General features: G+C 59.7%; 183 protein-coding genes, 8 pseudogenes and 1 riboswitch. Of the genes and pseudogenes, 84 read left to right on the forward strand and 107 right to left on the reverse strand.

The window, feature by feature from the left end:
* The 6 genes and pseudogenes from KGB14_RS19530 to motA form a co-directional block, all read right to left on the reverse strand.
* Window positions 1–204, reverse strand: a pseudogene (locus tag KGB14_RS19530) (hypothetical protein); the annotation flags it as partial.
* Entirely contained in the window at window positions 195–2,888 is a 2,694-nt protein-coding gene (locus tag KGB14_RS19535) for a toxin VasX (RefSeq protein WP_317851039.1), read from the reverse strand. The pseudogene KGB14_RS19530 and the gene KGB14_RS19535, both read right to left, overlap by 10 nt.
* A complete protein-coding gene (locus tag KGB14_RS19540) occupies window positions 2,885–3,451 on the reverse strand; it encodes a DUF4123 domain-containing protein (RefSeq protein ID WP_223488356.1) in 567 nt (188 codons plus the stop codon). The genes KGB14_RS19535 and KGB14_RS19540 overlap by 4 nt, the downstream gene beginning before the upstream one ends.
* Window positions 3,448–5,541, reverse strand: a complete 2,094-nt coding sequence (gene tssI / locus KGB14_RS19545; protein ID WP_223488357.1) for a type VI secretion system tip protein TssI/VgrG — start codon at window positions 5,539–5,541, stop codon at window positions 3,448–3,450. The genes KGB14_RS19540 and tssI overlap by 4 nt, the downstream gene beginning before the upstream one ends.
* 247 nt (window positions 5,542–5,788) lie before the next feature.
* Window positions 5,789–6,817: a flagellar motor protein MotB gene (gene motB, locus KGB14_RS19550; RefSeq protein WP_223488358.1), complete on the reverse strand. Its 1,029-nt coding sequence runs from the start codon at window positions 6,815–6,817 to the stop codon at window positions 5,789–5,791.
* A 3-nt stretch (window positions 6,818–6,820) separates the two neighbouring features.
* Window positions 6,821–7,672 carry a flagellar motor stator protein MotA gene (gene motA, locus KGB14_RS19555; RefSeq protein ID WP_223488359.1) on the reverse strand — a complete coding sequence of 284 codons (852 nt, stop codon included), beginning with the start codon at window positions 7,670–7,672 and terminating at the stop codon, window positions 6,821–6,823.
* A gap of 166 nt (window positions 7,673–7,838) precedes the next feature.
* On the opposite strand from motA, the gene KGB14_RS19560 reads away from it, so the two are divergent.
* The 4 genes from KGB14_RS19560 to KGB14_RS19575 all read left to right on the forward strand — a co-directional run bounded on the left by KGB14_RS19560 (window position 7,839) and on the right by KGB14_RS19575 (window position 13,208).
* Window positions 7,839–9,371 (forward strand): HDOD domain-containing protein, encoded by a 1,533-nt coding sequence (locus KGB14_RS19560; RefSeq protein ID WP_223488360.1) that lies wholly within the window; start codon window positions 7,839–7,841, stop codon window positions 9,369–9,371.
* Window positions 9,372–9,467: 96 nt separating this feature from the next.
* A complete protein-coding gene (locus KGB14_RS19565; protein ID WP_223488361.1) occupies window positions 9,468–10,283 on the forward strand; it encodes a rhodanese-like domain-containing protein in 816 nt (271 codons plus the stop codon).
* A 19-nt stretch (window positions 10,284–10,302) separates the two neighbouring features.
* Complete coding sequence (gene asd, locus KGB14_RS19570) at window positions 10,303–11,163, forward strand: archaetidylserine decarboxylase (RefSeq protein WP_223488362.1); 861 nt, start codon at window positions 10,303–10,305, stop codon at window positions 11,161–11,163.
* A gap of 251 nt (window positions 11,164–11,414) precedes the next feature.
* Window positions 11,415–13,208 (forward strand): molecular chaperone, encoded by a 1,794-nt coding sequence (locus KGB14_RS19575; protein WP_223488363.1) that lies wholly within the window; start codon window positions 11,415–11,417, stop codon window positions 13,206–13,208.
* Between the two features lie 119 nt (window positions 13,209–13,327).
* Here the strand turns inward: KGB14_RS19575 and serB are convergent, their stop codons facing one another.
* Complete coding sequence (gene serB / locus KGB14_RS19580) at window positions 13,328–14,542, reverse strand: phosphoserine phosphatase SerB (RefSeq protein ID WP_052965968.1); 1,215 nt, start codon at window positions 14,540–14,542, stop codon at window positions 13,328–13,330.
* 134 nt (window positions 14,543–14,676) lie between these two features.
* Here serB and KGB14_RS19585 point away from each other — a divergent pair, with 134 nt between their 5' ends.
* Entirely contained in the window at window positions 14,677–16,209 is a 1,533-nt protein-coding gene (locus tag KGB14_RS19585; RefSeq protein WP_223488364.1) for an AhpA/YtjB family protein, read from the forward strand.
* A 253-nt stretch (window positions 16,210–16,462) separates the two neighbouring features.
* Here the strand turns inward: KGB14_RS19585 and KGB14_RS19590 are convergent, their stop codons facing one another.
* The 9 genes from KGB14_RS19590 to KGB14_RS19630 form a co-directional block, all read right to left on the reverse strand.
* Window positions 16,463–17,176, reverse strand: a complete 714-nt coding sequence (locus KGB14_RS19590; protein ID WP_223488365.1) for a membrane integrity-associated transporter subunit PqiC — start codon at window positions 17,174–17,176, stop codon at window positions 16,463–16,465.
* Between the two features lie 176 nt (window positions 17,177–17,352).
* The gene (gene parC, locus KGB14_RS19595; protein ID WP_223488366.1) at window positions 17,353–19,620 is read right to left on the reverse strand and encodes a DNA topoisomerase IV subunit A; all 2,268 of its coding nucleotides are present in this window, start codon (window positions 19,618–19,620) and stop codon (window positions 17,353–17,355) included.
* 7 nt (window positions 19,621–19,627) lie between these two features.
* Window positions 19,628–20,152 carry a TIGR02281 family clan AA aspartic protease gene (locus tag KGB14_RS19600; protein ID WP_223488367.1) on the reverse strand — a complete coding sequence of 175 codons (525 nt, stop codon included), beginning with the start codon at window positions 20,150–20,152 and terminating at the stop codon, window positions 19,628–19,630.
* Complete coding sequence (locus KGB14_RS19605; RefSeq protein ID WP_223488368.1) at window positions 20,149–21,138, reverse strand: esterase-like activity of phytase family protein; 990 nt, start codon at window positions 21,136–21,138, stop codon at window positions 20,149–20,151. Before KGB14_RS19605 ends, KGB14_RS19600 begins: the two co-directional genes overlap by 4 nt.
* A complete protein-coding gene (parE, locus tag KGB14_RS19610) occupies window positions 21,138–23,042 on the reverse strand; it encodes a DNA topoisomerase IV subunit B (protein WP_223488369.1) in 1,905 nt (634 codons plus the stop codon). The genes KGB14_RS19605 and parE overlap by 1 nt, the downstream gene beginning before the upstream one ends.
* Window positions 23,043–23,111: 69 nt before the next feature.
* Window positions 23,112–23,720 (reverse strand): YqiA/YcfP family alpha/beta fold hydrolase, encoded by a 609-nt coding sequence (locus tag KGB14_RS19615; RefSeq protein WP_223488370.1) that lies wholly within the window; start codon window positions 23,718–23,720, stop codon window positions 23,112–23,114.
* Between the two features lie 194 nt (window positions 23,721–23,914).
* Window positions 23,915–24,730 (reverse strand): 3',5'-cyclic-AMP phosphodiesterase, encoded by an 816-nt coding sequence (cpdA, locus tag KGB14_RS19620; RefSeq protein ID WP_223488371.1) that lies wholly within the window; start codon window positions 24,728–24,730, stop codon window positions 23,915–23,917.
* A 111-nt stretch (window positions 24,731–24,841) separates the two neighbouring features.
* Entirely contained in the window at window positions 24,842–25,294 is a 453-nt protein-coding gene (locus tag KGB14_RS19625; protein ID WP_223488372.1) for a DUF1249 domain-containing protein, read from the reverse strand.
* Complete coding sequence (locus tag KGB14_RS19630; protein WP_223488373.1) at window positions 25,285–25,902, reverse strand: NUDIX domain-containing protein; 618 nt, start codon at window positions 25,900–25,902, stop codon at window positions 25,285–25,287. Before KGB14_RS19630 ends, KGB14_RS19625 begins: the two co-directional genes overlap by 10 nt.
* A 242-nt stretch (window positions 25,903–26,144) precedes the next feature.
* On the opposite strand from KGB14_RS19630, the gene KGB14_RS19635 reads away from it, so the two are divergent.
* A complete protein-coding gene (locus KGB14_RS19635; RefSeq protein ID WP_223488374.1) occupies window positions 26,145–26,891 on the forward strand; it encodes an RsiV family protein in 747 nt (248 codons plus the stop codon).
* Here KGB14_RS19635 and cytX read toward each other — a convergent pair.
* Both cytX and thiC read right to left on the reverse strand, forming a co-directional pair.
* A complete protein-coding gene (cytX, locus tag KGB14_RS19640) occupies window positions 26,860–28,152 on the reverse strand; it encodes a putative hydroxymethylpyrimidine transporter CytX (protein ID WP_223488375.1) in 1,293 nt (430 codons plus the stop codon). The genes KGB14_RS19635 and cytX overlap by 32 nt on opposite strands.
* Window positions 28,153–28,303: 151 nt before the next feature.
* On the reverse strand, window positions 28,304–30,193 hold the full coding sequence (gene thiC / locus KGB14_RS19645) for a phosphomethylpyrimidine synthase ThiC (protein WP_223488376.1): 1,890 nt from the start codon (window positions 30,191–30,193) through the stop codon (window positions 28,304–28,306).
* A 164-nt stretch (window positions 30,194–30,357) separates the two neighbouring features.
* A riboswitch (TPP riboswitch) is annotated at window positions 30,358–30,463 on the reverse strand.
* Between the two features lie 191 nt (window positions 30,464–30,654).
* Between thiC and KGB14_RS19650 the strand changes: the two genes are divergently transcribed.
* Entirely contained in the window at window positions 30,655–32,088 is a 1,434-nt protein-coding gene (locus KGB14_RS19650; protein ID WP_223488377.1) for a TolC family outer membrane protein, read from the forward strand.
* 103 nt (window positions 32,089–32,191) lie between these two features.
* On the opposite strand, the gene waaA is transcribed toward KGB14_RS19650, so the two are convergent.
* Both waaA and KGB14_RS19660 read right to left on the reverse strand, forming a co-directional pair.
* Window positions 32,192–33,469, reverse strand: a complete 1,278-nt coding sequence (gene waaA, locus KGB14_RS19655; protein WP_223488378.1) for a lipid IV(A) 3-deoxy-D-manno-octulosonic acid transferase — start codon at window positions 33,467–33,469, stop codon at window positions 32,192–32,194.
* Between the two features lie 22 nt (window positions 33,470–33,491).
* A complete protein-coding gene (locus KGB14_RS19660) occupies window positions 33,492–34,382 on the reverse strand; it encodes a LysR family transcriptional regulator (protein ID WP_223488379.1) in 891 nt (296 codons plus the stop codon).
* 103 nt (window positions 34,383–34,485) lie between these two features.
* Here KGB14_RS19660 and KGB14_RS19665 point away from each other — a divergent pair, with 103 nt between their 5' ends.
* The 4 genes from KGB14_RS19665 (at window position 34,486) to KGB14_RS19680 (ending at window position 37,991) form a co-directional block, all read left to right on the forward strand.
* The gene (locus KGB14_RS19665; RefSeq protein ID WP_008004867.1) at window positions 34,486–34,818 is read left to right on the forward strand and encodes a DMT family transporter; all 333 of its coding nucleotides are present in this window, start codon (window positions 34,486–34,488) and stop codon (window positions 34,816–34,818) included.
* Between the two features lie 199 nt (window positions 34,819–35,017).
* Entirely contained in the window at window positions 35,018–36,193 is a 1,176-nt protein-coding gene (locus KGB14_RS19670) for an NAD(P)/FAD-dependent oxidoreductase (RefSeq protein ID WP_223488380.1), read from the forward strand.
* Window positions 36,190–37,002 carry an aldo/keto reductase gene (locus KGB14_RS19675; protein WP_223488381.1) on the forward strand — a complete coding sequence of 271 codons (813 nt, stop codon included), beginning with the start codon at window positions 36,190–36,192 and terminating at the stop codon, window positions 37,000–37,002. The genes KGB14_RS19670 and KGB14_RS19675 overlap by 4 nt, the downstream gene beginning before the upstream one ends.
* 32 nt (window positions 37,003–37,034) lie before the next feature.
* Window positions 37,035–37,991 (forward strand): metal ABC transporter ATPase, encoded by a 957-nt coding sequence (locus KGB14_RS19680; RefSeq protein ID WP_223488382.1) that lies wholly within the window; start codon window positions 37,035–37,037, stop codon window positions 37,989–37,991.
* A gap of 44 nt (window positions 37,992–38,035) precedes the next feature.
* Here the strand turns inward: KGB14_RS19680 and KGB14_RS19685 are convergent, their stop codons facing one another.
* From KGB14_RS19685 to msbA, 7 genes and pseudogenes are all read right to left on the reverse strand, one after another.
* The gene (locus KGB14_RS19685; RefSeq protein WP_223488383.1) at window positions 38,036–38,842 is read right to left on the reverse strand and encodes a hypothetical protein; all 807 of its coding nucleotides are present in this window, start codon (window positions 38,840–38,842) and stop codon (window positions 38,036–38,038) included.
* Window positions 38,843–38,913: 71 nt separating this feature from the next.
* Window positions 38,914–39,621, reverse strand: a complete 708-nt coding sequence (locus KGB14_RS19690) for a hypothetical protein (RefSeq protein WP_223488384.1) — start codon at window positions 39,619–39,621, stop codon at window positions 38,914–38,916.
* Window positions 39,622–40,596: a glycosyltransferase gene (locus KGB14_RS19695; RefSeq protein WP_223488385.1), complete on the reverse strand. Its 975-nt coding sequence runs from the start codon at window positions 40,594–40,596 to the stop codon at window positions 39,622–39,624.
* A 121-nt stretch (window positions 40,597–40,717) separates the two neighbouring features.
* Window positions 40,718–42,139: a bifunctional D-glycero-beta-D-manno-heptose-7-phosphate kinase/D-glycero-beta-D-manno-heptose 1-phosphate adenylyltransferase HldE gene (gene hldE, locus KGB14_RS19700; protein WP_223488386.1), complete on the reverse strand. Its 1,422-nt coding sequence runs from the start codon at window positions 42,137–42,139 to the stop codon at window positions 40,718–40,720.
* 102 nt (window positions 42,140–42,241) lie between these two features.
* A pseudogene (locus KGB14_RS19705) lies at window positions 42,242–42,427 on the reverse strand (adenylyl-sulfate kinase); the annotation flags it as partial.
* Window positions 42,427–42,498: pseudogene (locus KGB14_RS19710) on the reverse strand (sulfotransferase); the annotation flags it as partial. The pseudogenes KGB14_RS19705 and KGB14_RS19710, both read right to left, overlap by 1 nt.
* A 184-nt stretch (window positions 42,499–42,682) precedes the next feature.
* Window positions 42,683–44,485 carry a lipid A export permease/ATP-binding protein MsbA gene (gene msbA, locus KGB14_RS19715; RefSeq protein WP_223488387.1) on the reverse strand — a complete coding sequence of 601 codons (1,803 nt, stop codon included), beginning with the start codon at window positions 44,483–44,485 and terminating at the stop codon, window positions 42,683–42,685.
* Window positions 44,486–44,641: 156 nt separating this feature from the next.
* On the opposite strand from msbA, the gene KGB14_RS19720 reads away from it, so the two are divergent.
* Entirely contained in the window at window positions 44,642–46,507 is a 1,866-nt protein-coding gene (locus KGB14_RS19720; protein WP_223488388.1) for a bifunctional O-antigen ligase/aminoglycoside phosphotransferase family protein, read from the forward strand.
* Window positions 46,508–46,650: 143 nt separating this feature from the next.
* Here KGB14_RS19720 and KGB14_RS19725 read toward each other — a convergent pair whose 3' ends face one another.
* The 15 genes from KGB14_RS19725 to glnE all read right to left on the reverse strand — a co-directional run bounded on the left by KGB14_RS19725 (window position 46,651) and on the right by glnE (window position 65,383).
* Entirely contained in the window at window positions 46,651–47,535 is an 885-nt protein-coding gene (locus KGB14_RS19725; RefSeq protein ID WP_223488389.1) for a glycosyltransferase, read from the reverse strand.
* Entirely contained in the window at window positions 47,532–48,686 is a 1,155-nt protein-coding gene (locus KGB14_RS19730; RefSeq protein WP_223488390.1) for a glycosyltransferase family 4 protein, read from the reverse strand. Before KGB14_RS19730 ends, KGB14_RS19725 begins: the two co-directional genes overlap by 4 nt.
* Entirely contained in the window at window positions 48,683–49,567 is an 885-nt protein-coding gene (locus KGB14_RS19735; RefSeq protein WP_223488391.1) for a DUF6625 family protein, read from the reverse strand. The genes KGB14_RS19730 and KGB14_RS19735 overlap by 4 nt, the downstream gene beginning before the upstream one ends.
* 52 nt (window positions 49,568–49,619) lie before the next feature.
* Window positions 49,620–51,053, reverse strand: a complete 1,434-nt coding sequence (locus tag KGB14_RS19740) for a PIG-L deacetylase family protein (protein WP_223488392.1) — start codon at window positions 51,051–51,053, stop codon at window positions 49,620–49,622.
* An 8-nt stretch (window positions 51,054–51,061) separates the two neighbouring features.
* Entirely contained in the window at window positions 51,062–51,958 is an 897-nt protein-coding gene (locus KGB14_RS19745) for an antimicrobial resistance protein Mig-14 (protein ID WP_223488393.1), read from the reverse strand.
* The gene (locus KGB14_RS19750; protein ID WP_223488394.1) at window positions 51,958–53,088 is read right to left on the reverse strand and encodes a glycosyltransferase; all 1,131 of its coding nucleotides are present in this window, start codon (window positions 53,086–53,088) and stop codon (window positions 51,958–51,960) included. The genes KGB14_RS19745 and KGB14_RS19750 overlap by 1 nt, the downstream gene beginning before the upstream one ends.
* The gene (locus tag KGB14_RS19755) at window positions 53,072–54,829 is read right to left on the reverse strand and encodes a carbamoyltransferase (RefSeq protein ID WP_223488395.1); all 1,758 of its coding nucleotides are present in this window, start codon (window positions 54,827–54,829) and stop codon (window positions 53,072–53,074) included. The genes KGB14_RS19750 and KGB14_RS19755 overlap by 17 nt, the downstream gene beginning before the upstream one ends.
* A gap of 312 nt (window positions 54,830–55,141) precedes the next feature.
* Window positions 55,142–56,593 (reverse strand): lipopolysaccharide kinase InaA family protein, encoded by a 1,452-nt coding sequence (locus KGB14_RS19760; RefSeq protein WP_223488396.1) that lies wholly within the window; start codon window positions 56,591–56,593, stop codon window positions 55,142–55,144.
* Window positions 56,593–57,345, reverse strand: a complete 753-nt coding sequence (locus tag KGB14_RS19765) for a lipopolysaccharide kinase InaA family protein (protein ID WP_223488397.1) — start codon at window positions 57,343–57,345, stop codon at window positions 56,593–56,595. Before KGB14_RS19765 ends, KGB14_RS19760 begins: the two co-directional genes overlap by 1 nt.
* The gene (locus KGB14_RS19770) at window positions 57,342–58,076 is read right to left on the reverse strand and encodes a lipopolysaccharide kinase InaA family protein (RefSeq protein ID WP_223488398.1); all 735 of its coding nucleotides are present in this window, start codon (window positions 58,074–58,076) and stop codon (window positions 57,342–57,344) included. The genes KGB14_RS19765 and KGB14_RS19770 overlap by 4 nt, the downstream gene beginning before the upstream one ends.
* The gene (rfaP, locus tag KGB14_RS19775; protein ID WP_223488399.1) at window positions 58,076–58,882 is read right to left on the reverse strand and encodes a lipopolysaccharide core heptose(I) kinase RfaP; all 807 of its coding nucleotides are present in this window, start codon (window positions 58,880–58,882) and stop codon (window positions 58,076–58,078) included. The genes KGB14_RS19770 and rfaP overlap by 1 nt, the downstream gene beginning before the upstream one ends.
* Window positions 58,882–60,003, reverse strand: coding sequence for a glycosyltransferase family 4 protein (locus KGB14_RS19780; RefSeq protein ID WP_223488400.1), 1,122 nt, complete (start codon window positions 60,001–60,003; stop codon window positions 58,882–58,884). Before KGB14_RS19780 ends, rfaP begins: the two co-directional genes overlap by 1 nt.
* On the reverse strand, window positions 60,003–61,064 hold the full coding sequence (gene rfaC, locus KGB14_RS19785; RefSeq protein WP_223488401.1) for a lipopolysaccharide heptosyltransferase RfaC: 1,062 nt from the start codon (window positions 61,062–61,064) through the stop codon (window positions 60,003–60,005). The genes KGB14_RS19780 and rfaC overlap by 1 nt, the downstream gene beginning before the upstream one ends.
* Before the next feature lies 1 nt (window position 61,065).
* Window positions 61,066–62,100 (reverse strand): lipopolysaccharide heptosyltransferase II, encoded by a 1,035-nt coding sequence (waaF, locus tag KGB14_RS19790; RefSeq protein ID WP_223488402.1) that lies wholly within the window; start codon window positions 62,098–62,100, stop codon window positions 61,066–61,068.
* A gap of 343 nt (window positions 62,101–62,443) precedes the next feature.
* Window positions 62,444–65,383: a bifunctional [glutamate--ammonia ligase]-adenylyl-L-tyrosine phosphorylase/[glutamate--ammonia-ligase] adenylyltransferase gene (glnE, locus tag KGB14_RS19795; protein ID WP_223488403.1), complete on the reverse strand. Its 2,940-nt coding sequence runs from the start codon at window positions 65,381–65,383 to the stop codon at window positions 62,444–62,446.
* A gap of 383 nt (window positions 65,384–65,766) precedes the next feature.
* Between glnE and aceE the strand changes: the two genes are divergently transcribed.
* The 5 genes from aceE to msrA all read left to right on the forward strand — a co-directional run bounded on the left by aceE (window position 65,767) and on the right by msrA (window position 75,830).
* Window positions 65,767–68,412, forward strand: a complete 2,646-nt coding sequence (gene aceE, locus KGB14_RS19800; protein ID WP_223488404.1) for a pyruvate dehydrogenase (acetyl-transferring), homodimeric type — start codon at window positions 65,767–65,769, stop codon at window positions 68,410–68,412.
* Window positions 68,413–68,423: 11 nt separating this feature from the next.
* Entirely contained in the window at window positions 68,424–70,388 is a 1,965-nt protein-coding gene (gene aceF, locus KGB14_RS19805) for a dihydrolipoyllysine-residue acetyltransferase (RefSeq protein ID WP_223488405.1), read from the forward strand.
* A 284-nt stretch (window positions 70,389–70,672) separates the two neighbouring features.
* On the forward strand, window positions 70,673–72,067 hold the full coding sequence (locus KGB14_RS19810; protein ID WP_223488406.1) for an alkaline phosphatase D family protein: 1,395 nt from the start codon (window positions 70,673–70,675) through the stop codon (window positions 72,065–72,067).
* A 237-nt stretch (window positions 72,068–72,304) separates the two neighbouring features.
* Complete coding sequence (locus tag KGB14_RS19815) at window positions 72,305–74,998, forward strand: putative bifunctional diguanylate cyclase/phosphodiesterase (protein WP_223488407.1); 2,694 nt, start codon at window positions 72,305–72,307, stop codon at window positions 74,996–74,998.
* Between the two features lie 184 nt (window positions 74,999–75,182).
* A complete protein-coding gene (gene msrA / locus KGB14_RS19820; RefSeq protein WP_052965113.1) occupies window positions 75,183–75,830 on the forward strand; it encodes a peptide-methionine (S)-S-oxide reductase MsrA in 648 nt (215 codons plus the stop codon).
* A 109-nt stretch (window positions 75,831–75,939) separates the two neighbouring features.
* Here the strand turns inward: msrA and KGB14_RS19825 are convergent, their stop codons facing one another.
* From KGB14_RS19825 to putP, 10 genes are all read right to left on the reverse strand, one after another.
* A complete protein-coding gene (locus tag KGB14_RS19825) occupies window positions 75,940–76,776 on the reverse strand; it encodes a 23S rRNA (adenine(2030)-N(6))-methyltransferase RlmJ (protein ID WP_008149676.1) in 837 nt (278 codons plus the stop codon).
* Between the two features lie 210 nt (window positions 76,777–76,986).
* Window positions 76,987–77,310 carry a hypothetical protein gene (locus KGB14_RS19830; RefSeq protein ID WP_223488408.1) on the reverse strand — a complete coding sequence of 108 codons (324 nt, stop codon included), beginning with the start codon at window positions 77,308–77,310 and terminating at the stop codon, window positions 76,987–76,989.
* A gap of 273 nt (window positions 77,311–77,583) precedes the next feature.
* Window positions 77,584–77,970 (reverse strand): contact-dependent growth inhibition system immunity protein, encoded by a 387-nt coding sequence (locus KGB14_RS19835; protein WP_223488409.1) that lies wholly within the window; start codon window positions 77,968–77,970, stop codon window positions 77,584–77,586.
* A 183-nt stretch (window positions 77,971–78,153) separates the two neighbouring features.
* Window positions 78,154–78,570 (reverse strand): hypothetical protein, encoded by a 417-nt coding sequence (locus KGB14_RS19840; protein ID WP_223488410.1) that lies wholly within the window; start codon window positions 78,568–78,570, stop codon window positions 78,154–78,156.
* A complete protein-coding gene (locus tag KGB14_RS19845) occupies window positions 78,570–79,025 on the reverse strand; it encodes a hypothetical protein (protein WP_223488411.1) in 456 nt (151 codons plus the stop codon). The genes KGB14_RS19840 and KGB14_RS19845 overlap by 1 nt, the downstream gene beginning before the upstream one ends.
* A 67-nt stretch (window positions 79,026–79,092) precedes the next feature.
* Window positions 79,093–79,410 (reverse strand): hypothetical protein, encoded by a 318-nt coding sequence (locus KGB14_RS19850; RefSeq protein WP_223488412.1) that lies wholly within the window; start codon window positions 79,408–79,410, stop codon window positions 79,093–79,095.
* Window positions 79,407–84,059 (reverse strand): RHS repeat-associated core domain-containing protein, encoded by a 4,653-nt coding sequence (locus KGB14_RS19855; RefSeq protein ID WP_223488413.1) that lies wholly within the window; start codon window positions 84,057–84,059, stop codon window positions 79,407–79,409. Before KGB14_RS19855 ends, KGB14_RS19850 begins: the two co-directional genes overlap by 4 nt.
* The gene (locus KGB14_RS19860) at window positions 84,059–84,796 is read right to left on the reverse strand and encodes a DUF4123 domain-containing protein (RefSeq protein WP_223488414.1); all 738 of its coding nucleotides are present in this window, start codon (window positions 84,794–84,796) and stop codon (window positions 84,059–84,061) included. Before KGB14_RS19860 ends, KGB14_RS19855 begins: the two co-directional genes overlap by 1 nt.
* Window positions 84,786–86,804: a type VI secretion system tip protein VgrG gene (locus KGB14_RS19865; protein WP_223488415.1), complete on the reverse strand. Its 2,019-nt coding sequence runs from the start codon at window positions 86,802–86,804 to the stop codon at window positions 84,786–84,788. The genes KGB14_RS19860 and KGB14_RS19865 overlap by 11 nt, the downstream gene beginning before the upstream one ends.
* A gap of 370 nt (window positions 86,805–87,174) precedes the next feature.
* A complete protein-coding gene (gene putP / locus KGB14_RS19870) occupies window positions 87,175–88,659 on the reverse strand; it encodes a sodium/proline symporter PutP (RefSeq protein WP_223488416.1) in 1,485 nt (494 codons plus the stop codon).
* Window positions 88,660–89,120: 461 nt separating this feature from the next.
* Here putP and putA point away from each other — a divergent pair, with 461 nt between their 5' ends.
* Together putA and KGB14_RS19880 are read left to right on the forward strand one after the other, a co-directional pair.
* Window positions 89,121–93,074, forward strand: coding sequence for a trifunctional transcriptional regulator/proline dehydrogenase/L-glutamate gamma-semialdehyde dehydrogenase (gene putA / locus KGB14_RS19875; RefSeq protein ID WP_223488417.1), 3,954 nt, complete (start codon window positions 89,121–89,123; stop codon window positions 93,072–93,074).
* A gap of 258 nt (window positions 93,075–93,332) precedes the next feature.
* Window positions 93,333–95,135 carry an acyl-CoA dehydrogenase gene (locus tag KGB14_RS19880; RefSeq protein WP_223488418.1) on the forward strand — a complete coding sequence of 601 codons (1,803 nt, stop codon included), beginning with the start codon at window positions 93,333–93,335 and terminating at the stop codon, window positions 95,133–95,135.
* 114 nt (window positions 95,136–95,249) lie between these two features.
* On the opposite strand, the gene KGB14_RS28720 is transcribed toward KGB14_RS19880, so the two are convergent.
* From KGB14_RS28720 to KGB14_RS19895, 4 genes and pseudogenes are all read right to left on the reverse strand, one after another.
* Window positions 95,250–96,095: a methyl-accepting chemotaxis protein gene (locus tag KGB14_RS28720; RefSeq protein WP_411740795.1), complete on the reverse strand. Its 846-nt coding sequence runs from the start codon at window positions 96,093–96,095 to the stop codon at window positions 95,250–95,252.
* A 21-nt stretch (window positions 96,096–96,116) separates the two neighbouring features.
* Window positions 96,117–97,244, reverse strand: a pseudogene (locus KGB14_RS28725) (cache domain-containing protein); the annotation flags it as partial.
* A gap of 55 nt (window positions 97,245–97,299) precedes the next feature.
* A complete protein-coding gene (locus KGB14_RS19890) occupies window positions 97,300–97,602 on the reverse strand; it encodes a cell division protein ZapA (RefSeq protein ID WP_223488420.1) in 303 nt (100 codons plus the stop codon).
* Window positions 97,599–97,829 carry a hypothetical protein gene (locus tag KGB14_RS19895; RefSeq protein WP_223488421.1) on the reverse strand — a complete coding sequence of 77 codons (231 nt, stop codon included), beginning with the start codon at window positions 97,827–97,829 and terminating at the stop codon, window positions 97,599–97,601. Before KGB14_RS19895 ends, KGB14_RS19890 begins: the two co-directional genes overlap by 4 nt.
* Window positions 97,830–98,170: 341 nt before the next feature.
* On the opposite strand from KGB14_RS19895, the pseudogene KGB14_RS28730 reads away from it, so the two are divergent.
* From KGB14_RS28730 to trxC, 6 genes and pseudogenes are all read left to right on the forward strand, one after another.
* Window positions 98,171–98,827: pseudogene (locus tag KGB14_RS28730) on the forward strand (MCP four helix bundle domain-containing protein); the annotation flags it as partial.
* 303 nt (window positions 98,828–99,130) lie between these two features.
* Window positions 99,131–99,730: pseudogene (locus KGB14_RS28735) on the forward strand (methyl-accepting chemotaxis protein); the annotation flags it as partial.
* Between the two features lie 170 nt (window positions 99,731–99,900).
* Window positions 99,901–101,643, forward strand: a complete 1,743-nt coding sequence (locus tag KGB14_RS19905; RefSeq protein ID WP_223488423.1) for a potassium/proton antiporter — start codon at window positions 99,901–99,903, stop codon at window positions 101,641–101,643.
* Window positions 101,644–101,677: 34 nt separating this feature from the next.
* On the forward strand, window positions 101,678–105,028 hold the full coding sequence (gene mscK / locus KGB14_RS19910; RefSeq protein WP_223488424.1) for a mechanosensitive channel MscK: 3,351 nt from the start codon (window positions 101,678–101,680) through the stop codon (window positions 105,026–105,028).
* Between the two features lie 48 nt (window positions 105,029–105,076).
* Window positions 105,077–106,540, forward strand: coding sequence for a protein adenylyltransferase SelO (gene selO / locus KGB14_RS19915; RefSeq protein WP_223488425.1), 1,464 nt, complete (start codon window positions 105,077–105,079; stop codon window positions 106,538–106,540).
* A gap of 116 nt (window positions 106,541–106,656) precedes the next feature.
* Window positions 106,657–107,091 carry a thioredoxin TrxC gene (gene trxC / locus KGB14_RS19920; RefSeq protein ID WP_123358753.1) on the forward strand — a complete coding sequence of 145 codons (435 nt, stop codon included), beginning with the start codon at window positions 106,657–106,659 and terminating at the stop codon, window positions 107,089–107,091.
* Window positions 107,092–107,215: 124 nt separating this feature from the next.
* Here trxC and KGB14_RS19925 read toward each other — a convergent pair whose 3' ends face one another.
* The gene (locus KGB14_RS19925) at window positions 107,216–107,986 is read right to left on the reverse strand and encodes a ParA family protein (protein WP_223488426.1); all 771 of its coding nucleotides are present in this window, start codon (window positions 107,984–107,986) and stop codon (window positions 107,216–107,218) included.
* A gap of 357 nt (window positions 107,987–108,343) precedes the next feature.
* Between KGB14_RS19925 and KGB14_RS19930 the strand changes: the two genes are divergently transcribed.
* The 23 genes from KGB14_RS19930 to KGB14_RS20040 all read left to right on the forward strand — a co-directional run bounded on the left by KGB14_RS19930 (window position 108,344) and on the right by KGB14_RS20040 (window position 129,043).
* Window positions 108,344–109,069, forward strand: a complete 726-nt coding sequence (locus KGB14_RS19930; RefSeq protein WP_223488427.1) for a beta-ketoacyl synthase chain length factor — start codon at window positions 108,344–108,346, stop codon at window positions 109,067–109,069.
* Window positions 109,045–109,854: a lysophospholipid acyltransferase family protein gene (locus KGB14_RS19935; protein WP_223488428.1), complete on the forward strand. Its 810-nt coding sequence runs from the start codon at window positions 109,045–109,047 to the stop codon at window positions 109,852–109,854. Before KGB14_RS19930 ends, KGB14_RS19935 begins: the two co-directional genes overlap by 25 nt.
* Window positions 109,835–110,095, forward strand: coding sequence for a phosphopantetheine-binding protein (locus KGB14_RS19940; protein WP_217855446.1), 261 nt, complete (start codon window positions 109,835–109,837; stop codon window positions 110,093–110,095). Before KGB14_RS19935 ends, KGB14_RS19940 begins: the two co-directional genes overlap by 20 nt.
* A gap of 9 nt (window positions 110,096–110,104) precedes the next feature.
* Window positions 110,105–110,359 (forward strand): acyl carrier protein, encoded by a 255-nt coding sequence (locus KGB14_RS19945; protein WP_223488429.1) that lies wholly within the window; start codon window positions 110,105–110,107, stop codon window positions 110,357–110,359.
* The gene (locus KGB14_RS19950; protein WP_223488430.1) at window positions 110,356–110,901 is read left to right on the forward strand and encodes a hypothetical protein; all 546 of its coding nucleotides are present in this window, start codon (window positions 110,356–110,358) and stop codon (window positions 110,899–110,901) included. Before KGB14_RS19945 ends, KGB14_RS19950 begins: the two co-directional genes overlap by 4 nt.
* Window positions 110,898–112,580: an acyl-CoA synthetase family protein gene (locus KGB14_RS19955; RefSeq protein WP_223488431.1), complete on the forward strand. Its 1,683-nt coding sequence runs from the start codon at window positions 110,898–110,900 to the stop codon at window positions 112,578–112,580. The genes KGB14_RS19950 and KGB14_RS19955 overlap by 4 nt, the downstream gene beginning before the upstream one ends.
* Window positions 112,581–112,729: 149 nt before the next feature.
* Entirely contained in the window at window positions 112,730–113,464 is a 735-nt protein-coding gene (locus KGB14_RS19960; protein WP_223488432.1) for a glycosyltransferase family 2 protein, read from the forward strand.
* The gene (locus KGB14_RS19965) at window positions 113,461–114,408 is read left to right on the forward strand and encodes a glycosyl transferase (RefSeq protein WP_223488433.1); all 948 of its coding nucleotides are present in this window, start codon (window positions 113,461–113,463) and stop codon (window positions 114,406–114,408) included. Before KGB14_RS19960 ends, KGB14_RS19965 begins: the two co-directional genes overlap by 4 nt.
* Entirely contained in the window at window positions 114,389–115,933 is a 1,545-nt protein-coding gene (gene hutH / locus KGB14_RS19970; RefSeq protein WP_223488434.1) for a histidine ammonia-lyase, read from the forward strand. The genes KGB14_RS19965 and hutH (KGB14_RS19970) overlap by 20 nt, the downstream gene beginning before the upstream one ends.
* Complete coding sequence (locus KGB14_RS19975) at window positions 115,926–116,351, forward strand: acyl-CoA thioesterase (RefSeq protein ID WP_223488435.1); 426 nt, start codon at window positions 115,926–115,928, stop codon at window positions 116,349–116,351. Before hutH (KGB14_RS19970) ends, KGB14_RS19975 begins: the two co-directional genes overlap by 8 nt.
* Window positions 116,348–116,950: an outer membrane lipoprotein carrier protein LolA gene (locus tag KGB14_RS19980; protein WP_223488436.1), complete on the forward strand. Its 603-nt coding sequence runs from the start codon at window positions 116,348–116,350 to the stop codon at window positions 116,948–116,950. The genes KGB14_RS19975 and KGB14_RS19980 overlap by 4 nt, the downstream gene beginning before the upstream one ends.
* On the forward strand, window positions 116,934–119,273 hold the full coding sequence (locus tag KGB14_RS19985) for an MMPL family transporter (protein WP_223488437.1): 2,340 nt from the start codon (window positions 116,934–116,936) through the stop codon (window positions 119,271–119,273). The genes KGB14_RS19980 and KGB14_RS19985 overlap by 17 nt, the downstream gene beginning before the upstream one ends.
* On the forward strand, window positions 119,273–120,430 hold the full coding sequence (locus tag KGB14_RS19990) for a sodium:proton antiporter (RefSeq protein WP_223488546.1): 1,158 nt from the start codon (window positions 119,273–119,275) through the stop codon (window positions 120,428–120,430). The genes KGB14_RS19985 and KGB14_RS19990 overlap by 1 nt, the downstream gene beginning before the upstream one ends.
* Window positions 120,417–121,664, forward strand: a complete 1,248-nt coding sequence (locus KGB14_RS19995) for an NAD(P)/FAD-dependent oxidoreductase (protein WP_223488438.1) — start codon at window positions 120,417–120,419, stop codon at window positions 121,662–121,664. The genes KGB14_RS19990 and KGB14_RS19995 overlap by 14 nt, the downstream gene beginning before the upstream one ends.
* Entirely contained in the window at window positions 121,661–122,386 is a 726-nt protein-coding gene (locus tag KGB14_RS20000) for a class I SAM-dependent methyltransferase (RefSeq protein WP_223488439.1), read from the forward strand. Before KGB14_RS19995 ends, KGB14_RS20000 begins: the two co-directional genes overlap by 4 nt.
* Before the next feature lie 122 nt (window positions 122,387–122,508).
* Window positions 122,509–122,991, forward strand: coding sequence for a hypothetical protein (locus KGB14_RS20005; protein ID WP_317851042.1), 483 nt, complete (start codon window positions 122,509–122,511; stop codon window positions 122,989–122,991).
* A complete protein-coding gene (locus KGB14_RS20010; RefSeq protein ID WP_223488441.1) occupies window positions 122,988–124,184 on the forward strand; it encodes a beta-ketoacyl-[acyl-carrier-protein] synthase family protein in 1,197 nt (398 codons plus the stop codon). Before KGB14_RS20005 ends, KGB14_RS20010 begins: the two co-directional genes overlap by 4 nt.
* On the forward strand, window positions 124,181–124,639 hold the full coding sequence (locus KGB14_RS20015; protein ID WP_223488442.1) for a hotdog family protein: 459 nt from the start codon (window positions 124,181–124,183) through the stop codon (window positions 124,637–124,639). Before KGB14_RS20010 ends, KGB14_RS20015 begins: the two co-directional genes overlap by 4 nt.
* A complete protein-coding gene (fabG, locus tag KGB14_RS20020) occupies window positions 124,639–125,367 on the forward strand; it encodes a 3-oxoacyl-ACP reductase FabG (RefSeq protein WP_223488443.1) in 729 nt (242 codons plus the stop codon). Before KGB14_RS20015 ends, fabG begins: the two co-directional genes overlap by 1 nt.
* Window positions 125,367–126,593: a beta-ketoacyl-ACP synthase gene (locus KGB14_RS20025; RefSeq protein WP_223488444.1), complete on the forward strand. Its 1,227-nt coding sequence runs from the start codon at window positions 125,367–125,369 to the stop codon at window positions 126,591–126,593. Before fabG ends, KGB14_RS20025 begins: the two co-directional genes overlap by 1 nt.
* Window positions 126,594–126,768: 175 nt before the next feature.
* Window positions 126,769–127,626 (forward strand): hypothetical protein, encoded by an 858-nt coding sequence (locus KGB14_RS20030; RefSeq protein WP_223488445.1) that lies wholly within the window; start codon window positions 126,769–126,771, stop codon window positions 127,624–127,626.
* A gap of 354 nt (window positions 127,627–127,980) precedes the next feature.
* On the forward strand, window positions 127,981–128,505 hold the full coding sequence (locus tag KGB14_RS20035; protein WP_223488446.1) for a DUF4822 domain-containing protein: 525 nt from the start codon (window positions 127,981–127,983) through the stop codon (window positions 128,503–128,505).
* Between the two features lie 100 nt (window positions 128,506–128,605).
* On the forward strand, window positions 128,606–129,043 hold the full coding sequence (locus KGB14_RS20040; RefSeq protein ID WP_223488447.1) for a hypothetical protein: 438 nt from the start codon (window positions 128,606–128,608) through the stop codon (window positions 129,041–129,043).
* 68 nt (window positions 129,044–129,111) lie between these two features.
* On the opposite strand, the pseudogene KGB14_RS20045 reads toward KGB14_RS20040, so the two are convergent.
* Window positions 129,112–129,249 (reverse strand): annotated as a pseudogene (locus tag KGB14_RS20045) (LysR family transcriptional regulator); the annotation flags it as partial.
* Window positions 129,250–129,372: 123 nt separating this feature from the next.
* Here KGB14_RS20045 and queC point away from each other — a divergent pair.
* Window positions 129,373–130,068, forward strand: a complete 696-nt coding sequence (gene queC, locus KGB14_RS20050; RefSeq protein ID WP_223488448.1) for a 7-cyano-7-deazaguanine synthase QueC — start codon at window positions 129,373–129,375, stop codon at window positions 130,066–130,068.
* A 51-nt stretch (window positions 130,069–130,119) separates the two neighbouring features.
* Here the strand turns inward: queC and KGB14_RS20055 are convergent, their stop codons facing one another.
* On the reverse strand, window positions 130,120–130,992 hold the full coding sequence (locus KGB14_RS20055; RefSeq protein ID WP_223488449.1) for a queuosine precursor transporter: 873 nt from the start codon (window positions 130,990–130,992) through the stop codon (window positions 130,120–130,122).
* The gene (locus KGB14_RS20060) at window positions 130,985–131,581 is read right to left on the reverse strand and encodes a helix-turn-helix transcriptional regulator (RefSeq protein ID WP_223488450.1); all 597 of its coding nucleotides are present in this window, start codon (window positions 131,579–131,581) and stop codon (window positions 130,985–130,987) included. Before KGB14_RS20060 ends, KGB14_RS20055 begins: the two co-directional genes overlap by 8 nt.
* A 402-nt stretch (window positions 131,582–131,983) precedes the next feature.
* Between KGB14_RS20060 and KGB14_RS20065 the strand changes: the two genes are divergently transcribed.
* Both KGB14_RS20065 and KGB14_RS20070 read left to right on the forward strand, forming a co-directional pair.
* Entirely contained in the window at window positions 131,984–132,367 is a 384-nt protein-coding gene (locus tag KGB14_RS20065; protein ID WP_223488451.1) for a DUF6124 family protein, read from the forward strand.
* A gap of 37 nt (window positions 132,368–132,404) precedes the next feature.
* Window positions 132,405–132,659, forward strand: coding sequence for a hypothetical protein (locus KGB14_RS20070; protein ID WP_223488452.1), 255 nt, complete (start codon window positions 132,405–132,407; stop codon window positions 132,657–132,659).
* A gap of 45 nt (window positions 132,660–132,704) precedes the next feature.
* On the opposite strand, the gene KGB14_RS20075 is transcribed toward KGB14_RS20070, so the two are convergent.
* Window positions 132,705–133,607, reverse strand: a complete 903-nt coding sequence (locus KGB14_RS20075) for a LysR family transcriptional regulator (protein WP_223488453.1) — start codon at window positions 133,605–133,607, stop codon at window positions 132,705–132,707.
* Window positions 133,608–133,759: 152 nt separating this feature from the next.
* Between KGB14_RS20075 and KGB14_RS20080 the strand changes: the two genes are divergently transcribed.
* Entirely contained in the window at window positions 133,760–135,001 is a 1,242-nt protein-coding gene (locus tag KGB14_RS20080; RefSeq protein WP_411740796.1) for an MFS transporter, read from the forward strand.
* A gap of 147 nt (window positions 135,002–135,148) precedes the next feature.
* Here the strand turns inward: KGB14_RS20080 and hemE are convergent, their stop codons facing one another.
* The 11 genes from hemE to KGB14_RS20135 form a co-directional block, all read right to left on the reverse strand.
* A complete protein-coding gene (gene hemE / locus KGB14_RS20085) occupies window positions 135,149–136,216 on the reverse strand; it encodes a uroporphyrinogen decarboxylase (protein ID WP_223488455.1) in 1,068 nt (355 codons plus the stop codon).
* A 228-nt stretch (window positions 136,217–136,444) separates the two neighbouring features.
* Window positions 136,445–137,863, reverse strand: a complete 1,419-nt coding sequence (locus tag KGB14_RS20090) for an FAD-dependent oxidoreductase (protein ID WP_223488456.1) — start codon at window positions 137,861–137,863, stop codon at window positions 136,445–136,447.
* Between the two features lie 33 nt (window positions 137,864–137,896).
* Window positions 137,897–142,342, reverse strand: coding sequence for a glutamate synthase large subunit (gene gltB, locus KGB14_RS20095; protein ID WP_223488457.1), 4,446 nt, complete (start codon window positions 142,340–142,342; stop codon window positions 137,897–137,899).
* A gap of 349 nt (window positions 142,343–142,691) precedes the next feature.
* Window positions 142,692–144,290 carry an AAA family ATPase gene (locus tag KGB14_RS20100; RefSeq protein ID WP_223488458.1) on the reverse strand — a complete coding sequence of 533 codons (1,599 nt, stop codon included), beginning with the start codon at window positions 144,288–144,290 and terminating at the stop codon, window positions 142,692–142,694.
* Between the two features lie 10 nt (window positions 144,291–144,300).
* A complete protein-coding gene (gene aroB, locus KGB14_RS20105; protein WP_038978611.1) occupies window positions 144,301–145,401 on the reverse strand; it encodes a 3-dehydroquinate synthase in 1,101 nt (366 codons plus the stop codon).
* A 150-nt stretch (window positions 145,402–145,551) separates the two neighbouring features.
* A complete protein-coding gene (aroK, locus tag KGB14_RS20110) occupies window positions 145,552–146,070 on the reverse strand; it encodes a shikimate kinase AroK (RefSeq protein ID WP_201121330.1) in 519 nt (172 codons plus the stop codon).
* A gap of 4 nt (window positions 146,071–146,074) precedes the next feature.
* A complete protein-coding gene (gene pilQ / locus KGB14_RS20115) occupies window positions 146,075–148,156 on the reverse strand; it encodes a type IV pilus secretin PilQ (protein WP_223488459.1) in 2,082 nt (693 codons plus the stop codon).
* Window positions 148,157–148,169: 13 nt separating this feature from the next.
* Window positions 148,170–148,697 (reverse strand): pilus assembly protein PilP, encoded by a 528-nt coding sequence (locus KGB14_RS20120; protein WP_223488460.1) that lies wholly within the window; start codon window positions 148,695–148,697, stop codon window positions 148,170–148,172.
* Window positions 148,694–149,317: a type 4a pilus biogenesis protein PilO gene (pilO, locus tag KGB14_RS20125; protein WP_223488461.1), complete on the reverse strand. Its 624-nt coding sequence runs from the start codon at window positions 149,315–149,317 to the stop codon at window positions 148,694–148,696. Before pilO ends, KGB14_RS20120 begins: the two co-directional genes overlap by 4 nt.
* Window positions 149,314–149,880: a PilN domain-containing protein gene (locus KGB14_RS20130; protein ID WP_223488462.1), complete on the reverse strand. Its 567-nt coding sequence runs from the start codon at window positions 149,878–149,880 to the stop codon at window positions 149,314–149,316. The genes pilO and KGB14_RS20130 overlap by 4 nt, the downstream gene beginning before the upstream one ends.
* On the reverse strand, window positions 149,880–150,944 hold the full coding sequence (locus KGB14_RS20135; protein ID WP_223488463.1) for a pilus assembly protein PilM: 1,065 nt from the start codon (window positions 150,942–150,944) through the stop codon (window positions 149,880–149,882). The genes KGB14_RS20130 and KGB14_RS20135 overlap by 1 nt, the downstream gene beginning before the upstream one ends.
* 218 nt (window positions 150,945–151,162) lie before the next feature.
* On the opposite strand from KGB14_RS20135, the gene KGB14_RS20140 reads away from it, so the two are divergent.
* Complete coding sequence (locus tag KGB14_RS20140) at window positions 151,163–153,601, forward strand: penicillin-binding protein 1A (protein ID WP_411740797.1); 2,439 nt, start codon at window positions 151,163–151,165, stop codon at window positions 153,599–153,601.
* 259 nt (window positions 153,602–153,860) lie between these two features.
* On the opposite strand, the gene KGB14_RS20145 is transcribed toward KGB14_RS20140, so the two are convergent.
* The 3 genes from KGB14_RS20145 to rpmE all read right to left on the reverse strand — a co-directional run bounded on the left by KGB14_RS20145 (window position 153,861) and on the right by rpmE (window position 156,352).
* A complete protein-coding gene (locus tag KGB14_RS20145) occupies window positions 153,861–155,129 on the reverse strand; it encodes a malic enzyme-like NAD(P)-binding protein (RefSeq protein ID WP_223488465.1) in 1,269 nt (422 codons plus the stop codon).
* Window positions 155,130–155,312: 183 nt separating this feature from the next.
* Window positions 155,313–156,125 (reverse strand): thermonuclease family protein, encoded by an 813-nt coding sequence (locus KGB14_RS20150; RefSeq protein ID WP_223488466.1) that lies wholly within the window; start codon window positions 156,123–156,125, stop codon window positions 155,313–155,315.
* An 11-nt stretch (window positions 156,126–156,136) separates the two neighbouring features.
* On the reverse strand, window positions 156,137–156,352 hold the full coding sequence (gene rpmE / locus KGB14_RS20155) for a 50S ribosomal protein L31 (RefSeq protein ID WP_145016632.1): 216 nt from the start codon (window positions 156,350–156,352) through the stop codon (window positions 156,137–156,139).
* Window positions 156,353–156,638: 286 nt separating this feature from the next.
* On the opposite strand from rpmE, the gene KGB14_RS20160 reads away from it, so the two are divergent.
* From KGB14_RS20160 to KGB14_RS20205, 10 genes are all read left to right on the forward strand, one after another.
* A complete protein-coding gene (locus KGB14_RS20160) occupies window positions 156,639–158,858 on the forward strand; it encodes a primosomal protein N' (protein ID WP_223488467.1) in 2,220 nt (739 codons plus the stop codon).
* Between the two features lie 225 nt (window positions 158,859–159,083).
* Window positions 159,084–160,820 carry an arginine--tRNA ligase gene (gene argS / locus KGB14_RS20165; RefSeq protein WP_223488468.1) on the forward strand — a complete coding sequence of 579 codons (1,737 nt, stop codon included), beginning with the start codon at window positions 159,084–159,086 and terminating at the stop codon, window positions 160,818–160,820.
* A gap of 1 nt (window position 160,821) precedes the next feature.
* Complete coding sequence (locus KGB14_RS20170) at window positions 160,822–161,529, forward strand: SPOR domain-containing protein (protein ID WP_123358790.1); 708 nt, start codon at window positions 160,822–160,824, stop codon at window positions 161,527–161,529.
* 232 nt (window positions 161,530–161,761) lie between these two features.
* On the forward strand, window positions 161,762–162,292 hold the full coding sequence (gene hslV / locus KGB14_RS20175; RefSeq protein WP_007899242.1) for an ATP-dependent protease subunit HslV: 531 nt from the start codon (window positions 161,762–161,764) through the stop codon (window positions 162,290–162,292).
* Between the two features lie 54 nt (window positions 162,293–162,346).
* The gene (gene hslU, locus KGB14_RS20180) at window positions 162,347–163,687 is read left to right on the forward strand and encodes an ATP-dependent protease ATPase subunit HslU (protein ID WP_223488469.1); all 1,341 of its coding nucleotides are present in this window, start codon (window positions 162,347–162,349) and stop codon (window positions 163,685–163,687) included.
* A 180-nt stretch (window positions 163,688–163,867) separates the two neighbouring features.
* Window positions 163,868–164,245: a gamma-butyrobetaine hydroxylase-like domain-containing protein gene (locus KGB14_RS20185; protein WP_223488470.1), complete on the forward strand. Its 378-nt coding sequence runs from the start codon at window positions 163,868–163,870 to the stop codon at window positions 164,243–164,245.
* A gap of 255 nt (window positions 164,246–164,500) precedes the next feature.
* Window positions 164,501–166,180 (forward strand): class II poly(R)-hydroxyalkanoic acid synthase, encoded by a 1,680-nt coding sequence (gene phaC / locus KGB14_RS20190; RefSeq protein WP_223488471.1) that lies wholly within the window; start codon window positions 164,501–164,503, stop codon window positions 166,178–166,180.
* Between the two features lie 90 nt (window positions 166,181–166,270).
* Window positions 166,271–167,125: a poly(3-hydroxyalkanoate) depolymerase gene (gene phaZ / locus KGB14_RS20195; RefSeq protein ID WP_223488472.1), complete on the forward strand. Its 855-nt coding sequence runs from the start codon at window positions 166,271–166,273 to the stop codon at window positions 167,123–167,125.
* 129 nt (window positions 167,126–167,254) lie between these two features.
* The gene (gene phaC / locus KGB14_RS20200; protein ID WP_223488473.1) at window positions 167,255–168,937 is read left to right on the forward strand and encodes a class II poly(R)-hydroxyalkanoic acid synthase; all 1,683 of its coding nucleotides are present in this window, start codon (window positions 167,255–167,257) and stop codon (window positions 168,935–168,937) included.
* Window positions 168,938–168,996: 59 nt separating this feature from the next.
* Window positions 168,997–169,617, forward strand: coding sequence for a TetR/AcrR family transcriptional regulator (locus tag KGB14_RS20205; protein ID WP_223488474.1), 621 nt, complete (start codon window positions 168,997–168,999; stop codon window positions 169,615–169,617).
* 196 nt (window positions 169,618–169,813) lie between these two features.
* Here KGB14_RS20205 and KGB14_RS20210 read toward each other — a convergent pair whose 3' ends face one another.
* The 3 genes from KGB14_RS20210 to KGB14_RS20220 all read right to left on the reverse strand — a co-directional run bounded on the left by KGB14_RS20210 (window position 169,814) and on the right by KGB14_RS20220 (window position 171,555).
* The gene (locus tag KGB14_RS20210) at window positions 169,814–170,599 is read right to left on the reverse strand and encodes a phasin family protein (protein ID WP_223488547.1); all 786 of its coding nucleotides are present in this window, start codon (window positions 170,597–170,599) and stop codon (window positions 169,814–169,816) included.
* Between the two features lie 10 nt (window positions 170,600–170,609).
* Complete coding sequence (locus KGB14_RS20215) at window positions 170,610–171,032, reverse strand: phasin family protein (protein WP_223488475.1); 423 nt, start codon at window positions 171,030–171,032, stop codon at window positions 170,610–170,612.
* Between the two features lie 247 nt (window positions 171,033–171,279).
* Window positions 171,280–171,555: a polyhydroxyalkanoic acid system family protein gene (locus KGB14_RS20220; RefSeq protein WP_223488476.1), complete on the reverse strand. Its 276-nt coding sequence runs from the start codon at window positions 171,553–171,555 to the stop codon at window positions 171,280–171,282.
* 155 nt (window positions 171,556–171,710) lie between these two features.
* Between KGB14_RS20220 and ubiE the strand changes: the two genes are divergently transcribed.
* The 10 genes from ubiE to KGB14_RS20270 all read left to right on the forward strand — a co-directional run bounded on the left by ubiE (window position 171,711) and on the right by KGB14_RS20270 (window position 179,842).
* Window positions 171,711–172,481, forward strand: coding sequence for a bifunctional demethylmenaquinone methyltransferase/2-methoxy-6-polyprenyl-1,4-benzoquinol methylase UbiE (gene ubiE, locus KGB14_RS20225; protein WP_008005057.1), 771 nt, complete (start codon window positions 171,711–171,713; stop codon window positions 172,479–172,481).
* Window positions 172,481–173,104 carry an SCP2 domain-containing protein gene (locus KGB14_RS20230; RefSeq protein ID WP_223488477.1) on the forward strand — a complete coding sequence of 208 codons (624 nt, stop codon included), beginning with the start codon at window positions 172,481–172,483 and terminating at the stop codon, window positions 173,102–173,104. The genes ubiE and KGB14_RS20230 overlap by 1 nt, the downstream gene beginning before the upstream one ends.
* Window positions 173,101–174,705, forward strand: a complete 1,605-nt coding sequence (gene ubiB, locus KGB14_RS20235) for a ubiquinone biosynthesis regulatory protein kinase UbiB (RefSeq protein ID WP_223488478.1) — start codon at window positions 173,101–173,103, stop codon at window positions 174,703–174,705. Before KGB14_RS20230 ends, ubiB begins: the two co-directional genes overlap by 4 nt.
* 79 nt (window positions 174,706–174,784) lie before the next feature.
* A complete protein-coding gene (gene hisI / locus KGB14_RS20240; RefSeq protein WP_217831924.1) occupies window positions 174,785–175,186 on the forward strand; it encodes a phosphoribosyl-AMP cyclohydrolase in 402 nt (133 codons plus the stop codon).
* Entirely contained in the window at window positions 175,179–175,511 is a 333-nt protein-coding gene (locus KGB14_RS20245) for a phosphoribosyl-ATP diphosphatase (protein WP_007899279.1), read from the forward strand. The genes hisI and KGB14_RS20245 overlap by 8 nt, the downstream gene beginning before the upstream one ends.
* A 25-nt stretch (window positions 175,512–175,536) precedes the next feature.
* A complete protein-coding gene (locus KGB14_RS20250) occupies window positions 175,537–175,809 on the forward strand; it encodes a twin-arginine translocase TatA/TatE family subunit (protein WP_223488479.1) in 273 nt (90 codons plus the stop codon).
* A 10-nt stretch (window positions 175,810–175,819) separates the two neighbouring features.
* Window positions 175,820–176,242: a Sec-independent protein translocase protein TatB gene (tatB, locus tag KGB14_RS20255; RefSeq protein WP_223488480.1), complete on the forward strand. Its 423-nt coding sequence runs from the start codon at window positions 175,820–175,822 to the stop codon at window positions 176,240–176,242.
* Complete coding sequence (tatC, locus tag KGB14_RS20260; protein WP_223488481.1) at window positions 176,239–177,033, forward strand: twin-arginine translocase subunit TatC; 795 nt, start codon at window positions 176,239–176,241, stop codon at window positions 177,031–177,033. The genes tatB and tatC overlap by 4 nt, the downstream gene beginning before the upstream one ends.
* Window positions 177,030–177,737 carry a 16S rRNA (uracil(1498)-N(3))-methyltransferase gene (locus tag KGB14_RS20265; RefSeq protein ID WP_223488482.1) on the forward strand — a complete coding sequence of 236 codons (708 nt, stop codon included), beginning with the start codon at window positions 177,030–177,032 and terminating at the stop codon, window positions 177,735–177,737. Before tatC ends, KGB14_RS20265 begins: the two co-directional genes overlap by 4 nt.
* Window positions 177,738–177,925: 188 nt before the next feature.
* Window positions 177,926–179,842, forward strand: a complete 1,917-nt coding sequence (locus KGB14_RS20270; RefSeq protein ID WP_223488483.1) for a methyl-accepting chemotaxis protein — start codon at window positions 177,926–177,928, stop codon at window positions 179,840–179,842.
* 144 nt (window positions 179,843–179,986) lie between these two features.
* On the opposite strand, the gene mdoH is transcribed toward KGB14_RS20270, so the two are convergent.
* From mdoH to hutC, 18 genes are all read right to left on the reverse strand, one after another.
* On the reverse strand, window positions 179,987–182,557 hold the full coding sequence (gene mdoH, locus KGB14_RS20275) for a glucans biosynthesis glucosyltransferase MdoH (RefSeq protein WP_223488484.1): 2,571 nt from the start codon (window positions 182,555–182,557) through the stop codon (window positions 179,987–179,989).
* On the reverse strand, window positions 182,550–184,355 hold the full coding sequence (locus tag KGB14_RS20280) for a glucan biosynthesis protein G (RefSeq protein WP_223488485.1): 1,806 nt from the start codon (window positions 184,353–184,355) through the stop codon (window positions 182,550–182,552). The genes mdoH and KGB14_RS20280 overlap by 8 nt, the downstream gene beginning before the upstream one ends.
* A gap of 321 nt (window positions 184,356–184,676) precedes the next feature.
* Window positions 184,677–185,114: a D-aminoacyl-tRNA deacylase gene (dtd, locus tag KGB14_RS20285; protein ID WP_223488486.1), complete on the reverse strand. Its 438-nt coding sequence runs from the start codon at window positions 185,112–185,114 to the stop codon at window positions 184,677–184,679.
* Window positions 185,111–186,082, reverse strand: coding sequence for a prolyl aminopeptidase (gene pip / locus KGB14_RS20290; protein ID WP_223488487.1), 972 nt, complete (start codon window positions 186,080–186,082; stop codon window positions 185,111–185,113). The genes dtd and pip overlap by 4 nt, the downstream gene beginning before the upstream one ends.
* Window positions 186,083–186,198: 116 nt before the next feature.
* Window positions 186,199–187,119 (reverse strand): alpha/beta hydrolase, encoded by a 921-nt coding sequence (locus KGB14_RS20295; protein WP_223488488.1) that lies wholly within the window; start codon window positions 187,117–187,119, stop codon window positions 186,199–186,201.
* A gap of 185 nt (window positions 187,120–187,304) precedes the next feature.
* Complete coding sequence (locus KGB14_RS20300) at window positions 187,305–188,252, reverse strand: choline ABC transporter substrate-binding protein (protein ID WP_223488489.1); 948 nt, start codon at window positions 188,250–188,252, stop codon at window positions 187,305–187,307.
* A 249-nt stretch (window positions 188,253–188,501) separates the two neighbouring features.
* Complete coding sequence (hutG, locus tag KGB14_RS20305; RefSeq protein ID WP_223488490.1) at window positions 188,502–189,305, reverse strand: N-formylglutamate deformylase; 804 nt, start codon at window positions 189,303–189,305, stop codon at window positions 188,502–188,504.
* Between the two features lie 10 nt (window positions 189,306–189,315).
* Entirely contained in the window at window positions 189,316–190,521 is a 1,206-nt protein-coding gene (gene hutI / locus KGB14_RS20310; protein ID WP_223488491.1) for an imidazolonepropionase, read from the reverse strand.
* A gap of 17 nt (window positions 190,522–190,538) precedes the next feature.
* A complete protein-coding gene (locus tag KGB14_RS20315) occupies window positions 190,539–191,948 on the reverse strand; it encodes an amino acid permease (protein ID WP_223488492.1) in 1,410 nt (469 codons plus the stop codon).
* Window positions 191,949–192,068: 120 nt separating this feature from the next.
* Window positions 192,069–193,601 (reverse strand): histidine ammonia-lyase, encoded by a 1,533-nt coding sequence (gene hutH / locus KGB14_RS20320; protein ID WP_223488493.1) that lies wholly within the window; start codon window positions 193,599–193,601, stop codon window positions 192,069–192,071.
* 117 nt (window positions 193,602–193,718) lie between these two features.
* Complete coding sequence (hutH, locus tag KGB14_RS20325; RefSeq protein ID WP_223488494.1) at window positions 193,719–195,242, reverse strand: histidine ammonia-lyase; 1,524 nt, start codon at window positions 195,240–195,242, stop codon at window positions 193,719–193,721.
* 140 nt (window positions 195,243–195,382) lie between these two features.
* Window positions 195,383–196,213, reverse strand: a complete 831-nt coding sequence (locus KGB14_RS20330; RefSeq protein ID WP_223488495.1) for a glycine betaine/L-proline ABC transporter ATP-binding protein — start codon at window positions 196,211–196,213, stop codon at window positions 195,383–195,385.
* Window positions 196,210–197,061, reverse strand: coding sequence for an ABC transporter permease (locus tag KGB14_RS20335; RefSeq protein ID WP_223488496.1), 852 nt, complete (start codon window positions 197,059–197,061; stop codon window positions 196,210–196,212). Before KGB14_RS20335 ends, KGB14_RS20330 begins: the two co-directional genes overlap by 4 nt.
* Window positions 197,062–197,132: 71 nt before the next feature.
* Window positions 197,133–198,101 (reverse strand): ABC transporter substrate-binding protein, encoded by a 969-nt coding sequence (locus KGB14_RS20340; protein WP_223488497.1) that lies wholly within the window; start codon window positions 198,099–198,101, stop codon window positions 197,133–197,135.
* 68 nt (window positions 198,102–198,169) lie between these two features.
* Complete coding sequence (locus KGB14_RS20345; protein ID WP_223488498.1) at window positions 198,170–199,642, reverse strand: purine-cytosine permease family protein; 1,473 nt, start codon at window positions 199,640–199,642, stop codon at window positions 198,170–198,172.
* A 141-nt stretch (window positions 199,643–199,783) separates the two neighbouring features.
* A complete protein-coding gene (gene hutU / locus KGB14_RS20350; protein WP_223488499.1) occupies window positions 199,784–201,472 on the reverse strand; it encodes a urocanate hydratase in 1,689 nt (562 codons plus the stop codon).
* A gap of 471 nt (window positions 201,473–201,943) precedes the next feature.
* Window positions 201,944–202,513 (reverse strand): HutD family protein, encoded by a 570-nt coding sequence (locus KGB14_RS20355; protein ID WP_223488500.1) that lies wholly within the window; start codon window positions 202,511–202,513, stop codon window positions 201,944–201,946.
* A 27-nt stretch (window positions 202,514–202,540) separates the two neighbouring features.
* Window positions 202,541–203,209 (reverse strand): histidine utilization repressor, encoded by a 669-nt coding sequence (gene hutC, locus KGB14_RS20360; protein ID WP_263294698.1) that lies wholly within the window; start codon window positions 203,207–203,209, stop codon window positions 202,541–202,543.
* A gap of 200 nt (window positions 203,210–203,409) precedes the next feature.
* On the opposite strand from hutC, the gene KGB14_RS20365 reads away from it, so the two are divergent.
* Entirely contained in the window at window positions 203,410–204,774 is a 1,365-nt protein-coding gene (locus KGB14_RS20365; protein ID WP_223488502.1) for a formimidoylglutamate deiminase, read from the forward strand.
* 122 nt (window positions 204,775–204,896) lie between these two features.
* On the opposite strand, the gene KGB14_RS20370 is transcribed toward KGB14_RS20365, so the two are convergent.
* Together KGB14_RS20370 and KGB14_RS20375 are read right to left on the reverse strand one after the other, a co-directional pair.
* Window positions 204,897–205,466, reverse strand: coding sequence for a lipocalin family protein (locus tag KGB14_RS20370; RefSeq protein WP_223488503.1), 570 nt, complete (start codon window positions 205,464–205,466; stop codon window positions 204,897–204,899).
* Between the two features lie 33 nt (window positions 205,467–205,499).
* Complete coding sequence (locus tag KGB14_RS20375; protein ID WP_007907841.1) at window positions 205,500–205,754, reverse strand: hypothetical protein; 255 nt, start codon at window positions 205,752–205,754, stop codon at window positions 205,500–205,502.
* Window positions 205,755–206,046: 292 nt separating this feature from the next.
* Here KGB14_RS20375 and KGB14_RS28740 point away from each other — a divergent pair.
* A pseudogene (locus KGB14_RS28740) lies at window positions 206,047–207,069 on the forward strand (cache and HAMP domain-containing protein); the annotation flags it as partial.
* Window positions 207,070–207,162: 93 nt separating this feature from the next.
* Entirely contained in the window at window positions 207,163–207,927 is a 765-nt protein-coding gene (locus KGB14_RS28745; RefSeq protein ID WP_370694726.1) for a methyl-accepting chemotaxis protein, read from the forward strand.
* 117 nt (window positions 207,928–208,044) lie between these two features.
* On the opposite strand, the gene KGB14_RS20385 is transcribed toward KGB14_RS28745, so the two are convergent.
* From KGB14_RS20385 to KGB14_RS20405, 5 genes are all read right to left on the reverse strand, one after another.
* Entirely contained in the window at window positions 208,045–208,647 is a 603-nt protein-coding gene (locus KGB14_RS20385) for a DUF924 family protein (protein WP_223488505.1), read from the reverse strand.
* A gap of 3 nt (window positions 208,648–208,650) precedes the next feature.
* Window positions 208,651–209,661, reverse strand: a complete 1,011-nt coding sequence (locus KGB14_RS20390) for a class 1 fructose-bisphosphatase (RefSeq protein ID WP_223488506.1) — start codon at window positions 209,659–209,661, stop codon at window positions 208,651–208,653.
* Between the two features lie 303 nt (window positions 209,662–209,964).
* Window positions 209,965–211,332, reverse strand: coding sequence for a DUF3999 domain-containing protein (locus tag KGB14_RS20395; RefSeq protein WP_223488507.1), 1,368 nt, complete (start codon window positions 211,330–211,332; stop codon window positions 209,965–209,967).
* On the reverse strand, window positions 211,329–214,916 hold the full coding sequence (locus KGB14_RS20400) for a DUF2339 domain-containing protein (protein ID WP_223488508.1): 3,588 nt from the start codon (window positions 214,914–214,916) through the stop codon (window positions 211,329–211,331). The genes KGB14_RS20395 and KGB14_RS20400 overlap by 4 nt, the downstream gene beginning before the upstream one ends.
* A 234-nt stretch (window positions 214,917–215,150) precedes the next feature.
* On the reverse strand, window positions 215,151–217,601 hold the full coding sequence (locus KGB14_RS20405; protein WP_223488509.1) for a glycogen/starch/alpha-glucan phosphorylase: 2,451 nt from the start codon (window positions 217,599–217,601) through the stop codon (window positions 215,151–215,153).
* A gap of 256 nt (window positions 217,602–217,857) precedes the next feature.
* On the opposite strand from KGB14_RS20405, the gene KGB14_RS20410 reads away from it, so the two are divergent.
* On the forward strand, window positions 217,858–218,295 hold the full coding sequence (locus tag KGB14_RS20410) for a YkgJ family cysteine cluster protein (RefSeq protein WP_008005123.1): 438 nt from the start codon (window positions 217,858–217,860) through the stop codon (window positions 218,293–218,295).
* 201 nt (window positions 218,296–218,496) lie between these two features.
* Here KGB14_RS20410 and typA read toward each other — a convergent pair whose 3' ends face one another.
* The gene (gene typA, locus KGB14_RS20415; protein WP_223488510.1) at window positions 218,497–220,317 is read right to left on the reverse strand and encodes a translational GTPase TypA; all 1,821 of its coding nucleotides are present in this window, start codon (window positions 220,315–220,317) and stop codon (window positions 218,497–218,499) included.
* A gap of 139 nt (window positions 220,318–220,456) precedes the next feature.
* Window positions 220,457–221,911 (reverse strand): tRNA uracil 4-sulfurtransferase ThiI, encoded by a 1,455-nt coding sequence (gene thiI / locus KGB14_RS20420; protein ID WP_223488511.1) that lies wholly within the window; start codon window positions 221,909–221,911, stop codon window positions 220,457–220,459.
* Window positions 221,912–222,241: 330 nt separating this feature from the next.
* Between thiI and glnA the strand changes: the two genes are divergently transcribed.
* From glnA to ntrC, 6 genes are all read left to right on the forward strand, one after another.
* Window positions 222,242–223,648 carry a glutamate--ammonia ligase gene (gene glnA / locus KGB14_RS20425; RefSeq protein ID WP_007907861.1) on the forward strand — a complete coding sequence of 469 codons (1,407 nt, stop codon included), beginning with the start codon at window positions 222,242–222,244 and terminating at the stop codon, window positions 223,646–223,648.
* A gap of 134 nt (window positions 223,649–223,782) precedes the next feature.
* Window positions 223,783–224,331: a chorismate mutase gene (locus KGB14_RS20430; RefSeq protein WP_223488512.1), complete on the forward strand. Its 549-nt coding sequence runs from the start codon at window positions 223,783–223,785 to the stop codon at window positions 224,329–224,331.
* A gap of 101 nt (window positions 224,332–224,432) precedes the next feature.
* Complete coding sequence (locus KGB14_RS20435) at window positions 224,433–224,948, forward strand: DUF4124 domain-containing protein (RefSeq protein ID WP_223488513.1); 516 nt, start codon at window positions 224,433–224,435, stop codon at window positions 224,946–224,948.
* Window positions 224,945–225,559 carry a DUF4124 domain-containing protein gene (locus KGB14_RS20440; protein WP_223488514.1) on the forward strand — a complete coding sequence of 205 codons (615 nt, stop codon included), beginning with the start codon at window positions 224,945–224,947 and terminating at the stop codon, window positions 225,557–225,559. The genes KGB14_RS20435 and KGB14_RS20440 overlap by 4 nt, the downstream gene beginning before the upstream one ends.
* A 406-nt stretch (window positions 225,560–225,965) precedes the next feature.
* Window positions 225,966–227,051 (forward strand): nitrogen regulation protein NR(II), encoded by a 1,086-nt coding sequence (glnL, locus tag KGB14_RS20445; protein ID WP_223488515.1) that lies wholly within the window; start codon window positions 225,966–225,968, stop codon window positions 227,049–227,051.
* Complete coding sequence (gene ntrC / locus KGB14_RS20450) at window positions 227,048–228,484, forward strand: nitrogen regulation protein NR(I) (RefSeq protein WP_223488516.1); 1,437 nt, start codon at window positions 227,048–227,050, stop codon at window positions 228,482–228,484. The genes glnL and ntrC overlap by 4 nt, the downstream gene beginning before the upstream one ends.
* Before the next feature lie 628 nt (window positions 228,485–229,112).
* On the opposite strand, the gene KGB14_RS20455 is transcribed toward ntrC, so the two are convergent.
* Window positions 229,113–229,553, reverse strand: coding sequence for a hypothetical protein (locus KGB14_RS20455; protein ID WP_223488517.1), 441 nt, complete (start codon window positions 229,551–229,553; stop codon window positions 229,113–229,115).
* Between KGB14_RS20455 and KGB14_RS20460 the strand changes: the two genes are divergently transcribed.
* A complete protein-coding gene (locus KGB14_RS20460; protein ID WP_007949025.1) occupies window positions 229,552–230,007 on the forward strand; it encodes a tRNA (cytidine(34)-2'-O)-methyltransferase in 456 nt (151 codons plus the stop codon). The genes KGB14_RS20455 and KGB14_RS20460 overlap by 2 nt on opposite strands.
* A 183-nt stretch (window positions 230,008–230,190) precedes the next feature.
* Here the strand turns inward: KGB14_RS20460 and secB are convergent, their stop codons facing one another.
* A complete protein-coding gene (gene secB, locus KGB14_RS20465) occupies window positions 230,191–230,676 on the reverse strand; it encodes a protein-export chaperone SecB (RefSeq protein WP_007897410.1) in 486 nt (161 codons plus the stop codon).
* Between the last annotated feature and the right edge of the window lie 10 nt (window positions 230,677–230,686).

The following is a 230,686-nucleotide window of genomic DNA, read 5'->3' on the forward strand; positions in this document are numbered from 1 at the left end:
CCCCCCAACCCCGCCCATACCGCCCAACACTCCCGTTAGCATTCCTCGATCAGAGTCGCCACTTGCTAGCAACGATAAGTAATGCTCAGTGTGCTCATCGGTAATAAGCAGCTCCATAGGCTGTTCGCCCGTGGGCTTATTCGCTTCAAGAGTTACGGTGGGTGCAGTGCTGTAGCGTGGTGTTACTGGCGTATTCATATCCATGCTCGTTCCATGATTTTTACCGCTGGCAGCGTCAGTCCTTCTTGTGGGGAGTAGATCAACTCACCCTCGATACGCCGCAAGTCCCGTACTCCATCCTCATGGTACACACGACGGTAAGGGGTGACGCCAGCAGGTATAGGAATACGGGTGCCGCTGTGTCGGGCAAAGTCTCTGCCCGTCCATTCGACCTTTTTGATTTGGTCGACGTGATAGCCGAGTGTATCGCCCCAAACTTCGATGCCCTTGAAGTGAATCATGGCATCGGTCAGCGGCACATCTTCTCCCGGAAGTTTCAGCATCAGATACGTGGAGGTGACTTGTCCTTGATAGGGGTGAATTTCTGCCAGCCGGCTGGCATCAAAACTGATGGGAAACAGAACGGGGTACAGCTTATCCATCGACAGGGTATAGCTGTGGGACCAGATTTCGTCCGGACGGATACCAAAGCGGCTGCTTTTCACCCATTTTTCCAACGGCGAGTCGGCCGTATAAAGACAGGCAATGACCCCGCCCACAATCACAACCGCGAGACCCAATAGCTTGGCCCCCATGTGTGGCACTACATTGAGTCCTCTGGCAATAGTTACTGCATCCCCGGCTATCACAGCAGCCCGTGCGACTCGTAGTGCTCGGAAGGCCTGGACCTGGATTTTGATACTGGCCAGCGAAGCACCAGCCACGGTCAAGTTCGCGGCCATGGTGTCGAAATCCCCCGTTTTGTAGGACTCAAAGGCATCTATCCCATAGAGTACGACGTCGAACGCCAGAAAGACGCCTTGCGCCAAAGCAGTAGTGGCGGCGCGCCCCAACGCCTTGACCAAAAGTAGCCGTGATGAGATAGAGGAGCTACCGCTTTGGCGGACGGCTGACGCCCAATCGACCTCGGCCACGCGCTGAACGACCGCAGCAGCTGCGGCGCCAATGCCAACCGCAGCGCCCACCCCGATAAAACCGTTTTTGACCGTTTTGTTATCAACAAACGCATTACCGGAAGAAACAAAATTCACCCCCGCCACCAACGTCACAATCGACTTGATCGGCGCCTTGCTCTGCGCACTTTTCAAATCAAATACACTGCTCAATTCAACACTCGCAGCCAGATTCACTGGCAACGGTGGCAGCTTGGTGCTGGCCGGGACCAAATGCATGAACGGGATACCGTCAGCCACCCCGCTGGCCAGTGGTGCAACGTTCAAATGGGCGGGCAATGTCTGGCGTGCCCCCATTAAATCGCTGTACCACTCGCCCAATTGTCGCGGTGTGACGCCCGAGGTCTGGATGCGCTGATCGCTGCGGGCCAGCGCTGCCGCCATGTACAAACGCCCCGCCGCACCGGCGGCCTTTTCACCCTGATGCAATTGCAACCCAGCCACCGGGGCAATGGACAGAAATAGGGCCTCAATGCTTGAGGCTGGCTTGTGTTGCTTCAGTTTGTCGGCGGTATTGTTCAACGCATCGGCATAACCAAAGGCTCTGGCAAGTTTGCTGGCACCCTCTTGAACAGCAGCCTGGTTATCGCGGGCCACATCACTGAAGTCCACAAGGTATTTGATTTCGCCAACACCCAGCCGTGACGGCAACCCGAGCAATGCCCAAAGCAGCCACGGCTTGCCGGCCTTGTCACCTTCCAGGCTGAGGGTAATGGCCTCGGCCCCGACGCTGGTGCTGGCAGGTCCTAGGCAAGCCGCCGCGAAATGCAATTCCAGCGCCTCGCGCGCCATCGACTGAGTGATGTCGAAATGGCCGCAAGCGGTGTCCATGCTCGACGGGCCAGTCACTTGCAGGGTGTTGAACCACGCCACCCAAAGTTGGGCCAGACGCCGCGTATCGGCGGTATATCGGTCGTTCTGGGTCTCTTGATCTTTCCAAGCTCTCTGGAGTTCGTCATAGCGAGTGATAGACGGCAGTTGTGCACTCAGTTGACGGTCGCCTTCGCTGAGTGACTTGATGACGCCGGCCATCGCCCACTCTTCAGCGTGATGTTCCTGGTAACTGTCGAACGCTTCTTTACGCCCACGCATCAGCGCAGCAAGGTCGAGCAGCACACCCCATGCATCATCAATGACGGCATAACTCTGTTGTTCGCAAGCCTTCATCTGCTTGAGCACTTTCAACCAGTCGGGTGCGTGCTCCGTCTCGGGTTCCGCGCTCCAGCCATAGCTCGTTGCATCGTTAAATTCGCCAATCTGCTTGGCGACGGTGTCGACCTTGCCGCTGAACGGCGCAACACCCGGAACAAAACTGCGCATGATGCGCTGACGCACGGCGGGGTCTTTTCTGGCGGCCTGGTATTGCGCTTCACTCCAGCGAACGGGCGACCAGACCAATCCAGCAGGGTCACCAGCTCTTAACACCAGATGGGGTTTGACCCGGGTGTCGATTACCCTGCCCGCACGCGGGGTTTGGGTGAGTTGAGCTTTTTCGACCTGATACTCCACCAGCTTGGGTGGGCCGCTCTCCCAGACGTAGAGCCAACCGTCGCGCAATAAACGCGAGGTGTAATTGAGCGCATGCCCGGTCAAGTCAGGATGCCGAGGCCCCAACTCGGGAAACGAGCCGCTCAGCGCTGGCAAGTCGTAGGCATCGGTATCGACAGCGACGGTTGGACCGAGGGCGTATCGCAGAGGCAAAACGGCAGCGAACAGCGGGCAGGTGCCAACGCGGATTTTATTCCGGGCACTCATGGGTTTTTCCCCGGGTTGGCGGGAAGGCTCAGTGCATGCAGAAGCGGCTCAGGCAAGGTGATTTGCGCGGCCAGACCTTTATTGGCCGGTGCTGAGTCGAATTCAGGCGCTTTGTTTTCCCAAGCGCACACTGGCGCGTTGCCATGGCGTAGCCAGACACTTTCCACACCAAACCAAAAGCCTACTGGCCATTGCGCTCCCGCCAAACAGGCGCGTCGCAGAACCGAGCCATCCGCCAGGCGCAGCCACAGCTCTCGCTCGTATTCATCAAATATGCGCAACCGACGCTGCAGGATCGGTAGCCATTGTTGGGCACTCTGTGGAGTAGCCAGCCAAACACTATGTTGCAAATCAGAGCCACCCCACCAAGCGGCGTAGGCTGCGCTACCCAGTGAGGCATTGAGCAGAAATGGCCCCGCTGCGCCAATCCGCTCGTAGGCGGTTCCCTTGAAAAGCGATTGAGGAGCGTCTGCGCCGTAGTGCTCGTGAAGCCAATCGAAAGCGTCCTCATACTGGGAACCGTCAAGCAGGAGCAGGCCATTGTTCGGGGTGATCGGGGTCATGCTTCAGCCCTCTCTGTTAACTGATGTTCCGGGGCGGCATCGCATATCGGGCAAATGCCGGTATCGGCCTCACGAAAGACGATGTTCTGTTTGAGCAGGACTTCCATGGGGAGGGTGTCGATAACCACTGCCTCGGCAGCTTGGGGAACTACTGACAGTGCCACCTGCCCGGGCAGGCCCGCGACCGGCGAACCACCCTCGACAATGGCGACGCTGCTGAAAATCCCGCTCGAATTGATAACGATGTGCTGACCACCGGCCTGCAACGTCAAGCTCGTTCCGGCATTAATGACCACATTGGCGGCGCTGACATGGGCATGAGGTCCCGCCTGAATCACCAGCGTGCCGCCTGCCGTCGTGCTGCTGTTGCCGCTGATGGTGATCAGCTCATCACCGCCGATCACCGAGTTGCGCACACCTTCGGTGGTATGCAACTCGTCTCCCTTGATCAGGCTGGCGCTGTGGTTGTCGACCTGTTCGAAGCGGTCGTTGCTGATCAGGCTGTGGCTGTCGCGGGTGATCTGTTCGCGGCGGTCGTTGCCAATTTTGGTGTCGCTGTCGTTGAGGATCAGTTGTTCGAGGTCGCGTTGGGCGCGCAGGTAGATTTGTTCCTGCCCGGCGCGGTCTTCAAGCGACAACTCGTTGTAACCCCCAGTGTGCGGGGAGCTGTGGCTGCGCAAGACGGTTTTGGTTTTGTGCTCGGGCAAGGGGTATGGCACAGGCGTGAGCTTGTTGGCCACGCACCCGGTGATCAATGGTTGGTCGGGGTCGCCGTCCAGATAGGTGACGACGACTTCCATGCCGATACGCGGAACGGTCACCGCCCCAAAGCCATCCCCCGCCCAACCGGACGACACCCGCACCCAGCAACTGCTTTTTTCACTGTTGAGTTCGGCCCGGTCCCACGGCAGTTCGATCTTCACGCGACCATACTCATCGCAGTAGATCTCTTCGCCGACAGGGCCGGTGACTCGGGCGGTCTGGCTGACCAGCGCCGGTCGTCGCGGGGGCAGCTCCGGTCGGTAGTGCACATCCCATGGAATGGCGCTGAAGTGGTTGCGATAGCCTTGGGTAAAGCCGTCTTCAGGTTTGACGTCGCTGGTGATGGCCTCTTCCAGTGACTGAGGCTGTTTTCCGGCGTGCGACACACTGAGCAACAGCCACAAATCGTTGCACGTTTTACGCGGGTGTTCGGTCAGGTCAAAAAAGTGACCACTGCGCAGGCACGGCTGATCGCTCTGGCCCTCGACCAACTGGTAATCGGCACGGTGCCGCTCCAAGGCCTGGCGAGCGAGTTGTTTGCCGCGTTTTTCGTTCTCGATGAATACGGGGTAGCGATAGTCTTCTAGCTCAGGGCTGAACTCGGCCGTGAAGCGGCTTTCCAGCAACAGACTCGGGCGTTGGAAGTCGTAGTGCCGCCGGGTGGTGGTGCTGGTGCGGCTGCGAAAGCCCATGGAAAACTGCTTGACCACCGGGTGGTCCGCCACCATGCCGGAGTCTTGTTGATAAGGGGTTTCGCCCAGTTTGGGGAACCATGTCTGGTCGTCGGTGAACACCAGCAAATGACCGTCTGCCGAATGTTGGTGATGCCACGCGATGCCGTCCTCGGCGCACAGGCGCTGGACGAACGCCAAATCGCTTTCCCCCAATTGAGTGCAGTATTCGCGCTCGGGACTGGTGCTGACATGGAAGGTAAACGCATCGGCCTGAATGCCGTGGCCTTTGAGCACCTGAGCAATGATTTGCGGCACCGTCAGGTGCTGGAAAATCCGTTGGTCGTAGCTGAACTGCAAGTAGTGCAGCGTCGGTACAAGGGTCAAGTGATAACGGGTCAGGCGTTTGCCGGCTTCACCGACGAACACCTCTTCAATCTGGCCATGAAGGCCTTCGCCGTGATGACCGAGCTGGAGAAAGGCGGGCTGACTGAGCAGGCTCTCGATATCGAAATCCGGGTTTTCGCTGACCAGTTCAACCTGGATCGCGTACAAGGCACTGATGGCCTCGATACCGTCAAAGGCGAGGACTTTGAAATCGTGACGAACAGCGGGGATGTGCAGCGCGAAATGCGCCGTATTGGCCGATCCGAACATACGCTTATCCTTAAGCAAAGAGGACATGAAGCGCGATGTCCAAACCGTCCGTGGTCTGTGCACGCGAAATTGGCGGGCACGCTAACAAGGCAGGCAAAGGATAGATGTAGGACTGTTCTTTAAACGCAGAAGGAATCTTCGCTATCGAAGATCAGCCTCTCAACGAACGACAAAATACAGATTGGCAGGATCCCATCCCCGAAAGCAGGCACAAAAAAGCCGACATCACTGTCGGCTTTTTTGTGGATCACTGCTTGGGCGGCTCACCCGGTTTCGGCGCAGGATTATCAAACAGATTCAAACGCTCACGAAGTTCGTGCGCCGGCAGCGGCTCCTTATCCGCCGGCAATGCGTTCGGATCGGCTGGCGGTGCGGGCACTTCGCCCGGGCCACCCTGCCCTTGCGTCGGCGCTGGCGCCGGTTCGGCCCCTTGCGAACCTTCGATAGCACGCTGGGCTTTTTTGGTCAGCACCACGATGTCGATGCGGCGGTTGACCGGGTTGAACGGGTTCTCCCGATCGAACAATGCCGACGAAGCGTAACCGACGACCCGCGCGACCTGAGCGTCCGGATAGCTGCCGGCGACCAGTGCACGGCGAGCCGCGTTGGCACGGTTGGCCGACAGTTCCCAGTTGCCGAAATCCCCGGTGCCCGAGTACGGCTTGGCATCGGTGTGACCGCTGATGCTGATCTTGTTCGGCACCGCTTTGATGGTGTCGGCCATGGCTAGCAGGATGTCTTCGAAATACGGCTTCAGACGCGCACTACCGGAGTCGAACATCGGGCGATTCTCCGCGTCCACAATCTGGATGCGCAAACCGTCCGGCGTGATCTCGAAGAGAATCTGATCCTTGAACTTCTTCAGTTGCGGGTTCTCTTCGACCTTGTTCTGCAACTCTTGCAGCAGCAATTCCAGGCGTTCCTTCTCGACCTGCTCGGCCATGCCTTCGACCTGTTCGGAGTCGACAGTCACCTTGTCCGGCTGAGGCTGGGATTTCACCTCGGGGTTGAGGGTTTTTTCCGGTGCCAGGGTCGGCGAGCCACCGAGATCGATGATGTACGGCGTGCCGCTTTCGGAAAAACCGACCGGGTCCTTGAAGTAACCGGCGATGGCGATCTTCTGTTCCGGCGTTGCCGTGGACAACAGCCACAGCACCAGGAAGAACGCCATCATCGCCGTCGCGAAGTCCGCGAAGGCGATTTTCCAGGCGCCCCCGTGATGCCCTCCGGCGATGCGCTTGACGCGCTTGATGATTATCGGCTGGTTATTTTCCATGACTTAACGACCGCGAACCGCTTGTTCCAGCTCAGCGAAGCTAGGACGGTGCGCCGGGTACAGAACCTTGCGGCCAAATTCCACCGCCAGCGATGGCGGCATGCCGGAAGCCGAAGCCACCAGCGAGGCCTTGATGGCTTCGTAGACGTTCAGTTCTTCCTTGGCGTCGTGAGCCAGGGAGTGGGCCAGCGGGCCGAAGAAACCGTAAGCCGCGAGAATACCGAAGAAGGTACCCACCAGTGCCGCACCCACGTGCAGGCCGATGGATTTCTGGTCGCCTTCACCGAGGGAGGCCATGGTCACCACGATCCCCAATACCGCCGCAACGATACCGAAACCGGGCATGGCGTCGGCGATGCCGTTCACCGCATGGGACGGGTGCTCGAGGTCTTCCTTAAGGCTATAGAGTTCCATGTCGAACAGGCCTTCCAGCTCATGGGGAGCCATGTTGCCGGAGGACATGATGCGCAGGTAATCGCAGATGTACGCGGTCATGCGTTCATCTTTCAGAACCGCCGGGTACTTGGCGAAGATCGGGCTCGCGGCGGCATCTTCGATGTCGCCTTCGATCGCCATCATGCCTTCGCGACGGCTCTTGTTGAGGATCTCGTAAATCAGCCCCAGCACTTCCAGGTAGAAGGTGTGGTTGAAACGCGAACTGAACATGCCCAAGGACTTCTTGAGCACATGCATCGTCATGTAACCGGGGTTGGCCTGCAGGAATGCACCAAGGGCCGCGCCACCAATAATCATCACCTCGAAAGGCTGGATAAGGGCGGCAATTTTGCCGTGGGAAAGCACGTATCCGCCGAGCACGCTCGCGAATACGACGATGATGCCGATAATTTTAGCCATAGGTAGGAGAGCACTTACTGAGTCGGGTTCAAGGTCATATTCGGAAGTTAAAAAATCTCTTCTTCTACTTATCGGCAAAACTGCGCCAGACTATAGCCAGTTCAGGCGAAAAGCCAATTTGGCCCGCTCCGGGCACAGGTAAAGCAGACGATGATCGCGTCCAGACATGGCTAACGAAACGAACGTCCCACCACCAAAACCAAACACGCTCGAAGGCTGGGTCAAGCTGCTCGATGGCGTGCGTCTGCCGGTTCCCCAAGCCAGTCACGACCGCGTCTGCAAAGCCATTCGCGATAATCGCAGCTCGCTGCGCGACATCGCTGAACTGATGCAGGAGAGCCCGGCCCTGGCCTTGAGCGTGATTCGCGAAGCCAACCGTCATACGCATGGCAGCATGACCGAGCCCGCCGAGAACCTTGAGGTGGCGATCAATCGCCTCGGCTTGAAGCGCACCGAAGAATTGCTCGAGCGCCTGCCCGCCGAACCCCAATCACAGATTCCCGTCGCACTGCGCCAGCTTCAGCTGATCAGTCAGCACGCCACCCAACAGGCCAATGGTTTTTTTGCCAGTCGCCTGGCGCGTTTGTGGCAGGACATCCACTGGGGCAGCCTGCTGTTTCTTTCGCCACTGTGGCCCATGGCGTTGACCCATCCGCAGTTGCTCGAAGAGTGGGAGCTGCGGGTCATCCATAAAGGCGAGTCGGCAGGCAAAGTCGAAAAGCAATTATTCGGCGTGCGCCTGCTGCAAATCTGCCAGGTACTGGTGGACGTCTGGCATCTGCCGGTGTGGGTCCAGCAGGGGTATCGGCTGCTGCTTGACGAGCAGCGTGAACTGGTGAAGGTCCTGCGCATCGCTCGCGACAGCGATCATCCATTGCGCCAGCAAAACCGCCTCGATGACGACCCGACGTTGCGACGCTGGCTCAATCAGCCAGCCAATACCGTGCTGTTGGCCAATGGTCTGGCACTGTCGGCACAACACGCCTGGGACAGTCCCCATTGCGAACGCTGGCAATACCTGACCAGCCTTTATTTGCAAATGCCGATGGATGAGGTGCAACAACAATTGCACCAGCAAGCCGCCAACAGCGCACGTCAACACGCCATGCCAGACCTGTGGCACCCGGCCGAAGCGCTGATCTGGCCGTCGGGCCTGAACCGTGTTCACGCGGGTTTGCTCCCGGCCCCGGCGCCCACCGCCGAAGACCTGGCGAAGTGGCGCAAACAATGCGCCGAGTTGCTGGTCGAGCCGAGCCGCTTTACCAACGCCATGCACCTGACCACATCGGCCCGAGACGCCCTGGTGGCGTGCGGCATGCGGCGGGTGATGATTCTGATGGCCGACCGCACGCACGCCAATCTGCGTGTGCATCAGACCGCCGGGCTGCCTCAGGAAGTGGCCGGCCTGAATCTGGTGGTCAGCCAGAGCACCGTGCTGCAACGCCTGCTCGCGCAACAGGCCCAAGTGCGCCTGACGCCGGCCAACAACGCACAATTCTCGGCTCTGTTGCCGGCGAGCCTGCGCTCGCAATTTGGTGGCGAACACCTGCTGCTGCGCTCCCTGGTCAGCAACGGCCGGGTGATCATGATCGTGGTAGCGGATCAGGGCGGCGGGCCATTCTCGGAAATCACCGTGCAAGCGTTCGGCAAAACCGCGCAATGCATCGAGAAAGCCCTGCACAACTTCAGCCACCGTTAGGGCCTGTCATCCGTTATTTCCTGTGCCGAAATAATTGATGACTGGCCCTCATGACGCTGCGCTACAATCCTCCCCTTTGTGCTCTGGAGACCTCACATGTCTGACTTCTCTGGCTTGGCGCTGGTGATCGAACCGAGCGACCTGCTCCCGCGTCTCGACTCCCGCGAACTGATTCTGGTGGACCTGACCAGCAGCGCCCGCTATGCCGCAGGGCATATCCCCGGGGCACGCTTTGTCGATCCAAAACGTACTCAACTGGGTCAGGCGCCTGCGCCAGGCCTGCTGCCGACCCAGGCCTCGCTTGAAACATTGTTCGGCGAACTGGGCCACAACCCCGATGCGGTCTACGTGGTCTATGACGACGAAGGCGGCGGTTGGGCCGGGCGCTTTATCTGGCTGCTGGATGTCATCGGCCACAGCAACTACCACTATATCGACGGCGGGCTGAAGGCCTGGCTGGAAGAAGGCTTGCCCATGTCGATCCAGATCCCGCCTGCGGTCGGCGGCCCGGTCGCCCTGACGCTTCACGACGAACCCATCGCCACCCGCGAATACCTGCAAAGCCGTCTCGGTGCCGCCGATCTGGCGATCTGGGACGCACGCGGGCCGCTGGAATATTCCGGCGAGAAAGTGCTGGCGGCCAAGGGCGGGCACATTCCCGGCGCGGTCAATTTCGAATGGACCGCCGGCATGGATCAAGCGCGCAACCTGCGCATCCGCACCGACATGCCGAAAATCCTGGAACAACTCGGCATCACCAAAGACAAAGAAGTCATTACCCACTGCCAGACTCACCATCGTTCTGGCTTCACGTATCTAGTGGCCAAGTCGCTCGGTTATCCGCGAGTCAAAGGCTACGCCGGCTCCTGGGGCGAATGGGGCAACCATCCCGACACGCCCGTAGAGATTTAAGGTTTTTTAAGGACAGTTAATGAATAAGCGTTTGTTTATCCTCAGCCAATACCTGCTGCCCCACCACTTGCTCTCGCGACTGGCCGGCTGCATTGCCGAATGCCGCGTGCGCTGGTTCAAAAACGCGTTTACCGCGTGGTTCGCCAAGCGTTATCAAGTGGACATGTCCCAGGCGCTGGTCGAGGACCTGACGGCTTACGAGCACTTCAATGCGTTCTTCACCCGCGCCTTGAAAGACGGCGCTCGTCCGTTGGACCCAACTCCAGGCGCGATCCTCAGCCCGGCTGATGGTGCTGTCAGCCAGCTTGGCCCGATTGAACACGGTCGCGTTTTCCAGGCCAAGGGCCACAGCTTCAGCGTTCTGGAATTGCTGGGCGGTGACGCGGCCAACGCCGCGCCATTCATGGGCGGTGACTTCGCCACCATTTATCTGTCGCCCAAGGATTACCACCGCGTGCATATGCCGCTGGCCGGTACGCTGCGCGAGATGGTCTACATCCCTGGCCGCATCTTCTCGGTCAACCAGACCACGGCTGAAAACGTTCCGGAACTGTTCGCCCGCAATGAGCGCGTGGCGTGCATTTTCGACACCGAGCGCGGGCCGATGGCCGTGGTGCTGGTGGGCGCGATGATTGTGGCGTCGATCGAAACTGTCTGGGCCGGGTTGGTGACTCCGCCCAAGCGCGAGCTGAAAACCTTCCGTTACGACGAAGCGGCCCGTGCGCCGATTCATCTGGAGAAAGGTGCGGAACTGGGCCGTTTCAAACTCGGCTCCACGGCTGTCGTGCTGTTCGGGCCGGATCAAGTGAAATGGGCTGAAGGGTTGGGCGCTCTTTCGCCCGTGCAAATGGGCCAGGGTATCGGCTTGCCAGCAGCCTGATCCCTGATCCTCCGCCCGGAATTTTTTCCGGGCGGTGCATCCTCCTGTAGGAGCTGCCGAAGGCTGCGATCTTTTGATCTTGATCTTCGGCGGCTCCAAATCTGTCAAAAAGCAAAATCAAAAGATCGCAGCCTTCGGCAGCTCCTACACAGGCAAGTGCGGCGCAAACATCGCGACACCCCCTCCCGGTTCATAGCTGCTACAGTCAAAGTCATTCACTGCCCATTTCCCGGTCGGAGTTTGTCTACGGCATGAATGAGACCAATCCTGTCCTGCTGCTACGCGCACCGATCCCGACGCAGTCGCGTCTGACTTTCTGCGAAGCCACGCCTCGCGACCTCAAGCGCTGGATCGCCAATCTGCCCAAAGCCAACATCGGCGAAACCGCTCGCCAGTTGTACCAGGGCTTGAGCGAACTCAACCAACTGCTCACGCCCAGCGACAATCGCCTGCAATTGCTCGAACTGCTGCGGCCCGAGGTGTATTACGTCTGCAAGCACCTGGAGCGGCATTTCCTGCACCAGGCCATCGTGCTTGACGAGCGCTCGCGCAAGATCGCCAACCTTTGCCAGGCGCTGCAGAGCCAATTGGCGATCGGCTACAAGCAGATCGTCATCCGCATCGCACCACGCTTCAGCAAGGACCGGGCATCGCTGCTGACCCAGGTTTTGCAACGGGCGATCCATTGCCTGAACGGCGCATTGATCCGCGCCACCCAGCTCTATTGTCCGGTGCCTGAAGGCCTGTGGCTGGAACTGCATCAGCTGTATCGAATCGGCTGTCAGTTTCAGTTGCAACGCTTGAATGTGCGCGATGAACTGGCCAGCCAGACACAAAGCCTGAGCATCGAACAAACCTACATTACCGCCCTCCTGCTGGGTGCTTCACGCTGCAATCAACTGCGCCAAAACCAGATCGCCCGGCTCGCCGAGGTGCTCGAACCCTGGAGCCAGTGGATCAAGCTGCAACCGGCCAAACCGGACGACAACGGGCTGTTCGCCGTCGCCCCGGATCTCGACAGCGGGCCGCGTTACCGCTCCAAGTTCCACCGCGAACAACAGGAGAGCCTGCTGGGGATTGACCCGCAACCGCTGGTCGCTGCCATTGAAACCCATCTGCAACAGCCGGCCGACAAGGCATCGCCGCTGCCCGTTCCGGCGGGACTGAGTCTGGATACGCTGCAACATCTGTATGCCGCCTGGGGCCAGGCTGCCGAACGCAGTTTCCAGCGCACCGTCGGCCACGGCACGTTGACGCTGTGCGTAGGCATGAGCGCATTGCATTTTTATCTCGGCGGGCAACGCTCGTTCAACGACATCCTGAAGAAACCCGGCGCCCGCCCCGCGCAGTTCTCGGCAAGCGAACCGGCCAGTCGCGCCAAGGATCAATGGAAGCAGGCCTTCGACGCCGCACCCCATGGCACCGCAGATACGCTGCTGCCCTACGAAGAGATCGAATACCCGCATCTTCAGAACGATGACAGCCACGAAGCATCTGACCGCCAGCAGCACTTCCCGACCTATGTGCTGCCCGTAATCAATCACAGCCCCGGTGGTTATTGCCTGGCTTGGCCCGGCGCAGTGCCCACCGAGCTGCAGGCTGGCGAAATGGTCGGTATCGAGGATGCTGCCGGCCAAGGCTGGAGCGTCGCCGTGGTGCGCTGGATCCGTCAGGTGCGGGGCGGCGGCACGCAGATGGGGATCGAGCAGGTCGCGCCTTACGCCGAACCCTGCGGCCTGCAACTGATGCGCTCCGGCGCCGAGCACAGTCAGTACTTGCGCGGGCTGTTGCTGCCTGCCATTAGCGCCGTCGACCTGCCAGCCACCCTGCTCTCCCCGCGCCTGCCATTCCAGGAAGGCAATAAGGTGTTGATCAATACCAACGGCCAGGAACGTCGGGCCGGGCTGGAGCGACGGGTGGCGAGCACCAACAGCTTCAATCAGTTTGCCTATCGTTCGCTTGAGACAGCCGGAATCGAAAACGCCGCGAGGAGCGGCGGGGTCGGGGCAGCGGAAGAATTTGATTCGTTGTGGAAGTCGCTTTGAGCGTCAGGCATTTGATCGGTGGTGATGCTTTCGCGGGCAAGCCTCGCTCCTACGGGTCCGCGCACGCCCTGTAGGAGCGAGGCTTGCCCGCGAAGAGGCCCGCCCAGACAATCTGAAACTCAGAGCTGCCCGTCGCGATCCCGGAAGCCCAGCAAATACAGCACGCCATCCAGCCCAAGGGTGGAAATCGCCTGCTTCGCCGATTGTTTGACCAGCGGCTTGGCGCGGAACGCCACACCCAGCCCGGCAATTGCCAGCATCGGCAAATCGTTGGCACCGTCACCGACGGCTATCGTCTGCTCCAGACGCAAGCCTTCCTTATGCGCCAGCTCACGCAGCAGATCTGCCTTGCGCTGTGCATCGACAATCGGCTCGACCGCCACACCGGTAACTTTGCCGTCGACCACAGCCAGTTCGTTGGCGAACACATAGTCGATGCCCAGCTTGGCCTGCAATTGCTTGGCGAAGTAGGTGAAGCCGCCCGACAGAATCGCCGTCTTGTAGCCCAGACGCTTGAGTTCGGCGAACAGGGTTTCGGCGCCTTCGGTCAGGCGCAGGGAAGCACCAATCGAGTCCAGCACGCTGACATCCAGCCCTTGCAACAGAGCCAGGCGCTCCTTGAAGCTGGCGCGGAAATCCAGCTCACCGGCCATTGCCCGCTCGGTAATCGCAGAAACCTGGTCGCCGACGCCGGCAGCCTTGGCCAGTTCGTCGATGACTTCGGCTTCGATCAGCGTCGAGTCCATGTCGAACACCGCCAGACGGCGGTTACGGCGGAACAGCGAATCTTCCTGGAAGGCGATGTCGACGTTCAGCTCTTGAGCGACGCTGAGGAATTCCGCTCGCAACGCTTGCGGGTCGGCCGCCTCGCCGCGCACGGAAAACTCGATGCAGCCCTTGCCCTTGTCAGCCGGGGTGTCCAGCGGCATGCGCCCGGACAGGCGATCGATATGGTCGATATTCAAACCATATTTGGCGGTGATCGAGCTCACACGCTGCAATTGCTCGGCGGTCACTTTACGGGTCAACAGGGTGACGATGTGGCGTTTCTTGCCCTGATTGCCGACCCACAGCTGGTAATCCTCTTCGGACACCGGCGTGAAACGCACCTGTTGCTCAAGCTCATAGCCTTTGAACAGGATGTCTTTGAGCACCGAGTTACCTTGTTCGGTATCGGGAATTTCAACCAGGATGCCGAACGACAAGGTGTCGTGGATCACCGCCTGACCGATGTCGAGAATGTTCACACCACCCTGGGCCAGAACGCCGGTAATGGCCGCAGTCAGACCCGGACGGTCGACTCCCGTGATGTTTATCAGGACGATTTCGCGCAAGGCGCACCCCCGCAGGTGGAAAAAAACCGCATTCTACCCACTTTCAGTGACCATCGGGCACCGCGAGCGCTTTGACGGTCTAGGGCCTGTCGCTATACTGCGCGTCAACTTCACGGACAAAGAGCCGAGCTCAAGTGAACCGGCCCACGCCAGTAAAAACCGATAACTTCTTTCTGCTGATCTTCCGGGCACTGCGTCATCGCCGTGTACCGATTGCATTGCGCATTGCCAGCCATAACGTGATCCTGGTCGCTCTGGCCCTGGTGATCTATGCCTGTGTGATGGGTTTGCAGTTCAAGCAGGCCATGCACGAGCAGGCGGATGCCCTGGGCGAAAGCCTGACCACTCAGACCGCCACCTCAGCCACGGAACTGTTGGTGTCCAATGACATCCTCAGCCTGAACGTGCTGCTCAACAACCTGACCAAGAACAAACTGGTGGCCCACGCCGCCATCTACAGCGTGGATAACCGCATCCTCGCTGAAGCCGGTCAGCGCCCCAAGCATAGCCTGTTGGGCGAAGCCGAAGGCATGTACCAGAGCAAGATCACCTTCCAGGACGTGACCGCCGGGCAACTGCGCATCAGCCTGGATATGGATCAGTTCCAGCAGCCGATGACCATCAGCCTGCAAAGCATGGGCATCCTGAGTGCGATTCTGCTGGCGCTCTCCCTGGCCTTGAGTCTGCGTCTGGGCCGGCATATTTCTACGCCACTGCTGCAATTGCGAGTGTGGCTGCGCAATATCGACGAATACACCCCGGCCACCGAGCGCCAGGATGAGATCGGCGACCTCGCTCGTCAGCTGCACGCCAATTTCGCGCCGGAGCCGGCCGAGCCTGAGCCCGCGCCGGAACCGGAATACGACGACAGCGATTACGAAGACGCCGACGATAGCGAGCCAACCTTCGAAGTGCGTAACCTGCGCGATCCAAGTTTCGATGAAACCAAGCCTGTGGCTGGCCTCAAGCCTGCACCGCGGCACATTGTCAGCACGGTCGAAGACGATGACGACGATGATCCGTTTGCCGATCTGCGTGATGATTCGGCAGACAGCGCACCGAAACCCGTCGCAAAACCGCAAGTATCGAACGCGCCTCAGCACAGCGCGGTACTGGCTGTGCAGCTGGGCGCGCAAGATCAACTGCGTCGACTGCCCCGCGCACGCCTGGAAGAGCTGCTGAAACGCTACCGCGACTGCCTCGATCAGGCGGCGTCGCTCTACCAGAGCGAACTGCACACCCTGAACGATGGCAGCACGCTGATGCTGTTCCACACCGAAGACAGCGGCGATGACTACCTGACCAACGCGATCTGCTGCGGTGAGTTGCTGCGCGCCCTGGGCCATCAGTTGCAGATCGAAGTCGCCGACAGCGGCATCACCCTGCAATTGCAACTGGGCCTGACCCTGGGTGACGAGTTGTTCGGTATGAGCCAGATCGATCTGCTGCTGACTGAAACCGCTCAGGATGCACTGGCCCTGTCGCAACACAGCCGCAACCTGCTGCTGGTGGAGCGCAAGATCAGCGACGATGCGCTGATTCGTCAACGCGCGCGGATCCGGCCAATCGCAAGCCCAGAGGGTGCGTGCTGCGTAGAGCGCTTGATGGAACCTTATCCGTCGATGCTGGAGCGGCAACTGGCGCGGATGCACGAACGCCGAGCATAAACGCCAATCCCCGTTGTAAAGAAGCCCGCAGACAAGTGATTGTCTGCGGGCTTTTTGTTGCCTGTCCCGGCCTCTTCTCGAGCAAGCCCGCTCCCACATTTATCTCGGCTGCCCACAAACGGTGTGCTCACTGAAGATCCACTGTGGGAGCGGGCTTGCTCGCGAAGAGGCCATCAGAAGTACTGAAGATTTCATTCCGCAGAAACAACAAAGCCCGCATCAATGGCGGGCTTTGCTTTGGATCAATCCAGGCTTAGAACCTGAACACTTCCATATCCGTACGAATCGGCGAAGCCATCGGGATTTTCGGTTGTTTTTCCGGCTCGGCGGCCGGCGCCACAGGCTTGGCAGCCTGCTTGCGGGGTGCTTCGGCGATCGGCGGCTGGTTAGCCAGCGGCTTGAGCGCCGTCGACAGTTGATCGGCCAGACGCTGCAGCAACACTCCCTGAGCCTGAACCTGAGCCGCAGTGCCCCCGGCGTGTTGTTCCAGCAGATGAATGATGCGGTTATCGCGCACCTGACCACGACGGTCGATCAGACGCCATTGTGCATCAAGGACTGCCGGTTGCGACTCACCCGAATCCAGGCGAGTAATCGTCAACAGGACCTGAACATCCGGCGTAAAGCCCACCGTTGCCGGTGCCAGGACAACGCGCTGGCTATCCAGATGACCGGCGACCTGACGCAGCAACAGCTGATCGATATCGGACGAAAGGCTGCCCGCCCACCGGCCATCGGCCGAAGCTTGCAGGCTGCCATCCGGTTGACGCTGCAACAAGGTTTCGCGTTGCAGATAATCAGCAACCGTTACCGGGCCCAACAATACCGCCATGCCGGCGCTTTGCGCAGGCTGAGCCGGACTTCCGCTGTCCAGCTGATACAGCGACACCGGCTGGTGCACGCTGCAACCCGCCAGGCCAAGAACGCCGGCGAGCATCAAAATAAAAGGAAGGCGCAGAGCAGTCATCGTCCCATCCAGGTGGTTGCCACAAGGCTAACCACAGTGAAAATACTCAAAAAATATGAAGAACGCTCGACCACGCCGGCGCTTGAAAGGCCATATCATCCGTGAATATGCGTTCCGACTCCAGCGCCAAAGCGTCGATCTACGCGTTAAATCGTAGATCGAGCGCTCTAGGACGCTTAATTGAGGTTTTCGACGAACAGCGCATCTACCCTCTGAAAGCCACGTGGCAGTTTGTTACCGCGACGCCCACGCTCACCTTTGTAGTGTTCGAGGTCGTCCGCCTTCAGCGACAAGGTACGTTTTCCGGCCTGCAGCACCAAAGTGGCACCCTCCGGCAAAACGGCAATGTCCGTGACATATTCTTCGCGACTGGCAACACGTTCACCGGAAATCCCGATGATCTTATTCCCTTTACCTTTACCTAATTGTGGCAGATCGCTGATTTTGAAAATAAGCAGGCGACCTTCGGTAGTCACCGAGGCCAGCCAGTTGTGCTCACGATCGGCCACCGGACGCGGCAGAATCACTTTGGCGTTGTTCGGCAGACTCAACAGGGCCTTGCCCGCCTTGTTCTTGGCTTGCAGGTCTTCGCCCTTGACCACGAAACCGTAACCGGCGTCGGAAGCGATCACATAGAGCGAATCGTCTTCAGGCATCAGCACGCATTCGAAACTCGCCCCTGGCGGCGGCGTCAGGCGGCCGGTCAGCGGTTCGCCCTGGCCTCGGGCCGAGGGCAGCGTGTGTGCAGCCACCGAATAGCTGCGACCCGTGGAGTCGATAAACACTGCAAACTGGTTGGAGCGACCGGGCGCCAAGGCCTTGAAACCATCCCCGGCCTTGTAGGAAAGCCCGGTGGCGTCGATTTCGTGCCCTTTGGCAGAGCGAACCCAGCCTTTTTCCGACAGAACTACGGTCACTTTCTCGTTCGGCAGCAGATCGTGTTCGGTCAAGGCCTTGGCTTCTGCACGCTCGACGATTGGCGAGCGACGGTCGTCGCCGTAAGTTTCGGCGTCCTTGATCAGCTCGGTGCGTACCAGCTTTTTCAGCTTGGCTTCGCTGCCCAGCAGGGCTTGCAGCTTGGCTTGTTCCTTGAGCAGTTCATCCTGCTCGGCACGCAGCTTCATTTCTTCCAGTCGCGCCAACTGACGCAAACGGGTGTCAAGGATGTAATCAGCCTGGATTTCGCTCAGGGCGAAGCGCTCGATCAGTGCGGCTTTCGGGTGTTCCTCGGTGCGGATGATGTGAATCACTTCATCCAGATTGAGGTAAGCGATCAACAAACCATCCAACAGGTGCAGTCGACGCTCAACCTTGTCCAGGCGGAATTGCAGACGACGACGTACGGTCTGCACCCGGAATTCCAGCCACTCGACCAGCAGCGCCCGCAGGTTTTTCAGCTGCGGTTTGCCGTCCAGGCCGATGATGTTGATGTTGACCCGATAGCTCGACTCCAGCTCGGTGCTGGCGAACAGGTGCTGCATCAGCGCGTCGTGATCGAAGTTCTTGCGCGCACCGGGAATAATCACGATGCGGCATGGGTTTTCGTGGTCGGACTCGTCGCGCAGGTCAGCGATCTGCGGAGCCTTGGAGGGCTTGGCCTGCATCATGGCCGCGATCTGTTCCAGCACCTTGGCACCGGACACCTGGTGCGGCAGCGCGGTGACGATGATGTCGCCGTCTTCAATGTGGTACACGGCGCGCATGCGCACCGAGCCCTTGCCGGTTTCGTAGATTTTCAGCAGGTCGGCGCGCGGCGTGATGATTTCCGCTTCGGTCGGGTAATCCGGGCCCTGGATGTGTTCACAGAGCTGCTCGACCGTGGCTTTCGGCTCATCCAGCAAGCGCACGCAAGCGGTCGCGACTTCGCGCAGGTTATGCGGCGGTACGTCGGTGGCCATGCCCACGGCGATACCGGTGGTACCGTTGAGCAGGATGTTCGGCAAACGGGCCGGCAACACCAAAGGCTCTTCCAGCGTGCCGTCGAAGTTCGGGCCCCAGTTCGCGGTGCCCTGGCCCAGTTCGCTGAGCAGCACTTCGGAATAACGCGACAGCCGCGCTTCGGTGTAACGCATGGCCGCGAAGGACTTCGGATCGTCCGGCGCACCCCAGTTACCCTGGCCGTCGACCAGCGTGTAGCGGTAGCTGAACGGCTGGGCCATCAGGACCATGGCTTCGTAGCACGCCGAGTCGCCGTGCGGGTGGAACTTACCGAGCACATCACCGACGGTACGCGCCGATTTCTTGTGTTTGGAATCGGCGTCCAGCCCCAACTCGCTCATCGCATAGATAATGCGCCGCTGTACCGGTTTCAGGCCGTCGCCGATATGCGGCAAGGCACGGTCCATGATCACGTACATGGAGTAGTTGAGGTAGGCATTTTCGGTGAAGTCAGCCAGCGACCGGCGTTCTACACCGTCCAGGCTGAGATCAAGGGAGTCGCTCATGCGGGCCTCATGGTTTCGTTGTCTGGCGCAGCAGCATGGTGCCACCGCGCTGGGTAAATTCAAGTTTGTTGAGTGCGCTCATGCCGAGCAGCACCTGATTGCCGTGCAAACCGGGCGCCACCAGCGCGCGAACGTCACGCAGCACGATGTCCCCCAATTGCAGCCGGTCGAGGCGGGTTCGATAGCCCTCGCTCAAGCCATTGGCCGTGCTCAGGGTCACCCCAAAGCCTTTTTCCAGTTTCAGCCTCTCGGCCATTTCGGCCGGGATCGCCACATCGGTCGCGCCGGTATCGAGCATGAAATCCACCGGCTGACCGTTGATCTGGCCAGTGACGACAAAATGCCCCTGGCTGTTGCTGATCAGCTTCACTTCGATAAAACCTTCGCCCTGCTCAGAGCTGACGACGGCGTTGGGATTGTGCTGACGCGCCTCCCACTGCCCGAAAAACCGCGTCGCCAGAAACAGCGCGGCGCACCAGGCCAACACCATCAACACCCGACCGGCGCGTTTGCCAGGCGGTTGCTGACTCATGGCTTGGCACTCCAGCCACCTTCAGGCGCGGCAAAGCGCCAGACAATCGGGCGTACCTCACCGTCGGCGCGCGCACCGTTGTTGTTGTCGATGCCGATCCAGGCGCCGTCGGCGTCCACGATCAACGCTTCCGCCAGCCCAAAGGGCTGTGAATAACGACGGTTTTCCTGCAAGGCCTCGGCAGCAAACGACCAGCAGCGCTCGACCTTGGTCGTCACCGCATCACGGCGACAGATCTGAAAGGCGTTGCGCTCAAGGGTGAACAGCTTGCCGTCGAACAATGACAGATCGGCAAAATCCCGGGGGCGCGCTCTGGCCTTGGGAAATTGCGCTGGCTGCATTTCCATCCCGCCTTCACTCAGCAGCACACAGCTACCGTCGCAGTCCCAGACCGTTTGCTGACGCTTGATCAGCAGCAAACCGCGGCGCTCACGTTCGGCGGCCAGCCACAGCGTGTTACCGGCCGGATTGACCGCCAGGCCTTCGAATAACGCATTGAAGTGCAACAACATGCCGCTGGCCCGCGCTTGGCGAACCAGCATCGGCGAGATTTTCAGCCAGGACGCGGGCCCGATTGGCGGTACTTGCAACACCGCGGCGTGGCCTTCGCTGACGATGTAACGATTGCCCGCGTTGTCACAGGTGATGCCTTCGAAATCCAGATCCCCGCCCCGCACGAACGACGCAGCCCAAGTCCGCGAACGCAAGCCCCAGGGCAAACCGGTGTCGGGTACCAAGGGTACGTCGATGTGCACGGTTTCGGCTTGCCAGGTGGTGGTGCGCGTGTCGAGGCGATAAATCTGATCGTCGTCACGATCCGAAACGGTCCACAACTCCTTGCCACACTGGGCCAGCCCCGACAAATTGCCGCCGCGCATACCGTCGACGGCGTGCTCGGACAACAGGCGCAGCTCGGGCGCAGGCTCGGCGCAAACCGTCACCGTCGTCAGCAGCAACGTACACGCCAGGGCCCAGCCAAATCGCATCAGCCCAGGACCTCGGCCAAGTTGCCTTTGGATTCCAGCCAGGACTTGCGATCGCCCGCGCGTTTTTTCGCCAGCAGCATGTCCATCATTTCCGAGGTGGCGTCGAAATCCTCCAGCGTCAGTTGCACCAGACGCCGGGTGTTCGGGTCCATGGTGGTTTCGCGCAGCTGCGGCGGGTTCATTTCACCCAGACCTTTGAATCGGGTGACCTGTGGTTTGCCGCGCTTCTTCTCGGCCACCAGACGATCGAGAATGCCATCGCGCTCGGCCTCGTCCAGGGCATAGTAAATCTCTTTGCCCAGGTCGATACGGTACAGCGGCGGCATGGCGACGTAGACATGACCGGCATCCACCAGCGGGCGGAAATGCTGGACGAACAAGGCACAGAGCAATGTGGCGATGTGCAGACCGTCGGAGTCGGCGTCGGCGAGGATGCAGATCTTGCCGTAACGCAGCTGGGCGATGTCCGCCGAGCCCGGATCGACACCGATGGCCACGGCGATGTTGTGCACTTCCTGGCTGGCCAGCACTTCACTGCCGTCGACTTCCCAGGTGTTCAGAATCTTGCCGCGCAACGGCAGGATCGCCTGAAACTCCTTGTCCCGCGCCTGCTTGGCCGAACCGCCGGCGGAATCACCTTCCACCAGGAACAGCTCGGAGCGCATCGGGTCCTGCCCGGCGCAGTCAGCGAGTTTGCCCGGCAGGGCCGGCCCTTGGGTAATGCGTTTACGCTCGACCTTCTTGCTGGCCTTCAGACGACGGCCGGCGTTGTTGATCGCCAGTTCCGCCAGCAGCATGCCGGTTTCCGGGTTGGCATTGAGCCACAGGCTGAAGGCATCCTTGACCACACCGGAAACAAAGGCCGCCGCTTCACGGGATGACAGGCGCTCCTTGGTCTGACCGGAGAATTGCGGCTCCTGCATCTTCATCGACAGGACGAACGCAATGCGTTCCCAGACGTCTTCCGGTGCCAGCTTCACGCCGCGCGGCAACAGGCTGCGGAACTCGCAGAACTCGCGCATCGCATCGAGCAGGCCCTGACGCAGACCATTGACGTGAGTACCGCCCTGGGCCGTCGGGATCAGGTTGACGTAGCTCTCCTGAACGCTGTCGCCGCCCTCTGGCAACCACAGCAACGCCCAATCGACCGCTTCTTTATTACCGGCCAGGCTGCCGCAGAACGGTTCGTCCGGCAGGCGTTCGAATTCGCTGACCGCGTCCACCAGGTAGGAGCGCAGGCCGTCTTCGTAATGCCATTCGACTTTCTCGCCGGTGGCCTTGTCTTCAAAACTGACCAGCAGCCCCGGGCACAGAACGGCCTTGGCCTTGAGCACGTGCTTGAGGCGGCTGATGGAGAATTTCGGTGAATCGAAGTACTTCGGGTCCGGGGCGAAGAACACACTGGTGCCGGTGTTGCGCTTGCCGACGGTGCCGATCACTTCCAGTTCGGTCTTCTTGTAACCGTCAGCGAAAGTCATCTGATATTCGTTGCCGTCACGCTTTACGCGCACCCGGACTTCGGTCGACAAGGCGTTGACCACGGAAATACCCACCCCGTGCAGACCGCCGGAGAACTGGTAATTCTTGTTGGAAAACTTGCCGCCCGCATGAAGCTTGGTGAGGATCAACTCGACACCCGACACACCTTCTTCCGGGTGAATGTCCACCGGCATGCCACGGCCGTCATCGCTGACTTCCAGAGAGTGATCGGCGTGCAGGATGACCTGCACCGATGTCGCATGCCCGGCCAAGGCTTCGTCGACGCTGTTGTCGATGACTTCCTGGGCGAGGTGGTTCGGCCGACTGGTGTCGGTGTACATGCCGGGGCGTTTGCGCACCGGGTCGAGGCCCGAGAGGACTTCGATGGCGTCGGCGTTATAAGAGCTAGCGCTGGGAGTGGCCATGGGGTCTCGTCGTCCTTCAGTGAAAAGAGTGCTCTGTAAAAAGAGTGTTCTGTGAAAAGGGGCGAGCAATCACAGTGCTGTGAAATCAATCGCCTGATACAAATCTGCGCCGATGCCGGCGAAACTCAGCATTGCCGGCAGTTGCTCGGCAAAACCCTGGAAACCATGGTCGCCGCCGGCCTGAATGCGCAAGGCACAGGCCCGGTAATACTGCTGGGCGAGGCGATAGTCCAGCGTTTCGTCGCCGGTCTGCAACCACACCTGATATCGCTGCGGATCCTGGGGCGGCGGCACTTCCAGCTCGGCCAGGGCCGTCACGTGGTCGTGGGTCAATTCCCAGGTCTCATCGGTGTACAGGTTTTTCTGCGTCCCCAAGAACCCGTCGAACATCCGGTGCGGGCTGACGGCAGGGTTGATCAGCAGGGCTTTCAAGCCATGGCGTTCGGCCAAGTGAGTCGCATAGTAGCCGCCGAGTGAGCTGCCGACCAGCAGTGGCCGCCCCAGCTCGGCAATCGCCTGCTCCAGCTGACCGATGGCCTCGCGGGGATGGTGATGCAAGGCCGGCACGCGCAAGTGATCGCTCAAGCCCAGCCGTTCCATCACATTGATCAACTGGCAGGCCTTTTTCGACGCCGGCGCGCTGTTGAAACCGTGGATATAAAGGATCGAACCAGACATTTGAGCGCCCTGTGCGTCGGGTAAAGAGGCGCAGTTTACTGTAGGAGCTGTCGAGTGCAACGAGGCTGCGATCTTTTGATCTTGCTTTTAAAAAACAAAGTCAAAAGATCGCAGCCTCGTTGCACTCGACAGCTCCTACAGGGGCTTTGTCAACGGCGCCTACAGGGGGAATCGGTACACCCGCAGGAAAAGTGTCAGTAGCCATTGGAGCCGTAATCAATCTGGAAATCGAAACCGGTGACGCGCTCAACGCCTGTTTCGAGCTGGCCATCCGGCAACAGCCGCAACCACCGATACCCCGGTGCCTGCTCATTTACCTTGAAATCATCGCTACCCGGCTCGAACTGAATGCAGGTCGAGGGCGAAGCCATCAGGCGAACGCCATTGCGCAGCTGATCAATTTCCTGATGCACATGCCCCCAAAGCACTGCGCGAACCTGTGGAAAGCGCTCCAGCACCGCGAACAACGCTTCTGGATTGCGTAGCCCGATGGGCTCCATCCACGCACAGCCGATCGACACCGGATGATGATGGAAGCACACCAAATGATGCCGTTCAGGCGCCTCACTCAAGGAACGAACCAGCAACTGCAACTGCTCATCCTGCAAAAAACCCGGCACCGAACCTGGCACCGCCGAGTCGAGTAACGTCACCCGCCAGTTGCCGATATCCACCACCGGCTCCAGCAATGCACTCTGCACGGCTGCCTCGGCCATGATCCGCGGCTCGTCATGATTGCCGGGAATCCAGCGTCCCGGCGCATCGATCTGCCGCGTCAGGTCACGAAACAATTGGTACGACTCCAGCGTGCCGTCCTGGGACAGATCACCACTGGCGATCATCAGGTCGATTCGCGGCTGCTGCTTCAATACCAGCTCTATGACCTGCTGCAGGCTGTCGCGGGTTTTCATGCCCAGTAACGTTCCGTCCGCCTCGGCAAACAGATGACTGTCGGAAAGTTGCACCAGCAACGCCGGATCGGCGGTGGTCAATATGGATACGCTCGGCAAGGCGTTCTCCCAGGGCGTGATCACGGGATGGGTAAGTGCCGCAATTATGCTGGGGGACGATCAAAAGAGGAAACCTGTGAACCGGACGCAGTTCACAACTACACAGGGCTCTTAGCGCACAACGGCGTACTCGTGCCCGCAAGCCAGGCAATGACTCAGCCATTCCCCCAGGAACAGATTGAGCTGAGCCTTTTCGTCCGGCTGATGCATCGCGGCGTTCGGGTAAGGATAGATGCCCCGGAAGCGTCGTGCATGCTCAGCGCTGACGACCTCGGCCATGCACGCGTCGTGATAGACCTGAACTTCCAGTTGCGGCACCGGTAGCCACGGCAGGCTGTGTTCCTGGCGCACTTGCAGGGTCGTGGTATACGGGCAGACCTGCAGCACTTCCAGTGCCAGGACACCCAACATCTGTTCGCCCTGGGTCACGGCGATGCGCCGCGCTTCGGGCTCGTTACGCATGTCCGGCAGCAGTCGCATGAGGCGCGCGTAGTTGGCCTCGCAGGAGGCTTGCAGCCCCACGAGGTCGACCCGATAGCGATCGCGCAGCTTGTTTACGACCATAACCCCCTCACTTCAACGCGGTTCAAAGCCAGCCATTGCAAGGCAATGATGCTTGGCGCGTTGGCAATACGTCCGTCGCGCACGGCTTGCAGGGCATCTTCGAAAGCCCAGACCGTGACGCGAATATCTTCTGCTTCTTCCTCCAGCCCATGCAGGCCGCCAACCCCGGTTGTCTCGCAACGCCCCAGGTACAAATGCACGAATTCATTGCTGCCGCCCGGCGATGGAAAATATTTGGTCATCGGCCAGAGCGCCCCGAATACAAGCCCAGCTTCCTCCTGCGCTTCGCGGTGAGCAACTTCTTCCGGTACTTCATCCTTATCGATCAGACCGGCGACCAGTTCGATCAGCCACGGGTTGTCGGTCTTGCCCATGGCGCCGACGCGAAATTGCTCGATCAGCACCACTTCGTCGCGCTGTGGATCATAAGGCAGCACACACACCGCATCGTGGCGAACAAACAGTTCACGATTGATCTCGCGACTCATGCCACCGGCGAACAATTCATGGCGCAAGTGCACGCGGTCGAGCGTGTAGAAACCCTCGTAGCACTTTTCGCGCCGGACGATATCAACGGTGGTCGGAATGGCGTTGGCAAAATCAGTCATGACAATCCTCGTTTACTGCAAATCCGTTATGAGGTTCCTTTTTTTACTTGCAACTCGTTACTTGCAACCTCGACTTCGCGCCATCCTAACGCGCCCGCGATGTTTGATGCAGCCCCTTTCCAGTCAGCGGGATAGACGGTGAGGGCGAAACCAACTCTAATTAGCTTAGTGGCGAACTGACTGCTTCGTTGAGAGTCGAAGCGGGTAACTTTTCGCCTTCCCCTGTTTCATTAAGGACGCCCATGTCGCTTTTCAAAATCGCCTCCGTGGCCGCCATCGCCCTGACGCTGGGTGCATGCCAGAGTCTGTTCCAGCCCAATTACCGGGCGCCGCTGGAAACCACCCGCGACGCATCGGAACAGTTGAAACCTGGTTGCGCCAATCCTGATTGCCCGCTGGTGAACATCGATACACTGCGTTTCCCGGATGAGCCCGCGCTTGACGGCATCATCGAAAAACGCCTGCTGCAAATGACCCGCACCACGCCCGACGCCCCTGTCGCGCCGACGCTGGCCGCGTATCGCGAACAGTTTTTGAACAACGCCGGCCCGCACTACAGCAGCTATCTGCAAGCCAAGGTACGTGAACAGCATGACGGCTTGGTGATCGTTGAATTCTCTAGCTACCTGGACACCGGTGGTGACCATGGCACGCCAGGGCGCAGCTTCATCAACTATTCGCGCCAGCAGCATAAAGTGCTGACGCTCTCGGACATGGTGATTCCGGGGCAGGAAGAAGCGTTCTGGAAAGCGGCGCAGGTGGCGCACAACAGCTGGCTGATCAGCACCAAGCTCGATCAGGAGCCTGAGTTCGTCAAGCGCTGGCCCTTCGTGAAAACCCAGAACGTGGCGCTGACCTACGGCGGGGTGATCCTCAAGTACGAAGTGAGCACCATCGCGCCTTACGCATTGGGCCACGTCGAACTGAAGATCCCCTACCCGCGCCTGAATGGCATTCTCAAGCCTGAGCTGTTTCCCGGCCGTAGCTGAAGGCTCGACCGAGCACCAGTTGCAGCAGCCCTGCCAGTACCAGCGACGGCAGGGTTGCGCCGATGTCCGGATAGAGATTGGCCAGCAAATGATAGGTGCTCACCCCGCCTGACCAGGCGAGCAACGCCGGCCAGCGCAATGCGGCCGACGCGACCTGGCCACGGCGTTTGCGCAGGATGAAATGATCCACCAGCACCACGCCGAACAGCGGCGCAAACACCGAACCGATCAACAGCAGGAAGTTCTGGTACTGGGCCAATGGCGCCAGGCACGCGATCAGTGTGCAGATCACACCGATGGCCAAGGCCAGATGCTCGACTTTCAAGCGCAACAGAATCCCGCTGGACACCGCCGCCGAGTGAATATCGGCAAAGGCATTTTCCGACTCATCCAACAGAATCAGCAGCAACGGAATCCCTAAACCTGCGCCGGCCAGCGCCAGCAGCAAGGCATTCACTTCACCGCTCGGCGCGAACGCCAGGGTGTAGGCCACGCCCAGGCTCATCAGCCAGAAGTTACCGATAAAGAAACCCAGCGCTGTACCGCCGAAGACATTCTTCGCACGCTTGCCGAATCGCGAGTAGTCGGCAATCAGCGGCAGCCAGGACAGCGGCATGGCGATCGCAATATCGAAGCCCACGGCAAACGGCATGGAACCATCACCGGCCTGCGCCCACAACGCGGCCAGATCGGCTTTGGCGAACAGGTTCCAGGTCAGCCAGAGGCACGCGGCCAGCAGCAGCCAGATGCCCCACTTGCGCAGGATCTTGCGCACGAAAGTCAACGGGCCGCTGACCGCCAGCAACGTAGCCAGTACCCCGAAGAACAGCGTCCACAGCAGCGGGTTCGACCACAGACTGCCTTCGCTGAATGCTCGGGCGCCGAGCAGGCTGGCAGCGTCGCGCATCACGATGATTTCGAACGAGCCCCAACCGATCAGTTGCAACAGATTCAACACCGCCGGAAGGCTGGCGCCATGACGACCCAGGCTGAGCTTGAGTGCGGTCATCGACGACAGACCGGTATCGCTGCCGATCACCCCGACGGCAGCCAGAAGTAGAACGCCGACCAGCGTGCCGAGAAAAATCGCCAGCAACGAACCGGACAAGCCCAGACCCGGTGCGAGCAGCGCGCCGGTCTGCAACACCATCAGGCCGATGCCGAGGGAGAACCACAGGGAAAACAGATCACGGCCGCCGAAGACACGTTTGTCGGTCGGCACGGCGATGTCCGGGGAGTAAGTACTGGGTTGGATGCTCAAGGGTGTTATCTCAGAGGGACATTTGTTGTTTTTTTGATCGCCATCGCGAGCAGGCTCGCTCCCACAGGGGATTTGTGAACGACACAGATCCAATGTGGGAGCGAGCCTGCTCGCGATGGCGGCGGTGAAATCACCGCCGCCAAATGCCAGATCAAACCTTCTTGTACAACTGACTGCCTTCCTGCTTGAACCGCTCAGCCTGCTCTGCCAGACCTTGCGCAACTTCCGCATCGACAGTTTCGATCCGCTGGTTAGCCGCGTATTCACGGACTTCCTGAGTGATCTTCATCGAGCAGAATTTCGGCCCGCACATGGAGCAGAAATGCGCGACCTTGGCCGAATCCTTCGGCAGGGTTTCGTCGTGGTACGAACGCGCGGTGTCCGGGTCGAGGCCGAGATTGAACTGATCTTCCCAACGGAATTCGAAACGCGCCTTGCTCAAGGCGTTATCGCGAATCTGCGCGCCCGGATGCCCCTTGGCAAGGTCGGCAGCGTGAGCGGCGATCTTGTAGGTGATGATCCCGGTCTTCACGTCATCCTTGTTCGGCAGGCCCAAGTGTTCCTTCGGCGTCACGTAGCAGAGCATGGCGCAACCGAACCAGCCAATCATCGCCGCACCGATACCGGAGGTGATGTGGTCGTAGCCTGGGGCGATGTCGGTGGTCAGCGGGCCGAGGGTGTAGAACGGCGCCTCGTCGCAGCACTCGAGCTGCTTGTCCATGTTCTCTTTGATCAACTGCATCGGCACATGGCCCGGGCCTTCGATCATGCACTGCACGTCGTGCTTCCAGGCGATTTTGGTCAGCTCGCCGAGGGTTTCCAGCTCACCGAATTGTGCGGCGTCGTTGGCGTCGGCAATCGAGCCCGGACGCAGGCCATCGCCCAGCGAGAAGCTGACGTCGTAGGCCTTCATGATTTCGCAGATGTCTTCGAAATGGGTGTAGAGGAAGTTTTCCTTGTGGTGCGCCAGGCACCACTTGGCCATGATCGAACCGCCACGGGAAACGATACCGGTCACGCGCTTGGCGGTCAGCGGCACATAGCGCAACAACACGCCGGCGTGGATAGTGAAGTAGTCGACGCCCTGTTCGGCCTGCTCGATCAGCGTGTCGCGGAACAGTTCCCAGGTCAGGTCTTCAGCGGCGCCGCCAACTTTTTCCAGGGCCTGGTAGATCGGTACGGTACCGATCGGCACCGGCGAGTTGCGGATGATCCATTCGCGGGTTTCGTGGATGTGCTTGCCGGTGGACAAGTCCATGACCGTGTCCGAACCCCAGCGAATGCCCCAAGTCAGTTTCGCCACTTCTTCTTCGATGGACGAACCCAAGGCACTGTTGCCGATGTTGCCGTTGATCTTCACCAGGAAGTTACGGCCGATGATCATCGGTTCCAGTTCGGTGTGGTTGATGTTGGCCGGAATGATCGCGCGGCCACGGGCGATCTCTTCACGGACAAATTCCGGCGTGATGATTTTCGGCACGCTGGCGCCGAAGCTGTAGCCGGCGTGTTGCTGATCCAGCAGGCCAGCGGCACGGGCCACTTCGAGCTTCATGTTTTCGCGGATGGCGACGTATTCCATCTCGGCGGTGATGATGCCTTTTCGGGCGTAGTGCATCTGGCTGACGTTGGCACCCGGCTTGGCGCGGCGCGGGTTGTTGACGTGGGCGAAACGCAGCTTGGTCAGCTCTGGATCGGCAAGGCGTTCCTGGCCGAAGTTGGAGCTCAGGCCGGACAGACGCTCGGTGTCGCCACGGGATTCGATCCACGGCGAACGCACATCGGCCAGGCCTTTGCGCACGTCGATGATGACGTTGGGGTCGGTATACGGGCCCGAGGTGTCATACACCACTACCGGCGCGTTGATTTCGCCGCCGAAGTCGGTCGGCGTCACATCAAGACTGATTTCGCGCATCGGCACGAGGATGTCCGGGCGCGTGCCCTGAACATAAATTTTTTGCGAGCGGGTAAACGGCTGAACCGATTGCTGATCGACCTTGGCCGAGTCACTCAGGTTGGTTGCGTTTTTTGATTTTGTAGTCATCACGGGCTCTCCAGACACACATCCAGGCAGTGGATTTTTTGTCGGAGCGAACCTGTAAACGAATGGACGCACGGGTGCTGGAAATCAGCTGTGCTGTGCTCGATGCTCGAGGGGTGTTCGATTGTCGAACAACATCCCGGACGAAGCACAAGAGGACTCGCCGGGTGACGAGAAATCTTGTTCCCTACGCAGGCGCTAACCTGATCAGGTTCAACGGGATCCGAAATTATTCGATCTCAGCCTCATAGCAAGGCACCCCGACAAGAACCCGGCCAGTCTAGACACAACCGGCAAAGAACGCCAATCCCGCTGCAAACACCATGATGAATGGCGCAATTGCAGGATTGTTGCCGTGCCTGCGTGCAACTACACTCGCTACGCCGTGCCGCCTTGACGCTGCGGGGCGCCGCGCCGTAGCCTTGGCGCTCAAATTATCAGCGTAATTTTTTAGGGATAGCCTCATGCTGCGCAAACTCTCACTGGCCCTTGCCGTGTCTTATGCGTCCAATGGAATGGCTTGGGCAGCAGATGCGCCCTTATCGACCAAGACCGATCTGGTCAGCGTCTATCAGGAAGCAGTGGACAACAACGCCGACCTCGCTGCCGCCCGCGCCCAATATGGCGCCCAGAAGGAAGTCGTGCCCCAGGCTCGTGCCGGCCTGCTGCCGAACATTTCCGGCGGTGCCGAAGTGGCCAACGTGCGTACCTCGATCGACCAGCCTTCAGTCGTCGCTAACCGCAGCGCTCATTCGTATCAGGCGACCCTGGCGCAGCCGCTGTTCCGCGCCGATCGCTGGTTCCAGTTCCAGGCGGCCAAGGACGTCAACGAGCAAGCTGCATTGCAACTCTCGGCCACCGAGCAGAACCTGATCCTGCAAAGCGCCGAAAGCTACTTCAACGTGCTGCGCAGCCAGGACAACCTGGCATCGACCAAGGCCGAAGAAGCGGCATTCAAGCGCCAACTCGACCAGTCCAATGAGCGCTTCGATGTCGGCCTGTCGGACAAGACCGACGTGCTGCAATCCCAGGCCAGCTACGACACCGCGCGGGCCAATCGGATTCTGGCCCAGCGCCAGGTGGATGATGCGTTTGAAGCCTTGATCACCCTGACCAACCGGCAGTACAACTCGATCCAGGGCATCGTCCACACCTTGCCGATCCTGCCGCCAGCGCCGAACGACGCCAAGGCCTGGGTCGACACCGCCGCCAGACAGAACCTGAATTTGCTGGCCAGCAACTACGCGGTCAGCGCCGCCGAAGAAACCCTCAAGCAACGCAAGGCCGGTCACGCACCGACGCTGGATGCGGTGGCCAAGTATGAAAAAGGCGACAACGATGCCTTGGGCTTCAGCAACCCGAATGCGTTTGGAACGCCGTATGGCGGCAACGTCGATCAACGTACGCTGGCCTTGCAGCTGAATATTCCGATCTACAGCGGCGGGCTGACCAGCTCCCAGGTGCGCGAGTCTTACTCACGCCTGGATCAGACTGAACAACAACGCGAAGCGCTGCGCCGTCAGGTCGTGGAAAACACCCGCAATCTGCACCGCGCCGTCAACACCGACGTCGAGCAGGTGCAGGCACGCCGGCAGTCGATCATCTCCAACCAGAGCGCGGTGGAAGCGACCGAAATCGGTTATCAGGTGGGGACGCGCAACATCGTCGACGTGCTCGATGCCCAGCGTCAGCTGTACACCTCGGTGCGTAACTACAACAACACCCGCTACGACTACATCCTCGACAACCTGCGCCTGAAGCAGGCCGCCGGCACTTTGAACCCGGGGGATTTGCAGGACCTGACGCGTTATCTGAAGGCTGATTACAACCCGGATAAAGACTTCCTGCCGCCGGATCTGGCCAAGGCTGCGGCGGAGCAGCTCAAAGCCAGGCCTTAAAAAGCAAAGGATCGCAAAAGCAAAAGATCGCAGCCTTCGGCAGCTCCTACACCGGGATTGATGTACACCCTGTAGGAGCTGCCGAAGGCTGCGATCTTTTGATCTAACGCTCGATCAACCTGCCCAACCCATCCAACAAACGCTGCAACGCGCCCTGGTTAGCGCGCATCACTTTCAGCCCCGCCTCTGCCATCCGCTGCGCATCGCTCGGTAATTCGAACAATCGCTGCACCGCCAGCGCCAGACTTTCGGCATCATCGACCTCGGCCAACGCCCCGGCACTGCGCAACTGCGCGGCGATCTCGAGGAAGTTGAATAAGTGCGGACCACTCAATACCGGTTTGGCCAGGGCCGCCGGTTCCAGCAGGTTATGACCGCCGTTCGGCACCAGACTGCCGCCGACGAACGCGCTGTCAGCCAACGCGTAAAGAAACAGCAACTCACCCATGGTGTCGCCCAGCAGCACCGAAGTGCCTGGGGTAACCGGTTCGCCCGCCGAACGCCGCACCGTGGCGAACCCCTGCTGCCGGCACAATTCGAACACCGGGTTGAAGCGCTCCGGATGACGCGGCACCAGAATCAGCAAGGCATCGGGATGATTGGCCAGCAGCCGACGATGGGCAGCCAGCACCACTTCGTCTTCGCCTTCATGGGTACTCGCGGCGATCCACACCGGGCGATCCTGCGCCTGCCACTGCGCACGCAACTCGTCAGCACGCTGCAGCAGTTGCGGGTCGATGGTCAGGTCGAACTTGATCGAACCGGTCACTTCGACGGTTTCCGGGCGCGCGCCCAAATCGCGGAAGCGCTGCGCCTCGGCTTCGGTCTGCACCGCGAACAGGCTCATCTCGGCGAGCATCGGACGGGTCAGTTCAGGGAAGCGGCCATAGCCCTTGGCTGAGCGTTCGGACAGTCGCGCATTGGCCAGCGCCACGGGAATTGCGCGCTTGGCGCATTGATGGATATGGTTGGGCCAGAGTTCGGTTTCCATGATCACCGCCAGTTTCGGCCGGGCCCGATCAAGGAATCGCTTTGCTGCGCAAGGCAAGTCGTACGGCAAATAGCAGTGCTGGATGCGCGGTTCGTTGGCAAACAACGCCTGGATGCGCTCGGAACCGGTCGGGGTCATGCAGGTAACGGTGATCGGCAGCGTCGGATACCGTTGCAGCAAGGCACGAATCATCGGCGCAGCGGCGATGCTTTCGCCCACCGACACGGCGTGCACCCAGAGGCCGTCCGGCTTCATCGCCGGCAGCGCGAGGGAGAAACGTTCGCCAATGCGCTTGGCGTACGCCGGCGCCTTGCGCGCCCGCAGCCAAAGCCGAATCGCTACCAATGGCAGCCCCATGTAAAACAGCGCGGTGTAGAGAGTTCTATTCATGGCGGCGGAGTTTATCGGTTTTTTAGCCGATCGCCTGCAAGTGCACGGCAAAACGTTCCGCCAGCCAACGGGCCGCCGGGCCGAGGGGCTCATCGCGACGCCAGACCAGCTCCACAATCAATGCCGGTGGCGTCCATTCGCTGGCCAGTTCGACCATCAGATCCTGATACGCCGGGTACTGCACCACATGTCGCGGCAACCAGGCCCAGCCGAGACCACGCATCACCCATTCGGCCATCACGTAGAAACTGTCGGCGCGCCAGACCTGCGGGCTGGCCGGTTCACTGCCGGGGTAGACGCTGGACTGCGTGGACATCAGCAACTGCCGATGCTGCGCCAGTTGTTGGCAATCGACCTGGGCCTGCTTCGCCAAGGGATGCCCCGCGCCGCACACCGTGACCATTTCGACGCTGCCCAGCACTCGCCGTTCGAGGGCTTCGGGAATCTGATCGTGATAAAACAGCAAGCCCAGGTCAGCCCGGCGCTCTACCAGTTTGCGCGCCACATCACCTTGGGCTGCGCTGGTCAGCTGCACCTCAAGGCTGGGAAACTGTTCCGCCAGGGCCTCAAAGCTTTCAACCACCGCTTGATAGGGCATCGCCTCATCCTGAGCCACCCGCAGACTCGCTTCCTGGCCACGCATCATCGCCAGTGCCCGGCCATTGAGGCGCTCGCACTGGCGCAGCACTTCCCGCGCTTCCTCAAGCAGGGCGGTGCCGGCTTCGGTGAGTTTCGGCTGACGGCCGCTGCTGCGGTCGAACAGACTGACGCCCAGGTCCTCTTCCAGCAGCGCAATCGAACTGCTGACCGCCGACTGCGCCTTGCGCTGATCCCGCGCCACCGCGGAAAACGAACGCTGTTCCGCTACGCTGACAAACAAGCGCAGCTGTTCCAGATTCCATTGCATGTTCATGGCTCAACCCATCTTCAGAACAGATAGGTAATGACTTTACCGCATCTGGCGAGTCTCTAGAATGCCGACCTCAGAAAGCAACACTTCACACGAGGATTGACCCATGACCGCTTACTACTACCTGGCCATTGCTATCTGCGCCGAAGTAATCGCTACCGTTTCGATGAAAGCGGTCAAAGGTTTCAGCACGCCACTGCCGCTGCTGCTGGTCATCGTCGGTTACGGCATTGCTTTCTGGATGCTGACCCTGGTGGTGCGCAGCGTTCCGGTGGGCGTGGCCTACGCGGTGTGGGCCGGCATGGGCATCGTGATGGTCAGCGTCGCGGCACTGTTTATCTACGGGCAGAAGCTGGATGTGCCGGCGATGCTGGGAATGGCGCTGATTGTGCTGGGTGTTGTGGTTATTCAGTTGTTCTCCAAGACTGCCGGACACTAAAACCCGAAGCACTTTCCATTGTGGGAGCGAGCCTGCTCGCGATAGCGGTCTTGCATTCAACCCTTATGTTGCATGTGCCGGCCCCATCGCGAGCAAGCCCGCTCCCACAGGTTTTGCATCCTCCCTATTGATCACCAACAAATCCCCTCCGCATCGAGTCTGTATACTGCACCCTCGTCTTGAACACTGAGGTCGCTGCATGCCATCTGTTATTTCCACCGACGTTCTGATTGTCGGCGCTGGTGTCGCCGGCCTCTGGCTGAATGCGCGCCTGCGCCGCCAGGGTTTTTCAACCGTGCTGGTGGAAAGCGCCAGCCTCGGTGGCGGGCAGAGCCTGAAGTCTCAGGGCATCATCCACGGCGGCGCCAAGTACGCGTTGCACGGTGCCCTGACCGGCGCCTCGGAAGCCATCGCCGACATGCCGCGTCGCTGGCGTGAAGCGCTGGCCGGCGACGGCGAACTGGACCTGTCCGGCGTGCGCGTGTTGTCCGACGCCCATTACCTCTGGTCCCCCGGCACCCTCGCCGGCAACCTCACCAGTTTTTTCGCCAGCAAAGCCGTGCGCGGGCGGGTCGATCAGGTTAAAGGCGATCAATTGCCGCCAGCGCTGCAAGACAAGCGCTTCAAGGGCAAGGTCTATCGCCTGACGGAACTGGTGGTCGACGTGCCGAGCCTGATCCAGCGCCTGGCCGATCTGGCTGGCGACGGTCTGCTGGCCTCTCAGCACATCGAACCACTGCTGGAAAACGGCGAACTGGTCGGCCTGAAAGTCGATGAACGCGAGATCCGCGCCCAGCGCATCGTTCTCAGCGCCGGTGCCGGCACCGCTGACCTGCTCACGGCGCTGGGCCTGAGCCAACCGGCCATGCAGCGTCGTCCCCTGCACATGATCATCGTCAAAGGCCCGGGCCTCAAACCGCTGTACGCTCATTGCCTGGGCGGCGGGCCGAAGCCGCGCGTCACCGTGACCACTCACCCGGCCGCCGATGGCCAGTGGGTCTGGTACGTGGGAGGCGACATCGCCGAAGCCGAAGGCGTGACCCGCGAGCCTGCGGCGCAGATCGCCAGCGCGCAAAAAGAACTCGGCAACCTGCTGCCATGGATCGACTTGAGCACTGCACAATGGGCGACCTTGCGGGTCGAACGCGCGGAGCCGCTGCAATCGGGCCTGACTCGCCCGGACAATGCCTTCCTCGCCGAGCAGGATCGTCTGCTGGTGGGTTGGCCGACCAAACTGGCCCTGGCGCCGGACTTCGCCGACCGCGTCATCGCCTCGCTGCAGCGCGACGGTATCCAGCCGAGCCACCCGGCGCCGCTGCCGGAACTGCCGAAACCACCGATAGGCGTCCCTGCCTGGGAGCAACTGCTGCCATGAGCCAACCGACCCTGCACGACCTGCATCGCCCTTTGGGCAGCACCGGCCTGCTGGTTTCGCCCCTGGGTCTGGGCACGGTGAAACTCGGCCGCGATCAAGGGGTGAAATACCCCAACGGCTTCCAGATCCCCGGCGATGACGAAGCGCGCATGTTGCTCAAACTCGCGCGCGACCTGGGCATCAACCTGATCGACACCGCACCGGCCTATGGCCGCAGCGAAGAGCGTCTCGGCCCGTTGCTGCGAGGTCAACGTCAGGACTGGGTGATCGTCAGCAAGGTCGGCGAAGAGTTTGCCGACGGCCAGTCGCGTCACGACTTCAGCGCCGCCCATACTCGCTTTTCGGTGGAACGCAGTCTGCAACGTCTGGAAACGGATGTTATCGATCTGGTCTTGGTGCACTCCGACGGCAACGACCTGGCGATCCTGAATGAAAGCGAGGTCTATGCGACTCTTGCCGAGCTCAAGCGCGAAGGCAAGATTCGCGGTTTCGGTTTTTCCGGAAAAACCGTCGAAGGCGGCTTGAAGGCTCTGGAACAAGGTGATTGCGCGATGGTCACCTACAATCTGAACGAACAGAACGAGAAGGCAGTCATTGACTATGCTGCTGCCCACGGCAAAGCGATCCTGGTCAAAAAGGCCCTGGCCAGCGGCCACGTCTGCCTGAGCCCGGGCGTGGACCCGGTGCGTGCCAGCTTCGAGTTGTTGTTTGAACACCCGGGTGTGGCCAGTGCTATTGTCGGGACCATCAATCCGCTGCACCTCGTCCATAACGTCGCGACCGTTGCCAAAATCCTTCGTAGCCATTGATGCCGCCCACGCGGCCTTAAGCAGGAGCCGACATGCCGCGTACGCTGATAAGAAAGAACCCGAGCAACTTCAAGACCCTGCCATTATTCGTCGAAGCGACGCCCGAAGGCCTGAGCTACCAGAGCGTCGGGATGCCGCTGAATTTCTCCCAGACCCTGCAACGCCGTCGCCCGGTGACGGTGCCCGATACCGAGCGGTTCGCCCTGGAACTGGCGAACCTCGGGGTCTCGGTACGCCTGACCCTGCATTGGCAGAACCGCGATTACTGGGTGTTGGTGCGTCAGCGTCGGCAGGACCGCGGCGATGTGGTGCTCAAACTGATCTCCGGTTACGTGCCGGCTCATGAGCTGACCTTGCCACTGCACACGGCGACCCAGGAGATTGCCGAAGAGTGCCTGCTGGAAACCCCGGAAGGCTGGCTCAGCGGGCGCTTCAATGACACCTGGCTGCCGGCGCCCTACTCGTCCGCCCTGCATTATCGCGAAGCCCTGCCGTTTCGCCTGACACCGTTGTCCGGTTCAGCGCGGCCGGTGCGTTGCGCCAACATGCCGCTGATCGAGCGTCCGCGGGCGTATGTGCATTTGCCGACGGCATCGCTGCAATTGATTTATGACTTGCGCCTGGACGTGCCCAAGGAAGCCAAATCCCTGAGCCTGTTTCATGTCGACGAACGACTGGAGGGCGATCAACTGGTGGCCCGGCTCGATCGTAAACGTCCCGATTTGTATCTGATGCCACTTGAAGATGGGGTGCCCCTTCCCGAGTTGTATACGCTCAAGCGCGATAAGCTTTTACCGGCCAGTACCCGTGGACTGTATCTGGCGGAGAGCTTTGCTATCCAGCAAGGCTGGGTCGTTCGGGAAGAACGTATTCGCTGGAAGGACTGGATCGCGCAACAAGGGCTGGGAGTACCGAAAGCTCAAAAACAAGGGTTGATCACACTCGGAGCCAAGGCACTGCAACTGGTGCGGCTGGTACGAAGACATTAGAAAAAGCGTGTGGCGGTTGTAGCGATGGGCGGACGGTCCACGGCCTAATCCGACCGCCGACTGTCCATGACGGTACGTAACCGCGCAAACAGATGAAAGTAGCGATTCTCTCGCTTGCCCATGCCTCGCTTGGGAGAGAACGACTCATCAGCGAATGCACCAGTGATACGAACGCGCGAAGCCGTGGTGTCCATGGTGCAGACTTTGGTTCCGGCCTGTTGCAGCACGTATTTGAGCAGCCGCTCGGAATGCAGCTTTCTTCCTGTCGCTTCACAGAAATCGAAGATGTGTTCAATCCTTTTTCCATAGGCTTTGTACGCATCACGCCCACAGATGGCAAAACGATCGTTCAGTCCTCCCCACCACTGCCAATCAGGGATATAGGCATTCAACCGCCTGGCATTGGGGTGCTTGAACACATAAGCGGGAAGCGGCGAGTGATAGAAATTATCCGGCCGCACGAATACGACGAAATCAGGATTGAAGGACTCCATCATGGCCGTGACCGTGTGCAGCGAGTTGAGCTGATAGATCAGATTCCTGAGGGACGCATGCTCATCAGCCCAGGTATCGCCGAGTGTTTTCACTCGCTCGAAGTCCCAACGCTCCAGAACGCCTTCCGTCGAGGCGAGCATTCCGGTCATGGACTGGAAGGCCTCATAGTTGTCGGCGCTCAGTTCCCCCGCTTCACCTGAACGCGAGTTCTGGATTTCATCGATTTTATAGAGATGATAAAAGCACTTCACATTGCTGTTCGAAGGCAACTGCGCAAGCACGTTCTCTTGAATGGAGGGAAAGCAGATTTCCGAATTTCTTGGAATGCCAAAAAAAGCCACCGCAATATTTAACACTCGACAGCACCCCTGGAAAAATTCGAGTCCACTTTTCGGCGCCCTGCTGGCGACCGATCACAAACAATCATTCATTTGCGACGAAGCAATACTTGCCACCAACTACGATGCTGCAGCGGCACGACGATGACGTCCGACTTTTGCAACCAGTCCCGTTCATAGCCCCAGGCATGCCCGCTCCAGAGCTTTCCCGCTTCGTTGGAAAAACCTAATGTCATCAGTTGGTAGGTATAACCGGCGTGACTGCGCAGCCAATCGAACAGCACCAGCGCATTGAAGCCAGTGGACGGTCCGACATAACGTTTACCTTCCGGTCGATCGACCGGGTAGTTCCACAACGCCGGTAACGGAATACGCTCCCAATAAAGAGCCACTCGCGGCAAAGGACACATCGCTCCCGTGCTTCCCACCAGCATCGTGAAACAACGCTCGCCAGCGTGCTGGAAAAGTCGCTGCACTTCAGGCCCATAGGGAAGGCCGAAAAAGTACGCGTCCGGCGCATTGAAACCATGCACGAATACATTGACGCTCTGTGGGCAAAGCAGCGCAGATTTCACACAGGTATTGAAGCTGACGACCACGTCATCGGCGCCAATATTCAGCGCCTGGAAATCGGCTGCCGTGATCGCCGGGTTATTGGCCACAAGCACCACGCGGGCCGCATTGTGCAAACACGCCTTGAGCTCCATCGGCAGTCCATCGATGACCGATTGATGGCCGCCGGGCAGCGCATCCAGCGCCATCTCCTCACTGGCTTGCAGCTGTTGAGAATCCGTCATTTACCCTGGAACCTCCATCCCGTGGCGCAACTTGACCCACAGGCGAGTGAATGCCGATGGCGGTCGCCAAGGACGCATTTCACGCTGAATTTCAGCAGCCAGGGCACGCCCCACGCGAGCGAAGGAATACTGGCTCTCAGCGAACGCCTGCCCGTTACTGGCGATACGAGACGCTAACGCAGGGTCACTCTCCAACAGCTTGAGTTTTTCCATGGCCTCATCTTCGGAGCGATAGAACACGGTGTTGTGCATATCCTGAAAACCCAACAGTCCGTCTTCTTCACCCTGACTCCAGGCCAACAGTACACAGCCACATGCCATGGCTTCAAAGTTCTTGATCATGAATTCGCCCATGCCGATATCGGCACTGACAAAAATCTTGATGCGATTGAGTGTTTCCAGATATTCGGCACCTGACTGGGTCCGGGTTACCAACATGCCGGTACGCCGAGCCAGCGATTCAAGGACTGCCTTGCGCTGCGCATATTCGGTACTTTTCAGGCTGCCCAGAAACCCGATCGGAATATCTCGGACACCGTCCATGTTATGCAGCATCTGTTCGTCATATCCCTTTGAAACGAACACTGCATCAATATTTTCAGCTTGCATCCGACGCGCAACAACCGCTCCAGAAACCAGCACGCGAGCACTTGGAAGTCGGTTATACAGGCGCGAATAAACCCGCCGGTACTTACTGTTGGGCATGTAGTTCTGATAGGCGTCATGCTCGAGAAAGATCAACCCGGGAATACATTTCAGCACACTCAGTTGTGGAGCGAGGCGCTTGACTCTAGAGAAAATCACGACGCGGTCAAAGTTCTGATAATTGACCGAAGCCAGAAACGGACCCAGATTCATCTGTTGCAGTTTGCTTAGGCGATAGACCACGCAATCGGTGCAATTCTGCTGCACGATTTCATACAGGCGATCCAATATGACTCGCTGCTCGTCCATCACCAGGAGCATGACTTTCATAAATTTATAACCACAAGATAAAAGCAGGTAAGCGCGGGTTCATACCGGCCAACATCAATGGGAACGGTTATACCTCACGGTAAAACCGTTCAAATACAGTACAAAACGAGAGACGTCCACCTCAACGGTTGCGGATCTTCTCGACAATCGCCGTGGTCGAGCTGTTTTCCACCAACCCCAGCACTTTCACTGTCCCGCCATAAGCGGTAACGATGTCCGCTCCGACTACCTGCTCAATGCCATAGTCCCCACCCTTGACCAGTACGTCCGGCTTGACCTCGCGCAACAGGTTTTCCGGTGTGCCCTCAGAGAAGCTGATCACCCAATCCACCGCGCCCAGACCGGCCAGTACGGCCATGCGACGGTCGACGCTGTTGATCGGCCGACCCGGCCCTTTCAAGCGGCTCACCGACGCATCGTCGTTGACTGCCACGATCAATCGATCGCCCTGGGCGCGCGCCTGCTCGAGGTAGGTCACGTGGCCGGCATGCAGGATATCGAAGCAGCCGTTGGTGAAGACAATTTTCTCTTTATGCGCACGCGCATCGTCGACTGCCAGCAGCAACTGCTCAAGGCCCAGCACGCCGCGCTCGGACCCTTCCTCACGCTGGATGGCGCGACGCAGTTCCGGTGCGCTGATGGCCGCCGTACCGAGCTTGCCGACGACGATGCCTGCCGCCAGGTTGGCCAGGGCCACCGCGTGGGGCAGTTCTTCGCCTGCGGCAATCGCCGCCGCCAGAGTAGAAATCACTGTGTCACCGGCACCGGTCACGTCGAACACTTCACGGGCACGGGCCGGCAGGTGCAGCGCCGGATGATCCGGGCGCAGCAAGGTCATGCCGTGCTCGCCACGGGTCACCAGCAACGCGCCCAGATCCAGGTCGTGCATCAGCTGCGCGCCCTTGCTCACCAGTTCGTGCTCATCGGCGCAACCGCCGACGATGGTTTCAAACTCGCTGAGGTTCGGGGTGATCAGGCTCGCGCCACGGTAGATCGAGAAATCCTTGCCCTTGGGATCGGCCAGCACCGGAATGCCACGAGCACGGGCAGCCTGGATCAGCACCTGGTGGTTTTTCAGCGCGCCTTTTCCGTAGTCGGACAGCACCAACACCTTGATGCCTTCGAGCAGTTCGTCGACCTGCTCGCCCAGCGCCAGGGCGTCGGTGGAGAAAGGTTCTTCGAAATCGATACGCAGCAATTGCTGGTGACGGCTCATCACCCGCAGCTTGACGATGGTCGGTTGATGCGCGATGCGCTGGAACAACGCCCGCACACCGGCGCCCTTGAGGCTATTGACCAGGCTGTCGGCAGCCTCGTCGTCGCCGGTCACGCCGACCAGCGAGGCCGGCGCACCGAGTGCGGCAATGTTCAAGGCAACGTTGGCGGCACCGCCCGGGCGGTCCTCGATTTGCTCGACCTTGACTACCGGTACCGGCGCCTCAGGGGAAATCCGTGAGGTACCACCATGCCAGTAACGGTCGAGCATGACATCGCCGACCACCAAGACAGGGGCTTGATCGAATCGCGGCATGGACAACTTCATGGAGCAACCCACATACAAAATGAACAGGGGCGGGATATTAGCACAGGGTTGGCGCCGGCTTGCGTCACGGCTGCAACCGGATGAAAAGGTGGGTATTTCTGCTCATTTATTGAGCAGAAATACCCAGAGCCGCCGGCAAGCGTCCGCGAGTTGCAGATCCTGGGTGTCGATCTCGCACTCCGCTGCCAGCGGCGCCTCATGAGGGCTGTCGATGCCGGCGAAGTCCTTGATTCGCCCTTGCCGGGCGGCCTGACACAGACTTTTTGGGTCGCGTTGCGCGCATGCCGCAACGACAGGCGCCCCGGCAGAAAAGCCCGTCGGGACTTGGGCAAGAGCTTCCAGAGATAACGTTGCAACATGGCAGTACCCGCGCGAAAGGGATGGCCCTCTCGCTTGAAGTCAAAGTTCGTTCAGGAACCTTAACAAGCGCATTGCCGAGATTTATTCAGGCTTGGTCAGGAAAGGTAAAGGTCTGGATACAAACACCGGACGCATTGCACGTCGGTGAACGCGAGGGTGAGCCGGGCTCACCCTCGCACCGGGTCAGGCGATGTCTTCAGCCGGGGCATCAAGCCCCATGGCGTTCAGGCGGGCGTAATAACCGTTCTGCGCCAGAAGTTCGGCATGGGTGCCGCGCTCCACAATACGGCCCTGGTCCATGACCAGAATCAGGTCAGCCTTCTCGATCGTCGACAACCGGTGAGCGATCACCAGGGTAGTTCGGCCTTTCATGACGTGATCCAGTGCGGCCTGAATGTGCCGCTCGGATTCGGTATCGAGGGCCGAAGTGGCTTCGTCGAGAATCAGCAACGGCGCGTTCTTCAGCAGGGCGCGGGCAATCGCCAGACGCTGGCGTTGACCGCCGGACAGCAATACGCCGTTCTCGCCGACCTGAGTGTCCAGGCCTTCGGGCAACTGCGCGATGAAGTCCATCGCATAGGCATCTCTTGCCGCTTTCTCGATGTCTTCGCGGGGTGCCCCAGCCAGATCGCCATACGCGATGTTGTTGGCCACGGTGTCGCTGAACAGCGTCACATGCTGGGTCACCTGAGCAATGTGCTTGCGCAGGTTCAGCAGTTTGTACTGTTCCACTTCAACGCCATCGATCAGGATCTCGCCCTTGTCGTGGTGATAGAAGCGCGGAATCAGGTTGGCCAGGGTCGACTTGCCACTGCCCGAACGCCCCACCAACGCCACCATTTGCCCCGGCTCTACCGAGAAACTGATGTCATCGAGTACCTGGCGCTCGGTGCCCGGGTAAGTGAAGCTCAGGTGGCAAACATCCAGCCGACCGCTGACGGCCTCGCGCTCGACGGTGCCTTTATCCAGTTCGGGTTCGACGTCCAGTTGCTCGAAGATACTCTCGGCACCGGCCACACCTTTCTGGATGGTCGAGCTGACTTCGGACAATTGGCGGATAGGCTTGGGCAACAGGCCCGCCAGGGTGATGTAGGCCACCATGTCACCGGCGGACGCATCGCCACGCAGGAACAACACCAGGAACATCAACGCCGCCATGGCGCTGTAAATCACCAGTTGCAACAGCGGCGTATAGATGGCGCCCGTACGGGTCATGCGCAGTTGCTTGTCGGTATTGCCCTGGCTGGCGTTGAAGAAGCGCTGCTGTTCGTAGACCTCGCCGCCGAAGCTGCGCACCACGCGATAGCCCTGGATGGTTTCCGAAGCCACGTGGGTCACGTCGCCCATGGCAGCCTGGATCTTCTTGCTCTGTTTGCGAAATTTCTTGCTGGCGGTGCTTACCATCAACGCGATCAACGGCAGGATCGCAACCATGACCAGCGTCAGTTGCCAGTTCATGAACAGCAGCGAGGCGAACAGGAAGATCACCGTCATGCCTTCACGAATAACGACCTTGATCGCATCTGTGGCCGCCCCCGTGACCATGGTCACGTTGAAGGTGATGCGTGAAATCAGATGACCCGAGTTATGCTTGTCGAAGTAGCGGTTGGGCAAGACCAGCAGATTGTTGAACAACTGCACACGAAGGTCATGGACCAGCCCGAGGGAAACCTTGGCCAGGAAATAGTTGCCCAGATAAGATCCCAGCCCTTGCCATGCGGCAATCAGGATGATCAACAAGGGCACCGCCTGCAGCAGTTGCAGGTCACGCAGGAACGGTACACTTGGAAACAGCACTGCTTCGGGGTTGGACAGGCCGTCGACGAAGTACTTGAGGATGTAGCCGAGCATTGGCTGAGTCGAAGCGAAAATCAGAAAACCGACAATGCTGATCAGAAACAGACTGATGTACGGCCGGACATAGCCGAGCAGGCGGAAGTAGATTTTCAAGCTCGATGGGCTTGCGGAGAGACTGGAGTCGGTCATATCACGCGAATGTCGATAAAAAGGACGCTGACTTTAGCACAGCTTCTTCAGGGTTCTGGCAATCGCATAAAGGCTGTTATTGTTAAGCGTCAAATCAAGCATCAAATAGCCATCACGCCGAAATGGCCGATCAACTTCAGGATTGAATCTCTCAACATGCAAGTCAGCGGTTTCAACAGCACGTCCAATCGAGTCTTCGATTTCATTTGCCTCTGGATTCTTCCTCTCGGCTATTTTCTGCTCCTGTGTGCGCTGTTCTTTCTGCCGGGCCGCAGTCTGTATCACAAACTCTTTTATGGCCTGTTCAGCATTCCATCGCTGATCGCCCTGTGCCTGCGCCCCCGTGAACTCAAGGAACTGCTGCGCGAACCGATCTTCGTCGCGATGCTGCTGTTCGCCGCCTGGGCCTTGCTCAGCCTGAGCTGGGGGCCGCCGATGGAGGAGAGCGTCATGGGTCAGTTCAAGCCCGCCTTGCATACGCTGATGCTGGTCGCCGGCTGCTACCTGCTGGTGCGCTACCGCAGTGAGATCGTCCAGCCGCTGCTATTCAGTGCCGCAATGGTCGCGCTGATCGCTTCGGTCTACAACTTGTTCATGTTTGCCCGCATCTACGAGCCGGGCATGCGCCTGATCGGGGGCGGTGCATTCGACAATCCGCTGCTCAGTTCCCATGTGTTCGGTTTCTTTTGTACCTATTGGCTGAGCCTGAGCATGACCTGCAAGCGTCACCAGATGCTCTGGCTGAGCATTCCGGCGATGGTGATCATGTTCGCCACAGTGATCGCTACCGGGTCCAGAACGCCATTGGTTGCGTTGACACTGGCTGCCCTTTGGCTGAGCTTCATTTGCTGGAACCGTCGTTCTTTCGTATTGATGGGGGCCTTGCTTATCAGCAGCGCGGCGGTTGCTGTGCTGTTTTCAAAGCTGATTGCCGAACGCGGCGACTCTTATCGCTTCGAAATCTGGCAGTTGGCCCTGCAAAAAATTGCCGAGCACCCGTGGATAGGTCATGGCTACAACGCCAGCCTGACCCTCGACCCGGGTATTGGTTACACCTTGCAGGAGCCTCATAGCTTCGCCTTGGGCGTGCTTTACTACGTCGGCATCTTTGGCCTGCTGCCATGGTTGTTTTTCCAGATCCGGGGTTTGCTGAGCAGCTGGCGCAATCGCCTGCAACCGCTGTTCATCATCGCCTCGACCTGGCTGGTATTCGGCATCGGGGCAGGCCTGACCGAAGGCGGCGGGATCATCTCTCGGCCCAAGGAACACTGGTTACTGCTGTGGATTCCACTGGCACTGATCGCCGCGCTGAGCATCAACCAGCGAGCCAGGCGCCTGTTGGCGATGCCAGTCAAGACGTTGACCTCGACGGCCCTGCAACAGCTGACCGCCAGCGCTCAGGTGATCGAAGAAGATGGCCTGGGCCCCAAAGTCCTGCGCCTGACCGATGGCAGCTTCCTCAAGCTGTTCCGCCGCCGCCGCTGGTACACCTCGGGCAGCTTCAACCCCTATTCCGAACGTTTTGCCGCCAACAGCGAGCAATTGCGCAACATGGGGATCCCGACCCCACCCATTCTGGATCTGTACCGACTCAATGACGGCAGCAGCGCCGTGCACTATTCGCCACTGCCGGGCAGCACCTTGCGGCAGGTGCTTCAAGGGATTACCGCGCCTGCGGTGCGTCAGGCGCTGGTTGAGCGTTTCGGCAAATTCATGGCGCAGCTGCATGAGCAAGGCGTCTACTTTCGTTCCCTGCACCTGGGGAATGTTCTGGTACTGAACGACGGAGAATTCGGCCTGATCGATCTGGCGGACATGCGCATCTATCCGTCATCGCTGAGCCTGTCCCTGCGCCAGCGCAATCTGCGTCATATGCAGCGTTACACCGAGGATCGGCGCTGGCTGTTCGAGGACCATTTTGACGCGCTACTTCAGGGATACGCCGTGACGGCGTCGAAAGCCGCCGTTGACAATCTGCACCGGCAAGTGCTGGCCGAGGGGCACCCGGCACGGACTCATTGATGTCCGAGACCGCTCATTGCACGGGCGGTCTGGGCCGAAAGGCCGACAAGCGTCTGGCCGAGAGGATCGCTCGCTAAAGCGTGATAATGCACTTGATGTAGCAGCGGGTATCGCCAGCTGCTACATCGAACAGGCAAAGCTGATCAGTCTTTTTCCAGCGGCGAGAAAAACAACCGCCCCAGACCGCGCCAGGTCTTCTTGTTCCAGGCCTTGAACGGTATCTGCGCCAGCAGTTCCCGCGCCAGTTTGTGATCACGATTGGAGGCTTTCAGGAACATCGAGCTGAGGAACCTGTAGCGCACCTCGTCGTACAGCGGATGATCGCTGAACAGCGCGTAGGAGCGCAGGATGTTATCAATCATGAAGCGATGATTCTTGTAAGAGTTGGTAGCGTGCTTGCGATAGCGCGCCATCAGCACATTCAGGCCATCGATGTAGTAACCGGCGCGGGTCACCTTCAACTCGATCAACAAGTCCTCCAGCCGAATGTTCGGATCGAAGCCACCCACCTTGTCCAGCGCTTCGCGTCGGATCATCAGGGTCGGTGCCGGTGGATAAGGCTTGCGCTCCAGAAACATGTCATCGAAATCCAGGCGACGGAATGGCACATCGCGGCGCTGGCGTTTCTCCGGGTACAGATTGCCGTCGGCGTCGATCAGCTCGATGTTGCCGGCGCAGATCCCGACCTCGGGCTTGCCATCCATGTACGCCACCTGAGTGGCGATACGCTCCGCCAGCATGACGTCGTCGGAACCGAACGGCACGATCAGGCTGCCCTTTGAGCGAGCGATGGCGCCGTTCAGTGTGTTCGTCAGCCCTTGGTTCTGCTGAACCCGGAAATCGAAGCCATACTGAGCCTGCAAGGCATTGATCCGCTCGACGCTGTCATCGCTGGAGCCGTCATCGACGACCAGCAATTCGATATTTTTATAGGTCTGGTTGAGGACGCTGAGAATGCTTTCCTCAATATAGCGACCATGGTTGTACGACGCGATGATGACCGTGACGAGGGGTTGCGCGTCGCTCATGGTTGTTCCTTGCGGGCTTGGTTCAAGCCGGAGTCAATCAGGTTCAGGTATTCCTGACGGAACACCTCGATGTCGTGTTGTTCCTGGAGATAACGGTAGGCCTGCTCGCCCTTGGCCTTGAGCTCATCGTCCGACAGCGCAAGGTAGTTATCCAGTGCCGCGACCAGCGTCGGCACATCCGACGGGGTAATCTCCAGGCCGCCTGCGCCCTGAATCAGCGGCACCATGGCCGGCACGTTCGAGGCGATCACCGGCAAGTGTCCGCTCATGCCTTCGAGCAACGCCAGCCCCAGGCCTTCGGCCAGGGAGGGCATGGTCCAGATGTCAAACGCGCGCACATACTGCAAGGCGTTTTCCTTGAAGCCCAACAAGTGCGCGCGGCCGGTCAGCCCCAGGCGTTCGATCTCCGCGGCCAGGCGCGATTCTTCACGCCCCGCACCGATGATTGCCAGTTGGGTATTCGGGTATTTGTCCTTGAGGACGGCAAAGGCCTGCAACAGATAGGTGTGGCCCTTGACCGGCACCAACCGACCCAACGCACCGACCAGGCGCACCGATGGGTCGATGCCCAGCAGCTCACGGGCGCGCTCGCGATTGTGCTGCAAACCTTCAGCCTGTTCGATGTCGATGGCGTTGGTGATCGCGTAGGTGTTCTGGTCGGTAAAGCCGCAGTCACATTCGAGCAGGTACTGTTTGACCGCTGGCGACACACCGACGAAGCGCCAATGGCGATCGATCAGGCGTTGGGTCTGGCGGCGCCGGTAAAACCGGTCGTACTCGCCAAAACCGTGGGAGATGCCAATGCACAGCGGTACTTTCAGCCAGCGATTGAGCGCCAGCATCATGTTCACCGGTTTGAAACGGTTGCAAATCACCACATCGAATTTTTCTTTACGGCAGAACTTGTACAACGCCCACATGGCGCGCAGGCGCATACCCTTGAGGGATTTGTCGGAAAACTCGAAATACACCGAACGGTCGGCGCGGCTCACCGCCTCGCCAGGCCCTGGCTTGCCGCGCAGGAACGCCGCGGTCACCTCATAGCGATCGCTCGGCAGGGCCTTGACGATCTGCTCCGCGAGGTCGGCAAAATCATGGGCTTTGACGTTGTAGTCAGGCTGCAATTGCAGAACCTTTGACCGTTGACTCATAACTCTCCCCGGTGAAAACCAGTCGCATCGATAACCCAGGCCGGTTCGGCGGTGATACGCCTGACCTCGGCCGGATCGGGTGGAGGCAACCGTGACCATTCGTTGCGTTTCCAGCAGACGAAATGAAAATACGGAAACCGGCGATCGCCATCGCGATCGTTGCTCAAACATCCATTGCGCCAATACCAGTGACGCGGAAAGTCATCCGTACCGTCGTGCCACTTGATGCAGCCACCCGGGGTGCTGAACGCCTCGGTGAACTCGCTGCGGCGACGCCACGGATTGAGCTTGCCCACCAGCGAGAACAGAGGCTCGGGGAAGTTCTTGCGCCAGAGGAAGATTCGGCTGAATGCCCCCTCGTCCAGCGCGTGATGCGCCTGGTCGGTAAAGCGTGTCTGCCAGTCCTTGATCTGCATGAACAACTCACGCTTGCGCGCGGTGTTGCGCATCAGGCAGAGATGCCCCGCCACCCGCCGCTCATGGGTGGAGAACAGGTCATAACTGGCCAGCCGAGTCGAGGTGAAATAACTTCGCAGGTCACCATACACCAGATCAATATCGCCGAACGCCCAGAAATCATAGCCCTGCAGGCGGTCGACATGGATATGCCCCAGCGCCGGTTTGATGTCGCAGAGTTTGTAAGGCGCATCAGGCGCGAAGTCGATATTCAGCCGCTGCGACACCAGCGCGCAGTACTCAGTGAAGCTCATGGCCTCGACAGTCACGTTGGGCGGCAGATTCTCGGGCGTACCGCAGTCACTGAACAGCAACCAGTCGATATCAGGGTTGCGCCGGCAACTCTCGAGGAAAAACGGCATCCAGAACGGCCAATGACCGAAATACGGAATCAGGAAAAGAATACGCGGGCATGGATTGATCACAGAAATACTCACTACTGCTTAAATGCGCAGCCATGCTAGGCCGCGTGATACTTCATTTCTGCCTTGCAGATGTTTCGTCATGCTTCAGAACCCAAAACAACTCATGGCGTCTGACCGCCTTGCGAAAGAATTCGTTCTCTCCATAGATGGACGGCACTCTACTAGCCAAGAGCCACTGCAACAACCGCCGCAGGCGCCGTTTGAACGGGAGTGGCGGTTGCAGGTCGTGCATCATGCCCAACGCCATCGCTTTATCACGCTGACGCGGCAAAGAGATTGGCAGGCAGCAGGGCTGCATCGGCGCTACCGAATCGAACGCTGGCGGCAGGGCGATGCCATGACCCGCGTCACCCATCGGCCAACGATCATTGTCGTGCAGGTGATTGGCATAGCCAAGTACGGTGGTCGGCTGCCATTCCAACCCTTTCAATGCTTCAAGAACCGCTTCCTGGGCGCAGATGTGATCGGGGTGCGGATCGAGGGTCGGGTGCGGCAATACGATCACCTCCGGACGCGCCCGCAGCAGCAATTCACGCAGATCGGCCAGTAGATTATTCCAGCTCGGCACGCCGTCGATGTCACCCGGCAGGCCAAATGGATTCAACTGACGGAACAGTCGCGTGTCGCTCAAATCCGCTTCCCGCGAACCCACCGGCGTGGCCGGCGCGGCCTGCATGGCTGTCAGTTGCAGACAAAAATACCCCAACTGCACGCAATGGGCCTCGGGCACCCCGGCCCAGCGCGGCACAGCGATGCTGTCCCAGGCGCGCAAACGGCCCTTGAGGCGAGCCGCCTCGACCTTGTTCAGGCCCAACTGTTGATAATGTTCAGCTTCGATCTCGCCCGCCGTCAGGGTGACGATCCAGGCTTCATCGGCTTGGCTGTACAAACCGTAGGCAGCCAATTCTGCATCGTCGGCGTGGGGCGCAATCACCATCACCCGCTGACGGCGGTAGTCCGGTTGCTCGAACGCCCAGAGCACTGGCTCACCAAACAATCGACAGAAACGCCCGCGCAGACGCAGCTCACCGCGCGACAGAACCTGTGCCTGACCACTGAGATTGAGATAACGCAGGCCGTTGACACCGCGCTCGAAAGTTTGTCGGTCGGGATTGTCGCCACCCGCCAACTCGACCACCGGATCGATAAAGCGCCCCAGCCACGTGCTTTTCACCCGCAGCGCCAACACCAGCGTAGCGTCATCGACCAGCATGACGCCTTCGTCCAGCCGCAGCCGCTCACCGTCCAGATGAATTTTGGGCTGCGGTGTATATGGCGGGAAACTGTATTGATAATCGTCTTTGGGCGAATAGAAAAGATGGTCGGCGAACCATGCCTCATGGGCAATCCAGCCCAGCACTGCAAGCACCAGCGGCAACCACCAGGCCACCAGCACGCCGATGGCGATCAACAGCATCAGAGCAATCAACAGGCCGATACGTTTGTTGCGCCGATGGCGCTTGAGCAGTTGCTGCTTGCGACTCATGGGTTGGCTCATACGGTGAAGACCGGCACAGAGTTGCACCAGCGGTCCTTGTACTCACGGTCGGTCCGACCAAAGGAGAACCGCAGGGGCTTATCCAATGCCCGTGCATGCTCCCAGGCGCTTTGGGTATTAAGGAAACTCAGCACGCTACCGGGGCTGAATTCGCGAGTCTGGGGATCGACACCCCCGTTGACGTACTCGACGCTGATCCACCCCGGCGCCTCAACCCGGTACACCAGTTGAATCGCAATCGGGGCGTCGTTGAGGAAAATCACCGAGCCGATCAGCAACTCGCGCAGCAGTTCGATCACTTCGCCCATGCGCTCGGCGCCGGTCGCCGGGAAACCCCAGCGGCGCTGGAACAGGTCGCAATAGATAGCCGCCAGCTCGCTGCTGGAAAACTCGGTGACCGGCCGTGCCACCCCGCCCGCCTCTTCCAGCAGTCGCAATTCGCGGCGCTGGTTGTAGCGAAACTTCTTCGATAACTCTTCAGGCGTCCGCGCCAGGGCCAGTTGTTCGGCCTGCAACTTCATCCCGGTGAAACGGCCTTCATTCAACGCCGACAAGTAACGCCCGCGATGACGCAGCGGTGCCTGGGCATCAGCGGCGGCCGGCAAGATCAGCTCGGCATTGCCGAGGTCAAACAAGCCCTTTTTACCACTGCGTTTGAGTACGTCCTTGGACAGTGCCAGGTCGCGCCCCCAGGTTGGAATGGCCGCTTTCACTTCGCCGTTCTGTTCCCAGGCCAGATAGCGCACCGGGATGTCGGCCAACTGCGCCAGACGCTCGACCACCAGAGGATGAGTCGCGACGCTGCCGCCAAAACGTTGCCAGGCCTGGGCATAAGTCGAGGCGTCGACCTGCGCCCAGCCTCGTTCACGCCAGCCTTGAAATCGGTTGAGCATCAGCCCCTCGGTGCCAGTTCGGTGACGTGCGGCAAATGCCAGAAAGCATCGCGCACCGCGCGATCGGAGAAGCGCTCACGCAAGCGATCGAACATCAGCTCGGCGCACTGGCGACGTTGCTGATCGTCCATCGCGGCCAAATGTTGCAGCCCTTGAGCCAGACGCTCGGCATCGCCCAGCGGAAACAGAATGCCCACGCCTTCGACCACTTCCCTGGCCCCACCGCACGCGGTAGCGAGCAACGGCACACCGGCGGCCATGGCCTCCAGCAACACCATGCCAAATGGCTCGTGATCGGAACTCAGGGCAAACACATCGAAAGCGCGGAAGTAGCGACGGGCATCGGGTACCTGACCAAGGAACAGCACGCGATCGCCGATACCCAGTTCACGTGCCAGAGCCTTGAGGTCCTGTTCGAGCCGACCGCTGCCAAGGATCACCAACTGACTGTTGGCCGGTAACCCCGGCAATGCCGCTGCAAAACCGTGTAGCAGCGTGGCCTGGTCCTTGTCCGGATGCAGGCGCCCGACGTTGCCGACAATCCAGGCATCCATCGACAGACCGAGGGTTTCCCGGGCCTCGCGGACCGACACCTGACTGGTCTGCAGCGCAGGTATATCAATATGGTTATAGAGCGTCTGAATCCGCTCGACTGGCCACTTCGGCAAGCAACGACGCATGTCGTCACGCACCGCATCGGAGACCCCGAGCAGGCTCAGGCGCTTGCGGAAAATATGCGCGAACAGTTTGCGGGTGCTGCGCTGGTAATCGCCAAATGCGTGATGCACGCCAATGACCGGCAATGAAGTGCCGAGCAAGGCGATGTAGATCGGCTTGAAACGGTGAGCAATACAGAAACTGAAATTGCGCGACGCGGCGATCTTGCGCAGATCGCCGATGGCGCCCAGCTTCAGGCCACGAATGGCCTTGGAGCTGTACTCCATGAACAGCACTTCGTCGGACGCGCAACTCGCGGCGACTTCGGCATCGGCAGCCCCGGTCAGAAACACCGTGGTCACGCGATAACCGGTCCCCGCGAACAGGTTGGCGTACTGCCGGGCGCAGTCCAGAAACGGCCCGTCATAGCCGTGGCAGAACTGCAACACATGGCGTTCAGCCGAGCGTGTCATAAGCGTCCGCGCCTTCTTTGACCACCAGAATATCTTCCATGATCAGGTATTGCAGGTCGGAACCGAAGAACATGTTCAAGGCGTCGGTCGGCGAGCAGATCATCGGCTCGCCACGACGGTTGAGCGAAGTGTTCAGTGACACGCCGTTGCCGGTCAGTACTTCCAGCGCCTTCATCATGTCGTAGTAGCGCGGGTTGTATTCGCGCTTGAGCACCTGGGCGCGGGAGGTGCCGTCTTCGTGGACAACTTCCGGCACACGGGTTTTCCACTCTTCCGCCACTTCGAAGGTGAAGGTCATGAACGGCGCCGGGTGATCGATCTTGATCATTTGTGGCGCAACGGTGTCGAGCATCGACGGGCAGAAAGGCCTCCAGCGCTCGCGGAACTTGATCTGGTGGTTGATCCGGTCAGCCACACCGACGGCGCTCGGGCAACCGATGATCGAACGACCGCCCAAGGCGCGCGGACCGAACTCCATGCGGCCCTGGAACCAGGCCACCGGGTTGCCGTCGACCATGATTTTGGCGATGTTTTCCGGCATGTTCTCAAGCTTGCGCCACGCAGGCTTGCTCGGGTGACGGGCACAGGCCGCGAGCACGTCTTCGTTGCTGTAGGACGGGCCGAGGTAGACGTGTTCCATCTTCTCGACCGGTACACCACGGGCGTGAGACACGTAAGCTGCCGCGCCAACCGCGGTGCCGGCATCGCCGGACGCCGGCTGAACGAACAGCTCTTTGACGTCGTCGCGGGCGATGATTTTCTGGTTGAGCTTGACGTTCAACGCACAGCCACCGGCGTAGGCCAGTTTGCCGGTTTCCTTGAGCACGTCGCCCAGGTAGTAGTCGATCATCTGCAGCGAAATTTTTTCGAACAGCGCTTGAATGCTGGCGGCATAGTGGATGTAAGGCTCGTCGGCGATGTCGCCTTCGCGCTTGGGACCCAGCCACTCGATCAGCTTCGGCGAGAAGTAGTAACCCTTGCCCTTCTCTTTGTAGCGACGCAGGCCGATGACGTTGGCGTAGTCGGTGTTGATCACCAGCTCGCCGTTTTCGAACGAAGCCAGGCGCGAGAAATCGTATTTGCTGGCGTCGCCGTACGGCGCCATGCCCATGACCTTGAACTCACCGTCGAGCATATCGAAACCGAGGAACTCGGTGATCGCGCCGTAAAGGCCGCCGAGGGAGTCCGGATCGAAGAATTCCTTGATCTTGTGGATCTTGCCGTTTTCGCCATAACCAAAGAAGGTCGTGGCGTACTCGCCCTTGCCGTCGATGCCCAGGATCGCGGTTTTCTCTTTGAAACCGGAACAGTGATAAGCGCTGGAGGCGTGGGCCAGGTGGTGCTCGACCGGCTCGATCTTGATCTTCTTCGGATCAAAACCCAGTTGCTCCAGGCACCAGACGATCTTGTTGCGATAGCGCTTGTAGCGACGGTTGCCCATCAGGATCGCGTCGAGTGCACGGTCCGGGGCGTACCAGTAACGCTTGGCGTACTGCCAGCGTGCCTTGCCGAACAGGCTGATCGGCGCGAATGGAATCGCCACCACGTCAACATCGGACGGCTTGATGCCAGCCTGCTCGAGGCAGAACTTCGCCGATTCGTAAGGCATGCGGTTCTTTGCATGTTTATCGCGCACGAAGCGCTCTTCTTCAGCCGCCGCGACCAGCTTGCCGTCGATATACAAGGCTGCGGAAGGATCATGGCTAAGGGCGCCGGACAGGCCAAGAATCGTCAATGCCACAGGGGTCTAGCCTCTTTAGTCTGCATGCAGGCGCAACGCGCCTCAAAAATTAATGTGCCCTCGCAAGCGGCGAGAGACAGCTAAAGGGCGAGATTATAGCGTAAACATGACGGGAATGAGCCTGCCCTTATCAGCGCCGTGAGGATGACGTCGAGCTCACGCGTTCACCGTCGCTCATCCGGGACCTGTGCGCCAGTGAATCCTGATATTGCCGCATCGCGAGCAGGCTCGCTCCCACACTGGATCTGTGTCGCACACATATTTGTGTACGACCGAGAACTACGGTGGGAGCGAGCCTGCTCGCGATGGGATTCAGGCAGCGCTGGAAATGTCTTTAGGCAACCGCTGATCAATGACTTGATACAGCGCACTACTCTCAGGCCAATTGCGCATGAATCGCGCCCGATCCCGAGCATACGCCGGAGCAAAGCTGCTCACCGAGCCATGCTGACACATCGAATCCAGATCGATCAGCGCCCAGCGATCCTGCTGCCAGAACAGGTTATGACCCTTGAAATCGCCATGGCTGATCCGCTCGCGAATCAGCTCGGCGAACAGGTGATCCAGTGCCTGCAACTCAGCCTCTGGCGCGTTGCCGATTTCAACGTATGGCGCGAAGCGCTCGATGATGTCCGGCCCCGGCAAGTACTCGGTCACCAGATACGCCCGGCTGCGCAGCCAGAGAAAACGCTTCTCCAGTAACGCCAATGGCTTGGGTGTGGCGATGCCCAGGAACGCCAGGCGATTACCTTCGCGCCATGAGTGCCAGGCACGGCTCGGGCGCCAGAAACGCTTGAGCCAGTGGGCAAAGCCCTTGATGTTGTAGCGCTTGATCACCAGGGTGCGACCGGCCACATCAACCTTGCCGACGCTCGCCGCACCGCCGGTCTTGTACAGATGCCCCTGATCGAGCAAGGCATCGGCCTGTTCCAGCACCGGCAGCATTGCAGCCTCTTCTTCACGGCGAATCGCCCGCAAGCCGAACGCGCCGCGCTGCACGCTGAACAGCGTGCATTCGCGGCCGACCTTGATCAGAAAGTCCTTCAAGCGCCAGCGACGGACCTTGTCGATCTGCTTCTGCAACGCCTCCATGGGCAAGGCGTGCTCGCCGTTGCTCAACAGGTAATACACCAGCAACTCTTCGATGAAAGGTTCCAGCGATGCGGGCAACTGGGCGAAAAACACCCCAAGGTTTTCCAAGACTTTCTGCTGTGACAGTGGCTTGCCAGCCGTCTCGGCACAGATCCCGGCGCCATCGATCAAATACAATTGACCACCATGGCGCAGCAGGTTGTCCAGATGCAGATCTTCCTGCCACAGGCCTTTGCTGTGCAGCTGCCCAATGGCACCTAACGCCTCGGCCAGCACCGCGGATTGCTCATCCGCCAACACAGGCAAGTGTTCGACCTGTTTCCAGGCGTCCCCCAGGCTCTCGGCGCCCTCAAGGAAATCGAACAACAGCCAGCCACCTTCGCCGTCCTTCAGGCCATCAGCCAATAGCAACGGCGTGGTCAGCCCCTGAGCGGCGAGCAAACGCACACCATCCAGTTCACGCTGAAAGTGCCGCGCCGCTTTGCCGCCGACCAGCAGCTTGGCCAGCACCGGCCGTCCGCGCCAGACGCCGGCGCCTACATAACGCTGCCCCGGCAATACCCGCAGCAGGCTTAGCAGTTGCAACTCGGCAGGCCCCGCGGCATCGGCCAGTGAAATGTTCAGCGGCAGGCCAGGGCTGCGGCCGGCGTTTTTCAGTTCGGACAAACGCATCAGCGCGTCTCCTTAAGACTGCGCCGCGCAGTCAGGCGCGATACCCAACGGCCCACCCGCGAACTGTTCGATGGCTGCTCCAGATAAACCGCCAGCAGCTCGTGCAACTGACTTTCTCGCCATTCCGGCGCCCGACGCAGCAGCGGCTCCAGGTCCCTGACCCGATCACGCCGGCCGAACAGCATCGGACGGGTTTTTTCCAGGTCGATCAACCGAGCCCGATAACCGTCACCCGTGGCCTGGAGAAAAATATGTTTGGGGTAAAAGCAACCGTGGACCTGACGCACACCGTGCAGGCGCAGCGCCAGTTGTCCGCAGGCCTTGAGAATCGCCGATTGCTGCGCCGCGCTCAGGTCCGACCAGCGCTGCAACAGCGAATCCAGGTCATCCCAACCATCCAGTGCACGGGTCAGCAGAATCGCCCGGACTTCGCCTTCGACCTTGCGTTCACCGAAGAACGCAGCCTGCAGCGCCGGAATACCCAGTTTCCGATAACGACGGATGTTGCGAAACTCCCGGGCAAAACTCGGCTCGCCCAAGGGCGAATGCAAGGTACGCGTCAGGTAGTTGCTTTGACGTTTGAGGTAATAACCACGACCTTCCAGATCCAGTCGAAACACACTGCTCCAACCACCCCGACCGGTGTTGGGTTCGTCCACCGCTTTGAGCTGTTTTGCCCAGAGTGTGTCGAAGGTGCCGAGGCCATGACGCTCAAGCAGCGCACGGTCTTCAGCAGCCAAAAAATCAATCATTCGCGACCCTCGAAAAATCTCACTACGTGCCGGATCCGTTTCTTGTCGGCGGCATTGAGCCGAGTGCATTGACGGTATTGCAGATAGAAACGCAAACGCTGGGTGGCCGACAGGTGATACTTGGCGACCTTGTCGAGACAGGCCAGGTCTTTGGTGATCCGGTATTTGAGCCAGAAGCCGCGCCAAAAATCACCGTTGGGGCAGTCGATCAGAAACAACCGGGCCTCATCGTCGATCAGCAGATTGCGCCACTTCAAATCGTTATGGGTGAAGCGATGGTCGTGCATGGTCCGGGTATAACCCGCCAGTTGTCGACTGACGCTGTCGACCCAGGCACGGTCCGCCAGTTTCGGGTCATGCCGATTAGCCAGGACCGACAAGTCTTCAGTGTGCGGCAGTTCGCGCGTGATCATCGCCCCACGGTTGTACGCGGCGCCGCGCCGCTCCAATCCCCAGGCCACCACTTCGGCGGTGGGAATGCCCCACTTGGCGAAACGCTTGAGATTCTGCCACTCGGCTTTTACCCGAGGCTTGCCCAAATAGCGGCGCAGGCCTTTACCGGCGCCAACGTAGCGTTTGACGTAATAGTTGACGCCATTGCGCTGGACGCGAATGACCTCGGACAGTGGATCCTGGGTCAGTTGCTCGCCCTTGAGGGCAAATACCGCCTCAAGACTGCCGAAGTCTTCTGCCAGATCGCTGTAAGCCGGCTCCAGTCTCCAACCCGACATCAGAGCGCATCCCCGTATCGCTGCTTACGCTCGTAGAGCTTGTTGGCCTTGCCTTCGAGCCACGCCAGCAACCCTGCTTCTTCAGCCAGAATCTGGCGCAGGGGCTGCTGGAAGTAACCCTTGAGGAAACGCAGCTTGTCGCGACGCGTCAGGCCAATGTCGAGCGCAGAAAAATACAGCGCCGCCAGGTCCTTGTTGCGCCAGCGTTGGGTGATCGTCGGGCGGGTCTGGGCGCGGTGCAGGTCGATCACCGAGAGCTTGAAGTCATCGGCTGTCACCGGCTTGTCGGTGTGCAGCAGAAAGTGGCAGATGTAGCAGTCGCGGTGGTTGACCCCGGCGCGGTGCATCATGCCGGTCATGCGCGCGACTTCGGCGATCAAGGCGCGCTTGAGTGTTGGCTCGGGCGGCTGCTTGATCCAATTGATACTGAAATCTTCGAGGCTGACGGTGGGCGCCAGCTCTTCAGTGACGATGAATGAATGCTGGTCTGCCGGGTTGCTGCCCTTTTCACCGTAAGCGACGGCGGTCATGGTCGGCACGCCGACTTCTTGCAGGCGTTGAATGGCCTTCCACTCCTGACCCGCGCCAAGCACCGGCAGCTTGGCGGTCAGCAGGTTCTTGAAGATCTCGCCCCAACCGATGCCACGGTGGATCTTCACGAAGAAACCGTGGCCGTCCACCTCAGTACGCAGTGTCCGGCGCGCTTCAAGCTCGCGGTACACCTCGCCCTTGAGGCCCTCGACTTCGGCGAACGGGTCGCGTCCGGCCCAGAGGCTCTTGAACGGTTCAGCCAGCATCAACTTCATTAAGCGTGCTCCGCCAGAATCACATCGGCCGCGTGCTGCGGCATGCTGTAGAGGTCGGCCGTCTCGGCGAAAGCCAGACCGTTGCGGCTCCAGGCCGCCCGTGCATTTGCGTCGTTCAACATGCCGGTCAGGTACTGCGTCAGTTGCGCCTGATCGAAGGGTTCATCCAGCACCAGACCGGCGTCGGCCTCGGCGATGTAATGGGCGTACCCGCACACCGCGCTCACCAACACCGGCAAACCGGCCACCAGGGCTTCAAGCAATACCGTCCCGGTGTTTTCGTTGTACGCCGGGTGGATCAACAGATCGGCACCGAGCAGGAAACGCGGGATATCGCTGCGCCCCTTGAGGAACTGCACGTTGTCGCCGAGCCCCAATGTGGCGCTCTGCAACTGGAATACTTTGGGGTCGTCCTGGCCAATTACAAATAAGCGGGTGCGTTTTTTCAGCTCGGCGGGCAGCGCAGCCAGCGCCTTGAGGCTGCGGTCCACGCCTTTGGTCTTGAACCCGGAACCGATCTGCACCAGTAGCAGCTCATCGTCCTTCAGGTTGAATTCGGCGCGGAACCCGGCGCGAATTTCATCCGCGCTCGCTGGCCGACGACGGTCCTGGGCGATGCCCGGTGGCAGCAGATGAAAGCGTGCAAGCGGTGTGTCGTAGTGCTTGATGAACAGCGGCTGCTGGACTTCGGAAATCATCAGCACTTCGGTTTTGGCGTCCTTGGCGAACACCGCGCGCTCGTACTCGGCGAAGTGCCGGTAGCGGCCCCAACGACGGTACAGCGAGTTGCGCAGGTTCTGCGCCTTGTCTTCGAAGCAGCCATCGGCGGCGTAGTAAACGTCCAGGCCCGGCATTTTGTTGAAGCCGATCAGGCGATCCACCGGGCGCCGGGCCAGATCGGCCTCCATCCACTCGGTGAGTTTTTCGTTGCGCCGATGATTGAAGAACGCCTTGACCGGTGCCACCAGCACTTCGAAACCCGGTGGAACATCGCCTTCCCAGATCAGCGTGTAGACGCGAATCTGATGGCCGCGCTGCTGACATTCCAGGGCGATGCGCATGAAATCGCGCTGCAAACCGCCAAAGGGAAAGTACTTGTACAGGACAAATGCCAATTGCATCAGCGCAGCTCCTCAGCCAGTAACAACGTGCTCAGTCGGCTCGCGACACGCTCGGGATTCAGACGCGTGAAGCACAGGGGCCACTCGCGTTTCAGGTCGAACCGACGAGCATCGTCGGCCGTCGGTTGATAGGTACATTTCTTTTGCAGGCACGGCGCGCAGGGAAAGTCGCTGGCCATGTGAATCTGCGACTTGCCATACGCGCCGGTCAGGCCCGGGTTGGTCGGGCCGAACAGCGACAGGGTCGGCACGTCCAGCGCTGCGGCCAGATGACCGAGACCGGTGTCCACCGCCACGCAGGCTTGCGCCCCGGCCAGGACTTTGCCGACACCCGCCAGGTTCAGCTTGGGCAGCACTTCGACGTGTTTCATGTCTTTGGCGATGCGCTCGGCGCGGGCCTTTTCGGTTGGGTTGCCCCACGGCAGTTTTACCGCCACACCGAGGTACCCCACCCGTTCGGCCAGCTCGCGCCAATAGGCTTCGGGCCAGTGCTTGGTGTCCCAGGTGGTGCCATGGAGAAACACCACGTACGGATTCTTGCGCGGCAACTCCACCAACCGCTCGACATTCAGGCCATAGTCGCCCAACCCTTTAGGCAAGTCGTAACCCAGTGCGACCGCGAACAACTGACGCACTCGCTCTACCGCGTGTTGCCCACGGGCCACGGCCAGACGCCGGGAATAGAAGCGCGCGGCGATCGGTTCGCGGGCCGAGTTCTTGTCCAGCCCGGCCACCGGGGCTTTGGCATAGCGAGTCAACAACGCGCTTTTCAGCAGGCCTTGAGCATCGATCACCAAGTCATACTTTGTCGCGCGCACGCTTTGCTTGAAGCGTTTCCACTCGCCACTCTTGATGGTCTGCCAGATGTTCTTGCGCCAGCGACGGATCGCCACCGGAATCACCTTGCCCACGGCCGGGTGCCAGGTCGGGATTTCGGCGAAGCCTTCTTCCACTACCCAGTCGAATTTGATGCCGGGGATCGCCCGCGCCGCATCGGTCAATGCGGGCAACGCGTGAATCACGTCGCCCAGCGAAGAAGTCTTGATCAACAGTACCCGCAAACTATTTGACCTCGACCACAGTGCCCAGCAACCGCTGCAAGGCTTCGTTCACCGCTTTCGGCATAAGCTGGCGCAAGCAATTGTAATGACCGAAACGGCAGGTGCGATCGAAGCAAGGGCTGCATTCGATGCCCAGACGCACGATCTCGACGTGCTCGGCCAGCGGTGGCGTGAAGCCCGGCGACGTCGAGCCGTACACCGCCACCAATGGGCGGTTCAGCGCGGCGGCCACGTGCATCAGGCCGGAGTCGTTGGAGACCACCGCATCGGCGCAGGACAGCAGATCGATGGCCTCGGCCAGGGAAGTGCCGCCGCTGAGGTTCACCGACTCTTCACGCAGCCCCGGAATCAGCCGCGCACGGATGTCTTCACCCACCGCGTGATCATTTTTTGAGCCGAACAGCCAGACCTGCCAGCCTTCACGGATCCTTGCTTCAGCAACTTTGGCGTAATGCTCGGATGGCCAGCGCTTGGACTCGCCGAACTCAGCGCCGGGGCACAGCGCCAACACCGGACGATCGAGGGCCAGACCGAATTTGGCCAGGGCGGCATCGCGGGTCACCGGGTCGATCTGCAGGCTCGGCCGTGGATACGGCTTCGGCAGCTCGGCGCCGGGCTCAAAGGCCAGGGCCATGAAGCGCTCGATCATCAGCGGGTAACGCTCTTTGTCGAGCGTACGCACGTCATTGAGCAAACCGTAGCGGAACTCGCCGCGCCAGCCGGTGCGTTTCGGGATACCGGCAAAAAACGGTACCAGTGCCGACTTCAGCGAATTGGGCAGCAGGATGGCCTGGTCGTACTGACCGGTCAGGGATTTACCGATGCGCCGACGCGTCGCCAGCCCCAGCACGCCATGGCCGAGCGGGAAGCTCAAGGCCTGGCGCACTTCGGGCATGCGCTCGAGAATCGGCCGGCTCCACTCGGGGGCCAGCACGTCGATTTCGCACTGCGGGTGGCGCTGTTTGAGACACTGAAAAAGTGTCTGAGCCATCACCATGTCACCGACCCAACTGGGCCCAACGATCAGAATTTTCATGTGGTTTCCAAAAACGAGCCGGGGAGGCATACGCCTCCCCGCCTCGAGAATCACTGTGGAAGTCTGTTTGCCCGCGATGGGATCATCACCTTCAACATGACTGTCGATTGTCACTCCGCTATCGCGAGCAAGCTCGCTCCCACATTGGGTATTGGTGCACATCCAGTGCGGTGCAGCTTAGCTCTTTGCCGGCTGCCTTCACTCCAAAAACACTGCAACTTTACTGTGGGAGCGAGCCTGCTCGCGATGGCGGCCTGACAGTCATCATAAATGTTGAATGTGACGGCCTCATCGCGAGCAGGCTCGCTCCCACAGGAGTATCAGGTGTTGCAAATATCTCGTTTCAGCTTAACCCCAGCTCGCGCCAGATCCGCATGACTTGCCGTCGTTCATCCACGAACTGGTCGCCCGGTATCACCCCGGCGTCCTTCTGCAAGGCCTCCCGGTGAGCGGCGGAACGATAGGCCTTATAGGCCTCACGCAACAGGCTGGCGTCTTCGGCAGGCATCAGCCCTTCCTCCTCCAGCCCTTCCAGAATGCGGATATTGTCGGTATAGCGCAGCAATGACGGATGCGCCTCGGACCACGCCAGAGCCGCGTATTGCACCATAAATTCAATATCGACGATACCTCCGGCGTCCTGCTTGAGATCGAACGGCGCCGTGGCCTCGAAGGCATTTGCCGCCGTACCCGCCGCAGTGCTCTTGGTGCCGAGGTTATCGCGCATCTTGGCGCGCATCTCACTGACCTCCTGACGCAAGGTCGGCAGGTCTCGCGGTTTAGCCAATACCGTCGCGCGAACTTTCTCGAACGCCTGACCGACATCCGCACTGCCCACCAGCACCCGCGCCCGCACCAGTGCCTGATGTTCCCAGGTCCAGGCTTCGTTTTCCTGATACCGGGCAAACGCCCCCAGGGAACTCACCAACAGACCGGACGCACCGGACGGCCGCAGGCGCATGTCCACTTCATACAGCTGACCGGAGTTGGTCTGGGCCGTCAGCAAGTGAATGATTCGCTGGCCAAGCCGGGTAAAGAACTGCGCGCCGTCGATGGGTTTCGGGCCGTCGGTTTCCGCCTGCGGATCCGCGTCATGGATGAACACCAGATCCAGGTCCGAACTATGTCCCAGCTCCAGACCGCCGACTTTCCCATAACCGACAATGATGAAACCAGGGTCGCACAAGGAGCCATCGATGCGCAGCGGCGCTCCGTATTTCGCCACCGTCTGGCGCCAGGCCAGGGCCAGCACTTGCTCGAGGATCGCCTCGGCAAGCCAGGTCAGGTAATCACTGACCTTCATCAACGGCAGGCTGCCGGCGATTTCCGACGCGGCGACGCGCAAGCGGTGCGCCAGTTTGAAATGTCGCAGGGCTTCCATTTGTTGCTCGAGGTCGTCTTCGGGAATCCGCGTCAGACGCTCGCGCAACTCGGCCGCCAGTTCCGGCGCCAGCGGCGGCTTGAACAACCGGCCTTCGTTGAGCAATTCGTCGAGCAGCAACGGGAAGCGCGTGATTTGTTCGGCAATCCACGGGCTCGCGGCGCACAGGGTCAGCAAGCGGCGCAGGGCGCCGGGGTTCTCGGTCAACAACACCAGGTAAGCAGAACGACGCGCCACGGCTTCCACCAGCGGTAGTACCCGTTCCAGCACCAGGTCTGGGCTGGCGTGTTCCACGGCCTGAGCCAGCAAGCGTGGAATAAAGGCATCGAGGCGCTCACGCCCCAGTCGCTGCATGGCGCGCAATTGCGGGCTGCCGCGCAGGCTGGCCAAGGCTTTCAGAGCTTTGGCAGCATCAGCGAACCCACCCTCTTCCAATTGACGACAGGCGGCGTCCTCGTCCTGCGCCTCTTCCCACAACGGCAGCCATTCCCCGCCGACCACCACTTCGCTCTCGGCGCCGTCCTCTTCGTCGGGATCGGCGATCACCTGAGCAAAGTGCCACGCCACCCGGCCACGCCAGTACATCAGCTGCTCGTGGAACGCCGTCCAGTTGGCAAAACCGAGCATAAAAGCAATGCGCGCCTGATCCTGCGGGCCATCCGGCAGCATCTGGGTCTGGCGGTCGGCAATCGCCTGGATCGCGTGCTCGGTGTAACGCAAGAATTCGTAGGCTTCACGCAACTCGCTGACCACTGCCGCCGGCAGGTAACCCTGGCCTTCGAGGGTGCTCAGTACTTTTAATAGAGGACGTTGCTGCAGGCTCAGGTCGCGACCACCGTGAATCAGCTGGAAAGCCTGGGCGATAAACTCGACTTCACGGATGCCACCGGAACCGAGCTTGATGTTGTCGGCCATACCCTTGCGCCGGACTTCCTGCTGAATCAGCTGCTTCATGGTGCGCAGCGCTTCGATGGCCGAGAAGTCCAGGTAACGCCGGTAAACGAACGGGCGCAGCATTTCTTGCAGTTGCGCCCCCGCCACTTGATCGCCGGCCACCACGCGCGACTTGATCATCGCGTAGCGTTCCCAGTCACGACCCTGATCCTGGTAATACTGCTCCAGCGCGTTGAAGCTCAGCACCAGCGCACCGGACGAACCGTAAGGCCGCAAGCGCATGTCGACGCGGAACACAAAACCGTCGACGGTCATCGGGTCCAGGGCCTTGATCAGACGCTGGCCGAGGCGAATGAAAAACTCCTGGTTATCCAGCGACCGCTTCACGCCGACGGTTTCACCGCCCTCGGGGTAGGCGAAGATCAAGTCGATGTCCGACGACAGATTCAGCTCCACCGCGCCGAGCTTGCCCATGCCGAGAATGACCATCTGCTGCGGCTCGCCGCTGCGGCGCCCGGTGGGCGTGCCGAACTGCTGGCAATGGCGCTGATACAACCACTGATAGGCCTGATCGATGCTGGCATCGGCCATGTCCGAGAGGTCACGACAGGTCTGGATCAGATCGGCCTGGCGGGTCAGGTCACGCCAGATGATCCGCACTTGCTGGCGTGCGCGCTGGCGACGCAGGGCGCGACCCAGTTGATCGTCGGTTTCGGCTGCGCTCACCGCCGTTGCAATCTGTGCGCACAACTCGCCCGGCGCAAAGGCGCGGTCCAGTTCGCCGGACTGCACCAGCTCAAGCAACATCAAAGGGTCACGCAGGCTCTGTTCAATGACAAAGTCACTGGCAGCGCTGACGCGGGCAAATTGCGCCCAGCGCTCAGGCGTCCAGGTGGACAGGCCATGATCATCGGGAAGAACACCGACGGTCGTGCGGAACGACTGCTCGGCACGGGTGACAAACGGCAGGAGTACGCCGGGCAGTTCGGCAAGCGAAGGGAGGCTCATGGTCTATCCTTGATCGGCGCGCGAAGGGCTGCATGTAGTGATTCGTGGAAATACGCTACGTGACCGACCGTCGAACAAAGGTTAGAAATAGCTGAAATTTGTTTATTTTTAGCAGCGACCATCCAGTCTTCACCTTTTTTGGTTGGCAAAAGAACAACCTTAACGATTATTCTCACAACGCAGCCGGAGGCCACAAGCCAATCTTCTGTAGTTTTACTACTCGTCTATACATTCGAAAGGCTGAAATGCCCGATGATTTGTAGTAAAACTACACGCCGCCGGAACAACCTCTCGGCAATCCAAGAATTTATATCGTCTGCCCACAAGGCCAGTCGCAAACTCAGGCAACCGATTCTGGAAGCCTTTCCGCCCTGGAGCAAGCCATGCAAGACCTCGATCCCGTCGAAACCCAGGAATGGCTGGACGCCCTGGAATCGGTTCTCGACAAAGAAGGCGAAGACCGCGCTCACTATCTGATGACCCGTATGGGCGAACTTGCGACCCGCAGCGGCTCGCAACTTCCTTACGCCATCACCACGCCGTACCGCAACACGATTCCCGTTACCCACGAAGCACGCATGCCTGGCGACCTGTTCATGGAACGCCGCATTCGCTCGCTGGTACGCTGGAACGCGATGGCCATGGTTATGCGCACGAACCTGAAAGATTCTGACCTGGGCGGTCACATCTCCAGCTTCGCCTCCAGCGCAACCCTGTATGACATTGGCTTCAACTATTTCTTCCAGGCCCCGACCGACGAACACGGCGGCGACCTGATCTACTTCCAGGGCCACACCTCGCCAGGCGTTTACGCCCGCGCATTCATGGAAGGCCGCATCACCGAAGACCAGATGAACAACTTCCGCCAGGAAGTGGACGGTCAGGGCCTGTCGTCCTACCCGCACCCATGGCTGATGCCTGATTTCTGGCAGTTCCCGACGGTATCCATGGGTCTGGGCCCGATCCAGGCGATCTACCAGGCACGTTTCATGAAGTACCTGGAAGCCCGTGGCTTCATCCCTGAAGGCAAGCAAAAAGTCTGGTGTTTCCTGGGCGACGGCGAGTGCGACGAGCCGGAATCCCTGGGTGCCATCTCGCTGGCTGGCCGCGAGAAGCTGGACAACCTGATCTTCGTCATTAACTGCAACCTGCAGCGCCTTGATGGCCCGGTTCGCGGCAACGGCAAGATCATCCAGGAACTCGAAGGCGTGTTCCGCGGCGCTCAGTGGAACGTGACCAAAGTCATCTGGGGCCGTTTCTGGGACCCACTGTTGGCCAAAGACGTCGACGGTATCCTGCAACGCCGCATGGACGAAGTCATCGACGGCGAGTACCAGAACTACAAAGCCAAAGACGGCGCGTTCGTGCGTGAACATTTCTTCAACTCGCCAGAACTCAAGGCGATGGTTGCAGACTTGTCCGACGACGAGATCTGGAAACTCAACCGTGGCGGCCACGACCCGTACAAGGTCTACGCGGCGTACCACGAAGCGGTCAACCACAAAGAACAACCGACCGTCATCCTGGCCAAAACCATCAAAGGTTATGGCACCGGCGCCGGCGAAGCGAAGAACACTGCGCACAACACCAAGAAAGTTGATGTTGAAAGCCTGAAGCTGTTCCGCGATCGCTTTGACATTCCAGTCAAAGACGAAGAGCTGGAAAACCTGCCGTTCTTCAAACCGGAACCCAACAGCGCCGAAGCCCGTTACCTGAGCGAGCGCCGCACTGCACTGGGCGGTTTCGTGCCACAGCGTCGCGCGCAGAGCTTCAGCGTGCCGACTCCGTCCCTCGATACCCTCAAGGCCATTCTTGATGGTTCGGGCGACCGTGAAATTTCCACCACCATGGCCTTCGTGCGGATCCTCGCTCAATTGGTCAAGGACAAGGACATCGGCCCGCGCATCGTTCCGATCATCCCGGACGAAGCCCGTACCTTCGGTATGGAAGGCATGTTCCGTCAGTTGGGCATCTACTCGTCCGTCGGCCAGCTCTACGAGCCAGTCGATAAAGACCAGGTGATGTTCTACAAAGAAGACAAGAAGGGCCAGATCCTCGAAGAAGGCATCAACGAAGCAGGCGCCATGAGCTCCTTCATCGCTGCCGGTACTTCGTACTCCAGCCACAACCAGCCAATGCTGCCGTTCTACATCTTCTACTCGATGTTCGGCTTCCAGCGTATCGGCGACCTGGCCTGGGCCGCTGGCGACAGCCGTACCCGTGGCTTCCTGATCGGCGGCACCGCCGGCCGGACCACGCTGAACGGCGAAGGCCTGCAACACGAAGACGGTCACAGCCATATCCTGGCTGCCACCATCCCGAACTGCCGCACCTTTGATCCAACCTACGGCTATGAGCTGGCGGTGATCATTCAGGACGGCATGAAGAAAATGACCGAAGAGCAACAGGACGTTTTCTACTACATCACCGTGATGAACGAGTCCTACCAGCAGCCGGCCATGCCTAAAGGTGTCGAGGAAGGCATCATCAAGGGCATGTACCTGCTCGAGGAAGACACCCGCGAAGCGGCGCACCACGTTCAGCTGATGGGCTCCGGCACCATCCTGCGTGAAGTCCGTGAAGCGGCGAAGATCCTGCGTGAAGAGTTCAACGTCGGCGCTGACGTGTGGAGCGTTACCAGCTTCAACGAACTGCGTCGCGATGGCCTGGCCGTCGAGCGCAGCAACCGTCTGCACCCGGGCCAGAAGCCTAAACTGAGCTACGTCGAAGAGTGCCTGAACGGCCGTAAAGGTCCGGTCATCGCTTCTACCGACTACATGAAGCTGTTCGCTGAGCAAATTCGTCAGTGGGTCCCGTCCAAGGAATTCAAAGTCCTGGGCACCGATGGTTTCGGCCGCAGTGACAGCCGCAAGAAGCTGCGTCACTTCTTCGAAGTCGATCGTCATTTCGTGGTGTTGGCAGCCCTGGAAGCTTTGGCTGACCGTGGTGATATCGAACCTAAAGTGGTGGCTGAAGCCATCGCCAAGTTCGGCATCAACCCGGAAAAACGCAACCCACTGGACTGCTGAGGAGACACTCTGTGAGCGAACTCATTCGCGTACCTGACATCGGCAGCGGTGAAGGTGAAGTAATTGAACTGTTTGTGAAGGTCGGCGACCGTATCGAAGCCGACCAGAGCATCCTGACACTTGAGTCGGACAAGGCGAGCATGGAAGTGCCTGCGCCGAAGGCCGGTATCATCAAGAGCCTGAAAGTGAAGCTGGGCGATCGCCTGAAAGAAGGCGACGAACTGCTGGAGCTGGAAGTCGAAGGTGCCGCTGCTGCGGCCCCGGCCCCTGCGGCTGCCGCTGCGCCGGCTGCCAAGGCTGCATCTGCACCTGCCGCCGCGAAAGCGCCGGCTGCTCCAGCCGCAGCGCCTGCTGCAGCTGCCAGCGTTCAGCAAGTGCACGTGCCGGACATCGGTTCGGCAGGCAAGGCCCAGATCATCGAGATCCAGGTCAAGGTCGGCGACACCGTCGCGGCTGATCAGTCGCTGATCACCCTGGAATCCGACAAGGCGAGCATGGAAATCCCGTCGCCTGCCGCTGGCGTAGTCAAGGCCATCAGCGTCAAGCTCAACGACGAAGTCGGCACCGGCGACCTGATTCTGGACCTGGAAGTGGCGGGTGCTGCGGCGTCTGTTGCTGCCGCTCCGGCTCAGGCTGCTGCTCCGGCTGCGGCCGCTGCGCCTGCTCCGGCAGCCGCTCCAGCTGCACCGGTTGCCGACAGCATTCAGGACATCCACGTTCCGGACATCGGTTCGGCCGGCAAGGCCAAGATCATCGAAGTGTTGGTCAAGGCTGGCGACAGCGTTGAAGCCGACCAGTCGCTGATCACCCTGGAATCCGACAAGGCGAGCATGGAAATTCCATCGCCTGCCGCTGGCGTGGTGGAAAGCGTTTCCATCAAGCTGGATGACGAAGTCGGTACCGGCGACCTGATCCTGAAGCTGAAAGTCAAAGGCGCGGCACCTGCTGCGGCTCCGGCTCCAGCCGCTGCTGCACCTAGTGCTCCTGCCCCTGCCGCCGCAGCGCCTGCTGCTCCGGCACCGGCCGCACCTGTTGCTGCACCAGCCAAGCCAGGCGCCAAGGTTCACGCAGGCCCGGCTGTACGCCAACTGGCCCGCGAGTTCGGTGTCGAGCTGAACGCTGTCGGCGCCAGCGGTCCGCACGGTCGCATCCTGAAAGAAGACGTGCAGGTTTACGTCAAAGCCATGATGCAGAAAGCCAAGGAAGCACCGGCCGCTGCGGCTGGCGCAACCGGCGGCGCGGGCATCCCGCCGATTCCGGTCGTGGACTTCAGCCGCTTCGGTGAAACCGAAGAAGTGCCGATGACTCGCCTGATGCAAATCGGCGCGTCGAGCCTGCATCGCAGCTGGCTGAACATTCCTCACGTGACTCAGTTCGATTCGGCTGATATCACCGAACTGGAAGCGTTCCGTATCGCTCAGAAAGCCGTTGCAGAGAAGGCTGGCGTCAAGCTGACCATCCTGCCGCTGCTGCTCAAATCCTGCGCGCACCTGCTCAAGGAACTGCCGGACTTCAACAGTTCGCTGGCACCAAGCGGCAAGGCGATCATCCGCAAGAAGTACGTGAACATCGGCTTCGCGGTCGACACCCCTGAAGGCCTGCTGGTACCGGTCATCAAAAACGTCGACCAGAAGAGCCTGTTGCAACTGGCAGCCGAAGCCGCTGCGCTGGCTGCCAAAGCCCGCGACAAAAAGCTCACCGCTGACGACATGCAAGGTGCCTGTTTCACCATTTCCAGCCTCGGCCACATTGGCGGCACCGGCTTCACGCCGATCGTCAACGCGCCGGAAGTGGCGATCCTCGGTGTTTCCAAGGCAACCATCCAGCCAGTCTGGGACGGCAAAGCCTTCCAGCCGAAACTGATGCTGCCGCTGTCGCTGTCCTACGATCACCGTGTGATCAACGGCGCCGCTGCTGCACGCTTCACCCAGCGTCTGAGCAGCCTGCTGGCGGATATCCGCACCATCCTGCTGTAACACCGGCCGGCCCTCCTTTATCGGAGGGCCTGTCGCGTTCCATGTTTTCCGAGCGCCACGCTCGTACCTCAACCCCGCCAATTTGGCGGGGCTTTTTTTGCCTTGAAGAAAGCCCCTCCTCCGAGTTTTATTCCTACAGCCAAGGCTTACGCCGCCTACAACTCAAGTCCACTTCCGCCCGATATTTTTTACCAGCCAACAACTAGGCTTAGTTGGGATAACTTCCAACAAAAATTTCGACAACTTAATTTTCTTAGTTAGCATTACTTCGAATGGATTCGAACATGTTCAAACCTACTGTCGGCCCGATTATTGGCCACACCACAACTAACCATGCCCGTATTTTCTTGCGCGGTGAATCGCAGAACGATGCCTTGGTATTTGCAGGCATCCGTTATCGACGCACCGGTGAGGAATACTGGTCCAAAGGCGCATTTGCAAAACTGACCGTCTTGCGTGACATGTCTGATGTGATTGCGCTCAACAACCTGACAACCGATACCGACTATGAATATCAGGCCGGCTGGTTCAGCCCCATGAACCCGGTGCATACCGTCGAGTCGGTTCAGGAGCTGCCGCTGCAATGGCCGCGCGAGATCTACCGCTTTCGCACGCAGTCCAGCAAAACCACCAAACCGCGGGCCTATGTCGTCGGTTCATGTCGTTACCTGCGCATGACCGCCGGCATTGCCTCGGCCCCGCACCTGGGCGACCGGATTTTTGCCTCGATCACCAGCCTGGCGGAAAGTGCCGAACCGCCTGTCAGCGCCATGCTGATGACTGGCGACCAAATATACGTCGATGACTTGAACCTCGTGGCCCCCGACCGGGAATACAAAGACATTCTCAGCAAATATCGCACGGCTTTTTCACAGCCACATATTTCGACGTTAATGTCCGGCATGCCCACTTACATGATCCTCGACGATCATGAAATTGAAGACAACTGGCCGGCCAATGAAAGTAAAGCCGATGCTTACTTATACAAAAATGCCATGGCGGCGTATGAGTTATATCAAGCCAGCCACAGCCCCGCGCATGAGCTGCTTGCCAACGGACAAATAAGCAGAAAACTGCAACAGTATTGGTATCAGTTCTACGAAGGCGATATCGAGTGGTTTATCACCGACAGCCGAACCCGACGCAATCTAGCGGCCAGCGACCGGCGCATCCTCGATGAAGAGCAGGAACAGGCACTGTTCAAATGGCTGATCAATAGCCCGGCCCGGGTCAAATTCGTGGTCACCAGCGTCATGTTCTACCCCGACCGCAAATTTAACGGCGATGACGCCTGGAAAGCCTTCCCGGAACAACGACTACGGCTGCTGGAGACGATTCGTACGCACGGCATCAAGAACGTCTTCTTCATTTCCGGCGATGTCCACGGCTCGCTAACCAGTCGCCTGACTCACAGCGAGGACCCGGATTTCGAAGTCCATACCCTCGTGTCTTCACCGCTGTGCAACAGCAAACTGCTGCCATACGCCAAGGCATCCACCTTCATCCTCGACCAGGCGCTGGCCCGAACAGCTGCGGGAGACTATCGGCATGAGCTGACCAGCGACGTGATCAGTCAGGACAACTTCGCGCATCTGGTCGTCGATGCCGAGCAAGTTCGCGTCAATTATCACGATCGGGATGGCCAGTTACTGCAGTCGATAAGCATCAAGTTGCGTTGATCCCGGAATAGATCGCAGCCTTGCAGGAGCTGCCGAAGGCGGCGATCTTTTCGGCCAGATACATTACTTCTGGCCCCTCGCTGGAGAAATCTTCTCGCCTGCCGACACATTCTTATAGCACTTGGCCTTCATGTCTCTTGTCAGTCGGTGTTGCAATGATGCAACCTTGCCGCAGACAACAGTAAAGAGGGCGAGAGCCCGGCGCGATCAGCATATTCGAAGCGAGTTTCCCTCCATATGAAGAGCCAACCCGATGCCGCCAGCCGTATGGTGGCCGAGGTAGTGACACAGTTGCCTGTGCCCTCGCGGCTCGGCATGCTGCGTTTCGAACGGCTGAATGAACCGAGCTGGGCGCTGCTGTTTCTCGATCCCAATTGCGAACGACAGTTTGGCCTGCCCGCCGTGGAGCTCTGTGCCCTGGTCGGCTCGCCCTATGCCAGCCTGATGGAGCCCGAAGCGCGCTATCAACTGCACGACACGATCCAGCAGCAACTCACCGATAGCCCGCATTACCTGATCCGCTACACCTTGCACACCGCCGCAGGCGTCCTGAGCCTGCTGGAACTGGGCGAAGCGTACAAACAACACAATCGACACCTGCTGCGCGGCTACCTGATGGTGGTGGACGGTCTGTTCGATGGCGAACCGCTGCTGCCGGCGCTGGATCTGGAAACCCAGAACTCACGCCTGCAAATCGCCCTGGAACTCAATCAACGCGCCCAGCAGGAACAGCTGCAGCACCTGGACCGGGTGCGCGCACAACAAGATCTGATCCTGCTGCTGACCCGCCAGCGCTACAGCAGCAACAATTCCCTGCAAGAAGCCGCCGAACTGATCACCCGCAGCGCCTGCGATATCTATGAAGTCGACTGTGCCAGCCTGTGGAACCTCGATGGCTCGCTACTGACGCCGATCTCCGCCTATCACCGCGTCACCCGGGCTCACCGACTGCCGGAGCCGATCGACGCCAGCGGTTTTCCCGATTACCTCGACGCCTTGCACACCGGGCGCGCCATCGACGCCCACAACGCCATGCGCGACCCGCGCACCCGGGAAATAGCCGAGAGCCTGCGCCCGCGCGACGTCAACGCCATGCTCGACGCCAGCATCCGCGTCGACGGCCAAGTGGTCGGCGTGCTCTGCCTGGAACAGATCGGTGCGACCCGCGCCTGGCAGTCGGACGAAATCGCCTTTGCCGGCGAACTGGCGGATCAGTTCGCCCAGGTCATCAACAACCACAACCGCCGCACCGCCACCAGCGCCCTGCACCTGTTCCAGCGTGCGGTGGAGCAAAGCGCCAACGCCTTTCTGCTGGTCAATTGCGACGGCGTGGTGGAGTACGTCAACCCTAGCTTTACCGCGATCACCCAGTACACCACCGAGGAAGTCCACGGCCAGCGGCTGTCGGAACTGCCGGCGCTGGAAAACCTCAGCGAACTGCTGTTCGACGCGCCGTCGGCACTGGCCAAGAGCAACAGTTGGCAAGGCGAGTTCAAGAGCCGACGCAAAAACCTCGAACCCTACTGGGGCCAGCTGTCGATTTCCAAGGTCTACGGCGACAACCGTGAGCTGACGCACTACATCGGCATCTACGAAGACATAACCCAGACCAAGCTCGCCCAGCAGCGCATCGAGCGCCTGGCCTACACCGACAACCTGACCAACCTCGGCAACCGCCCGGCGTTCATCCGCAACCTCGACGAACGCTTCGCCCGCGACAGCGATACGCCGATCAGCCTGCTGCTGGTGGACATCGACAACTTCAAGCGGATCAACGACAGCCTCGGCCACCAGACCGGCGACAAACTGCTGATCAGCCTGGCGCGACGCTTGCGCAACAGCCTGAGCCCGAGCGGCAGTCTGGCGCGCTTCGCCAGTAACGAATTCGCGGTGCTGCTGGACGACACTGACCTCTCGGCCGGCCAGCAGGTTGCCAACCAATTGCTGGCAACCCTCGACAAGCCGATGTTCGTCGACAATCAGCTGATCAGCGTCACCGGCTCCGTGGGCCTGGCCTGCGCGCCGCTGCATGGTCGCGACCCGCAGACGCTGATGCGCAACGCCGGCCTGGCGCTGCACAAGGCCAAGGCCAACGGCAAACACCAGGTGCAAGTCTTCACTGAAGCGCTGAATGCCGAGGCCAGCTACAAACTGTTCGTCGAAAACAACCTGCGCCGCGCCCTGACCCAGAACGAGCTGGACGTGTTCTACCAGCCCAAGCTGTGCCTGCGCAGCGGTCGCTTGCTGGGCATGGAAGCGCTGCTGCGCTGGAACCATCCGGAAAAAGGCATGATCCGCCCGGATCAGTTCATCAGCGTTGCCGAAGAAACCGGGCTGATCATCCCGATCGGCAAATGGATCGCCCGCCAGGCCTGCCGCATGAGCAAAGACCTGACCGCCGCCGGCCTGGGCAACCTGCAGGTGGCGATCAACCTGTCGCCCAAGCAGTTCTCCGACCCGGACCTGGTGGCGTCCATCGCCAACATCCTCAAGGAAGAAGAGCTGCCGGCCAACCTGCTGGAGCTGGAGCTGACCGAAGGCCTGCTGCTGGAAGCCACCGAAGACACCCACTTGCAGCTCGACCAGCTCAAGCGTCTGGGCCTGACCCTGGCGATGGACGACTTCGGCACCGGTTACTCGTCGCTCAGTTACTTGAAAAAATTCCCGATCGACATCATCAAGATCGATCGAAGCTTCATCCACGAAATCCCGGATAACCAGGACGACATGGAAATCACCTCCGCAGTGATCGCCATGGCCCACAACCTGAAACTCAAGGTCGTGGCTGAAGGCATCGAGACGGCCGAGCAGCTTGCGTTCTTACGGCGCCATCGCTGCGACGTCGGCCAGGGCTACCTGTTCGACCGACCGATCCCGGGTGCAGAGCTGATCGAAAAGCTCAAACGCTACCCGCGCGGCCCAATCGCCTGAGCACACCGCAATCCCTGTGGGAGCGAGCCTGCTCGCGATAGCGATCTATCAGTGACGTGGATTCTGACTGACACACCGCTATCGCGAGCAGGCTCGCTCCCACAGGGGTAGTGCGTAACTGACCGGCATTAGGCACACTGGCAGTCTGTTTATTTACATCTCAACCTGACTGAGAGGACTGATCATGGTTCTGCGCTCGGAAATTCTGGTGAACAAAAACGTGCTCCCCACTAAAGAACAAGCTCTGCCTGGCCGCGAAACCCCAATGACCGTGCCGGAAAAGCACTTCGTTCATGACGCGCCGTTGCTGGGCCCGTTCGCGATGGACGTGGATTTCGCGATCTTTGGCCTGGGCTGTTTCTGGGGCGCGGAGCGCAAGTTCTGGCAGCGCGAAGGCGTGGTCAGTACGGCGGTGGGTTACGCCGGCGGCTTTACGCCAAACCCGACGTATGAAGAAGTCTGCTCGGGCCTGACCGGCCACAGCGAAGTGGTACTGGTGGTCTACGAGCCGGCAAAAGTCAGCTACGAACAGTTGCTGAAGATGTTCTGGGAACTGCACAACCCGACCCAGGGCATGCGCCAGGGCAACGACATCGGCACCCAGTACCGCTCGGTGATCTATGCCACCAACCCGGCGCAACTGGCTGCGGCCAAGCACAGCGAGCAAGTATTCCAGGCCGAGCTGACCAAGGCTGGCAAAGGCACCATCACCACCGAAATCGAAGAAGCGCCGACGTTCTACTTCGCCGAGGCGTATCACCAGCAGTACCTGGCGAAAAACCCTGAAGGGTATTGCGGGATTGGCGGTACAGGCGTGACTTGCCCGATCTGACGCCATAAAGCAAAAGATCGCAGCCTTCGGCAGCTCCTACACGGTTTTGCATTCACCCTGTAGGAGCTGCCGAAGGCTGCGATCTTTTGATCTTGCTTGGCGACTCGCCTTATTCGGCAATCAACCAATCCATCTGCCACCCACCCTGAGTCTGACCAAGCTTCTTGGACAACCACGGCAGCAACTCACGCAATTCCTCTTCCAGCCCCCAAGGCGGATTGGCAATCGCCAACCCCGAGCCATTCAGGCTATTGGGCGTATCCAGCGGATGCACCAACAACTCCACCCGCAACAACTTCGGCGCGCCCGTGCCGGCCAAGTCCTGATAGAACCGCCGCAACATGCGCTGATCCTTCACCGGGTACCAGATCGCCGCCACCGTCTGCCGCATCCGGCCAATCGCTTCTTTCAACGACGCCGCACAACGCTGCATCTCATCGAGCTGCTCGAACGGCGGATCAATCAACATCACCGCCCGCTTCTCCTGCACCGGCAACATCGCCCGCGGCACATGCCAGCCTTCGCCCAAGTGAACCTTCACCCGACGATCACCGGCCATGTTGTCCTTGAGCAGCAAGCCGTCTTCGGGGTGCTTCTCATTGAGCATCACCCGATCCTGCGGCCGCGTCAGCCGCCGCGCCAGCTCCGGCGACCCCGGGTAATAGCGCAACTGGCCATCCGGGTTCATGTCGTGCAGCACCTTCATGTAATCGGCGGTCAACGCCGGCAAATCCGGCTGATCCCACAACCGCGCGATGCCTTCCAGGTACTCACCGGTACGACTGGCCTGATCGCCCTGCAGGTCATACAGACCAATACCGGCGTGCGTATCGAGATAGGCAAACGGCTGCTCCTTGCGCGACATCAGGGCGATGATGCGGGTCAAAGTCAGGTGTTTGAACACATCGGCGTGATTGCCGGCATGGAAGGCGTGACGATAATTCATGATTGCTCCTGCGAAGGCCGGGAAGTTTACCTTGTACGGCGCCGAACGTCAGGGCCTCACAGCCGAGCGGACAATCTGCCCGGCAATCACCCCAACACAAGAGCAAGGGGGTGATCCCAACCCCCTGTAGGAGCTGCCGAAGGCTGCGATCTTTTGATCTTGCTTTTGTGGCGAGGGAGCAAGCTCTCTCGCCACAAAAGCCACTCGGCGCTAGTCCGAAGGCCGAGCCCGCAACCGCCGCCCAATCACATCCAACACATCACACCCATCCCGCAACGGAATGGCACACAGCAACGCAAAATCACTAAGAATGAACGACTCGCACTCGACCGAACCACGCATGGACATGTTTTCCAGCACCTGAGTGACGGCGCGAATTCGATAGTTGGCAGCGTCGTATAAAACATCGAGCGGCGCGTGGGTATCGACGAACAGCGTGGGCATGTCGGTGCAGTTGCCGGTGAGGGCCATGAAGCGGTTTTGGGGGTGGGGGATTGGTTTTTCGTAGGGTGGATCGGGGTGAAGATTTTTCATTTTCAAGTTCCAAAGGCAGTAAATGGGGACTGCCATCAGCCTTCCTACAGACTGGGGTGGCAGCTATGCGCGGGGTAGGAATATCGAGGCCTTTGGAAAACTCGACCACGCCGAAGCGTGCCCGCGCACAACCGCCGCAACTGATCTTACGGACGCACGTTAACGGCCGCAAACCACGCTTCGACGCCAATACATTTCCAACGACTTTGAAGGGTTCCTACACCCCGCCACTGAATTTTCAGTGACTGCAAAAGACTATCGATGGAAAACATTTCACACCAGTTCATGGAAACCGATACGAGTTGAAGGAAACTTCCGACGGGCTTGCCCGGAAATTTCGCTACCCTTGACATCGTGCATGGTCAACTCGACTAGCCAATCTTTCAGCGATATGACGAACCAAAGTTCGCCTGATTTCCATGCATGCCAGTAGCAGTAGTAACAGCTCAACTCCTTGAGCAAATAATCTCGCAATACAAGTTCTTCTTTCCGCTGGCTAAGTAGAATATTGAGCTCGTGTTGCACCACCAATAGATCCTCAGTATCGAAGTCAGCTAAAAAAGCATCAATCACCTGCTCAGCTGTGGCATGTTCGACAGTCCAATCTTGATGAAAATAGGCTCCAAAAAAATCGTGCAACTCAGGAAACTCTTTACTCATATCTCCTGAATCTCGCGAGAAAATTGGATAGCCTTATGTAGGTTCCTGACACCCACCCTGGAATTCCGTCCTCTTAAAAGTAAGTGCCAACGAAAAGCCGAGAAAAATATTTACTTATTACCGATAAGAATCGCAAATATTACAGTCAAGTATTACATTTATCTCTAGCTTAAGCACTAGCCATCACCAAGTTGAAAAGTCCTCCTGACTCGCTTCATACAGATCATCAACCCACGCTTCGGATAACTTGAGGTACACATCTTCAAAAAACGCCCTTGGATTTTGCATGTCATCCCACCCAGGAGGAAGCAAGGAATGAGACATCGGATCATGTTCCAAAATTTCGGAAAAGACACTCGAATCACCATCAAGAGCCTCTCCCAACACAAAGAACAAAACAAACTTGTGCCGATAACTCAACGCAGCGAAGCGCTTTACAATAAACCGAGATATTAAAAATTCTCTATCTGAAGGACAGTCAGGATCGTACGCCGACAATTCAACCCCAAGACTCTCCTCTCGATCATATATATCGAACCCACCGAGAAAGTGCTCCAAACATGGATTATATGGAACATTCAGATACGGATGCATCAGCATTAAATTTTCTCTATTGGATAAAGCGCTATAGGCTGCAATGTCTCAAAGTCGAATTTCATCTCAAAGGCATTCATCTGAGGAATGAAACGCGGATTGGTTGGATCTAAAGGATTAGGCTCATATCCCTGACCTACATTTTCAGCCTCCATTCTTACTAGCAAATTTCCTTTACTATCCTCTCCAGTAAAACGAGACATTTTTCTAGTCTCCCTTGTCATCGCTTCATTATATGCATTCAACTGCGCCCTATAACTTATAAATTTAGAGCTTGGAACGCCTCTCCACTTTTTGCTTTCACCATGAAGTTCGCACTGAGTGGGTTGCTGCTGAACAGCAGAACTCGAATTTTCCGCTCCATTCGTATCCGCAATTCGCACTTCAGCATCCTTTTTATATCTACTAAAAATACCCCTAAGAAATTCACCTATCAAAATAATCTCCTTTTTTTCATGCACTTCATCTCCGCAACCGACATCTGCCCCACAAATCGAACAAAGGAGACCGATTTATTTTTCTTATTCTTCAATCACACTTTTCAACAGTGTATCCGCTCGCTACCACCGTCAAAACAATGTTGCATTCGCGAGCACAAGTGAAGCAGTAGTTTAGCCCAGCTTCCGAAGAATCAATCAAAACTAACTCCTTCGACAACGGCGTCTCATCCATCACAAACATCTCTGACACCTCCGCACCTATTGCTCCAACAGACTTGAAGCCTAAAACATTCTCAAAAATAATTACCCAACGCTCCTCCTGCCAATCAAGAAATTCTATAAAAACGCGTTCGCGCTCACACGTCATCTTTTCAATAGTGCCGTCTGAAACTGGAAATTCTGTCATTTCGATGTTCCTGGATGTTTCTCACCGGCAACGAAGCCAGTTCCGTGACCGAGTTGATAACCGTCAGGTTTGACTTTGATAACAGCCTTCTTTTTATCCGCCTGACTCCAACTTAAATTATTAGGTTTGAGCTCTAAATGATAGTGTTCACCATGATGCCTCGCATTAAATGGCCCAGCATCTCCTGGATGACTTTCAAATCTAATAATAGTGTCCGCGTTAGGTCGCCACGTCATTCTTTGACTTCCATGCTGAGTCTGTGAAATTTTGGGCTGGACGCCTAACACCTCCGTAAGCTCGTTTGGATCTTCTGGAAATTGGGTGTAAGCCTTCGGCTGCGCTGGCTCAACCTCATCAACCTTAACGCCAGTCGTATCATCCGGCGCAGAACACCCAGGCTTATTCGGCGGCGGGCAATTCCCGCTCAACCCCAACGGATCAACCCACCCCGTCGGATTCGGCGTGTATTGATACTGGTTCAGCCCACCCGCCAGCTTGATCGGGTCCGGCGTCAGATACCGACCAACCTCCGGATCATAGTACCGATGCCGGTTGTAGTGCAGACCGCTTTCGGTATCGAAGTACTGCCCCTGGAAACGCAATGGCTGGTCGAGCTGCTCGCCCCCGCCGAACGCCAGGTGCGTGACTTTGCCGTAGGCGTTGTACTTCGCTGACCACACGATCTCGCCACCGTAATCCGTCAGTTCCTGCGGTGTGCCGAGGTGATCGAGTTGGTAATAAAACGGGCAGGCCTTTTTCGGGCCTTTGCCGTCGAGCATGGCCAGCGGGCGGAAGGTGCCCGGCTCATAGACGTAGCTGCGGTAATGCTCGCGGCTGCTTTCAGCAACGAGGTTGTCGCCCTGCCAGAAAAACTCGGTGGTTTTGCCGTCGACGGTTTTGGCGATGCGGCGGCCGAAGGCGTCGTAGCGGTAACTGGAGCATCGGCCGTCCGGGGTGGTGATGCCGATCAGCCGGTGCTGGCAGTCGTAGCGATACTCGGTGACCAGTTTTTGCGCGGTGCCGCGGCGTTCGCGGATGAGGTTGCCGAAGGCGTCGTAGTCGTAATGACGGTCGCCTTGCATCAGCAGGCGATTACCCAGCACCTTCGCAACGCCGGGCCGGTTCTGCATCAGCAGGTTGCCGGCGGGGTCGTGGGCGAAGGTTTCCGGTGGGTCGTCGCGGGTGTGGCGCACGCGGGTCAGGCGGTTGAGTGCGTCGTAGTAATAGCTGCGCTGGCCATGACGGCTGTCGGCGATGGTTGCCAGGTTGCCATTGACTGCGTAGCTGTAGTGACGCATGTAAAACGGACGGGATTGCTGGTTGATGGCGTGGGCTTGCAACCGGCCTTGTTCGTCGTAGTGATATTGGCTGGTGAGCTGACCTTGTTGACGCTGCTGTTCGCGACCGAACGCGAACTGGTGGGTGGTGAGCCGCGCGCCGTTGAGGTCAATGGCCGTCAGCGCGCCACCCTTGGCGTGGTGGTAATCGAGTTTGCTGCCGTCCGGCAGGCGCAGGCGATTGAGCTGGCCGCAGGCGTCGTAGCCATAGCGCAAGGTGCCCCAGCCCTGGTGCTCGGTGATCAGGCGATCCTGCTGGTCGTATTCGAATTCCAGCGGATGGTCGTGGCCGTCGTCGACACTGGTCAGTCGGCCCAGCGAGTCGTAGCGATAGTCGACCTGGATGCCATCGGGCAGGGTCTTGACCAATAGGCGTCCGACCGAATCCCGTAGATACCCGGTGATCAGCTGCGAGTCGTCATCACCGAACTCGGTTTTCTCCAGCAGGTGGCCGTTGAGATCGTAGGCGTACGCGGTGCGGCGGCCGTCGAAGCCGGTTTCCTGTCGGATCAGGCCGTTGGGCGTGTAGTCCAGGCGATATTTTTCGCCGGATTCGTTTTCGATTTCCGTCAGCAGCAGCTGCGCGTTGTCGTAGCGATACTGGAGCTGGGTGCCATCGGGGTTGATCCGGCGACTGACCAGATGCAGATCGTCGACGTATTCGTAGCGGGTGACGCGGCCCAGTTCATCGCGTTCGGCGGTGATCTTGCCGTAGGCGTTGTAGCTGTAGGCGCGGCTGGCGCCGGTAGGCAAAGTCGTCTGGATCAGTCGGCCAACGGCATCCCACTGGGACTTGGTGACCGCGCCATGTTCGTCCTGACGGGTCGTCTGCCGCCCCAAGACATCGTAGGAAAACCGCCTAACACCACCGTCCGGCAGCGTTTCCTCAACCAGTTGCCCCAAACCGTTCCAGACGAACACATGCCGGCTGGTGTCCGGGTAACGGATCGACAGCAAGCGCCCCTGAGGGTCGTAGTGATAATGGGTGGCCTGACCATCGGGATCGGTGGCCTCGGTGACATCCCCCTGCGCATTGCGCTGATATTTCCACACCGCTTTACCGCGATAGCGCGCATGCAGGAAACCATTGCGATACTCGTACGCCGTCGGCTCGTCTTCCGGCGGAATCAGCGCCACCAGCCGTCCGACTTCGTCGTAACGGTATTCGGTGACGGCCCCGAGCGGATCCTGCTCGGCAATCAGCCGACCCTGATCGTCATAGGCCTTGAGGTGTTCGCCGCCATCCAGCTCGACCTTGCGCACCAGCCGCGCCCTATCGTCGTGGACGTAAACCTCTTCGCTGCCATCGATGTTCTGGACGGTGACGCTACCCTGGTCATCCCAGACATAACGCGTGTCCATCTGCGAAAACGACGCCCAGTGGCGAACACATCTGGCCGCCTTGCCGGACCTTTCCCACTCCCAGAAGAAACTCGCCCCACCGGCCAATTGCCGCTGCAGGATCACGTGCTGATCGTCGTAGTCGTAGCGTTCGCTCTCACCGGCGGCGTTGCTCGCCTCGATCAGTTGAGCGCATTCGTCGTAGCGGTAACTGACCAGCGTTTGCTCGGTGTGCCAGGCCTCGTCGAGGGTCTGCGCCGGGACAAACACCTGATAGTCGACGGCGATCAGATGAGCGCGGTCATAACGCAACAGCAAGGCGCGGCCGGCACCGTTGTCGAGGCGCTGGATGCGTTCCTGGCGGTCGCGGGTGATGCGCAAGCGGTTGTCGTACGCGTCGCTGATCGCCGTCAGCCGACCGTGATGAAAGTGATAAAAACGTGCATCTTCGCCAGCCTGGGCGAGGATCAATTCCTCGGGGGCAGCGCCGAGATAAATCGCCGCGCGCGAGAGGCTGTTGTGGATCGCCGGGCGTTCAGCGGACGGGATAGGGAAAGTGGTGCGGCGGTTTTCGTGGTCGATCCAGATGACCTGATCACCGTCGATTTCCAGTCGATGGGCGAGCGAATGGCTCCAGCCAAAACCCAGGCCGCAGTCGATCTCGGCGGCGCTGGTGCGATAGAGCCGGGTGAAGTCGAACGGCAGGATGCCGTCCAGGGAACCGTCGGTGAGGGTCAGCAGTTCTTCGCCGGTAACCATCGATACCGGGCAGCCATTTTTGCAGGTCGACGGCGCGCAAGTGGCGCTGTCGCCGTTGGGGTTTTTCGCTTGATCGGGGGAGTCGTCGTGGTGTTCGTCTTTCTTCAGCGCAGCGTTGCGACGTGCGCTCCAGCTCAATTGCATCCGGCCTTTTTTCATGCCCGCCGCGATGCCACGCGCGGCGACTTTTTTGTAGCGGTCGACGTAGCTGATGAAGTTATTGATGATCGTGAAAATCGCCTTCACGAGACGCAGAACGGCACTGAGTAACTGCGCGGCTCGATCAGCCAAGCGCATCGTCAAATAGGCGATGCCGGCGCCCGCCCCGGCGAACGTCAGGACGATGCCAATCAGGATGTCGATCAATAGCTGCACCACCATCATCGACACCGCTTCGGCGGTTTTGCCGGCGATTTCGCTCGGTGGCAGCATGTCCAACCACAGGCTGGCGCAGCGCACCAGCAGGCACAGCGCTGCTTCGTCACTGGCTAGCAACTGGGCTTTTTCCATGACATCCGGTGCAGTTTTTGCGAGCTTTTCCAGCTGCGCGGCGCTTTCACCCAACCGCTCTGCGAACCTCGCCGGTTCCTTGAGAATGTCTGACAGCAGGCTGATGCCGTCCCACACACCCTCGACCGCCGCCCAACTTCCCGCGAGCATTCCATTGCCTACAGCAACCGAAGACGATTGCGACCACTTCGGTTTGAACGTCTGCCATTCATCGCGCAGCCAGCCGTCGAGTTCCTTCGTCAGGCTATCGTAGGAAGAGAAAAGATCTTCAACTTGCTGCGGTGTGACTTCGTTGTGGACGTGAACGCGGTAGAACTTGCCCTCTTCCCCTCGGAACATTCCCTTGCCGTTTTTATCGAGTGTGACCGGCGTCGACTTACCGCCATCCATGGCAATCACATCGACCTGAATATCCCCCACGGGAATGTCATAAACCGATTCGAACTTGCTCTCGATCTCGAGCTTTCCGCCTTTCGGGCACTGGACGACGGTGGAGAGAAAGTCGTCGTCGCCACTGCTCACCACGGTGCTGGCATCGCCGAATCTGATGATCCGTTCCATGCCCATCAGCGACGGCAGATCGGCGGCGCGACTGGCCGTATCTGCCGCCCGGCTGAACCAGTGCTTGAGTTGTTCACGGTAGAGGGACAGGGTGTTCGGAAAACTGTCGAGCTCCTGCTCGATGCGCACAATCTGATCCATCAGCTCAGCTCCGCCATCAGGTAATCCACCAACGCTTGTTTCGGTGCTTGGGGCAGGTCCGGCGCGTCAAGAAAACTCGCGGCCTTGCGCCGCAAAACGCTTTCGGAAAACGCTTCAAACAGGTCCGGGCGGTCTTCGCTCAGCCACTTCAGCAGGTTGTTGATTCGGGTGATTTCAGACTGTGCGGCGAGCTGTTCCAACAACGTCGCCGGGACTTTCCACCATGGAAAAACGAGGGAGGTTTTCAGCGCGCGACCACCGATCTCGAGCGCCTGGCCATTGATCAGGCAACGCCCGATCAGCGGCAGCAGCTGCACGGAATCGACCTCGGCGGATTGCAGAATTGGCAGCAGATAGCGCCCATCCCAGAACCGAAAAAACACCTTGTCGCCATTGGGCAGCAGCGCTTGTGTGAGAGAGCGAAGGTGCTCGACCAGCGCTTGATGACTGGCCGCAGAGACCGCCAACCAACCCCAGTCACGAGACTCAGTAGTGGCGACCCACTCCAGAAACTCACTATCCGCAGCGACGATTCCGACATAGGGCATCACCGCTTCCCACTCGGCGTACGCGGTATCGGCCCAGATCGGGCTCGGCACTTGAGCTGAGATCGAGCGTTGCCAGGCTTTGAACGGTTCAGCAGCACTGGCACTGCTGAAAATCGCGAACAGTTGCTCCGACGGTTGCAGCGGCTGGCGCTCCAGCCAGGCGTGAGGTGACAAGGCATCAGGCGGCACAGATACCGTCCTTGCAGCGCTCACATTCTTCGCAGAACGGCGCATCGCTTTGCAGGCTGAGTATTTGTGCGGCACTGAGGAGCGCCGCCGGGGCGGCGGCGAGTTTCAACGGAACATCCGGCAGGCTCGGTGCCGAAGCCATGGCCGCCATCGGTGCACCACCGACCTGGATCGGCACGCTGCTGAAAATCCCGCCGGGGCCGATGTTGATCCACTGCCCACCCGCCTGAATGGTCGCGCTGGCGCCGCCGTCGATGACCACTTGCTGGCCGGCGCTGACGTGAAACTGCTGACTGGCGTTGAGGGCCTGACTGGTCACGCGAATGTGCCGGTCACCGGCCACCACCAAGTGATCGTCCAGCCGCACTTCGGTCTGGCGCTGACCGTGGGTGATGCGCTTTTCGTCAGCCTTCAGTTCATGGCGGGCGGTGCCGGTGACGACGATGCTGCGGGCGTTATCGACCTGCACCTGTTGATCATTCAGTACGTGCTGGGTCCAGTTTCGCTGGGCTCGCAGGTAGATTTCCTCGGCGCCCTTGCGATCTTCGATGCGTACTTCGTTGTAACCGCCGCCACCGGGACTGCTTTGGCTGCGGAAAATGCTGCGGGTCTTGTCCGCCGGCAGATCGAGCGGCACCGGGGTCGCCGCGTTGGGCAGGCAACCCATCACCAGCGGTTTGTCCGCATCGGCATCGACGAACCCCACCAGCACTTCCATGCCGACGCGTGGAATCATCACACTGCCGTAGCGGTCATGCGCCCAGCCAGTGGCGACACGCAACCAGCAACTGGAATGCTCGTTGAGCTGACCATCACGGTCCCAGGCGAGCTGAACCTTGACCCGACCGTACTCGTCGCAATGGATTTCGCTGTCAGTCGGGCCGGTGACCACCGCAGGTTGATAGCCGAGCATGCGCGGCTTTTCTGGCCCCAGTGGCGGGCGAAAGGAAACGTCCCACGGCGTCGCCAGAAAGGTATTGCGATAACCCTGGAAATCATCCGGGCTGTCGCTGGTGGCCGACTCTTCCAGCACCTGCGGTTGCCGGCCCCGGTGCTCGATTTCGGTGATCAACCACAGGTCATTCCACGCCTGGCGCGGGTGTTCGGCGAGGTGTAGGAAATGCCCACTGACCAACGCAGATTCGTCGCCACGACCTTCGGCCTGGCGGTAATCTGCTCCGTGGCGCTCCAAGGCCCGTTGCGCCAGATGCTTGCCATGTTCGCGATCAGTGAATTGGCCGGGGAAGTGGTAGTCCTCAAGCACCGGGCGCTGCTCGCTGTCGAGGCGGCTTTCGAGTTGCAAACGCGGTTTACGGAAGTCGTAGTCCCGGCGAGTGACCGCTGTGGTCCGGGTTTCCAGCCGCACGTTGAAACGCTTGATCGCCGGCGCATCTGCCGCCATCCCACTGCCTGGCAGGTACAGCGTCGGCTCGGGCAGCCGGGGGAAAACCGTCTGGTCATCGCCGAACACCAACAGATGCCCATCGAGGCTGTGCTGGAAGTGGTAGTGAATACCCACCTCGGCACACAGCCGCTGAATGAACGCCAGATCGCTTTCGGCGTACTGCACGCAATACTCGCGCTCGGGGTAGTCGCTGCCGAGCCGGAACTCGAAGGCATCGCGCTGGATGCCGTGGTCTTTGAGGATTTGCGCGACGATCGTCGGCACGCTTTTGTGCTGGAAAATCCGCTGATTGATACGCCGGCCGAGGTACGCCAGACGCGGCACGAGACTGATTTGGTAGCCCGTCAGACGTTGGCCGGAATCGCTTTGGCCAACGCGAAAAATCTGACCATGAATACCGGAGCCTTGCCCATCGATACTCAGAAAGGCCTGACGGTGCAGCAGGCTTTCGAGGTCAATGTCGGGCCGTTCGCTGACCAGTTCCAGGTCAAAGCGGTAGGGTTGACTGATGGATTCCTTGCCCGTGAACTCAAGCACCTTGAGCTCATTCTGGACGCCGTCGAGGGTCAACGTGAAACGCGGTTGATTGGCAGGCGCGAACATCCGATGTGTCTCTGCAGAATGAAGGCGGGCGATTCTGCATGAGCGACAAGGGGTGTTGATGGAGTGACAATAAAATCAGATTTTCCCTACTTTTTTAGGGATTTTTCCTTCAGGAATAAGTGTGTTTGGCTACAGACATCTCCTTCAAAACCAACACTAACCCCTGTGGGAGCGAGCCTGCTCGCGATGGCGTCGGTAGATTCAACAAGGATGTTGACTGTCAAATAGCTATCGCGAGCAGGCTCGCTCCCACAAAGGATCTGCGACACAACATACCCAACCGGGAACCCCCAAAAAAAACGGCCCGCCTCCAAAAGGAAGCGGACCGTTTTCATGTTCAGCGAAAGATCAGAGCATCAGCTCATCCCCATCACTGGTTCAGGCGGAAATCCTTCTCGGCCGCGGCGAAGCGCTGAAGCATGCCGCTGGTTGGCGCGCTCATTTTGCTGACGATGTAGATCGCCAGGCTGGCGAAGATGAAACCAGGGATGATTTCGTACAGGCCCAGCAGTTCGAAGTGTTTCCAGACGATCACGGTGATCGCGCCGACCAGGATGCCGGCCAGTGCGCCGTTGCGGGTCATGTTTTTCCAGATCACGGAGATCAGGACAACCGGACCGAACGCAGCACCGAAACCCGCCCAGGCGTAGCTGACCAGACCCAGTACACGATTGTTCGGGTTAGCTGCCAAAGCGATAGCGATCAGGGCAACCAACAACACCATGGCACGGCCGACCCAGACCAATTCAGCCTGGGAAGCGGTTTTACGCAGGAAGGTTTTGTAGAAGTCTTCGGTCAGGGCACTCGAGCACACCAGCAGTTGGCAGCTCAGAGTACTCATTACCGCCGCCAGGATAGCCGACAGCAGGACGCCAGCAACCCATGGGTTGAACAGGATTTTCGCCAGTTCGATGAACACACGTTCGTGGTTTTCGGTCACGGGCAACGCCAGGGCAGGGTTTGCCGAGAAGTAAGCGATACCGAAGAAACCTACAGCGACGGTGCCGCCCAGGCACAGGATCATCCAGGTCATGGAGATGCGACGTGCCTTGGCAATCGACTTGACCGAATCCGCCGCCATGAAACGCGCCAGGATGTGCGGCTGACCGAAGTAGCCCAGGCCCCAGCCCATCAGCGAAATCACGCCGATGAAGGTGGTGTTTTTCAGCATGTCGAAGTTGCTTGGATCTTGTGCTTCGATGGCCAGGAACGTGGTGTCGATGCCGCCAGTGGCCAGCAGCACGATGATCGGCGTGAGGATCAGGGCGAAGATCATCAGCGTGGCTTGTACGGTGTCAGTCCAGCTCACTGCCAGGAAACCACCGACGAAGGTGTAGGCAATCGTCGCCGCAGCGCCGGCCCACAGCGCTGTCTCGTAGGACATGCCGAAGGTGCTTTCGAACAGACGGGCGCCAGCCACGATGCCGGAAGCGCAGTAGATGGTGAAGAACACCAGGATCACGACCGCGGAGATGATCCGCAGCAGGCCGCTTTTATCTTCAAAACGGCTGGAGAAGTAATCCGGCAGGGTCAGTGCATCGCCGTTGTGCTCGGTCTGCACGCGCAGACGGCCGGCGACGAACAGCCAGTTCAGGTAAGCACCGACGATCAGGCCGATGGCGATCCAGCTTTCGGAAAGACCGGACATGTAGATAGCGCCCGGCAGGCCCATCAACAACCAGCCGCTCATGTCGGAAGCACCCGCGGAGAGTGCGGTCACGACGCTGCCCAGGCTACGACCGCCCAGAATGTAGTCAGAAAGGTTGTTGGTGGAGCGATAGGCCATGAAGCCGATCAGCACCATTGCTGCGATGTAGATCACGAACGTGATCAGGGTTGGATTGCTTACGCTCATTGAGTTACGCCCTGGCATTGTTTTTATGTAACGGCGGGCTGGTGAACCGCTCGCAAACGACGACGTTTGACAGACGATTCCGGATCCCGCGCATTTATGACTGATGTTTCCCCAGGAAAGCCATCAGCCGGTGCACCGATCTTTTTGACCGGTTGCACCTTGGCCGCGAATGCTATTCAACAAAGCAAATAAGGTGCAACCAGTTTCGTGTGAATAAGTTGCACCTAGTCGGATTTTCTTGAAAAGGGTCGGTTTTTGCTCCTTTTTAGGGCGTTTTTCGGGTTGAACTAGAAGCAAAAGCACCAAGCAGGCGCGGGAGGGATGTACCAGAATTAATTTCCTGACGAGCTGCTTATTATTCCGACAAAAAAGGGTTGCACCCGGTTGCACCTCGACCGACGCACAGCTAATCTTGCCGCCAGCTGATGCCACGCGGTCGTGGCAAACATGAGGATAAAAATATGGCTACCACCACCCTTGGGGTCAAACTTGACGACCCGACCCGCGAACGCCTCAAGGCCGCCGCGACCTCGATTGATCGCACGCCGCACTGGCTGATCAAGCAGGCAATTTTCAATTACCTGGAAAAACTCGAGGGTGGTGCAACCCTGTCCGAGCTGAACGGTTTGAACGGCAAGGAAGTTGACGAAGCGGGCGAGATCCACGTCGATCACGCGCATCAGTGCTTCCTGGAATTCGCTGAAAGCATCCTGCCGCAATCGGTGCTGCGCGCGTCTATCACTGCCGCCTACCGTCGACCGGAACCTGAAGTGGTGCCGATGCTGATCGAGCAGGCTCGCCTGCCGGTTGCCATGGCCGACGCCACCAACAAACTCGCCGCCTCGATTGCCGAGAAACTGCGCAATCAGAAAAGCGCCGGCGGCCGTGCCGGGATTGTTCAGGGCCTGTTGCAGGAATTTTCCCTGTCGTCCCAGGAAGGCGTGGCGCTGATGTGCCTGGCCGAAGCGCTGCTGCGTATTCCGGACAAAGGCACCCGTGACGCCCTGATCCGCGACAAAATCAGCACCGGCAACTGGCAGCCGCACTTGGGCAACAGCCCGTCGCTGTTCGTCAACGCCGCCACCTGGGGCTTGCTGCTGACCGGCAAACTGGTCGCCACCCACAACGAAGCGGGCTTGACGTCGTCCCTGAGCCGCATCATCGGCAAGAGCGGCGAGCCGATGATCCGCAAGGGCGTCGACATGGCCATGCGCCTGATGGGCGAGCAGTTCGTCACCGGCGAAACCATCGCCGAAGCCCTGGCCAACGCCAGCAAGTTCGAAGCCAAGGGTTTCCGCTATTCCTACGACATGCTGGGTGAAGCCGCACTCACCGAGCACGACGCGCAGAAGTACCTGGCCTCGTACGAACAAGCCATCCACTCGATCGGCAAAGCCTCTCACGGTCGTGGGATTTATGAAGGCCCGGGCATTTCCATCAAGCTGTCCGCCTTGCACCCGCGTTACAGCCGCGCCCAGTACGAGCGCGTGATGGAAGAGCTGTACCCGCGTCTGCTGTCGCTGACCCTGCTGGCCAAGCAATACGACATCGGCCTGAACATCGACGCCGAAGAAGCCGACCGCCTCGAGCTGTCGCTGGATCTGCTGGAGCGCCTGTGCTTCGAGCCGCAACTGACCGGCTGGAACGGCATCGGCTTCGTGATCCAGGCGTACCAAAAGCGTTGCCCGTATGTGATCGACTACGTGATCGACTTGGCTCGCCGCAGCCGTCATCGCCTGATGATTCGTTTGGTGAAAGGCGCGTACTGGGACAGCGAAATCAAGCGCGCCCAAGTCGAAGGCCTGGAAGGCTATCCGGTCTACACCCGCAAGGTGTACACCGACGTTTCCTACATCGCCTGCGCACGCAAACTGCTGTCGGTGCCGGAAGTCATCTATCCGCAGTTCGCCACGCACAATGCCCACACCTTGTCGGCCATCTACCACATCGCTGGTCAGAACTATTACCCCGGTCAGTACGAGTTCCAGTGCCTGCATGGCATGGGCGAACCGCTGTACGAACAGGTTGTAGGTAAAGTTTCCGAAGGCAAGTTGAACCGTCCGTGCCGCGTGTACGCACCGGTCGGTACTCACGAAACACTGTTGGCGTACCTGGTGCGTCGTCTGCTGGAAAACGGCGCGAACACCTCGTTCGTTAACCGCATCGCCGACCAGTCCATTTCGATTCAGGAGCTGGTGGCCGATCCAGTGGCCAGCATCGAGCAGATGGCGACGCTGGAAGGCGGCTTCGGCCTGCCGCACCCGCGTATCCCGCTGCCGCGTGATCTATATGGTGCCGAGCGCGCCAACTCCAGCGGCATCGACATGGCCAACGAACATCGCCTGGCTTCCCTGTCGTGCGCCCTGCTGGCCACTGCTCACAACAACTGGAAAGCCGCGCCGATGCTCGGTTGCGCGTCCAGCACTGAAACCCCTGCGCCAGTCCTCAACCCGTCCGATCTGCGTGACGTGGTCGGCCATGTGCAGGAAGCCACCGTTGAAGATGTCGACAACGCGATTCAGTGCGCCCTGAACGCGGCGCCGATCTGGCAGGCCACCCCGCCGGCCGAGCGCGCGGCGATTCTGGAACGTGCCGCCGATTTGATGGAAGGCGAGATCCAGCCGCTGATGGGCCTGCTGGCTCGCGAAGCCGGCAAGACCTTCGCCAACGCCATCGCCGAAGTGCGCGAAGCCGTGGACTTCCTGCGTTATTACGCGGTGCAGGCGCGCAACGATTTCACCAATGATGCCCACCGCCCGCTGGGTCCGGTGGTATGCATCAGCCCGTGGAACTTCCCGCTGGCGATCTTCAGTGGTCAGGTCGCTGCTGCGCTGGCTGCCGGCAACCCGGTATTGGCCAAGCCTGCGGAACAAACCCCGCTGGTGGCGGCTCAAGCCGTGCGCTTGCTGCTCGAAGCCGGGATCCCGGAAGGCGTGTTGCAACTGCTGCCGGGCCGTGGCGAAACCGTCGGTGCGCGTCTGGTCGGTGACGATCGGGTCAAAGGCGTGATGTTCACCGGTTCCACCGAAGTCGCTCGCCTGCTGCAACGCAACGTCGCCGGTCGCCTGGATGCCCAGGGCCGTCCGATTCCGCTGATCGCCGAAACCGGTGGCCAGAACGCGATGATCGTCGACTCCTCGGCGCTGACCGAACAAGTGGTGATCGACGTGGTGTCGTCGGCCTTCGACAGTGCCGGTCAACGTTGCTCGGCACTGCGCGTACTGTGCTTGCAGGAAGATTCCGCTGACCGTGTCATCGAAATGCTCAAGGGCGCCATGGCTGAATGCCGTCTCGGTAATCCAGAGCGTCTGTCCGTGGACATCGGCCCGGTGATCGACGCCGAAGCCAAGGCCGGCATCGAGAAGCACATCCAGGCCATGCGCGACAAAGGTCGCAATGTGTATCAGGTGGCCATCGCCAACAGCGAAGAAGTCAAACGCGGCACCTTCGTGATGCCGACCCTGATCGAACTGGAAAGCTTCGACGAACTGCAACGCGAGATCTTCGGCCCGGTGCTGCACGTGGTGCGCTACAAGCGCAAAGACATCGACCAACTGATCGGCCAGATCAACGCTTCCGGCTACGGCCTGACCCTGGGCGTGCACACTCGCATCGACGAGACCATCGCCAAGGTGATCGACAACGTCAACGCCGGTAACGTGTATGTGAACCGCAACATTGTTGGCGCTGTGGTTGGCGTGCAGCCGTTTGGTGGTGAAGGCCTGTCGGGTACCGGTCCGAAAGCGGGTGGTCCGTTGTACCTGTACCGCTTGCTGTCGACGCGTCCTACCGATGCGATCGAACAATCCTTCGCTCGCGGCGACGCTATCGCTGCACCGGACGTCCGCCTGCGTGACGCCATGAGCAAACCGCTGACCGCCCTGAAAGCCTGGGCCGACAGCAACAAGTTCGCTGACTTGAGCGCCCTGTGCGTGCAGTTCGCGGCGCAATCGCAAAGCGGGATCACCCGTGTTCTGGCGGGCCCGACCGGCGAGCGCAACAGCTATGCGATCCTGCCGCGCGAACATGTGCTGTGCCTGGCCGACGTCGAAAGCGATCTGCTGACCCAACTGGCAGCGGTATTGGCCGTAGGCGGCTCGGCAGTATGGCCGGACGCTGAACCGGCCAAGGCCTTGTTCACACGCCTGCCCAAAGAAATCCAGGCGCGGATCAAGCGGGTGGCCGACTGGACCAAGGACGAGGTGGTGTTTGATGCGGTTCTGCATCATGGCCATTCCGACCAGTTGCGTGCGGTCTGCCAGCAAGTGGCCAAGCGTGCCGGCGCGATTGTCGGGGTTCATGGTTTGTCGCAAGGCGAAACCAACATTGCGTTGGAGCGTCTGGTGATCGAGCGTGCGTTGAGCGTTAACACCGCTGCGGCGGGTGGTAATGCGAGTTTGATGACGATCGGCTAAACCGCAATAAAACCGGGCACCTGCAATGGGTGCCTGGTTTGCAAAATCCCTGTGGGAGCGAGCCTGCTCGCGATAGCGGTCTGTCAGTCACATCTTTTTTGGATGTGCAGGCGCCATCGCGAGCAGGCTCGCTCCCACAGTTGCTTGTGTCGCCTGCTAAGCCGCCGCTCTGCTCCACCATCACGCGCATCAATCATCCTGTTCATCTCGCCCTCCCCACGCCTAGACTCGGTCCATTCCAAAATAAGGTAGGCCGCCATGTCCGAGACGTTGCTCAGTTCCCGCAATCTGGCTTTCGAGCTGTATGAAGTCCTTGATGCCGAGGGCCTGACCCAGCGTGAGCGGTTCGCCGAGCACAATCGCGAGACCTTCGATGCGGCCATCGGCACCGCCCGCAGCATTGCCGAGAAGTTCTTCGCCCCGCACAACCGCAAGGGTGACGAGAATGAACCGCGCTATGAGGACGGTCAGGCGATTCTGATTCCTGAAGTGAAACCGGCGGTGGATGCCTTCCTCGAAGCCGGTTTCCTCAATGCTGCGCGCAGTTTCGATGCGGGCGGCATGCAACTTCCTACATTGCTGTCCCAAGCCTGCTTCGCGCACTTTCAGTCGGCCAACGCGGCGTCGACCTCTTACCCGTTCCTGACCATGGGCGCGGCGAACCTGATCGAAAGCTTCGGCACCGATGAGCAGAAGCAGCGCTTCCTGCAACCGATGATCGACGGCCGCTTCTTCGGCACCATGGCCCTCACCGAGCCGCATGCCGGCTCGTCGCTGTCGGATATTCGTACCCGCGCCGAGCCTGCGTCCGACGGCACGTATCGACTCAAGGGCAACAAGATCTTCATCTCCGGCGGCGATCACCCGCTGTCGGAAAACATCGTGCACATGGTGCTGGCCAAATTGCCGGACGCACCGGCCGGGGTGAAGGGCATTTCGCTGTTTATCGTGCCCAAGTTCCTGGTCAACGATGACGGCAGTCTCGGCAAGCGTAACGATGTATTGCTGGCCGGGTTGTTTCACAAGATGGGCTGGCGCGGCACTACGTCCACCGCGCTGAATTTCGGCGACAACGGCGAGTGTGTTGGTTATCTGGTGGGCAAACCGCACCATGGCCTGAGTTACATGTTCCAGATGATGAACGAGGCGCGGATCGGTGTTGGCATGGGTGCGGTGATGCTGGGTTACGCCGGCTATCTGTACTCCCTGGAATATGCCCGCGAGCGTCCGCAAGGTCGGGTGCCGGATAGCAAGGACCCGACTACCGCACCGGTGGCGATCATTCAGCATGCCGACGTCAAACGCATGCTGCTGACCCAGAAGGCTTATGTAGAAGGCGCATTCGACCTCGGCTTGTACGCGGCGCGGTTGTTCGACGACACCACGACCCTTGAGAGCGAAGCCGAGCGCAAACAGGCCCATGAGCTGCTGGATTTACTGACGCCGATCGTCAAATCCTGGCCGTCGGAGTTTTGCCTGAAGGCCAACGAACTGGCGATCCAGATTCTCGGCGGCCACGGTTACACCCGTGAGTACCCGGTGGAGCAGTATTACCGCGACAACCGCCTGAACCCGATCCATGAAGGGACTCACGGCATTCAGTCGCTGGACTTGCTGGGGCGCAAGCTGGCGCAGAACGGTGGCGCTGGGCTCAAGCAACTGATCCGTCTGATCGCCGATACCGCCACGCGCGCGCAGGCCTATGAATCGCTGACCCCGCTGCGCGAACCGTTGGAAAAACTGGTGACGCGCCTGCAAGCCGTGACCATCGGCCTGCTGAGCGACCTGGCTCAGGGCAAGGTCAACAGCAGCCTGGCGAACTCGGCGCTGTACCTGAAAGTGTTCGGGCACACGGTGATTGGCTGGCGCTGGCTGGAACAGGCGATTCGTGCCGAGGAAGGATTGGCCAAGGGGAATGCGGCGGATGAGAGCTTCTATAAAGGCAAGCTGCAGGCGGCGCGGTATTTCCTGACGTGGGAAGTGCCGGGTTGTCACCATGAACTGGCGATTCTTGAGGCACGGGATGATGTGTGCCTGACGATGCGGGATGAGTGGTTTTGATCGGGCGTAGATTGGCGTAACGACCACAAAAAAGATCGCAGCCTTCGGCAGCTCCTACAGGGGAATGGCGTACACCTGTAGGAGCTGCCGAAGGCTGCGATCTTTTGATCTTGATCAGCCCAACCGAAACCCACCCACCTGCCGCGCCAGATCATCGGCCAAGCGCTGCAACGTCTGACAGTCTTCACGGCAAGCCCTGACTTCCCCCGCCGTGGCTCGCGCCAAATCAGAAATCCCCTGCACGTTGCGGTTGATCTCTTCCGTCACCGCCGACTGCTCTTCCGTCGCCGTGGCCACCTGATGGTTCATGTCGCTGATGCGCTCGACCTGCCCGGTGATCGCCGTCAACGACGCCCCGGTGCGCTGACTCGACTCAACACCCGTGCCGGTCGCCGCTTGCCCGGCGTGCATGGAAGACACCGCATTCTCCGCGCCCTGCTTGAGGCTGCCGATCATCTGTTGAATCTCGTCGGTGGACGATTGAGTCCGTCGCGCCAGGGTCCGCACTTCATCGGCCACCACGGCAAACCCGCGCCCCATGTCCCCGGCCCGCGCCGCTTCGATGGCGGCGTTGAGCGCCAGCAAATTGGTCTGCTCGGAAATCCCGCGAATCACCGCCAACACCTGATCGATGGACGCCACCTGATGAGCCAACTCGCCCACCGCACCGGCGGCGACGCCAATCTCGTCAGACATGCTTTCAATATGCCGAATCGACCCGCCCACCACTTCCCGCGCCTGCAGCGCTTCATCCCGCGCGGTTTGCGAAGCGACGGCCGCGTTGCCGGCATTCTGAGCGATTTCCTGCACCGTCAGGCCCATCTCGTGGACCGCAGTAGCAACCATGTCGGTCATTTCCTGCTGACGACCCGAGCGCTCAGCCGTGTTGTCCACCACCCGCGCCACTTGGCCGACCGCCGTGCGCAAACGCTCACTGGTGGCCAGGACTTCGCCGATCATGTCGCGCTGACTTTCCAGGAATCGATTGAAGCCTCGAGCCAGATCACCGAGTTCGTCAGCGCGACTGGAATCTAACCTGTGGGTCAAATCTCCACCACCGCTACCGATGGCTACCAGCGCCGCTGTTACCTGACGAATCGGTCGCACCAATCCACGGGCCAGCACCACCACCAGCAACAGGCACACCAACGCCACCGCAAGGCCGATGCCGCCGCTCATCCACATCGCGCGGCGAGCTTCGGCGTAGATCTGCGACTGCGGCACTTCGGCCACCAGGGTCCAGCCCAGATCACGCAGCGGCAGGCTCAATGCCAGAAAATCTTCGCCATCGCGGACAAAACTGCTGGTGGCGGACGCGGTGGTGCTAGAGAGCTGCCCCATGACCGCTTGCGCCGCCGGGGCGCCGATTTGCTCGACCAGCGTACGTTTGCCGCTGAACTGCGCCTCGGGGTGAATCTGGATCAAACCGTCGGAACGCACGAGATAGACCTTGCCGCGCTCACCGAAGTTGAAGTTGTGGATCAGTTCCGACAGCTCTTTCATGCTCAGGCCAAGCCCGGCGACGCCCACGACTTTGCCGGCCTGCTCGACCTTGAAATCGATGAACAGGGCCAATTCACCGGTGGCGGTGTCATTGTCGATATTGAGGGTGCGCGGCAGGTTGCTGTCGAGGAAAGCATAAAACCAGGCGTCCTTTGGATTGGAGCGACTGAGGGTTCGGTCCAGGCCTTTTTCAGTGAAGTAATGGTTGGACGCGGTACCGACAATAATCGCGGTAAAGGCCTTGTGCTCGGCGCGGATGCCTTCCAGATAGTTGACGAAGCCAGCGGTCTGGGCACTGTTTTCACCTGCGGCCAACCAGTCGCGCACCATGCTGTTACTGGCGATGTCCTTGGCGGCGGTGAGGGGTTGAACGAGGATTCGTTCGATGTCGTTGCGCATCGCTTCGATGCTCGACGGCAGCGCCTGCTCGACCAGATAGCGCTGGGCGAGACGGTTGACCACGAGGGTATAAATGCCAACCACGATCAGAATACTGACCAGCAGGGCGGTGCCCATGCTCAGGATCAACTGCCATTGAATACTGCGTCGCCAGAACTGCATGGAGCACCCCCAAAGAATAAGAGGCTGAAACACTGCAACAGCCATGCCGATTGTATACAACGCAATCGACAATTTATTCTTTGGTTGTGCGCAAAGCCGATCAGGCCTGATTGATTGTCTTGGCGATCACTTCAACCGTGGCGCTGACTTGCTCTTGGTAACGGTCGAGTTCCTGCTGGTGACGCTTTTGCATTTCGATCTGCTGCGAGCACAGATTCATCGCCGCCAGCACCAGCAAGCGGTCACCGATCAGCGTCGGGTATTTCTTTTTGGTGTCGGCCAGGGCGGCCTTCAACATTAATGCGGCGTCCAGCAGGGTTTGCTCTTCCCCGACCGGCGCCTTGATCGAATAGTCCTCCCCCAGAATCGAGACGACTTTTACCCCTGCGGCGCCGTAACTCATGCGCTGACAGGGCCGGCGCTGACGCGCTCAACCAAGGCCTGGATGCGTGCAGCAGTGGCGCCTTGTTTCTCTTCCTGTTCCATCAGGCTCAGTTGCAGGCTTTCGTTTTCATCCTTGACCTGGGCCAGCTCCGCACTCAGGGATTGATGGGTGCCCAGCAGAGCCTGGTTCTGTTGCACCAGGTCGCTGACCAGTTGTTCCAATTGGCTTAGGGATGCTTCTAACATTTTGATTTCCGGGCATTTTCAAAGGGCGCGTACGATAAAGAAAAGTCACTGTGGAAGCCAGGGTTATGCAGGCGCAAGGCCTTGATTTTCCTGGCGGTCGACCTTCCTCGCGAACTTTAAAGACTGTGATTGGCGGTTCTGGTTCCTGCACTTCGTCGTCGCGGCCCTTCTGCGACAAATACGCGCAGCGCCTCAAGACTTTAGTCGTATGACCGATAAGTCATTCATACAACAGTCTCAGCCTCGCACGGAGGCGCTTTTTTTCGGTGAACACCATGTCCCTAAGAAATATGAATATCGCACCGCGGGCGTTCCTCGGTTTCACCCTGATTGGCGCCATGATGCTGATTCTGGGTGTGTTCGCCCTGAACCAGATGAGCAAGATTCGCGGCGCCGCCGAGGAGATCACCTCGAACAGCGTACCGAGCATCAAAAGCCTCGACGAGTTCACTCAGCTGACCCTGCGCCTGCGCGTCCTGGCTTATCGCCTGTTGGTGAACCGCGAGCCGGACGTCCAGCAGAAAACCATCGACCTGCTGGAAACCCGTAACCAGCAGATTCGAGCGGCTCAGACGGCCTATGAAAAACTGATCGCCAGCCCGCAGGAACGTGCGGCCTATGATCAGTATGTGCAGTTGCTGGGGCAGTATCGCCAGATCGAAGACCGGATGAAGGGCCTGTCGCGCAACAATCAGGTCGACGAACTGCGCACACTGCTCAACACCGATTTGCTGAACAACTCTGAAGCCATCAACACGGTGCTCAACCGCTTGCTGGAGATCAACACCCAGCAGGCCGACAACGCCAACCAGCAAGCCGCCGACCAGTACTCGTCAGCCTTCAACCTGGTAGTGACCCTGCTGGTGATCGCCACTGGCCTGACCCTGTTGTTCGCCTGGCTGCTGACCAACAGCATCACCAAACCCATCGCCAACGCCCTGAGCGCTGCCGAAGAAATCGCCGAAGGCAACCTGACCCGCCCGATCACGGTCGATGGCGAAGATGAAGCCGGTCGTCTGCTCGCCGCGATGGCGAAGATGCAGGAAAAACTGCGCGACACCCTGCAACGTATTTCCGGTTCGGCCACGCAACTGGCGTCCGCCGCAGAAGAGCTCAATAGCGTCACCGACGAAAGCGCCCGTGGCCTGACCCAGCAGAACAACGAAATCGAACAGGCCGCCACCGCCGTCAACGAAATGACCAGCGCCGTGGAAGAAGTCGCCCGCAACGCCGTGAGCACCTCCGAAGCCTCGAAAAACGCCACCACCTCCGCTGGCGACGGTCGTGATCTGGTACAGGAAACCGTCAGTGCCATCGAGCGCATGAGCGCCGACGTGCAGAGCACCGCCACCCTGATCGGCGATCTGGCCAACGAATCGCGGGACATCGGCAAGGTGCTGGACGTGATTCGCGGTCTGGCCGACCAGACCAACCTGTTGGCGTTGAACGCCGCCATCGAAGCAGCCCGTGCCGGTGAAGCCGGTCGTGGTTTTGCGGTGGTTGCCGACGAAGTGCGTGCCCTGGCCCATCGCACCCAGCAATCGACCAGCGAAATTGAACGCATGATCGGCAGCATCCAGAGCGGCACCGAACACGCTGTGGATTCGATGCGCAACAGCACCGAGCGCGCCGAATCGACTTTGAATATCGCTCGCGGTGCCGGCCTGTCGCTGGACACCATCAACAGCGCCATCGTCGAAATCAACGAGCGCAACCTGGTGATCGCCAGCGCGGCTGAAGAACAGGCGCAAGTGGCCCGCGAAGTGGATCGCAATCTGGTGAACATCCGTGATCTGTCGGTGCAATCGGCCACCGGCGCCAACCAGACGAGCGCGGCCAGCAACGAGCTGTCGCGCCTGGCGCTGGACCTGAACAACATGGTTGGGCGGTTTAGCCTGTAACCGAGTGATGCCGAAAAGATCGCAGCCTCGCTCCTACGAAGAGCCGCAGGCTGCGATCTTCTGATCTGCAAAAGCTTTTTGACAGCATCACATTTCAACAGGTTAGAATCGCTGGCACGCAGACTGCATGGTCAGTTTGTGCCCGCCTTTAGCTTTCTGGAGTACTGCCTTTGAATGCGACGACCATCAACAGCCTGTTCTTGATTGGCGCGTTGCTGGTAGGTGCGAGCATTCTGGTGAGCTCACTTTCATCGCGTCTCGGTATCCCGATTCTGGTGATCATCCTCGCGGTGGGCATGTCGGCCGGTGTCGACGGTGCCGGCATTATTTTCGATAACTATCCAACGGCTTATCTGGTCGGCAACCTCGCTCTGGCAGTGATCCTGCTCGACGGCGGCTTGCGCACCCGGGTAGCGAGTTTTCGCGTGGCGTTATGGCCGGCGCTGTCGCTGGCCACAGTCGGGGTGTTGATCACCACCGGACTGACCGGGATGGCAGCGGCATGGTTGTTCAACCTCAATCTGATTCAGGGCCTGCTGATCGGCGCCATCGTCGGCTCCACCGACGCCGCAGCCGTGTTCTCGCTGCTGGGCGGCAAGGGCCTGAACGAACGGGTGAGCGCGAGCCTGGAGATCGAATCCGGCAGCAACGATCCGATGGCGGTGTTCCTCACCGTGACCCTGATCGACATGCTCGCCAGCGGTGAGACCGGCCTGCACTGGAATCTGCTTGTGCATTTGCTGCGCGAGTTCGGCATCGGCGGCGTGATCGGCCTCAGTGGGGGTTGGCTCATGCTGCAACTGGTCAACCGTATCCACCTGGCCACCGGCCTTTATCCGATCCTGGTGATTGCCGGCGGCCTGGTGGTGTTTGCCTTGACCAATGCCCTGCATGGCAGCGGCTTTTTGGCGGTGTACCTGTGTGGCCTGGTGATCGGCAACCGCCCGGTCCGCAGTCGCCACGGCATTTTGCATATGCTCGACGGCATGGCCTGGCTGGCCCAGATCGGCATGTTCCTGGTGCTGGGGCTGTTGGTGACGCCCCATGACCTGCTGCCGATCGCCCTGCCGGCGCTGGGTCTGGCGCTGTGGATGATTCTGTTTGCCCGTCCGCTGTCGGTGCTGGTCGGCCTGTTACCCTTCAAGGCGTTCCATGGGCGTGAGAAAGCATTCATTTCCTGGGTTGGCCTGCGCGGCGCCGTACCGATCATTCTGGCGGTGTTCCCGCTGATGGCGGGGCTGCCCAACGCGCAGCTGTATTTCAATCTGGCGTTCTTTATCGTGCTGGTGTCGCTGCTGGTACAAGGTACAAGCCTGCCCTGGGTTGCCAAGCTTTTGAAAGTGACCGTCCCGCCGGAACCCCTGCCGATCTCCCGATCAGCGCTGGAAGTGCATGTCACCAGCGAGTGGGAGCTGTTCGTCTATCGCCTCGGTGCCGAAAAATGGTGCATTGGATCCCCCCTTCGCGAGCTGAAAATGCCCGAAGGCACCCGTATCGCAGCCCTGTTTCGTGGCCAGCAACTGCTCCATCCGTCGGGTAGTACGGTGCTCGAAGTCGATGATTTGCTCTGCGTGATCGGCCATGAACACAACCTTCCGGCCCTCGGAAAACTCTTCAGTCAGGCACCGCAACGGGGTCTGGATTTGCGCTTCTTCGGCGATTTCGTACTCGAAGGAGACGCCCAGCTGAGCGCGGTTGCTGCACTGTACGGGTTGAAAGTCGACGGCATCGATCCGAACATGTCCCTGGGCCACTTCATTGCTCAGAAAGTGGGCGGTGCGCCAGTAGTCGGTGACCAGGTGGAGTGGAACAACACCCTCTGGACCGTCGCGGTCATGGAAGGGAACAAGATTGGTAAAGTGGGCGTCAGATTCCCCGAAGGAAGTCGCCCCGGACCGGGACTCTTCCTCTAAACTCCATTCTTCGCCTCGTTTTCGATCGGTCTCTATGTCAACCCTGCGCACTTTTATCATCATGGCCCTGCTGGGCTTGAGTCTTTCCATCAGCACGCTGCAAGCCGCCGAACCGCCCTCCAGCGAAGCCGTGCAGGCGAGCCTGGACAAGATCGCCGACCGCAAACTGCCGGAAGCCGACCAGAAAGCGCTGCAAGCGGTCCTGCAGAGCACGCTCACCCAGCTTAACAACCGGCGTGATTACGATCAGAAACTGATCGATCTCAAGCAGCAGTTGACCAACGCGCCAAGGCAGAACGTTGAGAACCAGCGCGAGCTGACCCGCCTCAAGGCCACCAAAGTGGTGCCGGTGGCGCAACGCTATACCAAAGAGTCTATTCAACAGCTGGAGCAACTGCTCACCGAGCGCTCCACGCAGCAAAGCGATCTGCAAAAAGCCCTGGCCGAAGCGAACAGCCTGATCATCACCGCCCAGACCCGCCCCGAGCGCGCCCAGGCCGAAATATCTGCCAGCCAGACGCGCATCCAGCATATCAACAACATCCTCAAGCTCGGCAAGGACAACGGCAAGACCTTGACCCCCGAGCAACGCGATCAGCTCAACGCTGAACTCGCGGCACTGAACGCCTTGATCCCGTTGCGTCGACAGGAACTGGCCGGCAACAGTCAACTGCAGGATTTGGGCAACAGCCAGCATGACCTGCTCACGGAAAAATCCGACCGTCTGGACCAGGAAATTCAGGACCTGCAAACCCTGATCAACCAGAAGCGCCTGGCCCAGTCGCAAGAGACGGTGACCCAGCAGTCCATCGAAGCGCAGAAGGCCGGCGGCAGCAGCCTGCTGGCCACCGAAAGCGCGGCCAACCTGAAGCTCTCCGACTACTTGCTTAAAAGCACCGACCGCCTCAACGAAGTCACGCAACAGAACCTGCAGACCAAGCAGCAACTGGACAGCGTGACCCAGAGTGATTCGGCGCTGGACGAACAGATCAACGTACTCAAGGGCAGCCTGCTGCTCTCCAAGATTCTCTACAAACAGAAACAGGCCCTGCCGCGCCTCAGGCTCGACCGTGATCTGGCCGACCAGATTGCCGACATTCGCCTGTATCAGTTCGAAGTCAGCCAGCAACGGGAACTGCTCAGCAACCCGATCACCTATGTCGATAACCTGCTGGCGACTCAACCGCCCGAGCAAGTCACCCCGCAATTGCGCAAGAGCCTGCTGGAACTGGCCAACACCCGCGCGGATCTGTTGGAGCGCTTGAATCGCGAACTGAGCGCGGTGCTCAACGAATCCATCACCCTGCAACTCAACCAGAAGCAACTGCTCAGCACCGCGCAAAATATGCGGGCGACCCTCGACGAGCAAATGTTCTGGATTCCCAGCAACAAGCCGCTGGATTTCGAGTGGATGCACGGCGTACCGGAACGCCTGCAACGCCAGGTCACCACCCTGCCCTGGGCCTCGAGCCTGAGCGAACTGACCGATGGCCTGACGCAACGGCCGCTGTTGTTCCTGCCGCTGGCCTTTCTGATCGGGGCGCTGCTGTGGCGCCGCAAAAATCTCTATGCCCGCCTGAATAAAGTTCACTTGGACATCGGCCATTTCAAGCGCGACAGCCAGTGGCACACACCGCAAGCGATTCTGATCAATATCCTGCTGGCGATGCCGGTCTCTCTGGGCCTGGCCTTGTGCGGCCTGGCCTTGCAGATCGACGCCCGCGGGCAGAACACGAACATGGGCGCGGCGTTGCTGCAAATGGGCCAAGCCTGGCTGGTGTTCTACACCGCCTACCGCATCCTCGCGCCGGGCGGCGTGGCCGAACTGCATTTCCGCTGGGAAAAACCTCAGGTCGAATTCCTTCAAGGCTGGATTCGCCGGCTCGGGCTGGTGGTGATGGCCCTGGTGACCGTGGTGGCGGTCGCTGAACTGCAACCGGCGGCGCTGGCCGATGACGTGCTCGGCATGCCGGTGGTGCTGACCTGCTACGCCTTGATGGCCTGGTTGCTCAGCCGTTTGCTGGTCAGCAGTCCGGCTCACGAAAACGCATCGCTGTTCCGCAAGGCCGTGGGCGTTCTGTTCACCGTCCTGCCGATCGCCTTGTTCGTCGCCGTGTGCTTTGGCTACTACTACACCGCGCTGAAACTCAGCGACCGATTGATCAACACGCTGTACTTGCTGATGTTCTGGCTGGTGATCGAAGCGACCTTCGTGCGCGGCCTCAGCGTCGCGGCACGGCGCCTGGCCTATCAGCGCGCCCTGGCCAAACGCCAGGCCGCGAAAGAGGCCGGCGACGGTGAAGCGGTGATCGAAGAACCGACCCTGGACATCGAGAAGGTCAACGAGCAATCCCTGCGACTGATCCGTCTGGCGCTGCTCGGCGGTTTCATCGCGGCACTGTATTGGGTCTGGTCGGACCTGATTTCAGTGTTCTCGTACCTGGACAACATCACCCTCTACGAATACACCAGCGGCACCGGCGCCAACATGAGCATGGTGCCGATCAGCATTGGCGACATGCTTGGGGCGCTGATCATCATCGGCATCACCTTTGCGCTGGCGCGCAACCTGCCGGGTTTGCTGGAAGTGTTTGTGCTGTCGAAACTGAACCTGGCCCAGGGCAGTGCCTACGCCACGACCACGTTGCTGTCCTACGTGATTGCCGGTGTCGGTTTCGTCTCGACCCTGTCCACGCTTGGCGTGAGCTGGGACAAGTTGCAATGGCTGGTGGCGGCGCTGTCGGTCGGCCTCGGTTTCGGGATGCAGGAGATCTTCGCCAACTTCATCTCCGGCATCATGATTCTGTTCGAACGCCCGGTGCGGATCGGCGACACCATCACCATCGGCAACCTGTCGGGCACGGTGAGCAAGATCCGCATCCGCGCCACGACCATCACCGACTTCGACCGCAAAGACATCATCGTCCCGAACAAGACGTTCATTACCGGGCAACTGATCAACTGGTCCCTGACCGACACCATCACCCGGGTAACCCTCAAGCTCGGCGTCGACTACGGCTCGGACCTGGACCTGGTGAAAGAGCTGCTGCTCAAGGCTGCCCGGGACAACCCGCGCGTGCTGAAGGATCCGGAACCTCACGTGTACTTCCTGAACTTCGGCGAAAGCACCCTCGACCACGAGTTGCGCATGCATGTGCGCGACCTCGGCGACCGCAACCCGGTGCTCGATGAGGTCAACCGCTTTATCAATCGCGAGTTCAAGAAGCAGCACATCAACATCTCGTTCCGGCAGATGGAGGTTTACCTCAAGAACCTTCAGGGCCAGGAATACAGAATGGTGCCGGTCGAGCCGGAAACCAAAACCATTGTGCCAATGCCCGCCAGCAAACCGCGACAAGAGCCACCGCCTGTCGAACTCGACTAACCGCTCTATCCCTAGCAGAATGCTCGGACATTCTGCTGGAGATGGCCGTTGAAAGCCCTCGACGAACTGACCTTCGATAACCGCTTCGCCCGCCTGGGCGATGCGTTCTCAACCCATGTGCTGCCCGAGCCTATCGCCGCGCCCCGCTTGGTGGTCGCCAGCCCCGCCGCCATGGCGCTGCTGGACCTGGACCCCGCCGTGGCCGAAACGCCGGTGTTCGCCGAACTGTTCGGCGGCCACAAGCTCTGGGCCGAAGCCGAGCCGCGGGCGATGGTCTATTCCGGGCATCAGTTCGGCTCCTACAACCCGCAGTTGGGCGACGGTCGCGGCCTGTTGTTGGGCGAGGTCTATAACGACGCCGGCGAGCATTGGGACCTGCACCTCAAGGGCGCCGGCCAGACGCCTTACTCGCGCATGGGCGATGGACGGGCAGTGCTGCGTTCGTCGATCCGCGAGTTTCTCGCCTCCGAAGCCCTGCATGCCCTGAACATTCCTACCACACGCGCCCTGTGCGTAATCGGCTCTGACACGCCGGTCTGGCGCGAGAAACAGGAACGCGCGGCCATGGTCCTGCGCCTGGCACCGAGCCATGTGCGCTTCGGGCACTTCGAATTCTTCTACTACACCAAGCGCCCCGAGCAGCAGAAAGAACTCGGTCAGCACGTGCTGGCGATGCACTTCCCGCACTGTCTGGAACAGACGGAACCGTATCTGGCGATGTTCCGCGAAATCGTCGAACGCAATGCCGAGCTGATCGCCAAATGGCAGGCCTATGGCTTCTGCCACGGCGTGATGAACACCGACAACATGTCGATCCTGGGCATCACCTTCGACTTCGGCCCGTTCGCCTTCCTCGACGACTTCGATGCCCATTTCATCTGCAACCATTCCGATGACCAGGGCCGTTATTCCTTCAGCAACCAGGTACCGATCGGCCAGTGGAATCTCAGCGCCCTGGCCCAGGCCCTGACGCCATTCATCAGCGTCGAAGCCCTGCGCGAAACCCTCGGCCTGTACCTGCCGCTGTTCCAGGCCCACTACCTGGACCTGATGCGCCGCCGCCTCGGTTTCACCACGGCCGAAGACGACGACCAGAAACTGCTGGAGCACCTGTTGCAACTGATGCAGAACAGCGGCGTCGATTACAGCCTGTTCTTCCGCCGCCTGGGGGATGAGTCACCGGAACTGGCGGTCACCCGCTTGCGCGATGACTTCGTCGACATCAAAGGCTTCGATGAGTGGGGCGAGCTCTACATCGCCCGGGTTGCTCGTGAAGGCGTGATTGACCAGGCACAGCGCCGCAAACGAATGCATGCGGTCAATCCGCGGTACATCCTGCGTAACTATCTGGCGCAGAAAGCTATCGATGCGGCAGAGAGCGGTGACTATTCAGAAGTTCGCCGTTTGCACGCGGTATTGAGCAATCCGTTCGAGGAGCAGCCTGGAATGGAGAGCTATGCCGAGCGGCCGCCGGAGTGGGGCAAGCATTTGGAGATCAGTTGTTCGTCGTGAGCGAACGTAGTCCCTCTGTGCGACTGAAGGAGGTAATGGCCTACAACCTATCACCTTGATAATGACCACCTTCGACTCCAGATCAGTTGCATAGACTGCCCAACTGAGAACCAATCATGCCCGAACCACTGCTTATCCCCTGCCCCCACTGCAACGGCCTCAACCGCATCCCCGCCGAGCGCCTCAATGACCATCCAAAATGTGGCCGCTGCAAGGCCGAAGTCCTGCTCAACAAACCGTTCGAATTGAAACAAGGCGATTACGCCAGTCAGATCAAGGGCGACCTGCCGTTGCTGGTGGATGTGTGGGCGGACTGGTGCGGGCCGTGCAAGTCGTTTGCGCCGGTGTTCGAGCAGGCGGCGGGGCAGTTGGCGGGCAAGTGTCGGTTGGCCAAGCTGGACAGCGAGGCGAATCAGCAATTGTCGGCGCAATTGGGGATTCGCTCGATCCCGAGCCTGATTCTGTTCAAGAACGGCCGGGAAGTGGCTCGCCAGAGCGGGGCCTTCCCGTTACCGCAATTGATGAGCTGGTTGCGCAGTCAGGGGATCTGATAACGATCCCGAAATCCCCGAACACTGTAGGAGCGAGGCTTGCCCGCGAAGGCGGTTTAACAATCAAAGATGATGTTGAATGTTATGACCCCTTCGCGGGCAAGCCTCGCTCCTACAGTGGCAATCAGGCGTTTTCGAGAAGGTTGTGCAGATCGACAAACTGCTGCGTCAGCTTGTGTCGCGGGTCGAGGTGGATCAGCGGCGTGTTGGCCTGATGGGATTCACGCATGCGCACTGAACTGGCCAGGTACACCGGCAGCACCGGTAGGCCCTCGGCGATCAGTTCATCGAGGATTTGCTGGGGCAGACTGGCGCGGGCCTGGAACTGGTTGACGACAATGCCTTCGACTTCCAGTCCTTCATTGTGGTCATCCTTCAATTCTTCGATTTCTGCCAACAGGCCATACAGGGCCTGACGCGAGAAACTGTCGCAGTCGAAGGGAATCAGCACACGATCAGCGGCGATCAATGCCGATACCGCATAGAAATTCAGCGCTGGCGGGGTATCGAGGTAAATTCGGTCGTAATCGCCGTCCAGTTCCTCGAGCAATTTGCGCAGCTTGTTGATCTTGTGTTTGGCCTCAAGCTTGGGCTGCAAGTCAGCCAACTCGGCGGTGGCGGTGATCAGGTGAAGGTTGTCGAAAGGAGTTTCGTAGATGTCGACCTGGTTCTTCTTCGAGAACGGTCCGGAGGACAGGGTCTGCTTGAAGAAGTCGGCGATCCCCATCGGGATATCATCGCCGGTTAGCCCCGTCAGGTATTGAGTGGAATTGGCCTGGGCATCGAGATCCACCAATAGCGTGCGATAACCTTCGCTGGCGCTGACCGCCGCCAGATTGCAGGCAATGCTTGACTTGCCCACGCCACCTTTCTGATTGAACACCACGCGCCGCATGTCAAAACCTCCGTGTATCAAAGAATGACCGAGTGTAGTAGTCCACGGCGGTGCTTAGCTACCTCGCCGGCATCGGGACTACACAGTCATTGGTAAATATCCGGCTGAAAAAGCTGCCAACTCCTCCATCGACAGCCGATAAAGCCGACAGACATATCCGGTGCAAAGTGGATAATGGCCAAACGACAGCTTTTTTCGCGAACCAGACGGTACATTTCGTTGCGCAAAATGTAACCAGCATTTGCTACACGCCCGCCGCACCGGGATAATGCGCACCACTCGGCGTTAAGCGCCACGTCAGGTCAGCCGCGGTTTTGGCGACTCACCGCGTCAAGGAAGCCCGCAGGGGCGGGATGAATGTCTGTGATCAATTTCAACATCGCCCAATGGCGCGCGTGGGCCCCTGGGCTTGAAAGCGTGGATGATTGGCAAGCCTGGAGCCGACAACCGGTTGTGCTCGAGCGCAGCGATGCCGCCCCCGATGTGTCGTTTCTACCGGCGATGCAGCGCCGGCGCCTCAGCCGTCTGGCGCGGATGGCATTCAGTGTCGGCTGGCCTTTGGCCGATGGTCACCCTGACCTACCGTTGGTCTTTATTTCCAGACACGGCGAAACACCCCGCACGTTCGAAATCCTCAGCGATCTGGCGACTGATCAACCGTTGTCGCCCACCCAGTTCAGCCTGTCGGTGCACAACGCGGTCATCGGTCTGTGGTCGATCATGCGTGGCGAAACCAGCGAAATGACCGCCCTCGCCGCAGCCGGCGACGGCCTTGAACACGGCATGCTAGAGGCGGCGGCGCTGCTTGAGGAAGGTGCGCCCGCGGTGCTGGTGGTGGTTACCGAAGAGCAACCGCCGGCAGCCTACTCGGCCTGGATCGACGACGTGCCATTTCCTTACGCGGTCGGCCTGCTGATCACGCCCGGCGATCAGTGGCAGCTGTCGCTGAACAGTGCGCCACAAGCGTTGTCCAAACCCCACTGGCCCCAAGCCTTGAATCTGTTGCGTACCCTGCTCGGCCAGCAGACTACCTGCCAACATGCCTGGAAAAATCGTGTATGGACCTGGCAACGCAACCTGTAACCGATAAAAACCGCGACGCTTATTACTGGCGCCTGCTGGCCACTGCCGCAAGCTTTACCCTGTTCGGGTTGGGCGGGCTATGCCTGCGACTGGTGGTGTTCCCGCTGTTGAGCTGCTTGCCGGGAGACGCCCAGGCCCATCGTCAGCGTGCACGACAGACGGTGAGCCGGTGTTTCTTGTTTTTTATTCGTTTCATGGCTCGCAGTGGTGTACTGACCTACGACATTCAAGGGGCGGAAAAGCTCGGGCGGCCAGGGCAGATGATCGTCGCCAATCACCCCTCACTGATCGATGTGGTGTTTCTGATCGGTCTGGTGGGCCACGCCAACTGCGTGGTCAAGAAAAGCCTCTGGGAAAACCCGTTCACCCGCGGTCCGCTACGCCGCACCGACTACATCAGCAACGACGGCAGCATGGACATGCTCGATGCGGCGGCCGACGCACTGAAAAGCGGTCAGACGCTGATCATTTTCCCCGAGGGCACCCGCACCCAACCCGGCAAACCGCCGGCCTTTCATCGGGGGGGCGCGGCAATCGCCCTGCGCGGTGCGAGAATCCTCACCCCGGTGATTATCAAGGTCAATCCGACCACATTGACCAAGGCCGAACCCTGGTACCGGATCCCCAAACGCCGCGTGCACTTCAGTTTTCGTGTCGGGGCCGATATAGACCCACAGGCCTTCGCTACGCAGGGGCCTGCGCCCCAGGCCTCGCGCAAGCTCAATGATTATTTGCACCATTACTTTATTAAGGAGCTCGCCGAAGATGAGCGATCTGCACCGTGAAATCAAAGAACTGATCATTGACGCCCTGGGCCTCGAAGACATCAGCGTCGAAGACATCGGCGATGACCAAACGCTGTTCGGCGAAGGCCTGGGCCTGGATTCGGTAGATGCCCTGGAACTCGGCCTGGCCATCCAGAAAAAGTACGGCATCAAAATCGACGCCGACGCCAAGGACACCCGTAATCACTTCACCAATGTGGCGAGCCTTGCGGCGTTCGTCACTGCAAAACAGGCAGCTTGAGACCGGACCATGCAAACTCGTGACGATATTTTCAACACCCTGCGCGATGCTCTGGTCGAACTCTTCGAGCTGGAGCCCGAGCGCATCAGCCTGGAATCCAACCTGTATCAGGATCTGGAAATCGACAGCATTGATGCGGTCGACCTGATCGATCACATCAAACGCCAGACCGGCAAGAAAATCGCCGCCGAAGAATTCAAATCGGTGCGTACCGTCAGCGACGTAGTCGATGCGGTCTACCGCCTGGTTCAACCGGCCGCATGAGCCGACTGATCGGCCTTGGTCTGCTGCTGGCAGGCCTGTTGTACCCCTTCGCGGTGTATTTCGGCATGGAGCATTTCGCCCCGTGGCAGTTCGGTCTGCTGCTGGGTAGCCTGTGGCTGGCGCGGGCGCTGACCGGTGAGCGGCGCCCTGGCAGCCTGTGGATGGCCTCGGTCGCCATCGCGTTCTGCCTGCTGCTGGCGCTGTTCGACAGCCCGGTGCTGCTGCGCTGGTACCCGGTGTTGATCAGCGGGTTCATGTTGGTGCTGTTCAGCCTGAGCCTGAAATATGGCCCGCCGATGATCGAACGCCTGGCCCGTCTGCGAGAACCGCAATTACCGGCCAGGGCCATTCGCTACACCCGCCAGGTGACGATTGCCTGGAGCGTGTTTTTTTTCTGCAACGGCTTGTGCGCCGCTGCCCTGACCCTTTGGGCGCCGCTGAGTTGGTGGATGTTGTATACCGGCCTGATCTCCTATGGATTGATCGGCCTGATGTTTGCCATCGAATGGCTGATACGACAACGGGTACGAGGCCACCCATGAATTGGATAACACTTGAGCAACTGTTGCTCAAGGCTCAGCCGGACCGTGCCGTGACGGTGGAACCGGCGTTGAATCATGCGCAATTGTGCGAACAGGCCTTGAGCCTGGCTGCCGGCCTGCAAGCTCAGGGCGTGCAGCGCATCGCCGTGCACCTCGAGGACGCCGCCGACCTGGCCATTGCTCTGCTTGGCGCCTGGCGTGCCGGGGTCAGCGTGCTGCTGCCCGCCGACCTGCAAGCGCAGACTCGCCAGCGCTGGTCGACCGAGGTCGATCTGTGGCTGACCGATCAGGCCGACGATGCGCACCTGAGCGATTATCGGCACCCACCGCTGCCGGCCAGCGCACTGGATCTGGATCGCTGTCAGCTGAGCCTGTGCACCTCCGGCTCCAGTGGCGAACCCAAGCGCATCGACAAAACCCTGCGCCAACTGGCCAATGAAGTCGAAGCGCTGGAGCACCTGTGGGGCGCGGATCTGGGCGAGGCCTGCATCATCGGCAGCGTCGCCACCCAGCATATCTACGGGCTGCTGTTTCGGGTGCTGTGGCCGTTGTGCGCCGGGCGCTCGTTCGTGCGCAAGCAACTGGCCTTCCCGGAGGACTTGCAGCGCGCCAGCCGCGAACACCCGACCTTCGCCTGGGTCGCCAGCCCGGCGCTGCTCAAACGCATGGGCGACAACCTCGACTGGCCAGCGCTTAGCGCGGTGCGCCGAGTGTTCTCCTCTGGTGGTGCGTTGCCCGCCGAAGCGGCGCAAAGCCTGCATGAGCGCCTGCAACAATGGCCGACGGAGATCCTCGGCAGTTCGGAAACCGGCGGCATCGCCTGGCGCCAGGGCCAGAATCTCTGGCAACCCTTCGCCGACGTGGCGTTAAGCCAGGACAGCGACGGCGCGCTGCTTGTCGCATCACCGTACTTGCCGACCGGTTATATCGAACACACCGCCGATGCCGTGCGCATCGCCGCCGACGGTCGTTTCGAGCTGTTGGGACGGCTGGACCGAATCGTCAAACTGGAAGAAAAACGTATCTCGCTACCGATGCTCGAACAAGCGCTGATGGCGCACCGCTGGGTCGCCGAAGCGCGCCTCGGTGTGGTTCAGGAAAACCGCGCCTCATTGGGTGCGCTGCTGGTGCTCAGCGAACAAGGCCTGCATGCCTTGCGCAATCAGGGTCGACGCAGCCTCACTCAAGCACTGCGTCAGCATCTGAGTCAGCATTGTGAAACGCTGGCCCTGCCACGTCGCTGGCGCTTGTTGCGCCAACTGCCGCTGAATGCGCAAGGCAAACTGCCCCAGGCCGAGGTTGAAGCCTTGCTGCTGGCGCCCCGTCCAAAGGCGCCGCACGTACTGGAGCAGGTCGAAGTCGAGGGTGAATGGAGCCTGCAACTGGCGGTCCCGCCAGACCTGGCGTATTTCAGCGGTCACTTTCCCCGGGCGCCAGTATTGCCTGGCGTGGTGCAGGTGGATTGGGCATTGAGCCTGGGCCAGCAATTGATGGACCTGCCGGCAAAATTCGCGGGCATGGAAGTGCTGAAATTCCAGCAACTGGTGCGTCCCGGTGATGAAATCCAGTTGCACCTGCGCTTCGATCAGGTGCGCGGCAAGTTGTATTTCGCCTATCGCAATGAAACCGCTACCTGCTCCAGCGGGCGAATTGTGCTGGAGGCTGCCAGCGATGCATAACTTGGGTAAGTGCTACGCACTCAATCGCGAGCAGGCTCGCTCCCACAATAGATCGTTGTCAGACGCCCAATCTGTGTTCGACACACACTCAATGTGGGAGCGAGCCTGCTCGCGATGCAGGCACCTCAATTTTTCAGGTGTACGCCAACATGCATAACCCCTGCGCCGTAATCCCGGTCTACAACCACGAAACCGCCATCACCGCCGTGGTCGATGCGGTGCTTGGCAGTGGTCTGCCGTGCATTCTGGTGGACGATGCCAGCAACCCGGCCTGCGCCAAGGTACTTGATCAACTGGCGCAGCGTGACCGGGTTTACCTGATCAGGCTCACCGTCAATCAGGGCAAGGGCGGCGCGGTGATGACCGGTCTGCGGGAAGCCTCGCGCCTGGGCTTCAGCCACGCCTTGCAGGTGGACGCCGACGGCCAGCATGACTTGCAAGACGTCAAAGTCTTCATCGAGCATTCGCGCGCGCATCCCGAGGCGGTCATCTGCGGCTATCCGCAATACGACGCCAGCGTGCCGAAAGGTCGTTTGTACGCCCGCTACCTGACGCACGTCATGGTCTGGATCAACACCCTGTCGTTGCAGATTCGCGACTCCATGTGCGGTTTCCGCGTCTACCCGTTGCCGCCGACCCTGGCGCTGATCGACTCAGCGAAGATTGGCAAACGCATGGACTTCGACTCCGACATCCTGGTGCGCCTGGCCTGGCGCAATCTGCCGATGCAGTGGCTGAAAACCAGGGTCCATTACCCTCTGGATGGCGTCTCGCATTTCCGCCTGTTCCACGACAATGTACTGATTTCGAGCATGCACACCCGGCTGTTCTTCGGCATGTTGCTGCGCTCACCAGTGATCCTCTGGCGACGGTGGCGAGCATGAGCGACAACACAGACAAACAGCACTGGGCCGACCGCCAGGAGCGAGGCAGTTTCTGGCTGATGAAGTTCACCGCGCTCTGCGCAAAAGTCTTGGGCCGTCGGTTGTTGAGCCCGTTGCTGTACGGCATCGTCCTGTACTTTTTCCTGTTCGGGCGCAGCGCCCGCCAAAGCGCCTGGCAATACCAGCAGCGACTTGCCGACTGGAGCGGGCGTAGCGAATTGCGGCCGACCCACTGGCGGGTGTTCGGCCAGTTCATGGCCTTCGCCGACTCCATGCTCGACAAGCTCGATGTGTGGAACGGCAAGCTGAGCATCGAGCAGATCGAAATCATCGACCCTGCACTGCTGCGCAATAAACTGCGCGGCACACGCGGGCAAATGCTGGTGGGCGCACACCTGGGCAATCTCGAGGTCTGCCGGGCACTGGCCGAGATCGGCGAGAAAGTCACCATGAACGTGCTGGTGCACACCAAGCACGCCGAACAATTCAACCGTCTGCTGGGCGAAGCCGGGGCGACCAATCTGCGGCTGATTCAGGTCAGCGAACTCGACCCGGTGATCATGCTGCAACTGCATGAACGCCTGGAGCGCGGCGAATGGCTGGCGATTGCCGGCGACCGCGTGCCGTTGCATGGCGGACGCAGCGTGACGGTGGATTTTCTCGGCCATCAGGCCGCATTCCCCCAAGGCCCCTGGCTGCTGGCCGGTCTGTTGAAATGCCCGGTCAATCTGCTGCTGTGCCTGAAGAAACCCACGGGCGACTATCGACTGACCCTCGAACCGTTCACCGAGGCGGTGGTGTGGAAGCGCAACGACCGCGAACAGGTCATTCATCAGTGGGCCTCCCGCTACGCCGAACGCCTGGGTCACTATTGCCTCCAAGCGCCCCAACAATGGTTCAACTTTTACCCTTTCTGGAAGACCGATGACGACGCCAACGCTTGAGCCGGTAACCTTCGGCGAACTCCCTTTGCGCATCGAAGACGTGCTGGCCCTGGCCAACCGTCAGGTGCCGACTCAGTTGCAAGGCGACCCCGAGTTTCGCCAGCGCATCGCCAAGGGTCCGCAATTCCTTGATTCCCTGCTGGACAAGGAAGGCGTGATCTATGGCGTGACCACCGGTTATGGCGATTCCTGTGTGGTGGCGGTGCCGCTGCACCACGTCGAAGCCCTGCCCCGCCATCTGTATACCTTCCACGGCTGCGGTCTGGGCAAACTGCTCGACGCCCAGGCCACTCGCGCAGTGCTGGCGGCGCGTTTGCAGTCGCTGTGCCACGGCGTTTCCGGGGTACGGGTGGAGCTGCTGGAGCGCCTGCAGGCCTTCCTTGAACACGACATCCTGCCGCTGATTCCGGAAGAAGGTTCGGTGGGCGCCAGCGGTGATCTGACGCCGCTGTCCTACGTCGCCGCGACCTTGTCCGGCGAGCGCGAAGTGATGTTCCGTGGCGAGCGCCGACAAGCCGCCGATGTGCACCGCGAACTGGGTTGGGAACCGCTGGTATTGCGCCCCAAAGAAGCCCTGGCGCTGATGAACGGCACTGCAGTCATGACCGGCCTCGCCTGCCTGGCTTACGCTCGCGCTGATTACCTGCTGCAACTGGCCACGCGTATCACCGCGTTGAACGTGGTCGCTTTGCAGGGCAACCCGGAGCACTTCGACGAGCGCCTGTTCGCAGCCAAACCTCATCCTGGGCAGATGCAAGTCGCCGCATGGCTGCGCCAGGACCTGGCGATCGATGCGCCGACCGCGCCGCTGCATCGCCTGCAAGACCGTTACTCCCTGCGCTGCGCGCCGCACGTGCTCGGTGTATTGGCCGACAGCCTGAACTGGCTGCGCTCGTTCATCGAGATCGAACTCAACAGCGCCAACGACAACCCGATCATCGACGCCGAAGCCGAACGCGTGCTGCACGGCGGGCACTTCTATGGCGGCCATATCGCCTTCGCCATGGACAGCCTGAAGACGCTGGTGGCCAACGTCGCCGATTTGCTCGACCGCCAGCTCGCACTGCTGGTGGACGAGCGCTACAACCACGGCTTGCCGAGCAACCTGTCCGGCGCCACCGCCGACCGCGCGATGCTCAACCACGGCTTCAAGGCGGTGCAGATCGGCACCAGCGCCTGGACCGCCGAAGCCCTGAAAAACACCATGCCGGCCAGCGTTTTCTCGCGCTCCACCGAGTGCCATAACCAGGACAAAGTCAGCATGGGCACCATTGCCGCCCGCGACGCCATCCGCGTGCTGGAGCTGACCGAACAGGTCGCCGCTGCCACGCTGCTGGCCGCCAACCAAGGCGTCTGGCTACGCGGCCAGGCTGAAGACGCGCGCCCACTGCCGCCGGCCCTGGCTGCGATGCACAAGGAACTGGCCAAGGACTTCCCGCCGGTCATCGAAGACCGCGCCCTGGAAGGCGAATTGCGCCTGTGTATGCAACGCATCGCCGAACAACACTGGAGGCTGCATGCGTAGCAAGGGAGTGCTTCACACCGACACGGAAATCCTCGTACCGTTCTTTGACGTCGACACCATGAACGTGGTCTGGCACGGCCATTACGTCAAATACCTGGAAGTCGCCCGCTGTGCGCTGCTGGACAAGATCGGCCACAACTACGACGCCATGGTGGCGTCGGGTTACGCATGGCCGGTGATCGACTTGCAGCTGCGCTATGTGCGCGGCGCCGTGTTCGGCCAGAAGCTGAATGTGCGCGCCAGTCTGGTGGAGTGGGAAAACCGCCTGAAGATCAGTTACCTGATCAGCGATCTGAGCTCCGGCGAGCGCCTGACCCGCGCCTGTTCCGTGCAGGTCGCCGTCGACATGAGCAGCCGCGAAATGCAGTTGGCTTCACCGAAGGTGTTCACCGATGCGGTTGAAAGGATGTTGCCATGAACTCGCTGTTCAAATGCCTCGGCGCTTTAGCGTTGCTCGGGCTTTCATCATTGGCGCAGGCCTTCGATCTGCAGCAGCTCAGCGATCAACTGGCCAAACCCGATGTGATCCACGGCAACTTTATCCAGGAAAAACATTTGCGCGCCCTGCCCCAGCCGCTGACCAGCAAGGGCACTTTCGTTCTGGCGAAAAACCATGGCCTGCTCTGGCTGCTGAAAACCCCACTGCAACAGGACTACCGCATCAGCGCCCAGGGCATTGCCCGGCGTGATGCCAACGGTTGGCAAATGCTGCCTAACAAGAGCGCCGGGGCCGAGCAGAACCGTTTGTTCCTCGCCGTGCTGCAAGGCGACAGCAGTGGCCTGCAACGGGATTTCGAGCTGTCGCTGAGTGGCGATGCCCAGAACTGGAAGCTGACCCTGACTCCGCGCTCGATGCTGCTCAAGCAGGTGTTCAATCAGATCAACATTGACGGCGGCGAACTGGTGCACAGCATCGAGCTGCTCGAAACCCAGGGTGACCGAACCCTGTTGCGCATGCAGGACAGCACCAGCACCCAACCTTTGAGCGATGCGGAGCAACATGACTTTGCCGAGTGAACGGATGCTGCCGCGGCTGTTTCTGATCCTGCTGCTGGCGGTGCTCGCACTCGCCGGTTGGCAGTGGCGCGACGGCACTCCGCTGTCCGCCAACCTGATGGAACTGGTGCCAGGCACCGCGCCGGACGCGCTGGAGCTGCGCGCCGAACAACGCATGCAAGAACCGCTGAACCGGGAAATGCTGGTGCTGGTCGGCCATAAAGACCGCCAGCAAGCCATCGCCATGGCGCAAAAACTCGCCGAACAATGGCAGGCCAGCGGCGTGTTCGAAAAGGTCCAGTGGAACCTGCAGGCCGACTTGCCGGCACTGCGTACGCAACTGCTGCAAGGCCGACTGGCAATGTTGTCGGCGGCCGACCGACAGCAACTCATCGAGCACCCCGACGCATTTATTCAACAACGGGTACAAGCCCTGTTCGACCCGTTCACCGGCTTCAGTCTGGTGCCGAGCCAGGACGATTGGCTCGGCCTGACCGGGCGCATCCAGAACAGCCAGCCACAGCATGGTTCGGTGCAACTGGACATCGGCAGCGGCGCGCTGGTCGCCGATGCCGACGGCAAGAGCTGGGTGATGCTGCGGGCGCGAACCGCCGGCAACGCCTTCGACATGAACCTGCCACTGCAAGTGGCCGATCTGCTCCAGCACAGTCGCGAAGAAGCCGCCCAGGCGGATGTGCAACTGCTCGCCGCCAGCGGCCTGCTGTATGCCGCCAGCGGTCAACGGCAAGCTGCGCGCGAGATGACTTGGGTCGGTGGCGGTGCCACGCTCGGGATTCTGTTGCTGTTGTTGCTGGCCTTCCGGCGTTGGCGGGTGTTGCTGGCCTTCGTCCCGGTGCTGGTGGGCATGCTGTTCGGCGCGGTGGCCTGCGTGGCGCTGTTCGGTCACATGCACGTGATGACGCTGGTGCTGGGTTCCAGCCTGATCGGCGTGGCGGTGGATTACCCGCTGCATTACCTGTCCAAAAGCTGGAGCCTGAAACCCTGGCACAGCTGGCCGGCCTTGCGCCTGACCTTGCCGGGGCTGACGCTGAGCCTGATCACCAGTTGCATCGGCTACCTGGCCCTGGCCTGGACACCGTTCCCGGCCCTGACCCAAATTGCCGTGTTCTCCGCCGCCGGCCTGGTGGGCGCCTATCTGTCGGCAGTGTGCCTGCTGCCCGCGCTGCTCAAGGGCGCGGACTTGCGTCCGGCGCAATGGCCGATGCGCATCGCCGAGAAGTTGCTGGATGTGCGTGAAACGTTGCTCAAATACGTACGCACGCCGGTATTGCTGGCGCTGCTGATCGCCTTCTGTGTCGGCGGCCTGTTGCAGCTGCAGAGCAAAAACGACATTCGCCAATGGGTCGGCACACCACCGCAACTGACTGACGAAGCCCAGACCATCGCGCGTATCACCGGCTATCAACCCACCAGCCAGTTCTTCCTGGTGCGCGCGGCCAATCAGCAGGCGTTGCTCGAACGCCAGACGGCACTGAGCGAGCGTCTGGATCAGTTGATCAATCTGGAAAAACTCCAGGGCTACCTGTCGCTCAATCAACTGGTCAGCCCGCCGAGCGAACAGCGGCAAGTACGTGACGCACTGAGCAAGCTGCCGCAGTTCTGGCAGCCGTTGCTCAACCTCGGCGTGCCGGCCGCAGCCTTGCAGGCCGAGCTGGCGAAGCTGCAGGCGCTGCCCACTGAAGACATTGACGCGGCGCTGGCCGGTCCATTGGCCGAGCCCTATCGCGCCCTGTGGCTGGGGCCGACCGATGACGGTGTGGCCGCGATGGTCAGCCTGCAAGGCTTGAACAATCCCGCGCTGTTACAGGTCCAGGCGCTGGACTTGCCGGGTGTGGAACTGGTGGACCGCCTCGGCGAATTGAACAAGGTTTTCGCCGCGACGCAAATCAGTGCCGCCGAACTGAAACTCGCGTCCTGCGCGCTGATCGTGCTGGTGCTGATCCTGCCATTCGGTCTCGGTGGCGCGTTGCGAATCGTCTCTCTGCCTTTACTGGCGGCCCTGTGCAGTCTGGCCAGTCTCGGTTGGCTCGGTCAGCCGCTGACGCTGTTCAGCCTGTTCGGCCTGCTGCTGGTGACGGCCATCAGCGTCGACTACGCAATTCTCATGCGCGAACAGATCGGCGGTGCGGCGGCGAGCCTGCTGGGCACCTTGCTGGCGGCGGTGACCACTTGGTTGTCCTTTGGCCTGCTGGCGGTGTCCAGCACGCCGGCGGTGAGCAACTTCGGCCTGTCGGTGAGCCTCGGCCTGGCATTCAGTTTCATTCTGGCGCCATGGGCCGGACGCCAAGTCCACGCCGCCCCGGTTGCGGAGTCGGCAGCGTGATGGTCGCCGCGTTCTGGGTAATGGCCCTGGTGTTGTTCGCCGTGGCTACCCGTGTCGGTCGCCACTTCGGTCTGATTCCAATCGTCAGCCAGTTGTTGCTGGCGACCTTCGGCCTGCCGCTGCTGATGTACTTCTGGATCGAACCGGGCTGGCACCTCAGTGGTGCCGATCTGGTCTCGCCGGGCTGGCTGAAAAACCTCTACAGCTTGAGTTTTGCCTTGCTGCTGGGGCACATCCTCAGTGACGTGATCGACCTGCGACTGGATCGCCAGAGCCTGAAAATCGCCCTGCCAAGTTTCTGCATTCCGTTTGCCTGCGGGCTGGCGACAGCGATCTGGCTGTTGCCGCCGCAACCGTGGATCAGCTCGCTGGCGGTCGGTCTGCTGTTCGCCATCACCGCGATTCCGGTGTTGTATCTGTACCTGCGACACATCAACTACCCGCCCGCCGCCACCCGGCGCCTGGTGCAAACCGCGATCCTGATCGACCTGACCTGCTGGACCCTGTTCGCGTTCGCCCAAGGCAGCCTGCACCTGAGCAGTCTCTTGCTGCCGCTGGCCGGCGCCTGCCTGCCGTTGTTGCTGCGACTGCTGGGCCTGCGCCAACCATTGCTGCACAGCGGCTGCTTCTTCGCACTGCTGGTGGTCGCCGAACACTTCAAGCTCAATGCGCTGATTTTCGGCATCGGTTACCTGCTGTGCATGGCCATGCTCAAGGTGCCATTGGTGCTGCCTTTGCCGGCGGCGTGGATGAGCCGTTTACAGACCTGGATCGCGATCCCGCTGATCCTCACGTTCGGCATCGTGCAAATCAACGTGCACAGCGCCATCGACAGTCTCGACGGGGTGCAACTGGCCGCGCTCCTGCTGTTGCCGATTGCCAGCAAACTGTTGGGCAACTGGCTGGGTCTTGGCTGGGCCGGCGTCTCGTTTGAAGGTGCCAGCCGCTGGCGGGAAAGCCTTTTGCTGAATATTCGTGGTTTGAGCGAGATCGTCTTTCTCAACCTGCTGCTGCAACAACAGCTCATCAGCCCGGCGCTGTATTTCGCGCTGATGTTGATGGGCCTGATCGCGACCCTGCTGCCGGCACTGGCCGGCATGCACCGCATCCCTTTGAATATCGCCGCCTCGGCAAGGAGCTCCCGTGCCAACAGTTGAAATGGAACGTCGTCAGGTGGTGGTAATCGGTGCCGGCCCCTCGGGCGCCATCGCTGCCGCGCTGCTCAAGCGTAAAGGTCACGATGTGCTGATGATCGAGCGCCAGCATTTCCCACGGTTTTCCATCGGTGAAAGCCTGCTGTCCCACTGCCTGGATTTCGTCGAAGAAGCCGGCATGCTCGAAGCGGTGAACGCCGCCGGTTTCCAGCGCAAGAACGGTGCGGCATTCGCCTGGGGCGATCAGTACAGCGCCTTCGATTTCGGCGAGACGTTCAGCAACGGCAAGCCGACCACGTTCCAGGTCCTGCGCGCCGATTTCGATAAGCTGCTGGCCGATCAGGCCGAGCTGCAAGGTGTCGACGTCCGTTACGGCGAAGCCATCGTCAGCGCCGATTTCAGCCTGCCGAAGCCGCAGCTCGATGTGCTTCGCGAAGACGGCAGCCAATACCGCGTCGAGGCCGATTTCGTGCTCGATGCCAGCGGCTACGGTCGCGTGCTGCCGCGCTTGCTGGACCTTGAGGCGCCGTCGAACTTTCCGGTGCGCCAGGCCGTGTTCACCCATGTTGAAGACCGTATCGACAGCCCGGCCTTCGAGCGCGAAAAAATCCTCATCACCACCCACTCGACCCAGCGCGACATCTGGTTCTGGACCATTCCGTTCAGCAACGGCCGTTGCTCGGTGGGCGTGGTGGCGGCCGCCGAACACTTCGCAGGTCGCACCGAGAATCTGGACGACTGCCTGCGCGGCTTCATCGCCGAAACCCCAAGCCTGGCCGGGGTACTGAACAACGCCGTGTGGGATACCCCCGCGCGCTCCATCGGTGGCTACTCGGCCAACGTCAAAACCCTGCACGGTCCCGGTTTCGCCTTGCTGGGCAATGCGGCGGAATTCCTCGACCCGGTGTTCTCCTCCGGCGTGACCATCGCCATGCGTTCGGCGAGCATGGCCGCCGGAGTGTTGCATCGCCAGCTGCAGGGTGAAAGCGTCGACTGGCAGACCGAGTTCGCCGAACCGCTCAAGCGCGGCGTCGACACCTTCCGTTGCTACGTCGAAGGCTGGTACGCCGGGACCTTTCAGGATGTGATTTTCTATCAGGGCGGCACAGAAGATATCCGCCGCATGATCAGCTCGATCCTCGCCGGTTACGCCTGGGATGAACGTAACCCGTTCGTCAGCGAAGCCAAACGTCGACTGCGGATGATCTCGGACCTGTGCGCCAGGGATGCGACATGAATTATCTGAGCGCCAACTATGTCGAAGAAACCCGTTTCGGTTTCTGGTTCCTGCGCAGCCACACCTGGCAGCACCATGTATTGCGCGTGGCGGTCAATGATTTGCGCGGCCTGTTCAGCGAGCCATTGCCCGCCAATCCGGTATTGCTGGATGCCGGTTGCGGCCAGGGCAAGTCGTTCCAGTACCTGCGCCAGACCTTTGCGCCTGGGCGCCTGATCGGCCTGGATGCCGACCCTCACAGCCTGAACCTGAGTGGTGAAGAGGCTGCCCGTCAGGGCATGGATGTAGAACTGATCGGCAGTGACTGCGCCAGCATCAAAGTCCCGGACGCCAGCGTCGATCTGCTGTTCTGTCACCAGACCTTTCATCACCTTGTCGAGCAGGATCAGGCCCTGGCCGAATTCTATCGGGTGCTCAAGCCGGGCGGCTATTTGCTGTTCGCCGAGTCCACCGAGGCTTACATTGATACGTGGGTGATTCGCTGGCTGTTCCGCCACCCGATGCACGTGCAAAAGAGCGCCACCGGCTACCTGGAGATGATTCGTCGGCAGGGTTTTGAATTCGGCCCGCAGAATGTGTCTTACCCTTACTTGTGGTGGAGTCGCGCCAAGGATTTCGGCCTGCTTGAACGCTTCGGCCTGCGCCAGCCCAAGCCCTTTGGCCAACGGGAAGAAACCCTGGTCAATGTGGTCGCGCGCAAGCCCCTTGAAGGTGCTGTTTGATGTCTAGCGCAATTCAAACCTGTGGGAGCGAGCCTGCTCGCGAAAGCGGTGTGTCAGTCAACAAAAGTGTTGGATGTGCCGACGCATTCGCGAGCAGGCTCGCTCCCACAGGGTCTGCGGTGCTGATCCGCTTTCTGCTGCTCAGCTGTGTCCTGTTGCTGAGCGCCTGCGCCAGCCAGGCACCGCTGCCCGAGAGAACCCCGCACCTGGCATTGCCGCTGCAACTGCATATCGAGCGGCAGATGGCCGAGCAGCGTCAGGATTGGCTGCTGGTGATCCAGCGTGAAGGCCCAGGCATTCGCTGGTCGATGATGGACCCGTTGGGGATTCCCGTGGCACGTCAGAAATTGATCGATGGCCAGTGGCAGGCCGACGGCCTGCTGCCACCCAATCCAGAAGCCCGGGAACTGTTCGCCGCCTTATTGTTTGCATTGACCCCCACCGGCGAGTTGCCTGGCAACTACCCCGCCGCCCGTCAGCAGGGCGGGCAACGTTCCTTGTCACCACACTGGAACATTCGTTACTCACAACCATTGAGCTTTGAATTGAACGTGTCCCAAGGCCCGCACTATCGCGTCACCCCGCTCGGCGAGAACACACCATGACGGCTTATCTGAACGCCCTCGGGGTGATCTGCGCTCTGGGCCGCGACAAGCAGGAAGTCGCCCGCAACCTGTTTGCCGGCGATTGCTCGGGCATGCGCCACGAGGCCGGCTGGGTGGCGGAACGCTCGTTGCCAGTGGCGGCGGTGCGCGGTGAGCTGGCGCCGATTCCGGCTGAGCTGGCTCGGCAAAACACTCGCAACAATCAATTGCTGCTGGACGCCGCGCTGCAAATTCGCGAAGACATCGAGCAGGCCATCCAGACCTACGGCCGCGACCGTATCGGCGTCATTCTCGGCACCAGCACCTCGGGCATTCACGAGGCCAGCCAAGGCTTGGCCCATTACATCCGTGAGCATCAGTTCCCCGCCGAGTATGACTATCAGCAACAGGAACTCGGCGCGCCGGCGACATTCCTCGCTGACTGGCTGCAGTTGAGCGGCCCGGCCTATGTCATTTCCACCGCCTGCACCTCCAGCGCCCGCGCGCTGATGAGTGCCCAACGACTGCTCGACCTGGGCATGTGCGACGCCGTGTTGTGCGGTGGTGTCGACAGTTTGTGCAAGCTGACCCTCAACGGTTTCTCTGCCCTGGAAGCGGTGTCCGAACAGCGCTGCAATCCGTTTTCGGTCAACCGCAACGGCATCAATATCGGCGAGGCGGCGGTGCTGTTTCTGATGAGCAAAAACGCCGGCAACAGCCAACCGATTGCCCTGCTCGGCAGTGGCGCCAGCTCCGATGCACACCACATTTCCGCGCCGGAACCGACCGGTCGTGGCGCCCGGCAAGCGATGCACAAAGCCTTGAACCGCGCGGGCCTGCAACCGCAGCAGATCGGTTATCTGAACCTGCACGGTACGGCCACCCAACACAACGACGCCATGGAAAGCCTCGCCGTAACAGCCTTGTTCCCGCAAGGGGTGCCCTGTTCGTCGACCAAGCCGATGACCGGCCATACCCTCGGCGCTGCCGGTGCCCTGGAAGCGGCGTTCTGCTGGTTGAGCCTGAGCACGGATAACCGCGAGCATGCTCTGCCGCCCCACGTCTGGGACGGTCAGCCCGACCCCCAATTGCCGGCCCTGCATTGGGTGACCCCGAACGACCACCTGACGTCCATTGCACCCCGCTACCTGATGAGCAATTCCTTTGCCTTCGGTGGCAATAACGTCAGCCTGATTATCGGAGACGCCCCATGATTGCCTGGCCGCTCGCCGAACTGCTGCCCCATGCCGGCGACATGATCCTCATCGAGCAGATCCTGTCGTTCGATGATGAGCAGATTCACACCCGACTCACCGTCAGACCCGGCGGCCTGTTCAATCGCCCCGACGGCAGCCTGCCGGCCTGGGTCGGTATTGAACTGATGGCCCAGAGCGTCGCCGCTTACGCCGGCTGCCACGCGCGCCAGAAAGGCAATGCGGTGGAGTTGGGCTTCCTGCTCGGCACCCGTAAATTCGAATGCAACGTGGAGCACTTCCCCGCCGGCACCGAGTTGACCATCCACGGGATACGCTCGCTGGAAGACGACAACGGCATGGGTGTGTTCGAATGCCACATCACCGGCCCCGGCATCCACGCCACCGCCCGGCTGAACGTGTTCCGCCCGCCTCAGGCCGCTCAATATCTTCATGAACCCCAAGGAGTCGAGTGATGACTGAATCCATACTGGTCACCGGCTCCAGCCGTGGCATTGGCCGCGCCATTGCGTTGCGCCTGGCCCGGGCCGGGCATGACATCGTGCTGCACTGCCGCAGCGGCCTGGCGGACGCCGAAGCCGTTAAGGCCGAGGTCGAGACCCTGGGACGCAACGCGCGCATCCTGCAATTCGACGTGTCCGACCGTGCCCGTTGCAAAGCCATTCTTGAAGCCGACGTCGAAACCCATGGTGCCTATTACGGCGTGGTGCTCAACGCCGGCCTGACCCGCGACGGTGCTTTTCCGGCCTTGAGCGAAGAGGATTGGGACATGGTGATGCGCACCAATCTCGACGGTTTCTACAACGTGCTGCACCCGGTGATGATGCCGATGATCCGTCGTCGCGCTGCCGGACGGATTGTCTGCATCACTTCGGTGTCCGGACTGATCGGCAATCGCGGCCAGGTCAATTACAGCGCGTCCAAGGCCGGTTTGATCGGCGCAGCCAAAGCGCTGGCGATCGAACTGGGCAAGCGCAAAATCACTGTTAACTGTGTCGCACCCGGCCTGATCGACACGGCGATGCTCGATGAAAACGTGCCGGTGGAAGAACTGATGAAAATGATCCCCGCACAACGCATGGGCACCCCTGAAGAGGTGGCCGGTGCAGTGAATTTCCTGATGTCGGCGGAAGCGTCGTACATCACCCGGCAGGTTCTGGCCGTCAACGGAGGCCTGTGCTGATGAAGCGCGTCGTCGTCACCGGCATGGCCGGCATCACCTCACTGGGCAGCGACTGGGACACCATCGCCGCCAATTTCGCCGCCAACCGCAGCGGCATCCGCCGCATGGACGAGTGGGATCGTTTTACCGAACTCAACACCCGCCTGGCCGGGCCGATCGACGACTTCCAGGTGCCAAGCCACTGGACCCGCAAGCAACTGCGCAGCATGGGCCGTGTCTCGCGCCTGGCCGTGGGCGCGGCTGAACAGGCCCTGGCGGACGCCGGACTGCTGGGTGACGAGTCGATCAAGGACGGGCGCATGGGCGTTTCCTGTGGCTCGTCCACCGGCAGCACCGACGAGATCAAGGCGTTTGGCAAAATGCTGCTCAACTCAGTGGCCGAAGGCCTCAACGCCAATTCCTACGTACGAATGATGCCGCACACGACAGCGGCGAATATCAGCATCTTCTTCGGTCTCACTGGCCGGCTGATCCCGACCTCCAGTGCCTGCACCAGCGGCAGCCAGGGCATCGGTTACGCCTACGAGTCAATCAAGTTCGGGCGCCTGCCGCTGATGCTCGCCGGCGGCGCCGAAGAGCTGTGCCCGACCGAAGCCATGGTGTTCGATGCGCTCTACGCCACCAGCCTGAAAAACGATGCCCCGCAGACCAGCCCACGACCTTACGACACAGACCGCGATGGCCTGGTGATCGGTGAAGGCGGCGGCATGCTGGTGCTCGAAGAGCTCGAACACGCTCTGGCGCGCGGCGCGCACATCCACGCCGAGATCGTCGGTTTCGGCAGCAACGCCGACGGTCAGCACGCCACTCGTCCTGAGCAGTTCACCATGCGCCGGGCCATGGAACTCGCCCTGGAAGACGCCGGACTGCAACCTTCGGACATCGGCTACGTGAACGGTCATGGCACCGCTACCGAACAGGGCGACATTGCCGAAACTCTGGCCACCAGCGCGTTGTTCGGCGAACACATGCCGATCAGTTCGCAGAAGAGTTTCCTCGGGCACACCCTGGGAGCCTGCGGCGCGCTGGAGTCCTGGTTCAGCATCGAAATGATGAACCGCGACCTGTACGTGCATACGTTCAACCTTGATGAGATCGATCCGCAGTGCGGCAAGCTCGATTATCTGCGCGGAGAGTTCCGGCAGATGAGCAACCAGTATGTGATGAACAACAACTTCGCTTTTGGTGGGGTGAATACTTCGCTGATTTTTCGGCGCTGGTCATAAGCACGCGGTGCACACGATCCATGTAGGGGCAAAAGAGCTGCACAACACCGCGATCTTCTAGCGCTCCAACAACTTAACGGATGAGTCCTACACGAAATATCGATTCGTCTGACTGCGCCAACTCCTGGACCCACGCAAAGTCCTGTTCCTTCCAATAAGGCATAGGGATTTGTGCATGTTCAGCGCCGTCAGTCCGATTGTTTCCCGACTCGATCTCAGAGGATGGGCCATAGAAGGGATTTTCTATGAGTCTTACGGACGTGCCTTGATAACAGGCTTTTCTACCCTACTCATCGGCCTAGCCGTCTGGCACCACAACCACAAAAAACGCCTCCACATCATTCCCACCCGTTTCAACCGTCAACGCCGCGAAGTCTGTTTCATCCCCGAAGGCGCCACAGAACCCGTTTTCGTCCCGTGGGAGTCCTTATCCGCCTGGATCATCGAAGCCCAAGGTGCCACCCAATACGGCATCCATCGCCAGTACGGCATGGGCATCGGTTTCCAGCATGGCGAAACCCTGACCAGCGTCGAATTCCCCTGCGCCGGCCTGCCGCTCGCCATCAGCCATTGGGAAGCGATCCGTGGCTACATGGAATACGAAATCCACGACCTCAAATCCATTCAGGACCTGCAAGACCTGCAAGGCCCGAACGATCCACCCCACGAAGGCCTGCACACGTTCCGCAACGCCCATGCCCGCATGCACCAGCAAATCCGCGATGGTCAACGCGGTCGGGTATCAGGGTTCTTCTGGTACCTGTACCACGTCATGACCCTCTGGACTCTGCCCAACTACCTGACCGAATGGGAAGTGCGGCGCATCAAGACAATGGGCCATCGCGCCTTGCCCGAGGCCATGCAGCAATGGTCCGAGCCGCTGCCGAAGGAGCAATGGACCAAGCCGAGTGCAGAGTTGCTGCACATGAGCGAACAGGTCCGCACCCTCCACCAGCGCCAACCTCGCCGGCCGATCACCGAGGTTTTTGCCGAGGTACAGCGGCTGAACCCAACGAATAAGCGCCGCGCATGAGTGGGGTTGGTAGTACAGACAGCCAGAGTTGAATTAATCACACCGCCGACACTTCTGAATCAAGCAGCGGGCTCGCCACATCTGAGTCCTCGCCAAATAAATGAAACACAGGGAAACGGAGCATGTAACTTCGGAAATATCCTACAGCCAGCCTTGTAATTTCGACATACAGTCAAACTCCGACAACAAACACATTTAAAAACAATTGCGATAAAGCATCACTTCAAAAAAGAAACACCGAATCATTACAAGTCATTACTCACTATTGACCCCCCCACTCCCAGCCTATACTTTTCACGCATTGAATCTGGATAATTAATAGCGAGCAACCAAAGCAGATAAGGAGTTATCCGCATGCAAAAAAATAATATTACTTCTACATGCCTGCTTCTTGCGGCATTGTTTTGTCCTCTGGGTAGTTTTGCGCAACAAGCCCCCGCCACTGCCGATACTCGAGCTCTGGCATCCTCCCCTCGATGGCTGACAACCAAGGTCTATATAGAGGGTGCACCACAAACAGACGTAAAAGCGAATTATCCTGGCGTGGTCGGAATATCGACGTGGGATCCCGAACGCAATCGCTATGAATTCTTTTACACCGATACCGGAAAATCAAAGTACGACAATGGAGGTGGAGGTTACTTTTTTGTCACTGGTGATCAAAAAACCCACATTTTAGTGCCCGATGTCGGGCCAACCAAAACCGTGGTCAGGCGATTGGAAACGTTGAACCCAAATGAATTCACCTACTCTCGCGAAGTGCCTCGCGACATGATAGCCAATAACCCTCCAGTGCGTATCTATGTCGTTCATGCCCCCTACACCGGAACAGTGGAAACAAAGTCCGCCATTAATCCAGATACAAAGATCACAAATTGAAACCAGCCCCCCAACGCACTAAATAATCCAGTCAGTTCCGCTGGAGTAGCGTTACCGCTTTAAATCAATCTTGCCTCCTAATAAAACATGGAGTTTCAACATGCAGAAATCACTCAAAACACTCCTTGTGTCTACGCTATTAATAGCCTCGGCCTTCTGCGGCGCTGTCAATGCGCAGTCCACAACAAATTCCCCTGCAAAAAATGCCGTGGCCACGCCAGATAATGCCGTCATGCTGACCGTATTTTTAAAGCACGATCAGTCACGGCCATTGGGCGAACTAAAAGCTCAACTTGCCAAACAAGGATTCTATAAGGCATTTCCACCTGCGGGAGTAGAGGTTGTCAGTTGGAACATAATGATGGGTATCGGACAAGTCGTCACAGTGCGCTTCCCAGCCTCCCGTCTCGCTGAAGTAAACCTTGCACTTGAAAATACAGCGTGGGGAAGTTACAGAACCGAGTTCTATCCGACCTATGATTTCAAAGCGATAGCACTGGCAGAACAAAACAAAGCGCAGCAAACGCAGGCCCAGTGATGCTAGCTGTGGTTTCGGTGTAGTGCCTGGTAAAGAAAAACGGGGGATCTCACTGGGGTCACCCGTAGTTACGGTTTCAGAGGCTCAACCTTACGCGTTAGCAACTCCACAAACGCCTTTGCCATCGGCGACTTCTGATCCTTGCGCTGCACCAGCCACACCGCTGACACCATTGGATCAAGCAACGGGCTCGCCACATCTGCGTCCCCAGCAAACAAATGAAACATAGGGAAAACGGAGCATGTCATTTCGGAAACGTCCCACAGCCAGAGCTTTAGATTCGCGGTAGGGTCAATGTCCCCCGGGACGACCCCAAGGATGAGTAAAGCATGAATAACAAGGCAGTCATCGTTTTCAGTGGTGGACAAGACTCAACAACCTGCTTGATCCATGCATTGCAAACTCATGACGAAATACACTGCATTACGTTTGATTATGGTCAGCGCCATCGCGCAGAGATTGAAGTGGCACAACAGCTTTCAAAGAAGCTTGGAGTGGTAGTTCATAAGGTATTGGATACGTCGTTACTAAATGAATTAGCCATCAGCAGCTTAACCCGTGACAACATCCCGATTCCAAGTATAAGTAGCTCTGCAGAAGAGCTGCCGAGCACTTTCGTACCAGGTAGAAACATTCTATTTTTAACCTTGGCCGCTATTTATGCCTATCAAGTGCGCGCTAAAACTGTAATCACTGGTGTTTGTGAGACAGATTTTTCTGGCTACCCGGATTGTCGGGATGAATTTATCAAGACTCTGAATAACGCCATTGAATTGGGAATGGACTATAAACTGCGCATTGAAACTCCGCTTATGTGGCTGAATAAGGCAGAGACCTGGGCCTTGGCCGATCACCACGAAAAGCTGGACTTGATCCGCGACCACACCTTATCTTGTTACAACGGGATAAAAGGGAGTGGTTGTGCCACTTGTGACGCTTGTAATCTTCGCGCCAAAGGATTGAGGGAGTTTCTGGAAAACAAAACAGAGATTATTAACAGCCTAAGAATCAAACTGAAATTATAAAAAACAACCTGCCGCGGGGGAGCGGGCATTGACAGCCCAGCCCCCTCATATTTATGCAGATTGGGTCTCAGCTATATATTTTTTAAACAACGACCTTGCTCCATAAGCGGGTAAGACATTAAAAACAGCGAAACACATTTTTATAGCTATCTGAATATATATCATGGCGAGTATTTCATTGTTTTGCATAGCCCCATGAAATGCAATACAGCAAAAAATAAAGCTATCTATTATCACGGCAAAAAAAGTACTTAAACACACTCGAAGAAATAGAAACCTTGAATTTGTGAGCTCTTTTATTTTGCATAGCAAATAAGAATTTAGGTACTCAGAAATAAGAAAAGAAATAGAAGATGCGATCAAAACCGATGATACATGAGTCATGACCTCGCCATACGGCGCATCAAGTTCCCAACCTGACAAGCCGGGAAGATAGCTGGTAGCACTGAGCAAAAAAACAATAAACGCATTGCTGGCAAAAGCAAATATTATGGCTCTCCTCGCAAGCTTTAGCCCATAAGATTCATTCAATAGATCGACTATTAAAAATGTCAGCGGATACAGAAACACACCAGGAGTGACAACCACATCAAATCTCTCCAGATAAACAAGCTTTGTGGCAGCTACATTTGTAAAAATATAAAGCGCAAAAAGTAGTAGATTGAGAACTACATAAGTCATCCAAGACCTTTCATGTCGATCATTGACTTCATATGCAGTCAATGCAGCGCCACCAGAATAAAATTTTCTGTAAATATCTTTAATCTCCATTTTATTGAGACTATCTAAAATCTCACTTTTCAACAAATCACCCAGCTTTATTCTGACAATCTTCCCTGTAGAAATAACCATTATCACTGCGAGACCCTTGCTATTCTCAAACCCGAGAAGCTTATATCTACTATTTTCAGTACCATCATCCATTGTGCCGTTCCTCCAATATGTCACCTACAGAGCAAAAAACGTCAGCATCGAAATAAGTTTCACTGACCACGAATAGCTTCTTTGTTTTCTTGTCATATACCAGCTTTTCTCTATTACTATTCGACAAACCTTTCTTTACTATCAACAAGTCTCCTGGCTCATTCACACCACCAACTTCACTTTCTAGCAGTACGCCTATTACGTTGCAGGCAGAACCGAAATAATAAGTAAGAGGATGAATCGTAGCCAACTCACCGATTCGCTTGTCCAAACTCTGAATTAGCAAACTCTCTCTAATTATAGGGACTGCCGCCGGATTCATATTCCCAAGCAAAGAGACACTACTCTCAATTGTTTCCTTCTCTTCAAAATCAACTGTCTCTATCTCTTTATAAGACACACCAAAAAAGTCAGAAATCTTTCGAATCGTAGATTGCTGAACGTTTACTACCCGCCCTTCCAAAATATTATATATCGTGGTCCGGGTTAGTCCGCTCGCATTGCATAAGGATAGCTGCGTCTCTCCACGGCTTTTTATCAAATACTTAATATTATTTTTCAAGTTTTCCGTTTTTTCTTTCTTGTACATTAAATATCAACCATTGTTTATAGCTTGAGCCAATTGCACGCCATAAATGAAATGCAGAGATATCTCTGCGTGAGATCAGCATCCTACACCTCTGGGAGCTATACAAAAACCAATGTCGCAAACACGACAAACAATCGTTAAATAATATTTCGCTCTCAAGCCTTCGGATGACAGTTTTTTTGTTTCTATCGGAACACCAACTTATCGAAACTTCCCACAGTTATTTCTTACAGCAATTTCTTACAGAAATTACCCAGCCTTGAATGAATCATTTAATTACATAGATGTTCATTTATTTGATTAATAAAATTGAATTTTCTGGTAATAAATCTACCGAGCCGTCAATTCACGTAACGTCGCCAAGGGACTGGCACCTTCATAAACCTTGCAAGGAGCTTCGCCATGAAAAAGACCAACCCAAACTCCCCAGAATCCCCAGACCTCCCAACCGACGACACCGTCGATTTATCCAAACTCTCCGAAGTCACCCAACGCCGCGTCAGCGCCCGTCTGCGCAAACCAGACCGCCCCGACCCGGTCAGTCACTTCTTCACCATCGTCCCAAATGCCGACACGGCATCCCTGCTCTGTCACGCCTGCGAAACCCTTGCCTCGCTGAATGTCATGACCACCGATCTCGCCTGCGAGCTGGAAGGCTCGCGCCGCAATGTGGCGTTGGCCATTCAACAGCTGGCCGTGCTAGGTGAGTTATTGGTCAATCAAGCGCTAGACAACCTGGAACCACCCACAGGGTTGTCTGCAGCTCCGTTGAACAGCCAACGCTGAGTAGTTCCGTTTTTTTACCAAATGGAGGTTTTTTGTCATGGATCGATACATGCCTATCACCGGCATCGACTGCACCATCGCATCGTTAGTGATCGACACCGAAGCGCCACTGGACGTGTTGCACGAAACAGCGGCCTATCGCATTCGCACCGCGACCCAACTGCTGGAAAATTTCGCGTTTGGCGAGGGCGTTCACAGCGAACTGGCGCGGGTGTTGGTGACTTCATTGCGCGATGGTTGCGATTTGATGGATGTCATTGGTCGACGATTGCAGGTGCAGGTTTCGGCGTAGTGCTTGGTAAAGAAAAACGGGTGACCTCACTGGGGTCACCCGTAGTTATGACTTCAGAGGCTCAACCTTACGCGTTAGCAACTCCACAAACGCCTTTGCCATCGGCGACTTCTGATCCTTGCGCTGCACCAGCCACACCGCTGACACCGCTTCCGGATCCAGCAACGGCCGATACACCACGCCATCGATACGCATCCGCTGATAAGACGCCGGCAACACCGACACCCCAAGCCCCGCCGCCACCAACCCAATGATGGTCATCGCCTCGCCAGCCTCCTGGGCGAAGTGCGGGCTGAAGCCGGCATCCCGTGCCAGGCTGAGCAGCTGTGCGTACAGACCGCTGCCATAGCTGCGTGGGAAAAACACGAAGGGTTCGAGGGCCAGCGCCGAGAGGAATAATCCTTCTTCGCTGCCATTCACCAGCGGATGCTTGGAGCTGAGCACCGCCACCAATGGCTCACGCATCAATTCCACCACGCTGAGGGAGTCCGGCAAGCCCAACGGTCGCATGATGCCGACTTCGATCGACTCGTCCACCAGTGCGTCCGCCACTTGGGTACTGCTCATTTCCCGCAGGTTCAGGTGCACCGCCGGAAAGCGCTGACGAAACGAAAAGATCGCCTGGGGAATGGTCGAGTTGAACGGCGCCGACGAGGTGAAGCCGATCTTCAGCTCACCTAACTCTCCGAGTTGTGCCCGCCGCGCAACGTCCGCCGCTTTGTCGACCTGAGCCAGCACCAACCGCGCCTCTTCCAGAAACAGCCGACCGGCCTCACTGAGCTCGACCCGACGATTGGTTCGCTCGAACAGACGCGCGCCCACTTCCTGCTCCAGCGCCTGAATCTGCTGACTCAACGGCGGTTGCGAGATGCCCAGCACTTGTGCAGCGCGGCCGAAATGCAGTTCTTCGGCGACGGCGATGAAGTAGCGCAGGTGACGCAATTCCATGAAAACTCCATTAGGTCGTTAAACCTATCAAACAGGTCGAACAATATATTGGATTGAATCATTAGCCAGCTATATGATTTTTTCATTGCCTGACCGGCTGCGCCCCTCCGAGGTCCGAAGTGAAAACTGCTGTCGCCCCACTCGCCCATGAAATTCCGCCTGCCGCGCGGGACGATGTCGTCGCTGAGCTAAACGAGATCTACATCGAAAAAGGCACGCCGCTGTTCATGCGCACGGTGCTGGCGCTGTTCTCCGGCGGCTTCGCGACCTTTGCCCTGCTCTACTGCGTGCAACCAATGATGCCGCTGCTGTCCCGCGAGTTTTCCATCAACGCGGCCCAGAGCAGCCTGATTCTGTCGGTCGCCACCGGCATGCTCGCCATCGGCTTGCTGATCACCGGTCCCATCTCTGATCGCATCGGGCGTAAACCGGTGATGGTCGCCGCGCTGTTTGCCGCAGCGCTGTGCACCATGGCCAGCGCGATGATCCCGAGCTGGCAAGGCGTGCTGGTGATGCGGGCGCTGGTGGGGTTGTCGTTGAGCGGTCTGGCGGCGGTCGCGATGACTTACTTGAGCGAAGAAATCCATCCGCAGCACCTTGGCCTGGCCATGGGGTTATACATCGGCGGCAATGCCATCGGCGGCATGTGTGGACGATTGATCGTCGGGGTACTGATCGACTTCGTCAGCTGGCACACGGCAATGCTGGTCATCGGTGGCCTGGCGCTGATTGCCGCAGCGGTGTTCTGGAAAATCCTCCCCGAGTCGCGCAACTTCCGCGCTCGCTCGCTGCACCCTCGCAGCTTGCTGGACGGCTTCACCATGCACTTTCGCGACGCCGGCCTGCCGCTGTTGTTTGTCGAAGCGTTCGTGCTGATGGGCGCGTTCGTCACGCTGTTCAACTACATCGGCTATCGCTTGCTGGCCGAGCCGTATCACATGGACCAAGCCTTTGTCGGGCTGCTTTCGGTGGTGTACCTGTCGGGCATCTACAGCTCGGCGAAAATCGGCGCCCTGGCCGACCAGCTCGGCCGGCGCAAAGTGCTCTGGGCAACCATTGTGGTCATGCTCGCGGGCATCGCCCTGACCATGTTCACGCCGTTACCGCTGGTGATCATCGGCATGCTGATCTTCACCTTTGGTTTCTTCGGGGCGCATTCGGTGGCCAGCAGCTGGATCGGCCGTCGTGCGATCAAGGCCAGAGGACAGGCGTCGTCGCTGTACCTGTTCAGCTATTACGCCGGGTCGAGTATCGCGGGTACAGCAGGCGGCGTGGCCTGGCACCTGGGAGGCTGGAACGGGATCGGGTTGTTTATTGGCGGGTTGCTGGTGATTGCGCTGTTGGTGGCGTTGAAACTGGCGAAGTTGCCGCCGTTGGTAAATTTGAAAGCCTGACGGCAGTATCCGGTCAGCCACAAACAACTGTGGGAGCGAGCCTGCTCGCGAAGGGTCATAACATCCAACATCTAAGTTGACTGTTATACCGCTATCGCGAGCAGGCTCGCTCCCACAGAAAAGCGGGGACTTTTTATCAGGCTGCTATCACTCGTGATACTGCGCCGACAGTTCATGCACCGCGCGCAGGAACGCCCCAGCATGTTCCGGGTCGACTTCCGGCGTGATGCCATGGCCGAGGTTGAACACGTGGCCGCTGCCCTTGCCGTAGCTGGCGAGAATGCGGCCGACTTCGGCGCGGATGGCTTCTGGCTTGGCGTACAGCACGGTCGGGTCCATGTTGCCTTGCAGGGCGACTTTGCTGCCGACGCGTTGACGGGCTTCGCCAATGTCGCAGGTCCAGTCCAGGCCCAATGCATCAGCGCCGGCGTCGGCGATGCTTTCCAGCCACAGGCCGCCGTTCTTGGTAAACAGGATGACCGGCACTTTGCGGCCTTCGTGTTCGCGGATCAGGCCGCTGACGATTTTGCGCATGTAGGCCAGGGAGAATTCCTGATAGGCCGCCGCAGAGAGGTTACCGCCCCAGGTGTCGAAGATCTGCACCGCTTGCGCACCGGCCATGATCTGGCCGTTGAGGTAAGAGGTGACCGATTGCGCGAGCTTGTCCAGCAGCAGGTGCATGGCTTGCGGGTTGTCGTAGAGCATGGCCTTGGTCTTGCGGAAGTCTTTCGACGAGCCGCCTTCGACCATGTAGGTGGCCAGGGTCCATGGGCTGCCGGAGAAGCCGATCAGCGGCACGCGGCCGTTCAGTTCGCGGCGGATGGTGCTGACCGCGTCCATGACGTAGCCGAGGTCTTTGTGCGGGTCAGGAATCGGCAAGGCTTCGACGTCGGCCATTGTGCTGACGACTTTTTTGAAGCGCGGGCCTTCACCGGTTTCGAAGTACAGGCCCTGGCCCATGGCATCGGGGATGGTCAGGATGTCGGAGAACAGGATTGCCGCATCCAGTTGTGGATAGCGGTCGAGCGGCTGCATCGTGACTTCGCAAGCGAACGCCGGGTTCATGCACAGGCTCATGAAGTCACCGGCCTTGGCACGGCTGGCGCGGTATTCAGGCAGGTAGCGACCGGCCTGACGCATCATCCACACGGGGGTGACGTCTACGGGTTGCTTGAGCAGGGCGCGAAGGAAACGGTCGTTCTTCAGGGCAGTCATGTCGGCATCCGGAAAAAAAGTGCGGGCATTTTCTCAGAGCGCGACGCAAAAGGCACGGCAAGAGCCGCGCCTTTTGTCTATCGGGTCAATTTGTCGCGGGTTACATCTGCTGATTCTGCGTTGATTCGGCCGACCTCTTCGCGGGCAAGCCTCGCTCCTACAGGGGTTTACGCGGTCCCTGTAGGAGCGAGGCTTGCCCGCGAATGGAGCGACGCCGATCAAGCAGATTTACACGCCCAGGTAATCCAGGATCCCTTCAGCGGCATTGCGACCTTCGAAGATCGCCGTTACCACCAGGTCGGAGCCGCGCACCATGTCGCCACCGGCGAAGATTTTCGGGTTACTGGTCTGGTGCTTGTACTGACCTTGTTCCGGCGCCACGACGCGGCCCTGGCTGTCGGTCTGGATGCTGAACTGTTCGAACCACGACGCCGGGCTTGGACGGAAACCGAAGGCGATGACCACGGCGTCGGCCGGGATGATCTCTTCGGAACCCGGGATCGGCTCGGGGCTGCGGCGACCACGGGCGTCCGGCGCGCCGAGACGGGTCTCGACCACTTTCACGCCCTCGACACGGTCTTCACCGACGATAGCGATCGGCTGACGGTTGTAGAGGAATTTCACGCCTTCTTCCTTGGCGTTCTTCACCTCTTTGCGCGAGCCCGGCATGTTCGCTTCGTCACGACGATAAGCACAGGTCACCGACTTGGCGCCCTGACGAATCGAAGTACGGTTGCAGTCCATCGCCGTGTCGCCGCCACCCAGTACCACGACCTTCTTGCCTTTCATGTCGACGAAATCTTCCGGCGACTTTTCAAAGCCCAGGTTGCGGTTGACGTTGGCGATCAGGAAGTCCAGCGCGTCATGCACGCCCGGCAGATCTTCGCCGGCAAAGCCGCCCTTCATGTAGGTGTAGGTGCCCATGCCCATGAACACGGCATCGTATTCTTCGAGCAGTTGCTCGATGGTCACGTCCTTGCCCACTTCGGTGTTCAGGCGGAACTCAATGCCCATGCCGGTGAAGACTTCGCGACGATTGCTCAGCACGGTCTTTTCCAGCTTGAACTCGGGAATACCAAAGGTCAGCAGACCGCCGATTTCCGGGTTCTTGTCGAACACCACCGGGGTCACGCCACCGCGTACCAGCACGTCGGCACAGCCCAGGCCGGCCGGGCCCGCGCCGATCACCGCCACACGCTTGCCGGTCGGTTTGACCTTGGACATGTCCGGGCGCCAGCCCATGGCGAACGCGGTGTCGGTGATGTACTTCTCGACCGAACCAATGGTCACCGCACCAAAACCGTCGTTGAGGGTGCAGGCACCCTCGCACAGACGATCCTGAGGGCAAACCCTACCGCAGACTTCCGGCAGGGTGTTGGTCTGGTGCGACAGCTCGGCGGCGGCGAGGATGTTGCCCTCGGCCACCAGCTTGAGCCAGTTGGGAATGAAGTTGTGCACCGGGCACTTCCATTCGCAATACGGGTTACCGCAACCCAGGCAGCGGTGGGCCTGGTCGGCCGACTGCTGGGGTTTGAACGGTTCGTAGATTTCCACGAACTCTTTCTTGCGTTGACGCAACAGTTTCTTCTTCGGATCCTTGCGCCCGACATCGATGAACTGGAAGTCGTTATTCAGACGTTCAGCCATTGTTAAAACCTCATCAAACTCTTCAGGCGCATATCACTGCGGGTTGGCACGGGTGCTGGAAAGCAACGATTTCAGGTTGGCAGCCTTGGGCTTGACCAGCCAGAAACGACGCAGATAGTCATCAAGGTTTTCAGCGAGATTACGACCCCACTCGCTGTCGGTTTCCTCGACGTATTCGTTCAGCACGCGTTGCAGGTGGCTGCGATAGGCTTCCATCGCCTCACCGCTGATCCGCTGGATTTCCACCAGTTCGTGGTTGACCCGGTCAACGAAGGTGTTGTCCTGGTCGAGCACGTAGGCGAAACCGCCGGTCATGCCTGAGCCGAAGTTGTAACCGGTCTTACCCAGCACGCAGACGAAACCACCGGTCATGTACTCGCAGCAGTGATCGCCCGTGCCTTCAACCACGGTGTGAGCACCGGAGTTACGCACCGCGAAGCGCTCGCCCGCGGTGCCGGCGGCGAACAGCTTGCCGCCGGTGGCGCCATACAGGCAGGTGTTGCCGATGATGGCGCTGTCCTGAGTCTTGTAGACGCTGCCCTTCGGCGGAACGATAACCAGCTTGCCGCCAGTCATGCCCTTGCCGACGTAGTCGTTGGCGTCACCTTCCAGGTACATGTTCAGGCCACCGGCGTTCCACACACCGAAGCTCTGACCCGCCGTGCCTTTGAAGCGGAAGGTGATCGGCGCGTTGGCCATGCCCTGGTTGCCATGCTTGCGAGCGATTTCACCGGAGATCCGCGCACCGATGGAACGGTCGCAGTTGCAGATATCCAGGGCGAAATCGGCGCCGCTCATGTCGTTGATGGCCGAGGTGGCCAGGTCGACCATTTTCTCGGCCAACAGGCCTTTGTCGAACGGCGGGTTGCGGTCGACCTGGCAGAACTGAGGCTTGTCTGCCGGGATGTGATCGCTGCCGAGCAACGGGGTCAGGTCCAGGTGGTTTTGCTTGGCGGTCTGGCCTTCGAGGATTTCCAGCAGATCGGTACGGCCGATCAGCTCTTCGAGGGAGCGCACGCCCAGCTTGGCCAGCCACTCACGGGTTTCTTCGGCGACGTAGGTGAAGAAATTCACCACCATGTCGACGGTACCGATGTAGTGATCCTTGCGCAGCTTCTCGTTCTGAGTCGCGACGCCGGTGGCGCAGTTGTTCAGGTGGCAAATACGCAGGTATTTGCAGCCCAGGGCGATCATTGGCGCGGTGCCGAAGCCGAAGCTTTCAGCGCCGAGGATCGCTGCCTTGATCACGTCGAGGCCGGTTTTCAGGCCGCCGTCAGTCTGCACCCGGACCTTGCCGCGCAGGTCGTTGCCGCGCAGGGTCTGGTGGGTTTCGGCCAGGCCGAGCTCCCACGGGGCGCCCGCGTATTTGATCGAGGTCAGCGGCGATGCACCGGTGCCGCCGTCGTAGCCGGAGATGGTGATCAAGTCCGCATAAGCCTTGGCCACGCCGGCAGCGATGGTACCAACGCCCGCTTCTGCAACCAGCTTCACCGAGACCAGCGCCTTCGGGTTGACTTGTTTCAGGTCGAAAATCAGCTGCGACAAGTCTTCGATCGAATAGATGTCGTGGTGCGGCGGAGGCGAGATCAGGGTCACGCCCGGCACTGCGTAACGCAGTTTGGCGATCAGACCGTTGACCTTGCCGCCCGGCAACTGACCACCTTCGCCTGGCTTGGCGCCTTGGGCGACCTTGATCTGCAGCACTTCAGCGTTGACCAGGTATTCCGGGGTCACACCAAAACGGCCAGTGGCAACCTGCTTGATTTTCGAGCTCTTGATAGTGCCGTAGCGCGCCGGGTCTTCGCCGCCTTCGCCGGAGTTGGAACGCGCACCGAGGCGGTTCATGGCTTCGGCCAGGGCTTCGTGGGCTTCCGGCGACAGCGCACCGAGGGAGATGCCCGCTGAGTCGAAGCGCTTGAGCACCGATTCCAGCGGTTCGATCTCGCTGATGTCCAGCGGCGTATCGAGGGTCTTGACCTTGAACAGGTCGCGGATCATCGACACCGGACGGTTGTCCACCAGCGCCGTGTATTCCTTGAACTTGCTGTAGTCGCCCTGCTGCACAGCCGCTTGCAGGGTGCTGACCACATCCGGGTTGTAGGCGTGATATTCGCCACCGTGGACGAATTTCAGCAGGCCGCCTTGCTGGATCGGCTTGCGCGGGCTCCAGGCTTCGGCTGCGAGGGCTTTCTGCTCGGCTTCGATGTCGACGAAACGCGCACCCTTGATGCGGCTCGGCACGCCACGGAAGCTCAGCTCGCAGACTTCTTCGGACAGGCCGATGGCTTCGAACAGTTGCGCACCGCGGTACGAGGCGATGGTGGAGATGCCCATCTTCGACAGGATCTTCAGCAGGCCTTTGGTGATGCCTTTACGGTAGTTCTTGAACACCTCATAGAGGTCGCCCAGCACTTCACCGGTACGGATCAGGTCGCCCAGCACTTCGTAGGCCAGGAATGGATAGACCGCCGAGGCGCCGAAACCGATCAGCACCGCGAAGTGGTGCGGATCGCGAGCAGTAGCGGTTTCTACCAGGATGTTGGAGTCGCAACGCAGGCCTTTTTCGGTCAGGCGGTGATGCACCGCGCCGGTAGCAAGCGAAGCGTGGATCGGCAACTTGCCCGGGGCGATGTGACGATCACTCAGCACGATCTGGGTGCGACCGGCGCGAACGGCTTCTTCAGCCTGATCGGCGACATTACGCACCGCAGCTTCGAGGCCGACGCTCTCGTCGTAGTTGAGGTCGATGATCTGGCGTTCGAAGCCCGGACGATCGAGGTTCATCAGCGAGCGCCACTTGGCCGGGGAAATGACCGGCGAGCTGAGGATCACGCGCGAGGCGTGTTCCGGCGACTCCTGGAAAATGTTGCGCTCGGCACCGAGGCAGATTTCCAGCGACATGACGATGGCTTCGCGCAGCGGGTCGATCGGCGGGTTGGTCACCTGCGCGAACTGCTGACGGAAATAGTCGTACGGCGTGCGCACGCGCTGGGACAGCACGGCCATCGGCGTATCGTCGCCCATCGAGCCGACGGCTTCGTAGCCTTGTTCGCCGAGCGGACGCAGCACCTGGTCGCGCTCTTCGAACGTGACCTGATACATCTTCATGTACTGCTTGAGCTGATCGACGTCGTAGAACGCCGAACCATGGTCGTTGTCTTCCATGGTCGCCTGGATGCGCAGGGCATTCTTGCGCAGCCATTGCTTGTACGGATGGCGGGACTTCAAGCGGTTGTCGATGGCGTCGGTGTCGAGGATCTGACCGGTTTCGGTGTCCACGGCAAAGATCTGGCCAGGGCCAACACGGCCCTTGGCGATCACGTCTTCAGGCTGGTAGTTCCAGACACCGATTTCCGAGGCCAGGGTGATGAAGCCGTTCTTGGTGGTGACCCAACGCGCCGGACGCAGACCGTTACGGTCGAGCAGGCACACCGCGTAACGACCGTCGGTCATGACCACGCCGGCCGGGCCGTCCCACGGTTCCATGTGCATCGAGTTGTATTCGTAGAACGCACGCAGATCCGGGTCCATGGTTTCGACGTTCTGCCACGCAGGCGGAATGATCATCCGCACGCCACGGAACAGGTCGATGCCACCGGTGACCATCAGCTCGAGCATGTTGTCCATGCTGGAGGAGTCGGAACCGACACGGTTGACCAGCGGGCCGAGTTCTTCCAGATCCATCAGATCGTTGGTGAACTTGGTGCGACGGGCCTGAGCCCAGTTGCGGTTACCGGTGATGGTGTTGATCTCGCCGTTGTGGGCGAGGAAGCGGAATGGCTGAGCCAGCGGCCATTTCGGCAGGGTGTTGGTCGAAAAGCGCTGGTGGAACACGCAGATTGCGGTTTGCAGGCGCTGGTCGCTCAGGTCTGGATAGAAGGCGGTCAGATCCGCCGGCATCATCAGGCCTTTATAAATGATGGTCTTGTGGGAAAAGCTGCAGATGTAGTGATCGACGTCGGCGGCGTTGGCCACGGACGAACGACGACGGGCGCTGAACAGCTTGATCGCCATGTCCTGATCGCTCAGGCCTTCACCACCGATGAACACTTGTTCGATCTGCGGCAGGCGCTCGAGGGCCAGACGACCGAGGACGCTGGTGTCGATCGGCACTTTGCGCCAGCCGACCAGGGTCAGGCCTTCGGCCAGGATCTCGCGGTTCATGTTCTCGCGAGCGGCTTCGGCTTTTACCGGATCCTGGTTGAAGAAGACCATACCCACGGCATATTGCTTGGGCAGTTCGACGCCGAAGGTTTCCTGGGCGATGGCCCGCAGGAACACATCCGGCTTTTGAATCAGCAGACCGCAACCGTCACCGGTCTTGCCGTCGGCGTTGATCCCACCGCGGTGGGTCATGCAGGTCAGGGCCTCAATGGCCGTTTGCAAAAGGGTATGACTGGGCTCGCCCTGCATATGGGCTATCAGGCCGAAACCGCAGTTATCCTTGAATTCATCTGGTTGGTACAGACCTGCTTTCATAGACACTTTCTCACCAGGCTGCCTCTTATCGAGGCAAATTTCTTTTCAATTCAACCAGTTACCATCCACACCGAACGTACGCCAGCTTTGCGGGGCAAAAGGGAGGTCATTGTACACACCGACACTGAGGCTCACAAATTTGACGACGAAATGTCGCAAATCTATGTCGCATTTGTGAAAGGTTTAAAGCGATATGCTGTGCTAGTCAAAACTTTTTTAATTTTGACCGCAGCGACTCAAAGACTACTGTGACGCAGACACCACAAGGCACGCGGCCTGTAGAGGCGGCATGCACTTGCAGAAATTTTGAGGTGCCGGGAGAGGCGGCCTGGGTAAGGCCGCCGAATCTTCAGCGAGTTGTTGCCAGTTCCTGTTGGACGCTGGCGACAGTGCGAGGCCAAGGTTTACCAGCCTGAACCTTCGCTGGCAAGGCCTTGATGGCGGTAACGGCTGCATCGCGGTTGGCGAAGCTACCGTAGGTGATGACGTAAAGCGGCTTGCCGTTGAGCACTTTCTTGAAGTAGCGGTACTCGCCGCCCTGCTCTTTGACGAAACTTTGCGCGGCCGATTCGGAGCTGGTGCCGAGGATTTGTACCACGTAGTTGCCCGGCGCCTGACCTGCGTACCAGCTACCACCGGCGGCTTTGGCCACGGTGACTGGCTTCTCGGCTGGCTTCTCGACAGGTTTGACGGCAGCGGCGGGCTTGGCTGGCGCTGGTGCCGGCTTGGCAACCGGTGCAGGCGCTGGCTTGGCGGTCGCGACCTGAGTCGGTGCAGGCGTCGGCTTGGCGGCTGGAGTCGGTGCAGGTCCCGCTGGAACGCCTGCCGGCGGCGCAGTGGTGGTCACGGTCGGCGGTGTGGCGCTGGAGCCTTCAACCGGTACACCGTCGTCGCCTTCGGTGATCCCTCCGGCGGCTTCGGCCAACGGACCGCGCATGACCGGTTGCGAATTACCGACCAACGGCAACGGCATCGGCTGCGAATTACCGGCGAATTCGACGGAAGGAGCGCCGCCGCTATTAGGTTGTGGCGTGCCCTGGCCGAGCGGCAGTTGTGCCTGTTCGTTGGCAGGCGCGCCGGTGGTCGGTGCCTTGTTGCGACCCGGCATCAGCCAGGCGGCGGCTACCGCGACCACGACAACGGCGGAAATCGCCAATACGTGTTTCTTCGGCATGTTGAACCCCATACTTGGACGCTTCACCGCAGAGCGGCTGGCAATCATGGCTTCGATCATCGCATCGCGGGCGACCTGGTTGATGGTGCCAGGCCAACCGTCGGAGCTTTCGTGAATATCAGAGATCTGATCTGCGGTGAAAAGTTCGATACCCCGGCCAGCGCCTTCGAGTCGCTGATCCAGATATTCGCGGGTTTCTTCTTCGGTGTACGGCTGCAGTTCGATGACATGGAAACGCTCTTCCTCAAGGTTCAATGCCTCGAGCTGAGCAATCAGTGAAGACTCACCGAACAGAAACACATGCGGACGACCTTCCGGCGCACCCGCGGCCAGGGCCAGAAGGGCCTCCAGCGCCGATTCGTCGAGCTGCTCGGCGTCATCCACCAGCAAATAGACTTCCTGCCCCGTGAGGGCAAGCTGCACCACTTGAGCCAGAATCGCGCCGATCTCGGCCTGGGCGACGTTCAGCGCCTGAGCCACCTGACGCAACACGCCCGCTGCATCGCCAGCGCCACGGGCGGAAACCACCACGCTTTGCACTGATTGCTTGTTGGTGCTGGCCACCAGGGCCTGACGCAACAGGGTTTTGCCACTGCCATGAGGGCCGGTGACCACCAGCAGCAACTGGCTATAGCGAGCCAGATGATGCAGCTGCCCCAACACCGGCTTGCGCTGGGCCGGGAAGAATTTGAAGCCAGGCACCCGTGGAGCGAAAGGGTCATGACTTAACTGGTAATGGCCGAGGAAAGCCTCGTCGGCATGCAAACTAGTCATCGGGATCTTATTAACCTTTAAGCTGAGCCAGGGCGCGGTAATCCGCTCCCAGCGTGGCCTGTAAAACCTCTTTCGGATAATCGTCGGTCACCACGGCTTCGCCCATGTGGCGCAGCAGCACCAGGCGCAAACGACCGTCGATCACTTTCTTGTCAATTGCCATGTGTTCGAGAAAATCGGCTTCAGTCATCTCTTCTGGCGGAATAACCGGCAGCCCGGCCCGCTGGAACAGGCGAATACCGCGATCACGCTCCTGCTCGCTGATCCAGCCCAGGCGCGCGGACATTTCCAGAGCCATTACGGTGCCAGCAGCGACGGCTTCGCCATGCAGCCAGACACCATAGCCCATGTGGGTTTCGATCGCATGACCGAAGGTGTGACCCAGGTTGAGCGTGGCACGCACGCCGGTTTCTTTCTCATCGGCACCCACCACCGCAGCCTTGGCCGCGCAGGAGCGTTCGATGGCGTAAGTCAGGGCGGTCTGATCCAGGGCGCGCAGGCGATCGACGTTTTCTTCGAGCCAGGTCAGGAACGGCTCGTCGCAGATCAACCCGTACTTGATGACTTCCGCTAGCCCCGCAGACAGTTCGCGGGGCGGCAGGGTATTGAGGGTGGCGGTATCGATCAGCACCACGTTGGGCTGATAGAAGGCGCCGACCATGTTCTTGCCCAGCGGGTGATTGATCCCGGTCTTGCCGCCTACCGAGGAGTCGACTTGCGACAGCAGCGTGGTCGGCACCTGGATGAAATCGACGCCACGCTGGTAACAGGCGGCGGCAAAACCGGCCATGTCACCGATCACACCGCCGCCGAGGGCGATCACCGTGGTGCGGCGGTCGTGCCGTGCAGTCAGCAGGCCATCGAAAATCAGTTGCAGGGTTTCCCAGGTCTTGAAGGCTTCGCCGTCGGGCAGCACCACGGAAATCACCGAGAACTGCGCGAGACTGCGGGTCAGACGCTCGAGGTAGAGCGGCGCGACGGTCTCGTTGGAGATAATCGCTACCTGCCGCCCGCGAATATGCGGTGCCAGCAGCTCAGGCTGATCCAACAGACCTTCGCCAATATGAATCGGGTAGCTGCGCTCGCCTAAATCGACCTTGAGTGTCTGCATGTGTCCCCACAGTGAAGATGGAATCAGGCGTCCTGCCTTGAGTTTACGAATTCCAAGGCGTCTGCTGGTGTGACGCCGTTCGGTAGCCATCCGCCACAACCCAGAACGGTTGCAACAGGACGCCGAGGATAGCGCATTTCGCGCCGCGCATTAACGGGGAGGTAACTGCTGCAAGCGGTCGAGAATATCGAGCACCACCATCCGCGGTGGCCGCTCATCGGTTTCCACCACCAGGTCGGCGATCTCCCGATACAGCGGATCACGGATCGCCAGCAAATCCCGCAGGGTCTTCGCCGGGTCGGCGGTGCGCAGCAGTGGCCGATTGCGGTCGCGAGCCGTTCGGCCGACCTGCTGCTCGACAGACGCATGCAGATAGACCACCCGGCCACCGGCATGCAACGCCCGACGATTGGCTTCGCGCATGACCGCCCCACCACCGGTCGCCAGCACCACGCCGTCGAACGCGCACAGCTCGGCAATCATCGCCTGCTCGCGGTCACGAAAGCCTGGTTCGCCTTCCTTATCGAAAATCCACGGGATATTGGCGCCCGTGCGCAATTCAATTTCCTTATCGGAATCTTTGAATGGCAGGCGCAGCTCTTTGGCCAGCAACCGGCCGATGGTGCTTTTTCCAGCCCCCATCGGTCCAACAAGAATCAAATTTCGCACAGAATCAATGACTCACAGCAATCGCCTGATTGTTCATGATACGCGGAGTGAGAAAGACCAGCAGCTCGGATTTTTTCTCCGAAACCACATCACGCCGGAAAAGGCGGCCAAGATACGGCACATCACCGAGAAATGGCACCTTATCTACAACCTTGCTCTGAGTATTTGAGAAAACCCCACCAATGACGATGGTCTCGCCGTCGTTAACCAGTACCTTGGCGTTGACCTCGTTTTTCTTGATCGGCGGTACATCCTGCACTTTGTTCAAGTAGTCCGGTTCGTCCTTGGTGACCTTGACCTCCATGATGATCCGGTTGTCCGGGGTGATCTGCGGCGTCACTTCCAGGGACAGTGAAGCTTCCTTGAACGACACCGAGGTAGCGCCACTGGAACTGGCCTCCTGATAGGGAATTTCAGTGCCCTTGAGGATTTTCGCGGTTTCCTTGTCGGACGTGACCACCTTGGGCTGCGAGACGATTTCCCCGTTGCCGGTTTTCTCCATGGCCGTCAGCTCAAGGTCAAGCAGCACATTGTCGGTGATGAAGGCGATGCCGATCCCCGAGGTGTTGCCGGACGCCCCCATGTCAACGAACGGCGAGTTGGTGCTGGTGCTGCCCGGCGTACCAATGGTCGTCGACGAGCCGTTGCTGACCCCGGACGTGTTCCAGTTGCCCTTGTTCTGCACTGAACCGCCCCAGCGTACGCCCAGGCTTTTGTCGTAATCGACGTTGGCTTCGACAATGCGCGCCTCGATCATCACCTGGCGCACCGGAATATCCAGTTGCGCAACGATGCGACGAAGTTCGTCGAGGCGATCCTGAGTCTGATAGGCAATGATGTTGTTGGTCCGCTCATCGACAGTGATTGAACCTCGCTCGTCGACTTTCGCTTCGGCGCTGGTCACTGACTGGAACAGCTTGGCGATATCGGTGGCCTTGGCGTAGTTGACCTGCAACAGCTCGCGACGCAGGGGCGCCAGCTCGGCGATCTGCTTCCGCGATTCCAGCTCCTGGCGCTCCCGAGCGGCGATTTCATCGGCCGGCGCCACCAACAGCACATTACCGATCTTGCGTTTATCCAGACCTTTGGTTTTCAGCACCAGGTCCAGCGCCTGATCCCAGGGTACGTTCTGCAGGCGCAACGTGATGCCACCCTGCACCGTGTCACTGGCCACCAGATTGAGGTTGGTGAAGTCGGCGATCAATTGCAGCACCGAGCGCACATCAATGTCCTGGAAATTCAGCGAAAGCTTTTCGCCGCTGTACGCAGAACGTTCGATGTTGCGTTTCTGCAAGTCATCGACCGTCATCGGCCGGATGCTGATGGTCAGTTTGTTATCGGTCTGATAGGTCGAATAATCGAAAGCACCGCTGGGCTCGATACTGATCGTGGCCCGGTCGCCCGTGGCACTGGCGTTGACGAACTGCACCGGCGTAGCGAAATCCTTGACGTCGAGGCGTACGCGCAACCGTTCAGGCAGTTGAGTCTTGGTGAAGCCGACGATGATCTTGCCATCGCGCTCCTGGATATCCGGGGCGATGGACGGATCCGACAGATCGATGACCACATTGCCCTCACCCTGGGTGCCGCGCTGGAAATCCACGCCCCGGATGGCCTTGCCCACGGGCGCACTGGCTCTGGCGGGCGCCGGGCTCACAGTGGCCGCGCGCGTAGCGTTGGTGGTCGGTCTGGACACCTTGTTATCGGCCCCTTGCCCGACCACCACAAACAGATTGTTGCCTTCGACCCGTGCGTTATACGGGGTTAGTTGATTCAGGCTGATGATCAGCCGAGTGCGGTCCTTGGCCTCCACCACCGTAGCGCTGCGGGCATTGCCGCCACCCAGGTCACGACTCTTGGTCGCCAGCTGGCTGGTGACACCCGGCAGATCCAGCGCAATTCGCGCCGGCTGCTCTGTCGTGTACCCGTGCGGCTGCGGCGCAGGGCCGTCGAACGACAACTTCAACTCGACACGGTCACCGGGCAGCGCCGCAACATCCAGCGCCTTGAGATTGGCCGCCTGTACCATCGGCGACAGAAACGCTATCCATAGCGAAATACCGAAGGTTGAGAAAATCCTGTTCATTATTCGAGTTCCACTATGAGTGCTCTTTCAAAGGGATGGTCCGCGGCCGCTCCAGCCAGGCGCCTTCGCCATCGGGAACGATTTCGACCACTTCGACTTGCGAACCGCTGATGGCGACGATCCGCCCATCGTTACGCCCCAGGTAATCGCCGACTTTCAGCCGATGCACACCGCCCGCCCCGCGCAGCAGCGCAAAGGAGCCGGTCGCATTGGAGATCGTGCCGACCATTTCAAATTGCTCGATGTTGAAACCTTCGAGGTACTGTTTGACCCGATTCGGATCGGGCTTGACGTTAAGCGAGCCGTGCTTCTGGCCGGCCAGATCGACTCTGACCTGCCGGGAAAACGGGCTACGCAGGTTGGCAGCGTTGTAGGTGAATGTCGGGTAAGACCGAAATGTCGGCGTTGGTTCAATCTTGCCGGGCGCGCGCAGACGCACTTCGTTCAAGTACGCATCCAGGTCGCTGAAATCACTGTCGCCGCCACAACCGGCCAGGACGCCCAAAAAAATCACCATCGACAGGCAACGAATCGGACTCATTTTTGCAGCCCCTTGTCGTTGTAGCGGTAGGTCTTGGCCAGAATGCTCATGCGCAACTTCGGACCGCCGTCAGGATTGGCCGGCGCCAGGTCAAAGTCATGCAGGGTGACGATCCGTGGCAGGCCGGCCACGCCGCTGACGAAAGTGGCCAGGTCGTGATAAGCGCCGGTAACGGTGATCTGGATTGGCAGCTCGATGTAGAACTGCTGGGTGACCTCCGGGAGCAGCTTGATCTCTTCGAACTCCAGGCCGCTGCCCAGCCCCGTGCGGGTGATGTCCTCCAGCAGACCCGGCACTTCGGTGTCGCTGGGCAATTGCCGCAACAGCAAGCCGAAGGAGTTTTCCATCTCCTTCATCTGTTGGGTATACAGCTCCAGATTCGCGGCCATGTGGGCTTTGGTCGCAAACTGCTCCTTCAGGGTCGACTCTTCTTCGCGCTTGAGTTCGAGGTGGCTTTGCAGGTCGCTGAGATAGAAGCTGTAGCCCAGAGCCAGCACCAGAACCATGAGCAGCACACCGGCTATGACTTTGATCGCCGCTGGCCAGGAACCCATGTTATTGGTGTCAAGATCGTTAATGTCGATCTTGCGCAGCCCTTCAAACCATTCGGATGGCCTCATTTCCCGCCCTCCACAATCGTGGGCTGGGTCTGACGAACGGTCAGCTGAAATACATTAGCCTGATCCAGCTGACCGGCAGTGGTCGCTTTGACCTCCGTGAGGTTGGGCGCATCGAACCAGTCGGAGGCATCGAGATTGCGCATCAGGTCAGAAACACGATTGTTGGACTCCGCCGCGCCGGTGATGGACAAGGTCTTGCCGACCATTTTCACTTCGGTGAAATAGACCCCCTCCGGCAGGGTTCGCGCCAATTGATCGAACACCCGCCCGCTGATCGGCCGGTTGCCTTGCAGGTCCTGGATGATGCGCATGCGCTCGACCAGTTGCTGTCGACGGGCCTTCAGGTCGCTGATCTGCTTGATCCGCTCGTCGACCACGGCAATCTGCTTGCCGATGTAGTCGTTACGGGCGACTTGCCGATTGATGGCTGCGCTAACGACTTGATCCGCGATCAGCAGCGCCCCCACCGACCCTACCAGCACCCCCACCAACGCCAGCAAAAACCGCTTGCGGCGCGCTTCGCGCAACTCTTCGCGCCAAGGTAAAAGATTGATCCGTGCCATCAGTCGAAACTCCTGAGGGCCAGCCCGCAGGCGATCATCAGTGCCGGGGCATCGCTCGCCAGGGCACCGGCGTTGACCTTGCTGCTCAGGGTCATGTTGGAGAATGGATTGGCGACCTGGGTCGGCATACCCAGTCGCTGCTCGATCAATCGATCCAGCCCGGGGACCGAAGCGGTACCGCCGGCCAGGAGGATGTGATCGACCGAGTTGTACTGACCGGAGGCAAAGAAAAACTGCAATGACCGTGACACCTGCTGCACTAACGCTTCACGAAACGGCTGCAAGACCTCGCTGACGTAATCGTCTGGCAAACCGCCTTGCTTCTTCGCCAGCCCCGCCTGCCCGACCGTCAGGCCATAACGACGCTGGATTTCTTCCGTCAGTTGACGGCCGCCGAACAATTGTTCGCGGGTGTAGATGATCCGCCCGTTATGCAGCACGCTCAGGGTGGTCATGGTCGCGCCGATATCGACCACTGCCACGGTCAGACGCTCCTGAGAGGCGGCCAGTTGGGTGGCCAGCAGGCCGAACGACCGCTCCAGCGCATAGGCCTCGACATCGACCACGCGCGCCGTCAGACCGGCAATGGCCAGCGCCGCTTCACGAACCTCGACGTTTTCCTTGCGACAGGCCGCCAGCAGCACATTGACCCGCTCGGGGTTGCGCGCCGACACGCCCTGCACTTCGAAATCGATCGCCACTTCGTCCAGTGGATAAGGAATGTATTGATCGGCCTCGATCTTCAGCTGGTTTTCCATCTCGTCGTCGGAAAGGCCGGCGTCCATCTCGATGGTCTTGGTGATCACCGCCGAGCCGGCCACGGCCACGGCCACATTCCGGAGGCTGGTTTTAGCCTTGAGCAGCACGCGCGCAAGCGCCTGCCCAACGCCTTCGAGCTCGGCGATATTTTTCTCGACCACGGCACTGGCGGGCAGCGGCTCGACCGCATAGGCCTCGACCCGATAGCGATCACCCTGGCGACTTAACTCCAGTAGCTTCACCGACGTGGAGCTGATGTCGATCCCCAGAAGCGTATTGGCTTTTTTATTGAAGAGTCCTAGCACTACCAATTCCCTATGACTATCCGTGAGTTACGGACTCTGTAATATCCATTGCGTTCAATACCCTCCGTCTTGACAGAAGCGCAAATGACGCCCCCAACGGAAAAATGCTTATAATGCCCAGCGTTTTTTCCGCTTTCACTGCAAGCGCGGGTCATTCTCTGTATAGCCTGAACCCTGATGCCTAATTCATTCTTTGCCCTGGATATCCAAAAGCCTTGATTCGTCTGCTGAAATTTTTCGGTTGGTCCATCGTCGCCGTTTTCTGCGGACTGCTCCTGGGTCTGAGCGGCGCCTTTCTTTACCTTAGCCCCGGATTGCCATCCGTGGAGGCGCTAAGAAGTATTCAGTTGCAGATTCCTTTACGGGTGTACAGCAGCGACAACAAGTTGATCGCAGAATTTGGTGAGATGCGTCGCACACCAATCCGTTTCGCCGACATTCCCCCCAATTTCATCAATGCGTTACTAAGTGCTGAAGACGACAATTTCGCCAACCACTACGGCGTCGATCCCAGCAGCCTGATGCGTGCCGCCACCCAGCTGGTAAAGAGCGGACACATTCAGTCCGGCGGCAGCACCATCACCATGCAGGTGGCGAAGAATTTCTTCCTGACCAGCGAACGCAGCTTCTCGCGCAAGACCACTGAAATCCTCCTGGCCCTGCAGATTGAACGGCAGCTGACCAAGGATGAAATCCTCGAGCTGTACGTCAACAAGATCTATCTGGGCAACCGCGCCTATGGCATCGAGGCGGCGGCGCAGGTCTATTACGGCAAGTCGATTCGTGACGTCAGCCTGGCGCAGATGGCGATGATCGCCGGCCTGCCCAAGGCACCGTCGCGCTTCAACCCGCTGGCCAACCCGGCTCGTAGCAAGGAGCGTCGCGACTGGATCCTGGGGCGCATGTACAAGCTCGGCAAGATCACCGAAGCCGACTACACCACGGCCATCAATGAGCCTCTGAACGCCAGCTACCATGTGCCGACCCCGGAAGTGAACGCACCGTACGTCGCCGAAATGGCCCGTGCCGAAATGGTCGGGCGTTACGGCAGCGATGCGTACACCGAGGGTTTCCGCGTCACCACCACGGTGCCGAGCAACTTGCAGGAAATGGCCAATACCGCAATCCATGAAGGCTTGATGACCTACGATCAACGTCATGGTTATCGCGGCCCCGAATCACGCCTGCCGGGTAAAACCCGAGAGGTGTGGACCCTGGAGCTGACCAAGCAGCGGACCATCAGCGGCCTGGAACCGGCGATCGTGACCCAGATCGACAAGAACGGCGTGCAGGTGCTGACCCGCACCGGCGAAGAACACGTCGCCTGGGACAGCATGAAGTGGGCGCGCCCGTTCCTGAACACCAACAGCATGGGCGCCAATCCCAAGCAGCCGTCGGACGTGGCCCAGGTCGGCGATCTGATTCGGGTGCAGCGTCAGCCGGACCATTCGCTCAAATTCAGCCAGATTCCACAGGCTCAGGGCGCACTGGTTTCCCTTGACCCGCAGAACGGCGCCATTCGTTCCCTGGTCGGCGGTTTCGCCTTCGAGCAGAGCAACTACAACCGCGCGATGCAGGCCAAGCGTCAGCCGGGCTCAAGCTTCAAGCCGTTCGTCTACAGCGCCGCCCTGGACAACGGCTATACCGCCGCCAGCCTGGTGAACGACGCACCGATCGTGTTCGTCGACGAGTACCTGGACAAGGTCTGGCGTCCGAAGAACGATACCAACACCTTCCTCGGCCCGATCCGCATGCGTGAAGCGCTCTACAAGTCGCGCAACCTGGTATCGATCCGCCTGCTGCAAGCGCTCGGTGTCGACCGCACCATCGACTACATCAGCAAGTTCGGCTTCAACAAGCAGGACCTGCCGCGCAATCTTTCGCTGGCGCTGGGTACCGCGACCCTGACGCCAATGGAAATCGCCACCGGCTGGAGCACCTTCGCCAACGGCGGCTACAAAGTCAGCCCGTACATCATCGACAAGATCGAAAGCCGCAACGGCGACACGCTGTTTGTCGCCAACCCGCCGAGCGTTCCGAAGGGCCAGGACGTCAGCAGCGGCATCGCCGTGCCGGCCGCCAATACCTTCACGGTCAATGCCACCCCGGGCGAAGCACCGTCCGCCCAGCCAGCGCCACAAGCGCCCGCCGTGGCCGAGCGCATTATCGATGGCCGCACCACCTACATTCTCAACAGCATGCTTGAGGACGTGATCAAACTCGGCACCGGCCGCCGTGCGCTGGCACTGGGTCGCAGCGACATCGCGGGCAAGACCGGTACAACCAACGAATCCAAGGACGCCTGGTTCTCCGGCTACAACGCCGATTACGTGACCACCGTCTGGACCGGCTTCGACCAACCGGAAAGCCTGGGCAAACGCGAGTTCGGCGGCACTGTCGCCCTGCCTATCTGGATGAACTACATGGCGGCGGCCCTCAAAGACAAACCGCCCCACACCCAAGCGGAACCCGAAGGCATCCTCAGCCTGCGCGTCGACCCGGTCAGTGGCCGTGCAGCCACTCCAGGCACGCCAGGCGCCTACTTCGAGCTGTTCAAGGCCGAAGACACGCCACCGTCGGTGAACGAACTGGGCAACGGCAATGTGCCGGGCAGCCCGCTGCCAGCGGACGAGGCGGCGCCGATCGATTTGTTCTGATCGGGTAACGCAATGCAAAAGCCCCGTGCTTCTCTGGAAGGCGGGGCTTTTTAGTATTCGGGTTTCCTGTGAGGCAGCCTTCGCGGGCAAGCCTCACTCCTACAGATTTTGTGCCGTACGCAAACCCACGACCAACCGCAATCCCGTAGGAGCGAGGCTTGCCCGCGAAGAGGCCCTTACACACGATACAAAACCCTCAGATACAAAAAAGCCCCGACTCAATAAGAGCCGGGGCTTTTGGTTGAAGCGTTACAACGGCTTAGCCGTTGAACACGTCATCCACGCTTTTCAGCGGGTAGTTCTTCGGATACGGCAGGGTCGCCACACCGGTCTCGATCGCAGCCTTGGCCACGGCATCGGAGATCACGGTGATCAGACGGGCATCCATTGGTTTCGGAATGATGTACTCACGACCGAATTCCAGCTTGATGCCGCCGTAGGCGTCGCACACTTCCTGAGGCACTGGCAGCTTGGCCAGTTCACGCAGGGCATTGGCGGCGGCCACTTTCATTTCTTCGTTGATGCGCTTGGCGCGAACGTCCAGGGCACCACGGAAGATGAACGGGAAGCCCAGTACGTTGTTGACCTGGTTCGGGTAGTCCGAACGGCCGGTGGCCATGATCACGTCATCACGGGTAGCGTGAGCCAGTTCCGGGGCGATTTCCGGATCCGGGTTCGAGCACGCGAACACGATCGGGTTGGCCGCCATGGATTTCAGGCCTTCAGCGCTCAGCAGGTTCGGGCCGGACAAGCCAACGAACACGTCAGCGCCTTCCAGCGCGTCAGCCAGGGTGCGCTTCTCGGTCGCGTGAGCGAAGACAGCCTTGTACTGGTTCAGGTCATCACGGCCGGAATGGATCACACCGGTACGGTCGACCATGAAAATGTTTTCGATGTTGGCGCCCATGCTCACCAGCAATTTCATGCAGGAGATGGCGGCGGCACCAGCGCCCAGGCAGACGATCTTGGCGTCAGCCAGGGTTTTGCCAGCGATTTCCAGGGCGTTGATCATGCCGGCGGCGGTCACGATCGCGGTGCCATGCTGGTCATCGTGGAATACCGGAATGTCGCACTGCTCGATCAGAGCACGTTCGATCTCAAAGCACTCAGGCGCCTTGATGTCTTCCAGGTTGATGCCACCGAAGGTGATGGAGATACGCTTGACGGTATCGATAAAGGCTTGCGGGCTTTCGGAGTCGACTTCGATGTCGAAAACGTCGATGCCGGCGAAGCGCTTGAACAGCACGCCCTTACCTTCCATAACCGGCTTGGAAGCCAATGGGCCAAGGTTACCCAGGCCGAGAATTGCGGTGCCATCGGAAATGACTGCAACCAGGTTGCCCTTGCCGGTGTATTTGTAGGCCAGCTCAGGATCGCGGGCGATTTCGCGTACTGGTTCGGCTACGCCGGGGCTGTAGGCCAGCGACAGATCGCGGGCGGTAGCGGTGGCCTTGGTGAGCTCGACACTCAGCTTCCCTGGACGAGGATGGGCGTGATATTCGAGAGCGGCAGTTTTCAAATCAGACATGTGGGCATTCCGCTTTTTACTGTTGGACAGACGGACCGCCGAGGATACTCGCCTCGCAAAGTCCTCACAAGACTGACCAGTCACCCCTGTCAAGCGCCCGACCCTACGACTTTGGGCCAAGAGCCACGGAACATAAGGGCTTTACTGTTCACAATCCCAGCAAAAAATGTCTACAATTTTTTCTTATGGCGCAACTTGCAACATTGCTGGATCGGTCAAAGGCAGAAGCCAACGCGCTTGCCCCGATTTCAGTCCGCCACGGCGCGAACGATCGACCACCCAGCCGCGAGCCTCAATCTGCTTGCCTTTGAGCTTTTCAAGCGATGCGACATCGAATTGCCCCTGCACATTGGGTGCAACGCGCAATACAACCGAATCCTGCAACTCGATCCAAATCCCGCCGCGATTGCGCTGAACCTTGCTCACACGACCGCTGAGGACGGCGAAACCGGAATCACTGATCTGCTGCGCTTTCAGTACAGGTGATTGTCGCCACAACCCAAGCCCGGCCTGACGCGCACTGCGTTCCGCAGCTTGCTGACAATCGACTAAATCGACGTTCGGTGCCACCGCCACCTGAAAACCCAGACCTTCAGCGAGCATCTGCGCTTCGAGATTGGCTCCATCGGCGCTATAGACATGAGCCAGAGTGCGACCGTAATGGTCTTTGCTCTCCTTGCCGGGCAACAAGCCGACCCGTCCATCGCTGGCGGCCACCAACGCTTCCAGGCGCTTGCGCGCGGCCACGGCGAACGGCTCGTCGGAACGCCCCTTTTTCCCCAGCTCCGGGGTGTTCAGACCGATCATGCGCACACTGCGGCCATCGTCGAGGCGCAAGGTGTCACCATCCACCACCCGCTGCACCGCGACCGATGTCAGCCCGCCCGGTGCCGGGCAGAAGGCCTGGGCACCGGAAAGCCAAATCGCAGACACAAAAAAGGCGCCCGCGAGGGACGCCTTTTTTATCAGTCTGGAGAAGCCGAAACGACTTTCCAAAATGATCAGCCTTAGGCTTTTTTGCCAAAAGCACCGAAACGATCGGCGAACTTCTGAACACGGCCGCCAGTATCCAGAGTCTTCTGCTTACCGGTGTAGAACGGGTGGCACTCGTTGCATACGTCGATCGGCAGGGCTTTGCCGAAGGTCGAACGAGTTTCGAACTTGTTGCCACAGCTGCAAGTAACAGCAATGACTGGGTAATCTGGATGGATATCAGCTTTCATGGTGTCTTCCTCGGGCTATCGTGCCGCCACCCAACACTATTGTTGAATACCGCACGTAATTAGGCCGCGGATTCTACCAGACAATGCCATTCACGCAAGCTGTCGCTTAAACCAGTCGTCTGCTAGGCTCCCGGCCCAAAGCGCCATCCCTGTGGGAGCGAGCTTGCTCGCGAAAGCGGTGTGTCAGACGACATGATTGCTGACTGACACTCCCTTTTCGCGAGCAAGCCCGCTCCCACAGATCATGGCCCTGCTGTTTATTTTCCGCTGATTGAGATCCCCCCGCGTGCCCGACGCCATTCTGCGCCTCGCCCTCCCTTCGCCCCTGCGCCGCCTGTTCGACTACCGCGCGCCGGCCGGAGTCCTGCGCGCCCAGCTACACCCGGGCATGCGCTTGCGGGTGCCGTTCGGGCGTCGGGAGATGATCGGAATTCTGGTGGAGGTCACCGATCACAGCGAAGTCCCGACGGAAAAGCTCAAGCCGGCCCTGGCGCTGCTCGATGCCGTACCGCCGCTGCCGCCCGCGTTGTTCAAGCTGTGCCTGTGGACGTCCCAGTATTATCAGCACAGCCTCGGCGACACCTTGAGCTGGGCGCTGCCGGTGTTGTTGCGCCAGGGTGAACTGGCCGAAGCCCGTCAGGAGCGTTTCTGGTCTGCCGCGCCCGGCGCCAGCCTCGATGATCCGCGCATCGCCCGCGCCCCGCGACAACGTGAAGCCCTGGCGACCCTGGCCCAGCATCCCCACGGCGTCGCCCATCAGTTGTTGAGCAAACTGATGCTGAGCAAAGACAGCCTCGATCTGCTGCTGGCCAAGGATCTGGTGCAAGTAGAAATTCGCAAGCATGCCCCCGGTGCGCGTCACGAGCATTGGCTGGCGCAACCGGAATTGCCGCTCAACCCCGAGCAGCGCGCCGCTTATGAAGCGATTCGCGCCGGGTTCGACAGTTATCACGCATTCTTGCTGGCGGGCGTCACCGGCAGCGGCAAGACCGAAGTCTATTTGCAGCTCATCCGCGAAACCCTTGAGGCGGGCAAGCAGGCCCTGGTGCTGATCCCGGAGATCAACCTCGGCCCGCAAACCCTGGCGCGCTTCGAGCAGCGCTTCAATGCACGCATCGCGCTGATCCACTCCGCCGTCAACGACCGCGAGCGTCTGGACGCCTGGCTGGCAGCACGGGATGGCGAGGCCGACATTATTATCGGCACCCGTTCGGCGCTGTTCACGCCGATGAAGAACCCCGGCCTGATCATCATCGATGAAGAGCACGACGGTTCCTATAAACAGCAGGAAGGTCTGCGCTACCACGCCCGCGACCTGGCACTGGTTCGCGCCCGGCAGGAAAACATCCCGATCGTCCTCGGCTCCGCCACACCTTCGCTGGAAAGCCTGCAAAACGCCTACACCGGTCGTTATGGCCTGTTGCACCTGAATGAGCGGGCCGGTGGCGCCAAGCAACCGCGCTTCCTGCGCCTGGACGTGAAAAGTCGTCCACTGGACAGCGGCATTTCCGGGCCGATGCAGCAAGCCATCGGTCAGACCCTCGCCGCCGGCCAGCAGGTGCTGGTGTTCCTTAACCGCCGAGGGTTCGCCCCGACGCTGCTCTGCCACGACTGCGGCTGGATGTCCGAATGCCAGCGCTGCGATGCGCGAATGACCGTGCATCAGCGCTCGGGCGAGTTGCGCTGCCACCATTGTGGCTACGTCGAACGCGTGCCCCGGCATTGCCCGAAGTGCGGCAAGGTCGATTTGCGACCGGTGGGCGCCGGTACCGAGCGCGCTGAAGAGCGCCTGGGCATTCTGTTTCCGGACGTCCCGGTGCTGCGAGTCGACCGCGACAGCACTTCACGCAAAGACGCGATGAATCAACTGTTCGCCACCATCCAGAAAGGCCAGCCATGCATTCTGGTCGGCACGCAGATGCTTGCCAAAGGGCACCACTTTCCACGGGTGACCCTGGTGTCGATCCTCGATGCCGACGGCGGACTGTTCTCCGGCGACTTCCGCGCCAGCGAACGCATGGCGCAATTGATCGTCCAGGTTGCCGGGCGCGCGGGGCGGGCCGAAGAGCCGGGCAAAGTCATCATCCAGACGCACCTGGCGGACCATCCGCTGCTGGTGCAACTGACCGAGCAGGGCTATTTCGCCTTTGCCGAACAGGCATTGAGCGAACGCCGCTCCGCAGGGCTGCCGCCGTTCGCGCATCTCGCGCTGCTGCGGGCCGAAGCGCATAAACCGGGGCAAGCCGAAGGCTTTCTCGATGAGGCATGCAGCGAGGCCGAGCGTTTACTGGGCGAGCAGAATCTGACCGGTATCGAGTTGCTGGGGCCGGTGCCGGCGCCGATGGAGCGCCGGGCCGGGCGTTACCGCGCACAGTTGCTGCTGCAAGCCACGGCCCGGGCGCCGTTACATCGTTTGTTGAGCAGTTGGTTGCTGGTTTTGGAGCAGATGCCGAGCGGGCGGGCGGTGCGTTGGTCGCTGGATGTCGATCCGGTGGATTTGTATTGATTGAGAGATTGCCTTCGCGGGCAAGCCTCGCTCCTACGATGGATCCAGGGTGATCCGCACACTCCCTTGTAGGAGCGAGGCTTGCCCGCGAAGGCGGCCGATTTGTCACCACATATCCATAACCTGCCCGCTATAGTTGGCAAGCCCGCCTTCGCAACGGATAATGCCCAGTTTTTCCACCAGCGCATCGAAGCGCCGCCGCGCTTGCGGTCGAAAGAGAAGACCATGAAAGACACCATTCGCCAGCTGATCCAACAAGCCATCACCCAACTCGTCAACGAAGGTGTGTTGCCTGAAGGCCTGTCGCCGGCGATCCAGGTGGAAAACTCTCGCGACAAGAAAAACGGCGACTTCGCCAGCAACATCGCCATGATGCTGGCCAAGCCTGCGGGCATGAAGCCGCGTGACCTGGCCGAGAAAATCATCGCCGCGCTGCCCGCCGACGAGAACGTCTCCAAAGCCGAAATCGCTGGCCCTGGCTTCCTGAACTTCTTCCAGAACACTCAAGCCCTGGCGACCCGCCTGGACGCGGCCCTGGCCGACGACCACATTGGCGTACGCAAGACCGGCCCGGTGCAACGCACCGTGGTTGACCTGTCGGCACCGAACCTGGCCAAAGAGATGCACGTCGGCCACTTGCGCTCGACCATCATCGGCGACGGCGTGGCCCGGGTTCTGGAGTTCCTCGGCGACGAAGTGATCCGCCAGAACCACGTCGGCGACTGGGGCACCCAGTTCGGCATGCTGATGGCTTATCTGCAGGAAAACCCGATCACCAGCGACGAGCTGTCGGACCTGGAAAACTTCTACCGCGCCGCCAAGCAGCGCTTCGACGAATCCGCAGAGTTCGCCGATCGCGCCCGTGGCCTGGTGGTCAAGCTGCAAGCCGGCGACCCGGACTGCCTGGCGCTGTGGACCAAGTTCAAAGACATCTCGCTGTCGCACTGCCAGAAAATCTACGAACTGCTGAACGTCAAACTGACCATGGCCGACGTCATGGGTGAAAGCGCCTACAACGACGACCTGATCAACGTGGTCAACGACCTCAAGGCTGCTGGCCTGCTGGTCGAGAGCAACGGCGCTCAATGCGTGTTCCTCGACGAGTTCAAGAACGCCGACGGCGACCCGTTGCCGGTGATCATCGTCAAGGCCGACGGCGGCTACCTCTACGCCACCACTGACCTGGCGGCCGTGCGCTACCGCAGCGGCGTGCTGAAGGCCGATCGCGCACTGTATTTCGTCGACCAGCGCCAGGCCCTGCACTTCCAGCAAGTGTTCCAGGTCGCACGCCTGGCGGGTTTTGTGACGCACCCGATGGAAATGGAACACATGGGCTTCGGCACCATGAACGGCGCCGATGGCCGTCCGTTCAAGACCCGTGATGGCGGCACCGTGAAGCTGATCGACCTGCTGACCGAAGCCCAGGAACGCGCCTACACCCTAGTGAAGGACAAAAATCCGGAGCTTGCCGAAGACGAGTTGCGCAACATCGCCAAGGTCGTGGGCATCGGCGCCGTGAAATACGCCGACCTGTCCAAGCACCGCACCAGCGACTACAGCTTCAACTTCGACCTGATGCTGAACTTCGAAGGCAACACCGCGCCATACCTGCTGTACGCCTACACTCGTGTGGCCGGCGTGTTCCGCAAACTCGGCAAGGACTTCAGCGAAGTCGAAGGGCAGATCGTCCTCGAAGCGGCGCACGAACATGAGCTGGCGGCCAAACTGGCGCAGTTCGGCGAAGTCCTGAATAACGTGTCCGACAAAGGCACGCCGCACATTCTCTGCACCTACCTGTACGATGTTGCCGGCCTGTTCTCCAGTTTCTACGAGAACTGCCCGATCCTCGGCGCCGACACCCCGGCGCAAATGCAGAGCCGTCTGCGCCTCGCCGCGCTGACCGGCCGCACTCTCAAGCAAGGCCTGGAACTCTTGGGTCTGGAAACTCTGGAGCGTATGTAAGTTGGCTGCCAAGAAAAAACCTGCACCCAAGCGTGGCGCCAGCCGTTACCAAGCTCCTGCAAAGCAACCGATCCCGGGCTGGCTGTGGATGGCCATCGGCCTGACGGTCGGTGCGTTCATTGTGTTCCTGATGAAGCTGGAGCCGGGCAAGGGCAGCGACAGCGTCAAGCGCGAGAAGATCGAACAGCAGAAAGCCACCAAGATCGCCGAGGCCAACAAGACCCCGCCGAGCCCGACGCAACCGGTGAAGCCCAAGTACGACTTCTACACCTTGCTGCCGGAATCGGAAGTCATCGTGCCGCCGGACGCAGTACCGGAGAAGACCCTGCCGACGCCTCAAGTGCCGGCCATTCCGACCACGCCGGTGACGCCTGCGGAAGCGGCGAAGATCGACACCGCCCGGGCTCAAGCGGCATTGGCCGGCATCACCCCGCCGCCAGCGCCGCCCGTGGCGAAAGCCGCGCCGGTGACCAAGTTCTTCCTGCAGGCCGGCTCGTTCCGCAAGGAAGCCGATGCCGACAAGGTGCGTGCACAGATCATCCTGCTGGGTCAGGCTGTGGCGGTTGAATCCGGCACGGTGAAGGACGAGACCTGGTATCGGGTTCTGGTCGGCCCGTTCAGCAACCGCGAACAACTGACCACGGCTCAGAAACAACTGGCCGGCAGCGGTTTCAGCAACCTGTTGTTACAACAACGTCAGAGCCGCTGATTTCATCAGGGACACCGCGTCATCGTTCTTCGCGGGCAAGCCTCGCTCCTACAGGGATCACGCAAATCTCTGTAGGAGCGAGGCTTGCCCGCGAAGGCGTCCGAACAGACAACACCCCCATCCCTGCCCTACACCGCTCGTCTCCCGTCGCGTCCTACAGTTGAAAAACGCTCCACCACCCCCATATGAGTTGGCATAAGGCATTTTCGCCCCGCTGCGTGGAGACTCTCTCTTGACCACCATCGTTTCAGTTCGCCGCCACGGCAAAGTCGTCATGGGCGGCGACGGCCAGGTTTCGCTCGGCAATACCGTGATGAAAGGCAACGCGAAGAAAGTTCGCCGCCTCTACCACGGCCAGGTTATCGCCGGTTTTGCCGGGGCCACCGCTGACGCCTTCACCCTCTTCGAACGTTTTGAAGGCCAGCTCGAGAAACATCAGGGTCACCTGGTTCGCGCCGCCGTCGAACTCGCCAAAGAATGGCGCACCGACCGCTCCCTGAGCCGCCTCGAAGCCATGCTCGCGGTCGCCAACAAAGATGCCTCGCTGATCATCACCGGCAATGGTGACGTGGTTGAACCCGAAGAAGGCCTGATCGCCATGGGTTCCGGCGGCGGTTACGCCCAGGCCGCCGCGAGTGCACTGTTGAAGAAAACCGATTTGTCGGCCCGGGAAATCGTCGAAACCGCGCTCGGTATCGCCGGCGACATCTGTGTATTCACCAACCACACCTTCACCATTGAGGAGCAGGACCTCGCTGAGTAAGCCTGTTTCGGCCTAGCGCCACGGCTCACTGCTGCTTGAGGACCGCCAATTATTATGCCCATGACCCCCCGTGAAATCGTCCACGAACTCAATCGCCATATCATCGGCCAGGACGATGCCAAACGCGCCGTCGCCATCGCCTTGCGCAATCGCTGGCGCCGGATGCAGCTGCCCGAAGAGCTGCGTGTCGAAGTCACCCCCAAGAACATCCTGATGATCGGCCCGACCGGTGTCGGTAAAACCGAGATCGCCCGTCGCCTGGCCAAACTGGCCAACGCGCCGTTCATCAAAGTCGAAGCGACCAAATTCACCGAAGTGGGCTACGTCGGCCGCGACGTCGAATCGATCATTCGTGATCTGGCGGACGCCGCGATCAAGTTGCTGCGCGAGCAGGAAATGACCAAGGTTCGTCACCGCGCCGAAGACGCCGCCGAGGAACGCATCCTCGACGCCTTGCTGCCACCGGCACGCATGGGCTTCAGCAACGACGACGCCGCACCGTCCGCGGATTCCAACACCCGTCAGCTGTTCCGCAAACGCCTGCGTGAAGGTCAGCTGGATGACAAGGAGATCGAAATCGAAGTGGCCGAAGTGACCGGCGTCGATATCTCCGCGCCACCGGGCATGGAAGAAATGACCAACCAGTTGCAGAGCCTGTTCGCCAACATGGGCAAGGGCAAGCGCAAAAACCGCAAGCTCAAGGTCAAGGAAGCGCTGAAACTGGTTCGCGACGAAGAAGCCGGTCGCCTGGTCAACGAAGAAGAATTGAAGGCCAAGGCCCTGGAAGCCGTCGAGCAGCACGGCATCGTGTTCATCGACGAAATCGACAAGGTCGCCAAGCGCGGCAACTCCGGTGGCATCGACGTGTCCCGTGAAGGCGTACAGCGTGACTTGCTGCCGCTGATCGAAGGCTGCACCGTCAACACCAAACTGGGCATGGTCAAGACCGACCACATCCTGTTCATCGCCTCCGGTGCGTTCCATCTGAGCAAGCCGAGCGATCTGGTGCCCGAGCTGCAGGGTCGTCTGCCGATTCGGGTTGAACTCAAAGCCCTGAGCCCGGAAGATTTCGAACGCATTCTCAGCGAACCACATGCATCGCTCACCGAGCAGTATTGTGCATTGCTGAAAACCGAAGGTCTGCTCATCGAATTCCTGCCGGACGGCATCAAGCGCCTGGCGGAGATCGCCTGGCAGGTCAACGAGAAAACCGAGAACATCGGCGCCCGTCGCCTGCATACCTTGCTCGAGCGCCTGCTTGAAGAGGTGTCGTTCAGCGCCGGCGATCTGGCCAGCGCCCACGAGGACAAGCCGATCCTGATCGATGCCGACTACGTCAACAGCCACTTGGGCGAATTGGCACAGAACGAAGACCTGTCCCGTTATATCCTGTAAGCCATACTTACAGAGTCAGCGAACCTGTGGGAGCGGGCTTGCTCGCGAAAGAGGCCGTAACATTCAACATCTGTGTTGACTGTTACACCGCTTTCGCGAGCAAGCCCGCTCCCACATTTGAACTGTGGTGTTTTGCAGATCAGGTTCCAACAGGTCTCCCACAAAGACGGACTGCCGGCCATGACCCAACTCCCCACCGACATCAAACTCCACAAAGCCTCGAAAACCCTGACGCTCAAATACGCGTCCGGCGAGGAATACCACCTGCCCGCCGAGTTTCTCCGCGTGCACTCCCCCTCCGCCGAGGTCCAGGGCCACGGCAAACCTATCCTGCAATTTGGCAAGATCGGCGTCGGCCTGACCAAGGTCGAGCCGGCCGGTCAGTACGCACTGAAATTGACCTTCGACGATGGCCACGACAGCGGACTGTTCACCTGGGAATATCTGTACCAGCTGGCAGTGCGCCAAGAAGATCTCTGGAGTGATTATCTTGAGGAACTCAAAGCGGCTGGAAAGACCCGTGATCCGAATGAATCCGTCGTCAAGCTGATGCTCTAGGTCAGGCCTCTGGGTATTTAGAGGGCATTTTCTAATTCCATCTGTTTGAATGCTTCGCTGCGGTGGCAACGATTGGCCCGCTTGCGAAAAAAATTAAACTCGGGTAACCAATGGAGCTGGCAGGTTCCGTGCAGTGCTCTCTGACAAAAAATCAGCGATGTGCAATTAACAGTCACCCGAGCAGTAGTACCTGGCGTGCTGTGTGACTACACAGCTGGACTCAGGTACTCGTCTCAGGACAATGGAGCGTCGTAGATGAGTAACAAGCTTAACGATGACTTGAAATTTCAGGCTTCGGAAAATACCTTGGGGCTGAATCCTGTTGTTGGACTACGTAGAAAGGATCTCTTGGGCTCTGCCCGCATGGTGCTGACCCAGGCCATCAGACAACCCATCCACAGCGCCAGGCATGTTGCCCATTTCGGCATCGAACTCAAGAACGTGCTGCTCGGAAAATCCGAGCTCCAACCGCAAAGCGATGACCGTCGCTTCCTCGACCCGGCCTGGAGTCAGAACCCGCTCTACAAACGTTATTTGCAAACTTATCTGGCATGGCGCAAGGAGCTTCACGCCTGGATCGATGACAGCAACCTCTCGCCCAAGGACGTCGCTCGCGGGCATTTCGTGGTCAATCTGATGACCGAAGCCATGGCCCCGACCAACACAGCGGCCAACCCGGCGGCGGTCAAACGCTTCTTCGAAACCGGCGGCAAAAGCCTGCTCGACGGTCTCTCCCATCTGGCCAAGGATCTGATACACAACGGCGGCATGCCGAGCCAGGTCAACATGGGCGCGTTCGAAGTCGGCAAAAGCCTGGGCGTGACCGAAGGCGCGGTGGTCTTTCGCAATGACGTACTGGAGCTGATCCAGTACCGACCGATCACCGAGCAAGTGCATGAGCGCCCGCTGCTGGTGGTGCCACCCCAGATCAACAAGTTCTACGTTTTCGACCTGAGCCCGGACAAGAGCCTGGCGCGCTTCTGCCTGCGCAACAACGTGCAGACGTTCATTGTCAGCTGGCGCAACCCGACCAAGGAGCAGCGCGAGTGGGGCCTGTCGACCTACATCGAAGCGCTCAAGGAAGCGGTCGATGTCGTCACGGCCATTACCGGCAGCAAAGACGTGAACATGCTCGGCGCCTGCTCCGGCGGCATCACCTGCACCGCCCTGCTGGGTCACTACGCAGCAATCGGCGAGAAGAAGGTCAACGCCCTCACCTTGCTGGTGAGCGTGCTGGACACCACCCTCGACAGCGATGTAGCCCTGTTCGTCGACGAGCAGACCCTCGAAGCCGCCAAGCGCCACTCCTACCAGGCCGGTGTGCTGGAAGGCCGCGACATGGCGAAAGTCTTCGCCTGGATGCGCCCCAACGACCTGATCTGGAACTACTGGGTCAACAACTATTTGCTGGGCAACGAGCCGCCGGTTTTCGACATTCTGTTCTGGAACAATGACACCACTCGCTTGCCGGCGGCGTTCCACGGCGACCTGATCGAGATGTTCAAGAACAACCCACTGATCCGCCCCGACGCACTGGAAGTGTGCGGCACACCGATCGACCTCAAGCAGGTCACCGCCGATATATTTTCCCTGGCCGGCACCAACGACCACATCACGCCATGGAAATCCTGCTACAAGTCGGCACAACTTTTCGGTGGCAAGGTCGAGTTCGTGTTGTCCAGCAGCGGACATATCCAGAGCATCCTGAACCCGCCGGGCAATCCGAAATCGCGCTATATGACCAGCAGCGAAATGCCGGTCAAGGCCGAAGAGTGGATGGAGAACTCCACCAAGCACACCGACTCCTGGTGGTTGCATTGGCAGGCGTGGCAGGCCGAGCGCTCGGGCAAACTGAAGAAGTCTCCCGCCAACCTGGGCAACAAGGCCTATCCCGCGGGTGAAGCGTCGCCGGGTACTTATGTGCATGAGCGGTAACTGACACACCCCGCCCCTGCGGGAGCGAGCCTGCTCGCCCCCACAGAGGGCGAGGAAGAATTAGAGATAGCGACCCACAGGGCCCGAAGCATGCCGCAACCGTTCGTCTTTCGTACCGTCAACCTGGATGGCCAGACCCTCCGCACCGCGGTACGCCCCGGCAAGCCTCACTTGACGCCCTTGCTGATTTTCAACGGCATCGGCGCCAACCTGGAGCTGATATTTCCGTTCGTCCAGGCTCTGGATCCGGACCTGGAAGTCATCGCCTTCGACGTTCCCGGTGTCGGCGGCTCATCGACCCCCAGGCGTCCGTATCGCTTTTCGGGCCTGGCGAAACTCACGGCGCGAATGCTCGACTACCTCAATTACGGGCAGGTCAACGTGATTGGCGTGTCGTGGGGTGGCGCTCTGGCGCAGCAGTTCGCCTATGACTATCCCGAGCGCTGCAAGAAGCTGGTACTGGCGGCCACGGCGGCCGGCGCCGTGATGGTTCCGGGCAAGCCGAAAGTGCTGTGGATGATGGCCAGCCCACGTCGCTACATCCAGCCATCTCATGTGATCCGTATCGCACCGATGATCTATGGCGGCTCGTTCCGTCGCGATCCGACCCTGGCCGCCAGCCACGCCGCAAGAGTCCGCTCGGCCGGCAAACTCGGCTATTACTGGCAGCTGTTCGCCGGCTTCGGCTGGACCAGCATTCACTGGCTGCACAAAATTCACCAGCCGACCCTGGTGCTGGCCGGTGACGATGACCCGCTGATTCCGCTGATCAATATGCGCATGTTGGCCTGGCGGATTCCCAATGCCCAATTGCACATCATCGACGACGGGCATCTGTTTTTGATTACCCGGGCCGAAGCGGTGGCACCGATCATCATGAAGTTTCTTGAGGAAGAACGTCAGCGTGCGGTGATGCATCCGCACCCGGCGCCATCGGGTGGCTAACCGACTCGGGCTTTTGTTTATGAAAAGCGCTCGACAGGACGCCGTGCCGCGCAACAATCCGCAACAACGTCTATGGTGATCTGGTTCGGGGTGTTTGTATTTAGCCTGATGACGAAGGAGTGTTAACTCATGCGCGACAAACCAGCGACGGGCTCCATGCCCACTCCCGCCGCGTTCATCAATGCACAGAGTGCGATTACCGGCCTGCGTGGCCGGGACCTGATTTCAACCTTGCGCAGCGTGGCCGCTCATGGCCTGCGCAACCCGGTGAACACTGCCCGGCATGTTTTCAAACTGGGCGGCCAGCTGGGCCGCGTACTGTGGGGTGAAACCCTGCACCCGATCAACCCGCAGGACAATCGCTTTGCCGACCCGACGTGGAGCCTCAATCCTTTTTATCGCCGCAGCTTGCAGGCCTATTTGAGCTGGCAGAAAGAGATCAAGCACTGGATCGACGAGAGCAACATGAGCCCGGACGATCGCGCCCGCGCCCACTTCGCCTTTGCCTTGATCAACGACGCCGTGGCACCGTCCAATACCCTGCTCAATCCACTGGCGATCAAGGAGATCTTCAACTCCGGCGGCAGCAGCCTGGTGCGAGGTCTCGGCCATCTGCTCGACGACCTTCTGCACAATGACGGTCTGCCCAGACAAGTCACCAAACAAGCATTCGAGGTGGGCAAAACGGTCGCGACCACCACCGGCTCCGTGGTGTTTCGCAATGAGCTGCTGGAACTGATCCAGTACAAGCCGATGAGCGAAAAGCAGTATTCCAAACCGTTGCTGATCGTGCCGCCCCAGATCAACAAGTACTACATATTCGACCTGAGCCCCGGCAACAGCTTCGTCCAGTTCGCCCTTAAAAACGGATTGCAGACCTTCGTTATCAGTTGGCGAAATCCCGATGTGCGTCATCGCGAATGGGGGCTGTCGTCTTACGTCGAAGCCGCCGAAGAAGCGTTGAATGTCTGCCGGGCGATCACCGGTGCTCGCGAGGTCAACCTGATGGGGGCCTGCGCCGGCGGGCTGACCATTGCTGCGCTGCAAGGGCATTTGCAGGCCAAGCGGCAGATGCGGCGGGTGTCCAGCGCGACCTATCTGGTCAGCTTGCTCGACAGTCAGATAGACAGCCCGGCCACCCTCTTCGCCGACGAGCAGACACTGGAAGCGGCCAAGCGCCGCTCCTATCAGAAGGGGGTTCTGGAAGGTCGTGACATGGCCAGGGTTTTTGCCTGGATGCGGCCCAACGACTTGATCTGGAGTTACTTCGTCAATAACTACCTGCTGGGCAAAGAACCGCCAGCGTTCGATATCCTCTACTGGAACTGCGACAACACCCGTCTGCCGGCCGCTTTCCATGGCGATCTGCTGGACTTCTTCAAACACAACCCGCTGAGTCATCCGGGCGGACTGGAAGTGTGCGGCACGCCGATCGACCTGCAGAAGGTCACCGTCGACAGTTTCAGCGTGGCCGGCATGAACGATCACATTACCCCGTGGGATGCGGTGTATCGCTCGACATTGCTGCTGGGTGGCGAGCGGCGCTTCGTGCTGTCCAGCAGCGGTCATGTGCAGAGCATTCTCAACCCGCCCAACAATCCGAAAGCCAGCTACGTCGAGAACCCGAAACTGAGCAGTGACCCGCGAGCCTGGTATTACGACGCCAAGCGCGTCGATGGCAGTTGGTGGAAGCAATGGCTGGACTGGATTCAGGCACGCTCCGGCGCACAACGCGAAACCGTGATGACCCTCGGTAGCCAAAACTATCCACCCATGGAAGCGGCACCCGGTACTTACGTGCGTGTGCGCTGACGTTCAACGAACCACGGCCGCCAATGGCCGTGGCATGACTCGACCATTAAGAAGACTGGATGAAAACCCGCGACCGGATTCTCGAATGTGCTCTGCAGTTGTTCAATCAGAAGGGCGAACCGAACGTCTCCACGATGGAAGTGGCCAACGAAATGGGCATCAGCCCGGGCAATCTCTACTACCACTTCCACGGCAAGGAACCGCTGATTCTCGGGCTGTTCGAGCGCTTCCAGGCTGAACTGACGCCGTTGCTCGATCCACCGTCCGATGTGGAATTGGCGCCCGATGATTACTGGCTGTTTCTGCACCTGATCGTCGAACGCCTGGCGCACTACCGGTTCCTGTTCCAGGACCTGTCGAACCTTGCCGGCCGCCTGCCGAAACTGGCCAAGGGGATACGCAACCTGCTCAATGCGTTGAAGCGCACACTGGCTTCATTGCTGGCACAGTTGAAAGCTCAGGGTCAGCTGGTCAGTGACACCCAGGCGCTGGGGCAACTGGTGGAGCAAATCACCATGACGTTGCTGTTCTCACTGGATTATCAGCGGATTCTGGACCGTGAAGGGGAAGTGCGACTGGTGGTGTATCAGATCATGATGCTCGTAGCGCCGCACTTGTTGCCGCCGATCAAGGTGGCGACCGAGCGGTTGGCGTTGCAGTACCTCGAAGAGCATGACTAACCCTGTAGGAGCGAGGCTTGCCCGCGAAGAACGATAACGCGGTATTGCTGATGGACCGAGGCGGCTGGTTCGCCGGCAAGCCTGACTCCTACAGGAGCGGGCTTGCTCCCACATTGGATTTGTGGTGCTTTCTAGAGTCTATGCACAAACAAAAACGCCCGACCTTCGCAGGCCGGGCGTTTTTTTAGTCCTGAAATCAGGACTGACTGGTTGGCGTCGATGGAGCCGGCGCGGCAGTCTGGGTTACAGCAGGGGTCGGCGCAGCGGCGGAGTTCGCCGTGCTTACCGGGGCTGCCGGTTTGGCGACAGCTACTGCTGGTTTCGGTGCAGCCGCTTTCGCAGCTGCCGGTTTTTTCACTGCCGGCTTCTTCGCTGCAGCAGGTTTGGCTGCCGCGGCTTTAGCGGCAGGTTTGGCTGCTGGTTTTGCGGCTGGTTTTGCGACCGCTTTAGCTGCCGGTTTCGCCGCGGCAGTTTTGGCAGCCGGTTTTGCGGCAGCCTTGGCCAACGGTTTGGCAGCACTTTTGGCTGCTGGTTTGGCCGCCGCGGTTCTCGCCGCAACAGGCGCAACCTTGGCACCGGTGAGTTTTTCGATTTGCTTGGTCAGGGTATCGACCTTGCTATGCAGTGCCTTGACCTCATTGCGGCTCGGTACACCCAGGCGCGAAATGGCGCTGTTCAGGCGCTTGTCAAAAGCCCCTTCCAGCTCATCCCACTTGCCCAGTGCGCGATCTTTCACGCCGCTGATGCGCGACTTGGCCGACGAAGCGGAGTCCTTGGCGGCATCGACTTTTTTGCCGACAGCGCTCTTGGTAAGCTTCTCGGCTTTCTCGCCGTCCTTAACCAATGTATCGAAGAGCTTGCTGCCGTCAGTGTCGATCTTCGAGTACACGCCTAAACCAGCCAGCCAGATTTTGCGGGAGTAGTCTTCGACCTTCCCGATCCACGAGCTGCCTTCTTTTTCAGTATTCTTTTTACCAGCCATCCCGTTCTCCTTAAGATTTACGCGCGACACGTTCGAGCAATGCCGTCAGCTCATCGAGCTTAGCAGAGAGTGTCTCCACGTCATGTTTAGACGGAATGCCGATACGATTCAAGGCGCTTGCGATACGCGTATCAAAAGCCCTTTCGACTTTGTCGAGTTGAAGTTCGACTTTGCCTTTGAAAGTGCTCACTTCATTCTTGGCTTCATCGATTTCGGCATTGGCCGCTTCAAGTTTCTCATCGATGACTTTTTTACCTTTCTTTTCAACAGCTTGACCAGCCTTGATCAACTCTTGAACGTACTCACCACCCTCTTGACCGACCCGGGTGTAAGCACCCAGGCCTGCCAGCCAGATCTTGCGGGCATACGATTTGACGTCGCCAAGAGCACTAGTCTCAACGTCGACTTTTTTCTTCAAAATAACTTTGGCCATGGTGCACCTCACGCGCAGAGGGGTTGAGGAACTGCCCGTAAAGAGCCGGGCTCAGGCACAAAGTAGTGAGAAAAATTAGAAACGGCACCCTAACAAATGACATAAACCTTTGGGCACACCACAAACAAATGTGGGAGCGAGCCTGCTCGCGAAGAGGCAGGTACATTCAACATTGATGTCGACTGAAAGACCGCTTTCGCGAGCAGGCTCGCTCCCACAGGGATCGCATTTCGCAGAGGGACGTGGATCAAGCCAGTGCTTTATCGAGGGCCCTTTCGATTTCCGATTTGATGGTGCCGCTCATGGCGGACATCAACAGGCCCAGTTCGACATCGACTTTGATCGAGTTCTCGCCCACACGCACCGCACCTTGCACACCGGAACGTTTGAGGTTCAGGGTATCGCCGGACCACTGCGGTTCCAGGCCATATTGATCGGACAGCTTCTGCGCCAACTTGTCGGCCTTCTCGCGGGCCGCTTCCTTACCCAGGTTATGGGTACGCTCAACACTAATATGGGCCATCGAATGACTCCTGCTTTATCGTGACTTGCTCAAGACATCTTGACCCTGCATGCGTCAAAACGTCCCGGTGGTTGCCTATCTTACCTTCAGCCTTGCCAAGACAAAGCAGGCCACCGGGATTAGAATGTCCCGCATTCTCTTTTGGTGACAGCGATATGACTGATCAGCGCAAAGGCAGCGATGCCGAACCCACCACTCACTTCGGCTTCAAAAACGTTCCGGAAAGCCAGAAAGCGGAAAAAGTCGCTGAGGTTTTTCACTCGGTAGCCGCCAAGTACGACCTGATGAACGACCTCCTGTCGGGCGGCATGCACCGTCTGTGGAAGCGTTTCGCAATCGAACTGTCGGGCGTGCGCACGGGTAACCGCGTGCTGGACATCGCCGGCGGCACCGGCGACCTGACCCGCAAATTCTCGCACCTTGTGGGACCTACCGGTCAGGTCGTGTTGGCCGACATCAACGAATCCATGCTCAAGGTCGGTCGTGACCGCCTGCTGGATCTGGGTGTGTCCGGCAACGTTGAATTCGTCCAGGCCGACGCTGAAAAGCTGCCGTTCCCGGACAACCACTTCGACTGCGTGACCATCGCTTTCGGCCTGCGCAACGTGACGCATAAAGAAGACGCCCTGCGCTCGATGCTTCGCGTGCTGAAACCGGGCGGCCGTTTGCTGGTACTGGAGTTCTCCAAGCCGACCAACGCGCTGATGTCCAAGGCCTACGACGCCTATTCGTTCGCCTTCATGCCATTGATGGGCAAGCTGATCACCAATGATTCGGAAAGCTATCGCTACCTGGCCGAATCGATCCGCATGCACCCGAACCAGGAAACCCTGAAGTCGATGATGGTCGAGGCCGGTTTCGACCGCGTGACGTACCACAACATGACCGCAGGCATCGTCGCCCTGCACCGCGGCATCAAGCCCTGATGTTGCTGGCCGGCCTGCTCGCCAGCGTTGAACTCGGTTTGAACCGGGTGCTGCGTCTCGACAGCACGGCGCTGCCGCGGCTGGCGCATTTGAGTGGCAAGGTGATTGCCGTCGACTGCCGCAGCCCGGCGCTGCAAGTGTTCATCCTGCCCAGCGATGAAGGCCTGATGCTCGCCTCCCAGTGGGAAACCGGTGCCGACTGCACCTTGCGCGCACCGGCCTCAAGCCTGCTGAAACTGGCGACGAGCAAGGACAAGACTTCGGTCCTGCATGCTCCTGAAGTCGAACTCGACGGCGACAGCGGCGTGCTGCTGGAACTGGCGGCGATCCTTCAGGACCTCGAGCTGGATTGGGAGTACGAACTCTCGCGCTGGCTCGGCCCGGTCGCCACGCAACTGATTGGCGGTCACCTGCGCAGTCGCGCTCGCTGGTATCAGCAAGGGTTCGCCAGCCTGAACCAGAACCTGGGCGAATACCTGGCCGAAGAATCGCGCACCCTCGTCGGTCAGCGCGAAGCCGAAGCCCGTTTCAGTGAACTGGACCAGATCAAACTCGATCTGGAACGTCTCGAGGCGCGTTTCGAGCGCCTTTCCCGATCCCTCGACCCAAGCGATAACGCATGAAGCTGCTTGCCGTCCGCCGTTTGTTGCGCATCCAGCGCGTTGTGATTCGCTACCGCCTCGATGACTTGCTGTTCGCCCTGCCACTGCCCTGGTTTCTGCTGGCGCTGCGCTATGCCTTGCCGTGGCGCTGGTTCCCGCGCAAGCCCCTGGACCTGAGCCGTGGCGCTCGATTGCGCCTGGCATTGCAGGACCTGGGGCCAATTTTCATCAAGTTCGGCCAGATCCTTTCGACGCGCCGCGACCTGCTGCCCGAAGACATCGCCGATGAACTGATGAAGCTGCAGGACCGCGTGCCGCCGTTCGACTCGCAAGTGTCGATCCGGTTGATCGAAGAGCAACTCGGCAAAAAGATCAGTGAAGTATTCAGCCGCTTCGACGTCGAACCGCTGGCTTCGGCCTCGGTGGCGCAGGTGCATGCCGCGCAGCTGAAAACCGGTGAAGAAGTGGTGGTCAAGGTGATCCGCCCGGGTCTGAAACCGATCATTGCCCAGGACCTGGCGTGGCTGTTTATCCTTGCCCGCGCCGCGGAAAAACTCTCGGCCGACGCTCGCTTGCTACACCCGGTGGACGTGGTCAGCGACTACGAAAAAACCATCTACGACGAACTCGACCTGCTGCGCGAGGCGGCTAACGCCAGCCAGCTGAAGCGCAATTTCGAAGGCTCGCCGCTGCTCTATGTGCCGCAAGTCTATTGGGACTGGTGCCGGCCGAAAGTGCTGGTGATGGAGCGCATCTACGGGATTCAGGTCACCGACCTCGCGACCCTGGCCGACCAGCGCACCGACATGAAAATGCTCGCCGAGCGTGGCGTGGAGATCTTCTTCACCCAGGTGTTCCGCGACAGCTTCTTCCATGCCGACATGCACCCCGGCAACATCTTCGTCAGCACCGTGCAGCCGTGGAGCCCGCAGTACATCGCCATCGACTGCGGCATCGTCGGCAGCCTGACTCCGGAAGACCAGGACTATCTGGCGCGCAACCTGTTCGCGTTCTTCAAGCGTGATTACCGGCGTGTCGCGCAGTTGCACATCGATTCGGGCTGGGTGCCGGCGGAAACCAAACTCAACGAATTCGAAGCGGCGATCCGCACGGTGTGCGAGCCGATTTTCGAAAAACCGTTAAAAGATATTTCCTTCGGCCAGGTGCTGATGCGCCTGTTCCAGACCGCTCGGCGCTTCAACATGGAAGTGCAGCCGCAGTTGGTATTGCTGCAAAAAACCCTGTTGAACATCGAAGGCCTGGGCCGTCAGCTGTACCCGGACCTCGATCTGTGGAACACCGCCCAGCCGTTCCTCGAGCGCTGGATGCGCGAGCGTGTCAGCCCTAAAGCCTTGCTGGGCAACGTGCAGAGCCAGTTCGAACAGATCCCGCACCTGGCCAACATGGCTCGCGACCTGCTCGAACGCATGTCCCAGCCCCACGCCAACGACCCGCCGCGTCCTTGGCACAAGCGCAAGGACGATTGGTTCCTGCGATTGCTCGGCACTGCTCACCTGGCGGGCGGCACGATACTCGCGGCCGGTGGCCCGTTGAACGAACTGGGGCACTGGCCCGCCGGAATCATGGTGGCGGTCGGCCTGTATCTGGTCGTTCGCCGATAGCCAGTTGGGTGTTCGGCTGGCACACTGTTTCAACGTCTGGGCTCAGCTATTGAAGTAGGGCCCGCTGTCGGAGTCGAAGATGAAAAACTGGCTGGACGAGATCAAGTGGGACGCCGACGGCCTGGTGCCGGCAATTGCCCAGGATCACAAGACCGGACGCGTCCTGATGATGGCCTGGATGAACCGCGAAGCGCTGGCACTGACCGCAGCCGAGAACCGTGCCATTTACTGGTCACGTTCCCGTGGCAAGTTGTGGCGCAAGGGCGAAGAGTCCGGCCATGTGCAAACCCTGCATGAGATGCGCCTGGACTGTGACGCCGACGTGATCATCCTGATGGTTGAGCAGATCGGCGACATCGCCTGCCATACCGGCCGTCAGAGCTGCTTCTACCGCGTCTTCGAGAACGGCGACTGGAAAACCGTCGACCCGGTTCTGAAAGACCCGCACGCTATCTATTCCGCAGGACACAAACATGAGTGACACTCTGACCCGTCTGGCCCAGGTGCTGGAAGAACGCAAAGGCGCCGCCGCCGACAGCTCGTATGTCGCCAGCCTGTACCACAAGGGCCTGAACAAGATTCTGGAAAAAGTCGGCGAAGAGTCGGTCGAAACCATTATCGCCGCCAAGGATGCCGCCATCAGCGGTGACTGCAGCGATGTGATCTACGAGACCGCCGATTTGTGGTTCCACAGCATGGTCATGCTCGCCCAACTGGGGCAACATCCACAGGCCGTGCTCGATGAACTGGACCGTCGCTTCGGTCTGTCCGGACACGCCGAGAAAGCCTCTCGCCCGTCCGCCTGAACAACTATTACAGAGGAACAGCAACATGGGCATTTTTGACTGGAAACACTGGATCGTCATCCTGGTTGTCGTGGTGCTGGTGTTCGGTACCAAGAAACTGAAAAACCTCGGCACTGACGTGGGCGAGTCGATCAAGGGCTTTCGCAAAGCCATGAACGATGAAGACAAGCCAGTCGACCCGACTGTGACCCCGGCCCAACCGGTACCGCCGGTTCAGCCACAGGCTTCTGTGAACCAGCCGCACACCATCGACGTGCAGGCACAAAAAGTCGAAGAGCCGACCCGCAAAGACTCGTGAGCACAGACTAATGTTTGGTATCAGCTTCTCTGAACTGCTGCTCGTCGGCCTCGTCGCCCTGCTGGTGCTGGGCCCCGAGCGTCTGCCGGGCGCTGCGCGCACCGCCGGCCTGTGGGTCGGGCGGCTGAAGCGCAGCTTCAACGCGATCAAACAGGAAGTTGAACGTGAAATCGGTGCCGACGAGATTCGCCGGCAACTGCACAACGAGCACATTCTGTCCCTGGAGCAGGAGGCGCGGAAGATTTTCACGCCGACTCAGCAGGAGGCCACACCGGTTCAGCCGGTTGAACCGGTGGCGGAGCAGACGATTCATGCTCCAGCTGCCGAACCTGCGCCCGTTGCTGCAGTGACCCCGGCTGAACCTGTTGCTCCTGCCGCCGCGCCGACAACGCCGGCGCCTCACGACACCACTTTGCCGCCGCGAGCCCCATGAGCGATCTCCCCGAAAACGACCAGCACATGCCGCTGGTTTCGCACCTCACCGAGTTGCGCACCCGCCTGCTGCGTTGCGTAGCGGCGATCTTCATCATCTTCGCCGGGTTGTTCGCCTTCACCCAGCAGATCTACACCTTCGTCTCCACGCCGTTGCGCGCGTACCTGCCGGCTGGCGCGACGATGATCGCCACCGATGTGTCGTCGCCGTTCCTGACGCCACTGAAGCTGACCATGATGGTCTCGCTGTTCCTGGCGATTCCGGTGATCCTGCATCAGATCTGGGGCTTCATCGCACCGGGCCTGTACAAGCATGAAAAGCGCATTGCGGTGCCATTGCTGATATCCAGCATCGCGCTGTTCTATACCGGCATGGCGTTCGCCTATTACCTCGTGTTCCCGCTGATCTTCAAATTCTTCGCCGCCGCCACCCCGGCCGGCGTGGAAATGATGACCGACATTACCAGCTACCTCGATTTCGTCATGACGCTGTTCTTCGCCTTTGGCGTGGCGTTCGAAATTCCGGTAGCCGTGGTGCTGCTGGTGTGGATCGGTGTAGTCGACGTCAAATACCTGAAGAAGATCCGCCCGTACGTCGTCATCGGCTGCTTCGTGGTCGGCATGATCCTGACGCCTCCGGACATCTTCTCGCAGACGCTGCTGGCCGTACCGATGTGGTTGCTGTTTGAAATCGGCATTCTGTTCGGCAGCCTGATCAGCAAGCGCGGCGAGCACCCGGACGACCAGCCGGCCGACGATCACAACGACCAGCCGCCAGCGACTCAACCGTGAATCTGCTGCTTCTCCTCGATGCCGACTTCATTGCGGCCGACCGGGCGATCCTGCGCGATCGCCGGTTGACGCATATGCAGGAAGTCCATCGTTCGGTGGTTGGCGACAGCCTGCGGGTCGGGCGTATCGGCGGCTTGATGGGGTCGGCCGAATTGCTGCGCCTGGACGCCGATGAGGCCGAATTGCGCGTCACCCTCGACCAGCCGCCACCGGCCAAGCTGCCACTGACCCTGGTGCTGGCGCTGCCCAGGCCAAAAATGCTCCGCAGGGTATTCCAGACCGTGGCCGCCATGGGTGTTCCGCGCATCGTGCTGGTGAACAGCTATCGCGTCGAGAAGAGCTTCTGGCAAACCCCGTTCCTGGAACCTGAGGCGATTCGCGAGCAATTGATCCTGGGTCTTGAACAGGCCCGAGACACCGTGCTGCCAGAGATCGTCATCGAGAAGCGCTTCAAGCCTTTTGTCGAAGATCGGCTGCCCGCCATCACCGAAGGCACCCTCGGCCTGGTCGGCCACCCCGGCAACTACCCGCCCTGCCCTCGCGGCCTGGACGAGCCGGTGACCCTGGCCATCGGCCCCGAAGGCGGCTGGATTCCTTACGAAATCGACCTGCTGGCCAAGGCCGGCTTGCAACCGGTCCAGCTCGGCGAGCGCATCCTGCGGGTCGAAACCGCCGTCACTGCGCTGCTTTCGCGTTTGTTCTAACCCTTCCGCATCGCACCTTTTCATGTAGGAGCTGCCGAAGGCTGCGATCTTTTGATCTTGGTTCTAAAAATCAAAAGATCGCAGCCTTCGGCAGCTCCTACGGGATCGTGCCTTGGCCCTATAGAACCCCGCCCGCCTGCCGATACAGTTCCCATAAAACCAATTAATGGTCCGAGGGGAGTTGCCGCATGTACCGTTGGCTAGCCGAGAAACTGGGAAATGTAAGCGTCAATCGCAAACTGGGTGTCGCCTTCGGTCTGGTGCTGCTTCTAACCTTATTGATTACCTTCACCGGCTGGACCGGCCTGAGCGGTGTGATCAGCCGTGGCGACAAGCTCGGGTTTATTTCCAGCCTCAATGAGCTGACCAAAGACCTGCGCATGGCCCGTCTGGATTACGACATGCGCCGTGGCGAACAAGGCCCGGGCGCCGTCAATGAGCTGATCGGCCAACTCGATACCGGCCTGAAAACCGCGCGCACACTGATCGAACAGCCTGCCGACGTGGCAATGATCGACCAGCAACTGGCCGCGGTCGTCGAGTACAAACGCGCGTTCGCCGACATGACTCAGGCAACCGCCACTCGCGAAGACGCCCGCAGCAAACTGGGCGCCACCGCGGACAACGCCGTGGCCCGTGTCGCTGAAGTCGAAAAATCCCTGCTGCAAGGCGACAGCGTCGCTCAGTTCAACAGCGTGATCGACCTGAGCAAGCTGATCCAGCAAGCGCGCTTCCAGGTGCGCGGCTACACCTACAGCGGCAAGCCGGAAGCCGAGCAGCCGGCGCTGGACGCCATCGACAACGCCCTGAAAAACCTCGAAAGCCTGCCGTCCAAATTGCCGGAACAACACATTGCCAACCTGCAACAGGCGACCGACTCGCTCAAGGCTTATCGCGCGGCCGTCAGCCAGTTCCGCGACTCTCAGGTTGCCAGCGCTGCCGCCTTCAAACGCATGAGCGCGCAAGGCGAGATTCTGTTCGACGTCAGCAAAAAGCTCACCGCCTCGCAAACCGTCGTGCGTGACACCGATGCGGCGCACGCCAAGAACCTGCTGCTGATGGCCACCCTCCTGGCCTCGGCTTTTGGTTTGTTCGCGGCCTGGGCCATCACCCGCCAAATTGTCATTCCACTGAGCCAGACCCTCAAAGTGGCCGAGCGTATCGCGGCGGGCGACCTGACCCATAACCTGATTTCTGAACGTCGGGACGAACTGGGTCAGCTACAGCGCGCCATGCAGAACATGACCCTGGGCCTGCGGGAGTTGATCGGCGGCATCAGTGATGGCGTCACCCAAATCGCCAGCGCCGCCGAAGAACTGTCGGCCGTCACCGAGCAGACCAGCGCCGGGGTCAACAGCCAGAAAGTCGAAACCGATCAGGTGGCGACCGCCATGCATGAAATGACCGCCACCGTGCAGGAAGTCGCGCGCAACGCCGAGGAAGCTTCCGAAGCTGCTGTCGCCGCTGACCAGCAGGCCCGCGAGGGTGACAAAGTGGTCGGCGAAGCCATCGCGCAGATCGAGCGTCTGGCCGTCGAAGTCGGCAACTCCACCGCCGCCATGAGCGATCTGAAGCGCGAAAGCGACAAGATCGGCAGCGTGCTCGACGTGATCAAATCCGTGGCCCAACAAACCAACCTGCTGGCGCTCAACGCCGCCATCGAAGCCGCCCGCGCCGGGGAGGCCGGACGCGGTTTTGCGGTGGTCGCCGACGAGGTCCGCAGCCTGGCCCAGCGCACCCAGAAATCCACCGAAGAAATCGAAGAGCTGATCGTCGGCTTGCAAACCGGTACTCAGCAAGTCGCGACCATTATGGATAACAGCCGCAGCCTGACCGACAGCAGCGTCGAACTGACCCGCCGCGCCGGTGGCTCGCTGGAAAGCATCACCCGCACCGTGTCGGCGATCCAGTCGATGAATCAGCAGATCGCCGCCGCTGCCGAGCAACAGAGCGCGGTGGCCGAAGAGATCAACCGCAGCGTGCTGAACGTGCGCGATGTGTCCGAGCAGACCTCGGCCGCCAGTGAAGAGACCGCGGCCTCCAGCGTCGAGCTGGCGCGGTTGGGGACGCATTTGCAGATGCTGGTGGGGCGGTTCAAGGTTTGAGGTGATGCGGAAACCCCGGTTCACTTGAAACCGGGGGATGCAATCGCGGGCAAGCCCGCTCCCACAGGGGCTGCGCCGAACACAAAAGTTGTGTTCAGTCAGATCAGCAGCACAAAAAAAACCCCGCTTTCGCGGGGTTTTTCATTAGGCCAACTGAGGCTGCACGCTCACAGGCTTGAGCGGCAGCAGCGGCGCATGGGGATCGGCATCCACCGATGTCCGCCAGGCTTGCAGCCACTCGGCGTGGCCTTCGCTCCAGACCTGCTCATGCAAGCGACCCAGTGCCACCGGATCACTCAGCAGGGCTACGCGCTCGTTGTTGGTCAGCCCGGCAGGCCCGACCTTCATCGCATGGCGAACCCGCTCGACCCGCAGCCATTCGATCGGCTCGGCCTGACGGTGACGGGACGTCGCCAGCGCGCACGCCAACGCGTTCTGCTGTGGATCGACCACCGACCGGATGAAGCCGTCGTTCAGTGCATGCCAACGGTTTTCGTGGGTGTACTGATCGGTCGCCGACAACTCCTGTGGCGGGGCATATTCCTCGGGAATCAGGAACAGGCTTTCGTCACGGGACTTGAGACCCAGACCCACACGGCTGGAGATCACCGACACCGGGATCGACAGCATCAGCGAACCGACGATCGGCACCAGCCACCAAAGGAAACTCGGGTTCAGCCAGATCACCAACAGCGCCCAGAAGAAGCCCAGCAAGGTCTGCGGACCGTGGCGCTTGACCGCTTCGCTCCACGGCGTGGAGTCGTCGTCACGTTGCGGCGAGTTCCAGGTCGCGGCCCAGCCGAGGAACGCGGCGAGTACAAAACGGGTGTGGAAAATCATCCGCACCGGCGCCAGCAGCATGGAGAACAACATCTCCAGCAGCATCGACAGCGTCACCTTGAACTTGCCACCGAATTCTTTCGCACCCTTGGCCCAGATCAGGATGATGCTCAGCAACTTCGGCAGGAACAGCAGCACGATGGTCGTCGAGAACAGTGCAATCGCCTTGTCCGGGTGCCATTGCGGCCACAGCGGATAGAGCTGACGCGGTTCCAGGAAGTACTGCGGCTCCATCAGCGTGTTGACTGCCAGCAGGGCTGTCGACAGCACAAGGAAGAAGAACCACAACGGCGCCGACAGGTAAGACATCACGCCTGTCAGGAACACCGCACGGTGCACCGGGTGCATGCCTTTTACCAGGAACAGCCGGAAGTTCATCAGGTTGCCGTGACACCAGCGACGGTCACGCTTGAGTTCGTCCAGCAGGTTCGGCGGCAGTTCTTCGTAGCTGCCCGGCAAGTCGTAGGCAATCCACACGCCCCAGCCGGCACGGCGCATCAGCGCAGCTTCGACGAAGTCGTGGGACAGAATCGCACCGGCGAACGCGCCTTTACCGGGCAACGGCGCCAGGGCGCAGTGCTCGATGAACGGCTTCATGCGGATAATCGCGTTGTGGCCCCAATAGTGGGATTCGCCCAACTGCCAGAAGTGCAGACCGGCGGTGAACAGTGGACCGTACACCCGCGTGGCGAACTGCTGCATGCGCGCATAAAGGGTGTCCATGCCCGACGCACGCGGCGCGGTCTGGATGATCCCGGCGTCCGGCGTGGCTTCCATCAGGCGCACCAGACTGCTCAGGCATTCGCCGCTCATCACGCTGTCGGCGTCGAGTACGACCATGTACTTGTAGTCACCGCCCCAGCGACGACAGAAGTCGTCGAGGTTGCCGCTTTTGCGTTTCACGCGACGGCGACGGCGGCGATAGAAAATCTTGCCGAAGCCCTTGGCCTCACGGCAGACATCCAGCCAGGCTTGCTGCTCGGCGACGCAGATGTCGGCATCGTTGCTGTCGCTGAGCACGAAAAAGTCGAAGCGATCCAGGTTACCCGTGGCGGCAACCGACTCGAAAGTCGCCCGCAGACCGGCGAATACCCGCGGCACGTCTTCGTTGCAGATCGGCATCACCAGTGCGGTGCGCGCGTCCTTGGCGATCGGCTCATTGCCGGCGCTGGCGCCGGAAATGCGGTACTTGTCACGGCCGGTGAGCAACTCGAGGAAGCCCATCAGCGCGGTCCAGAAACCGGCCGACACCCAGCAGAACAGAATCCCGAACAGAATCAGGATGCTGGTTTGCAGCGCATACGGCAGCACTTGCGTGGCGGTTTGCAGGAGCGGTTGGTGCAGGACTTCTTCGAGATCGACGAACGACCAGCCCTGGTACGGCATGATGCCTTTCATGTACCAGCCGGCAACGATCGTCTGGCCGAGCATCAGCACCAGCAGAATGTAGCGACGGATCGAGCCGACGGTGCGCCAGCGAGCCGCCGGCAGCACGCGCTCATCCTTCGGCGGAGCCGGCGGATTGGTGCGACCGGTCAGACGACGCCAGCCACGCACCAGAATATTGGTGCGCCATGGCTCCGGCACGACTTTGGTCCGACGAATCGGCGGGGTCGCCTTGAGGCAGACCCGCCCGCTGGCGTCGAGCCCCAGCATTTGCGCGTCTGCCAGTTCTTCGGCGGTGTTCAGGGTCAGGCGCCGGCCGACCGAAGCTTGAGCAGCCTCGGTAGGCGCGTCGAACGTCGAAGACGACAGACGTTCGTGCAGTTCACTGAAGGACTTGCAACCCGCGAGTTCCGCGCGCTGCTCATCGGTCATCGGCAGATGCGCCAGGTACTCGGCAAGCGTTTGTGGCTGTACTTGTGAATTACTCATCGGCGGGCAACTGATAGCTCCAGGTCTCGGTCAGGACTTGTTCAGTCGGTGCCGATTCCGGTGTGGCTGGGGCCGCTTCGGCAGCAACAGGCTGCTTGGCGTCTTTGTTGTCCTTGTCCTTGGTGTCCTTGACTTGCTGGGCTTGTACTTCAACCTGCTTGGCTTCCTTGTCCTTTTTCTCCTGCTGCCGGGCGGCGATCTTGTCGGCCTTGGCAACGGAAGAACTGGACACTGGCGCGGCGGTCTTGATCGCCTCGGCAGGCGTGATGTTCTTGACCAGTGCCGCACGCATCTCGGTGGCCTTGCCCGGATCCTTGATCTTCATCCGCAGGGTCAAGCGCCAGCCCTTGGTTTCAGGGTTGTAACGGACGCTGTTCTCGACCAGTTCTGCGTTGTCGCCAACGCTCACCTGGCTGCGTACTTCGGCATCTTCCGCCAAGGCTTGCAGGGACGGGCCTTCGAAATCCACCAGATAGGCCACGCTGCCGTCCGGCTGACGGATCAGGTTCGACTGCTTCACATCGCCCGTGGAACGCAGGGTCTGTTGAACCCAGGCGCTGTCCGGCGAATGCAAGGAGGCTTCATCGTTGGTCCAGTGCAAGCGATAGGCGACGTCCAGCGACTGGCCAGGATCAGGCAGTTTGTCCGGGCTCCAGAAAGCAACGATATTGTCGTTGGTTTCGTCAGCGGTAGGAATCTCCACCAGATCGACGGAGCCCTTGCCCCAATCGCCTTTCGGCTCGATCCAGGCACTTGGGCGCTTGTCGTAGCGATCGTCGAGGTCTTCGTAATGACTGAAGTCACGGCCACGTTGCAGCAAGCCGAAACCGCGCGGGTTCTCGATCGAGAAATTGCTCACGGCCAGGTGTTTCGGATTGTTCAGCGGACGCCAGATCCACTCACCGTTGCCGGCATGGATCGACAGACCGCTGGAGTCGTGCAGTTCGCGACGGTAGTTCAACACTTTCGACGGCTGATTGGCGCCGAACAGGAACATGCTGGTCAGCGGCGCAACGCCGAGCTTGGTGACCTTGTCACGCAGGAACATCTTGGCCTTGACGTCGACAACCGTGTCGCTGCCCGGACGCAGGGTCAGGCGATAGGCACCGGTGGCACGTGGTGAATCCAGCAGAGCGAAGATCACCAGGTGCTTGTCGCCCGGCTGCGGCTGCTGAATCCAGAACTCGGTGAAGCGCGGGAACTCTTCGCCGGATGGCAACGCGGTATCAATCGCCATGCCGCGAGCGGACAGGCCGTAGGTTTGCCCCTTGCCGATCACGCGGAAGTAGCTCGCGCCCAGCATGGTCATGATTTCGTCTTGCTTGTCGGCCTTGTTGATCGGATACAGCACACGGAAACCGGCATAACCCAGCTGTTCGGTGGCTTTAGGATCGAACTTCACGTCGCCGAAATCGAAACGACTCGGGTCGTATTTGATCTCTTCGACGGTGTTGGCCGTGATTTCGTTGATTTTCACCGGCGTATCGAAGTGCATACCCTGGTGATAGAACGACAGCTTGAATGGGGTTTTCTGGTTCGCCCATTCGGCTTTTTCAGTGAGGAACCGAATTTTTTGATAGTCCGCGAATTTCATCTCGCGGAATTCGTTCGGCAGGTTACTGCGCGGGGCTTCGTATTTTTGCCCGGCCAGCTCTTTTGCCTTGACCGATACGTCATCCAGATTGAATGCCCAAAGCTGGCCGGCGCTGAACAGGCAGAGCAGTGCAGAGCCCGCTACCAGTGCGTTTCGAAACCGTTTGGCAGTCAATTTTGGTGCATTACAGGGACTAACAATCACGAGCAACCCTCGCCGAAAACAGATCAAAAAACCAACGGCCAGTTAAAGTGCCAGCACGGTGTGCGGTGGAAAAAAACCGACCCTGCGAACGACTCTTGCCAAGTTGGCGAGCATTGTTCCGACTCCCATGGGGCAAAATGATTCCCCAACAGGTCCCGGACAAGTCTCTACCTAAGTCAAAACGGACCAACGAACGCCGATCCCCGTAGCGCGCGATTATCTAGTAGGCCGCGTTACAACGCATCAGGGGGAACCAAGTATTTATCGGGAAAAGCTCCCGTTTTCAGTCGAAATGCCCTAAAAAAGACGTTTCAAGTGCTTTCACGTCTGTAACAGGAAGGTTACCGGGCCATCATTGACCAGGTGCACCTGCATATCCGCGCCGAATCTACCTGATGCCACAGTGCCATGCACCTGTTTCGCTTTGCCTGATAGATAGTCGAACAGTTCCTCGCCCAAGGCCGGAGGGGCTGCGGTCGAGAAACTCGGGCGCAACCCGTTTCTGGTGTCGGCGGCCAGGGTGAACTGCGAGACCAGCAGCAACCCGCCGCCTACATCCGCCAGGGACAGATTCATCTTGCCTTCAGCGTCACTGAATACTCGATAGTTAAGCAGCTTATGCAGAAGTTTGTCGGCGCTGGCCCGAGTGTCCCCGGGTTCGACCGCCACCAACACCAGCAACCCCTGATCTATCGCGCCAACCACCTCACCCGCGACCTCGACTCGCGCGCCACGCACGCGTTGCAGCAGGCCCTTCATGCTTCGTCGGGCGACAGGTCGAGCAGGCGACGGGCCATCAGATCAGCGGCACGTACCAATGCATCGGTAATACCCGGCTCGGATGCCGCATGGCCGGCATCGCGGATCACCTGCAATTCACTGTTCGGCCACGCCTGATGCAGTTCCCACGCGTTGTCCAGTGGACAAATCACGTCGTAACGGCCGTGGACAATCACGCCGGGCAAATGGGCGATCTTGCCCATGTCGCGAATCAGCTGGTTCGGCTCGAGGAAAGCGTTATTGGTGAAGTAGTGGCATTCGATGCGGGCGATGGACAACGCACGCTGAGGTTCGGAGAAGCGGTCGACCACCAGCGGATTCGGACGCAAGGTAGCGGTGCGGCCTTCCCAGGTGGACCAGGCCTTGGCCGCGTGCATCTGGGCGATCTGGTCGTTGCCGATCAGGCGTTTGTGGAACGCCGAAAGCAAGTCGTCGCGCTCGTCCTGCGGGATCGGTGCAATGTAGTCCTGCCAGTAATCGGGAAACAGACGGCTGGCGCCACACTGGTAGAACCACTCGATTTCCTGAGGACGGCAGAGAAAAATCCCGCGCAGAATCAAACCGTGCACACGCTCTGGGTGGGTTTGCGCATAGGCCAGGGCCAGGGTCGAACCCCAGGAGCCACCGAACAGCACCCATTTGTCGATGCCCAAGTGCTTGCGAATCCGCTCGAGGTCGGCGACCAGATCCCAGGTGGTGTTGTTTTCCAGGCTGGCGTGGGGCGTGGAGCGACCGCAACCGCGCTGGTCGAAGGTGACGATGCGATACAGGTTAGGATCGAAATACCGGCGGCTCTGGGCATCACACCCGGCGCCGGGGCCGCCGTGGATGAACACCACCGGCAAACCTTCCGGCGAACCGCTCTCGTCGACATACAGCGTATGGGTTTTATCGACGGCCAGATCGTGCCGGGCGTGGGGTTTGATCTGCGGGTACAAAGTCTGCATTGCGCGCTCCGTAAGGGGTTCGATGTCATCCCTGTAGGGACTTCTATTATTCTGCCGTCCGGCATCATAAACCCGAATGACTTCAATGAGCATGCCCCTTGCAGCGTCAGCGTTTGTCAGCCCGTTTTCTGCGCCAAATAGCCGAGCAGGGTTTCATAGAGTCGGTCGACCTCGGCGACCTGCCCCCGGGCCCGCAAACAACCGTGAACCAACCCCTCGCCGTAGTAAAGCATTGCGCTTACGCCTGCGGCGTTGAGTCGCTCGGCGTAAAGCACGCCGTCATCGCGCAGCGGGTCGAATTGCGCCACGGCGATCAACGCCGGTGGCAGACCGCTGAAATAGTCGGCGAGCAAGGGCATCGCATAGGCACCCGGTTGTCGGGTTCCGCCTAAATACAACGCGTGATAACAATCCAGATCGCTGCTGCTGAGCAATGGCGCATCGGCGCATTCGCTGCGCGACGGCAATCGGTGATCGCCGCCCAGCCCCGGATAGATCAGAACCTGCGCACAGGGCATTGGCTCGCCGGCATCGCGCAAGGCGAGGCACAACGCAGCGGCGAGGTTGCCGCCAGCGCTGTCCCCTGCCACCAGCGTCCGCGCCGGATCAAGCTGAAACGGTCCTGTGCGCAGCGCACGCCAGACACTCAGGCAGTCCTTGAACGCCGCCGGAAACGGGTGCTCCGGTGCCAGCCGATAATCAATGGCGATCACCAACGCGCCAAGCACCGACGCCAGTTCGGCGCAGATAAAGGCGTGGGAATCCAGATCCCCCACCACCCAACCGCCGCCGTGCAGATACACAATGCACGGCCAACCGTTGGTCGGCGGTGGAACCGAGGGTTGCCAGGCGCGCACCGCCACGCCCGCCAACTTGAGATCGATCACCTCAAGCCCTGCGGGACACGGCGGGGTAAACGCCCGGCACATCTCGCTGTAGGCCAGACGCAAACCGGGGAGGCTGCTGTCGGTGCTGTTGAAGCTGAGGGTTTTCTCGACGAAAGCCGCCATCTGTTCAGAGAGTGGATAAGAAGCCATGTGTCTGCAGCCAGTCAAATAGAGGAAGTCAAAAAAACTGAACGACGCAGAACCTGTGGGAGCGTGGCTTGCCCGCGAAGAATGCGCCGCGGTTTTTCAGGTATTACGCGTCATCGTTCTTCGCGGGCAAGCCACGCTCCCACAGGTCTTGCGTCTTCCTCGCCACGGTGGTCCCGCTCGACCAGTCAGTTTTTCAAACTGGCCTGAACGGTTGCCACACCCTCCTTCCCATCAAAACTGCTGACACCCGCCAGCCAACGCTGAAGATCTTCAGAATGCTCGCGCAGCCATTGCCTGGCGACATCCTGCGGCGTCTTGCGCTCCATGATCGGCACCATCAACTGGCTTTCCTGAGCCGCGGTAAAGGTCAGGTTTTCCAGCAGTCGGTTCACGTTCGGGCAACGCTCGGCATAGTCCGGCGCGGTCACGGTGGAAACGGTCGCCGCGCCTTCGTTCGGGCCATAGACGTCTTCGCTGCCGGTCAGGTAGGCGATGTGCATGTTGATGTTCATCGGATGCGGGGTCCAGCCGACGAACACCACGAACTCCTTGTGATTGACCGCCCGTTGCACGGCAGCGAGCATTCCGGCCTCACCAGACTCGATCAGCTTGAAGTCCTTCAAGCCAAAGCGGTTGGTCTCGATCATGGTTTTGATGGTGGTGTTGGCGCCGCTGCCCGGCTCGATGCCGTAGATCTTGCCGCCGAGCTGATCCTTGAATCTGGCGATGTCGGCGAAGGTTTTAAGGCCCGCCGCCGCAACATAGTCAGGCACGGCAAGGGTCGCCTGAGCATCCGAGAGGCTCGGTTTGTCCATGACCTTCACTTGATTGGCGGTCACGAACGGGGCGATGTTCTTGTCCATCGCCGGTTTCCAGTAACCGAGGAAGATATCGAGACGTTTGTCGCGGATGCCGGCGAAGATGATTTGCTGCACGGCGCTGGTTTGCTTGCTTTCGTAGCCGAGGCCGTTGAGCAACACATCAGCCATGCCGCTGGTGGCGATGACGTCGGTCCAGTTGACCACGCCCATGCGCACGGTTTTGCAGGATGGGTCGTCACTGGCCAGGACGCTGGTGCTCAGAAGAGCAGTGCCGCAGAGGATTGAGAGACAGCGGGTAAACAGTCTTTTCATCGGGAGAGTCTCGTGCGGCAGATTATTGTGAGGGTCGGTGTCTTCATGCACCGTGCCCCGAACATTACGCAGCGTCGAGAGGGTAAAAGCGAACTGTGGCGACCGTGTTTTGCACGGTGGCGACAGTTCCGGAAGGTATCGAGAAGAACCCCGAACCGTGGGAGCGAGCCTGCTCGCGATTGCGGTGTAACAGTCAACATAGATATTGAATGTTATGACCTCATCGCGAGCAGGCTCGCTCCCACAGGGTTATGCGCTGTAGTGCTTTTCGCCCCACGCCAACAACCCTTGCAGCAACTCCCTGAGCACCACCTGCGTCGGTGCCGCCAGGTCCGGGCGATAACGGAACGGCTCGAACTCTTCCATGTACGTGCACTGCCCCAACTCCAGTTGCACGGCATGGATGTTTTCGGCCGGGTTGCCGTAATGCCGGGTGATGTGCCCGCCCTTGAAGCGACCGTTCAGCACATGGCTGTAATCGAGGTGCTTCGCGCAGATCGCTTCCAGTTGAGTGGCCAACTGTGGATCGCAACTGGCGCCATTGAAGGTGCCGAGGTTGAAGTCCGGCAATTTGCCGTCGAACAGGTGCGGGATGATCGAGCGGATCGAGTGCGCATCGAACAGCAGCGCATAACCGAACTCAGCCTTCAATCGTGCCAGCTCCTCCTGCAAGGTGCGGTGGTACGGCGTCCAGATTTGCTCCAGATAAGTCGCTCGTTCCGCCGCGGACGGCTCCATGCCCTCACGGAACAACGGAATACCGTCGAACAGCGTCGCCGGATACAGACCGGTGGTGGCGCCGACATACAACGGCTTGTCGTCGGACGGCCGGTTCAGATCGATGACAAACCGCGAGTACTCGGCCGCCAGGGTGCTGGCGCCCAGCTCGGCGGCGAATTCGTAAAGCCTTGGGATGTGCCAGTCGGTGTCCGGCAGGCTTTTCGCGTCGGGAATCAACCCGGCTTCGACCGCCGGGGTCAGGCGCAGGCCGGCGTGGGGCATGCTGATCAGCAGCGGCACACGGCCTTGTTTGAAGTTCAGAACCTTATCCACAACTGCTCTCCTAAACGCTTGTTTCGACGCCGTGACGCACGACGCGTTTTTCCAGGTCGCCGCCCAGCCAGTACGACAGGTCGGCCGGTCGATCAATCTGCCAGGCGACGAAGTCTGCGACTTTGCCGGCTTCCAGCGAACCGTGAGTCTCGGCCATGCCCAGTGCGGTGGCGGCGTGAATCGTCGCGCCAGCCAGGGCCTCTTCCGGGGTCATGCGGAAACAGGTGCAGGCCATGTTCAGCATCAGGCGCAACGACAACGCCGGCGAAGTGCCCGGGTTGAGGTCGCTGGCGATGGCAATTTTTACGCCGTGTTTGCGCAAGGCTTCCATCGGCGGCAATTGGGTTTCCCGCAGGAAGTAGAACGCGCCAGGCAGCAACACCGCGACGGTGCCGGACTTGGCCATGGCGATGGCGTCGTCTTCGGTCATGAATTCCAGATGATCGGCGGACAGCGCGTGGTAGCGCGCCGCCAGACTCGAACCGTGCAGCGACGACAATTGCTCGGCATGCAGCTTCACCGGCAAGCCGAGTTGCTGTGCGGTGATGAACACGCGCTCGACCTGCGCCGGCGAAAACGCCAGGTATTCGCAGAAAGCATCCACCGCATCCACCAGCCCTTCGGCGGCCAGGGCCGGGAGCATTTCGCTGCAGATGTGATCGATGTAGTCGTCGGCCCGATCCGCGTATTCCGGTGGCAAGGCATGAGCGGCCAGGCAGGTGCTGCGCACGCTGACCGGGAGCTCGACGCCGAGACGACGGATGACCCGCAGGATCTTGCGTTCACTGGCCAGGTCCAGGCCGTAGCCTGACTTCATCTCGACCGTGGTCACGCCGTCGCGCATCAGACTCTTCAGACGCTTGGCGGCACTGGCAAACAGCTCGTCTTCGCTGGCGGCGCGGGTGGCGCGCACGGTGCTGGCGATGCCACCGCCGCTTGCTGCGATTTGCGCGTAACTGACGCCTTGCAGACGTTGCTCGAACTCGCCGCTGCGGTTGCCGCCGAACACCGTATGGGTGTGGCAATCGATCAGGCCCGGAGTGACCCAGGCCCCATTCAAATCGTTGACAGCCGGGTACTCGCCCGCCGGCAGTTCGCCGCGCGGGCCAATCCACTCAATGTGCGCACCTGACGTCACGATGGCCGCATCCTCGATGATCGAGTAGACGCCTTGCGCCATGGTTGCGACGTGGCAGTGTTGCCAGAGAGTTTTCATCCGTGGCCTCCGTTAGGTTATCGATGAGAAAAAGAAGGTTCCCGCTCCACCGGTACTGCCTTGCCCGCCGCCGGTTTCACCCACGTCAGGTAGGCCAGCACCAGCAATACAATCCAGACCACACCGACGATCAGGGCCGCCTGGGTGTCCGGGAAATAGCCCAGCACGCCAAAGATGAACAGCATGAAGGCAATCGCCGCCATCGGTGCATAGGGCCAGAACGGCACCGGGAATTTCAGTTGGGCGACCTGTTCGCGGCTCATGGAACGACGCATGGCCACTTGGGTGAACAAGATCATCAACCAGACCCACACCGTCGCAAAGGTGGCGATGGAGGCGATCAACAGAAAGACGTTTTCCGGAATCAGGTAGTTCAGCAGCACGCCCAGCAACAGCGCGGCACTCATGACCACCACGGTCATCCATGGCACGCCATTGCGCGACAAGCGGGCAAAGCCTTTGGGTGCGTGCCCTTGCTGAGCCAACCCGTACATCATCCGGCCAGCGCCGAAGATGTCACTGTTGATGGCCGACACCGCCGCCGAGATCACCACGATATTGAGGATGGTCGCCGCCGAGCTGATACCCAGGTTGTCGAAAATCTGCACGAACGGGCTGCCCTGGCTACCGATCTGCTGCCACGGAAAGATCGACATCAGCACCAGCATCGTCAGCACGTAGAACAGCAAAATACGCAGCGGTACGGCATTGATCGCCCGGGGCAGCACATGCTGCGGGTCTTTGGCTTCACCGGCCGTCACGCCGATGATTTCAATGCCGCCAAACGCAAACATCACCACCGCAAACGAAGCGATCAGGCCGCCCACGCCGTTGGGCATGAAGCCGCCATGGCTCCAGAGATTACTGATGTCGGTCGCCTGGGCGCCGGGCGCGGTGCTGATGCCGAACAGCATGATGCCGAAGCCACCCAGGATCATCGCGACGATGGCCGCCACTTTGAGCAGCGACAGCCAGAACTCCATTTCACCGAAGACTTTGACGTTGCACAGGTTCAAGCCGCCGACCACCGAAACGATGCCCAGCACCCAGATCCAGCGGGCGACTTCCGGAAACCAGAAGCCCATGTAAATACCGAACGCGGTCACGTCGGCCATGCCGACGATGACCATTTCAAACGCGTAGGTCCAACCGAGGATGAAGCCCGCCATCGGCCCCAGATAGGTGCTGGCGTACTGGCCGAATGAGCCGGCCACCGGGTTATGCACCGCCATCTCGCCGAGGGCGCGCATGACCATGAACACCGCCGCGCCACCAATCAGATAAGCGAGCAGGACCGCCGGGCCGGCCATTTGAATGGCCGAGGCAGAACCGTAAAAAAGCCCGGTGCCGATCGCCGACCCCAGCGCCATGAAGCGAATATGTCGGGCAGAGAGCCCGCGTTTCAAACCTTTTGCTGGCTGTTGCATTTCTCGTCCTTAATTATTCTTATTCGACTCAAAATCGTATCGCGAGCAGGCTCGCTCCCACAGGGGTTGTGTGAACACTGGAGATCCACTGTGGGAGCGGGCTTGCTCGCGAAGAGGCCATTACAGGCTAGGCAGCAACTTCGCCGTAACCAGCTCATTCAGGCAACGCGTGGCCAACAGCTCACTTGCCGCGTTGATGTCCGGTGCAAAGAACCGGTCCTTCTCATAAAACGGCACTTCAGCGCGCAGGATGGCGCGAGCCTTTTCCAGTTTGGCCGAGGTTTTCAGGCCTTCACGCAGGTCCAGGCCCTGAGCCGCCGCCAACCATTCAACCGCCAGAACCCCACGCGTGTTCTCGGCCATTTCCCACAGACGCTTGCCCGCCGCCGGAGCCATGGAAACATGGTCTTCCTGGTTGGCCGACGTCGGCAGACTGTCCACCGAGTGCGGATGAGACAGCGCCTTGTTCTCGCTGGCCAGGGCCGCCGCGGTCACTTGAGCGATCATGAAGCCGGAGTTCACGCCGCCATTGGCCACCAGGAACGGCGGCAGTTGCGACATGTGTTTGTCCATCATCAGCGAGATGCGGCGCTCGCTCAGGGAACCGATTTCGGCGATGGCCAGGGCCATGTTGTCGGCGGCCATGGCCACCGGTTCGGCGTGGAAGTTACCGCCGGAGATCACGTCACCTTCAGCGGCGAACACCAGCGGGTTGTCGGAGACAGCGTTGGCTTCGATCGCGAGTACTTCGGCGGCCTGACGGAACTGGGTCAGGCAGGCGCCCATGACTTGCGGCTGGCAGCGCAGGGAGTACGGGTCCTGGACCTTTTCGCAGTTCTGGTGCGAGTCGGACACTTCGCTACGCTCGCCCAGCAGATCGCGGTAAGCGGCAGCGGCGTCGATCTGGCCTTTCTGACCGCGCGCGGCGTGGATCCGCGCGTCGAATGGCGAGCGCGAGCCCAGTACGGCTTCAACAGTCATACCACCAATGGCCAGGGCACCAGCAAACAGGTCTTCGCCTTCGAACAAACCGCGCAATGCATAAGCGGTAGAAACCTGAGTGCCGTTGAGCAGCGCCAGACCTTCTTTGGCAGCCAGGGTCAACGGGGTCAGACCGGCGATTTTCAGCGCTTCGGTTGCTTGCATCCACTCGCCTTTGTAGCGAGCTTTACCTTCGCCCAGCAGCACCAGGGACATATGGGCCAGAGGCGCCAGGTCACCGGATGCACCCACCGAACCTTTCAATGGAATGTGCGGGTAAACCTCGGCGTTGATCAGGGCGATCAGTGCATCGATCACCACGCGACGAATGCCGGAGAAACCACGGCTCAGGCTGTTGACCTTGAGCACCATGACCAGTCGAACCAGCGCGTCGCTGATCGGCTCGCCGACACCGGCGGCGTGGGACAGAACGAGCGAGCGCTGCAGGTTTTCCAGGTCTTCGCTGGCGATACGGGTCGAAGCCAGCAGGCCGAAACCGGTGTTGATGCCGTAAGCCGTGCGGTTCTCGGCGAGGATCTGTTCCACGCAGGCAACGCTGGCTTCGATCTGGCTCGAGGCGCTGTTGTCGAGGGTGATTTTGACCGGTTGCTGATAAACATCACGCAGTTGGGCAAGGCTCAGTTGGCCGGGAATCAGGTTAAGCGCAGTCATTTTGTGCTCCTTTTGAGAGTTTGTTGTTAACTCACCAGTCGCTCCGGAAATGTCCGTTGTCCGTCGCGTCAACCCTTTTGGGGAAGTCGCGCCTTGGCACGCTGGTGTTTGTAGAAATCAGTTCAGTTCTGGAAAAGCCTTGTGCAACAAAATCGGGTCTTTCAAAACACCGGCAGCGGCAGCAATGTCCGGTGCCAGCCAGCGGTCCTGGTCGTAGGCCGGAACCCGCTCACGCAGCAGACGCCATGCGGCATCGGTGCCCGCGCCAAAGCGTTGCTCTTTGAGGAATTCAAAAGCCTGGGATGCCAGCAAATATTCAATCGCGAGAATCTGCGTGCAGTTTTCCAATGCGCGATGCAGCTTCAGCGCCGCGTTGGTGCCCATGCTCAAGTGGTCTTCCTGCAAGCCCGAGGTGACGTAGTTGTCGAGCACCGCCGGTTGCGCCAATTGACGGTTTTCCGCACACAGGGATGCGGCGACGTACTGGACGATCATCATCCCGGAATTCACCCCGGGGTTGGCCACCAGAAACGCCGGCAGACCGCTGACGTGCGGGTTGATCAAACGATCCAGGCGACGCTCGGCGATGGAACCGATTTCTGCCATGGCGATGGCGAGCAAGTCAGCGGCCAACGCAACCGATTGGCCGTGGGGGTTGGCCTGGGACACGACGCGGTAGTTGTCCGGCGTGCCCAGCAGCATCGGGTTGTCGGTGACAGCGTTGAGTTCGGTTTCGATCTGCTTTTTCGCGTGCTCAAGCTGATCGCGAGCCGCACCGTGAACTTGCGGGATCGAGCGGATGCTCAACGCATCCTGAGTGCGAATACCCTTGCTGCTGGCGATCACTTCGCTGCCATCGAGCAAGGCACGAAGGTTGATTCCCACCTGCTGCATGCCCGGATGGGGTTTAAGCGCGATGATCTCGGCGTCGAATGCCGCGATCTGGCCGCGCTGGGCTTCGAAGCTCATGGCACCGACCACGTCGGCCCACTGCACGAGTCGGGTTGCATCTGCGAGCGCCAGGCAGCTGAGGCCGGTCATGCATGGCGTGCCGTTGACCAGGCACAAGCCATCTTTAGCGCCCAGTTGCACCGGTTGCAGCCCCTCTTCGGCCAAGGCTTGCTGCGCAGAAACGATCTGCCCGCGATAGCTGACATTGCCGACACCCAACAGAGTGATTCCGATGTGGGCCATGTGGGTCAGGTAACCGACCGACCCCTGAGACGGCACTTGCGGGGTGATGCCGCGATTGAGTAGCGCCAGCAGGGCTTCGACCACGCGGCGATGAATGCCGGATTTGCCGTGGCTATAGTTGCGAATAGCGGCGCAGATGATTGCGCGGGTCTGTTCGTCGGCCAGTGGCGCGCCAACGCCACAGGCGTGACTGAGCAAGGTATTGCGCGACAATTGGCTGAGTTGTTCGTCCTGGAGCGAGACGTTGCACAAGGCGCCCAGGCCGGTGTTGACGCCATAGGCACGCTCGCCGCTGGCGACAATGCGCTGGACGATCGCCTGGGCATTCTCGATCCGCGCCCAGACCTGCGGTGACAGCTCAAGCTGTGCGCCATGGCGGGCGACGGCGACCACATCCTGCCAGCGCAACGGGGCGTCGGCGATAACGATTTTTTCAGCCTGGGACATCATGAACCTCGTGCGTACAACCTGAATATTGATGCTGCTTTACCGACGCTATCGCGAGCAGGCTCGCTCCCACATTGGAATGCGCCCCCTGTGGGAGCGAGCCTGCTCGCGATGAGGCCGGCAACGTCACCGCAAATTTCTCAAACCACCGCAGCCCGCCGCTGCACGAACCGGTCAACATACTCATCCGCCGGCGAATGCAGGATCTCTCTCGGCGTGCCGACCTGAATCAGGCGGCCATCCTTGAGGATCGCGATGCGGTTGCCGATGCGCACCGCCTCGTCGAGGTCGTGGGTGATGAAGACGATGGTCTTGTGCAGGGTCTTTTGCAGTTCCAGCAACTGGTCCTGCATCTCGGCGCGGATCAGCGGGTCGAGGGCGCTGAAGGCTTCGTCCATCAGGATGATGTCGGTGTCCGCCGCCAGGGCGCGGGCCAGGCCTACACGCTGGCGCATACCGCCGGAAAGCTGATGCGGGTATTTGTTTTCGTAGCCCTTGAGGCCCACGGTGTTGATCCAGTGCAGCGCGCGCTCAGCGCACACTTGCTTGCTCTCGCCACGCACTTTCAGGCCGTAGGCGACGTTATCCAGCACGGTCTTGTGCGGCAGCAGGCCGAAGCTCTGGAACACCATGCTGATCTTGTGCCGGCGAAATTCGCGCAGGGCTTCCATGTCGTATTGCAGGATGTCCACGCCGTCCACCAGAATCGCGCCGCTGGTGGGGTCGATCAGGCGATTGAAGTGGCGCACCAGGGTCGACTTGCCGGAGCCGGACAGGCCCATGATCACGAAGATCTCGCCGGTGGCGATGCTCAGCGACAGGTCGTTCACACCGACCACGCAGCCGGTTTCGGCCAACACCTGGTCTTTGGTCTTGCCCTGGCCAATCATGCCCAGCGCATCCTTGGAACGGCTGCCGAAAATCTTGAAGACGTTTTTGACTTCGATCTTGCTGATGGCTGCGTTGCTCATTTGCTCACCTCATGCCGTGGCCGACCATACGCCTGAGTAATGCGGTCGATGACCACTGCCAGAATCACGATCGCCAGACCGGCTTCAAGGCCGCGTCCGACGTTGAGGGTCTGAATCCCCACCAACACGTCTTCACCCAGGCCACGGGCACCGATCATCGAGGCGATCACCACCATCGACAGCGCCATCATGGTGGTCTGGTTGATCCCGGCCATGATGCTCGGCAGGGCCAGCGGCAGTTGCACGCCAAACAGTTGCTGCCAGCGGTTGGCGCCGAAGGCGTTGATCGCTTCCATCACTTCACCGTCGACCTGGCGAATACCCAGATCGGTCAGACGGATCAGCGGTGGCGCGGCGTAGATCACGGTCGCGAAAATCGCCGGAACCTTGCCCAGACCGAACAGCATCAGCACCGGGATCAGGTACACGAAACTCGGCATGGTCTGCATGATGTCCAGCAACGGCATCAGCACTGAACGCAGGCGATTGCTGCGCGCCGAGAGGATGCCCAACGGAATGCCGATCAGCACCGAGATGACGGTAGCCACCATCATCAGCGCCAGGGTCTGCATCAGCTTGTCCCAGAGGCCGACCGCCCCCACCAGGAACAGCAGACCGACGATGACCGACGTGGTCACGACTTTGCGGGTCGCGTGCCAGGCAACGCCCGCCACGATCGCCAGCATCAGCCACCAGGGCGCCGAACGCAGCAGCCCTTCAAGATTGACGATGGCCCACAACAGGGTGTCGGAGATGTGCCGGAACACATCGCCGTAGTTGGTGACCAACGAATCGACCCAACTGTTGACCCAGTCGGCGATGGAAAAGGTAAAGCTTTCGGGAAACATAAAAAGACTCTCAATCAAGGGGTTGCGATCAAGCATCCGACTGCCGTTGCCGACAGTCGGAGACACTCGACCTACAAGGCCGCGTCGATCTTTTTGGCTGCGTCTTCACTCACCCATGCGTGCCAGACTTCAGGATGTTCCTTCAAGAAGATCTTGGCCAGTTTTGGCGACTCGATCCGCTCTTTGGTCATGCGCCCAAGATTCTGGTTCAGCAGGTCGATTGGCACGTTGACCTTTTCCAGCACGGCCACCAGTTCCGGGGCTTGCTCGTGGAAAGTCTTGGACAGGCCGACCTTGATATCCACGGTCTTGTTCACGCCTGGTTTCTCTTCGAGTTTCACCACGTCGATCTGGCCCATCAGCGGGGTTGGCGACCAGTAGTAGAACAGGATCGGCTCGCCACGCTTGTAGCTCGACAGCACGGCCGCATCCAGCGCCGGGCCGGTGCCTGGGCGGAAGTTGGTGTAGGTGCTTTCCAGGCCGTAGCTTTTCAGCATTTCGCTGTTGTCCAGCTCGCAGGTCCAGCCGGCCGGGCAGTTATAGAAACGGCCCTTGGATGGCTCTTCGGCGTCCTTGAACACCGCGGAATACTTGCCCAGATCAGCAATGTTTTTCAGGTCCGGGGCTTTCGGCTCAAGCTTGCGCTTGGCATCGCCTTCGATCACATAACGCGGTACGTACCAGCCTTCGACGGCACCCACTACCGGCGCGCCGACACCGACTACCTTGCCGGCCTTCTCAGCCTTGTTCCAGACCTCGCTGCGGCCGACCCACTCTTCGGCAAACACTTGAATGTCGTTGCTGCTCAGGGCGTTTTCCATGGTGATGGAGTTGCCTGGCAGGCTGTCGGTCTTGCAGTCGTAGCCTTTCTCCAGCACGACTTGCAGCACGTCGGTCAGCAGCATGGCGCTTTCCCAGTTCAGGCCGGCGAATTTCACCGGTTTGCCCGATTCGCACCAGCCCGCCGCCTGAGTGGCGCCGGCACTGGCCAACAGGCCCATGGAAAGCAATGTGGTCAGCAGGGTCTTGTTCGATTTCATTGTGTGACGCTCCTAATCATGAGTTGGCTTACGGCAGTCAAGAGGCATCCAGCCCTGTTCACGTCCAGTCAGGCCTGCGCCGCAGCGCGACCGGCCCCGCTTTTTATAGGTGCTGCATCGCTGTCCTGCTCGACTGGCAGAATCAGGTGATCGGGTACTGCGCTGTGCCATTTTTTCGCGCACACGTAATACAGGCCTGCGGGAAGCACCAGACCGATGATCCAGGAAATATCCACACCACCCAGAGCGTCCACCAGCGGACCGGTGTAGAACTTGGTAGAGATGAACGGCAGTTGCACCAGCACACCGAAGACATAAACGCTGATACCGAGGGGGTTCCAGCGGCCGTAGCGACCGTTTGGATCGGCCAGTGCCGGCACGTCATAGCGCTCGCGAGTGATGCAGTAGTAGTCCACCAGGTTGATCGCGCTCCATGGTGTAAAGAACGCCAGCAAAAACAGGATGAAGGACTTGAACGCACCGAGGAACGAGTGTTGACCGAGCAACGCCATCAGGGTCGCAGCACCGACGATGACCAGCACGAAGACCAGACGCTGCAAGCGCGTTACCCGCAGGTCACCACGGAAACCGCTGATGACGGTCGCAATGCACATGAAGCTGCCGTAGGAGTTCAGCGTGGAGATGGTGACCTTGCCGAACGCGATGCTGAAGTACAGCAGCGCAGCGGTGGCACCGGTACCGCCCAGACCCACGATGTAGGCCACTTCGTGGCCGGCGAACTGCCCGTTGGCCGAGGCGGCCGCAAGCACGCCGAGGATCATCGCCACCTGTGCGCCAATGACCGAACCCGCGCCTGCGGCGAAAAAGGTCTTCACCGAGGAAGTCTTGCTCGGCAGGTAGCGTGAATAGTCAGCCACGTAGGGGCCGAAGGCGATCTGCCAGGACGCCGCGAGCGACACCGCGAGCAAGAAACTGCTCCAGCTGAAGTGGCGGATTTGCAACAGTGCGCCAACGTCAACCTGGCTCATCAGACGGCTGAACAGATAAACAAAGGCAATCACGCCAATGACACTGGCAACACGGCCGATCCAATGGATCACCCGATAACCGAGCACCGTGACCAGCACGATGACGCTGGCGAAGATGAGGATACCGACGCTGTCGCTGACGCCAAACAACTGGCCCAGCGCCTGGCCGGAAAGCACGGTGCCCGTTGCGGTGAAGCCCAGGTACATCAGGCACACCAGCACGATCGGGATGGCCGCGCCATAAACACCGAACTGCACCCGGCTGGAGATCATCTGCGGCAGGCCAAGCTTGGGCCCTTGCGCCGCATGCAGCGCCATTACGCCACCGCCCAGCAGTTGACCGATCAACAGACCGATCAACGACCAGAACACGTCACCGCCCAGCACCACGGCCAGGGCCCCGGTGACAATCGCGGTGATTTGCAGGTTGGCACCCATCCACAGGGTGAACTGGCTCAACAGACGACCGTGTCTCTCCGCTTCCGGGATGTAGTCGATCGAACGTTTCTCGATCAACGGTTTACTGCCTGCACGATCGTCATTAACAGCCATTGTTCAACCTCTGTGGATTGTTTGTCGGTGTTGGTGATCCCCGTAGGAGTGAGGCTTGCCCGCGAAGGCGTCTTTTCTGACACACCGCGGTTCGCGGGCAAGCCTCGCTCCTACAGGTTTTGCATCAGGCCAAAGCCTGTTTTATTTGCCGGTAATCATCGGCAGGTTCAGTCCCTGCTCCTTGGCACAGTCGATCGCGATCTGGTAACCGGCATCGGCGTGACGCATAACGCCAGTCGCCGGGTCGTTGTGCAGCACGCGAGCGATACGCTCGGCCGCTTCATCCGTACCGTCGCAGACAATCACCATGCCCGAGTGCTGGGAGAAGCCCATGCCGACGCCGCCGCCGTGGTGCAGGGAAACCCAGGTCGCGCCGCTCGCGGTATTGAGCAAGGCGTTGAGCAGTGGCCAGTCGGACACGGCGTCGGAACCGTCCTGCATCGATTCGGTTTCGCGGTTCGGGCTGGCAACAGAGCCTGAGTCCAGGTGATCGCGACCGATCACGATTGGCGCGGACAATTCACCGCTGCGCACCATTTCGTTGAACGCCAGACCCAGCTTGGCGCGCAGGCCCAGGCCAACCCAGCAGATACGTGCCGGCAGACCCTGGAAGCTGATGCGCTCACGGGCCATGTCCAGCCAGTTGTGCAGGTGGGCGTCGTCCGGGATCAGTTCTTTGACCTTGGCGTCGGTTTTGTAGATGTCTTGCGGATCGCCCGACAGTGCAGCCCAACGGAACGGGCCGATGCCACGGCAGAACAGCGGACGGATGTAAGCCGGTACGAAGCCTGGGAAGTCGAATGCGTTTTCCACGCCCTCTTCCTGGGCCATCTGACGGATGTTGTTGCCGTAGTCGAAAGTCGGTACACCCATTTTCTGGAAGTCCAACATCGCCTTGACGTGCACAGCCATCGATTGCTTGGCAGCTTTGATCACTGCGGCGGGTTCGGTCTTGGCGCGAGCGCGGTACTCTTCCCAGGTCCAGCCGGCTGGCAGGTAGCCGTTGAGCGGGTCGTGGGCGCTGGTCTGGTCGGTGACCATGTCCGGGCGCACGCCGCGCTTGACCAGTTCAGGAAGGATTTCAGCCGCGTTACCCAGCAGGGCGATGGAAATCGCTTTGCCTTCCTTGGTGTATTTGGCGATGCGGGCCAGGGCGTCGTCGAGGTCGGTGGCTTGCTCATCGACGTAGCGGCTTTTCAGACGGAAATCGATACTGACCTGCTGGCATTCGATGTTCAGCGAGCAAGCGCCGGCCAGGGTTGCGGCCAGAGGCTGAGCACCGCCCATGCCGCCGAGGCCTGCGGTCAGGACCCAACGACCTTTAAGGTCATCGTTGTAGTGTTGGCGACCGGCTTCGACGAAGGTTTCGTAGGTGCCCTGAACGATGCCCTGGCTGCCGATGTAGATCCAGCTGCCAGCGGTCATCTGGCCGTACATGGCCAGGCCTTTGGCGTCGAGTTCGTTGAAGTGTTCCCAGCTCGCCCAGTGTGGCACCAGGTTGGAGTTGGCGATCAGCACGCGCGGGGCGTTGCTGTGGGTCTTGAACACGCCGACCGGTTTGCCGGATTGCACCAGCAGGGTCTCGTCGTCGTTCAGGTTGGTCAGGCTTTCGACGATCTTGTCGTAGCATTCCCAGTTACGTGCCGCACGACCGATACCACCGTAAACCACCAGTTCTTTAGGGTTCTCGGCAACTTCCGGGTCGAGGTTGTTCATCAGCATGCGCAGCGGCGCTTCAGTCAGCCAGCTCTTGGCGGTCAGCTTGTTACCGCGAGCAGCACGGATTTCGACATTGCGGTATTTAGTAGGTTTCTGGGTGTTGTCAGTCACGAAAAAGACTCCTCAGCGATCAAATCCAAACCAACCCTGGCGGTGGGCGAGCCAGCCTGTGCGCATGGTTGCGCCACAAGCGAATCAGTGGACGTTACGAGGAGTCTCGATCGACTCATACGCATACGTCTTTACTTGTACATACAAGCATATGCAATCAAGCGGCCAACTTGCTGGATAAGCATTCAAGAAAAATTCTGGAAGGGCTGGAAAGCGCCTGGATCAAGGGTTCTGGCGCAGATGAAATTTTTCGAGGGGATTTTGCGGAAGGGGCGAAGGCTGTTACTTGAGCGTGGTTTTGCGCCACGCTGGGGCGTTCGGTAACAAAGTGGTGCGCGATGGGGAACGCTTAAAAGCAAAAGATCGCAGCCTTCGGCAGCTCCTGCAGATTCAATGTCCACCCGCGATATTTGCGGCGAACATGATCAATGTAGGAGCTGCCGAAGGCTGCGATCTTTTGAGGATTTTGGATCAGCGCGCGATCAGCTCGATCACGCAACACTGACCCTTGATAGAGATATCCAGCAGCCCGACGTTACCATCCAGTTGCAGGCAATCATGACGGCCGAGTTGGCTGGTGTCGTTACCCACCTTCACTTCAAGCTCGTCGGTGACACTGAACACCAGCACGGTGCCGGCCGAGCTGAAAAACCGCTGCTCGCCCTCCAGCCACTGCAACCGCGCGCGGTAACGGTCCGGCGCATAAATCAGGTTGAAATCGCGAATCGGCCCGCCGAGCAATGCGCAGGACACATGACTCTCACCACTGAAAGCGAAGGGGTCCAGCGGTAACAATGCCCGCGTGTTCTGACCGTCGACACGCAAGGTCATGCCCTCGCCTTGCAGCACGGTGATCACTCGCTCATAGCCGGCAAAGGTAGAAAACCCGCCCGACTCGCCGATGTCGGCAATCGACAGGCGCCAGCCAAAACCATCAAGGCCCACACCGCTATCGCGGGTGATTTCCTCGGTGCTACCGCCGCCGTTTTTCCACGGCATGCGCGGGTAATCGGCCGCGCGTAAAACCTTCAACTGACCCATTTATGTCTCTTTATTATTTATGGCTCTTTATTTATGAAACCGTCCTTCCAGACGATGACGGGAACCGGGGTGGATCAAACGGGCGGCGGTCACTGGCTGACGGCCGGACCAGGTGCGGCGGCGAATCAGCAGGCACGGTTCGCCCTTTTCAATCTGCAGTAACTTGCACTCGGACGGCTCGGCGAGAATCGCTTCGACCACATGCTCGCCTTCGGTCAACGGCGCGACCTGATTCAAATAGGCATATGGCGTTTGTACGGTGAAGTCTTGCTTGAGGTAGTCCGGCGCCACCAGCGCGTTGACGAAACGGTCTTCGATTTGCACCGGAATATCGTTTTCGAAATGCACGATCAGCGAGTGGAACACCTTCTGGCCTTCGCGCATGTCCAGGGCCAGGGCCCGCTCGGAACCGGCGGCCTCTTCTTCGAGGGTGATCACCTTGCAGGTGTGACGATGGCCACGGGAGGCGATCTCGTCGGCGATGTTGTGCACCTCAAACAAGGCAGACTGGCTTTTCGGTTCGGCGACAAACGTACCGACACCCTGCATACGCACCAGCAAGCCGTCGGCGGTCATCTCGCGCAGGGCACGATTGATGGTCATGCGGCTGAAACCCAGCTGATTGACCAACTCGCTTTCCGACGGAACGCGGTAGTGCGGTGGCCAGTTTCCACTGTCGATCTGCTGGGTGATCATCTGTTTGACGCGGGCGTACAGGGGCGCCGGACTGTCGCCCAGATTGGCGCTCAGATTGGCATTCGGCGGCAATGTGGCAGAGGGAGTCGGCACGGTTAATCCTTGTTCATTTGTTAGAGGTTGCTAGCTTGCCGGAGTTTACCGAGCAGGCAAACGTCTGTATATGTATATACAAATAACACACGATGGGGTGCTGAACCATGTCCGCCTTCTTTGCCGAACGCGCGCTGCTGCCTAGTGGATGGGCCAACAATGTACGTCTTGAGGTCAGCGCCGATGGCGTGCTGACCCATATCCAGGCCGATTCTCACGCAGATGACGCCGAACGGCTGAGCGGTCCGCTGCTTCCCGGGATGCCGAATTTGCACTCCCACGCCTTCCAGCGGGCCATGGCCGGGCTGGCGGAAGTGGCGGGCAATCCGAATGACAGTTTCTGGACCTGGCGCGATTTGATGTACCGGCTCGTCGGAAAAATCAGCCCGGAGCAACTCGGCGTCATCGCCCGTCAGCTGTACATCGAAATGCTCAAGGCCGGTTACACCTCGGTCGCGGAATTTCATTACGTACATCACGACAATAACGGCCAGCCCTACGCGGACCCGGCCGAACTGGCGCTGCGCATCAGCCAGGCCGCCAGCTCCGCCGGTATCGGTTTGACTCTGCTGCCGGTGCTCTACAGCCATTCCGGTTTCGGCGGCCTGGCCCCGAATGAAGGTCAGCGCCGCTTTATCAACAGCACCGAAAACTACCTGAAGCTCCAGTCGCGCTTGCAGCCGATCCTGGCGCAGCAACCGGCCCAGGCCTTGGGTTTGTGTTTCCACTCGTTGCGCGCGGTAACACCGCAGCAGATCAGTGAAGTGCTGGCGGCCAGCGACAAGCAGTGCCCGGTGCACATTCACATCGCCGAGCAGCAAAAAGAAGTCGATGACTGCCTGAGCTGGAGCGGTCGCCGGCCGTTGCAATGGCTGTACGAAAATACCGAAGTCGATCAGCGCTGGTGCCTGGTCCACGCGACCCACGCCAACCCGGAAGAAGTCACGCTCATGGCCAGGAGCCGCGCCATCGCCGGCCTGTGCCTGACCACCGAAGCCAACCTCGGCGACGGGATTTTCCCGGCGGTGGACTTCCTGGCGCAAGGCGGGCGCATGGGCATCGGTTCCGACAGCCATGTGTCGTTAAGCGTGGTGGAAGAATTGCGTTGGCTGGAATACGGCCAGCGTCTGCGTGATCAGCGGCGTAATCGTTTGTATGGCGCCGATCAGCCGATGGTCGGCCGCACATTGTACGACGCCGCGCTGGATGGCGGCGCCCAGGCATTGGGGCAGCCGATTGGTGCCCTCGAAGTCGGCAAGCGTGCCGACTGGCTGGTGCTGGATGGCAACGATCCGTACCTGGCGACGGCCAGCGGCGACGGGATTCTCAATCGCTGGTTGTTTGCCGGGGGTGATCGTCAGGTGCGGGATGTACTGGTCAACGGTCAGTGGGTCGTGCGTGACGGGCGCCATGCCGGGGAAGAAGACAGCAATCGGGCGTTTACCCAGGTCCTGCGCGAACTGCTCGGTTAACCGAAAAGCAAAAGATCGCAGCCTTCGGCAGCTCCTACAATGATCCGGTTGGTCGCAATAATGCGGATCAACCGGACTCTGTAGGAGCTGCCGCAGGCTGCGATCTTTTTTCGGCCGCGCCGCTAGTTCGAAGTCTTGGCCATCTTGGTATCCGACGTGCGCCAGATCAGCCGTGTCGTGTCATACCCCTGCTGACGCGCCTTGCTCAGCAGTTCCTCACGCACGACGCCATTGACCGTCGGGGTCCGTGACAACAGCCACAAATGACGGCGACTCGGGTCGCCGACAATCGCAGTCTTGTAATCATCGCTGACGTACAACACCCAGTACTCTCCCTTCGCCGTACCAGGTATCAGTCGCGAGAACCAGGTATCGAACTCGACCCACAACTTGTCAGCCTTGCCGGGCACCTGTGGCGAAGCCGTGCCTTTGGCCTCTTCCCATTGCCAATCCGACGTCAGGCAGCGATTCAACACCGCCATGTCACCGTCAGGCTTGAGGGTGTAATGGGCCTCGGATTGCGCGCAGTTGCGCTGGAAATACATCGGCAGACGCGCCAACTCGTACCAGGTCCCCTGGTAGCGCTTGAGGTTGACCGTGTTGACGGTTTTGGGTGCCAACGGATCTACGCCGGAAGTGGCGCAGCCGGCCAATACCAGGCTGGCAAAAAGAACGATCAGTAACCGCTTCATTATTTTTTTCTCCCGTGGGCGAATAGCCCCGGTTTACTTCAGGCCTTGGCCGGAAAACATCAGCACTTTGTCACCGGCATACTGCACGCTGATAAAGCTGTTTTTGTCGCCCCAGGTGCAACTGGACATGCCGAGCGCGCCCGAGCAATCGGTCGGTTTACCCAGCAAGGTTTCAACCTCGGCCTTGGGCATGCCGGTCGACAGCTTCGAGTAATTTTCCTGATTGATCTTGCCGCACGCGGCCAACAACACGCAAAACGAGAGCAAGGCGATAGATCGCAGCGACATGGTGTAACTCCTGGGGCGAAGGGAATGGCATGGCTGCCAAGCTGAAGCTTAGAAGAGAAAACCCCTGTCTGGTTCCCTGAGAATCCGGCTATTTGTTCGGCCTCCGTCAGCCTTTTGACGATAAATCTGCCACTTTTTCGTGCTGTTGGGTATTTCGTCGGTTTGCGCAGAAGCCGCCTAATCTTTGGCGCCGGCCAGTCGACATAGAAGCAGCGCAAAGCCTTCCACTGTGGCAAATTGACACCTCTTGTTGACCAGCCCATTCGCGGTAGCTCATTTAATGACCAGAAACATGAAATTCAGCCACAAAATCCTGTTGGCAGCCGCCCTCGTGGTGGCCGTCGCATTTGCCTGTTTCATCCTGTTCAACGATTACCGCCAGCGGCAGACCCTGCGCAGCAGTACCGAGTCCTCGATGCAGGAACTCGGCAGCCTGACCACCAGCAACATCCAGACCTGGCTGGAAAGCCGAATCCAACTGCTGCAATCGTTGTCCCAGCAGATCGCCGTGGACGGCAGCGCCCAGGCCAGCCTCAAGCGCGCCATCGACCTGCCGGCCTACACCAGCAACTTCCAGCTGAGCTACTTCGGCGGCACCGATGGCGTGATGTTCTCGATCCCGGCCGGCAACCGCGCCGCCGACTACGACCCTCGCGCCCGTGGCTGGTACAAGGCGGCCAACAGCGCGCAACAGACCGTCGTCACGGAACCCTACATCGCGGCGTCATCGGGCAAACTGGTGATCACCGTTGCCACACCGGTGAAGCACCAGAATGAGATGATTGGCGTCGCCGGCGCGGATATCGATCTGTCCAGCGTCAGCGCGATCATCAACTTGCTGAATTTCGGCGGTCATGGCCATGCGTTCATTGTCAGCGCCGACGGCAAAATCCTGATTCACCCAGACAGCAAACTGGTGCTCAAGAACCTGGCTGACGCTTATCCCAACGGCGCGCCGAAAATCAGCCCGGGCCTGAAGGAAGTCGAACTGGACGGCAAAACCCAGTTCATCTCCTTCACTCACGTTAACGGCGTGCCGTCGGCGGACTGGTACGTGGCGCTGGTGCTGGATAAAGACACCGCGTTCTCGATGCTCAGTGAGTTCCGCACCTCGGCAATCATCGCCATGATCATCGCCGTGGTGATCATCATCGCGCTGCTGAGCATGTTGATCCGCGTGCTGATGCAACCGCTGCTGACCATGGGCCGCGCCATGCATGACATCGCCGAGGGCGAAGGTGACCTGACCAAACGCCTGACCATCCATGGCCAGGACGAGTTCGGTGCGCTGGGCACCTCGTTCAACCGCTTTGTGGAACGTATTCATACCTCGATCCGTGAAGTGTCCTCGGCCACCGGCCAGGTCAACGAAGTCGCCTTGCGGGTCGTCGCGGCTTCTAACTCATCGATGTTCAACTCCGATCAGCAAGCCTCACGCACCAGCAGCGTGGCTGCGGCGATCAACGAATTGGGCGCCGCCGCTCAGGAAATCGCCCAGAACGCCGCCCTCGCCTCGCAGCATTCAAGCGACGCCCGTGCCTTGGCCGAAGACGGTCAGCAAGTGGTGGATAAAACCATCGCCGCCATGCAGCAGCTGTCGGCAAAAATCAGCGATTCGTGCGGCAACATCGAAACCCTGAACAGCAACACGGTGAACATCGGGCAGATTCTGGAAGTGATCACCAGCATCTCGCAGCAGACCAACTTGCTGGCGCTCAACGCGGCCATCGAAGCGGCCCGTGCCGGTGAAGCCGGTCGTGGTTTTGCCGTGGTCGCGGATGAGGTGCGCAACCTCGCCCACCGCACTCAGGATTCGGCGCAGCAAGTGCAGAAGATGATCGAAGAGCTGCAAGTCGGCGCCCGGGAAGCGGTCAGCACCATGACCGACAGCCAGCGCCAGAGTGAAAGCAGCGTCGGCATCGCCAACCAGGCCGGCGAACGCCTGGGCAGCGTGACGCAGCGCATCGGTGAGATTGACGGGATGAACCAGTCGGTGGCCACCGCGACCGAGGAACAAACCGCTGTGGTGGAGTCGATCAACGTCGACATTACCGAGATCAACACGCTGAATCAGGAAGGTGTGGAGAACTTGCAGTCGACCTTGCGTGCGTGTGCCGACCTTGAACAGCAGGCGGCGCGGTTGAAGCAGTTGGTGGGTAGTTTCCGGATCTAAGGCGCTCTTGATGGCCTCATCGCGAGCAGGCTCGCTCCCACAGTGGATCTCCAGCGCGACAAAGATCTATGTGGGAGCGAGCCTGCTCGCGATGGCGGTATCAGCAACAACGAAAAGCTAGAAGCGAGATCCAGGACCTGAAAGAAACTCCAGCTCCTCAGCCGTAGATTCACGCCCCAACACCGCATTGCGATGGGGAAACCGTCCAAATCGCGCAATGATCTTCTGATGCCGCTCGGCGTAATCCAGATTGTCGGCAAACACCGCCCGATCCGCCTCCGGTTGCTGCTCGACCAAATCGAGAAACCGCGAAACCGCTTCGTTCTGCACCGCCAGATTCTCGCAGTGCTCGAACACCAGATAGATAAACACCCGCTGGATCGGTCGCAGTTGCCGATCGAAATCCGCGGCAATGCCTTGCGCCACCAGTGCCTGAGCCCTGAGATCGCCTGAAAAGGATTTGGGGGTGTCGCGAAAGATCATGCGCGGAAGTTGATCGAGCAGCAGCACCAAAGCCAGCCAACCTTCAGGGCGTTGCACCCATTCAGTCAGTCCGCCGGCCAGTGCCTGCTCGACCAGGTCCCCGAAACGCATCCGCGCTTCGAGGTCCTGGCTGTCGCGTTTGCCGAACCATAACTTGCCCTTGTCAGCCGATATTTCGTTGGGTGATTCGAAAGATCCGAACCACCATTCGAGCAACGGCTGCCAGGGCGCGGTCATGTTTTATTCCTTGTGGTAAGCCGTGACGCGGGCCACTTCTTCTTTCGAACCGAGGAACACCGCAACACGCTGGTGCAGGCCTTCCGGCTGGATGTCGAGGATGCGCTGGTGGCCGTCGGTGGATGCGCCACCCGCTTGTTCCACCAGGAACGACATCGGGTTGGCTTCGTACATCAGGCGCAGTTTGCCCGGCTTCGACGGCTCGCGGCTGTCGCGTGGGTACATGAACAGACCGCCGCGGGTCAGGATGCGGTGCACGTCCGCGACCATCGCGGCGACCCAACGCATGTTGTAGTTCTTTTTCAGCGGGCCTTCTTCGCCTGCCAGTAATTCGCCGACGTAGCGCTGTACCGGAGCTTCCCAGTGACGCTGGTTGGATGCGTTGATGGCGAATTCCTGGGTGCTTTCAGGAATGGTGATGTCTTCATGGGTCAGGACGAAGCTGCCCATTTCACGGTCCAGGGTGAAACCTTTCACGCCGTCGCCCAGGGTCAGGATCAGCATGGTCTGTGGACCATAGATGGCATAACCGGCGGCCACTTGCTGGGTACCTGGCTGCAGGAAAGCCTTTTCATTCAAGGGCTCGTTCTGGCTCAGGTATTCGTTCGGGCAACGCAGTACCGAGAAGATAGTACCGACCGGTGCGTTGATATCGATGTTCGACGAACCGTCCAGTGGGTCGAATACCAGCAGGTAGGCACCTTTCGGGTATTTGCCCGGGATCTGGTAGGCATTGTCCATTTCTTCGGACGCCATGCCGGCCAGGTGACCGCCCCACTCGTTGGCTTCAAGCAGGATCTCGTTGGACAGCACGTCGAGTTTCTTCTGCACTTCGCCCTGAACGTTTTCGGTGCCCATGCTGCCCAGGACACCACCCAGGGCGCCTTTGGAGACGGCGTGGTTGATTTCCTTGCAGGCACGCGCCACCACTTCGATCAGGAAACGCAGATCGGCAGGAGTGTTGTTGCTACGGGTCTGCTCAATCAAATAGCGACTCAAGGTAACGCGGGACATGGAAGGCTCCGGTGGAATGGGGGGCTAAAAACCCGCGCAGTTTAACGCGAGTCGGGGCGCATTTCCTCCTATCAGACGTGATACACCCAATAGAGTTCATGTGCGGGGTTGAGCGTAGTTCGAAATGAGGCCGATGTGGCTTGCGGATCAGTGGCAGATTGAGGCTTTTTTGTGGCTGATAGACCGCTTTCGCGAGCAAGCCCGCTCCCACAGTGGATCCCGGTCGTACACAAACTTTGTGTACTCTGAAGATCGAAGGTGGGAGCGGGCTTGCTCGCGAATGGCGCGCAGCGCCAGCCATCCTCAGGATTTAGCAGCAGGTTTGCGCAGCAAGCTGAACGCCATGGCCCCCAGAACCAGCACACTGAGCAACAACACCGCCCATAAACCGAATTTTTTCCAGTTCGTGCCCACTACCGTTGGCGCTGTCGCCGCCGGAGTCATCACGGCCCCACCGTCCACCGTCGCCCTGCCCAACGCCGCCAATTTGGCCGCGCTGTAATCCGGAATCAGCGTCGACAACGGCAAGTTCGCCGGCTTCACCGTCGCACTCCCCAGCGCCAGCGTGTAAGGCCCGGCGCCACGCGCCAGAAACACCAGTTGCGTGGAACGCACGGCAAACCGCACCGTCGGCGCTTCGGCACCCAGGCCACCGCCACGCTCATCCACCGTCAGCTTCAATTGCTGCACGATCTGCCCCGGCAACTGCAATTCGTTCTGCACCACGTCCTGGCCATTCTGCGTCAGGCGATAGAGCAAACCGCTGCTCAGCGGTTGCCACGGCAGGCTGGTTTCCCGGCGTCCCGACAACGTCACCGGCGCCAGGCTGTTGGGCTGACTCAGCTCGATCTGCAAGCGCTGGACGTTCAACCCCATCGGCAATTGCCAGGTGTACTCGCCGGCCTTCGCGCTGCTGCCGGCCAACGGTTGCGACCAGACCAACGGCAGCGGCAAGGTGCGAGGATTGGCGCTTTCCAGTTGCGCCGAAGTCAGCACCGGCGCCGACTGAGGCGAATTCCACAACAAGCGCAAATAGCGCGCCGATTGCCCTGGCAGGCCGACTTCATGTTGCTCGACCTGTTCGTCGGCAAACGTCAGCCGCGCCACCTGTCCTTCGCCCCATGACTGCCAATGCTGCAAATCGTCGCTGGCTTCAATGCTGAAACGCTGGAAACCGTCGCGTTCGCTGGTCCAGTCGAGGATTAATTGCCGCAACGGCGCCTTGATGCCGCTGGCGTCGAGCAACCAGCCACGCAGCACCTCTTCGCCCGCCTCCAATTGGGTGGCCGGTTGCACTTCGACCAATGTGCCACTTGCACTCGATTGCACCCTTACGCTCGGTACGTGTTCGGTGTCATCCGCCGAGTTGTACAACGGGAACCACTTTACGTCGGTCAGCGTGCGGTTTTCGCGGGTTTGCGCGGATTCCCGAGCCAGAGCGTACGCCTGAGGCTCACCGGCCGCATTGAAGACGCGCAAGTCGCTGAGATCGGTCTGCCGGGCTTTCAGTTGCACGCCAAAAGGCAGTTCAAGGCGATACCACGGGCCCTCGCCACTGACGGACAACGGCACCTGCGTGGCGAAGTCCGACGGTTTTTCCTGCGCGCCGGCCGACAGCGTCACCCCCAGCACCACAGCCCCCCACCAGCCCAGGTTCAACTTCTGACTCAAGACGACACTCCTTCGGTTTCAGGGGCCGGTTTTTCCGCACCCGGCACAGCCTCGGCACGCTTGGGCGGCAACGGAGCGAAATAGCCCACCACCAACAGCAACACGCCAACGCCGATAAACGACACGATCCGCGCCAGCCCGCCGCGGTTACTCAATTCAATGAAGAACAACTTGGCGACCACCAGCGCGATCAGCGCGGCGCCGATCAGCCAGACTTCACGACGATGACGCAGATGCCCACCGATCATCAGACTCAGGGCCATCAGGGTCCAGACGATGGACAGGCCGGCCTGCACCAGCATCGATTCAAGCAGCAGATCCAGCGCGAACGGCACCCCGCCCCAATGGTGCGCAGTGCGCATTACCATCGCGGTGAAGAAAGCAAACAGCGAAACCCCGGCGATCACCTGCGTGACGTTATCGGCGTAGGCCTTGCGAACCGCCAGTTGCGTCACGGCAGTCCGAGACCAGACGTAAACGCCGAACAGGGCAAACAGCAGGCCCAACTCCAGCGGGTTGATCAGCGGTACATACGGCAACGGCTCGGCGGTGCCGTCACTGGCGATGTTCGCCAGCCAGAACCAACCGAGCATCAGCAACGCCAATGGCGCAGCGGCATAGACACGGTACTCGCGGGGATAAGCCGATACCGGCCACGGCCACGTGCGTGGTGCGGCCATCAGCACCAGATACAGGCTCGGCAGAATCGCCCAGCCCAGCCAGCGCCAGGCGTTGTACTGCTCCGACAACAGCAGCAGACCGTAACGCAGCTCCAGGGCCAACACGCCGATCAACAGCCAGCAGCCGAGCACATGGGCGGTGCTCAGGGCGCTTGCGGGCAGCATCGCCGCAAGGCGTCGCAGTGAGATGAAATGCACGACGAATACCGCGGCCCAAACCAGCCAGCCGAAATTGGCGGCCGGGTGATAACGTGAATGCCAGGCCGCGAGCAACACCAGACCGGCGGCGGGAATCAACAAGGTGCAGAGCAAGCCCAGCGACGACCACCTCAGGCGCAGCGCCAACACCGTCCACAGCGCGACACTCACGGCGGCGACGGCCAGCAGCAAGGTCGCTTGCAGATTCAACGGGGCAAAGCGCAGCACTTCGCTGACCCACGCCAGCGCCCACCACCCCGCGCCCCACACCAGCAATACTTCGGACAAGCGCTGCAGGCTCAACCCATCGAAGGCCGAAGCATGATTGCCAAGCTGCAAACGCCAGGCCCCGACGAATGCGGCCAGCCCCAGCACCAGCGGCGTCCAGAAACCGCTGTGGGCCAACGGTCGCAACCCTTCGCTGAGCAGCGGCCCGAGCAGGTCCGGCCCGGCGAACAGGAATGCCGCGCCGCCGATCACCTGCAACAGCAGACCAAAGACAAAACTCACGCGTTGCTTCAGGTACAGGCTCAGCCAGATGATGAACAAACCACTGGCGGCCCACACCGCACTCGCGGTTTGCCATGGCAACACGAACAGCACCGCGAGGTTGATCAGCACCAGACCGGCCAGCAACACCACCGACAAGCCGCGCAGCAAACGCACGTCACTGCGCACCATTTCGTCGCGAGCCGCCAGCAACATCCCGGCGATCAACGCCAGCCCGATCAGGGACGCGCTGAGTAAACCGCTCCAACCGGCGCTGAACACCGCAGCCGATTCGCCGCCCGCCCCTTGCAGCCGTAACAGGAACAACGCACCGCCGAGCAGTTGCACGGCAAACGCGGTGAACAGGAACGCTCGCGATTGCAGGCGCAGGCCGACGAACAACGTCGCCAAGCCGGCCAGCGCCCAACTGATCGCCGTGCCATGAGTGAAGAAGAACAGCGGCGCCAGCAGATAAAGGAACGTCAGCCCCAGACAAGCCAGCACCGGCAGCCCTTGGCGTTCCCACTGTGACGCCTGTTCGGGCAACGCTTTGCGCAACTGGTAAAAGCTGAACAGCAGCGCCACGCCGAGCATCAACGCCCCCAGCGGTGCGCCATCAAGCAGGCTGCTCTCGCCGATCCGCAGCCCGCTGAGAAACGCCAGTGCCGAGCCCAGTTGCAGCAGCAAGGCAAAGGCTCGCGCCAGCGGTCGCTGTTGACGCAGGCCGAGCCAGAAAATCCCAGCGCCTTCCACCGCCCAGGCGGCCGCGGTCCAACGTGCGTCCAGCCCCAAGGGGATCGCCAGGCTGGCGAAGATCACCCCCAGCGCCAGACAGGTTTCCGCCAGCAACAGCGCTCGGCCGCCCATCAGCAACCGGGCCAGGCCCATGTAAATCATGCCCAGTGCCAAGGCGCTGAAAGCGGCGGCAAATTCCAGGTGCTCCACCAGCGCGAACTGCAAACCGAAGCCCACCAGCGGTGGCGCGAACAGCATCGTGCCGTCAATGTAATCGCCCTTGCGCGCGGACCAGTGCAGCAGTGCATCGCGGCTGTCGTCCTCGGGCGCATCGCTCATGTCCAGCAGTTTGCGCCGGGCGAACAGCAGGCCGATGGCCAGGTACATCAGGAAAAACAGAATCAGGAACGGCTCGGTGCTCCACAGCAACTCAGGCTTGTAGGAACGCAGGCCCCAAGCCAACCCGATGCCGAAGGTGCCGACAAAACCAATGAGGTTGAGCAATCGCCAGGCCTTGAACCAGGCGATGCCAAGGATACCGGCGTTGAGCAGGGCGAAATAACTGAACAGCGCGACATGATTGCCGGCACCGGTGGAGGTCAGGATCGGCGCGGCGAAACCGCCCAGTGCGGCAGCGGCGGCCAGGCCCAACGCGTTTTGGGTAATGGCGAGAATCGCCGAGAACACCGTCACCACCACCAGCAAGCCCAGCGCCGCCGTGGGGTCGAGCAACGGATGCAGACGCATCGCGGCGAATACCGTCAGGTACAACACCCCAATCCCGGTGCCTTGCAGCATCAACGCGTAATTGCTGTTGCGCAGGCGCAGCCACCAGCCCAGCGCGAGCAAGCCCAAGGCCGCCGCCGCGACACCGGCGTAACGCAATTCGATCGGCACCACCATGCCTTCGGTGGCGTAGCGCAGCAGGAAGGCCAGGCCGAGGAACAACAGCACAACGCCGACCCGCAACACGGTATTGCCGCCGAACAACCAGTTGCGCGCGCCGCTGATGGCGCGTTCGATGAAGTTCGGGCCGCGCGGCTCAGCCGGTTGCTGTGGTTCGCGGGCAACCGGTTCGGGTTTCCACGCATCAGCGGGCTGCGGATGACGGGTTTCGGCGGCCGCCGCCGTGATGGGTTCGAGCTCGGGCGGCAGCTCCCAGATCAGTTCCGGGGTTGCGACAGGGGCTTGCTCGAGGATGACTTCAGGGGATGGAGCGGATTCGCTGGCAACCGGTTCGCTGGTTTCAGGTGCCTTGACGCCTGACACCTCCAACAACGCCAGTCGCTGCTCGAGCGCATTGAGCGCAACCTGCGCCTGATCGAGCAAGCGCCGCTGCTCGGCGGTTTGACCACTCAAGCGGCCGATGCGAATGGTCTGGCCGATACCCAGCCCGAGCAAAGCGCCCAGCAGCGCAGCGCTGAACGACTCGTCAAGCATCCAGCCCAGCAGCAGCCCAATCAGCATGAACATCCATTGCATGGTCGATATCCCTAAGCAGCCCATTGCCTTGTGGCGTTTGCACTGACGTCATCGCGGGCAAGCCTCGCTCCCACAGATTTTGCACAGGCCGCAAGAACGACATATGACCTGTAGGAGCGAGGCTTGCCCGCGATTGACCGCGCAGCGGTCGCCGAAACATCCGGAGAACCTGGCGCTTAGTATATCGGTCCGGCCCAACAACCGTCGGGCCGGACTCGCAATTATTGCTAAAAGTTACTCCAACGCCTTCCAAATATCCGTGGCGTACTCGCGAATGGTCCGGTCGGACGAGAACCAGCCCATCCGTGAGCTGCTCAATACCGCCGAGCGCCACCACTCTTTGGAGTCGTGCCAGTGAGCCTCGACCCGCATCTGAGCGTTCCAGTAGGAATCGAAATCGGCGCAGACCAGGAAGCGGTCGTAATCCACCAGCGAATCGATCAGCATGGTGTAACGGGACGGATCGTCCGGTGAGAACACCCCACCGCGAATCGCTTGCAGCACGTCATTGAGTCGATGGGAGGCGGCAATGTCCGGTGCCGCGTTGAATTCATGGTTGAGCTTGCGCGCTTCCACTTGCTCGGCGCTGAGGCCGAAGATGAACATGTGTTCAGCGCCAATGCGCTCGCACATTTCCACGTTGGCCCCGTCCAGGGTGCCAATGGTCAACGCGCCGTTGAGGCCGAATTTCATGTTACTGGTGCCCGACGCTTCGAAGCCCGCGGTGGAAATCTGCTCCGACAAATCCGCCGCCGGAATGATGCTTTCGGCCAGGCTCACGTTGTAGTTGGGCAAGAACACCACTTTGAGCAAACCACGCACGGTCGGGTCGTTGTTGACCACCCGGGCGATGTCGTTAGTCAGTTTGATGATCAGCTTGGCCTGGTGATAACTGGCCGCCGCTTTGCCGGCGAAGATTTTCACTCGCGGCACCCAGTCGATTTCCGGCTCGGCACGAATCGCCTGATACAGCGCGACGGTGTGCAGCAGGTTGAGCAACTGACGTTTGTATTCGTGGATTCGCTTGACCTGCACGTCGAACATCGCCGCCGGGTTGATCGCGATCCCCAGCCGCTCATGAATCAGGTACGCCAGCGCTTTTTTGTTGTGCAGCCGTTGTTCGGCGAACTGCTTGCGGAATGCAGTCTTCTCGGCAAACGGTTCCAGCCCTATCAGGCGTTCTTCGGGGTTATCCAGCAGATCCGGGCCGAGGGCGTCGACCATCATCGAGGTCAGCTCGGGGTTGGCCTGATAGAGCCAGCGGCGGAAGGTGATGCCGTTGGTCTTGTTGTTGATCCGCTCTGGATAGAGTTTATGCAGTTCGGAGAACACCGTGCTGCGCATCAGCTGCGTGTGCAGGCCGGACACACCGTTGACGCTGTGGGAACCCAGGAACGCCAGGTTGCCCATGCGCACGCGCCGACCGTTGTCTTCCTCGATCAGCGACACCGCGCGCAACACGTCGAAATCGTGAACACCCTTGGCCCGCAACGAATCGATGTGCTGGGCGTTGATCAAATAAATGATCTGCATGTGCCGTGGCAGCATCCGCTCCATCAAACCGACCGGCCAGGTTTCCAGCGCCTCCGGCAACAGCGTGTGGTTGGTGTATGAGAGCGTGTCGACGGTGACCTGCCACGCTGCATCCCACGCCACGTCATAAACGTCGACCAACTGACGCATCAGCTCGGCGACGGCAATCGAGGGGTGAGTGTCGTTGAGCTGAATGGCCGCGTGATCGCCCAGGGTCAGCACCGAAGTGTGCATGTTGCGATGGCGACGCAGCAAATCCTGCAGGGACGCGGCAACGAAGAAATATTCCTGGCGCAGCCGCAGTTCCTGGCCGGCCTCGGTGCTGTCCGCCGGGTAGAGCACGCGGGAGATACTTTCGGCCCGGGCCACTTCTGCTACCGCGCCCAAGTGGTCGCCAGCGTTGAAGCGTTCCAGGTGCAACTCTTCCATGGCCCGGGCACGCCACAGCCGCAGCGTGTTGACACTCGCACCGTGCCAACCGACCACCGGGGTGTCATAAGCAATGGCCCGCACGGTTTCCGCCGGGGACCAGACTTGCCTGGATTTGCCGTTCTCATCGGTCACGGTTTCGACACTGCCGCCAAAACCGATCGGGTAGGCGACCTCCGGCCGTTCGAACTCCCACGGGTTGCCGAAATCCAGCCAGTGTTCGGTCTGTTCCTGCTGCCAACCGTCGACGATGGCCTGGCGGAACAGACCATGTTCGTAACGAATGCCGTAACCATGGCCGGCAATGCCCAGGGTCGACATGCTTTCCATGAAGCATGCCGCCAGACGCCCGAGGCCTCCGTTGCCCAGTGCGGCATCGGGCTCCAGCAAACGGATACGTTCGATGTCGACGCCCAGTTCGGTCATGGCCTCGCGGGCCACATCGAGCAGGCCGAGGTTGCTCAGGCTGTCGTAGAGCAAGCGGCCGATAAGGAATTCAAGGGAGAGGTAATAAACCCGCTTCTGACCTTTACGGTAGATCTGCCGGGTGTGGTCCATCCAGTGCTCGACCATATGATCGCGCGCCGCCAGGGCGATGGCTTCGAACCAGTCGTGGTCGAAGGCGTGATCCGGGTCTTTGCCCACCGCGTAGGTGAGCTTGGTCAAGACGGCGTCGCGGAATGCGGCCACCTCTGCTTCGCGAACAAGTGGTTCTTGAGTCATCGATAAGACCTCGAGCGAGCGTGAAGTTGTCTGAGCCTAGTCGGTCTGACAGACCATTGAGACTCTGGTTCGGCAGTTTTCCTTGTTAGTGCGAGATAGATCGACATTACGTTATCGCGTGCCAGAAATGATGCAGGGGCCGTGCCGGACACCGGGCTTATTTTGCGACCAGCAAAAAAATCTGGCGAAAGGTTGTTCAAAAATCCACCAGTCCCGGTATGATCGCGCGCCCTGATGCACATGCTGGTAACAACCGATGATGAAGCCCAACCTGATCGCCGCCGCGGAGATCGATCGCCTCGATACCTGGGCCAAGTACTCTGCCCCGATGTGCGGTTCCTGCGTGTCCAGCTGCTGCACCTTGCCGGTCGAGGTCAAGATCAAGGATCTGATCCGTATCGGCATCGTTGATGAATTCGAGCGTGGCGACCCGCCGAAGAACATCGCCAAGCGCTTGCAGAAGGAAGGGATCGTCGAACGCTATAACCAGAAGTCCGAGATCTTCACCCTTCAGCGCATGAGCAACAACGATTGCCTGTACCTGGATCGTAAGAGCCGTTTGTGCACTATTTATGATAAACGCCCGGACACCTGCCGCAACCACCCGAAGATCGGACCGCGGCCGGGGTATTGCGCGTACAAGCCCAAAGAAGTGGTGCGCGAGAATAATCCGCGGACGCTGGACAAGTTCTGATTTCCTATCTTCGCTGTCTGACAGATTGCTTTCGCGGGCAAGCCTCGCTCCTACAGGATTAGCGCAAACACCACAAACCCTGTAGGAGCGAGGCTTGCCCGCGAAGAGGCCCTCACAAACGCCGCAAAAAACCCAGACAAACAAAAACGCCCCCGACCTTGCGGTCGGGGGCGTTTTTTTAAGCGTTAACTAAGCCGAAACTCAGTTGCCGCTTTTCTTGGCAGCGCGGGTACGCTCGCTTTCGCCCAGGATCTTCTTGCGAAGACGGATGGACTTAGGAGTGACTTCGCACAATTCGTCTTCTTGAACGAATTCCAGAGCCTGCTCCAGGGTGAAGCGGATAGGCGGAACCAGAGCGATGGTTTCGTCTTTACCCGAAGCACGCATGTTGTCGAGCTTCTTGCCTTTGGTTGGGTTGACGCCCAGGTCGTTGTCGCGGCTGTTGATGCCGACGATTTGACCTTCGTACACGTCTTCACCGTGACCCAGGAACAGTTTGCCGCGAGCCTGCAGGGTTTCCAGCGAGTAAGTCAGTGCCTTACCGGTAGCCACCGAAACCAGTACGCCGTTCTGACGGCCGGACATGTCGCCGGACTTCATCACGTCGTAACGGTCGAAGATCGAGGTCAGGATGCCTGCACCGGAGGTCAGGGTCAGGAACTCGTTACGGAAACCGATCAAGCCACGAGCCGGGATGTTGTACTCAAGGCGCACACGGCCCTTGCCATCCGGAACCATGTTGGTCAGGTCGCCTTTACGGATACCGATCTGCTCCATGATCGAACCTTGCGATTCTTCCGGCAGGTCGATGGTCACGTTTTCGTACGGTTCGTGCTTGACGCCGTCAACCATGCGGATGATCACTTCCGGACGACCAACACCCATTTCGAAGCCTTCGCGACGCATGGTTTCGATCAGTACCGAGAGGTGCAGCTCACCACGGCCGGAGACTTTGAACTTGTCAGCCGAGTCGCCTTCTTCAACGCGCAGAGCAACGTTGTAGAGCAGTTCTTTGTCCAGACGTTCCTTGATGTTACGGCTGGTGACGAACTTGCCTTCTTTACCGCAGAAAGGCGAGTCGTTTACCTGGAAGGTCATGGAAACGGTTGGTTCGTCAACGGTCAGCGGCTTCATCGCTTCGACGTTCAGTGGGTCGCACAGAGTGTCGGAGATGAACAGCTGGTCGAAGCCGCTGATGCAGACGATGTCGCCGGCAGCTGCTTCTTCAACGTCGATACGGTGCAGACCGTGGTGACCCATCAGCTTCAGGATACGGCCGTTACGCTTCTTGCCGTCGGCGTCGATAGCCACAACCGGAGTGTTCGGCTTGATGCGACCACGAGCGATACGGCCAACACCGATAACACCCAGGAAGCTGTTGTAGTCCAGAGCGGAGATTTGCATCTGGAACGGACCGTCACGGTCGACTTTCGGCGCAGGTACGTTGTCGACGATCGACTGGTACAGCGGGGTCATGTCTTCAGCCATGTCGGTGTGGTCCAGACCGGCAATGCCGTTCAGGGCCGAGGCGTAGACGACTTTGAAGTCCAGCTGTTCTTCGGTAGCACCGAGGTTGTCGAACAGGTCGAAGATCTGGTCCAGAACCCAGTCCGGACGCGCGCCTGGACGGTCAACCTTGTTGATGACCACGATTGGACGCAGGCCGGCTTCGAAAGCCTTCTTGGTCACGAAACGGGTTTGCGGCATAGGGCCGTCTTGAGCGTCAACCAGCAGCAGAACGGAGTCAACCATCGACATTACACGTTCAACTTCGCCGCCGAAGTCGGCGTGGCCCGGGGTGTCCACGATGTTGATGTGGTAGCCGTTCCAGTTGATGGCGGTGTTTTTCGCCAGAATGGTAATACCGCGTTCTTTCTCCTGGTCGTTGGAGTCCATCACGCGCTCGTCGTTGAGCTCGTTGCGCTCCAGGGTGCCGGATTGACGCAAGAGTTTGTCTACCAGGGTGGTTTTACCATGGTCAACGTGAGCAATGATGGCGATGTTGCGTAGATTTTCGATCACTTGTGTATCTCGATCAGAGGATTCGGTGTGCTGACAGGTCGTGGCAGCGATTAACTTTAGAGTCCGTCAAAGCCGTTACAGCTTGACGGCGGCGTCGGGGGGCCGGTGACGCAGGCCACAGGCAAACAGCCCCGGGCACTTAGCTCGGTCGATAAACGCGCACATTGGCATGCCCCTCACTGAGCAAATGGTGGGCATGCAGGCGACTCATCACGCCTTTGTCGCAATACAACAGGTACTGGCGAGTAGGGTCCAGTTCCTTGAAACGAGCGTTCAATGCATAAAACGGCATCGTCTGCACCTCAATGCCAGCGAGTTCCAGCGGCTCGTCTTCAGCGGCATCCGGGTGACGGATGTCGATGATGATCTGCCCCGCCAGTGCTTCGCTGACTTCTTCGATCTGCAAATCCTGGCCCAATTCGTCGATCACGCGATCGATCGGTACCAGTTTGGCGTTCTCGAGCGCACGCTCAAGGACCGCCATGTCGAATTCTTTCTCTTCATGCTCCACGCGCGGACGCTTGGCGTGGGTCTTTGGGTTCACCGAGATGACCCCGCAGTATTCCGGCATGTGCTTGGCGAAATCGGCAGTGCCGATTTCGTTGGCCAGGTCGATGATGTCCTGCTTGTGACTGGCGATCAGCGGACGCAAGACCAGCTTGTCGGTCACGCAGTCGATCACGGACAGGTTCGGCAACGTCTGGCTCGACACCTGGGAAATCGCTTCGCCGGTGACCAGCGCTTCGATCTCCAGCCGATCGGCAATACGGGAAGCAGCGCGCAACATCATACGCTTCAAAACTACACCCATATGACTGTTATCGACTTTCCCGAGAATTTCTCCCAGTACTTCCTCGAACGGCACACTGACAAATAACACGCGTTGAGAGCTGCCGTACTTCTTCCAGATGAAGTGCGCGACTTCCATCACGCCCAGTTCGTGGGCACGTCCGCCCAGATTGAAGAAGCAGAAATGGCTCATCAGCCCGCGGCGCATGATCTGGTAGGCGGCAACAGTGGAATCGAAGCCGCCGGACATCAGCACAAGCGTCTGTTCCAGGGCTCCCAGCGGATAACCGCCGATGCTGTTGTGCTGGCTGTGGATCACGAACAACCGTTTGTCGCGAATTTCGATGCGAACTTCAATTTCCGGCGTTTTGAGCGAGATTCCGGCGGCGCCGCACTGACGACGCAACTGGCTGCCGACGTATTTCTCGACATCCATCGAGCTGAATTCGTGCTTGCCGGCACGCTTGCAGCGCACCGAAAAGATCTTCCCGGCCAGCGAATCGCCGAAATGCAGCTTGCACTTGGCGACGATGTCGTCGAAATCGCCCAACGGGTATTCATCGACCTGCAGGAAATGCGCGATGCCCGGCATGCAGCTCAGGCGTTCGGTCATCTCCTTCAGGGCTTTCGGGTCGCTGACGCGGGTTTCCAGCTCGAGGTTGTCCCACACACCGTTCACCACCACGGCCGGGTCCAGATCGCGGAGCACGGTACGGATGTTTTTGGCCAACTGGCGGATGAAACGCATCCGTACCGGGCGGCTCTTGATGGTGATCTCGGGGAAGACTTTTACGATTAGTTTCATGAAAACAGCGCGCGCTGGGCCAGCCGAAAAAGGGGGGCGCGGATTATAGCGGAAATTGCTCAAGGTTTAACCAGTTAATGTGCAGAAGGTTTTGCACGCACCAAAACAGGTCATTTATCGAATTGGACGCTACATTACAGGGCGAGGTTTGGCGCTTTTCGAGGCTTTGCACCTTTATAAGCGTGATATTGGGGCAAAAAACCCATGGTGGGGCACTGGCATGCAATTTGCTCCCTTGTGAGGCAGGTTGCCATGGCAGAGTATTCGCGCCGGCATCACCCACATTCTAAGGGCATCCACTACTAAGCCCGAAGCCACCCGGAGGACACTATGTCGAAGTCGGTTCAACTCATCAAAGATCATGACGTCAAGTGGATTGATCTGCGCTTCACGGACACCAAAGGCACTCAGCACCACGTGACCATGCCGGCTCGCGATGGGCTGGATGAAGCTTTCTTCGAAGAAGGCAAAATGTTCGACGGTTCCTCCATCGCTGGCTGGAAAGGCATCGAAGCTTCCGACATGATCCTGATGCCGGACGATTCCACTGCCGTTCTCGACCCGTTCACCGAAGAGCCGACCCTGATCCTGGTTTGCGACGTGATCGAGCCTTCGACCATGCAAGGCTACGACCGTGACCCACGTGCGATCGCCAAGCGTGCCGAGGAATACCTGAAGTCGACCGGTATCGGTGACACCGTATTCGTGGGTCCAGAGCCTGAATTCTTCATCTTCGACGAAGTGAAGTTCAAGTCCGACATCTCAGGTTCGATGTTCAAAATCTTCTCCGAACAAGGTTCGTGGATGTCCGACCAGGACGTGGAAGGCGGCAACAAAGGCCACCGTCCAGGCGTAAAAGGCGGCTACTTCCCTGTTCCGCCGTTCGACCACGACCACGAAATCCGTACCTCCATGTGCAACGCCATGGAAGAAATGGGCCTGGTCATCGAAGTTCACCACCACGAAGTGGCGACTGCCGGTCAGAACGAAATCGGCGTGAAGTTCAACACCCTGGTTGCCAAGGCTGACGAAGTTCAAACCCTGAAGTACTGCGTACACAACGTTGCTGACGCATACGGCCGCACCGCGACCTTCATGCCTAAGCCTCTGTACGGCGACAACGGTTCGGGTATGCACGTTCACCTGTCCATCGCCAAAGATGGCAAGAACACCTTCGCTGGCGAAGGCTATGCCGGCCTGTCCGACACCGCTCTGTACTTCATCGGCGGCATCATCAAGCACGGTAAGGCCCTGAACGGCTTCACCAACCCGTCGACCAACTCCTACAAGCGTCTGGTCCCAGGTTTCGAAGCTCCAGTGATGCTGGCCTACTCGGCTCGCAACCGTTCCGCTTCGATCCGTATTCCTTACGTGTCCAGCCCTCGCGCTCGCCGTATCGAAGCTCGCTTCCCGGATCCGGCAGCCAACCCGTACCTGGGCTTCGCTGCACTGTTGATGGCTGGCCTGGACGGCATCCAGAACAAGATCCACCCAGGCGACGCTGCTGACAAAAACCTGTATGACCTGCCGCCTGAAGAGGCGAAAGAGATCCCACAAGTTTGCGGCAGCCTGAAAGAAGCCCTGGAAGAGCTGGACAAAGGTCGTGCGTTCCTGACCAAAGGCGGCGTTTTCAGCGACGACTTCATCGACGCTTACATCGCCCTGAAAAGCGAAGAAGAAATCAAGGTTCGTACCTTCGTACACCCACTGGAATATGAGCTGTACTACAGCTGCTGATCCGGTAGCGCCGCGCTACGCGGCGTGACAAAAGAGAGGCCTCCTTCGGGAGGCCTTTTTTGTGGGCGAACGTCTGTCATCGGATGCACGGTTGCGTGCATCATGGCCTTCATCCGATAAAGCCGAGATGCCCCATGCGCCTACGCCCATGCCTTGCCCTGCTCACCGCCCTGCTGACCAACAGCGCTTTTGCCAGCCCGGCACCTGCCGCCCTCGCCCCGCTGCTTGGCACCATTGAAGAACGCCTGGCGATTGCCGATCAGGTTGCGCTGAGCAAATGGGACAGCGGCAAACCGGTCGAAGACCGTCAGCGCGAGCACGAAGTCATTGCCGGTGCCGTCGCCCTGGCACCTGCCTATAAATTGAGCAACGAAGCCGTCGAACAGTTCTTCTCGGCGCAGATCGAAGCCAACAAACTGGTGCAATACGCGCACCTGTCAGACTGGCATGCCCAAGGCAAGGCGCCCGACGACCCTCGTCCCGATCTCGTTGGGCAGATCCGCCCACAACTTGATCAGTTACAAAAACGCCTGCTGCAACAACTGGCCGATTTCAGCCCTTATCGCAACGACCCGCAGTGCCCGTCCTGGCTGGCCAAGGCCAATAAAACCGGCGCCCAAGCGCCTCTGCGTGAGCTCGCCCAGGTACGCGCCACCGCTGAGTTGTGCAGCGCCAGCCGCTGAGCCTGCCTGCCGACGTGCGCTGAAGTGCTCTATGCTCAGCGCTTAGTCGCCATGAACGGAACAGGGCCGGACACCTGCCCAACGGCCAATGGAAGCCTGCAATGCGCTCATTGTTGTTATGCCTGCTCGTACTGATCGCCCTGCCCGCCGCCGCGCAGATCTACAAGTACACCGACGCCAACGGCAACACTGCCTACAGCAATCAGCCGCCCGATGGCGTAAAAGCCCAGCCGGTCGAATTGCCACCGCTCAACAGCGTCGAGCCTCAACCGCCGAGCGAGTCAGTAGCACCTGTCGAAACCAACCGTCGTGAACATCCCGGCGGCGCCTATCAGGTGCTGGAACTGACGGGACTGCCCACCGAAGAAGCCCTGCGCGCCAACAACGGCACGTTCACTGTCAGCGTATTGATCCAGCCGCGCCTGCAAGGCCCTCATCGATTGAGGCTGTTACTGGATGATCAGCCTTACGGCCAATCGAGCAACGTACCGATTCTGCAACTGGTGAACATCGACCGGGGCGAACACCGCCTGGCGGTTCAGGTGATCGACGGGCAAAACGTCGTGCAACAGAGCCCCACCGTGACCTTCACTGTGCAACGGGTGCATAAGCCTTGAGGGTCTGGCTGTTGGTCGCATGCCTGATCAGCCTGCCGGCGGTGGCCGAGGTCTTTACCTACATCGACGCCCAGGGCAATCGTGTCTTCACCGATCAGCCGGGCGCCCGCAATGCCAAGCGAGTGCCACTGGCGACAAGCAATCGAATGTCGGCCAACCCGAGCGGCGCCGCACCCGTGACGAGCGTGGGGAAAAACCAGGTCAAACCGCTGTTTCATTACGACATGCTTCGTGTGCTGGTGCCGGAACCGGATGCCACGATCCGTAGCACTGCCGGCGAATTGATCGCCAGCGTTACCAGCGAACCCGGCCTGCAACGGGGCCATCGTTACCGTTTGTTGCTGGACGGCCAGCCTACCGCCGAGCCAGGCCCGAGCCCGGTGTTCGCCCTGAGCAACATCGACCGCGGCAGCCATCAACTGTCCGTGGAAATCCTCGACGAACAGGGTCGCATCGTTGAGCGCACGGCCAATCAACCGTTCCACATGTTGCGCATTTCCCTCGCGCAGAAACGTCAGGCCCAACCCTGCGTCCTCACCGACTACGGCCAACGGCCGGAATGCCCCCTCAAAGACAAACCCGAAGAAGAAAAAAGCTTCTTCTGGCGCTGATGCCGGTCAGTTAAGGCGCAGAACCTGTGGGAGCGTGGCTTGCCCGCGAAGAACGATGACGCGTAACACCTGAAAAACCGCGGTGCATCCTTCGCGGGCAAGCCACGCTCCCACAGAATTCTCGTCACTCAAATTTCTTCACCACAGGCTCTGCACTTGGTCTGGCCTTCTTCTAACTTCGTTCAGCTTTGCGCACTATATTGGTGCAACAAACTGCACCGTACCCACATTCCAACCCATTTTGGTTCGAAAGTACCCGCAAAAGCTGGCAGAACGCCACGCAAACGAGCGTCAAACGCCTGTTTCAGGCTCTAAACGCTTCTTTTCGGAGCCTTGGTTTGGTTTTTGCATTTTCCTCGTATCAGCGCTCGTTTCTTACGCGCGCTCCGCTCCAAAAGAGGTCCTGATGACCATTAGCGACGCACTACACCGCTTGCTACTCGACAACCTGACCACCGCAACCATTCTGCTCGACGCCGAACTGCGCCTCGAGTACATGAACCCGGCGGCGGAGATGCTGCTGGCCATCAGCGGCCAGCGTAGCCATGGGCAGTTCATCAGTGAGTTGTTCACCGAATCCACCGAGGCGCTGAACTCCCTGCGCCAGGCAGTCGAGCAGGCGCACCCGTTCACCAAGCGCGAAGCAATGCTGACCGCCCTCACCGGCCAGACACTGACCGTCGACTACGCCGTGACACCGATCCTGAGCAATGGCGATACCCTGCTGTTGCTGGAGGTTCACCCTCGCGACCGTTTGCTGCGGATCACCAAGGAAGAGGCGCAGCTGTCGAAACAGGAGACCAGCAAGATGCTGGTGCGCGGCCTCGCCCACGAAATCAAGAATCCGCTGGGCGGGATTCGTGGCGCCGCTCAGTTGCTCGCCCGTGAGTTGCCGGAAGAAAGCCTGCGCGATTACACCAACGTCATCATTGAAGAGGCCGATCGCCTGCGCAATCTGGTGGATCGCATGCTCGGCTCCAACAAATTGCCGTCGCTGGCCATGTGCAACGTCCATGAAGTGCTGGAACGTGTCGGTCAGTTGGTGGAGGCCGAAAGCCAGGGCTGCATCACTTTGGTGCGCGATTACGACCCAAGCATTCCGGATGTCTTGATCGATCGCGAACAGATGATTCAAGCCGTGCTGAACATCGTGCGCAACGCGATGCAGGCCATCAGCAGCCAGAACGAACTGCGCCTTGGCCGCATCAGTTTGCGTACCCGCACCATGCGCCAGTTCACCATCGGCCACGTGCGCCATCGCCTGGTGACCAAGATCGAAATCATCGACAACGGCCCGGGGATCCCCGCCGAGCTACAAGAAACCATCTTCTTCCCCATGGTCAGCGGCCGCCCGGACGGTACCGGGCTGGGCCTGGCCATTACCCAGAACATCATCAGCCAGCACCAGGGCCTGATCGAATGTGACAGCCATCCAGGCCACACCACGTTCTCGATCTTTCTGCCACTGGAACAAGGAGCCACATCGACATGAGCCGTAGTGAAACCGTGTGGATCGTCGATGACGACCGTTCTATCCGTTGGGTCCTGGAAAAAGCCTTGCAGCAGGAAGGCATGACCACGCAAAGCTTCGACAGCGCCGATGGCGTGATGAGCCGCCTGGCGCGCCAGCAGCCGGACGTGATCATCTCCGACATCCGCATGCCGGGTGCCAGCGGTCTGGACCTTCTGGCACGGATTCGCGAACAACACCCACGGCTGCCAGTGATCATCATGACTGCGCACTCTGACCTGGACAGCGCTGTCGCGTCCTATCAGGGCGGCGCGTTCGAATACCTGCCCAAGCCGTTCGACGTTGATGAAGCGGTGTCGCTGGTCAAACGCGCCAACCAGCACGCCCAGGAACAACAAGGCCTGGAAGTCCCGGTCGCCCTGACCCGCACCCCGGAAATCATCGGTGAAGCGCCGGCGATGCAGGAAGTGTTTCGCGCCATCGGGCGCTTGAGCCACTCCAACATCACCGTGCTGATCAATGGCGAATCCGGTACCGGTAAAGAACTGGTGGCCCACGCCCTGCACCGTCACAGCCCACGGGCGGCTTCGCCATTCATTGCATTGAACATGGCGGCGATCCCCAAGGATCTGATGGAATCCGAGCTGTTCGGCCATGAAAAAGGCGCATTTACCGGCGCGGCCAACCTGCGTCGCGGGCGTTTTGAGCAGGCCGACGGCGGCACGCTGTTCCTCGATGAAATCGGCGACATGCCGGCGGACACTCAGACGCGCTTGCTGCGGGTATTGGCGGACGGTGAGTTTTACCGTGTCGGCGGTCACACGCCGGTAAAGGTCGATGTGCGCATCATCGCCGCGACTCACCAGAACCTGGAAACCCTGGTGCATGCCGGCAAATTCCGTGAGGACTTGTTCCACCGCCTCAATGTGATCCGCATCCACATTCCACGGTTGTCGGACCGTCGCGAAGACATCCCGACCCTGGCCAAGCACTTCCTCAGCCGCGCCGCACAGGAGCTGGCGGTAGAACCGAAGCTGCTGAAAAACGAAACCGAGGAATACCTGAAGAACCTGCCGTGGCCCGGCAACGTGCGTCAGCTGGAGAACACCTGCCGCTGGATCACCGTGATGGCTTCGGGTCGCGAAGTGCACATCAGTGACCTGCCGCCGGAGCTGCTGAGCCTGCCACAGGATTCGGCACCGGTGACCAACTGGGAGCAAGCGCTACGTCAGTGGGCTGATCAGGCGCTGGCACGCGGTCAGTCGAGCCTGCTCGACAGCGCAGTACCGGCATTCGAGCGGATCATGATCGAAACCGCTCTCAAACACACCGCCGGCCGCCGCCGCGATGCTGCCGTTTTGCTGGGTTGGGGACGTAATACCCTGACGCGCAAGATCAAGGAATTGGGGATGAAGGTTGATGGTGGGGATGATGATGAGGGGGATGAGGGCTAGTTAGTGCTTTCAATCTTCGTCGTTCTCTAGATCCATTCGCGGGCAAGCCTCGCTCCTACAGGTCCGGTGTGAACCCCGAATGGTGGTTAACGCCGGACCTGTAGGAGCGAGGCTTGCCCGCGAAGCTTTTAGGGCCAGCGTGCACCGCATCAATGCACCATGAACCGCAATCGCGCACGACAACCGATCCGAAATCCCGCCATCACCTGCAAAGAAATCCGCATCGCAGAAATACGAAGGCCCCGATTCACGGGGCTTTCAGCGCTACTCAGCGATTTTCTGTTGCAACTTGTTAAAAACTGGCACGCCCCCTGCAATAGTCCATTCAGTGATTCAGTTCACTACCCAGTTTCGGGGACCTTGGTACAGGCAGGCCGGGGATTCCCCTCTTTACACCGGGCTCATACCGCAACAGCGACGAGCCCATCCCGTTTTGGGGTCCTTGGTACAGGCAGGCCGGGGATTCCTTCTTTACACCGGGCTCACGACGCGATGCGCGAGCCCTCCCGTTTTGGGAACCTCGGTACAGGCAGGCCGGGGATTCCTTCTTTACACCGGGCTCACGATGCAATGCGCGAGCCCTCCCGTTTTGGGAACCTTGGTACAGGCAGGCCGGGGATTCCCTCTTTTATTGCTCTCGGAGATGGATCTCCAGCCGCCAGCGGTCATCGACCTCGCTACCGGCCCAATCGCCCTGCAGTGGCCGGGCCGCCACTACCGTCAGCAACAACCCCCCATCACTCAAACGCACTCGCCAGTTCGCATTCTTGTCGTTGAGCTTGAGCTGACCTTTCTGCGCACGGCCTTCAGCCTCGAACAACAGTGCGAGGCTACCGTCGACGAACTCGCCGTGAGCCTTCGGTTCGTTGTTGAACCACACCACCAGGCCGTCATTCGTGACCTCGACCTGCTGCAATTCGCTGGGGTCGGGGGTGGTCAGGCGACCGATCATCAGGCCCACCATCACCCCGACGATCGCCAACGAAGCCATCACCCGTGGGAATAGTTTCGAACGAGGGTCCTTTGGCGGCGTAGAATGCCCGTCATCTTTACCTTCGGAGCCGTGCATGTTTCACGTCATCCTTTTCCAACCAGAAATTCCGCCGAATACCGGCAACGTTATCAGGCTGTGCGCCAACAGTGGCTGCCACCTGCATTTGATCGAACCGCTGGGCTTCGAGATGGACGACAAGCGCCTGCGCCGGGCCGGCCTCGATTATCACGAGTATGCCACCCTGCAACGCCACGCAGACCTTGCCAGCTGTCTGGAAAGCCTCGGTCATCCTCGGCTGTTCGCCTTTACCACCAAGGGCTCGCGACCGTTTCATGATGCCAGCTTCGCCGAGGGCGATGCCTTCCTGTTCGGCCCGGAAAGCCGTGGCTTGCCGGCCGAAGTGCTCGATGCACTGCCCGGCGAACAGCGTCTGCGCTTGCCGATGCGCGAAGGCTGCCGCAGCCTGAACCTCTCCAACACCGTGGCCGTCGCCGTGTATGAAGGCTGGCGTCAGCTCGGGTTTAAGTAAGCCCACGTCATCAGGCGATACGACAATCCAAATGTAGGAGCTGCCGAAGGCTGCGATCTTTTGACTTTGATTTTCAAGATCAAAAGATCGCAGCCTTCGGCAGCTCCTACACGAAGGTTTTGTTTACTCCATGAAAAAAGCGCCTTCAACGGGCGCTTTTTCCATGGAGCAAACGAAGCTTCTTTATTGAACGGTTGGAGTCTCGCCAGCCGCCTGCATGCGTTGCAGCTCTTGTGCGTACAGCGCGTCGAAGTTCACCGGGGCCAGCATCAGGGCCGGGAACGAACCGCGGGTCACCAGGCTGTCCAGGGTTTCGCGAGCGTACGGGAACAGGATGTTCGGGCAGAACGCGCCGAGCGTGTGGCTCATCGAAGCGTCGTCCAGGTTCTTGATCAGGAAGATCCCGGCCTGTTGCACTTCAGCGATGAACGCCACTTCTTCACCGTTTTTCACGGTAACCGACAGAGTCAGCACGACTTCGTGGAAGTCGCCTTCCAGAGCCTTCTGGCGGGTGTTCAGATCCAGACCGACGCTCGGCTCCCACTGCTGGCGGAAGATCGCCGGGCTTTTCGGGGCTTCGAAGGACAAGTCACGTACGTAGATGCGCTGCAAGGAGAATTGCGGTGCGGTTTCTTCTTCGCTAGCTGCAGTGTTCTGTTGGTCAGTCATCTCAGATCCT

Origin of the sequence: Pseudomonas sp. A-RE-19 (assembly GCF_019956555.1) — a bacterium.
GTDB lineage: Bacteria > Pseudomonadota > Gammaproteobacteria > Pseudomonadales > Pseudomonadaceae > Aquipseudomonas.

Excerpts from the sequence above, each read along its gene's own strand:
- KGB14_RS20270 (WP_223488483.1), top strand. The coding sequence starts at position 177,926 with ATGTACCGTTGGCTAGCCGAGAAACTGGGAAATGTAAGCGTCAATCGC.
- thiI (WP_223488511.1), bottom strand. The coding sequence starts at position 221,911 with ATGAAACTAATCGTAAAAGTCTTCCCCGAGATCACCATCAAGAGCCGC.
- KGB14_RS19650 (WP_223488377.1), top strand. The coding sequence starts at position 30,655 with ATGCTGCGCAAACTCTCACTGGCCCTTGCCGTGTCTTATGCGTCCAAT.
- KGB14_RS19660 (WP_223488379.1), bottom strand. The coding sequence starts at position 34,382 with ATGAACATGCAATGGAATCTGGAACAGCTGCGCTTGTTTGTCAGCGTA.
- KGB14_RS20040 (WP_223488447.1), top strand. The coding sequence starts at position 128,606 with ATGCAGAAATCACTCAAAACACTCCTTGTGTCTACGCTATTAATAGCC.
- KGB14_RS19780 (WP_223488400.1), bottom strand. The coding sequence starts at position 60,003 with ATGCAATTGGCATTTGTCCTGTACAAGTACTTTCCCTTTGGCGGTTTG.
- KGB14_RS20335 (WP_223488496.1), bottom strand. The coding sequence starts at position 197,061 with ATGTTTCCCGAAAGCTTTACCTTTTCCATCGCCGACTGGGTCAACAGT.
- KGB14_RS20070 (WP_223488452.1), top strand. The coding sequence starts at position 132,405 with ATGGATCGATACATGCCTATCACCGGCATCGACTGCACCATCGCATCG.
- KGB14_RS19600 (WP_223488367.1), bottom strand. The coding sequence starts at position 20,152 with ATGAGTCAGCAACCGCCTGGCAAACGCGCCGGTCGGGTGTTGATGGTG.
- KGB14_RS20100 (WP_223488458.1), bottom strand. The coding sequence starts at position 144,290 with ATGACTAGTTTGCATGCCGACGAGGCTTTCCTCGGCCATTACCAGTTA.
- tatB (WP_223488480.1), top strand. The coding sequence starts at position 175,820 with ATGTTTGGTATCAGCTTCTCTGAACTGCTGCTCGTCGGCCTCGTCGCC.
- KGB14_RS19565 (WP_223488361.1), top strand. The coding sequence starts at position 9,468 with ATGTCTGACTTCTCTGGCTTGGCGCTGGTGATCGAACCGAGCGACCTG.
- KGB14_RS20430 (WP_223488512.1), top strand. The coding sequence starts at position 223,783 with ATGCGCCTACGCCCATGCCTTGCCCTGCTCACCGCCCTGCTGACCAAC.
- dtd (WP_223488486.1), bottom strand. The coding sequence starts at position 185,114 with ATGAAGGGCCTGCTGCAACGCGTGCGTGGCGCGCGAGTCGAGGTCGCG.
- KGB14_RS19765 (WP_223488397.1), bottom strand. The coding sequence starts at position 57,345 with ATGATTGATTTTTTGGCTGCTGAAGACCGTGCGCTGCTTGAGCGTCAT.
- KGB14_RS19730 (WP_223488390.1), bottom strand. The coding sequence starts at position 48,686 with ATGAGTCAACGGTCAAAGGTTCTGCAATTGCAGCCTGACTACAACGTC.
- KGB14_RS19935 (WP_223488428.1), top strand. The coding sequence starts at position 109,045 with ATGGACCTGGCAACGCAACCTGTAACCGATAAAAACCGCGACGCTTAT.
- putA (WP_223488417.1), top strand. The coding sequence starts at position 89,121 with ATGGCTACCACCACCCTTGGGGTCAAACTTGACGACCCGACCCGCGAA.
- KGB14_RS19975 (WP_223488435.1), top strand. The coding sequence starts at position 115,926 with ATGCGTAGCAAGGGAGTGCTTCACACCGACACGGAAATCCTCGTACCG.
- KGB14_RS19675 (WP_223488381.1), top strand. The coding sequence starts at position 36,190 with ATGAGCCAACCGACCCTGCACGACCTGCATCGCCCTTTGGGCAGCACC.
- KGB14_RS20015 (WP_223488442.1), top strand. The coding sequence starts at position 124,181 with ATGATTGCCTGGCCGCTCGCCGAACTGCTGCCCCATGCCGGCGACATG.
- KGB14_RS19815 (WP_223488407.1), top strand. The coding sequence starts at position 72,305 with ATGAAGAGCCAACCCGATGCCGCCAGCCGTATGGTGGCCGAGGTAGTG.
- KGB14_RS19865 (WP_223488415.1), bottom strand. The coding sequence starts at position 86,804 with ATGTTCGCGCCTGCCAATCAACCGCGTTTCACGTTGACCCTCGACGGC.
- msrA (WP_052965113.1), top strand. The coding sequence starts at position 75,183 with ATGGTTCTGCGCTCGGAAATTCTGGTGAACAAAAACGTGCTCCCCACT.
- KGB14_RS19760 (WP_223488396.1), bottom strand. The coding sequence starts at position 56,593 with ATGCGTTTGTCCGAACTGAAAAACGCCGGCCGCAGCCCTGGCCTGCCG.
- hslU (WP_223488469.1), top strand. The coding sequence starts at position 162,347 with ATGCCCATGACCCCCCGTGAAATCGTCCACGAACTCAATCGCCATATC.
- KGB14_RS20355 (WP_223488500.1), bottom strand. The coding sequence starts at position 202,513 with ATGGGTCAGTTGAAGGTTTTACGCGCGGCCGATTACCCGCGCATGCCG.
- KGB14_RS19960 (WP_223488432.1), top strand. The coding sequence starts at position 112,730 with ATGCATAACCCCTGCGCCGTAATCCCGGTCTACAACCACGAAACCGCC.
- KGB14_RS20435 (WP_223488513.1), top strand. The coding sequence starts at position 224,433 with ATGCGCTCATTGTTGTTATGCCTGCTCGTACTGATCGCCCTGCCCGCC.
- KGB14_RS28745 (WP_370694726.1), top strand. The coding sequence starts at position 207,163 with ATGTTCAACTCCGATCAGCAAGCCTCACGCACCAGCAGCGTGGCTGCG.
- msbA (WP_223488387.1), bottom strand. The coding sequence starts at position 44,485 with ATGACCGACTCCAGTCTCTCCGCAAGCCCATCGAGCTTGAAAATCTAC.
- KGB14_RS19980 (WP_223488436.1), top strand. The coding sequence starts at position 116,348 with ATGAACTCGCTGTTCAAATGCCTCGGCGCTTTAGCGTTGCTCGGGCTT.
- KGB14_RS19590 (WP_223488365.1), bottom strand. The coding sequence starts at position 17,176 with ATGACTGCTCTGCGCCTTCCTTTTATTTTGATGCTCGCCGGCGTTCTT.
- tatC (WP_223488481.1), top strand. The coding sequence starts at position 176,239 with ATGAGCGATCTCCCCGAAAACGACCAGCACATGCCGCTGGTTTCGCAC.
- waaA (WP_223488378.1), bottom strand. The coding sequence starts at position 33,469 with ATGAATAGAACTCTCTACACCGCGCTGTTTTACATGGGGCTGCCATTG.
- ubiB (WP_223488478.1), top strand. The coding sequence starts at position 173,101 with ATGAAGCTGCTTGCCGTCCGCCGTTTGTTGCGCATCCAGCGCGTTGTG.
- KGB14_RS19880 (WP_223488418.1), top strand. The coding sequence starts at position 93,333 with ATGTCCGAGACGTTGCTCAGTTCCCGCAATCTGGCTTTCGAGCTGTAT.
- KGB14_RS20035 (WP_223488446.1), top strand. The coding sequence starts at position 127,981 with ATGCAAAAAAATAATATTACTTCTACATGCCTGCTTCTTGCGGCATTG.
- KGB14_RS19680 (WP_223488382.1), top strand. The coding sequence starts at position 37,035 with ATGCCGCGTACGCTGATAAGAAAGAACCCGAGCAACTTCAAGACCCTG.
- KGB14_RS20400 (WP_223488508.1), bottom strand. The coding sequence starts at position 214,916 with ATGCAATGGATGTTCATGCTGATTGGGCTGCTGCTGGGCTGGATGCTT.
- KGB14_RS19740 (WP_223488392.1), bottom strand. The coding sequence starts at position 51,053 with ATGAGTCGCAAGCAGCAACTGCTCAAGCGCCATCGGCGCAACAAACGT.
- KGB14_RS20210 (WP_223488547.1), bottom strand. The coding sequence starts at position 170,599 with ATGGCTGGTAAAAAGAATACTGAAAAAGAAGGCAGCTCGTGGATCGGG.
- aceE (WP_223488404.1), top strand. The coding sequence starts at position 65,767 with ATGCAAGACCTCGATCCCGTCGAAACCCAGGAATGGCTGGACGCCCTG.
- trxC (WP_123358753.1), top strand. The coding sequence starts at position 106,657 with ATGCCCGAACCACTGCTTATCCCCTGCCCCCACTGCAACGGCCTCAAC.
- KGB14_RS20340 (WP_223488497.1), bottom strand. The coding sequence starts at position 198,101 with ATGAAATCGAACAAGACCCTGCTGACCACATTGCTTTCCATGGGCCTG.
- hutC (WP_263294698.1), bottom strand. The coding sequence starts at position 203,209 with ATGATCACCCAGCAGATCGACAGTGGAAACTGGCCACCGCACTACCGC.
- KGB14_RS19930 (WP_223488427.1), top strand. The coding sequence starts at position 108,344 with ATGTCTGTGATCAATTTCAACATCGCCCAATGGCGCGCGTGGGCCCCT.
- KGB14_RS19670 (WP_223488380.1), top strand. The coding sequence starts at position 35,018 with ATGCCATCTGTTATTTCCACCGACGTTCTGATTGTCGGCGCTGGTGTC.
- KGB14_RS20145 (WP_223488465.1), bottom strand. The coding sequence starts at position 155,129 with ATGTCTGATTTGAAAACTGCCGCTCTCGAATATCACGCCCATCCTCGT.
- KGB14_RS19625 (WP_223488372.1), bottom strand. The coding sequence starts at position 25,294 with ATGGTCGTAAACAAGCTGCGCGATCGCTATCGGGTCGACCTCGTGGGG.
- gltB (WP_223488457.1), bottom strand. The coding sequence starts at position 142,342 with ATGAAAGCAGGTCTGTACCAACCAGATGAATTCAAGGATAACTGCGGT.
- KGB14_RS19990 (WP_223488546.1), top strand. The coding sequence starts at position 119,273 with ATGGTCGCCGCGTTCTGGGTAATGGCCCTGGTGTTGTTCGCCGTGGCT.
- KGB14_RS20315 (WP_223488492.1), bottom strand. The coding sequence starts at position 191,948 with ATGCAACAGCCAGCAAAAGGTTTGAAACGCGGGCTCTCTGCCCGACAT.
- KGB14_RS19695 (WP_223488385.1), bottom strand. The coding sequence starts at position 40,596 with ATGAAAGTCATGCTCCTGGTGATGGACGAGCAGCGAGTCATATTGGAT.
- phaC (WP_223488473.1), top strand. The coding sequence starts at position 167,255 with ATGCGCGACAAACCAGCGACGGGCTCCATGCCCACTCCCGCCGCGTTC.
- hutH (WP_223488494.1), bottom strand. The coding sequence starts at position 195,242 with ATGTCCCAGGCTGAAAAAATCGTTATCGCCGACGCCCCGTTGCGCTGG.
- glnL (WP_223488515.1), top strand. The coding sequence starts at position 225,966 with ATGACCATTAGCGACGCACTACACCGCTTGCTACTCGACAACCTGACC.
- KGB14_RS20000 (WP_223488439.1), top strand. The coding sequence starts at position 121,661 with ATGAATTATCTGAGCGCCAACTATGTCGAAGAAACCCGTTTCGGTTTC.
- KGB14_RS20330 (WP_223488495.1), bottom strand. The coding sequence starts at position 196,213 with ATGAGCAACGCAGCCATCAGCAAGATCGAAGTCAAAAACGTCTTCAAG.
- thiC (WP_223488376.1), bottom strand. The coding sequence starts at position 30,193 with ATGACTACAAAATCAAAAAACGCAACCAACCTGAGTGACTCGGCCAAG.
- hutI (WP_223488491.1), bottom strand. The coding sequence starts at position 190,521 with ATGAAAACTCTCTGGCAACACTGCCACGTCGCAACCATGGCGCAAGGC.
- KGB14_RS20010 (WP_223488441.1), top strand. The coding sequence starts at position 122,988 with ATGACGGCTTATCTGAACGCCCTCGGGGTGATCTGCGCTCTGGGCCGC.
- hemE (WP_223488455.1), bottom strand. The coding sequence starts at position 136,216 with ATGACTGCCCTGAAGAACGACCGTTTCCTTCGCGCCCTGCTCAAGCAA.
- KGB14_RS19560 (WP_223488360.1), top strand. The coding sequence starts at position 7,839 with ATGGCTAACGAAACGAACGTCCCACCACCAAAACCAAACACGCTCGAA.
- KGB14_RS19770 (WP_223488398.1), bottom strand. The coding sequence starts at position 58,076 with ATGTCGGGTTGGAGACTGGAGCCGGCTTACAGCGATCTGGCAGAAGAC.
- KGB14_RS19575 (WP_223488363.1), top strand. The coding sequence starts at position 11,415 with ATGAATGAGACCAATCCTGTCCTGCTGCTACGCGCACCGATCCCGACG.
- KGB14_RS19615 (WP_223488370.1), bottom strand. The coding sequence starts at position 23,720 with ATGTCTGGTTCGATCCTTTATATCCACGGTTTCAACAGCGCGCCGGCG.
- KGB14_RS20075 (WP_223488453.1), bottom strand. The coding sequence starts at position 133,607 with ATGGAATTGCGTCACCTGCGCTACTTCATCGCCGTCGCCGAAGAACTG.
- KGB14_RS20130 (WP_223488462.1), bottom strand. The coding sequence starts at position 149,880 with ATGGCACGGATCAATCTTTTACCTTGGCGCGAAGAGTTGCGCGAAGCG.
- fabG (WP_223488443.1), top strand. The coding sequence starts at position 124,639 with ATGACTGAATCCATACTGGTCACCGGCTCCAGCCGTGGCATTGGCCGC.
- KGB14_RS19535 (WP_317851039.1), bottom strand. The coding sequence starts at position 2,888 with ATGAGTGCCCGGAATAAAATCCGCGTTGGCACCTGCCCGCTGTTCGCT.
- KGB14_RS20390 (WP_223488506.1), bottom strand. The coding sequence starts at position 209,661 with ATGTCCCGCGTTACCTTGAGTCGCTATTTGATTGAGCAGACCCGTAGC.
- mscK (WP_223488424.1), top strand. The coding sequence starts at position 101,678 with ATGTCAACCCTGCGCACTTTTATCATCATGGCCCTGCTGGGCTTGAGT.
- KGB14_RS20205 (WP_223488474.1), top strand. The coding sequence starts at position 168,997 with ATGAAAACCCGCGACCGGATTCTCGAATGTGCTCTGCAGTTGTTCAAT.
- KGB14_RS20405 (WP_223488509.1), bottom strand. The coding sequence starts at position 217,601 with ATGACTCAAGAACCACTTGTTCGCGAAGCAGAGGTGGCCGCATTCCGC.
- KGB14_RS20055 (WP_223488449.1), bottom strand. The coding sequence starts at position 130,992 with ATGGATGATGGTACTGAAAATAGTAGATATAAGCTTCTCGGGTTTGAG.
- KGB14_RS19745 (WP_223488393.1), bottom strand. The coding sequence starts at position 51,958 with ATGCTCAACCGATTTCAAGGCTGGCGTGAACGAGGCTGGGCGCAGGTC.
- KGB14_RS28720 (WP_411740795.1), bottom strand. The coding sequence starts at position 96,095 with ATGATCGGCGAAGTCCTGGCCACCAGTGAGCGTTTGCGCACGGCGGTC.
- aroB (WP_038978611.1), bottom strand. The coding sequence starts at position 145,401 with ATGCAGACACTCAAGGTCGATTTAGGCGAGCGCAGCTACCCGATTCAT.
- pilO (WP_223488461.1), bottom strand. The coding sequence starts at position 149,317 with ATGAGGCCATCCGAATGGTTTGAAGGGCTGCGCAAGATCGACATTAAC.
- KGB14_RS20370 (WP_223488503.1), bottom strand. The coding sequence starts at position 205,466 with ATGAAGCGGTTACTGATCGTTCTTTTTGCCAGCCTGGTATTGGCCGGC.
- KGB14_RS20065 (WP_223488451.1), top strand. The coding sequence starts at position 131,984 with ATGAAAAAGACCAACCCAAACTCCCCAGAATCCCCAGACCTCCCAACC.
- KGB14_RS19940 (WP_217855446.1), top strand. The coding sequence starts at position 109,835 with ATGAGCGATCTGCACCGTGAAATCAAAGAACTGATCATTGACGCCCTG.
- KGB14_RS19605 (WP_223488368.1), bottom strand. The coding sequence starts at position 21,138 with ATGCGATTTGGCTGGGCCCTGGCGTGTACGTTGCTGCTGACGACGGTG.
- KGB14_RS20375 (WP_007907841.1), bottom strand. The coding sequence starts at position 205,754 with ATGTCGCTGCGATCTATCGCCTTGCTCTCGTTTTGCGTGTTGTTGGCC.
- KGB14_RS19635 (WP_223488374.1), top strand. The coding sequence starts at position 26,145 with ATGTCGCTTTTCAAAATCGCCTCCGTGGCCGCCATCGCCCTGACGCTG.
- KGB14_RS19825 (WP_008149676.1), bottom strand. The coding sequence starts at position 76,776 with ATGAATTATCGTCACGCCTTCCATGCCGGCAATCACGCCGATGTGTTC.
- KGB14_RS20460 (WP_007949025.1), top strand. The coding sequence starts at position 229,552 with ATGTTTCACGTCATCCTTTTCCAACCAGAAATTCCGCCGAATACCGGC.
- tssI (WP_223488357.1), bottom strand. The coding sequence starts at position 5,541 with ATGTTCGGATCGGCCAATACGGCGCATTTCGCGCTGCACATCCCCGCT.
- KGB14_RS19665 (WP_008004867.1), top strand. The coding sequence starts at position 34,486 with ATGACCGCTTACTACTACCTGGCCATTGCTATCTGCGCCGAAGTAATC.
- KGB14_RS20030 (WP_223488445.1), top strand. The coding sequence starts at position 126,769 with ATGTTCAGCGCCGTCAGTCCGATTGTTTCCCGACTCGATCTCAGAGGA.
- motA (WP_223488359.1), bottom strand. The coding sequence starts at position 7,672 with ATGGCTAAAATTATCGGCATCATCGTCGTATTCGCGAGCGTGCTCGGC.
- KGB14_RS20060 (WP_223488450.1), bottom strand. The coding sequence starts at position 131,581 with ATGTACAAGAAAGAAAAAACGGAAAACTTGAAAAATAATATTAAGTAT.
- KGB14_RS19850 (WP_223488412.1), bottom strand. The coding sequence starts at position 79,410 with ATGACAGAATTTCCAGTTTCAGACGGCACTATTGAAAAGATGACGTGT.
- KGB14_RS19925 (WP_223488426.1), bottom strand. The coding sequence starts at position 107,986 with ATGCGGCGCGTGGTGTTCAATCAGAAAGGTGGCGTGGGCAAGTCAAGC.
- KGB14_RS20300 (WP_223488489.1), bottom strand. The coding sequence starts at position 188,252 with ATGAAAAGACTGTTTACCCGCTGTCTCTCAATCCTCTGCGGCACTGCT.
- KGB14_RS19830 (WP_223488408.1), bottom strand. The coding sequence starts at position 77,310 with ATGAAAAATCTTCACCCCGATCCACCCTACGAAAAACCAATCCCCCAC.
- hisI (WP_217831924.1), top strand. The coding sequence starts at position 174,785 with ATGAAAAACTGGCTGGACGAGATCAAGTGGGACGCCGACGGCCTGGTG.
- glnE (WP_223488403.1), bottom strand. The coding sequence starts at position 65,383 with ATGAGCCTCCCTTCGCTTGCCGAACTGCCCGGCGTACTCCTGCCGTTT.
- KGB14_RS19985 (WP_223488437.1), top strand. The coding sequence starts at position 116,934 with ATGACTTTGCCGAGTGAACGGATGCTGCCGCGGCTGTTTCTGATCCTG.
- KGB14_RS19690 (WP_223488384.1), bottom strand. The coding sequence starts at position 39,621 with ATGACGGATTCTCAACAGCTGCAAGCCAGTGAGGAGATGGCGCTGGAT.
- KGB14_RS19890 (WP_223488420.1), bottom strand. The coding sequence starts at position 97,602 with ATGAGTTACGGCGCCGCAGGGGTAAAAGTCGTCTCGATTCTGGGGGAG.
- KGB14_RS19725 (WP_223488389.1), bottom strand. The coding sequence starts at position 47,535 with ATGAGCGACGCGCAACCCCTCGTCACGGTCATCATCGCGTCGTACAAC.
- KGB14_RS19720 (WP_223488388.1), top strand. The coding sequence starts at position 44,642 with ATGCAAGTCAGCGGTTTCAACAGCACGTCCAATCGAGTCTTCGATTTC.
- putP (WP_223488416.1), bottom strand. The coding sequence starts at position 88,659 with ATGAGCGTAAGCAATCCAACCCTGATCACGTTCGTGATCTACATCGCA.
- KGB14_RS19540 (WP_223488356.1), bottom strand. The coding sequence starts at position 3,451 with ATGACCCCGATCACCCCGAACAATGGCCTGCTCCTGCTTGACGGTTCC.
- KGB14_RS19950 (WP_223488430.1), top strand. The coding sequence starts at position 110,356 with ATGAGCCGACTGATCGGCCTTGGTCTGCTGCTGGCAGGCCTGTTGTAC.
- KGB14_RS19750 (WP_223488394.1), bottom strand. The coding sequence starts at position 53,088 with ATGACACGCTCGGCTGAACGCCATGTGTTGCAGTTCTGCCACGGCTAT.
- KGB14_RS20120 (WP_223488460.1), bottom strand. The coding sequence starts at position 148,697 with ATGAGTCCGATTCGTTGCCTGTCGATGGTGATTTTTTTGGGCGTCCTG.
- KGB14_RS20230 (WP_223488477.1), top strand. The coding sequence starts at position 172,481 with ATGTTGCTGGCCGGCCTGCTCGCCAGCGTTGAACTCGGTTTGAACCGG.
- KGB14_RS20385 (WP_223488505.1), bottom strand. The coding sequence starts at position 208,647 with ATGACCGCGCCCTGGCAGCCGTTGCTCGAATGGTGGTTCGGATCTTTC.
- secB (WP_007897410.1), bottom strand. The coding sequence starts at position 230,676 with ATGACTGACCAACAGAACACTGCAGCTAGCGAAGAAGAAACCGCACCG.
- ubiE (WP_008005057.1), top strand. The coding sequence starts at position 171,711 with ATGACTGATCAGCGCAAAGGCAGCGATGCCGAACCCACCACTCACTTC.
- KGB14_RS20410 (WP_008005123.1), top strand. The coding sequence starts at position 217,858 with ATGATGAAGCCCAACCTGATCGCCGCCGCGGAGATCGATCGCCTCGAT.
- KGB14_RS19945 (WP_223488429.1), top strand. The coding sequence starts at position 110,105 with ATGCAAACTCGTGACGATATTTTCAACACCCTGCGCGATGCTCTGGTC.
- rpmE (WP_145016632.1), bottom strand. The coding sequence starts at position 156,352 with ATGAAAGCTGATATCCATCCAGATTACCCAGTCATTGCTGTTACTTGC.
- KGB14_RS20295 (WP_223488488.1), bottom strand. The coding sequence starts at position 187,119 with ATGGCTTCTTATCCACTCTCTGAACAGATGGCGGCTTTCGTCGAGAAA.
- KGB14_RS20365 (WP_223488502.1), top strand. The coding sequence starts at position 203,410 with ATGTCCGCCTTCTTTGCCGAACGCGCGCTGCTGCCTAGTGGATGGGCC.
- mdoH (WP_223488484.1), bottom strand. The coding sequence starts at position 182,557 with ATGAGTAATTCACAAGTACAGCCACAAACGCTTGCCGAGTACCTGGCG.
- motB (WP_223488358.1), bottom strand. The coding sequence starts at position 6,817 with ATGGAAAATAACCAGCCGATAATCATCAAGCGCGTCAAGCGCATCGCC.
- hutH (WP_223488434.1), top strand. The coding sequence starts at position 114,389 with ATGACGACGCCAACGCTTGAGCCGGTAACCTTCGGCGAACTCCCTTTG.
- ntrC (WP_223488516.1), top strand. The coding sequence starts at position 227,048 with ATGAGCCGTAGTGAAACCGTGTGGATCGTCGATGACGACCGTTCTATC.
- waaF (WP_223488402.1), bottom strand. The coding sequence starts at position 62,100 with ATGAAAATTCTGATCGTTGGGCCCAGTTGGGTCGGTGACATGGTGATG.
- KGB14_RS20090 (WP_223488456.1), bottom strand. The coding sequence starts at position 137,863 with ATGGCTGAACGTCTGAATAACGACTTCCAGTTCATCGATGTCGGGCGC.
- KGB14_RS20025 (WP_223488444.1), top strand. The coding sequence starts at position 125,367 with ATGAAGCGCGTCGTCGTCACCGGCATGGCCGGCATCACCTCACTGGGC.
- hldE (WP_223488386.1), bottom strand. The coding sequence starts at position 42,139 with ATGAAGTTGTCCATGCCGCGATTCGATCAAGCCCCTGTCTTGGTGGTC.
- parE (WP_223488369.1), bottom strand. The coding sequence starts at position 23,042 with ATGGCCACTCCCAGCGCTAGCTCTTATAACGCCGACGCCATCGAAGTC.
- KGB14_RS20250 (WP_223488479.1), top strand. The coding sequence starts at position 175,537 with ATGGGCATTTTTGACTGGAAACACTGGATCGTCATCCTGGTTGTCGTG.
- asd (WP_223488362.1), top strand. The coding sequence starts at position 10,303 with ATGAATAAGCGTTTGTTTATCCTCAGCCAATACCTGCTGCCCCACCAC.
- KGB14_RS19835 (WP_223488409.1), bottom strand. The coding sequence starts at position 77,970 with ATGAGTAAAGAGTTTCCTGAGTTGCACGATTTTTTTGGAGCCTATTTT.
- rfaP (WP_223488399.1), bottom strand. The coding sequence starts at position 58,882 with ATGAAGTTGATGCTGGCTGAACCGTTCAAGAGCCTCTGGGCCGGACGC.
- pilQ (WP_223488459.1), bottom strand. The coding sequence starts at position 148,156 with ATGAACAGGATTTTCTCAACCTTCGGTATTTCGCTATGGATAGCGTTT.
- pip (WP_223488487.1), bottom strand. The coding sequence starts at position 186,082 with ATGCAGACTTTGTACCCGCAGATCAAACCCCACGCCCGGCACGATCTG.
- hutH (WP_223488493.1), bottom strand. The coding sequence starts at position 193,601 with ATGACTGCGCTTAACCTGATTCCCGGCCAACTGAGCCTTGCCCAACTG.
- KGB14_RS20245 (WP_007899279.1), top strand. The coding sequence starts at position 175,179 with ATGAGTGACACTCTGACCCGTCTGGCCCAGGTGCTGGAAGAACGCAAA.
- KGB14_RS19810 (WP_223488406.1), top strand. The coding sequence starts at position 70,673 with ATGTTCAAACCTACTGTCGGCCCGATTATTGGCCACACCACAACTAAC.
- phaZ (WP_223488472.1), top strand. The coding sequence starts at position 166,271 with ATGCCGCAACCGTTCGTCTTTCGTACCGTCAACCTGGATGGCCAGACC.
- argS (WP_223488468.1), top strand. The coding sequence starts at position 159,084 with ATGAAAGACACCATTCGCCAGCTGATCCAACAAGCCATCACCCAACTC.
- KGB14_RS20215 (WP_223488475.1), bottom strand. The coding sequence starts at position 171,032 with ATGGCCAAAGTTATTTTGAAGAAAAAAGTCGACGTTGAGACTAGTGCT.
- KGB14_RS19955 (WP_223488431.1), top strand. The coding sequence starts at position 110,898 with ATGAATTGGATAACACTTGAGCAACTGTTGCTCAAGGCTCAGCCGGAC.
- glnA (WP_007907861.1), top strand. The coding sequence starts at position 222,242 with ATGTCGAAGTCGGTTCAACTCATCAAAGATCATGACGTCAAGTGGATT.
- phaC (WP_223488471.1), top strand. The coding sequence starts at position 164,501 with ATGAGTAACAAGCTTAACGATGACTTGAAATTTCAGGCTTCGGAAAAT.
- KGB14_RS19840 (WP_223488410.1), bottom strand. The coding sequence starts at position 78,570 with ATGCTGATGCATCCGTATCTGAATGTTCCATATAATCCATGTTTGGAG.
- queC (WP_223488448.1), top strand. The coding sequence starts at position 129,373 with ATGAATAACAAGGCAGTCATCGTTTTCAGTGGTGGACAAGACTCAACA.
- KGB14_RS19630 (WP_223488373.1), bottom strand. The coding sequence starts at position 25,902 with ATGACTGATTTTGCCAACGCCATTCCGACCACCGTTGATATCGTCCGG.
- KGB14_RS19965 (WP_223488433.1), top strand. The coding sequence starts at position 113,461 with ATGAGCGACAACACAGACAAACAGCACTGGGCCGACCGCCAGGAGCGA.
- KGB14_RS20220 (WP_223488476.1), bottom strand. The coding sequence starts at position 171,555 with ATGGCCCATATTAGTGTTGAGCGTACCCATAACCTGGGTAAGGAAGCG.
- KGB14_RS20185 (WP_223488470.1), top strand. The coding sequence starts at position 163,868 with ATGACCCAACTCCCCACCGACATCAAACTCCACAAAGCCTCGAAAACC.
- KGB14_RS19855 (WP_223488413.1), bottom strand. The coding sequence starts at position 84,059 with ATGGATCAGATTGTGCGCATCGAGCAGGAGCTCGACAGTTTTCCGAAC.
- KGB14_RS20455 (WP_223488517.1), bottom strand. The coding sequence starts at position 229,553 with ATGCACGGCTCCGAAGGTAAAGATGACGGGCATTCTACGCCGCCAAAG.
- KGB14_RS19895 (WP_223488421.1), bottom strand. The coding sequence starts at position 97,829 with ATGTTAGAAGCATCCCTAAGCCAATTGGAACAACTGGTCAGCGACCTG.
- KGB14_RS20345 (WP_223488498.1), bottom strand. The coding sequence starts at position 199,642 with ATGGCTGTTAATGACGATCGTGCAGGCAGTAAACCGTTGATCGAGAAA.
- parC (WP_223488366.1), bottom strand. The coding sequence starts at position 19,620 with ATGAGCGACTCCCTTGATCTCAGCCTGGACGGTGTAGAACGCCGGTCG.